Source organism: Pseudomonas tohonis, assembly GCF_012767755.2.
In the GTDB taxonomy this organism is placed as follows: Bacteria; Pseudomonadota; Gammaproteobacteria; order Pseudomonadales; family Pseudomonadaceae; genus Metapseudomonas; species Metapseudomonas tohonis.
Window position 1 is genome coordinate 2,585,557 of record NZ_AP023189.1, and the last position, 225,573, is coordinate 2,811,129.

At 67.2% G+C, this 225,573-nt stretch carries 201 protein-coding genes, 1 tRNA gene and 3 pseudogenes (2 of these 205 cut by a window edge); 97 read left to right on the forward strand and 108 right to left on the reverse strand.

Features of this window, described 5'->3' with window-relative positions; genetic code table 11:
• The 9 genes from HSX14_RS11890 to HSX14_RS11930 form a co-directional block, all read right to left on the reverse strand.
• Positions 1-231, reverse strand: the 5' portion of a protein-coding gene (locus tag HSX14_RS11890) for a RidA family protein (protein ID WP_197970220.1). Its footprint begins 162 nt before the window's first position; 231 of the gene's 393 nt are visible here — the first part of the coding sequence; the start codon lies at positions 229-231; its stop codon lies off the left edge, out of view.
• Between the two features lie 11 nt (positions 232-242).
• Positions 243-1,697, reverse strand: coding sequence for an N-acyl-D-amino-acid deacylase family protein (locus HSX14_RS11895; RefSeq protein WP_173178388.1), 1,455 nt, complete (start codon positions 1,695-1,697; stop codon positions 243-245).
• Positions 1,698-1,700: 3 nt separating this feature from the next.
• Complete coding sequence (locus HSX14_RS11900; RefSeq protein ID WP_173178389.1) at positions 1,701-2,558, reverse strand: MurR/RpiR family transcriptional regulator; 858 nt, start codon at positions 2,556-2,558, stop codon at positions 1,701-1,703.
• Complete coding sequence (locus HSX14_RS11905) at positions 2,558-3,910, reverse strand: GntT/GntP/DsdX family permease (protein ID WP_173178390.1); 1,353 nt, start codon at positions 3,908-3,910, stop codon at positions 2,558-2,560. Before HSX14_RS11905 ends, HSX14_RS11900 begins: the two co-directional genes overlap by 1 nt.
• 82 nt (positions 3,911-3,992) lie before the next feature.
• Positions 3,993-5,264 carry an amino acid deaminase gene (locus tag HSX14_RS11910; RefSeq protein ID WP_173178391.1) on the reverse strand — a complete coding sequence of 424 codons (1,272 nt, stop codon included), beginning with the start codon at positions 5,262-5,264 and terminating at the stop codon, positions 3,993-3,995.
• Positions 5,265-5,754: 490 nt separating this feature from the next.
• The gene (locus tag HSX14_RS11915) at positions 5,755-6,102 is read right to left on the reverse strand and encodes a hypothetical protein (protein ID WP_175384250.1); all 348 of its coding nucleotides are present in this window, start codon (positions 6,100-6,102) and stop codon (positions 5,755-5,757) included.
• A 115-nt stretch (positions 6,103-6,217) separates the two neighbouring features.
• Positions 6,218-6,589: a glutathione S-transferase N-terminal domain-containing protein gene (locus HSX14_RS11920; RefSeq protein ID WP_173178393.1), complete on the reverse strand. Its 372-nt coding sequence runs from the start codon at positions 6,587-6,589 to the stop codon at positions 6,218-6,220.
• Positions 6,590-6,655: 66 nt separating this feature from the next.
• Complete coding sequence (locus tag HSX14_RS11925) at positions 6,656-6,916, reverse strand: hypothetical protein (RefSeq protein ID WP_111264131.1); 261 nt, start codon at positions 6,914-6,916, stop codon at positions 6,656-6,658.
• Positions 6,917-6,931: 15 nt separating this feature from the next.
• On the reverse strand, positions 6,932-7,156 hold the full coding sequence (locus HSX14_RS11930) for a hypothetical protein (protein WP_173178394.1): 225 nt from the start codon (positions 7,154-7,156) through the stop codon (positions 6,932-6,934).
• A 334-nt stretch (positions 7,157-7,490) separates the two neighbouring features.
• On the opposite strand from HSX14_RS11930, the gene HSX14_RS11935 reads away from it, so the two are divergent.
• Positions 7,491-8,213: an amidotransferase gene (locus HSX14_RS11935; protein ID WP_173178395.1), complete on the forward strand. Its 723-nt coding sequence runs from the start codon at positions 7,491-7,493 to the stop codon at positions 8,211-8,213.
• Between the two features lie 64 nt (positions 8,214-8,277).
• On the opposite strand, the gene HSX14_RS11940 is transcribed toward HSX14_RS11935, so the two are convergent.
• On the reverse strand, positions 8,278-9,249 hold the full coding sequence (locus HSX14_RS11940) for a magnesium and cobalt transport protein CorA (RefSeq protein ID WP_173178396.1): 972 nt from the start codon (positions 9,247-9,249) through the stop codon (positions 8,278-8,280).
• A gap of 189 nt (positions 9,250-9,438) precedes the next feature.
• On the opposite strand from HSX14_RS11940, the gene HSX14_RS11945 reads away from it, so the two are divergent.
• Positions 9,439-10,308 (forward strand): alpha/beta fold hydrolase, encoded by an 870-nt coding sequence (locus tag HSX14_RS11945; RefSeq protein ID WP_173178397.1) that lies wholly within the window; start codon positions 9,439-9,441, stop codon positions 10,306-10,308.
• Positions 10,309-10,378: 70 nt separating this feature from the next.
• Here the strand turns inward: HSX14_RS11945 and HSX14_RS11950 are convergent, their stop codons facing one another.
• From HSX14_RS11950 to HSX14_RS11965, 5 genes and pseudogenes are all read right to left on the reverse strand, one after another.
• Positions 10,379-11,098 (reverse strand): 1-acylglycerol-3-phosphate O-acyltransferase, encoded by a 720-nt coding sequence (locus HSX14_RS11950; protein ID WP_173178398.1) that lies wholly within the window; start codon positions 11,096-11,098, stop codon positions 10,379-10,381.
• A gap of 69 nt (positions 11,099-11,167) precedes the next feature.
• On the reverse strand, positions 11,168-12,019 hold the full coding sequence (locus HSX14_RS11955; protein ID WP_173178399.1) for a substrate-binding periplasmic protein: 852 nt from the start codon (positions 12,017-12,019) through the stop codon (positions 11,168-11,170).
• Positions 12,020-12,067: 48 nt separating this feature from the next.
• Positions 12,068-12,895 carry a methyl-accepting chemotaxis protein gene (locus HSX14_RS31585; protein ID WP_373874767.1) on the reverse strand — a complete coding sequence of 276 codons (828 nt, stop codon included), beginning with the start codon at positions 12,893-12,895 and terminating at the stop codon, positions 12,068-12,070.
• A 78-nt stretch (positions 12,896-12,973) separates the two neighbouring features.
• A pseudogene (locus tag HSX14_RS31590) lies at positions 12,974-13,951 on the reverse strand (cache domain-containing protein); the annotation flags it as partial.
• Between the two features lie 222 nt (positions 13,952-14,173).
• Complete coding sequence (locus tag HSX14_RS11965; protein ID WP_173178401.1) at positions 14,174-14,863, reverse strand: crotonase/enoyl-CoA hydratase family protein; 690 nt, start codon at positions 14,861-14,863, stop codon at positions 14,174-14,176.
• Between the two features lie 200 nt (positions 14,864-15,063).
• On the opposite strand from HSX14_RS11965, the gene HSX14_RS11970 reads away from it, so the two are divergent.
• From HSX14_RS11970 to HSX14_RS11985, 4 genes are all read left to right on the forward strand, one after another.
• Positions 15,064-15,282, forward strand: a complete 219-nt coding sequence (locus HSX14_RS11970) for a hypothetical protein (RefSeq protein WP_173178402.1) — start codon at positions 15,064-15,066, stop codon at positions 15,280-15,282.
• A gap of 93 nt (positions 15,283-15,375) precedes the next feature.
• Positions 15,376-15,465: transfer RNA gene (locus HSX14_RS11975), tRNA-Ser, on the forward strand.
• A gap of 163 nt (positions 15,466-15,628) precedes the next feature.
• Positions 15,629-16,282 (forward strand): PIN domain-containing protein, encoded by a 654-nt coding sequence (locus HSX14_RS11980; RefSeq protein WP_228723577.1) that lies wholly within the window; start codon positions 15,629-15,631, stop codon positions 16,280-16,282.
• A 91-nt stretch (positions 16,283-16,373) separates the two neighbouring features.
• The gene (locus HSX14_RS11985) at positions 16,374-16,916 is read left to right on the forward strand and encodes a DUF4124 domain-containing protein (protein WP_173178403.1); all 543 of its coding nucleotides are present in this window, start codon (positions 16,374-16,376) and stop codon (positions 16,914-16,916) included.
• Positions 16,917-16,991: 75 nt separating this feature from the next.
• Here the strand turns inward: HSX14_RS11985 and HSX14_RS11990 are convergent, their stop codons facing one another.
• The 3 genes from HSX14_RS11990 to HSX14_RS12000 all read right to left on the reverse strand — a co-directional run bounded on the left by HSX14_RS11990 (position 16,992) and on the right by HSX14_RS12000 (position 19,751).
• Entirely contained in the window at positions 16,992-18,071 is a 1,080-nt protein-coding gene (locus tag HSX14_RS11990; RefSeq protein ID WP_173178404.1) for a hypothetical protein, read from the reverse strand.
• 170 nt (positions 18,072-18,241) lie between these two features.
• Positions 18,242-19,240 carry a PA5033 family protein gene (locus tag HSX14_RS11995; protein ID WP_173178405.1) on the reverse strand — a complete coding sequence of 333 codons (999 nt, stop codon included), beginning with the start codon at positions 19,238-19,240 and terminating at the stop codon, positions 18,242-18,244.
• A gap of 193 nt (positions 19,241-19,433) precedes the next feature.
• Complete coding sequence (locus HSX14_RS12000) at positions 19,434-19,751, reverse strand: hypothetical protein (protein ID WP_173178406.1); 318 nt, start codon at positions 19,749-19,751, stop codon at positions 19,434-19,436.
• A gap of 336 nt (positions 19,752-20,087) precedes the next feature.
• On the opposite strand from HSX14_RS12000, the gene HSX14_RS12005 reads away from it, so the two are divergent.
• Positions 20,088-20,555, forward strand: a complete 468-nt coding sequence (locus HSX14_RS12005; protein WP_173178407.1) for a gas vesicle protein — start codon at positions 20,088-20,090, stop codon at positions 20,553-20,555.
• 69 nt (positions 20,556-20,624) lie between these two features.
• On the opposite strand, the gene HSX14_RS12010 is transcribed toward HSX14_RS12005, so the two are convergent.
• Complete coding sequence (locus tag HSX14_RS12010) at positions 20,625-20,846, reverse strand: hypothetical protein (RefSeq protein ID WP_173178408.1); 222 nt, start codon at positions 20,844-20,846, stop codon at positions 20,625-20,627.
• 181 nt (positions 20,847-21,027) lie between these two features.
• On the opposite strand from HSX14_RS12010, the gene HSX14_RS12015 reads away from it, so the two are divergent.
• From HSX14_RS12015 to efp, 3 genes are all read left to right on the forward strand, one after another.
• Positions 21,028-21,246, forward strand: coding sequence for a hypothetical protein (locus HSX14_RS12015; RefSeq protein ID WP_111264147.1), 219 nt, complete (start codon positions 21,028-21,030; stop codon positions 21,244-21,246).
• A 161-nt stretch (positions 21,247-21,407) separates the two neighbouring features.
• Positions 21,408-22,535, forward strand: a complete 1,128-nt coding sequence (gene earP, locus HSX14_RS12020) for an elongation factor P maturation arginine rhamnosyltransferase EarP (protein ID WP_173178409.1) — start codon at positions 21,408-21,410, stop codon at positions 22,533-22,535.
• Positions 22,536-22,578: 43 nt separating this feature from the next.
• Positions 22,579-23,145, forward strand: coding sequence for an elongation factor P (gene efp, locus HSX14_RS12025; RefSeq protein WP_173178410.1), 567 nt, complete (start codon positions 22,579-22,581; stop codon positions 23,143-23,145).
• A gap of 69 nt (positions 23,146-23,214) precedes the next feature.
• Here the strand turns inward: efp and HSX14_RS12030 are convergent, their stop codons facing one another.
• Positions 23,215-24,240 (reverse strand): alpha/beta hydrolase, encoded by a 1,026-nt coding sequence (locus HSX14_RS12030; RefSeq protein WP_175384251.1) that lies wholly within the window; start codon positions 24,238-24,240, stop codon positions 23,215-23,217.
• A 150-nt stretch (positions 24,241-24,390) separates the two neighbouring features.
• Complete coding sequence (locus HSX14_RS12035; protein ID WP_111264151.1) at positions 24,391-24,843, reverse strand: MarR family winged helix-turn-helix transcriptional regulator; 453 nt, start codon at positions 24,841-24,843, stop codon at positions 24,391-24,393.
• A 153-nt stretch (positions 24,844-24,996) separates the two neighbouring features.
• Here HSX14_RS12035 and HSX14_RS12040 point away from each other — a divergent pair, with 153 nt between their 5' ends.
• Positions 24,997-25,503 carry an RDD family protein gene (locus HSX14_RS12040; RefSeq protein ID WP_173180309.1) on the forward strand — a complete coding sequence of 169 codons (507 nt, stop codon included), beginning with the start codon at positions 24,997-24,999 and terminating at the stop codon, positions 25,501-25,503.
• Positions 25,504-25,593: 90 nt separating this feature from the next.
• Here the strand turns inward: HSX14_RS12040 and HSX14_RS12045 are convergent, their stop codons facing one another.
• A complete protein-coding gene (locus HSX14_RS12045) occupies positions 25,594-26,547 on the reverse strand; it encodes a LysR family transcriptional regulator (RefSeq protein WP_111264152.1) in 954 nt (317 codons plus the stop codon).
• Positions 26,548-26,649: 102 nt separating this feature from the next.
• Here HSX14_RS12045 and HSX14_RS12050 point away from each other — a divergent pair, with 102 nt between their 5' ends.
• Positions 26,650-27,402, forward strand: coding sequence for a sulfite exporter TauE/SafE family protein (locus HSX14_RS12050; protein WP_173180310.1), 753 nt, complete (start codon positions 26,650-26,652; stop codon positions 27,400-27,402).
• Between the two features lie 78 nt (positions 27,403-27,480).
• Here the strand turns inward: HSX14_RS12050 and HSX14_RS12055 are convergent, their stop codons facing one another.
• A complete protein-coding gene (locus tag HSX14_RS12055; protein ID WP_173180311.1) occupies positions 27,481-28,332 on the reverse strand; it encodes a LysR substrate-binding domain-containing protein in 852 nt (283 codons plus the stop codon).
• 97 nt (positions 28,333-28,429) lie between these two features.
• Here HSX14_RS12055 and HSX14_RS12060 point away from each other — a divergent pair, with 97 nt between their 5' ends.
• The 6 genes from HSX14_RS12060 to HSX14_RS12085 all read left to right on the forward strand — a co-directional run bounded on the left by HSX14_RS12060 (position 28,430) and on the right by HSX14_RS12085 (position 33,694).
• Positions 28,430-28,660 (forward strand): DUF1127 domain-containing protein, encoded by a 231-nt coding sequence (locus tag HSX14_RS12060; protein ID WP_173180312.1) that lies wholly within the window; start codon positions 28,430-28,432, stop codon positions 28,658-28,660.
• Positions 28,661-28,700: 40 nt separating this feature from the next.
• Complete coding sequence (locus HSX14_RS12065) at positions 28,701-29,582, forward strand: PhzF family phenazine biosynthesis protein (RefSeq protein ID WP_173180313.1); 882 nt, start codon at positions 28,701-28,703, stop codon at positions 29,580-29,582.
• A 20-nt stretch (positions 29,583-29,602) separates the two neighbouring features.
• The gene (locus HSX14_RS12070; protein ID WP_173180314.1) at positions 29,603-30,103 is read left to right on the forward strand and encodes a DUF3291 domain-containing protein; all 501 of its coding nucleotides are present in this window, start codon (positions 29,603-29,605) and stop codon (positions 30,101-30,103) included.
• Positions 30,104-30,125: 22 nt separating this feature from the next.
• Positions 30,126-31,343: a winged helix-turn-helix domain-containing protein gene (locus HSX14_RS12075; RefSeq protein ID WP_173180315.1), complete on the forward strand. Its 1,218-nt coding sequence runs from the start codon at positions 30,126-30,128 to the stop codon at positions 31,341-31,343.
• A 290-nt stretch (positions 31,344-31,633) separates the two neighbouring features.
• Positions 31,634-33,223, forward strand: coding sequence for an ABC-F family ATPase (locus HSX14_RS12080; RefSeq protein ID WP_173180316.1), 1,590 nt, complete (start codon positions 31,634-31,636; stop codon positions 33,221-33,223).
• Between the two features lie 192 nt (positions 33,224-33,415).
• Positions 33,416-33,694 carry a hypothetical protein gene (locus HSX14_RS12085; RefSeq protein WP_173180317.1) on the forward strand — a complete coding sequence of 93 codons (279 nt, stop codon included), beginning with the start codon at positions 33,416-33,418 and terminating at the stop codon, positions 33,692-33,694.
• Between the two features lie 67 nt (positions 33,695-33,761).
• Here HSX14_RS12085 and HSX14_RS12090 read toward each other — a convergent pair whose 3' ends face one another.
• Positions 33,762-34,040, reverse strand: coding sequence for a peptidylprolyl isomerase (locus HSX14_RS12090; protein ID WP_044409048.1), 279 nt, complete (start codon positions 34,038-34,040; stop codon positions 33,762-33,764).
• A gap of 157 nt (positions 34,041-34,197) precedes the next feature.
• Here HSX14_RS12090 and HSX14_RS12095 point away from each other — a divergent pair, with 157 nt between their 5' ends.
• Positions 34,198-35,400 (forward strand): PilT/PilU family type 4a pilus ATPase, encoded by a 1,203-nt coding sequence (locus HSX14_RS12095; RefSeq protein WP_373874793.1) that lies wholly within the window; start codon positions 34,198-34,200, stop codon positions 35,398-35,400.
• A 72-nt stretch (positions 35,401-35,472) separates the two neighbouring features.
• Here HSX14_RS12095 and HSX14_RS12100 read toward each other — a convergent pair whose 3' ends face one another.
• From HSX14_RS12100 to HSX14_RS12115, 4 genes are all read right to left on the reverse strand, one after another.
• Positions 35,473-36,231: a substrate-binding periplasmic protein gene (locus tag HSX14_RS12100; protein ID WP_228723578.1), complete on the reverse strand. Its 759-nt coding sequence runs from the start codon at positions 36,229-36,231 to the stop codon at positions 35,473-35,475.
• A 75-nt stretch (positions 36,232-36,306) separates the two neighbouring features.
• A complete protein-coding gene (locus HSX14_RS12105) occupies positions 36,307-37,278 on the reverse strand; it encodes a DUF4431 domain-containing protein (protein WP_173180319.1) in 972 nt (323 codons plus the stop codon).
• A gap of 157 nt (positions 37,279-37,435) precedes the next feature.
• Positions 37,436-39,391: an acetoacetate--CoA ligase gene (locus tag HSX14_RS12110; protein WP_173180320.1), complete on the reverse strand. Its 1,956-nt coding sequence runs from the start codon at positions 39,389-39,391 to the stop codon at positions 37,436-37,438.
• 107 nt (positions 39,392-39,498) lie between these two features.
• On the reverse strand, positions 39,499-40,413 hold the full coding sequence (locus tag HSX14_RS12115; RefSeq protein WP_173180321.1) for a LysR family transcriptional regulator: 915 nt from the start codon (positions 40,411-40,413) through the stop codon (positions 39,499-39,501).
• Positions 40,414-40,535: 122 nt separating this feature from the next.
• Here HSX14_RS12115 and HSX14_RS12120 point away from each other — a divergent pair, with 122 nt between their 5' ends.
• From HSX14_RS12120 to HSX14_RS12135, 4 genes are all read left to right on the forward strand, one after another.
• Positions 40,536-41,231 carry a CoA transferase subunit A gene (locus HSX14_RS12120; protein WP_173180322.1) on the forward strand — a complete coding sequence of 232 codons (696 nt, stop codon included), beginning with the start codon at positions 40,536-40,538 and terminating at the stop codon, positions 41,229-41,231.
• Positions 41,232-41,261: 30 nt separating this feature from the next.
• Complete coding sequence (locus HSX14_RS12125) at positions 41,262-41,918, forward strand: CoA transferase subunit B (RefSeq protein ID WP_173180323.1); 657 nt, start codon at positions 41,262-41,264, stop codon at positions 41,916-41,918.
• A gap of 106 nt (positions 41,919-42,024) precedes the next feature.
• Positions 42,025-43,203, forward strand: a complete 1,179-nt coding sequence (locus tag HSX14_RS12130) for an acetyl-CoA C-acetyltransferase (RefSeq protein WP_175384252.1) — start codon at positions 42,025-42,027, stop codon at positions 43,201-43,203.
• A gap of 284 nt (positions 43,204-43,487) precedes the next feature.
• Positions 43,488-44,906 (forward strand): short-chain fatty acid transporter, encoded by a 1,419-nt coding sequence (locus tag HSX14_RS12135; protein WP_173180067.1) that lies wholly within the window; start codon positions 43,488-43,490, stop codon positions 44,904-44,906.
• A gap of 46 nt (positions 44,907-44,952) precedes the next feature.
• On the opposite strand, the gene HSX14_RS12140 is transcribed toward HSX14_RS12135, so the two are convergent.
• From HSX14_RS12140 to HSX14_RS12180, 9 genes are all read right to left on the reverse strand, one after another.
• A complete protein-coding gene (locus tag HSX14_RS12140) occupies positions 44,953-46,644 on the reverse strand; it encodes an ATP-binding cassette domain-containing protein (protein ID WP_173180065.1) in 1,692 nt (563 codons plus the stop codon).
• Between the two features lie 21 nt (positions 46,645-46,665).
• Positions 46,666-47,295 (reverse strand): lasso peptide biosynthesis B2 protein, encoded by a 630-nt coding sequence (locus HSX14_RS12145; protein ID WP_173180063.1) that lies wholly within the window; start codon positions 47,293-47,295, stop codon positions 46,666-46,668.
• A gap of 31 nt (positions 47,296-47,326) precedes the next feature.
• Positions 47,327-48,799, reverse strand: coding sequence for an asparagine synthase-related protein (locus tag HSX14_RS12150; protein WP_173180061.1), 1,473 nt, complete (start codon positions 48,797-48,799; stop codon positions 47,327-47,329).
• 738 nt (positions 48,800-49,537) lie between these two features.
• On the reverse strand, positions 49,538-50,446 hold the full coding sequence (locus tag HSX14_RS12155) for a hydroxymethylglutaryl-CoA lyase (RefSeq protein ID WP_173180059.1): 909 nt from the start codon (positions 50,444-50,446) through the stop codon (positions 49,538-49,540).
• Positions 50,447-50,570: 124 nt separating this feature from the next.
• A complete protein-coding gene (locus HSX14_RS12160) occupies positions 50,571-52,514 on the reverse strand; it encodes an acetyl-CoA carboxylase biotin carboxylase subunit (RefSeq protein ID WP_173180057.1) in 1,944 nt (647 codons plus the stop codon).
• Positions 52,515-52,584: 70 nt separating this feature from the next.
• Positions 52,585-53,382: a gamma-carboxygeranoyl-CoA hydratase gene (locus HSX14_RS12165; RefSeq protein ID WP_173180055.1), complete on the reverse strand. Its 798-nt coding sequence runs from the start codon at positions 53,380-53,382 to the stop codon at positions 52,585-52,587.
• Between the two features lie 91 nt (positions 53,383-53,473).
• Positions 53,474-55,081, reverse strand: coding sequence for a carboxyl transferase domain-containing protein (locus HSX14_RS12170; protein ID WP_173180053.1), 1,608 nt, complete (start codon positions 55,079-55,081; stop codon positions 53,474-53,476).
• Between the two features lie 93 nt (positions 55,082-55,174).
• A complete protein-coding gene (locus tag HSX14_RS12175; RefSeq protein WP_173180051.1) occupies positions 55,175-56,338 on the reverse strand; it encodes an isovaleryl-CoA dehydrogenase in 1,164 nt (387 codons plus the stop codon).
• Positions 56,339-56,381: 43 nt separating this feature from the next.
• Positions 56,382-56,777: a MerR family transcriptional regulator gene (locus tag HSX14_RS12180; protein ID WP_021218137.1), complete on the reverse strand. Its 396-nt coding sequence runs from the start codon at positions 56,775-56,777 to the stop codon at positions 56,382-56,384.
• A gap of 234 nt (positions 56,778-57,011) precedes the next feature.
• On the opposite strand from HSX14_RS12180, the gene HSX14_RS12185 reads away from it, so the two are divergent.
• From HSX14_RS12185 to HSX14_RS12205, 5 genes are all read left to right on the forward strand, one after another.
• Positions 57,012-58,901: a sigma-54-dependent Fis family transcriptional regulator gene (locus tag HSX14_RS12185; protein WP_173180049.1), complete on the forward strand. Its 1,890-nt coding sequence runs from the start codon at positions 57,012-57,014 to the stop codon at positions 58,899-58,901.
• Positions 58,902-59,028: 127 nt separating this feature from the next.
• On the forward strand, positions 59,029-60,756 hold the full coding sequence (locus HSX14_RS12190) for an ABC transporter ATP-binding protein (RefSeq protein ID WP_173180047.1): 1,728 nt from the start codon (positions 59,029-59,031) through the stop codon (positions 60,754-60,756).
• Positions 60,746-61,417 (forward strand): subtilisin-like serine protease QhpE, encoded by a 672-nt coding sequence (gene qhpE, locus HSX14_RS12195; RefSeq protein WP_173180045.1) that lies wholly within the window; start codon positions 60,746-60,748, stop codon positions 61,415-61,417. The genes HSX14_RS12190 and qhpE overlap by 11 nt, the downstream gene beginning before the upstream one ends.
• On the forward strand, positions 61,410-62,699 hold the full coding sequence (gene qhpG, locus HSX14_RS12200) for a flavin-dependent monooxygenase QhpG (protein ID WP_173180043.1): 1,290 nt from the start codon (positions 61,410-61,412) through the stop codon (positions 62,697-62,699). Before qhpE ends, qhpG begins: the two co-directional genes overlap by 8 nt.
• An 81-nt stretch (positions 62,700-62,780) precedes the next feature.
• A complete protein-coding gene (locus HSX14_RS12205; protein ID WP_173180041.1) occupies positions 62,781-63,596 on the forward strand; it encodes a protein phosphatase 2C domain-containing protein in 816 nt (271 codons plus the stop codon).
• Between the two features lie 74 nt (positions 63,597-63,670).
• Here the strand turns inward: HSX14_RS12205 and HSX14_RS12210 are convergent, their stop codons facing one another.
• Positions 63,671-64,516, reverse strand: a complete 846-nt coding sequence (locus HSX14_RS12210; RefSeq protein WP_173180039.1) for an AraC family transcriptional regulator — start codon at positions 64,514-64,516, stop codon at positions 63,671-63,673.
• Between the two features lie 279 nt (positions 64,517-64,795).
• Here HSX14_RS12210 and HSX14_RS12215 point away from each other — a divergent pair, with 279 nt between their 5' ends.
• Positions 64,796-65,344: a hypothetical protein gene (locus HSX14_RS12215; protein WP_228723579.1), complete on the forward strand. Its 549-nt coding sequence runs from the start codon at positions 64,796-64,798 to the stop codon at positions 65,342-65,344.
• Between the two features lie 12 nt (positions 65,345-65,356).
• Here HSX14_RS12215 and HSX14_RS12220 read toward each other — a convergent pair whose 3' ends face one another.
• The 6 genes from HSX14_RS12220 to HSX14_RS12245 all read right to left on the reverse strand — a co-directional run bounded on the left by HSX14_RS12220 (position 65,357) and on the right by HSX14_RS12245 (position 70,802).
• Positions 65,357-65,890: a hypothetical protein gene (locus tag HSX14_RS12220; protein ID WP_228723580.1), complete on the reverse strand. Its 534-nt coding sequence runs from the start codon at positions 65,888-65,890 to the stop codon at positions 65,357-65,359.
• 375 nt (positions 65,891-66,265) lie between these two features.
• Positions 66,266-67,474, reverse strand: coding sequence for a hypothetical protein (locus HSX14_RS12225; protein WP_173180037.1), 1,209 nt, complete (start codon positions 67,472-67,474; stop codon positions 66,266-66,268).
• A gap of 177 nt (positions 67,475-67,651) precedes the next feature.
• Positions 67,652-67,891, reverse strand: a complete 240-nt coding sequence (locus HSX14_RS12230; RefSeq protein ID WP_173180035.1) for a CopG family ribbon-helix-helix protein — start codon at positions 67,889-67,891, stop codon at positions 67,652-67,654.
• Between the two features lie 88 nt (positions 67,892-67,979).
• Positions 67,980-68,237: a hypothetical protein gene (locus HSX14_RS12235; RefSeq protein WP_173180033.1), complete on the reverse strand. Its 258-nt coding sequence runs from the start codon at positions 68,235-68,237 to the stop codon at positions 67,980-67,982.
• Between the two features lie 497 nt (positions 68,238-68,734).
• Complete coding sequence (locus tag HSX14_RS12240; RefSeq protein WP_173180031.1) at positions 68,735-69,100, reverse strand: hypothetical protein; 366 nt, start codon at positions 69,098-69,100, stop codon at positions 68,735-68,737.
• Between the two features lie 208 nt (positions 69,101-69,308).
• A complete protein-coding gene (locus tag HSX14_RS12245) occupies positions 69,309-70,802 on the reverse strand; it encodes an aldehyde dehydrogenase family protein (RefSeq protein WP_173180029.1) in 1,494 nt (497 codons plus the stop codon).
• A gap of 406 nt (positions 70,803-71,208) precedes the next feature.
• Between HSX14_RS12245 and peaA the strand changes: the two genes are divergently transcribed.
• From peaA to HSX14_RS12270, 5 genes are all read left to right on the forward strand, one after another.
• A complete protein-coding gene (gene peaA / locus HSX14_RS12250; RefSeq protein WP_173180027.1) occupies positions 71,209-72,774 on the forward strand; it encodes a quinohemoprotein amine dehydrogenase subunit alpha in 1,566 nt (521 codons plus the stop codon).
• Positions 72,775-72,823: 49 nt separating this feature from the next.
• Entirely contained in the window at positions 72,824-74,254 is a 1,431-nt protein-coding gene (gene peaB, locus HSX14_RS12255; protein ID WP_173180025.1) for a quinohemoprotein amine dehydrogenase maturation protein, read from the forward strand.
• Position 74,255: 1 nt separating this feature from the next.
• Positions 74,256-74,579, forward strand: coding sequence for a quinohemoprotein amine dehydrogenase subunit gamma (gene qhpC, locus HSX14_RS12260; protein ID WP_173180023.1), 324 nt, complete (start codon positions 74,256-74,258; stop codon positions 74,577-74,579).
• Between the two features lie 29 nt (positions 74,580-74,608).
• The gene (gene peaD, locus HSX14_RS12265) at positions 74,609-75,733 is read left to right on the forward strand and encodes a quinohemoprotein amine dehydrogenase subunit beta (RefSeq protein WP_173180021.1); all 1,125 of its coding nucleotides are present in this window, start codon (positions 74,609-74,611) and stop codon (positions 75,731-75,733) included.
• 322 nt (positions 75,734-76,055) lie between these two features.
• Positions 76,056-77,726, forward strand: a complete 1,671-nt coding sequence (locus tag HSX14_RS12270) for an AMP-binding protein (protein ID WP_173180019.1) — start codon at positions 76,056-76,058, stop codon at positions 77,724-77,726.
• Between the two features lie 615 nt (positions 77,727-78,341).
• Here HSX14_RS12270 and HSX14_RS12275 read toward each other — a convergent pair.
• On the reverse strand, positions 78,342-79,103 hold the full coding sequence (locus HSX14_RS12275) for a DUF695 domain-containing protein (RefSeq protein WP_173180394.1): 762 nt from the start codon (positions 79,101-79,103) through the stop codon (positions 78,342-78,344).
• 143 nt (positions 79,104-79,246) lie between these two features.
• On the opposite strand from HSX14_RS12275, the gene HSX14_RS12280 reads away from it, so the two are divergent.
• The gene (locus HSX14_RS12280) at positions 79,247-80,332 is read left to right on the forward strand and encodes a DUF1615 domain-containing protein (protein ID WP_173180395.1); all 1,086 of its coding nucleotides are present in this window, start codon (positions 79,247-79,249) and stop codon (positions 80,330-80,332) included.
• A gap of 124 nt (positions 80,333-80,456) precedes the next feature.
• Entirely contained in the window at positions 80,457-81,089 is a 633-nt protein-coding gene (locus tag HSX14_RS12285; RefSeq protein ID WP_173180396.1) for a ferritin-like domain-containing protein, read from the forward strand.
• A gap of 97 nt (positions 81,090-81,186) precedes the next feature.
• Here HSX14_RS12285 and HSX14_RS12290 read toward each other — a convergent pair whose 3' ends face one another.
• Positions 81,187-81,612: a VOC family protein gene (locus HSX14_RS12290; protein WP_173180397.1), complete on the reverse strand. Its 426-nt coding sequence runs from the start codon at positions 81,610-81,612 to the stop codon at positions 81,187-81,189.
• Positions 81,613-81,719: 107 nt separating this feature from the next.
• Here HSX14_RS12290 and HSX14_RS12295 point away from each other — a divergent pair, with 107 nt between their 5' ends.
• Together HSX14_RS12295 and HSX14_RS12300 are read left to right on the forward strand one after the other, a co-directional pair.
• Positions 81,720-82,580 carry a LysR family transcriptional regulator gene (locus HSX14_RS12295; RefSeq protein ID WP_173180398.1) on the forward strand — a complete coding sequence of 287 codons (861 nt, stop codon included), beginning with the start codon at positions 81,720-81,722 and terminating at the stop codon, positions 82,578-82,580.
• Between the two features lie 170 nt (positions 82,581-82,750).
• The gene (locus HSX14_RS12300) at positions 82,751-83,113 is read left to right on the forward strand and encodes a DUF3509 domain-containing protein (RefSeq protein WP_173180399.1); all 363 of its coding nucleotides are present in this window, start codon (positions 82,751-82,753) and stop codon (positions 83,111-83,113) included.
• Positions 83,114-83,238: 125 nt separating this feature from the next.
• On the opposite strand, the gene tam is transcribed toward HSX14_RS12300, so the two are convergent.
• The 6 genes from tam to HSX14_RS12330 all read right to left on the reverse strand — a co-directional run bounded on the left by tam (position 83,239) and on the right by HSX14_RS12330 (position 89,237).
• Positions 83,239-84,009: a trans-aconitate 2-methyltransferase gene (tam, locus tag HSX14_RS12305; protein WP_173180400.1), complete on the reverse strand. Its 771-nt coding sequence runs from the start codon at positions 84,007-84,009 to the stop codon at positions 83,239-83,241.
• Between the two features lie 397 nt (positions 84,010-84,406).
• On the reverse strand, positions 84,407-85,273 hold the full coding sequence (locus HSX14_RS12310; RefSeq protein WP_173180401.1) for a DMT family transporter: 867 nt from the start codon (positions 85,271-85,273) through the stop codon (positions 84,407-84,409).
• Positions 85,274-86,026: 753 nt separating this feature from the next.
• Positions 86,027-86,449, reverse strand: a complete 423-nt coding sequence (locus HSX14_RS12315) for a PaaI family thioesterase (protein WP_173179786.1) — start codon at positions 86,447-86,449, stop codon at positions 86,027-86,029.
• Positions 86,450-86,474: 25 nt separating this feature from the next.
• Entirely contained in the window at positions 86,475-87,338 is an 864-nt protein-coding gene (locus HSX14_RS12320) for a subclass B3 metallo-beta-lactamase PAM-2 (RefSeq protein ID WP_173179784.1), read from the reverse strand.
• Between the two features lie 101 nt (positions 87,339-87,439).
• On the reverse strand, positions 87,440-87,910 hold the full coding sequence (locus HSX14_RS12325; RefSeq protein ID WP_173179782.1) for a GNAT family N-acetyltransferase: 471 nt from the start codon (positions 87,908-87,910) through the stop codon (positions 87,440-87,442).
• A gap of 67 nt (positions 87,911-87,977) precedes the next feature.
• A complete protein-coding gene (locus tag HSX14_RS12330) occupies positions 87,978-89,237 on the reverse strand; it encodes an HD-GYP domain-containing protein (protein ID WP_173179780.1) in 1,260 nt (419 codons plus the stop codon).
• Between the two features lie 212 nt (positions 89,238-89,449).
• On the opposite strand from HSX14_RS12330, the gene HSX14_RS12335 reads away from it, so the two are divergent.
• The 5 genes from HSX14_RS12335 to HSX14_RS12355 all read left to right on the forward strand — a co-directional run bounded on the left by HSX14_RS12335 (position 89,450) and on the right by HSX14_RS12355 (position 99,417).
• Positions 89,450-90,577 carry a response regulator gene (locus tag HSX14_RS12335; protein ID WP_173179778.1) on the forward strand — a complete coding sequence of 376 codons (1,128 nt, stop codon included), beginning with the start codon at positions 89,450-89,452 and terminating at the stop codon, positions 90,575-90,577.
• A gap of 475 nt (positions 90,578-91,052) precedes the next feature.
• Entirely contained in the window at positions 91,053-92,780 is a 1,728-nt protein-coding gene (locus tag HSX14_RS12340) for a two-component system response regulator (RefSeq protein ID WP_173179776.1), read from the forward strand.
• On the forward strand, positions 92,777-97,684 hold the full coding sequence (locus HSX14_RS12345; RefSeq protein WP_173179774.1) for a PAS domain S-box protein: 4,908 nt from the start codon (positions 92,777-92,779) through the stop codon (positions 97,682-97,684). The genes HSX14_RS12340 and HSX14_RS12345 overlap by 4 nt, the downstream gene beginning before the upstream one ends.
• A gap of 76 nt (positions 97,685-97,760) precedes the next feature.
• Positions 97,761-98,336 (forward strand): COG3904 family protein, encoded by a 576-nt coding sequence (locus tag HSX14_RS12350; protein ID WP_173179772.1) that lies wholly within the window; start codon positions 97,761-97,763, stop codon positions 98,334-98,336.
• A gap of 103 nt (positions 98,337-98,439) precedes the next feature.
• Complete coding sequence (locus tag HSX14_RS12355) at positions 98,440-99,417, forward strand: sensor domain-containing diguanylate cyclase (protein WP_173179770.1); 978 nt, start codon at positions 98,440-98,442, stop codon at positions 99,415-99,417.
• A gap of 753 nt (positions 99,418-100,170) precedes the next feature.
• On the opposite strand, the gene nirD is transcribed toward HSX14_RS12355, so the two are convergent.
• The 3 genes from nirD to HSX14_RS12370 all read right to left on the reverse strand — a co-directional run bounded on the left by nirD (position 100,171) and on the right by HSX14_RS12370 (position 103,793).
• A complete protein-coding gene (nirD, locus tag HSX14_RS12360) occupies positions 100,171-100,545 on the reverse strand; it encodes a nitrite reductase small subunit NirD (RefSeq protein WP_173179768.1) in 375 nt (124 codons plus the stop codon).
• Entirely contained in the window at positions 100,545-103,103 is a 2,559-nt protein-coding gene (gene nirB / locus HSX14_RS12365) for a nitrite reductase large subunit NirB (protein ID WP_173179766.1), read from the reverse strand. Before nirB ends, nirD begins: the two co-directional genes overlap by 1 nt.
• Positions 103,104-103,505: 402 nt before the next feature.
• Positions 103,506-103,793, reverse strand: coding sequence for a hypothetical protein (locus HSX14_RS12370; protein ID WP_173179764.1), 288 nt, complete (start codon positions 103,791-103,793; stop codon positions 103,506-103,508).
• Between the two features lie 241 nt (positions 103,794-104,034).
• Here HSX14_RS12370 and HSX14_RS12375 point away from each other — a divergent pair, with 241 nt between their 5' ends.
• Positions 104,035-104,229, forward strand: a complete 195-nt coding sequence (locus HSX14_RS12375; protein WP_173179794.1) for a DUF6021 family protein — start codon at positions 104,035-104,037, stop codon at positions 104,227-104,229.
• 141 nt (positions 104,230-104,370) lie between these two features.
• Positions 104,371-104,832, forward strand: coding sequence for an HNH endonuclease (locus HSX14_RS12380; protein WP_173179762.1), 462 nt, complete (start codon positions 104,371-104,373; stop codon positions 104,830-104,832).
• Between the two features lie 132 nt (positions 104,833-104,964).
• Here HSX14_RS12380 and treS read toward each other — a convergent pair whose 3' ends face one another.
• From treS to HSX14_RS12395, 3 genes are all read right to left on the reverse strand, one after another.
• Complete coding sequence (gene treS / locus HSX14_RS12385; RefSeq protein ID WP_173179760.1) at positions 104,965-107,034, reverse strand: maltose alpha-D-glucosyltransferase; 2,070 nt, start codon at positions 107,032-107,034, stop codon at positions 104,965-104,967.
• A 91-nt stretch (positions 107,035-107,125) separates the two neighbouring features.
• Positions 107,126-107,794 carry an HAD family hydrolase gene (locus HSX14_RS12390; RefSeq protein WP_173179758.1) on the reverse strand — a complete coding sequence of 223 codons (669 nt, stop codon included), beginning with the start codon at positions 107,792-107,794 and terminating at the stop codon, positions 107,126-107,128.
• A 390-nt stretch (positions 107,795-108,184) separates the two neighbouring features.
• The gene (locus HSX14_RS12395) at positions 108,185-108,967 is read right to left on the reverse strand and encodes an AraC family transcriptional regulator (protein ID WP_173179756.1); all 783 of its coding nucleotides are present in this window, start codon (positions 108,965-108,967) and stop codon (positions 108,185-108,187) included.
• Between the two features lie 101 nt (positions 108,968-109,068).
• Here HSX14_RS12395 and HSX14_RS12400 point away from each other — a divergent pair, with 101 nt between their 5' ends.
• Together HSX14_RS12400 and HSX14_RS12405 are read left to right on the forward strand one after the other, a co-directional pair.
• The gene (locus HSX14_RS12400; RefSeq protein WP_173179754.1) at positions 109,069-110,256 is read left to right on the forward strand and encodes an MFS transporter; all 1,188 of its coding nucleotides are present in this window, start codon (positions 109,069-109,071) and stop codon (positions 110,254-110,256) included.
• 85 nt (positions 110,257-110,341) lie between these two features.
• The gene (locus HSX14_RS12405; protein WP_173179752.1) at positions 110,342-110,803 is read left to right on the forward strand and encodes a hypothetical protein; all 462 of its coding nucleotides are present in this window, start codon (positions 110,342-110,344) and stop codon (positions 110,801-110,803) included.
• Between the two features lie 11 nt (positions 110,804-110,814).
• On the opposite strand, the gene pobA is transcribed toward HSX14_RS12405, so the two are convergent.
• Positions 110,815-111,996, reverse strand: coding sequence for a 4-hydroxybenzoate 3-monooxygenase (gene pobA, locus HSX14_RS12410; RefSeq protein WP_173179750.1), 1,182 nt, complete (start codon positions 111,994-111,996; stop codon positions 110,815-110,817).
• Positions 111,997-112,130: 134 nt separating this feature from the next.
• On the opposite strand from pobA, the gene HSX14_RS12415 reads away from it, so the two are divergent.
• On the forward strand, positions 112,131-112,994 hold the full coding sequence (locus HSX14_RS12415; RefSeq protein WP_173179748.1) for a helix-turn-helix domain-containing protein: 864 nt from the start codon (positions 112,131-112,133) through the stop codon (positions 112,992-112,994).
• Between the two features lie 247 nt (positions 112,995-113,241).
• On the opposite strand, the gene HSX14_RS12420 is transcribed toward HSX14_RS12415, so the two are convergent.
• The 11 genes from HSX14_RS12420 to HSX14_RS12470 form a co-directional block, all read right to left on the reverse strand.
• The gene (locus tag HSX14_RS12420; protein WP_173179792.1) at positions 113,242-113,811 is read right to left on the reverse strand and encodes an ATP phosphoribosyltransferase regulatory subunit; all 570 of its coding nucleotides are present in this window, start codon (positions 113,809-113,811) and stop codon (positions 113,242-113,244) included.
• 678 nt (positions 113,812-114,489) lie between these two features.
• Positions 114,490-116,847 carry a TonB-dependent siderophore receptor gene (locus HSX14_RS12425; protein ID WP_173179790.1) on the reverse strand — a complete coding sequence of 786 codons (2,358 nt, stop codon included), beginning with the start codon at positions 116,845-116,847 and terminating at the stop codon, positions 114,490-114,492.
• 228 nt (positions 116,848-117,075) lie between these two features.
• Positions 117,076-118,056 carry a FecR domain-containing protein gene (locus tag HSX14_RS12430; protein WP_173179746.1) on the reverse strand — a complete coding sequence of 327 codons (981 nt, stop codon included), beginning with the start codon at positions 118,054-118,056 and terminating at the stop codon, positions 117,076-117,078.
• Positions 118,057-118,061: 5 nt separating this feature from the next.
• On the reverse strand, positions 118,062-118,583 hold the full coding sequence (locus HSX14_RS12435) for a sigma-70 family RNA polymerase sigma factor (RefSeq protein ID WP_173179744.1): 522 nt from the start codon (positions 118,581-118,583) through the stop codon (positions 118,062-118,064).
• 156 nt (positions 118,584-118,739) lie between these two features.
• Positions 118,740-119,066 (reverse strand): hypothetical protein, encoded by a 327-nt coding sequence (locus HSX14_RS12440; protein WP_173179742.1) that lies wholly within the window; start codon positions 119,064-119,066, stop codon positions 118,740-118,742.
• A 22-nt stretch (positions 119,067-119,088) separates the two neighbouring features.
• Positions 119,089-119,466, reverse strand: coding sequence for a hypothetical protein (locus HSX14_RS12445; RefSeq protein ID WP_173179740.1), 378 nt, complete (start codon positions 119,464-119,466; stop codon positions 119,089-119,091).
• A gap of 294 nt (positions 119,467-119,760) precedes the next feature.
• Positions 119,761-121,410, reverse strand: coding sequence for a hypothetical protein (locus HSX14_RS12450; protein WP_173179738.1), 1,650 nt, complete (start codon positions 121,408-121,410; stop codon positions 119,761-119,763).
• 97 nt (positions 121,411-121,507) lie between these two features.
• Positions 121,508-123,751, reverse strand: coding sequence for an ATP-binding protein (locus HSX14_RS12455; RefSeq protein WP_175384253.1), 2,244 nt, complete (start codon positions 123,749-123,751; stop codon positions 121,508-121,510).
• Positions 123,752-123,760: 9 nt separating this feature from the next.
• A complete protein-coding gene (locus HSX14_RS12460; protein WP_173179736.1) occupies positions 123,761-124,402 on the reverse strand; it encodes a response regulator in 642 nt (213 codons plus the stop codon).
• Between the two features lie 201 nt (positions 124,403-124,603).
• Positions 124,604-125,716, reverse strand: coding sequence for a tetratricopeptide repeat protein (locus HSX14_RS12465; protein WP_173179734.1), 1,113 nt, complete (start codon positions 125,714-125,716; stop codon positions 124,604-124,606).
• Positions 125,717-126,485: 769 nt separating this feature from the next.
• Positions 126,486-127,109, reverse strand: a complete 624-nt coding sequence (locus HSX14_RS12470) for a hypothetical protein (RefSeq protein WP_173174538.1) — start codon at positions 127,107-127,109, stop codon at positions 126,486-126,488.
• Positions 127,110-127,313: 204 nt separating this feature from the next.
• Here HSX14_RS12470 and zapE point away from each other — a divergent pair, with 204 nt between their 5' ends.
• The 6 genes from zapE to HSX14_RS12500 all read left to right on the forward strand — a co-directional run bounded on the left by zapE (position 127,314) and on the right by HSX14_RS12500 (position 138,583).
• A complete protein-coding gene (zapE, locus tag HSX14_RS12475) occupies positions 127,314-128,432 on the forward strand; it encodes a cell division protein ZapE (protein ID WP_173174536.1) in 1,119 nt (372 codons plus the stop codon).
• Positions 128,433-128,493: 61 nt separating this feature from the next.
• Complete coding sequence (locus HSX14_RS12480) at positions 128,494-132,858, forward strand: DEAD/DEAH box helicase (RefSeq protein WP_173174534.1); 4,365 nt, start codon at positions 128,494-128,496, stop codon at positions 132,856-132,858.
• 941 nt (positions 132,859-133,799) lie between these two features.
• Positions 133,800-135,338 (forward strand): DUF3369 domain-containing protein, encoded by a 1,539-nt coding sequence (locus HSX14_RS12485; protein ID WP_173174532.1) that lies wholly within the window; start codon positions 133,800-133,802, stop codon positions 135,336-135,338.
• Positions 135,335-136,945 carry an ATP-binding protein gene (locus HSX14_RS12490; protein ID WP_173174530.1) on the forward strand — a complete coding sequence of 537 codons (1,611 nt, stop codon included), beginning with the start codon at positions 135,335-135,337 and terminating at the stop codon, positions 136,943-136,945. The genes HSX14_RS12485 and HSX14_RS12490 overlap by 4 nt, the downstream gene beginning before the upstream one ends.
• A 28-nt stretch (positions 136,946-136,973) precedes the next feature.
• Entirely contained in the window at positions 136,974-137,726 is a 753-nt protein-coding gene (locus tag HSX14_RS12495) for a substrate-binding periplasmic protein (RefSeq protein ID WP_173174528.1), read from the forward strand.
• Between the two features lie 245 nt (positions 137,727-137,971).
• Positions 137,972-138,583: a LysE family translocator gene (locus HSX14_RS12500; RefSeq protein ID WP_173174526.1), complete on the forward strand. Its 612-nt coding sequence runs from the start codon at positions 137,972-137,974 to the stop codon at positions 138,581-138,583.
• A 2-nt stretch (positions 138,584-138,585) separates the two neighbouring features.
• Here HSX14_RS12500 and HSX14_RS12505 read toward each other — a convergent pair whose 3' ends face one another.
• A complete protein-coding gene (locus tag HSX14_RS12505) occupies positions 138,586-140,697 on the reverse strand; it encodes a hybrid sensor histidine kinase/response regulator (protein WP_373874661.1) in 2,112 nt (703 codons plus the stop codon).
• Between the two features lie 161 nt (positions 140,698-140,858).
• Here HSX14_RS12505 and HSX14_RS12510 point away from each other — a divergent pair, with 161 nt between their 5' ends.
• Entirely contained in the window at positions 140,859-141,608 is a 750-nt protein-coding gene (locus HSX14_RS12510) for an SIR2 family NAD-dependent protein deacylase (RefSeq protein ID WP_173174524.1), read from the forward strand.
• Positions 141,609-141,634: 26 nt separating this feature from the next.
• Here the strand turns inward: HSX14_RS12510 and HSX14_RS12515 are convergent, their stop codons facing one another.
• Complete coding sequence (locus HSX14_RS12515) at positions 141,635-142,150, reverse strand: thioredoxin family protein (protein WP_173174522.1); 516 nt, start codon at positions 142,148-142,150, stop codon at positions 141,635-141,637.
• Between the two features lie 255 nt (positions 142,151-142,405).
• On the opposite strand from HSX14_RS12515, the gene HSX14_RS12520 reads away from it, so the two are divergent.
• From HSX14_RS12520 to HSX14_RS12530, 3 genes are all read left to right on the forward strand, one after another.
• Positions 142,406-142,963: a helix-turn-helix domain-containing protein gene (locus tag HSX14_RS12520; RefSeq protein ID WP_173174520.1), complete on the forward strand. Its 558-nt coding sequence runs from the start codon at positions 142,406-142,408 to the stop codon at positions 142,961-142,963.
• Positions 142,964-143,074: 111 nt separating this feature from the next.
• Positions 143,075-143,659, forward strand: a complete 585-nt coding sequence (locus HSX14_RS12525) for an HD domain-containing protein (protein WP_173174518.1) — start codon at positions 143,075-143,077, stop codon at positions 143,657-143,659.
• Positions 143,660-143,870: 211 nt separating this feature from the next.
• On the forward strand, positions 143,871-144,254 hold the full coding sequence (locus HSX14_RS12530; protein WP_373874660.1) for a c-type cytochrome: 384 nt from the start codon (positions 143,871-143,873) through the stop codon (positions 144,252-144,254).
• Between the two features lie 23 nt (positions 144,255-144,277).
• Here the strand turns inward: HSX14_RS12530 and HSX14_RS12535 are convergent, their stop codons facing one another.
• The 5 genes from HSX14_RS12535 to HSX14_RS12555 are packed head-to-tail and all read right to left on the reverse strand — an operon-like array spanning position 144,278 to position 147,388.
• Positions 144,278-144,418, reverse strand: a complete 141-nt coding sequence (locus HSX14_RS12535) for a DUF2256 domain-containing protein (RefSeq protein WP_173174516.1) — start codon at positions 144,416-144,418, stop codon at positions 144,278-144,280.
• Complete coding sequence (locus HSX14_RS12540; protein ID WP_173174513.1) at positions 144,415-145,959, reverse strand: cryptochrome/photolyase family protein; 1,545 nt, start codon at positions 145,957-145,959, stop codon at positions 144,415-144,417. Before HSX14_RS12540 ends, HSX14_RS12535 begins: the two co-directional genes overlap by 4 nt.
• Positions 145,953-146,258 carry a DUF6482 family protein gene (locus HSX14_RS12545; protein WP_173174511.1) on the reverse strand — a complete coding sequence of 102 codons (306 nt, stop codon included), beginning with the start codon at positions 146,256-146,258 and terminating at the stop codon, positions 145,953-145,955. Before HSX14_RS12545 ends, HSX14_RS12540 begins: the two co-directional genes overlap by 7 nt.
• Positions 146,259-146,288: 30 nt before the next feature.
• Positions 146,289-146,825, reverse strand: coding sequence for a DUF3833 domain-containing protein (locus HSX14_RS12550; RefSeq protein ID WP_173174509.1), 537 nt, complete (start codon positions 146,823-146,825; stop codon positions 146,289-146,291).
• An 11-nt stretch (positions 146,826-146,836) separates the two neighbouring features.
• Entirely contained in the window at positions 146,837-147,388 is a 552-nt protein-coding gene (locus tag HSX14_RS12555; RefSeq protein ID WP_173174507.1) for a chalcone isomerase family protein, read from the reverse strand.
• A 229-nt stretch (positions 147,389-147,617) separates the two neighbouring features.
• Here HSX14_RS12555 and HSX14_RS12560 point away from each other — a divergent pair, with 229 nt between their 5' ends.
• Positions 147,618-148,574, forward strand: a complete 957-nt coding sequence (locus tag HSX14_RS12560; RefSeq protein ID WP_173174505.1) for a helix-turn-helix domain-containing protein — start codon at positions 147,618-147,620, stop codon at positions 148,572-148,574.
• On the opposite strand, the gene HSX14_RS12565 is transcribed toward HSX14_RS12560, so the two are convergent.
• Complete coding sequence (locus tag HSX14_RS12565; RefSeq protein WP_173174503.1) at positions 148,561-148,944, reverse strand: helix-turn-helix domain-containing protein; 384 nt, start codon at positions 148,942-148,944, stop codon at positions 148,561-148,563. The two genes, HSX14_RS12560 and HSX14_RS12565, sit on opposite strands and share 14 nt — an antisense overlap.
• Positions 148,945-149,263: 319 nt before the next feature.
• Here HSX14_RS12565 and HSX14_RS12570 point away from each other — a divergent pair, with 319 nt between their 5' ends.
• From HSX14_RS12570 to HSX14_RS12595, 6 genes are all read left to right on the forward strand, one after another.
• On the forward strand, positions 149,264-150,292 hold the full coding sequence (locus HSX14_RS12570) for an SMP-30/gluconolactonase/LRE family protein (protein WP_173174501.1): 1,029 nt from the start codon (positions 149,264-149,266) through the stop codon (positions 150,290-150,292).
• A 145-nt stretch (positions 150,293-150,437) separates the two neighbouring features.
• Positions 150,438-151,262: an alpha/beta fold hydrolase gene (locus HSX14_RS12575; protein WP_173174567.1), complete on the forward strand. Its 825-nt coding sequence runs from the start codon at positions 150,438-150,440 to the stop codon at positions 151,260-151,262.
• Positions 151,263-151,317: 55 nt separating this feature from the next.
• Positions 151,318-151,887: a cysteine hydrolase family protein gene (locus tag HSX14_RS12580; protein ID WP_173174498.1), complete on the forward strand. Its 570-nt coding sequence runs from the start codon at positions 151,318-151,320 to the stop codon at positions 151,885-151,887.
• Positions 151,884-152,624 carry a hypothetical protein gene (locus HSX14_RS12585; RefSeq protein ID WP_173174496.1) on the forward strand — a complete coding sequence of 247 codons (741 nt, stop codon included), beginning with the start codon at positions 151,884-151,886 and terminating at the stop codon, positions 152,622-152,624. Before HSX14_RS12580 ends, HSX14_RS12585 begins: the two co-directional genes overlap by 4 nt.
• Before the next feature lie 38 nt (positions 152,625-152,662).
• Positions 152,663-153,274: a cysteine hydrolase family protein gene (locus HSX14_RS12590; protein ID WP_173174494.1), complete on the forward strand. Its 612-nt coding sequence runs from the start codon at positions 152,663-152,665 to the stop codon at positions 153,272-153,274.
• A 12-nt stretch (positions 153,275-153,286) separates the two neighbouring features.
• On the forward strand, positions 153,287-154,729 hold the full coding sequence (locus HSX14_RS12595) for a catalase (RefSeq protein WP_173174492.1): 1,443 nt from the start codon (positions 153,287-153,289) through the stop codon (positions 154,727-154,729).
• A gap of 60 nt (positions 154,730-154,789) precedes the next feature.
• On the opposite strand, the gene HSX14_RS12600 is transcribed toward HSX14_RS12595, so the two are convergent.
• Positions 154,790-156,040 (reverse strand): hypothetical protein, encoded by a 1,251-nt coding sequence (locus HSX14_RS12600; RefSeq protein WP_173174490.1) that lies wholly within the window; start codon positions 156,038-156,040, stop codon positions 154,790-154,792.
• Between the two features lie 236 nt (positions 156,041-156,276).
• Between HSX14_RS12600 and HSX14_RS12605 the strand changes: the two genes are divergently transcribed.
• Positions 156,277-156,933, forward strand: a complete 657-nt coding sequence (locus HSX14_RS12605; RefSeq protein WP_173174488.1) for a hypothetical protein — start codon at positions 156,277-156,279, stop codon at positions 156,931-156,933.
• 262 nt (positions 156,934-157,195) lie between these two features.
• Here the strand turns inward: HSX14_RS12605 and HSX14_RS12610 are convergent, their stop codons facing one another.
• Together HSX14_RS12610 and HSX14_RS12615 are read right to left on the reverse strand one after the other, a co-directional pair.
• The gene (locus HSX14_RS12610) at positions 157,196-157,969 is read right to left on the reverse strand and encodes a hypothetical protein (RefSeq protein WP_173174486.1); all 774 of its coding nucleotides are present in this window, start codon (positions 157,967-157,969) and stop codon (positions 157,196-157,198) included.
• 18 nt (positions 157,970-157,987) lie between these two features.
• On the reverse strand, positions 157,988-159,130 hold the full coding sequence (locus HSX14_RS12615; RefSeq protein WP_173174484.1) for a hypothetical protein: 1,143 nt from the start codon (positions 159,128-159,130) through the stop codon (positions 157,988-157,990).
• Positions 159,131-159,299: 169 nt separating this feature from the next.
• Here HSX14_RS12615 and HSX14_RS12620 point away from each other — a divergent pair, with 169 nt between their 5' ends.
• From HSX14_RS12620 to HSX14_RS31600, 3 genes and pseudogenes are all read left to right on the forward strand, one after another.
• A complete protein-coding gene (locus tag HSX14_RS12620; RefSeq protein WP_173174482.1) occupies positions 159,300-159,470 on the forward strand; it encodes a hypothetical protein in 171 nt (56 codons plus the stop codon).
• A gap of 314 nt (positions 159,471-159,784) precedes the next feature.
• Positions 159,785-160,510, forward strand: a pseudogene (locus HSX14_RS31595) (PAS domain-containing protein); the annotation flags it as partial.
• 231 nt (positions 160,511-160,741) lie between these two features.
• Positions 160,742-161,086 (forward strand): annotated as a pseudogene (locus tag HSX14_RS31600) (methyl-accepting chemotaxis protein); the annotation flags it as partial.
• On the opposite strand, the gene HSX14_RS12630 reads toward HSX14_RS31600, so the two are convergent.
• Positions 161,079-162,983 (reverse strand): sigma-54-dependent Fis family transcriptional regulator, encoded by a 1,905-nt coding sequence (locus HSX14_RS12630; RefSeq protein WP_173174478.1) that lies wholly within the window; start codon positions 162,981-162,983, stop codon positions 161,079-161,081. The pseudogene HSX14_RS31600 and the gene HSX14_RS12630 sit on opposite strands and share 8 nt — an antisense overlap.
• 308 nt (positions 162,984-163,291) lie before the next feature.
• Here HSX14_RS12630 and HSX14_RS12635 point away from each other — a divergent pair, with 308 nt between their 5' ends.
• The 6 genes from HSX14_RS12635 (at position 163,292) to HSX14_RS12660 (ending at position 169,420) form a co-directional block, all read left to right on the forward strand.
• Positions 163,292-164,092 (forward strand): SDR family NAD(P)-dependent oxidoreductase, encoded by an 801-nt coding sequence (locus HSX14_RS12635; protein ID WP_173174476.1) that lies wholly within the window; start codon positions 163,292-163,294, stop codon positions 164,090-164,092.
• 8 nt (positions 164,093-164,100) lie between these two features.
• Positions 164,101-165,165 (forward strand): ATP-NAD kinase family protein, encoded by a 1,065-nt coding sequence (locus tag HSX14_RS12640; protein WP_173174474.1) that lies wholly within the window; start codon positions 164,101-164,103, stop codon positions 165,163-165,165.
• Positions 165,146-166,120: a thiamine pyrophosphate-dependent dehydrogenase E1 component subunit alpha gene (locus HSX14_RS12645; protein WP_074967763.1), complete on the forward strand. Its 975-nt coding sequence runs from the start codon at positions 165,146-165,148 to the stop codon at positions 166,118-166,120. The genes HSX14_RS12640 and HSX14_RS12645 overlap by 20 nt, the downstream gene beginning before the upstream one ends.
• 43 nt (positions 166,121-166,163) lie before the next feature.
• Positions 166,164-167,183: an alpha-ketoacid dehydrogenase subunit beta gene (locus HSX14_RS12650; protein WP_044400480.1), complete on the forward strand. Its 1,020-nt coding sequence runs from the start codon at positions 166,164-166,166 to the stop codon at positions 167,181-167,183.
• Complete coding sequence (locus HSX14_RS12655) at positions 167,180-168,292, forward strand: acetoin dehydrogenase dihydrolipoyllysine-residue acetyltransferase subunit (protein ID WP_173174472.1); 1,113 nt, start codon at positions 167,180-167,182, stop codon at positions 168,290-168,292. Before HSX14_RS12650 ends, HSX14_RS12655 begins: the two co-directional genes overlap by 4 nt.
• A gap of 63 nt (positions 168,293-168,355) precedes the next feature.
• Entirely contained in the window at positions 168,356-169,420 is a 1,065-nt protein-coding gene (locus HSX14_RS12660; RefSeq protein ID WP_228723618.1) for a 2,3-butanediol dehydrogenase, read from the forward strand.
• A 193-nt stretch (positions 169,421-169,613) separates the two neighbouring features.
• Here HSX14_RS12660 and HSX14_RS12665 read toward each other — a convergent pair whose 3' ends face one another.
• The 8 genes from HSX14_RS12665 to HSX14_RS12700 form a co-directional block, all read right to left on the reverse strand.
• A complete protein-coding gene (locus HSX14_RS12665) occupies positions 169,614-170,891 on the reverse strand; it encodes a tetratricopeptide repeat protein (protein WP_173174468.1) in 1,278 nt (425 codons plus the stop codon).
• Positions 170,891-172,462: an alkaline phosphatase D family protein gene (locus HSX14_RS12670; RefSeq protein WP_173174466.1), complete on the reverse strand. Its 1,572-nt coding sequence runs from the start codon at positions 172,460-172,462 to the stop codon at positions 170,891-170,893. Before HSX14_RS12670 ends, HSX14_RS12665 begins: the two co-directional genes overlap by 1 nt.
• Before the next feature lie 471 nt (positions 172,463-172,933).
• Positions 172,934-174,601, reverse strand: a complete 1,668-nt coding sequence (locus HSX14_RS12675; RefSeq protein WP_173174464.1) for a GMC family oxidoreductase — start codon at positions 174,599-174,601, stop codon at positions 172,934-172,936.
• A gap of 17 nt (positions 174,602-174,618) precedes the next feature.
• Positions 174,619-175,914, reverse strand: coding sequence for a carbohydrate porin (locus HSX14_RS12680; protein ID WP_173174462.1), 1,296 nt, complete (start codon positions 175,912-175,914; stop codon positions 174,619-174,621).
• Positions 175,915-176,017: 103 nt separating this feature from the next.
• Positions 176,018-176,755: an SDR family NAD(P)-dependent oxidoreductase gene (locus HSX14_RS12685; protein ID WP_173174460.1), complete on the reverse strand. Its 738-nt coding sequence runs from the start codon at positions 176,753-176,755 to the stop codon at positions 176,018-176,020.
• Between the two features lie 3 nt (positions 176,756-176,758).
• Entirely contained in the window at positions 176,759-177,817 is a 1,059-nt protein-coding gene (locus HSX14_RS12690) for a 2,3-butanediol dehydrogenase (protein WP_173174458.1), read from the reverse strand.
• On the reverse strand, positions 177,817-179,088 hold the full coding sequence (locus tag HSX14_RS12695) for an MFS transporter (protein WP_173174456.1): 1,272 nt from the start codon (positions 179,086-179,088) through the stop codon (positions 177,817-177,819). Before HSX14_RS12695 ends, HSX14_RS12690 begins: the two co-directional genes overlap by 1 nt.
• 44 nt (positions 179,089-179,132) lie before the next feature.
• Positions 179,133-179,666: a 2,4'-dihydroxyacetophenone dioxygenase family protein gene (locus tag HSX14_RS12700; RefSeq protein ID WP_173174454.1), complete on the reverse strand. Its 534-nt coding sequence runs from the start codon at positions 179,664-179,666 to the stop codon at positions 179,133-179,135.
• A gap of 264 nt (positions 179,667-179,930) precedes the next feature.
• On the opposite strand from HSX14_RS12700, the gene HSX14_RS12705 reads away from it, so the two are divergent.
• On the forward strand, positions 179,931-180,902 hold the full coding sequence (locus HSX14_RS12705; protein ID WP_173174452.1) for a helix-turn-helix domain-containing protein: 972 nt from the start codon (positions 179,931-179,933) through the stop codon (positions 180,900-180,902).
• Between the two features lie 63 nt (positions 180,903-180,965).
• On the opposite strand, the gene HSX14_RS12710 is transcribed toward HSX14_RS12705, so the two are convergent.
• Complete coding sequence (locus HSX14_RS12710; protein WP_173174450.1) at positions 180,966-181,952, reverse strand: PDDEXK family nuclease; 987 nt, start codon at positions 181,950-181,952, stop codon at positions 180,966-180,968.
• A gap of 213 nt (positions 181,953-182,165) precedes the next feature.
• Between HSX14_RS12710 and HSX14_RS12715 the strand changes: the two genes are divergently transcribed.
• Positions 182,166-182,633, forward strand: a complete 468-nt coding sequence (locus tag HSX14_RS12715) for a hypothetical protein (RefSeq protein ID WP_173174448.1) — start codon at positions 182,166-182,168, stop codon at positions 182,631-182,633.
• Positions 182,634-182,874: 241 nt separating this feature from the next.
• Positions 182,875-185,178 carry a hypothetical protein gene (locus tag HSX14_RS12720; RefSeq protein ID WP_173174446.1) on the forward strand — a complete coding sequence of 768 codons (2,304 nt, stop codon included), beginning with the start codon at positions 182,875-182,877 and terminating at the stop codon, positions 185,176-185,178.
• Between the two features lie 190 nt (positions 185,179-185,368).
• Here HSX14_RS12720 and HSX14_RS12725 read toward each other — a convergent pair whose 3' ends face one another.
• Positions 185,369-185,866, reverse strand: a complete 498-nt coding sequence (locus tag HSX14_RS12725) for a BRO-N domain-containing protein (RefSeq protein WP_173174444.1) — start codon at positions 185,864-185,866, stop codon at positions 185,369-185,371.
• Between the two features lie 470 nt (positions 185,867-186,336).
• On the opposite strand from HSX14_RS12725, the gene HSX14_RS12730 reads away from it, so the two are divergent.
• On the forward strand, positions 186,337-187,185 hold the full coding sequence (locus HSX14_RS12730) for a CAP domain-containing protein (protein WP_173174442.1): 849 nt from the start codon (positions 186,337-186,339) through the stop codon (positions 187,183-187,185).
• Between the two features lie 300 nt (positions 187,186-187,485).
• Here HSX14_RS12730 and HSX14_RS12735 read toward each other — a convergent pair whose 3' ends face one another.
• On the reverse strand, positions 187,486-188,094 hold the full coding sequence (locus HSX14_RS12735) for a TetR/AcrR family transcriptional regulator (protein WP_173174440.1): 609 nt from the start codon (positions 188,092-188,094) through the stop codon (positions 187,486-187,488).
• 84 nt (positions 188,095-188,178) lie between these two features.
• Between HSX14_RS12735 and HSX14_RS12740 the strand changes: the two genes are divergently transcribed.
• Positions 188,179-189,057: an oxygenase MpaB family protein gene (locus HSX14_RS12740; protein ID WP_173174438.1), complete on the forward strand. Its 879-nt coding sequence runs from the start codon at positions 188,179-188,181 to the stop codon at positions 189,055-189,057.
• Between the two features lie 95 nt (positions 189,058-189,152).
• Here the strand turns inward: HSX14_RS12740 and HSX14_RS12745 are convergent, their stop codons facing one another.
• Positions 189,153-191,156 (reverse strand): peptidase U32 family protein, encoded by a 2,004-nt coding sequence (locus HSX14_RS12745; protein WP_173174436.1) that lies wholly within the window; start codon positions 191,154-191,156, stop codon positions 189,153-189,155.
• A gap of 227 nt (positions 191,157-191,383) precedes the next feature.
• Here HSX14_RS12745 and HSX14_RS12750 point away from each other — a divergent pair, with 227 nt between their 5' ends.
• On the forward strand, positions 191,384-192,202 hold the full coding sequence (locus HSX14_RS12750; protein ID WP_173174434.1) for a DUF8758 domain-containing protein: 819 nt from the start codon (positions 191,384-191,386) through the stop codon (positions 192,200-192,202).
• Here HSX14_RS12750 and HSX14_RS12755 read toward each other — a convergent pair.
• On the reverse strand, positions 192,159-192,635 hold the full coding sequence (locus HSX14_RS12755; protein WP_173174432.1) for a DUF488 domain-containing protein: 477 nt from the start codon (positions 192,633-192,635) through the stop codon (positions 192,159-192,161). The genes HSX14_RS12750 and HSX14_RS12755 overlap by 44 nt on opposite strands.
• Positions 192,636-192,756: 121 nt before the next feature.
• On the reverse strand, positions 192,757-193,038 hold the full coding sequence (locus HSX14_RS12760) for a hypothetical protein (protein WP_111261574.1): 282 nt from the start codon (positions 193,036-193,038) through the stop codon (positions 192,757-192,759).
• Between the two features lie 216 nt (positions 193,039-193,254).
• Here HSX14_RS12760 and HSX14_RS12765 point away from each other — a divergent pair, with 216 nt between their 5' ends.
• Positions 193,255-193,707: a GNAT family N-acetyltransferase gene (locus HSX14_RS12765; RefSeq protein WP_173174430.1), complete on the forward strand. Its 453-nt coding sequence runs from the start codon at positions 193,255-193,257 to the stop codon at positions 193,705-193,707.
• A 12-nt stretch (positions 193,708-193,719) separates the two neighbouring features.
• On the opposite strand, the gene HSX14_RS12770 is transcribed toward HSX14_RS12765, so the two are convergent.
• From HSX14_RS12770 to HSX14_RS12800, 7 genes are all read right to left on the reverse strand, one after another.
• Positions 193,720-195,333, reverse strand: coding sequence for an FMN-binding glutamate synthase family protein (locus HSX14_RS12770; RefSeq protein ID WP_173174428.1), 1,614 nt, complete (start codon positions 195,331-195,333; stop codon positions 193,720-193,722).
• A gap of 113 nt (positions 195,334-195,446) precedes the next feature.
• Positions 195,447-196,214, reverse strand: a complete 768-nt coding sequence (locus tag HSX14_RS12775) for a substrate-binding periplasmic protein (RefSeq protein ID WP_173174426.1) — start codon at positions 196,212-196,214, stop codon at positions 195,447-195,449.
• Between the two features lie 97 nt (positions 196,215-196,311).
• Positions 196,312-196,749, reverse strand: a complete 438-nt coding sequence (locus HSX14_RS12780) for a periplasmic heavy metal sensor (protein WP_173174424.1) — start codon at positions 196,747-196,749, stop codon at positions 196,312-196,314.
• Positions 196,746-197,048, reverse strand: a complete 303-nt coding sequence (locus HSX14_RS12785) for a hypothetical protein (protein WP_173174422.1) — start codon at positions 197,046-197,048, stop codon at positions 196,746-196,748. The genes HSX14_RS12780 and HSX14_RS12785 overlap by 4 nt, the downstream gene beginning before the upstream one ends.
• A complete protein-coding gene (locus tag HSX14_RS12790; RefSeq protein ID WP_173174420.1) occupies positions 197,038-197,622 on the reverse strand; it encodes a sigma-70 family RNA polymerase sigma factor in 585 nt (194 codons plus the stop codon). Before HSX14_RS12790 ends, HSX14_RS12785 begins: the two co-directional genes overlap by 11 nt.
• Positions 197,623-197,700: 78 nt before the next feature.
• The gene (locus HSX14_RS12795; RefSeq protein WP_173174418.1) at positions 197,701-198,255 is read right to left on the reverse strand and encodes a hypothetical protein; all 555 of its coding nucleotides are present in this window, start codon (positions 198,253-198,255) and stop codon (positions 197,701-197,703) included.
• Between the two features lie 294 nt (positions 198,256-198,549).
• Entirely contained in the window at positions 198,550-199,503 is a 954-nt protein-coding gene (locus HSX14_RS12800) for a LysR family transcriptional regulator (RefSeq protein ID WP_173174416.1), read from the reverse strand.
• A gap of 170 nt (positions 199,504-199,673) precedes the next feature.
• On the opposite strand from HSX14_RS12800, the gene HSX14_RS12805 reads away from it, so the two are divergent.
• The 6 genes from HSX14_RS12805 (at position 199,674) to tpx (ending at position 205,572) form a co-directional block, all read left to right on the forward strand.
• Complete coding sequence (locus HSX14_RS12805; protein WP_173174414.1) at positions 199,674-201,179, forward strand: efflux transporter outer membrane subunit; 1,506 nt, start codon at positions 199,674-199,676, stop codon at positions 201,177-201,179.
• A 10-nt stretch (positions 201,180-201,189) separates the two neighbouring features.
• On the forward strand, positions 201,190-203,355 hold the full coding sequence (locus HSX14_RS12810) for an FUSC family protein (protein WP_173174412.1): 2,166 nt from the start codon (positions 201,190-201,192) through the stop codon (positions 203,353-203,355).
• Complete coding sequence (locus HSX14_RS12815; RefSeq protein ID WP_173174410.1) at positions 203,345-203,545, forward strand: DUF1656 domain-containing protein; 201 nt, start codon at positions 203,345-203,347, stop codon at positions 203,543-203,545. The genes HSX14_RS12810 and HSX14_RS12815 overlap by 11 nt, the downstream gene beginning before the upstream one ends.
• Positions 203,546-203,552: 7 nt before the next feature.
• The gene (locus tag HSX14_RS12820; protein ID WP_173174565.1) at positions 203,553-204,437 is read left to right on the forward strand and encodes an efflux RND transporter periplasmic adaptor subunit; all 885 of its coding nucleotides are present in this window, start codon (positions 203,553-203,555) and stop codon (positions 204,435-204,437) included.
• A gap of 202 nt (positions 204,438-204,639) precedes the next feature.
• Positions 204,640-204,894, forward strand: coding sequence for a DUF2790 domain-containing protein (locus tag HSX14_RS12825; protein ID WP_173174408.1), 255 nt, complete (start codon positions 204,640-204,642; stop codon positions 204,892-204,894).
• 180 nt (positions 204,895-205,074) lie between these two features.
• Positions 205,075-205,572 (forward strand): thiol peroxidase, encoded by a 498-nt coding sequence (tpx, locus tag HSX14_RS12830; RefSeq protein WP_043244675.1) that lies wholly within the window; start codon positions 205,075-205,077, stop codon positions 205,570-205,572.
• A 536-nt stretch (positions 205,573-206,108) separates the two neighbouring features.
• On the opposite strand, the gene HSX14_RS12835 is transcribed toward tpx, so the two are convergent.
• Positions 206,109-207,449: a TldD/PmbA family protein gene (locus tag HSX14_RS12835; RefSeq protein ID WP_173174406.1), complete on the reverse strand. Its 1,341-nt coding sequence runs from the start codon at positions 207,447-207,449 to the stop codon at positions 206,109-206,111.
• Positions 207,449-208,879 (reverse strand): TldD/PmbA family protein, encoded by a 1,431-nt coding sequence (locus HSX14_RS12840; RefSeq protein WP_173174405.1) that lies wholly within the window; start codon positions 208,877-208,879, stop codon positions 207,449-207,451. The genes HSX14_RS12835 and HSX14_RS12840 overlap by 1 nt, the downstream gene beginning before the upstream one ends.
• Positions 208,880-209,115: 236 nt before the next feature.
• Between HSX14_RS12840 and HSX14_RS12845 the strand changes: the two genes are divergently transcribed.
• From HSX14_RS12845 to HSX14_RS12860, 4 genes are all read left to right on the forward strand, one after another.
• Positions 209,116-210,405: an MdtA/MuxA family multidrug efflux RND transporter periplasmic adaptor subunit gene (locus tag HSX14_RS12845; protein WP_173174404.1), complete on the forward strand. Its 1,290-nt coding sequence runs from the start codon at positions 209,116-209,118 to the stop codon at positions 210,403-210,405.
• Entirely contained in the window at positions 210,402-213,494 is a 3,093-nt protein-coding gene (locus HSX14_RS12850) for an MdtB/MuxB family multidrug efflux RND transporter permease subunit (protein ID WP_173174402.1), read from the forward strand. The genes HSX14_RS12845 and HSX14_RS12850 overlap by 4 nt, the downstream gene beginning before the upstream one ends.
• Positions 213,495-213,615: 121 nt before the next feature.
• Entirely contained in the window at positions 213,616-216,723 is a 3,108-nt protein-coding gene (locus tag HSX14_RS12855; RefSeq protein ID WP_173174400.1) for an efflux RND transporter permease subunit, read from the forward strand.
• Positions 216,720-218,207: an efflux transporter outer membrane subunit gene (locus HSX14_RS12860; RefSeq protein ID WP_173174398.1), complete on the forward strand. Its 1,488-nt coding sequence runs from the start codon at positions 216,720-216,722 to the stop codon at positions 218,205-218,207. The genes HSX14_RS12855 and HSX14_RS12860 overlap by 4 nt, the downstream gene beginning before the upstream one ends.
• Before the next feature lie 386 nt (positions 218,208-218,593).
• Here HSX14_RS12860 and HSX14_RS12865 read toward each other — a convergent pair whose 3' ends face one another.
• Entirely contained in the window at positions 218,594-219,439 is an 846-nt protein-coding gene (locus HSX14_RS12865) for a LysR family transcriptional regulator (RefSeq protein ID WP_173174396.1), read from the reverse strand.
• 102 nt (positions 219,440-219,541) lie between these two features.
• On the opposite strand from HSX14_RS12865, the gene HSX14_RS12870 reads away from it, so the two are divergent.
• Together HSX14_RS12870 and HSX14_RS12875 are read left to right on the forward strand one after the other, a co-directional pair.
• Positions 219,542-220,003, forward strand: coding sequence for a nucleoside deaminase (locus tag HSX14_RS12870; protein ID WP_173174394.1), 462 nt, complete (start codon positions 219,542-219,544; stop codon positions 220,001-220,003).
• The gene (locus tag HSX14_RS12875; protein ID WP_173174392.1) at positions 219,990-221,186 is read left to right on the forward strand and encodes a CynX/NimT family MFS transporter; all 1,197 of its coding nucleotides are present in this window, start codon (positions 219,990-219,992) and stop codon (positions 221,184-221,186) included. The genes HSX14_RS12870 and HSX14_RS12875 overlap by 14 nt, the downstream gene beginning before the upstream one ends.
• A 6-nt stretch (positions 221,187-221,192) precedes the next feature.
• Here HSX14_RS12875 and HSX14_RS12880 read toward each other — a convergent pair whose 3' ends face one another.
• Positions 221,193-222,194, reverse strand: coding sequence for a TRAP transporter substrate-binding protein (locus HSX14_RS12880; protein ID WP_173174390.1), 1,002 nt, complete (start codon positions 222,192-222,194; stop codon positions 221,193-221,195).
• A gap of 391 nt (positions 222,195-222,585) precedes the next feature.
• On the opposite strand from HSX14_RS12880, the gene HSX14_RS12885 reads away from it, so the two are divergent.
• From HSX14_RS12885 to HSX14_RS12895, 3 genes are all read left to right on the forward strand, one after another.
• Complete coding sequence (locus HSX14_RS12885; protein WP_173174388.1) at positions 222,586-223,329, forward strand: SDR family oxidoreductase; 744 nt, start codon at positions 222,586-222,588, stop codon at positions 223,327-223,329.
• Positions 223,330-223,432: 103 nt separating this feature from the next.
• Positions 223,433-224,884, forward strand: a complete 1,452-nt coding sequence (locus HSX14_RS12890; protein ID WP_173174386.1) for a WG repeat-containing protein — start codon at positions 223,433-223,435, stop codon at positions 224,882-224,884.
• 84 nt (positions 224,885-224,968) lie between these two features.
• Positions 224,969-225,478 (forward strand): hypothetical protein, encoded by a 510-nt coding sequence (locus HSX14_RS12895; protein ID WP_173174384.1) that lies wholly within the window; start codon positions 224,969-224,971, stop codon positions 225,476-225,478.
• Here HSX14_RS12895 and HSX14_RS12900 read toward each other — a convergent pair.
• On the reverse strand, positions 225,467-225,573 hold the final stretch of the coding sequence (locus HSX14_RS12900) for a heavy metal sensor histidine kinase (protein WP_173174382.1). It continues 1,231 nt past the right edge of the window; 107 of the gene's 1,338 nt are visible here — the last part of the coding sequence; its start codon lies off the right edge, out of view; it ends in the stop codon at positions 225,467-225,469. The two genes, HSX14_RS12895 and HSX14_RS12900, sit on opposite strands and share 12 nt — an antisense overlap.

The following is a 225,573-nucleotide window of genomic DNA, read 5'->3' on the forward strand; positions in this document are numbered from 1 at the left end:
ACCGCAGCGCACCACGTGCTCGGGCCCGTAGCCGGCCTCCTCGAGTATCGCCACCAGGTTGCGCAGGCACTGGCGCGCCTGGGGGACGATGCCGCCGTCCACCATCACCCCGTCCAGAAGCGGCGTCTGGCCGGATACATGGAGCCAGCCGTCGGCCTGTACGGCGCGGGCGAATGGCATGGGCTGGGCGGCGCTGCCGGTGGCCCGGGCGTAGCGTTTCAATGAGGTCATGGGGAGCTCCTTCAGGTCCGTTCGGATGTGTTGCGGGCGAGGAAGCGGCCGGCCCTCTGCGGGCAGGCTTCACCGGGGCGATGGGCCAGGGTGCCGTTGACCCACACGGCGTGAATGCCGGTCGCGGGGCATTGCGGGTCTTCGAAGCTGGCGACGTCCGAAAGGCTCAGCGGATCGAAGAGCACCAGGTCGGCCCAGTGGCCGGTGCGGATCAGCCCGCGCCGGTCCAGCCCGAAGCGCCCGGCAGGCAGCGAGGTCATCTTGCGCACCGCTTCCTCGAGGCTGAACAGGCCGATGTCCTGGGCGTAGTGGCCGAGCACCCGGGGGAACGTCCCCCAGAGCCGTGGGTGGGGGTGCGGGTCTTCCGGCAGGCCGTCCGAGCCGATCATGGTCAGCGGGTGCGCGAGGATGCGCTGCACGTCCGCCTCGCTCATGCAGTGATACACCGCACCGGCGGGTTGCAGGCGTCGCGCCGCCTCCAGCAGGGGCAGGTCCCAGGTGGCGGCGATATCGGCGAGGGTGCGGCGCGCCATGTGGGGATGGGGCTCCGACCAGGTGATCAGGATGTCGTAGGCGTCGGTGACCTGGCCGAGGTCGAGGGTCGAGGCGCTGGCCGCATAGGGGTAGCAGTCCCAGCCCAGGGGCTGCCCTGCGCTGGCGGCGTCCAGGTGGGCGAGCACCTCGGCGCTGCGTCCCCAGTTGCCGGCGCCCGCGCACTTGAGGTGGGACACCACCACCGGGCTGTCGGCGTGGCGGCCGATGGCGAAGGCCTCGTCGAGTGCCTCGAGAATGCCGTCGAACTCATCGCGCAGGTGCGTGGCATACAGGCCGCCGTGATGGGCCAGTTCTTCGGCCAGCCCGCGCACTTCCTCGATGTCCGCGGCGCGGGCCGATGCGTAGGCCAGCCCGCTGCTCAGGCCGATGGCGCCTTCGGCCAGGCTTTCGGCCAGCTCGATGCGCATGGCGCGGATCTCGGCCTGTGTGGCGCTGCGCTCGAGGCGGTCCAGCTGGTTGTTGCGCAGGGCGGTGTGCCCCACCAGGGCGGCGACGTTGACGGCCGGGCAGGCCTGCTCGAGCGCCTGGCGATAGTCGGCGAAGCGCGGATAACGGAACGCCTCGGACGGCCCCAGCAGGTTCATCGGGTCCGGCAGGGCGCCGGCCAGCCTGACGGGGGCGGCGCTGATACCGCAGTTGCCGACGATCACCGTGGTTACGCCCTGGCTCAGCTTGGGCAGCATGGCCGGGTGGCGGATCACCGCCATGTCGTCGTGGGTGTGCGCGTCGATGAAACCCGGGGCCAGGACCAGCCCCTCGGCGTCGAACACCCGGTTGGCCGTGCTGCCGCGGGCGGCCTCGCCGATGTGGACGATGCGCCCCTGGTCGAGCCCGACATCGGCGACGAATTCCTCCGTGCCGCTGCCATCCATGATCCGCGCGCCGCGGATCAGCGTGTCGTAGTGCGTCATGCTTCAGTCCCCCAGTGGTAGTCGGTCGCCGTCCTGGCGGTATTCGTCCAGCGCCAGCTTCACCCGGCGCAGGAGTTCCTGGCTGGCATCGACATTGCGCAAGGCGAGCTCCGTGGCGAGGAGGTCGATGACCAGCAGCATCCCGTAGCGGGCAGCCGTCGGTTTGTGGATGAAGTCGGTTTCATCGAGGTGCAGCCCGAGCACCACGTCCGCCAGCGGGGCCAGCGGCCCGTCGGCCCGGGTAAGGGCGAGGATCCGGGCGCCATAGGCTCGCGCCAGGCGCAGGATGTCCGGCATGCCCGGGAGCGCGCCGGTGAGGGAGAGGACGATGAGCACGTCGCCCTCCCTGCAGGTCGAGGCGACCATGCGCATCAGCACCGGGTCGTGATAGCTGGAGACCGGATAGCCCAGCCGTACCAGGCGGTACTGCACCTCCATCGAGAACAGCGTGGAGCAGCCGCCCATGCCGAAGGCGTGGAGGCGTCGCGCGCCGGCCAGCAGGTCGACGGCGGCTTCCAGGCGTGCCTCGTCGAGCCCGTCGAGGTGGCGACGCAGGCTGGTTTCGATGTCCGCCAGGATCTGCCCGTGGAAGGGCGAGACCGGCGTCGGTGCTCCCCCCAGGAAGCGATGCCCGACCCGGGACGCGCGGGCCAGCTTCAGGCGCAGGTCGCGCAGGTCGTCGCAATCCATCAGCCTCGCGAAGCGCGACATCGCCGCCTTGCTCACGCCGGCCTTGCTGGCCAATTGGTCGATGCTGGCCGCTGCGGCGAAGGCGACGTCGTCCAGCACCGCTTCGGCGATGCGTGCCGCGTTGCCGCCCAGTGTTTCCCGGCGGCTGCGGATGAGGTACAGGATGTCCATCAGAGGATCAGCGCCAGGCCGCCGGTGAGCAGCAGGGCGACCAGCGAGATCAGCGTTTCCAGGACCGTCCAGGTCTGCAGGGTCTGGAGCACGGACAGGTTGAAGTACTCCTTGATCAGCCAGAAGCCGCCATCGTTGACGTGGGAGAGGATCAGCGAGCCCGCGCCCGTGCTCAGCACCAGCAGCTCCGGATGGGGATAGCCGCCGGCCAGGGCGATGGGCGCGACGATGCCGGCGGCGGTGGTCATGGCGACGGTGGCCGAGCCGGTGGCGATGCGCATGAGCGCGGCGACCAGCCACCCCAGCAGCAGGGGCGACAACTCGAAGCGCGACGACAGGGCGACGATCTCGGTGGTGATGCCGGTCTCCATGAGGATGCGATTGAGGCCGCCACCGGCCCCCACCAGCAGGGTGATGGCGGCGGTGGGGGCCAGGCATTCGGTGCTGAACTTCAGGATCGCGTCACGGTTGAAGCCTCGCGCCAGACCCAGGCTCCAGAAGCTGAAGAGGGTGGCGATCAGCAGGGCGACCACCGAGTTGCCGATGAACGAGAGAACCTGGTTGAGCCCGCTGCCCCGGGTGCTCAGCGCATCGGCCCAGCCTCCGAGCAGCATCAGCGCCACCGGCAGCAGGATGGTGCCGAGGGTGATGCCGAAGCTCGGCAGCGAAGCGGATGAGCCCTCGGAGCGGAGCAGTTGTTCGCCGATGGGGTTGTGGGCGGGCAGCTGGATGCGCGGTGCCACCAGCCGGGTGAAGAGCGGGCCGGCGATCGCGGCGGTGGGCACGCCCACCAGGATGGCGTAGAGCACGGTCCTGCCCACCTGCGCGGAGTATTCGCCCACCGCCAGCATGGCGGCGGGGTGGGGTGGAACCAGCCCGTGGACCACCGACAGCCCGGCCACCATGGGCAGGCCGGTCATCAGGATCGACACGCCGACCTGGCGGGCCACCGTGAAGGCGATGGGCACCAGCAGCACGAAGCCCACCTCGAAGAACAGCGGCAGGCCGCACAGGAAGGCGATGGCCGCCATGGCCCAATGCGCATTGCGTTCGCCGAAACGGGCGATCAGGGTCTGCGCGATGCGTTCCGCACCCCCGGACTCGGCCATCATCTTGCCGAGCATGGTGCCCAGGGCGACCACCAGCGCGATGTGGCCGAGCGTCCGGCCTACCCCGGCCTCGTAGGCGGTCATGATCTCCTGGGGCGGCATCCCGGCGGAGAGGGCGAGCCCCATGGAGACCAGGGTGATGACGATGAAGGGGTTGAGACGGTAACGCGCGATCAGCAGCACCAGGGCGATGATGGCGATCAGGGCATGGATCAGCAGGTGACTGCCGGCAGTGGCGGGCATCGTGTCCTCCTCGTCGAGGCAAAGGCCGACCGTCCCGCTCGCAGGGGGCGGGGTCGGCTCGTCATGGGAAAGGGGAGTTGGGCTAGAAGAAGGTTTCCACGGCGCCCCGGACGCGGTAGTCGTCATCCACCAGCAGCAACTGGCGCCATTTGTCGAAGGTCAGGCAGGGGTGGGAGATATCGAAGGCCAGCAGGTCGCCCACCTGCAGGTCGGCGTCGGGGGGTGTTTCCATGAAGGCGTGCTGGTCCATCATCCGCGTGAGCCTCCAGGCCGCGGGCGCGACCGTTGGCCGGGCCCCTTCGCCAGGGCGGTGGTGCAGCGCCGGCAGGGGCATGCCCGCATCGAACGCGGCGTCGCGCTTGCCCAGGCCCACGATCGCCAGGCCCCGTTCGGGCAGGGCCTGCACGTGGGCCCAGAGCTGCAGCGCCGGGAGCAGGCTGCTGCCCATTTCCCTGGCCACGGCGTTGCCGGCGTGGATGCGCCGGCCCGCCTCGCGGTAGATGCCTTCGTCATGCGTCAGGTAGCAGCCCGGGCGCAGCACCACCTGCAGCGGCCTGCCGATGTCCTGGCCGCCGAAGGTCTCCGCTACCACGTCGAACCAGGCGGAACCGGCACCGGAGAGAATCACCTCGGGTTCGCCGAAGCGGCCTTCGCTGGCCAGTCGGCGGGTGCGTTCCAGCACATGGCCGAGCAGCTGGCGGACCTGATGCTCCTCCTGCAGCACGCCTTCGTAGACCTCGCAGCCCACCAGGCTGATCGCCTGGGGCCAGCGCGCGATGGCGGCCAGCACTTCGGCTTCCTGGGCGGCATCCCGAACGCCGGTGCGCCCACCCTGCGCACCGAACTCCAGCAGCACCCGCAGGCGCTGGCCGGCGTCGCCGAAATAGCGCCCCAGTGCCTCGACGTTGGCAGCGGATTCCACCAGGCAACAGAAGCTGAAGCCCGGGTCGCGGAGCAGGCGCGAGATGATCGCCATGTTGGCCTTGCCCACCAGCTGGTTGGCCATCAGCACGCGGCGCACGCCGTGGTTGCGTGCGGCCCGTACCTGGGGAGCGGTGGCCAGGGTGATGCCCCAGGCGCCGTGTTCCAGCTGCCGGTGGAACAGCGCCGGGCTCATGGTGGTCTTGCCGTGCGGCGCCAGTTGCACGCCATAGGCCTGGATGAACCGGCTCATCCAGGCGAGGTTGTGTTCGATGCGGCTCTGGCGCAGCACGGCGACCGGCAGGCTGACTTCGTCGGCGAGGATGTCCCAGCCGTATTCCCCCACGCGCTCCACCAGGGCTCCATCCGGGGCGTGGCCGAGGCCCTTGCCGTTGGGGTCGAGCAGTCGTCGTTGAAACTTGTTTTCAGCCATCAGGTGTTCCTCCCGGGTCCGTTGAAAACAAGTATCACCCCCTTCACGGTCTTGGCCATGTGGCCGAGAACGGGCCTGCGCCGTGCCTCCATGGGCCCGTGTACGCCGGCCAGCCGGCGGCATGGCTGGCCTCGCCACGATTCCTCGCATGGCTTTCGGTCTTTCCGACCCGGTGGGGTCGGCTTTCGTGGGGGGATGGCAGCCGCGTACGGCACCTGCACGGGAAAAGGGTGCCTGGCCCGAGGACCGTTGCCGACTCCTGAGTTGCCTGGCGCCATGACGGTGGCCGGCGCGCAGGGGGTGTCGACCACCTGCCCGGCATTTTTGGCCTGAACACACGGGCACCGGGCGAGGTCAACCCTGGGTCATGCCGAATGAACCTGGAGGTTGCTATGAGACGGCTGAATCTTCCGTTGCTGCTGTTGGTCGGGGCCGTTTCCACGGCGGTGCTGGCCGATGACGAAGACCTGACCCTGGAGCAGGAACGCGATCAGATCGGCGCCAACATGGAGGCCGAGCGCAAGGGCGAGCAGCCGGCGCTGAACAATTCCGGCGTGCCGTCTTCGGCGGCGACGCCAGGGGCCGGTTCCGGGAGTTCGGTGGGGTCGCCGACCACCACCACGGGGAATCCCACCACCGCGCCCGGTGCGCCGACCACGGGGCCGGGTACGCCGACCACGGCCCCCGGGACGCCCACTACCGGGCAGGGCGTGCCGACCAACGCCCCCGGCAACCCCACGACGGGGCAAGGCGGTTCGACGGCATTGCCGGGTACCTCCACCGCCGTGCCGGGCAGCTCCACGGCGCGACCGGGTGCATCGACGTCGGGGCAGGGCACATCCACCGCCGCGCCCGGCGCGCCGACCACCGGCCAGGGCCGTTCGACCACGGGGTCGGGTGCAGCGGGTGGGGCGGCGGGTGGTGCCGGGGGAGCGGGCGGCGGTAACTGAGGGTCAGGCCTGGGCGAAGCGGCTTTCGAGGTAGCGGATGATGTCGTTGGACTCGTACAGCCAGCGGCTTTCACCGTTTTCGTCGATGCGCAGGCAGGGCACCTTGATCTTGCCGCCGCCGGCCAGCAGGGCCGCGCGATGGGCTTCGTCGTTCTTGGCGTCGCGCAACTGGATGGGCAGGTCGAGGCGGTGCAGGGTGCGGCGGGTCTTCACGCAGAAGGGGCAGGCGTGGAACTGATAGAGCGCGAGGCTGGCGGTTTCTTCCTCGACCCGGGCCTGCGCCTCGGCGCTGCGGCGCAGTTTGCGCGGGCGGGTGATGAAGTCGATGAAGAGGATCAACTGACCCAGGCCGATGCGTAATGCCTTGATGAACACTGTCGGGAACCTTGCTGCGGAAAACGGGCCGGCAGTCTACCCGATGCGCGGCGCGGCGACCGGCTTTCACGCCAACCGGTCGCGGCAGCAGGTGAGCGACTCCATGACGAAGGCGGTGGGCAGCTGGAACTGCCGGCGGATCGGCGGGCTGCCGAGTTCGCCCTTCAGGGCCACTTCATTGGCCAACTGGCGGTCGAGTTCGTGGCGGGCCTCGATGTTCTTGGCCACGCCGCCCACCGAGCCATGCCCATAGCCCATCAGCGAAAAGCCATTGGTCATCAGCGCCAGGCCGGCGAGCAGGAGCAATCGTTTGCGTTGTGCCTTCATGGCGCTGTCGCTCCTTCAGCCGCTCTGCCGTCCGCTGACCGCCTTCCGGCTCATCAGCATCGCCGGCACGCTCTGGCTGAGCTGCTGGTAGAAGCCCATGGAGCCGTCCACCGAGCTGACGCCGACGCGGGCCTTCTCGTAGCTGAAGCTCACCACCAGCAGTAGGGAGATGGCGATGGTGTAGAGCCCGAGCGAAGCCAGGGCGCCGTTGCGTGCGTATTTGAGGGTGAGGTTGCTCATGGTGCGTTCCCGCTGCTGCTGCTTGGTGGAGTGGGCACAGCTTCGCGAAAACGGATTCGATAGAAAAACGGATATCAGGCATTTCAACTATCGATGAAACCAATGGGTTTCGGCTCACACGTAAAATTTTATTGACGTGCCACGCAAGTGCTTGATGAGCAAGGAAATAGGCGGCAGGACCGCTGGATCAAAGGGCTGCGCAGGGATTCTCTATCCCACTGTTAGTCGGCCTCTATGGCGCTTCGCTGTAGGCGCTATTTCATTATGAGGGCGCCTGTGTTAAATAAATCGCACACTTTGCGCGTCTCCCTCTCATCGCTTCAGGAAGTCCTTCATGCCGTTACGTATCTGCATCCTGGAAACCGACATCCTCCGTCCCGAACTGATCGACCAGTACCAGGGCTACGGGAAGATGTTCGAGCAGCTGTTCGCCAAGCAGCCGATCGAGGCCCAGTTCAGCGTCTACAACGTGGTGGAGGGCAACTACCCGCCGGCCGGGGAGCGCTTCGACGCCTACCTGGTCACCGGCAGCAAGGCCGATTCGTTCGGCGACGATCCGTGGATCCAGACCCTGCGCACCTACCTGCTGGAGCGCTTCGAGAACGGTGACAAGCTGCTGGGCGTGTGCTTCGGCCACCAGCTCCTGGCGCTGCTGCTGGGCGGCCGCACCGAGCGTGCGACCCAGGGCTGGGGGGTCGGCACCCACGCCTACCGCATCGCCGAACAGCCGGCCTGGATGAGCCCGGCGCTGGACCAGCTGACCCTGCTGATCAGCCACCAGGACCAGGTCACCCAGCTGCCGGAGAACGCGACCCTGATCGCCTCCAGCGACTTCTGCCCGAACGCCGCCTACGCCATCGGCGACCAGGTGCTGTGCTTCCAGGGGCACCCGGAATTCATCCACGACTACTCGCGCGCGCTGCTGGACATCCGCCAGCAGTTCCTCGGCGAGGAGATCTACGGCAAGGGCGTCGCCAGCCTGGACAAGCAGCACCAGGGCGCCACGGTGGCGGAGTGGATGATGCGCTTCGTCGCCCAGGGGCGCGACGCGGCCTGATCGTTTCGCGGCATGAAAAAGCCCGCCTGATGGCGGGCTTTTTCATTGGGGCGCGGCGGGGTGGCTAGAGCCAGCCCGAGCGCTTGAAGCTGGCGAACAGCCCGGTACAGCCGACGGCGATGAAGCCGAGCACGCCGAAGTAGCCGTAGTGCCAGGTCAGTTCCGGCATGTTCTGGAAGTTCATCCCGTAGATGCCGGCCACGGCGGTGGGGAAGGCGAGGATGGCCGCCCAGGCGGCGAACTTGCGCTGCACCACGCTCTGGCGCGAGGACTCCAGCAGCAGGCCGATCTCGATGGCGTGGTCGGCCATCTCGCGCAGCGCGGTGAGGTCTTCCAGCAGGCGGTTGACGTGGATGGCGATGTCGCGGAAGTAGGGCCGCATGTTCTTGTCGATGAAGGGGAAGTCCAGGCGTTGCAGCTCCTGGCAGATCTCCGCCAGCGGGCCGATGTAGCGGCGCAGGCGCAGCAGGTCGCGGCGCACGCCCTGGATGTGTTCGACGTCGGCCTGGCTCAGGGGCCGGTCGAGCACCAGTTGCTCCAGGGCCTCCAGCTCGCCGTGGTAGCTGTCCATCAGGGGGCGGTAGTTCTCGATGACGAAGGCCAGCAGCGCGTAGAGCACGAAGTCCTCGCCGTGTTCCAGCAGCAGCGGGCGCGCTTCGCAGCGCTGGCGGACCTGGGAGTAGGGCGCCGATTCGCCGTAGCGGGCGCTGATCACGTAGCCGGTGCCGGCGAACAGCTGGGTTTCGACGAAGGTCAGGCCGGCGTCGGTGCGCACCGGCGAGTAGAGCACCAGAAACAGCGCGTCGCCGAAGGTCTCGAGTTTCGGCCGGGTGTGGCGCACCAGGGCGTCTTCGAGGGCCAGTTCGTGCAGGTCGAACTGGCGCTGCAGGTTGGTCAGCTCTTCGGCGCCCGGGTCATGCAGGCCGATCCAGACGAAGTGGCCCGGCTTCTTCGCCCACTCCTTGCCCTGGTCGAGGCTGATGTCGGTGATCTTCTTGCCCTTGGCGTAGACGGCGGCGGCTACCACATGGCCCATGCGTTGTTTTTCCTTGTTCGGCGGGTGAGCGGCGGTGAGCTTAACCCGCCCCTGCCTGAGAGTGTCGACGGCTGCGGGGAGTTCTTCCACAAAGGCGGGCACTTCTGCCGAATTACCGGCTGGGTAATGGTGCGGACCGGGCGCTTGTTCTAGATTCGGCGACTCCCGCTCAGAACAAGGGAAACAGGCGTGAACGAGGCCTTCCCATTCGCCGCTGGCACCTTCGACTGCCCGGTGACCCTTTACCCGGGGCAGCCGGGCGCACCTGCGCTGGTGGTGCTGCCCGCCATGGGCGTGGCGGCGCGCAAGTACGAGGCCCTGGCCCAGGTGCTGGTGGCTGCCGGCTGCAATGTGCTGGTGGCCGACTGGCCTGGGCAGGCCACCAGCCTGCCGCGCCCGGATCGTCGCCATGATTATGGCTACCGTGAACTGGTGGAGGACTTCGTGCCCACGCTGCTGGCCCTGGCCGGGCGGCACTTCCTCGGGAGCCGCCAGGTGCTGCTGGGGCACAGTCTGGGCGGGCATGTCGCCGCGCTCTATGCCGCTGCCAACCCGGATGCCGAGGTGACGGTGGTCGGCGTCGCCTGCGGCAACATCCATTACCGCCACTGGCGCGGTCGCAAGCGCCTGATGACGCCGACGGTGGCGCTGGCCTTCAACCTGATGACGGCGGTGCTCGGCTACCTGCCGGGGCCGCGCATCGGCTTCGGCGGCCATGAGGCTCGCCGCCTGATAAGAGAGTGGGGGCGGGTCGCCTTCACCGGCGATTTCCGCCACGTCGGGTTGCCGCTCGCAGCGCCGGGGGACGTCGGCGTCACCTCGCTCTTCGTCACCATCGAGGGCGACAACTTCTCACCGGAGGCGTCGACCCTCGGCCTGGCCGCGCTGATCCAGGCGCCGCCCCGCGTGCAGCGCCTGCCATCGCCGCGCCCGCCCCACGAGAACCCCCACAGCGCCTGGTTGCGCGCGCCGGGCTCGGTGGCGGAGTTCGTGCTGGGCTGGCTGGTGGAGCGGGGCGTCTTGATTGCCCGGCATCAGGCTTCGAACCGCGTTGGCTGAAGCCAAACCTACGGAGTCGCAACGAAAAAAAGCCCGGCATCGAGCCGGGCTTTTTCATGGGGCGGTGCGATCAGGCCTGGGCCAGTTCACGGTCCATGGCGTTGATGCAGTCGAGCATCTTCTGCCGGCATTCCTCGATCAGCATGGGCAGGTCGTCCAGGCTCAGGCCGACGGTGGGGATGGCGGGCAGGGCGCGGATGATCACCTTGCCGCTGTTCCAGCTGTTCAGGCGCATCTGCTTGACGTAGTTGCTGACGCACACCGGGATGATCGGTACGCCGGCGGCAATGGCCATCTGGAAGGCGCCGCGCTTGAACTGCAGCAGCTCTTCGCCGAGGTTGCGGGTGCCTTCGGGGAAGACCCAGATGGAGGTGTCCTTGTTGCGCAGCGTTTCGGTGGTGGTGAGCATCGCGTCGCGGGCCTTGCGCGCATTGCCACGGTCGATCAGCACGTTGCCGGCGAGCCAGTAGAGCTGGCCGAAGAAGGGCACCCACTTGAGGCTCTTCTTGCCGATGCTGACGGTGCGCGGCGGCACCACGCGGCCGAGCACGTAGAGGTCGTAGTTGGACTGGTGGTTGGCGATGATGACGCAGGCCTTGTCGTGCTCCAGCAGGGCCACGTCGGTCTTCACCTTCAGGCGCAGGATGCGCAGCGCCGGCAGGGAGTAGAGGCGGGCGCAGAGGCGGCTGTTGTCCGGGTTGAACGGGCGGCAGATGCCGAGCAGCAAACCGGCGATGCCGGCGACGATGAAGTGCAGGCCCATGAGAATCATGCGCGGAAGGAAAAGCATCGGGGTCGCCCAGTCAGACAAAAGGCGCGCAGTGTACGGGTGTGCACTTTATTGGGCAATTGCTGCCGGTCAGGGGGTTGTAACCTTTTCTGTGCCGCTGGCGGTGGCCGGCAGGAATTCGGGCGCGGCATACCGCTCGGCGAGGCGATCGAGCGTGCCGTTGGCCTGCACCTTGGCCAGCGCCGTATCGAAGCGCTGCATGAAGTCGGCGCGGTAGGGGTAGGCCGCCGCGTTGAGGCGGGTGAAGCCCAGGTGGCCGCGCTCGGTGGCCAGGACCGGGCCTTCCACCAGGCTCTCGGCGTCCTCGGGGCTGATGCTGCCGTCCTCGCGCATCTGCTGCAGTTCCCAGAGGATCGACAGGCGATCATTGATATAGACGTCGATGCGCTGGTGCAGCAGCTTGAGCAGGTTGGTGCGGTTGTCGCGGGCGTAGGACTGGTCGATCTCGCCGGCCTCCACCATCTCGCGGTAGCGCTGGGAATTGACCGTGACGAAGCCGCTGTTGAGGCCCACGCGCAGCCCGGCGTAGGCGCTGGGGAAGTCGTCGAAATGCCGGGTGCCGGCCAGCCCCGGGCGGATGAACACCGCCAGGCTCTCTTCCATGATCGGCTGCGAGTATTCCATCCAGGGGCGTTCGTCCGGGCGGTAATAGGGTGGGTAGAGGGCGAAGGCGCTGCCCTTGGCCACTTCCGCCAGCCCGCGCGGCCAGGGCACCGGGCGGATGGTCACCTTGTAGCCGGGCATGAGGGCGAAGACGCTGCGCAGGATGTCGGTGTAGAGCCCCTTGGCCTCGCCTTTTTCTTCGTAGCTGTAGGGCGGGTAGCCCGAGTCGCAGAGGATGGTGACCTCAATGGGCGTTTGCGCCTGGGCACGGCACAGGGCCGTGGCGCAGAGCAGGGCCACCAGCAGAAATGCGCGCATGGCATGCCTCCCGTGAAGCGGCCGCACCTCATGTGCGGCCTGCTCGGGTCAGATCTTGAAGCGGCTGAGCAACCTGTCCTGCTGGCCGACCTGTTCCACCATCACCGCGCATTGGCGCACCTGCTGCTCGGCACCGCCGGCGACCTCGTGGCTGATGTCGCGGATATTGGTGGTGTTGCGGTTGATCTCTTCGGTGGTGGCGCTCTGTTGCTCGGCGGCGGTGGCGATCTGCAGGTTCATGTCGTTGATGCGGTTGATGGCATCGCGGATGCGCCCGAGCATGTCGTTGGCGGCTCCGGCATCGTCGGCGGTCTTGCTGGCGGTGTCGCGGCTCTGCTGCATGCGCTGCTCGGCCTGGCGTACGCCGGTCTGCAGCTGGTCGATCATCTGGCGGATTTCCTGGGTCGACTGCTGGGTGCGCGAGGCGAGGGAGCGTACCTCGTCGGCCACCACCGCGAAGCCACGGCCGGACTCGCCAGCCCGCGCGGCCTCGATGGCGGCGTTGAGGGCGAGCAGGTTGGTCTGGTCGGCGATGCTGGTGATCACCGAGAGGATGGATTCGATGCTCTGGCTGAGCTTGGCCAACTCGTTGATGGCCTGGCCGGTGTCGTCCATCTCGTTGGCGAGCTGCTTGATCGCCTCGGTGGAGCGGGAGACCACGGTGACGCCGTTCTCGGTCTCCTCGTTGGCGGCCAGCGCGGCCTGGGCGGCAGCCTGGGCGTTGCGTGCCACCTCCTCGGCGGTGGAGGCCATCTCCTGCATGGCGGTGGCCAGCTGGTCCAGCTCCATCAGTTGCACCTGCAGGCGGTTGGCTGCCTGGCCGGCTTCGTTGGAGGTGAGGTCGGTGCTGCCGCGCACCTGCCTGGAGCTGCCCATCACGTCGCCGATCAGGGTCTGCAGGTTCTGCAGGAAGCTGTTGAATTCGCGTGCCACCAGGGAGATTTCATCGTTGCCGGCGGCGGGCAGGCGCTTAGTCAGGTCGCCCTGGCCGCTGTTGATCTCGTGCAGCGAATCGCCCAGTGCGTCCAGCGGGCGCAGCAGGCTCTTCATCAGTACGCCGAGCAGCACCAGGCTGATGACCACGCCCAGCACGGTGCCGATCACGGCACGCCAGCTGAGGGCGTTGGCCTCGGCCATCACCTTGCCCTGGTCGAGCACGACGCCGATGTACCAGTCCATGCCCTTGAGGTTGGGCAGCGGGGTGAAGGACACCAGCAGCTGCTGGTCGCCGGTATCGACTTCCTGCAGTTCCTTGTTCAGGGCCGGGCTCTTGCCGCCGAACAGCTCGCTGTAGGGCTTGCCGTTCAGCTTGGTGTCGGGGTGGGAAATGATGTTGCCGTTGCGGCTGAGCAGGAAGGCGTAGCCGGCGCCGTTGAAGTCCAGGGTGTTGACCGCGTCGGCCACCGTCTTCAGGCGGATGTCGCCGCCCATCACGCCGAGGAACTTGCCGGCGTCGGTGATGCGGGCGACGGCGGAGATGAGGATCTCGCCGGTGGTGGAGTCGACGTAGGGCTCGGTGAGCACGGCCTGGCTGCCGGCCTTGCCGGTGGCGTACCAGGGGCGCTGGCGGCCGTCCCAGTCGGGCTTGGGCTGCCAGGAAGGGTCGTTCTTGATCGGCTTGCCATCGGCCTCGAGGGCGCCGAAGACGAGGATGAATTCATTCTTCAGCATCGAGGAGTCGACCACGCGCTGGGTTTCCTCGGGGCTGTACTTGCTGTCGATGGTCTGGGCCATCAGGTCCATCAGGCGCAGCTTGGCGTTGAGCCAGTTCTCGATCTGGCGGGCGAGGGCGTTGCTGGATTCGGAGATGCTCGATTCGGCCTGGGCGCGAAGGGTGCTGCGAACCTGGCTGACCTGGGCCAGGGACAGGAGCGCGGTGGTGAGGAAGAGTACGGCTGCGGCGGCAAGGCTGACCTTGTGGGCAATCTTCATACGGAGCTCCTGGCGAGTGAAATGCCTGATGCCTTCCGTCCGTGCCTGGCGTCATGGCTTAAAAGTAATACAGCTTTTCGAGCTTGTCCGAAGCAAAGTGCCATCACTTGTCGGAAATTCATGCAACTCGTCTGGGAAGGAAGTCTAGGCGGCTGCCGCGACGCGGGAGGCGGAAATGAAAAAGCCCGGCGCGGAGCCGGGCTTTCGACAGCGACGATGCGATCAGAGCGGGTGCTGCTTGTCCTGCTCGATGGCGGCATCCAGGGTCTCGAGCAGCGCCTTGCGCACCTTGAGCTTGGTGTTCCTGTGGGCGGTGGAGTTGATCTTCTTCATCTGCTGGGCGACGGCCTGGGCAGTGGCCAGCAGTTCTTCGGCAGGCACGACCTTGTCGAGGAAGCCGGCTTCCAGGGCGCCTTTGGGGTCGAACATCTCGCCATTGATCACCGAGCGGTGGAAGGCCGCCTTGGTCAGGCGGTCACGGGCCAGCTCGATGCCGACGTGGTGCATGGTCATGCCGATCAGCACTTCGTTCAGGCCGATGCTGAACGGGCCGTCGACGCCGATGCGGTAGTCCGCCGACAGCAGCAGGAATGCACCCTTGGCCACGGCATGGCCGGAGCAGGCGACGATGATCGGGAAGGGGTGGGCGAGCATGCGGCGCGCCAGGGTGGAGCCGGCGGCGACCAGGTTGACGGCGTTCTGCGGGCCGGAGGTCATCACCTTGAGGTCGTAGCCACCGGAGAGGATGCCCGGCTGGCCGGTGAGGATGACGATGGCGCGGTCCTGCTCGGCGCGGTCGAGCGCGGCGTTGAAGGCGGCGATCACGTCCGGGGAAATCGCGTTCACCTTGCCGTTGGCAAGGGTGAGGGTGGCGATGCCGTCTTCGAATTGGTAGGAGATCAGCTCACTCATGGCAGGGGTCCTTGTTGTGGAATGGGGCAGACGTTACTCACGCGCACGGGGCAGGTAAAGCGCTTTGGCTGACTGGCAAGTCAGGCGCGCCGGGCCCTTGCTCCTTATAAGGCGCGCTCTATGGCGACGATGCGGACTGCCAATTGGGCGCTGCGCACGCCAGTCGATAACCTCGCCGCCATCGTCTGAAGGAGCACCCCATGGACCGACCCGCCCATATCGCCAGCATCATCCTCGCCGTCGTCCTGCTGCTCGGCTCGCTGTTCCTGGCCAACAGCGCGGCCCTGCAGAACCCCGCCGGCGTGCTGCTGCTGTTCATCGCCGGGGTGTTCGTTTCCTTCGGCTTCATCTTCTTCGGCAGCCTCAAATTCGACGACTACCGCCAGGGCCAGGACAGCGACTCGCCCCGCTCTTCATAAGCGCATGAAAATTCTCAAAAAAATGTTTGCATTCCGGAAAACACTCCACTAAATTAGCGCACCTCGACGGGGCTGACGCCTCGTAGAGATCCCGGTGAGGTGTCCGAGCGGTTGAAGGAGCACGCCTGGAAAGTGTGTATACGGGAAACCGTATCGTGGGTTCGAATCCCACCCTCACCGCCACTTTCCGTATACAGAGACCCCTGATTCGTAAGAGTCGGGGGTTTTTTGTTTGCCTGTGGAAAGGCTTGCTGCGGAACGTTGGCAGCCCTGTCGACTCTTCCTCTTTCTCTGTGTTCCGTCCTGGAACAGAATGCGCTTCTGTCGTCAGTCAGGAATGCCAGGGATGCGCACGAACTACGTTCTCATCGACTACGAAAACGTCCAGGTCAAATCACTGGGGCTGCTGCAGGAAGAGCATTTCCGTGCCCGGGTCTTTCTCGGGCCGAACAACACCCGTCTGCCCGTCGACCTCGTGCTCGCCATGCAGCGGTTCGGTTGCCGGGCGGAATACGTCCAGCTCGAAACTCCTGGCCTCAATGCGCTGGATTTCCACCTTGCCTTCTATATGGGGCAGTTGTCCGTCGAGGACCCGGGTGCCTTCTATCACATCATTTCCCGTGACAAGGGCTTCGACCCGCTGATCCGGCATCTGAAGGGGAGGGGCATCCTCGCCGCCCGCTCGGAGTCCATCGAAGAGATGCCCTGCTTCAACCCGCCGGCGGCGCCGGCACCCGTGCAGGCGAAGCCCCAGCCCGTCAAGGCGATGATCGTTGGAGGAGCGCCAGTCGACGACTCCACCCTGAAACTCGTGGTCGCCGATCTGGTCGCCCGCAAAGCGTCCCGGCCTAGGACGATCAGGACGCTGCTCAATACCATCCATTCCAAAGTGGGCAAGACGACCGATCCCGCCGAGGTGGAGGGGATCTACATGGCGCTGCGCCAGCGGGGGTATGTGAAAGAAGCAGGAGACAAGGTCTCCTACGCGTTGCCGGCCTGAGCGGCACGCGCATCGACTCATCAGGCGCCATCTGCGCTTCTCTCATCTCTACATCGGGAGCTTCATCTTGGTTTCAGGGAAATGGCTGGCGGTGCTCGCCGCGGTGATGGTGTTGTCGGGGCTGCCGGTGGTGGCGGGTGCGCAGATCTACAAATGGGTGGATGCCGACGGCAAGGTGCAGTTCGGCAACGTGCCGCCGCCGAGCGGGGCGGAGCAGATCAAGGGGGCGGGTGCATCCCCGGCCGAGAAGGCGCCCGAGGCGGCTGCGAAGCCGACCACCGATGCCGCGCCTGCAGAGCCTTCGGCCTTCAAGAGCGCCGATATCGTCGGGCGCTGGTACATGAAGAACGATGAAGAAACGCTGGACTGGACCTTCAAGGCCGATGGCAGCTTCGCCGGCACCCTGGTTGACCGTATGGGAACCGGGCGCTCGACCGGGACCTGGGAGCTGAAGGGGGACACGTTGCGGGTGGTGACCCGCAACACCTTCAAGGACGGCTTCTCGGGCGGTGGGGAGCGTGAGGCTACCGAGCGTTCCGAATACACAGTGCTCGGCATCGAGGCGGGCAGCCTGAAGCTGCTGCCGGACCAGTCGCTGTTCAAGCGGCCGCCGTACACCTTCATCCAGCGCTGATCTTCGCGTGCATGAAAAAGCCCCCTGGAGTCGAGGACTCCAGGGGGCTTTTGCGTTTCAGGGCCGGCCGTTGGTTCAGCGCTTGAGCACGTAGGTCTCGCCCCAGATGCTTTCATCCTTGATCGGCTTGGCGTTGAGCTTGACCGGGCGGTACTGCAGGTTGGCCAGGGCCTTGCTCATCTTCATGTAGCCGTACTTGGACGGGTCGCTGGCGCCGCGGAATTCCTGCAGGCCGGTGGGGATGCGCACCATATAGAGGGCGGAGAGTTCGCAATCGAGCTTGTCGTTGGCCACGCGCCGGCAGTCCTTTTCCTCGAAGCCGACGTTGGGGGCCTCGGGGTAGAAGCCGTCGACCACAATGGCTTCGCCGGGAGCGACGTCGAAGGAAGCGAAGGCCTTCTTCAGTTCGCTGTGGGCCTCGACGCTGGCCACCTTGCGCTCGTTGATGTCGGCGACCCAACCACCCGCCGAGGTCTGGCGCGTGACGTCGTAGGAGCTGGTTCCCCAGCTCACGCATTCGCCGCTGACCACACGCACGGCGGCGCAGTAGTTCTGGTTCACCGTATCGGTCTGGTATTGCGGGTCCTGCCAGCGCTGGCCCCGGTCGAATTCGCTGAATTCCTTCTCCACCAGGGTGACCTTGCCCAGGGGCGAGGGCGCGATGTCGCGGTTGGCCTGGGGATTGGGCGTGGTGGTGCGCGGCGAGTTGTAGAGGCTGCCGACCAGGTCGTAATGGCCGGGCTCGACGATGTAGATCTGGTACAGCGTGCGGCCGAACACCGTCTGGTAGTGGGAGCCGTGGACGCCGATCTTCTCGGCCTTCATGTTGTTGCCCACATAGAGGATGCGCTGGGGGTTGGCGCTGTTTCGCCAGACCGCGGTGCCGGTGCGCAGCTTCTCGAAACGCACCGAATCATCGTTGTTCTCGAAGTTGTACTGCTGGCTGTCGAGGTTGACGGTGGTGGTGACGACTATCGCCATGCCACTGGCCATCGCCGCCTCGAACAGGTCGTCGGTGGCGGCGTGCAGCTGGCGTGCCTGGGCTTCGACGTCCTGTTCGTATTGGCGCTGCTGGTCGATCAGCGAGGGCGGTGGGACGCAGCCACCGAGCAGTGCCAGGCCGAGCAGGCTGAGGCAGGGGAGTCCTTTGTTCATGAGGCGTTCCTTCTGGATGCGGGCCTGGAGTCCCGATAGGAGAGGGGGATTCGAGGCGGCCAAGCATAGCGGCGGTGCCAGCCACGTTACGCCAACCGGCTCACGCTTGGTGGCCGACTAGTACATCCGTACTAGGGGATGGCCCCCGGCCGAAGCCGGGAGCGCGAGGCTTACAACGGCTTGATGGTGCCGAGCCGGTCATTGATGACGAAGGAGCGGTTGGCGCTGTCGACCACAGTGATCTCGGCGCCGGCCACGCCATCGCGGTCGGCGACGGCATAGATGGCGTAGGTCCCGGAGACGGTGTAGTCCTTGGCCTGGCCGGTGCGCTGGTGCACCACGCGGACCTTGCCCGGCAGTGCCAGGATGACTTCCTGTCCCGGCTGGCCATCGGTGTCGGCGAGGGTGCCGTGGACGTTCCAGTTGGAGCCGGTGCCGCCGGGGTAGCTGCTGAGTACGGCCGTCTGCACGCCACCGGTGATCACCAGCAGGCTGCTGCTGGAGCGCGCCACCAGTTCGTTGCCCGGCGCGCCGTCGAGGTCGGCGGCGGTGATGACGCTGGTGACGCCGTCGGTGGGGAATTCGCGGCCGGCCTGCAGGCTGTAGTCGTACAGGCGCAGGCTGGTGCCGGCGGTGTAGGCGAGGGTGGCGTAGGGCAGGGTGCCGAGGTTGTAGGCGCCCTGGTATTGCCAGGTGCCGGTGATGCCGTCGGTGACGTTGCGCTTGGTGCGGTTGAGGTTGGAGATCAGCACCAGGGCGTTGCCGGTGCGGACGATCACCTCGTCGCCCTGGCCGCCGTCCAGCTGGGCGGTGCCGACCACGTCAAAGAGGGCGTTGCCAATGGTGTATTTGCGCACGTCGTTGAGCGCGTGGTTGACGATGGCCACGTCGGGGCCGGCCTTCACCACCAGCTCGGCACCGGGCTGGCTGTCGGTGTTGGCCGCGGTGGCGAGGGTCCAGGTGACGTTGCCGAAGTTGTAGCTGCGCTCCAGGGCGCCGGCGGCGTTGCGCACCTCCAGCACGCCGGTGCCGCGATAGACGCTTTCCAGCGTGCCGTCGCCGTTGAGGTCCCATTTGCCGAGCAGTTCGGCGGCGAGGGCATTGAGGGTGAATCCCTGGGCGCCGAGCAATCCGGCGCCGGCCAGTATCAGCTTCGCTAGCTTTTTCATCTCTCAGTCCTTTTCCTTGATGAGTCGGTCAGGAGTCTGACCGGCGCCCAGCAGAGCACAGGGCGGGAAGGCTGGAAATGATGGCAACGAGGCGCTAGGGGTTCCCCCTAGGCGGGCGGGTGCTGGAGCAGCTGCGGCAGATTGGCGCGGGGGCATCGCCAGGCGGGTGCGCTGGCGATGGGGGGCAGGGTTCTTACCAGTACAAGGTCACGCGGGTGTCGCCCTGGGCGTCGCCGGTCACCTGGGTCACGGGCTTGTCGGCGAGGGTCTCGCTGTGGCCGTTGGCGTGCTCGGTGCGCACCTGGTATTCACCGCCCTGGGAGCAGGATTGACGGGTCACGCTGTAGGAGCGCGAGCGGGCGTCATAGCCGCTGTCGACTGCGCAGGCGCTGGATATCGTCAAGCTGACGCCCAGGTTGCCCGTGGCTTGGCCGGCATTGCTGGTGGTGGAGAAGAAAGCACTGGTGATCAGTAACGCTGCGAAGATGGAGCGCTTGAAGGCCGTACTCATTCCGACTGCTCGACGGTGAAGCCGACGGTGATCGGCCTTCCTGGTCGAGTCACTACGAATCAGCTTGGATTGCTTTCCCTGGATGGATTGAACGCTGCGTTGCAGGGGGCGCTACGCCAGCAGGTTCGCCGTGAACTTGGCGCCAATTGTAAGGTGATGGCCAGGTGATAGCTAGCTCATCTCTTAGCCATTTGTCGGCAATCTCTTACACGATCTAGGGGTTGCCCCTAGAACACCCTACGCCCCCTCGGCGGCACCGCAACTCTTGCGTCGCGACGTCTGTCCAACGAGGGCACGTGCTATAAACCTAGGGTTTGAAGCCACTGGAGATGGACAATGAGCGACAACAACAACCTCGCCAAGCAGGAGCCTGCGGGCCTCGCCGAATACGACCTGAGCAAGGCCAAGGACTTCGAGTGGACGGGCCGCAGCATGGACTGGTTCCTGCAGATGCTGGTGCGCCAGGCCAACGACCTCGGCGTGGAGGTCGGCATCACCCTGACCATCGGGGCGGGGATGATCAGCGGCACGCTCATCTCCGTCGAGAGCTACTTTGCCCAGTTCGCCGACGAGTACGCCAACTCCTGGCCGCAGGAGGGTCGCGAGGACATCCGCTCCACCTTCGCCAACCTGGGCGTGATGACCAAGACCACCGGCGACGACCCGAAACTGCTGCCGCCGCAATACATCCACCTGAAGAACGTCAACGTCCATGCCGCCGGCGGCCTGACCTGCACCGGCCTGACACTGTGGCGCGGCACGCTCGCCTCGGTGACCGGGTTCAACCTCGGCACCCTGAGCTGACCTTCACGTCCGACGTCGCACAACCTTCGACCCACAGGAGCCCCGGCATTCGTCCGGGGCTTCCTGCTTTCAGTATTTGCGCCGCACCGCGACATCGGTGATGCCCTTCTCGGCGGTCATGCGCAGGTAGTCGCTGTTGTCCCTGGGCTCCCCGGTGAAGGGGATGCCGTGTTTCTCCATCAGCAGGCCATAGATGTCGGAGCTGGACGGCTGGTAATCCACCTCGACCATGAAGGCGCGCGGGGTGCCGTTTTCCTTGTAGATGATCTCGTAGCGGTTGTTGCCCTTCATGTCTTCCTCCTTGCCGGGTGTCCTTGCCAATAGACGGGCAGGGCGGGAATTGGTTTTGCCGATTTTCCCGGGCGGTCAAAGGGCGTGATCGTGAACGTCCATAAGCACTATCGAGACGACTGATTTCAAAGCGGCGCGGTGCACCAATAAAGTTGGCTCCAACAGATTGAAGGAGGCAGTCATGCCGCATATCGACATCATGTCCGTCGTTGGAAGTGCAGTTCCCGAGGCGCTGCGTGCGCAAGGGCATCTGGCCTGCTGGTTCGTGATGATCGACGGCCAGTGCAAATCCGGTCCCTACACCACCCTGGACATGGCCTGCGCAAGCAAGGCGATCTGGGAGTTGGAAATGGCCAAGATGGCCAAGCGACACAAGGGTTTCCTGGCCATGGCCGCCTGAGTTTTCCAGCGCCTGCTCCGGCGCATTTTGGCAGCGTGGGGCTGCCCGTTTATTCCTGGTGCCCATCCCGCACCCCCTTTGGCCCGCCACCTGGCGGGCCTTGTTTTTTCCGCCCGGGCCGGCTGCGGGTAAACTGCCGGCTTTTATCGCGGAAGCCCCTCGTGAACTGGGACATTTTCTGTAGCGTCGTGGACAACTACGGCGACATCGGCGTGACCTGGCGCCTGGCGCGCCAGCTGGTGGCCGAGCACGGCCTGCGGGTGCGTCTCTGGGTGGACGAGCCGGCCGCCTTCGCGCGGCTGTGCCCCGGCGCCGATGCCAGGGCCGATCGCCAGGTGCACCAGGGCGTGGAGGTACGCCACTGGCCGGCCGAGTGGCAGCCGACGGAACCTGCGGATGTGGTGATCGAGGCCTTCGCCTGCCAACTGCCCGCTGCCTACAGGGAGGCCATGGCTGCACGGGCCCGCTCGCCGCTCTGGTTGAACCTGGAGTACCTCAGCGCCGAGGCGTGGGTGGAAGGCTTCCACGGCCTGCCGTCCCTGCAGGCCGATGGGCTGCAGAAGTTCTTCTTCTTCCCGGGGTTCACCGAGCGCACCGGCGGCCTGCTGCGCGAGCGCGGCTTGCTCGACCGGCGCGATGCCTTGCGCGGCAAGCCCGGGACCCGGGCCGATTTCCTCCGTACGCTCGGCGTGCAGCACCGGCCGGGTGAGCGGCTGATCTCCCTGTTCGCCTACGAGAATGCGGCGCTATCCGGCTGGCTCGATGCCTTGGCGGCGGACCCGCGCGCCACCCAGGTGCTGGTGCCCGAAGGGCGCGTGCTGGGCGATGTGGCGAACTGGCTCGGTGCCGGCGGCCTGGCCGTGGGCGACAGCCACCAGCGCGGCAACCTGGTGCTGCAGGTGCTGCCTTTCCTGTCCCAGGACGATTACGACCGCCTGCTCTGGTGCTGCGACTTCAACGCGGTACGCGGGGAGGATTCCTTCGTGCGTGCGCAATGGGCCGGCCAGCCGATGCTCTGGCACATCTACCAGCAGGAGGACGATGTTCACCTGGAGAAGCTCGACGCCTTCCTCGCGCGCTATGTCGCCGATCTGGACGAGGCGCCGGCGCGGGCGTTGCTCGCGGCCTGGCGGGCGTGGAACCAGGGTGGCGACATGGGCGCCGCCTGGTTGGCGATGCAGCCGTTCGAGGCCTGCTTGCAGGCCCATGCCGCGAAATGGTGCGGGTTGCAGGCGGGTCGCCAGGATCTGGCGGCAGGGCTGGTGCATTTTTATACAAATTGGATATGATACGCGGCCTGTTTTTTGTCACTCATCCAAATCGGATATTCGTATGAAAACCGCTCAAGAGTTCCGCGCTGGCCAGGTTGCCAACATCAATGGCTCCCCCTGGGTCATCCTGAAAGCCGAGTTCAACAAGTCCGGCCGCAACAGCGCAGTCGTCAAGATGAAGCTGAAGAACCTGCTCAACGGTTCCGCCACCGAGACCGTGTTCAAGGCCGACGACAAGCTGGAACCGGTAATCCTGGATCGCAAGGAAGTTACCTACTCCTACTTCGCTGATCCGCTGTATGTGTTCATGGACAACGAATTCAACCAGTACGAGATCGAGAAAGACGATCTGGAAGCCGTACTGACCTTCATCGAAGACGGCATGACCGACATCTGTGAAGCCGTGTTCTTCAACGAGAAAGTCATTTCCGTTGAACTGCCGACCACCATCGTCCGCCAGATCGCCTACACCGAACCTTCCGTTCGTGGCGACACCTCCGGCAAAGTGATGAAGACCGCTCGCCTGAACAACGGTGCCGAGCTGCAGGTTTCCGCCTTCTGCGAAATCGGCGACTCCATCGAGATCGATACCCGCACCGGCGAGTACAAGTCCCGCGTCAAGGCCTAAGCCTTTAGCGAGATGTGAAAAGCCCGGCCTAGGCCGGGCTTTTTGTTGCCTGCGATTTTTCGCCTGGGTTCACTCCAGGTGTTTCTTCAGCTCGGCGCCGGCCTGGAGCATGGCCGAGCGCACCGCCGGGACCTGGTTGACCACGTTGAGCAGGCCGTAGTCGTGGATCATGCCGTTGTAGCGCACGGCGGTGACCTCGACGCCGGCGGCGTCCAGTTTGCGGGCGTAGGCTTCGCCTTCGTCACGCAGCACGTCGAACTCGGCGGTCTGGATCAGGGTCGGCGGCAGGCCTTTCAGTTGCTCGGTGGTGGCGCGCAGGGGCGATGCGTGGATCTCGGCGCGCTGCTTCGGGTCGGTGGTGTAGCTGTCCCAGAACCACTGCATCATCGGCTTGGTGAGGAAGTGCCCCTGGGCGAACTGGTTGTACGAGGCCGTCTCGAAGTTGGCGTCGGTCACCGGCCACAGCAACACCTGGGCGCGCAGTTTCGGGGTGCCCTGTTCCTTGGCCATCAGCGCCACCACCGCCGCCATGTTGCCGCCGACGCTGTTGCCGGCCACCGCCAGGCGCGAGCTGTCGACGCCGATGTCCTTGCCGTGCTCGGCCACCCATTTGGTGGCGGCGTAGGCCTGGTTGATGGCGGTGGGGTACTTGGCCTCCGGCGAGGGGGTGTAGTTCACGTAGACGGCGACCGCGCCGGAGTTCACCACCAGGTCATGGATCAGGCGTTCGTGGGTGGGGTAGTCGCCCAGCACCCAGCCGCCGCCGTGGAAGAACATGAACACCGGCAGGTCGCCCTTGGCGCCTTCGGGGCGGACGAGGGTCAGCTCCAGGGGCTGGCCGTTGATCTCGATGCTCTTCTTCTCGACGCGGGTGCCGGAGAGGTCGACCTTGACGCCCGCCTGGGCGCCCACCAGCACGGCGCGGGCATCCTTCGGCGCCAGGGTTTCCAGGGGCTTGCCGTTGCCGGCTTCGAGGGCTTCGAGGAAGGCCTGGGTGGTGTGTTCCACGCCGGGGCTGCCGGCGGCGAAGGCGCTGCCGATGGACAGGGCGAGCAGGCTGCCGGTGAGGAGGGTGCCGATGCGCTGGGTGGTCATGGTGGTTCTCCGCTGGATTCGTTTGGTTTCGTAAAATATTGCGCGCTAACTAAGTGCGTGATGTGGAAATTAGCGATCATTTAGTTTGCGCGCAAGATATTTATCGAGAACAAAACCGAATAACGCGCCAGCGAAACAGGAATAAGGCCGTCAGACGGCCTTTTGCAGGCTCCTGCGCAGGTTCACCAGTTCGTCCTTCAGTTGGCCGAGGCTGGCAATGTCCATCTCGCTGGCGGCGAGGATGCAGGCGGGCACGCGCTGGGCCTGCTTGTGCATGGCACGGCCCTTGTCGGTGAGGTGCAGTTCGACCACGCGCTCGTCGGCGCTGCTGCGGGTGCGGGTGATCAGGCCTTCGGCTTCCAGGCGCTTGAGCAGGGGGGTGAGGGAGCCCGGGTCGGTGAGCAGGCGCGCGCTGATATCGCCCACGGTGATGCCGTCGCCTTCCCAGAGCACCATCATCGCCAGGTACTGCGGGTAGGTGAGGCCCAGTTCCTGCAGCAACGGCTTGTACACCTTGGTCATCAGCAGGGAGGTGGAATACAGGGCAAAGCACAGCTGGTTGTCGAGCAGCAGGTCGTCGCAGCGTTCGAGCGGGGTGTTCATGGCGGCCTCCTTGGGGGCTGGAATGGTCATAATTTAGCGCACAAGCCTTTCGTGAGCAAAATTTGACCGGTTCTCATTTCGGTGAGCCGCCACTTGCGCCATGACGGGTAGAGGCCAGAATTGCGTGCTGAATCCACGCAAGGAAAGCTGCAAATGACCGACACCCAGAACCCCTATCAATCGCCCCAGGCGGAACTGACCCACGAAGCCACCGGCCTGCCGCTGGCTGCACGGGGCTCGCGCCTCGGCGCCGCGCTCATCGACGGGATGATCCTGTTGTGCGTCACCCTGCCCATCAGCTACCTGCTCGGCCTCTACGATGGAATCATGGAGGGTACGCAGCCCGGGTTCGGTCAGCAGGCGCTGGGCTCGCTGGTGGGGATCGTCGTGTTCCTGGCGATCAACGGGCACTTCCTGAAGAACTACGGCCAGACCGTGGGCAAGCGCATCCTCAAGCTCGCCATCGTCGACCTGCAAGGCAACAAGCCCGAGTGGATCACCATGTACCTCAAGCGCTACCTGCTCTGGGGCCTGGTCGCCTACATCCCGATCATCGGTGGCCTGGTGCTGCTGGCGAACTACCTGTTCATCTTCCGTGAGGACCGCCGCTGCCTGCACGACCTGACCGCCGGCACCCGCGTGGTGCAACTGCCCAACTGACCAATCGGCCTCGGTAGCCCGGGACTCGGGGCTGCGATGATGGGTTTCGCTGCGCTCTACGCCCTCCTGCGGGTAGGGCGGGTGAGCTCCTCAGGCCTGGCCCAGGCCGCTCAGGGCCAGGTCCCAGGGTGGCACCGGGCCGAAGCGGTTCTTGAGGAACTCCAGCAGCAGCCGGCTGCGCGAACTGGCCTCGCCTTCCAGGCGCAGCGCGTAGATGCCGCTGGGCTCCGGGGCGGGCAGGCCGTTCTCGCAGAGCAGCGGCACCAATTCGCCACGCAGCAGGTAGTCGCTGATCAGCCAGGTCGGCAGGTGGGCGACGCCCAGCCCGGCGACGGCGCTGAACAACAGGGTCTCGGCGTTATTGGCCGTCATGCGCATGCGCCGGGGGCGGATCACCTGGCTGCGGCCCTCCACCTCGAAACGCCAGGCGTAGGGCGGGGCGAGGGCGTCCCAGTCGAGGCCGTCGTGGTCGGTCAGCTCGCGCGGGTCCTGGGGCACGCCGCGCCGGCGCAGGTAGTCGGGGCTGGCACAGAGCACGCGCACCAGCGGCGACAGCGGTGTCGCCACCAGGCGGGTGTCCGCCAGCGGGCCGATGCGCAGCACCAGGTCCACCTCGCCCAGGTGGGTGCCGTGCATGTCGATGAAGCTGTCGATCAGCCGCAACTGCACGTCCAGCCCCGGGTAGGTGACGAGGAATTCGGCGATGGCCGGTGCCAGGTGGCGACGGCCGAAGGGGGCGGGCGCATCGATGCGGATCAGCCCCTCCGGCGCACTGCTCAGGGACACGGCCTCGGCCCGTGCCAGGCGCAGCTCGGCGAGTATCCGCCTGGCCCGTTCGGCGAAGGCGAGCCCCGCCGGTGTCGCGCGTACCGCATGGGTGCTGCGGGTGAAGAGGGTGCTGCCGAGGCTGCGTTCCAGGGTGTCGATGCGCCGGGCCACGGCCGAGGGCGTGAGCGGGTGGCGTCGGGCGGCGGCGGAGAAGCTGCCGGCCTCGAGCACGTCGAGGAAGAGGGCCAGCTGTTCGGTCAGTGCATCGGGATTCATTGGGGGTTGCCTATGCCAATTACGCAAAGCCATTGTGCGTTGCTGTGCGTTTCCGTGCTAGCCAAGGCTGCGTAGCATGCGCGGCATCTGATCGGAGGCGTTATGGATCTGTTTGCTATCGCGTTGAATGTGGTGCTCGGTGCGGCCCTTGGCACCCTGGGTGGGCTGTTCGGGATCGGCGGAGGGCTGATCGCCATTCCCGCCCTGGGCGTGCTCTTCGGCCTCGACCAGCAACTGGCCCAGGGCACTGCCCTGGTGATGGTGGTGCCCAACGTGCTGCTGGCGCTCTGGCGCTACCACCAGCGCAACCGCATCGATCCGCGCTTCGCGTTGTTGCTGGCGGTGACCAGCTTCGGCTTCGCCTGGCTGGCGTCGCTGTTCGCGGTGCGCCTGGAGGCGGAAAGCATGCGCCTGGCCTTCGTCGGCTTCCTGCTGGCCCTGGCGGCCTACAACTTCGCCCGCATGTTCATGGCCACGGCCCCGGCCAGCGCGGAATTGCGCCATCCCTGGCCCTGGCTGGGCGTGCTCGGCGGGTTCGCCGGAGCCATGGGCGGGCTGTTCGGGGTGGGGGGCGCGGTGGTCGCCACGCCGGTGCTGACCAGCGTCTTCGGCACCACCCAGGTGGTTGCCCAGGGGCTGTCGCTGTCCCTCGCCGCGCCCAGCACCGCGGTGACCCTGGCCACCTACGGCCTCAACCATCACGTCAACTGGGCGATGGGCATTCCCCTGGCTGTCGGCGGGTTGCTCAGCATCAGCTGGGGCGTACGCCTGGCCCATGCGCTGCCGGAGCGCGTGCTGCGCACGGCGTTCTGCGTCTTCCTGCTGGTCTGTGCGGTGATGCTGGCGTTCGAGTGATCGAGCCTGCGCGGGGGCGGGCCGCCTGGATCCTGCGGGAACACAGCCGGGCTTCGCCAGAGCGAAGCCCGGCACGACTTACAACCGGAAGCCTTCGACGATGTGCTCGGCCAGGGTCTCGGTCACCGGTGAGCTGCTGCGCGGATTGCGTACCAGCACGATGCTGCAGGCGGGCAGGGCGGGCAGGCCCTCGGCTTCGCCCAGGATGCGCATGTCGGGCGTGATCAGGCTCTGCAACTGGGCGGTCACCGCGAGGCCGGCGCTGACCACCGCCATGATCGCCGACAGGCTGGGGCTGGTGTAGGCGACGCGGTAGGGGCGCTCGATGGCGTCCAGTGCGTTGCAGGCCCAGGCGCGGCAGAAGCAGTCGGTGTTGAACATCGCCAGCGGTAGCTGGGATTGCTCGTGGGGGCTGAAGCCGATGGCCTCCGCCCAGACGAAACGCTCCTGGCGCAGCAACTGGCCGATCTCGGTGCCCGGCTCGCGGGTGATGATCGACAGGTCCAGGTCCTGGCGTTGCAGCAGCTGCGAGGACGACTCGCAATGCACTTCGACCTGCACCAGCGGGTAGGACTGGGCGAAGCGCGAGAGGATGCCCGGCAGGAAGCGCATCACGTAGTCATCCGGCGTGCCGATGCGCACCGAGCCGACCATGTGCGGCTCGCGCAGGGTGGTCATCACCTCGCCGTGCAGCTTGAGGATGCGCCGCGCGTAGCTCAGCAGGATCTGCCCCTCGGCGGTCAGCCGCACCTGGCGGCCGTCGCGCTCGAACACCGTGCGCTCCAGCACGTCCTCTTCCAGCCGCTTCATCTGCATGCTCACGGCCGACTGGGTGCGGTTGACCACTTCGGCTGCGCGGGTGAAGCCGCCGTTATCGGCGATGGCGACGAAGGTGCGCAGCAGTTCCGTGTCGATGGCGGGGTAGCTCATTCATCAATTCCCGAGATGCAGTGCATAAGAAACATTCGTTGGATTGATCATATGCGTCGCAGGAAACTGTCGCCAACCCCACAAGGAGGGCGATGCGATGAAAGGTCAATTCGGTTTCGTAGGCACGCTGCACCCCACCCACCGGCCCGCCGTTCGTGGCTCCCATCTTTCCATCGGCGCGCGCATGCTGCGCTGGTACCAGCTGTACCGCCAGCGCCGTGAGCTCGCCGGCCTGAGTGATGCCATGCTCAAGGACCTGGGCCTGTCCCGGGGCGACGTGATGCAGGAAAGCGAGCGGCCGTTCTGGGACGACCCGCTGGCCAAGTGAACCCCCACATTTGAGTGAGCCCACACAACAAGGAAACGCGATGCAAGTCGAAGTCAGGATCGTGAATGCGTTCGTCGATGGCGGACAAGGTGGCAACCCGGCTGGCGTGGTGCTCGACGCCGATGCGCTGACTGCCGTGCAGAAGCAGGCGATCGCCGCGCAGCTCGGGTTGTCGGAGACGGCCTTCGTCTCCGCCTCCGCCCAGGCCGCCTTCAAGCTGGAGTTCTTCACCCCCAACCGGCAGATCCCCCACTGCGGCCACGCCACCGTGGCCACCTTCTCGCTGCTGCGCCAGCTGGGCAAGGTCGGCGAGGGCTGGAGCAACAAGGAAACCATCGACGGCAATCGCGACATCTACATCGAAGGTGACCGCGTGTTCATGGAACAACGCGCGCCGCAGTACCAGGACCTCGAGCCCGGCTCGCGCCTGCTGGCGGAGAGCCTCGCCGCGCTGGGCCTTGCGCCCGGGCAACTGGCCGAGGGGTTGCTGAGCTCGCGGGTCAGCACCGGTGTCGCCTTCGTCGTCGTGCCGCTGCGCAGCGAAGCCGATGTCGCCGCCATCCACACCGACCTGGAGGCCCTCGAACGCATCAGCGAGGAGCTGGACGTCATCGGCTTCTACGCCTTCTCCCGCGACAGCCGCCAGCCTGGCCGCGTAGCCGGTGCGCGGGTGTTCGCGCCGCGCTTCGGCATCCCCGAGGAGCCCGCCACCGGCATGGCCGCCGGCCCCCTGGCGTGCTACCTGCACGACCGCGCGGGTGTGCCCGGTGCACAGTTGCTGATCGAGCAGGGCTACCTGATGCGGCCGGCCTCGCCGAGCCTGATCACCGTCGACCTGGACCTGGACGGCGAAGGGCGCATCCAGCGCCTGATGGCCGGCGGCAACGCCCAGGTGGTGCGCACGCTGAGCCTCGCTATCTGACCCCAAGGAAGGAGTTTCCGATGGCCCCTGCCTTCGAACTGGCGCAACTGAACATCGCGCGGATGCTCGCCCCCCTGGAGTCGCCCGGCATGGCCGATTTCGTGGCCAACCTGGCGCGCATCAACGGCCTGGCCGAAGCCTCGCCGGGGTACGTCTGGCGGCTGGAGGACGACGGCGGCGACGCCACCGCCATCCGCCCCTTCGGTGACGACGTGCTGGTCAACCTCTCGGTCTGGCGCGACATGGAGTCCCTGCGCGACTTCACCTACCGCGGCGCCCACCCCGAGATGCTCAAGCGTCGCAACGAGTGGTTCTCGCGCATCGGCGACGCGCACCTGGTGTGCTGGTGGGTGCCCGCCGGGCATCGGCCCGACGCGCAGGAAGCCGCCGAGCGCCTGGCCCTCCTGCGCGAGCAGGGGCCGGGGTCCGGGGCCTTCACCTTCCGCCATCCCTTCCCGCCGCCGGCCCCGCTCGCGGGCGATGGGAAAGCCGCTGTCGCGGGTGCTAATGTCCTCGGCTGATTCCCGCGCAAGGACCGATCCGATGCCCCTCGAACTCAGCGCTGCCGAAGCCCGCCGCCTGGCCCTGGCGGCCCAGGGCTTCATGCGGCCGCCCCGTGGCGCCATCCGTGCCAGCCACATCCGGGCGCTGGCCGGGCGCCTCGGCGTCGTGCAGATCGACTCGGTCAACGCGCTGGTGCGCTCGCACTACCTGCCGTTCTTTTCCCGCCTCGGCGATTACCCGCGCGAGCTATTGGACGAGCTCGCCTGGGGCAAGCCGCGGCGCCGTGCGCTGTTCGAATACTGGGGGCACGAGGCTTCGCTGCTGCCCCTGGAACTCTACCCGGCGATGCGCTGGCGCATGCAGCGGGCGGCGCAGGGGCGTGGCATCTACCAGCAGCTGGCGCGCTTCGGCCGCGAGCAGCGGGACGTGATCCAGCGCGTGCTCGCCGCCGTGCACGAGCAGGGCGCCCTGGGTGCCGGGGCCCTGAGCACCCGCCAGGAACGCGCCGGCCCCTGGTGGGACTGGAGCGCCGAGAAGCATGCGCTGGAGTGGCTGTTCGCCGCCGGCGAGGTGACGGTCGCCGGGCGGCGCGGCTTCGAGCGGCTCTACGACCTGCCCGAGCGGGTGATTCCGGCGCACCTGCGCACGGGCGCGGAGCTGGCCGAAGCCGATGCCATCCGCCAGTTGTTGCTGCACTCGGCCCAGGCCCTGGGCGTTAGCACCGAGAAGGACCTGCGCGACTACTTCCGGCTCGACGTGGCCGATGCCCGCCAGGGCCTGGCCGAACTGGTGGAGAACGGCGACCTGCAGAGGGTCGCCGTGCGCGGCTGGAAGCAGGAGGGCTACTGCCTTGGCGAGCCGGCGGTGCCGCGCAAGGTCAGGGCCAGCGCGCTGCTGTCGCCCTTCGATTCGCTGATCTGGGAGCGTGCCCGCACCGAGCGCCTGTTCGACTTCCACTACCGCCTGGAGATCTACACCCCGGCGGACAAGCGCCGGTACGGCTACTACGTGCTGCCGTTCCTCCACGACGAACGCATCCCCGCCCGCGTCGACCTGCGCGCCGAACGTGCCCACGACCGCCTGGCCGTGCACGCCCTGCACGAGGAAACACCCGGGCTCGGCGAGGTGGGCCTGCACGCCCTGGCCGAAAACCTGCGCCGCCTCGCCACCTGGCTGGGGCTGGAGGAGGTCGCCATCACCTGCCAGCGCCCCGGAACCCAGCGCCTGCGCGCGGTCCTGGCGGGGTTGGCTGGCTGAGACGCGCCCGTCGGGTCGCCAGCCAGCCCTGCCGTCCGGCCGGCCGCCGGCTTTCGGCGAACGCTGCCGTATAACTGTCGCCACAGCTATGCGACAATCCGCGCGTTTTTTCACATGAACCCCGCTTTCATCGCCAGGCAGCACGGGCCCCATGCCCGGGCGCTGCTCCTGCGCTATGCCCAACGGGTCGGCCACGACGCCGGCCGGTGGGCCTTGCGAACGCTCCAGACGGGTATCCGACCGGTACCCGGCGACATTCGAAAGCTGCACACATCTGACAGGTAGACCCCTTGATCTCCACCGCCAACATCACCATGCAGTTCGGCCCCAAGCCGCTGTTCGAGAACGTTTCCGTCAAGTTCGGCAACGGCAACCGCTACGGCCTGATCGGCGCCAACGGCTGCGGCAAGTCGACCTTCATGAAGATCCTCGGCGGTGATCTGGAGCCTTCCGGCGGCCAGGTGATGCTGGAGCCGAACGTACGCCTGGGCAAGCTGCGCCAGGACCAGTTCGCCTACGAAGACTTCACCGTGATCGACACCGTGATCATGGGGCACGAAGAACTGTGGCGGGTGAAGGCCGAGCGTGACCGCATCTACTCCCTGCCGGAGATGAGCGAGGAAGACGGCATGGCCGTGGCCGAGCTTGAGACCGAGTTCGCCGAGATGGACGGCTACACCGCCGAATCCCGCGCCGGCGAGCTGCTGCTCGGCCTGGGCATCCCGCTGGCCCAGCACTTCGGCCCGATGAGCGAAGTGGCGCCCGGCTGGAAACTGCGCGTGCTGCTGGCCCAGGCACTGTTCTCGGACCCGGAAGTGCTGCTGCTGGACGAGCCGACCAACCACCTGGACATCAACACCATCCGCTGGCTGGAAAACATCCTCACGGCGCGTAACAGCACCATGATCATCATTTCCCACGACCGTCACTTCCTCAACAGCGTGTGCACCCACATGGCTGACCTGGATTACGGCGAGCTGCGCCTGTTCCCGGGCAACTACGACGAGTACATGACCGCGGCGACCCAGTCGCGCGAGCAACTCCTGGCCGACAACGCCAAGAAGAAGGCGCAGATCGCCGAACTGCAGACCTTCGTCAGCCGCTTCTCCGCCAACGCCTCGAAAGCCAAGCAGGCCACTTCCCGCGCCAAGCAGATCGACAAGATCCAGCTGGCCGAGGTCAAGCCGTCCAGCCGCGTCAGCCCCTTCATCCGCTTCGAGCAGCACAAGAAGCTGCACCGCCAGGCGGTCACCGTGGAGAAGCTGGCCAAGGGCTTCGAAGGCAAGCAGCTGTTCAAGGGCCTGGACCTGCAGATCGAGGCGGGCGAGCGCGTCGCCATCATCGGCCCCAACGGCATCGGCAAGACCACCCTGCTGCGCACCCTGGTGGGCGAGATGACCCCGGACGCCGGCAGCGTGAAATGGACCGAGAGCGCCGAGCTGGGCTACTACGCCCAGGACCACGCCCATGACTTCGAAGACGATGTCACCCTGTTCGACTGGATGGGCCAGTGGACCCAGGGCGGCGAGCAGCTGGTGCGCGGCACCCTCGGCCGCATGCTGTTCTCCAACGACGAGATCCTCAAGTCGGTCAAGGTGATCTCCGGTGGCGAGCAGGGCCGCATGCTGTTCGGCAAGCTGATCCTGAAGAAGCCCAACGTGCTGGTGATGGACGAACCCACCAACCACCTGGACATGGAATCCATCGAGGCGCTCAACCTGGCGCTGGAGAACTACCCGGGCACGCTGATCTTCGTCAGCCACGACCGCGAGTTCGTCGGCTCCCTGGCCACCCGCATCATCGAGCTCTCGGAGACCGGCGTGACCGACTTCAGCGGCACCTACGACGACTACCTGCGCAGCCAGGGCGTGATCGTCTGACGCGCCCTCCAGCGTCCCGAGAAAGCCCCGCCGATGCGGGGCTTTTTTCTGCCCTGCGGGCCGCCCGGCCGGGCCGCCGAACTTGATCGGGCCGGCGGGATGCCGGAAAGTACGACCCCGGCCGACCCTGCCCCGCGACGGATCGGCACCCTCGAACCAACCGGCGCGCGCCGGAAACCCCGTGAGGAAAGCATGCACAAAGCGCTCGCGATACTTCTCCTGGCCTCCCCCCTGGCCTCCCCCCTGGCCTTCGCCGACTCCGCCCAGCCCCGCCACGACTGCAACAAGCCCGAGGTGCCCAAGCAGTTCCGCGACGAAGCGCACCGCGACCAGTTCAGCCGCGACGTGGACAGCTACAGCAAGTGCATCAGCGCCTTCGTCACCGAGCAGAACGAAGCCGTGCGCAAGCACCGCGAGGCCGCGCTGAAGGCCACCGAGGAATGGAACGCCTTCGCCAACTCGATGAAGTGAGGCGGTGGATGCGAAAAGCCCGGCCAGGTGCCGGGCTTTTTCGTTTCAGGCGGGGCGGGCAGGGGCGTCAGTCCCTGAAGAACACCTGCACCAGGTGGTAGCCGAACTGGCTCTTCACCGGGCCGTGGATGGTGCGCACCGGCTTCTTGAAGATCACCTGGTCGATCACCCGCACCATCTGCCCGGGGCGCACCTCGCCCAGGTCGCCGCCGCGCTTGCCGGAAGGGCAGATGGAATGCTTCTTCGCCAGCACGGCGAAGTCCTCGCCCTTGGCCAGGCGCTGCTTGATCTGTTCGGCTTCCGCCTCGGTCTTGACCAGGATGTGGCGGGCAAGGGCCTTGGCCATGGTATTTCCTCGTGGTTTGTGGAGCCGTTCATTGTGCCAGCGCGCGGCGCGCCCATACAGTTCATCGGCTGCGCCTCACCGCGCAGGAAGCCGGGCGAAATTCGCCTACCGTTATTCGAAATGCCCTTTGGACGTTCGCCCCATGGATCTCCCCTCGATGCTCAAGGTTCTGGCCTCCCAGGATGGCTCGGACCTCTACCTGTCCACCGGTGCGCCGCCCTGCGCCAAGTTCAACGGCGTGCTCAAGCCGCTGGGCACCGACCCGCTCAAGCCGGGCGACGTGGCGCGTATCGCCGAATCCATCATGGACCCGGAGCAGCGCGGCGAATTCGACCGCGAGCTGGAGATGAACCTGGCCATCTCCCTGCCCAACATCGGCCGCTTCCGCATCAACATCTTCAAGCAGCGCAACGAGGTCTCCATCGTCGCGCGCAACATCAAGCTGGATATCCCGAAGTTCGAGGACCTCAAGCTCCCCGAGGTGCTGCTCAAGGTGGTGATGGAAAAACGCGGCCTGGTGCTCTTCGTCGGCGGCACCGGCTCGGGCAAGTCCACCTCCCTGGCCGCGCTGATCGACTACCGCAACCGCAACAGCGGCGGGCACATCATCACCATCGAGGACCCGGTGGAGTACGTGCACCGGCACAAGAAATCCATCATCAACCAGCGCGAGGTGGGGGTGGACACCCGCAGCTTCCACGCCGCCCTGAAGAACACCCTGCGCCAGGCGCCGGACGTGATCCTGATCGGCGAGATCCGCGACCGCGAGACCATGGAACACGCCCTGGCCTTCGCCGACACCGGCCACCTGGCCATCTCCACCCTGCACGCCAACAACGCCAACCAAGCGCTGGACCGCATCATCAACTTCTTCCCCGAGGAGCGCCGGCCGCAGCTGCTCAACGACCTGGGCAACAACCTCAAGGCCTTCGTCTCCCAGCGCCTGGTGCGCACCTCCGACGGCAAGCGCCGCGCGGCGGTGGAAGTGCTGCTGGGCACCGCCACCATCAGCGACCTGATCAAGCGTGGCGACTTCAGCTCGATCAAGGAAATCATGGAGAAGTCCAAGGCCCTGGGCATGCAGACCTTCGACCAGGCGCTGTTCGACCTGGTGGTGGAGGGCTCGATCCAGGAAGAGGAAGCGATCAAGAACGCCGACTCGGCCAACAACCTGCGCCTCAAGCTCAAGCTGCACCGTGACGGCCCCGGCACCCGGCCCACCGCCGCACCCACCCCGCCCCCCGCGCCGACGCCCCAGGCCACCCCGACCCAGGACGCCGCCAGCTGGGGCCTGGAGCTCAAGCTCGAAGAACTGCCCGAGGACGAGCCGCCGCCGGAAGACCCGGGCAAGCACTACTGAACCCTTCCGCCAACCCTGAGGGCGGGTGAAACCCGCGAGGCTTGAATGGGCTCATGTCGGGTTGCGCCCGACCTACGGAGCCTGTTGTTCCAGTAGCGGCTGGGCGTCCTTCAGATACCGCGCCTGGATGCGCTTCAGGCTGCCGTCCGCGCGCAGGGCGTCGATGGCCGTACGCAGGTCGTCCACCAGCTGCGGGTCGCAGGCCAGGGAGCAGGCGAGGTAGAGGTCGGTGGCCGCCAGGGGCGGGCTCATGCGCAGGCGCTGGTGCGAGACCCTGGGCCAGATGTAGAGCCCCTCGGGGACGCCGGTGAACCAGGCGTCGATGCGCCCCATCTCCAGCAGCTGCGCGGGTTTGTCGCCCAGCACCAGGGAGCGTATCTGCCCGCCGTCGAAGCCTTCGCGGCGGAGGATCTCGTTCTGCGCGGTGCCCAGGCCGACGCCGATCTGGCGGTAGCGGGCGCGGGCCTCGGCGAAGTCCTTCACCGGCTCGTCGAGGGTGAAGAAGGCCCGTTGCAATTCCATGATCGGTGCGATCCAGGTGTAGGAGGCCTCGCGATCCGGTGTGCGTGACAGTGGGATGACGAGGATGTCGCGGCCCTCCATCGTGCGTTTCTGCGCCCGCGCCCAGGGTGCGACGAGGATCCGCACCTGATAGCCGGCACGCTTGAGCGCCAGCAGGGTGGCGTCGCCGACCATGCCGTGGCTGGCGCCGGCTTCCAGCATCGTCAATGGGGGCGCATCGGGCAGGTACAGGTCGACCTGCTGGAGCCGGGCGCAAGCCTGGGAGGCGCAGCAGAGCAGGGCGGCGAGGCACAGGGTTCTGGCGAGCACGGCAGGGTCCGTTTCAGGGCGACGCCAGGAGTATAGGAGAGGCCGTCGCCGGCCCGGGACGGCTCGCCGGAGGGGTCACTCCACCTTCTCGTAGCCGGCCAGGGCCTGGGTGGCGGCCGCATCGTCCCTGTAGCGCTGGCGCAGCGCATCGAGCTGGGCGTCGATGCCGGTGCACAGCTCCTCCACCGCCTGGGCGAGCTCCTTGGCGCGTTCCGCGTCGTAGGGGTCCTCGCCGAGGAAGTGTTCGCAATTGGCGTAGCGCTCGGCGAAGGAGGCCACGTCCCCGGGTAGGTCGGCTGCGGCCGCGGCGGGTTCGCCTCGCTCCTCGGGCTGGCCGTCGTCCTCGCTGCGCGACGGGCCGGCATCCAGCCGGTTTTCATCCACCCAGCCGGTGAAATCCTCGCCCCTGGAATTGATGTACATGACCTGCATCCAGCCGTTCTCGGCGGCGTAGATGGTCACCCCGTCACCGGGGATGATGAACAGCCCGGGGATGGCGCAGGCCTTGTCCGGCGCGCTGTGGAAGTGCAGCCGGCCCTCGCCCTGCACCGTGCCCCACCAGGGCGGATGGAAGCCGGGGGCGTCGGCGGCCTTGGCGGCCAGGGCCTCGCAGTCGGCGCTGGCGGTCGGCTGGTCTTCCACCCTCTGCACGTCCTGCATCAGCAGCGGGGCGTAGTGGAAGGCGGTCTCGGCTGAGAACAGGTGGCCGGCGAGGGTCACCTGCTGGCCCAGGTGCGGTTCGAGCTTCCTGTAGCCGGCCTCGTCCAGCACCAGTTGCACCAGGCGCACGTCCTGCTCGGCGCCCATGTCGGTCTCGTAGTCATTGCCTTTCACACAGGCGGGCTCGGCCAGTACCAGGTAGAAGCCGGTGCGCGCCTCGTCGCCGTTCTCGATGCTTTCGAAGTTGGGCGGGCCAGGGTGGGTCTGGCGCTCCAGCTTGCCTTCCAGGCGTGCGGTGGCGGGTTCGAACTCCTGGCACGGGGTGGCCAGGGCGAGGGTGGGCAGGCACAGGCCCAGGCAGAGGAGGGCGCGGGGGATGAGATCCATCTCGGGTTCCAGGTACGGATGAGGCCGCCATGGTAGCGCCGCTGCCCCGGCCATTCCCTTGGCCGTTGGTGCAAGCGTGATGGGGTTCGCAGGGCGGGTGAAGCCCGCGGGTGCCATGCAGCCGTCGGGTTGCACCCGACTTACGGCCTCGTCGCCTTCACCGCGCCAGCTCCGGCAGGACCCTGAACAGCTCCAGTGCCTGGGGGTTGGCCAGGGCGTCGGTGTTCTTCACCGGGCGGCCGTGGACGACATTGCGCACCGCCAGCTCGACGATCTTGCCGCTGAGGGTGCGGGGGATATCGGCGACGGCGATGATCTTCGCCGGCACGTGGCGCGGCGTGGTGTTGTCGCGGATCACCTGGCGGATGCGCGCCTGCAAGGCGTCGTCCAGCGCCACGCCCTCGCGCAGGCGCACGAACAGCACCACGCGTACGTCGCCCTGCCAGTCCTGGCCGATGGCGATGGACTCCAGCACCTGTTCGACCTTCTCAACCTGGCGGTAGATCTCGGCCGTGCCGATGCGCACGCCGCCGGGGTTGAGCACGGCATCCGAGCGGCCGTGGATCACCAGGCCACCATGGGCGGTCTCCTCGGCGTAGTCGCCGTGGGCCCAGACGCCGGGGAAGGTCTCGAAGTAGGCCGCGCGGAATTTCTCGCCGTCCGGGTCGTTCCAGAAGCCCACCGGCATGGAAGGGAAGTGCCGGGTGCAGACCAGCTCGCCCTTCTCGCCGTGCACCGGCTGGCCGTGCTCGTCCCACACCTGCACGTCCATGCCCAGGCCCTTGCATTGCAGCTCGCCGCGCCGCACCGGCAGCACCGGGTTGCCGAGGGCGAAGCAGGAGACGATGTCGGTGCCGCCGGAGATGGACGACAGGCACAGCTCGGCCTTGATCTCGCGGTAGACGTAGTCGAAGCCCTCGTGGGCCAGGGGCGAGCCGGTGGAGAGCAGCGTCTTGAGGCGCTCCAGCCGATGGCTCTGGCGCGGCCGTGCGCCGGCCTTCTGCAGCGCCGCGAGGTACTTGGCGCTGGTGCCGAAGATGCTGATGCCCTCGGCGTCGATCAGGTCCATCAGCCGCTCGGGGCCGGGGTGGAACGGCGAGCCGTCGTAGAGCACCAGGGTGGCGCCCAGGGCCAGGCCGGACGCCAGCCAGTTCCACATCATCCAGCCGCAGGTGGTGAAGTAGAACAGCGTGTCGTCGGCCTTCAGGTCGCCATGCAGGGCGTGTTCCTTGAGGTGCTGCAGCAGGGTGCCGCCGACGCCGTGGACGATGCACTTGGGCACCCCGGTGGTGCCGCTGGAATAGAGGATGTACAGCGGCTGCTCGAAGGGCACCGGAACGAACGCGGGTTCGCCGCCGGGGCGGTAGAAGTCGTCCCACAGGCTGACGCGGGCGGCGGTGGCGAAGTCTTCGGCGCGGGCCTCGGGGCGGGCATAGGGCACCACCACCAGTTGGGCGAGGGTGGGCAGGCGCTGGAGGATTTCATTGAGCTTGGCGGTCAGGTCCAGGGCCTTGCCGGCGTAGTGGTAGCCGGCGGCGGCGATCAGCACCTTGGGTTCGATCTGGCCGAAGCGGTCGATCACCCCCTGGGTGCCGAAGTCCGGCGAGCAGGACGACCAGGTGGCGCCGAGGCTGGCGGTGGCGAGCATGCCCACCACCGTCTGCCAGGTGTTGGGCATGAAGGCCGCCACGCGGTCGCCGATGCCCACCCCGGCGGCGGCCAGGCGCTGCTGCAGGCCGGCGACGTGGGCGGCCAGCTCGGCGTGGCTGAGCGGCTCGCGGCGACCGTCCTCGGCCACGGCCACCAGCGCCGGGTGGTCATCGCGGCGGCGCAGCAGGTGCTCGGCGAAGTTCAGGGTGGCCCCGGGGAACCAATGGGCGCTGGGCATTGCCGGGCCTTCCTCCAGCACCGTGCGGGGCGGTGTGTGGAAATTCACGTCGAAGGCGTCCACCAGGGCCTGCCAGAAGGCTTCCCGCTGCTCGACGCTCCAGGCGTGCAGGGCGGCGTAGTCGGGCAGGTCGAGGCCGTGGCGGCGGGCGATCTCGCGGCGGAAGGCGTCCATCCGCGTGGCGGCGATGCGTTCCGCGCTGGGGGTCCACAGGGGCTGGCTCATCGGGCGACTCCTCTTCTTCTACGGCTGGGCCCACTGCGCTGGCGGGCGATGTCCATAGCATGGCACGGGCCGTGGGCGGCCGCGCCGGTACAAGGTTAGGGGTGGTCTCACTCGCCGGGTTCCGCAGGCCCCTGGCGATTCCAGTCGCGCAGGTGCAGCAGCGCGTCGGCCAGGGCCTGAGCGGCGGTGGAAAGCGTGTGCCCGGCGAGCCACAGCAGGCCCACGCGACGCTCGATCTGCGGGTCGCGCAGGGCGATGCAGCGGGCGCCCAGTTCCTCCATCTGCTGGATGCACAGGCTGGGCACCGCGCTCACGCCCAGGCCCTGGGCGACCATGCGCCCGACCGTCACCAACTGGTGGCTCTCCAGGGCCACCGGCAGCCGGCCGTGCCGCGCCGCCACCCGCTCCTCCAGCAGCAGGCGCACGGCGGAGGGACGTTGCAGGGTGATGAAGGGCTCGCCCAGCAGCTCCGCCCAGCTCACTTCCCGGCGCTCGGCCAGCGGGCAATCGCCGGGCACCACGGCGACGAAACGGTCGCTGTAGAAGGGCGTGAAGGCCAGGCCGTCGAGGGACTCCGGCTCGAAGGCGATGCCTAGCTCGACACGGTGGTTGCGCACCATCTCCAGCACCTGTTCGTTGATCACGTCGTGCACCGCGACGTTGACCTTCGGGTGGCGGTCGCGGAAGGCCTTGAGGCCCACCGGCAGCAGGTTGCCGGCGAAGGAGGGCATGGCGGCGATGGCCACCTTGCCCAGTTGCAGGGTGAAGTGCTGGCGCAGCAGCTCCTCGGCGTTGTCCCAGTCCGCCAGCAGGCGCCGGGCGATGGGCAGCAGGGTCTCGCCCTCCGGCGTAAGCGCCACGCTGCGGGTGGTGCGCACCAGCAACTGGCCGCCGAGCGATTCCTCCAGGTTCTTGATCGCCAGGGACAGCGCCGGCTGGGACAGGTGCAGGCGCTCGCAGGCCTGGGCGAAGCTCAGGCTCTGGGCGACGGCGAGGAAGGCACGCAGTTGCTTGACGGTCATTGATTTGTTTTGCCGATCAATAGCGAGGAAAAACAAAATTAACAAATGAGTCGAACGAGGAGAAGCTTGGGCCCACTCGCCGGCCATGCGCCGGGCCAAAGACAATCACAAGAGGCAGCACCATGAGTGGACTCGACAAGCGCGTAGGCAGCTACGAGGAAGCCCTCGAAGGGCTCACCGACGGCATGACCGTCCTCGCCGGGGGCTTCGGCCTGTGCGGCATCCCCGAGAACCTGATCGCCGAGATCCGCTGCCGTGGCGTGCGCGACCTCACCGTGGTCTCCAACAACTGCGGCGTCGATGGCTTCGGCCTCGGCGTGCTGCTGGAAGACCGGCAGATCCGCAAGATGATCGCCTCCTACGTCGGCGAGAACGCCCTGTTCGAGCAGCAGCTGCTCAGCGGCGAACTGGAAGTCGAGCTCACCCCCCAGGGCTCCCTCGCCGAGAAGCTGCGCGCCGGCGGCGCCGGCATCCCCGCCTTCTACACCGCCACCGGCTACGGCACCCCGGTCGCCGAAGGCAAGGAGGCCCGCGAATTCAACGGCCGCCCCTACATCCTCGAGCCGGCCATCACCGGCGACTTCGCCATCGTCAAGGGCTGGAAGGCCGACCGCTACGGCAACGTGATCTACCGCCACACCGCACAGAACTTCAACCCGGTGGTGGCCACCGCCGGCCGCATCACCGTGGTCGAGGTGGAGGAGATCGTCGAGCCCGGCGAGCTGGACCCGAGCCAGATCCACACCCCGGGCATCTACGTCGATCGCATCATTCAGGGCACCTTCGAGAAGCGCATCGAAAAGCGCACCACTCGCTGACCACGACAAGAAGAATCCGAGGAAAACGACATGGCACTGACCCGCGAACAGATGGCCCAGCGCGTGGCCCGCGAACTGAAGGACGGCTACTACGTGAACCTGGGGATCGGCATCCCCACCCTGGTGGCCAACTACGTGCCCGAGGGCATGGAAGTGATGCTGCAATCCGAGAACGGCCTGCTGGGCATGGGCGCCTTCCCCACCGAGGAGGAAGTCGACGCCGACATGATCAACGCCGGCAAGCAGACGGTCACCGCCAGCAAGGGCGCGGCGATCTTCGACTCCGCCGAATCCTTCGCCATGATCCGTGGCGGCCACGTCGACCTCACGGTGCTGGGCGCCTTCGAGGTGGACGTGCAGGGCAACATCGCCTCCTGGATGATCCCCGGCAAGCTGGTCAAGGGCATGGGCGGCGCGATGGACCTGGTGGCCGGCGCCGACAACATCATCGTCACCATGACCCACGCCTCCAAGGACGGCGAGTCCAAGCTGCTCAAGCATTGCAGCCTGCCGCTCACCGGCTGCCGCTGCATCCGCAAGGTGCTCACCGACCTGGCCTACCTGGAGATCGAGGACGGCGCCTTCATCCTCCGCGAGCGCGCCCCGGGCGTCAGCATCGAGGAGATCGTCGCCAAGACCGCCGGCAAGCTGATCGTCCCGGATGACGTGATCGAAATGAGCTTCTGATTGCTCTGCCGCCCCGCGGACGAAACGCCACGCACGCTTCGTCCACGGGGCGGTCTTTTGTTCATCGGCCATGCCCGTGCGGCGTGGCCCCGCAGGAGAACCGAACATGCAAGACGTCGTCATAGTCGCCGCCACCCGCACCGCCGTCGGCAGCTTCCAGGGCTCGCTGGCCAACATCCCCGCCCCTGAGCTGGGCGCCGCGGTGATCCGCCAGCTGCTGGCCCAGACCGGCCTCGACGGCGCCCAGGTGGACGAGGTCATCCTCGGTCAGGTGCTCACCGCAGGTTCCGGCCAGAACCCCGCGCGCCAGGCCGCCATCCTCGCCGGCCTGCCCCACGCCGTGCCGGCCATGACCCTGAACAAGGTCTGCGGCTCCGGCCTCAAGGCCCTGCACCTGGCGACCCAGGCGATTCGCTGCGGCGACGCCGAGGTGATCATCGCCGGCGGCCAGGAAAGCATGAGCCTCGCCCCCTACGTCATGCCCGGCGCCCGCCCCGGCCTGCGCATGGGCCACGCCAAGCTGGTCGACACCATGATCCAGGACGGCCTGTGGGACGCCTTCAACGACTACCACATGGGCATCACCGCCGAGAACCTGGTGGAGAAGTACGGCATCAGCCGTGAAGCCCAGGACGCCTTCGCCGCCGCTTCCCAGCAGAAGGCCTGCGCGGCCATCGAGGGCGGGCGCTTCAAGGATGAGATCACCCCCATCCTGATCCCGCAGAAGAAGGGCGAGCCCGTCGCCTTCGCCACCGACGAGCAGCCCCGCGCCGGCACCACCGCCGAATCCCTGGCCAAGCTCAAGCCGGCGTTCAAGAAGGACGGCAGCGTCACCGCCGGCAACGCCTCCAGCCTCAACGACGGCGCCGCCGCCGTGCTGCTGATGAGCGCCGAAAAAGCCAAGGCCCTGGGCTTGCCGGTGCTGGCGCGCATCGCGGCCTACGCCAACGCCGGCGTCGACCCGGCGATCATGGGCATCGGCCCGGTCTCGGCCACCAGGCGCTGCCTGGAAAAGGCCGGCTGGAACCTCGGCGAGCTGGACCTGATCGAAGCCAACGAAGCCTTCGCCGCCCAGGCCCTGTCCGTGGGCCAGGAGCTGGGCTGGGATGCCGATAAGGTCAACGTCAACGGCGGCGCCATCGCCATCGGCCACCCCATCGGCGCCTCCGGCTGCCGCGTACTGGTGACCCTGCTGCACGAGATGATCAAGCGCGATGCGAAGAAGGGCCTGGCGACCCTGTGCATCGGCGGCGGCCAGGGCGTGGCCCTGGCGATCGAGCGTTAAGCCTCCAGTCGGGCCGAGGAACCCGGCCCGACGCATCACCCGGCCCAGCCTCCCGTGCTGGGCTCCGCTGCGCCCGGTGACGACCTACGGATAAAGGTTGCGCCGGGAATTGCATCACGCACCGCACCGCTCACCGAGCGGCGCAAGACGCATTCCACGCCCTGGGGCGTGGCGTCGTCGTTTCAGGCAAACAGGGGGCAAAGACCCTCGTGCTGGTTCCAACCCTTATCCGGTGCCCGGCCCCGGCCGTGCCATGCCGACAAGAATAAAAGTGAGGTAGACCGATGGTCACGCAACTCGAAGAAAGCCGTTCCGCCCGTTTCGCCATGCGCTGCTCAGCCTGGGCCGAGCGCTGGTTCCCTGACTCCTGGGTATTCGCCGCGCTGGCGGTCCTGATCGTCACCGTCGCCGTGCTGGCCATGGGCGCACCCGCCAGCGCCACGGCCAAGGCCTTCGGTGACGGGTTCTGGAGCCTGATCCCCTTCACCATGCAGATGGCCTTCGTGGTCATCGGCGGCTATGTGGTCGCCAGCTCCGGCCCGGCATCGCGGCTCATCGACCTGCTGGCGCGGGTGCCGAAGAACGGCCGCTCGGCGGTGGCCTGGGTGGCGCTGATCTCCATGCTCGCCTCGCTGCTCAACTGGGGCCTGTCCCTGGTGTTCGGCGGCCTGCTGGTGCGCGCCCTGGCCCGCCGTGAAGACATCAAGATGGACTACCGCGCCGCCGGTGCCGCCGCCTACCTCGGCCTGGGCGCCGTGTGGGCACTGGGGCTGTCGTCCTCCGCCGCGCAGTTGCAGGCCAACCCGGCCAGCCTGCCGCCGTCCATCCTCGCCATCACCGGCGTGATCCCCTTCACCGAGACCATCTTCCTCTGGCAATCGGGCGTGATGCTGCTGGCGCTGATCCTGGTGTCCCTTGCCATCGCCTACATGACCGCGCCCAGCGCGGCCAGCGCCCGTGACGCCAAGGCCTGTGGCGTGGACCCGAGCTTCACCGCGCCGCCTCAGCCCAAGCCGACCCGCCCGGGCGAGTGGCTGGAGCACAGCCCGTTGCTGATCATCATGCTGGTGGTGCTGGCCGGTGGCTGGCTGGCCCAGGAGTTCGCCAGCAAGCCGGCGATCACCGCCATCTCCGGGCTCAACACCTACAACCTGCTGTTCATCATGGCCGGCGCACTGCTGCACTGGCGCCCGCGCAGCTTCCTCGACGCCGTGGCCCGCGCCGTGCCGACCACCACCGGGGTGCTGATCCAGTTCCCGCTGTACGGCTCCATCGCCGCGCTGATGACCACCGTCAACGGCAGCGACGGCCAGACCCTGGCGCACCACATCTCCACCTTCTTCGTGCAGATCGCCTCCCACGACACTTACGCGCTGCTGATGGGCGTGTACTCCGCCGTGCTGGGCTTCTTCATTCCCTCCGGTGGCGGCAAGTGGATCATCGAGGCGCCCTACGTGATGCAGGTGGCCAACGAGCTGCGCTACCACCTGGGCTGGTCGGTGCAGATCTACAACGCCGCCGAGGCGCTGCCGAACCTGATCAACCCCTTCTACATGCTGCCCCTGCTGGGCGTGCTGGGCCTGAAGGCGCGCGACCTGATCGGCTTCTCCTTCGTCCAGCTGCTGGTGCACACCCCACTGGTGCTGGTGCTGCTGTGGGCCCTGGGCACCACCCTGGAATACGTGCCGCCGGTGATGCCGTGATGGGGAAAGGCGAGGTTAGGTAAACAGCGATGGATGTTGGGCGCAGTCAACGCTGCGCCCAATCCGATTCTGCTTCATTGAAGCTCTCGGCGTGTGTCATAAGTTCTATACGCACTATCTCATCCGCCATTTCTATGATGGAGCCTTGATGGCTGGCAAAGATCAAAGTACCACCCTGTGACCTAAGGAAACGAAGCGCTTTTTTTGCAGTGTTTTCATCTAGAGCGGAAGTTGGTTCATCGAGAATAATTATACGTTTCTGACGTAATACTGCTCTGGCAATGCCAATTCGCTGTTGCTCCCCCCCTGAAAGTGAACGGTTTTCTCCACCGACAGCTATGTCTAGGCTATTTGTGCTGACATCGTCGCTCAGGTGAAGGTCTAGTGCGTCAATTACTTCAATCAGCTCGCTGTCATCCACCACCCTGTCCGTGCCGTAAAGCAGGTTTTCACGAACCGTTCCCGAAAAGATGAATGGGGTTTGTTGGACAACGCTTATTTGGTCAATTACCGCATCGGACGAAAGGGTCTTCAGGTCCGCCCCGAAGAGGGCTATGGAACCTGTATAGGTGCGATTTAACCCGATCATACTATTGATTAATGTTGTCTTTCCGCTGCCGGAAGGGCCGCAGATTGCGTAGGTCTTTCCGAGCTGGATGTTGGTGGACAGTGGTTTGATATGCTCGGTTTGATATTTGTCTATCTTGAACAATATAGAGGATTTTTTGCACTGAGTTGTACCGCTTGGAGAGGGGGCGGTGAGCTTGAAATATTTGAGGCCGGCCTCCAGTGCAAGATGATCTCTCTTCAGGCCGACTAAGGAGCTGGCGATTACTGCGAATGGGGCTGTTAGCTGGACGACATAGGAGACCACCATCACAAAGTCGCCGACCGAGAATTGGTTATTAAGTGTAAGGTTGGCCGATGTAAGGGTGAATGCGAGGAGGGTCATACCGATCGCAATGACTTGCAAGCTTAGTAGGAGAGCCATTCGTGAGTTTGCTTTGAAGATAGCCTTTGTATAATTATGAATGACGCTTTTGATTTTTCTTGATTCTCTAGGTTGCGAGGCGTTTATAAGTATTTCGTTGGTTGCATCAATTTTTTCAGACAGGAACTCAGTAAGTTCATTTACTGCATTGAAACAGTCCAGGTGCACGTCTTCTGTTCTTTGTGATACCCATATTGCGATAAGAAATAGCAGGGTGATGGAAACTAAAAATGCGAAGGAGAAGGCTAGGCTCGTTGATTTCCACAAGATGATGAATACAAGAATTAATTCGAAGGCTAATGGTGCTAGAGTCCAGAATAGTGTTTGATTGATTTGTCCAAAACTTGTCATTGATCTGTCAAAATCTGAAAGAATCTCTCCCTTTGTTAGGATTTTATGATTTTCTGGGGTGAGCTTTAAGAAGCATTCGAATAGTGATCTATAAAAAGACGCATCGCAGCGTACCATGACATAAGAGGTTGCTATGCTTTTGAGCCATTCCATTGCATTGCTGACTGTCCAGGCTAGTGCATAGGCAGAGACAACTATATATAAAAGGCTTCTCTCGGTAGAAGAGTTGCTCAGTAAATTTGCTGACTCCCTCAAAAGTAGCGGTACGATAGAGCTGAACGCGGAAATGAATAAAATAATAGCAAGTACTAATGAGAAGTCTCTGAAGAATGCCGGGTATTTTTGTTTAGTTATGTCGAGCGCGTTACGGTAGGAATGAGATAGTTTGGTGCTCATGGTCGGAATAATGATCTCTTGCTAGATAGAGAGGATTTCATGAAGTGATTCAGGGATTTCTTGTTTGTCGCCTATAACCAAACCGCTATCACTTTCCGTCCAGGCATGGGCAAAAAAATCATAAGTTTTTACTCCGATTTTGAGTGTGACAACCTCTCCCTTAATTGCGCAGAGAAGGAAGGTGCATATTGAATGCTGCAAGCATGATGTACTGAAAGGCAAGATTTTAGATGCCTGTTTTATGCTGGAAGATATTTGCTGAAGCTCTTTTAATTCAAGCTTGCATGTGCTGAGGCGATTTCTTTTTATCTTCCTTATAAGGTTCAGGGTTTTGTGTAGGCCAAATGTCTTTGTTGTGATGAAGGAGAGGGTTAGTGCGAGGGAGGCTTTTATGATTGAGAAAGCTGAAACTTTGGTTAAATTTGCTTTGAAGGATTGAGACCACTCGTGATTATTTAATCCAAGCTTTCTAGGAGAGCCTATATTAATGTGGGCAGTTCCTCTCTCAAGGGTTAGTATTTTACATTGTACGAGCTCTTGAAGTTCGGGTGGGTATGTGTCAAGCCTCGATTGCACAGCATGGATAACTGCTTGGGTGTCCGAGTGGCTAAGCAGCCAGTACTTGTCTCCTGGTTCGTCGAGAATTACCATTTCGTCGTTGATTACGACATGGTGCACATATTTAGAAAATTGCATTGCTTGTTAGTCGCTTCAATTTATTAAAGGAATACGATATTAATAGCTCAAGGTTTAGTATTTTCATCATTTCATAGTTGAGCCCTTCCGCTCCTTGCGCAGAAATGTTATAGGCGCTCTTGAATTTAGATAAATCAATTAATTTCTCTTTCGTGCAATAGCCATTTTCTATAATGGCTAAGAGCCTTTCTCGCTGAAGGCTAAGGGCTTTTTGAAAGGAACCGGTTACAGAGCCCTTGTTATCTCTAGTGAAAAGGCCATTCCCAAACGCTTTTGCTGCGGACTTCCTGAAGGCAATCCTGCTAAGACTTGAATTGAATGCTTCAGATATCTCAAATGCTAAGGCGCATTCAATCATTGGCGAGTGGAGAAATGGGTAGAGTATTTTTTCTTCTGGCCTAGATGGTGTTATGCAGATTTCCTCGAGCGCTTCTTGGATTATCTCCGCTCTTAGACGGTTTGTGGTTTTCGTTAAATCAGGGAGCTGGCGTTGCTTGCGATATTTCTTGATAAGAATGTTATTTTTGTGCGGCTCAGGACCTAAAAGAATTCGTTTTATTACTCTTGAGTAGCTGGTTGCGTTAAGGTCGCAGTATTCATTAAGTTTTTTGAAGAAATTATTGCCAATACAGTTACGCAATAACCTGGGGTCTGGATGCTCCAGGAAAGCATGATCGCCTCCATGCCCATCTAGAACTATAGGCGCACGACCTCCGAAGTGCTCAGTGGCGTGCCTATCTAAGATTTCTAGAATGCCGGAAAAAGCTAGAGCCGGAGACGGATAAGCTGGCAGGTTCATCGTTGAGGGGATTGTAAATAATCTGCTCTCATCAATTGGAACCAGAAGGTGCTCAATTTGTAGAATTCTCGCAATCCTACTCGACTCTGAAACGTCGGAGTTATAGCCTTCAGCTTCAGAGTACCACGTCGTTGCTACTATATTTCTGGGGTCGGCTATAGCTTTGCAGGCCGCTAAAATCGCCGTTGATTCTATACCCCCAGAAAATCTAACCGAAATATTTTGACCGCGAGTTTGCTTGCTTATTACTTCGGTAAGGGTTTCGGCTGGATCGCATCGAACTGCCTTTGGGATGTCTATAGATATTCTTATTGAAAGGTCGGCTCTGATTTTTCCAGACGTACCCGGTGTAATGGTATAAATATTTTCCCAGATTGAATCTCCAAGCTGTTTGGTATTGTTTAAGTATCGGAGGATGGCTGGTCTGGAAAGCCTTGATTTTTCAGTGAGTATGTTAATTATTTGATTTGAAATTACTATGCGGTTTTTTGTGATTTCTATGTGAAGTATGATGTGATTATCGATAGGGTTGGTTATCGTTATATGTTCATTGCAAATGGCGATTTTTACGGTTTTTGCTAACTTGTTTTTAGTTATCTTCCAACTTTTGAAAGAGTTTTCGCTTTCCCTTGTTATTAGTTTGATCGCCTCAAATATCATTGATCGGTATCCATTCCGTTTTTTAAAGGAAGACCCTCATGAAGAGGGTCTTCTTGGCTGCGTTAGTTCCATTTTCCTCGATAGATCCAGAATTTCCCCTCCATAATTGCACCGCCTCCGCGCCCCTTGGTAGAGGTGCTTGCTTTGATTGTTACGAAGGAATTGGTTTTCAAAGGCCTGATTTTTTTGAACATTAGAATTCACTCCTTTAACTGCATCACTGTGATGCCACTTGATGCTCTTTTAAAAGGATATGAATTTCAGCGGGTGGCGGCTTATGAAGACTGGCGAAAGGTAGTGGTGTTGCTTGCGAATTTTCTTAGGGTTGTGATTGGAGATGGAAAAATACTTGGCGTGTAGACTTTTTATAACAGTAGTTTTTTGAATGGTCTTACGGGTGGGGTCCTGAATTCGTACGCAGCGGTCTGATCGTTATATTGGGAGTTTTCAGGAGGGAAGCGATAGGCGTTAAAAGGACCGCTGTTTTCGATCACGTCAGGCCCGGTTTCTTATTGCCAAAAAGCGGCGAATAAAATTTCGCGAAGGAGCGGGGATAACAGATGGATTTATTTGGCCTTGGTTAGCCGATAGGGAGCGGAATCTATGCGAACGCTTGAACTGCAAATTCAGGAGCGGGTAGGTGGCGGACTGGCTCCGCCTTCCTGGTTGCAGAGATCGTTGCCTGTGGGGTGGATGAGACCCCAGCGTTAATTTTTGAAAATGGCAAGTAGACCGGAACTATCTGCTCCGCTTGGCCAGCAGCGCGCGGGCGACGCGGGAGCCGTTTTCCTTGCCGAGCACGGCGCAGATGCGTTGGCCGGCGTCCACCAGGCGGTCCATGTCGATGCCGGTTTCGATGCCCATGCCGTTCATGAGGTAGAGCAGGTCTTCCGTGGCGACGTTGCCGGTGGCGCCCTTTGCGTAGGGGCAGCCGCCGAGGCCGGCGACGGAGCTGTCGAACACGGCGATGCCTTCCAGCAGGCCGGCGTGGACGTTGGCCACGGCTTGGCCGTAGGTGTCGTGGAAGTGCCCGGCGAGACGCTCGCGCGGCACCCTGGCGCCCACCACTTCGAACAGCTGGCGAGTGGCGCCGGCGGTACCGGTGCCGATGGTGTCGCCGAGGGAGACTTCATAGCAGCCCATGGCGTCCAGCTGGGCGGCGATGGCGGCCACCTGTCCGGCGGGCACCTCGCCCTCGTAGGGGCAGCCCAGCACGCAGGAGATGTAGCCGCGCACGCGGATGCCGTTGGCCCGCGCCGCGTCCATCAGCGGCACGAAGCGCTCCAGGCTCTCGGCGATGGAGCAATTGATGTTCTTCTGCGAGAAGGCTTCGGAGGCGGCGGCGAACACCGCCACTTCCTTCACCCCGGCTTCCAGGGCGGCCTCGAAGCCCTTCATGTTCGGTGCCAGGGCGGCGTAGGTGACGCCCGGGCGGTAGGTGATGCCGGCGAACACCTCGGCGCTGCCGGCCATCTGCGGCACCCACTTGGGCGAGACGAAGCTGCCCACCTCGATGTAGCCGAGGCCGGCGGCGGAGAGGTCGTCCACCAGGCGCACCTTGTCGGCCACGCTGATGGGTTGCTTCTCGTTCTGCAGGCCATCGCGGGGGCCGACTTCGACCAGGCGGACCTTCTTGGGAATCGTCATCGCGTCATCTCTCTCATTCATCGGCGGTGCCGAGCCGGGTTCATCGCAATTCTTCTCCGTAGGCTGGGCCGGGCCAGGTTGGTGGATGTAAAGAGCGACATCCACCCTACGGGGCGTCGCCCTCTCAGGCCTCTTCCAGCTCCACCAACGCGGTGCCTTCGGCGACCAGTTCGCCTTCGCTGCAGTACAGCGCCTTGACGGTGCCGGCGTGCGGCGCGCGGATGCTGTGCTCCATCTTCATCGCTTCCAGCACCACCAGGGCGGTGCCCGCTTCGACGGCCTGACCGGCTTCCACCAGGATGCGCACGATACTGCCGTTCATGGGCGCCGTCAGCCCTCCGTGGTGGGCGTGCCCGGCCTGGGCCTCGGCCACCGGGTCGACCTGTTCCACGCGTTGCAGCTCGCCGTCCCACTCCAGGTAGAGGGTGTTGCCCCGGCGGATCGCCAGGCGCTGGCGGGTGATGCCGTCCTGTTCCTGCCACAGGCGTTCGCCTTCGAGGCGGATCGGGCTCGGCGCGGTGCCGCGCAGGCGCACCACCTGGCGTTCCTCGCCACAGGCCAGGTGCAGGTCCACCTCGCTGGGCAGCCCGGGGCGCCAGCCATCGTTGCGGCTCCAGGGTGAATGCGGGTCGTCCTCGCGCAGGCGGGCGGCGCTGCCCTGGCGGAAGGCTTCGGCGGCGACCTGCCAGAAGGCTTCGGGCCGCGCGGCAGGGGCGGGCAGCAGTTGCTCCTGGTGGCGGGCGATGAAGCCGGTGTCCAGTTCGGCGGCGGCGAAGGCGGGGTGGGCCAGCACGCGGCGGAGGAAGGCCAGGTTGGTGGCGAAGCCGCCCACGGCGGTTTCGTCGAGCATGGCCAGCAGGCGCTGGCGGGCTTCCTCGCGGGTCTCGCCCCAGGCGATCAGCTTGGCCAGCATCGGGTCATAGAAGGGCGACACCTCATCGCCCTCGGCGACGCCGCTGTCCACCCGGCGGCCGGGGCCGGCGGCGGGTTCGCGGTACAGCGCGAGGCGGCCGCTGGCGGGGAGGAAGTCCTGCTGCGGGTCTTCCGCGTAGAGGCGCACTTCGATGGCGTGGCCGTTCAGCGGCACCTGCTCCTGGGTGATGGGCAGCGCCTCGCCCCGGGCGACGCGGATCTGCCAGGCCACCAGGTCCAGGCCGGTGATGGCCTCGGTGACCGGATGCTCCACCTGCAGGCGGGTGTTCATCTCCATGAAGAAGAAGTCGCCACGCTCGTCGAGGAGGAATTCCACGGTGCCGGCACCGACGTAGCCGATGGCCTGGGCGGCGCGCACGGCGGCTTCGCCCATGGCGCGGCGCAGCTCCGGCGACAGGCCGGGGGCGGGGGCTTCCTCGACCACCTTCTGGTGGCGGCGCTGGATCGAGCAATCACGCTCGTTGAGGTACAGGCAGTGGCCGTGGCGGTCGGCGAACACCTGGATCTCCACATGGCGCGGCTTGAGGACGTACTTCTCCACCAGCATCCGCGCGTCGCCGAAGGCCGACTGGGCTTCACGCTGGGCCGAGGCCAGGGCTTCGCCCAGCTCGGCTTCGCGCTCGACCACCTTCATGCCCTTGCCGCCACCTCCGGCGGCGGCCTTGAGCAGCACCGGGTAGCCGATGCGCTCGGCGGCGGTGCGGAAGGTTTCCAGGTCCTGGGCCTCGCCGTGGTAGCCGGGCACCAGGGGCACGCCGGCGTCTTCCATCAGCGCCTTGGCGGCGGACTTGCTGCCCATGGCGTCGATGGCGCTGGCCGGCGGGCCGAGGAACACCAGGCCGGCAGCCTCGATGGCACGGGCGAAGGCGGCGTTCTCGGAGAGGAAGCCGTAGCCGGGGTGGATGGCCTGGGCACCGCTGGCCTGGGCGGCGGCGATGATGCGCTCGGCCAGCAGGTAGCTTTCCGAGGGCTTGGCGCCCCCCAGGTTCACCGCCATGTCCGCCTCGCGCACGTGGCGGGCGTGGCGATCGATTTCACTGTGCACGGCCACGGTGGTCAGGCCCAGGGCCTTGGCGGTGCGCATCACCCGGCAGGCGATTTCGCCACGGTTGGCGATCAGCAAGGTTGTAATCATTGTTCTGCTCCTTTGGCGAGCTGGGGGCTAGTGCTGGCTGCGATTGCTTCCAGCTTCTGGCTTCCGGCTTCTAGCTGTTCGTTTGCCACCCCGGCTTGCGCTTCTCCAGGAAGGCCGTGAGCCCTTCCTGCCCCTCGGGGCTGACGCGAATGCGGGCGATGGCGTTCTCGGTGTAGCGGCGCAGGTTGGGGCTGAGGGCACCGCTGCCGACTTCGCGCATCAGCTCCTTGCTCACACGCATGGCCTGGGGGCTGTTCAGCAGCAGGTTGGCGGTCCAGTCCTGCACCGCCTGTTCCAGTTCCTCCGCCGGGTAGCACTCGGCGAGCAGGCCCAGTTCGCGGGCGCGCTCGCCGCTGAAGCGTTCGGCGGTGAGGGCGTAGCGGCGCGCGGCGCGCTCGCCGATGGCCTGGACCACGAAGGGGCTGATCACCGCCGGGGCCAGGCCGATGCGCACCTCGGACAGGGAGAACTGCGCGTCGCTGGCGCCGATGGCCATGTCGCAGCAGCTGATCAGGCCCAGTGCGCCGCCGAAGGCCGCGCCCTGCACCACGGCGAGGGTCGGCACCTTGAGCTGGTAGAGGTTGTACATCAGCTCGGCCAGCTCGCGGGAGTCGTCCAGGTTGGCGTTGTAGTCGAGGCGCGCGGACTCCTGCATCCAGGCGAGATCCGCGCCGGCGGAGAAGTGCCGGCCCCGGCCGCGCAGCATCAGGAAGCGCACGTTGGCGGCGCTCTTGACGGTTTCGATGGCGAGGATCAGCTCACGGATCATGCCGGCGTTGAACGCGTTGTTCTTCTCCGGGCGGTTGAGCCAGAGGGTGGCGACGCCGTTGTCGGCGAACTCCAGTTGCAGGGTGTCGAAGTCGGTCATGGGGTTCCCCAGCTGCACGTTTCAAGCGGCAAGCTGCAAGTGCGAGCCGCGCCCCCTGGGGCTTGCGGCTTGCAGCTTGCGGCTGGTTTTTTCACATCCTGAACACGCCGAAGGTGGTCGGCTCGATCGGCGCGTTGAGCGCGCTGGAGATCGCCATGGCGAGCACCTCGCGGGTCTGCGCCGGGTCGATCACGCCGTCGTCCCAGAGCCGCGCGCTGGAGTAGTAGGGGTGCCCCTGGCGCTCGTACTGGTCGAGGATCGGCTGCTTGAGGCGGGCCTCTTCCTCGGCGCTGAACACCTGCCCGGCGCGTTCGCTCTGCTCGCGCTTGACCTGGGCCAGCACCCCGGCGGCCTGCTCGGCGCCCATCACGCCGATGCGCGCGTTGGGCCACATCCACAGGAAGCGCGGGTCGTAGGCGCGGCCGCACATGCCGTAGTTACCGGCGCCGAAGCTGCCGCCGATGATCACGGTGAACTTCGGCACCCTGGCGCAGGCCACGGCGGTGACCAGCTTGGCGCCGTGCTTGGCGATGCCGCCGGCCTCGTACTTCTGGCCGACCATGAAGCCTGTGATGTTCTGCAAGAACAGCAGCGGGATGCCGCGCTGGCAGGCCAGTTCGATGAAGTGCGCGCCTTTCTGCGCGGCCTCGGCGAAGAGGATGCCGTTGTTGGCGAGGATGGCGATCGGGTAGCCGTTGAGGTGGGCGAAGCCGCACACCAGGGTGGTGCCGAACAGGGCCTTGAATTCATCGAACTCGGAGCCGTCCACCAGGCGTGCGATCACCTCGCGCACATCGAAGGGCTGCTTGGCGTCCGCCGGGATCACCCCGTACAGCTCCTCCGCCGCGTAGCGCGGTGGCACCGGCTGGCGGTGGTTGAGCTGGCCGAGCTTGCGCCAGTTGAGGTTGGCGATGCTGCGGCGCGCGAGCGCCAGGGCGTGGGCGTCGTCCTCGGCGTAGTGGTCGGCCACGCCCGAGGTCTTGCAGTGCACGTCGGCGCCGCCCAGGTCCTCGGCGCTCACCACCTCGCCGGTGGCGGCCTTCACCAGCGGCGGGCCGGCGAGGAAGATGGTGGCCTGGTTGCGCACCATGATGGTCTCGTCGCTCATCGCCGGCACGTAGGCGCCACCGGCGGTGCAGGAGCCCATGACCACGGCGATCTGCGGGATGCCCAGGGCGCTCATGTTGGCCTGGTTGAAGAAGATGCGGCCGAAGTGCTCGCGGTCGGGGAAGACCTCGTCCTGGCGCGGCAGGTTGGCGCCGCCGGAGTCCACCAGGTAGATGCACGGCAGGCGGTTTTCCCGGGCGATGGCCTGGGCGCGCAGGTGTTTCTTCACCGTCAGCGGGTAGTAGGAGCCGCCTTTCACCGTGGCGTCGTTGGCCACGATCATGCATTCGACGCCTTCCACGCGGCCGATGCCGGCCACCACGCCGGCGGCGGGCACGTCCTCGCCATACACCTCGTGGGCGGCCAGCTGGCCGATCTCGAGGAAGGGCGAGCCGGGGTCGAGCAGGCGGTTGATGCGCTCGCGCGGCAGCAGCTTGCCTCGCGAAGTGTGGCGTTCCTGGGCCTTGGCGCCGCCGCCTTCATGGACGCGCGCCAGCAGCTCGCGCAGCGCGCCGACCTGCTCGCCCATCGCCGCGGCGTTGGCGGCGAAGTCGGGGGAGCGCGGATTCAGTTGGGTAGTGAGAATGGTCATTCGAGGCTCCGCGAGCTTGAAGCCGGAAGCTGGAGGCTGGAAGTGAGCAGTGCGTGCGTCCAGCTTCCAGCTTTGGGCTTCCGGCTAATGTGCTTACTTGGTTTCGTTGAACAGCTCGCGCCCGATCAGCATGCGGCGGATCTCGCTGGTGCCGGCGCCGATCTCGTAGAGCTTGGCGTCGCGCAGCAGGCGGCCGGCGGGGAATTCGTTGATGTAGCCGTTGCCGCCAAGGATCTGGATCGCGTCCAGGGCCATCTGCGTCGCGCGCTCGGCGGTGTAGAGGATCACCCCGGCGGCGTCCTTGCGGGTGGTCTCGCTGCGGTCGCAGGCCTGGGCCACGGCATAGAGGTAGGCGCGGCTGGCGTTGAGCTGGGTGTACATGTCGGCGACCTTGCCCTGGATCAGCTGGAACTCGCCGATGCTCTGGCCGAACTGCTTGCGGTCGTGGATGTAGGGCACCACCACGTCCATGCACGCCTGCATGATCCCAGTGGGGCCGCCTGAGAGCACCACGCGCTCGTAGTCGAGCCCGCTCATCAGCACCTTCACGCCGCCATTGAGCACGCCGAGGATGTTTTCCTCCGGCACCTCGACGTCATCGAAGAACAGCTCGCAGGTGTTGGAGCCGCGCATGCCGAGCTTGTCGAACTTGTTGCTGCGGGAGAACCCCTTCCAGTCGCGCTCGACGATGAAGGCGGTGATGCCGTGGGGGCCCTTGTCCAGGTCGGTCTTGGCGTAGATCACGTAAGTGTTGGCGTCGGGGCCGTTGGTGATCCAGGTCTTGCTGCCGTTGAGCACGAAGCGGTCGCCCTTGCGGTCGGCGCGCAGCTTCATGGAGACCACATCGGAGCCGGCGTTGGGCTCGCTCATGGCCAGGGCGCCGACGTGCTCGCCGCTGATCAGCTTGGGCAGGTACTTGTGCTTCTGCTCGGCGGTGCCGTTGCGGTTGATCTGGTTGACGCACAGGTTGGAGTGGGCGCCGTAGGAGAGGGCGACCGAGGCGGAACCGCGGCTGATCTCCTCCATGGCCACCACGTGGGCCAGGTAGCCCAGGCCCGCGCCGCCGAACTCCTCGGGCACGGTGATGCCGAGCAGGCCCATCTCGCCGAACTTCTTCCACATGTCCATGGGGAAGGCGTTCTCGCTGTCCACCTGGGCCGCGCGGGGCGCCAGTTCGGCGGCGACGAAGTGCTGCACCTGCTCGCGCAGCATGTCGATGGTGTCGCCGAGGGCGAAGTTCAGGCTCGGGTAAGTCATGGTTCCACCTGTGCTTGTGATTGTCGGGAAACGGGTTGTCGGGTCAGGCGCTGGCGCCCTGTTTCTTGGTTTCGGCGAGGGCGGCCAGGCAGCGTTCCTCGGCGGTGTCCAGCTCCAGCTGCATCTGCTGGATGTCGAGCAGCTGCTGTTCCAGCTGCGCGCGGCGGGCGGCGATCTTCTCCATGAAGGTCTCCAGCTGCTTGCGGTTGCCGCTGCTCGGGTCGTAGAGGTCGATCAGCTCCTTGCACTCGGCGAGGGAGAAGCCGATGCGCTTGCCGCGCAGGATCAGCTTCAGCGCCACCAGGTCCTTGGGGCTGTAGATGCGCTCCTGGCCCCGGCGTTCGGGGAAGAGCATCTCCTGCTCCTCGTAGAAGCGGATGGCGCGGGTGGTCACATCCAGTTCGCGGGCGAGGTCGGAAATGCTGTAGGTCTTGGACATGGAAACGGGCTCGGCTGTGTTTACCTTTACGTTAACGTAAACCTGTGCGAACCTGCCTGTCAACGCTCGTCACGGTCGTTCCGCTGGCCCCTTCTGGCGCGAAGATTGCTCGCCATGCCCACGGACGACACGACTCTTTACGGCGCCGGAAGGCGGGTGTAGACATTCTGGGCGACCCTGCCGCCGGGCTCCCATACAGGTGCCGGGCGAGGAGGGCGCTGGAGTACGGATGACATGCCAATAACAAGAAACGACGATGTCCTGCGGCAATCCCGGCTCGCCCGCCTGCGCCTGCAGAGCGAGGGCGAGCTGCCCGGCGGCGTGCTGCGCGAGGAGATCGACGCCTCCTGGCGGCGCAGCCTCGGCCACGGGCTCGACTGCCTCGAAGGCGACGGCGCGGGCATCGAGCAGATGCGTGACCTCGACCTCCTGCTGGCGGGCAACCGCCTGCTGATCGACGCCGCCACCCCCGAACTCGAATACCTGGTGCGCCAGCAGGGGCAGGGCGGCCTGGTGATACTCGGTGACGCCCAGGCCAACGTCCTGGCCATCGAAGGGCAGACCGATGCCCTTCAGCTCGCCGGCCTGCGCGACCTGCGCCCGGGCAGTTGCTGGAGCGAATCGCTGCGCGGCACCAACGCCCTGGGCACCGCCGTGGTCGAGGGCCGGCCGACCCTGATCAACAGCGGCGAGCACTACCTGGACCGCCTCAGCCGCTTCGCCTGCACCTCGGTGCCGCTGAAAGACCCCCATGGTCGCGTGGTCGGCGTCATCGACCTGACCCGCGAAGGCCACCTCGCCGAGCCCCGCGACAGCTTCGCCACGCTGCTGCTGGCGGCCGGCAATATCGAGAGCCGCCTGTTCGGCCTGACCTATCCGCAGCAGCTGGTGCTGGCCTTCCATTCACGCCCGCAGTACCTCGGCTCCGCCTGGCACGGCCTGCTGGCCCTGAGCCTGGACGGCGAGTTGCTGGCCGCCAACGACCAGGCCTGCAACCTGCTGCGGGTGGAGCGCCAGGCGCTGCTGGGGCACCGCTGCGAGGAGCTGCTCGGCGCCCGCGCCTCGGGCTTCCTCGCACGCCTGCTGCAAGGCGGGGTGAGCAGCGTGCAGACCCCGCGCGGCGAGTTCTTCTTCCGTGCCCTGCACCTGCCCCGGCACATCGGTGTCGCCCCGGTGGCACCGGCCAGGCAGACCGCCGCGCCCGCGCCGGAGCTGGAAGCCCTGGCCGGCGGCAATGCGCGCCTGGCCCGCGCCTTGCGCATGGCCCGCCAGGGGCTGGCCGGCGAGCTGCCGGTGCTGCTGCTGGGCGAAACCGGCACCGGCAAGGAAGTGGTCGCCCGCGCCTTGCACCAGGCCAGTGCGCGCGCGGGCAAGCCTTTCGTCGCGGTGAACTGCGCGGCGATCCCCGAAGGGCTGATCGAATCCGAACTCTTCGGCTACCGCGAGGGCGCCTTCACCGGCTCGCGCAAGGGCGGCATGGTCGGCCGGGTGATGCAGGCCCAGGGCGGCACGCTGTTCCTCGACGAGATCGGCGACATGCCCCTGGCCCTGCAGGCGCGCCTGCTGCGTGTCTTGCAGGAACGCCGCGTCGCACCGCTCGGCGCGGGCGAGGAGCAGGAGCTGGACATCGCCGTGATCTGCGCCACCCACCGCGACCTGCAGCGCCTGGTGCAGGGCGGGCAGTTCCGCGAAGACCTCTACTACCGCGTCAATGGCGTGAGCCTGCGCCTGCCGTCGCTGCGTGAGCGCGATGACCTGGCCACCCTCATCGCCGAGGTGCTGGCGCGCCTCGGCGAACCCGGCATGAGCCTGGACAAGGACCTGGCCGAACTGCTCGGCGGCTACGACTGGCCGGGCAACATCCGCCAACTGGAAATGGTGCTGCGCTCGGCCCTGGCCATGCGCGAGCCCGGCGAACGGACGCTGGGCCTGGACCACCTCACCGACAGCCTGCTGGACGAGCTGACCAGCAGCCGTCGCCAGCCCGGCAGCATCCGCGAGAACGAGCTGGAGCTGATCCGCAGCGCCCTGGAGCGCCACCAGGGCAATGTTTCCGCCGCCGCCGACGCCCTGGGCATCAGCCGCGCGACGCTGTATCGCAAGCTGAAGCAGCTCAGGGGATGAGTTCCATGCAGGAGCATATTGTTCTTGTAGGGGCGAATTCATTCGCCAAGGGCAACGTAGTTGCCCCGTTGGCAGCCCTCCGGCCTGCTGGGCGAATGAATTCGCCCCTACAGTGTTTCTGTGCCTCATGACCCGCCTCCTGCTCAAACTCGTCGACGCCAGCGACCCCGACCTGCTGCGCCGTGCCCTGGCCTGGCTCTACGGCTTCGTCCGCCCCCACGGGCGGGCCATCGCCGCGCTGCTTGGGCTGTCCCTCTGCGCCAGCCTCCTGGTGCTGGCGCAGCCCTGGCTGACCAAGACGCTGATCGACGACGGCCTGCTGGCCCGGGACTTCGGCACCCTGGTGCAGGTGGCCCTGGCGATGATCCTGGTCGGGCTGCTCGGCACGGCGCTGTCGGGCATCAACCGCTACCTGCACACACGGCTCTCGGGGCGCATTCTCTTCGCCCTGCGTGACGACCTCTACCGTCACCTGCAGCGCCTGTCGCCGGCCTTCTTCGGGCGCAAGCGCCTGGGCGACATCCTTTCCCGGCTGGATGGCGACGTGGCGGAAATCCAGCGCTTCGCCGTGGACTCGCTGTTCTCCGCCGTCTCCAGCGTCATCGGCCTGGTCGGCGCGGTGGCGCTGATGCTGATGCTGTCCTGGCAGCTGTCGCTGCTGCTGGCGCTGCTGATCCCCATCGAGGTGCTCTGGCTGCGCTGGATGCGGCGCAAGGTGGAGCGCGAGGTGCGCAGCCTGCGCGAGCGTTCGGCGGATGTGTCGTCCTTCCTGGTGGAAACCCTGCCGGCGATGAAATTCATCCAGGCCGCCGGTGCCCAGCAGCGCGAAGCGCGGCGCCTGGAAGGCTTGGGGCAGGGCTACATGCGCCAACTGCTGCGGGTGCAGGTCACCGAGTTCTTCACCCACGCGGTGCCCGGCACGCTCACCTCGCTGTCGCGCGCCTGCGCCTTCCTCATCGGCGGCTACTGGGTGATCCAGGGCACCTGGCAGCTGGGCGCGCTGATCGCCTTCTCCACCTACCTGGGCATGGCCGTGGGGCCGGTGCAGAGCCTGCTGGGGCTCTATGTCGCGCTGCAGCGGATGACCGTCAGCCTCGGCCGGGTGATGGAGCTGCAGCAGGAGCCGGTCACGGTGCGCCAGAGCGATGCGCCGCAACCGATGCCGGAAGGCCGTGGCGCGCTGCGCCTGGAGGGCGTGCACTTCGCCCACGAACAGCGTGCCGGCGTGCTGCTCGATGGCGTGGACGCGAGCATTCCCGCCGGCCTCAAGGTCGCCATCAGCGGGGCGTCGGGCGTCGGCAAGTCCACCCTGATCGACCTGCTGCAACGCTTCTACGACCCGGACCGGGGCCGCATCCTGCTGGACGGCGCCGACCTGCGCGAACTGGACCTGCTGGCCCTGCGCCGGTGCATCGCCGTGGTCAGCCAGGACATCGTGCTGTTCCGCGGCACCCTGGCGGAGAACCTCGCCTACGCCGCCCCCGATGCCAGCCGCGAGGCCATCGAACAGGTGGCGCGGCTGGCCCGCCTCGATGGCCTGATCGCGTCCCTGCCCCTGGGGCTGGACAACCCCCTGGGCGAGCGTGGCCAGCAGCTTTCCGGTGGGCAGAAGCAGCGCATCGCCATCGCCCGCGCGCTGTTGCAGGACCCGCTGATCCTGGTGCTGGACGAGGCCACCTCGGCGGTGGACGAAGCCACCGAGCGCGACGTGATCGCCGCCATCGACCAGCTCTTCGCCGGGCGTACGCGCATCCTCATCAGCCACCGCGCCTCGACCCTGGCCGAAGCCGATCTCGCGTTCCGCATGGAGCAGGGCCGCCTGCAGCGCCTGGAGCCGGTGAGCCATGGGCACTGAGCTGGCCATCGGCATCATCGACAGCGGCTTCGCCCCCGAGCAGGCCGCGCGGGTGACGCTGGCCCGACGCTTCTGGCTGGAGGGCGGCGAGCTGCAGGAAGGCGAGGCGCAGCCCGATGCCCTCGGCCACGGCCCCCTGGTGCTGGATGCCATCTGCCCGCCCAGCGCGCCGGCGCGCATCTGCATGGCGCAGGTCTTCGGCGAGCGTTGGCAGACCAGCCCGTTGCAGGTCGCCGCCGCCCTGTACTGGCTGGCGGAGCAGGGCGTGGCGTTGATCAACATGAGCCTCGGCCTGCGCAATGACCGCCCCGTGCTGCGCGAAGCCTGCGCGCTGGTGCAGAGCGCCGGTGTGCTGCTCTGCGCTTCCAGCCCCGCCCAGGGCGCGGCGGTGTACCCGGCCGGCTACCCGGGGGTGATCCGCATCACCGGTGATGCCCGTTGCGCGCCGGGGCAGTGGTCCTGGCTGGGCAGCCCCCAGGCCGATTTCGGCGCCCATGTCAGTGCCGCCAATGGCGTGGCCGGAGCCAGCATGGCCTGCGCTGCACTCTGCGGAATCATCGCGGCCTACCTGCGCGAGCACCCCGGTGCCGGCCGCGAGGCGGTGCTGCGCTGGCTGCACGAAGGCGCGGCCTTCACCGGGCCGGAGCGCCGCCATGGCTGAGGTCGTCGTGCTCGGCGCTGGCCCGGCGGGCGCTGCGGTCGCCCTGGGGCTGAAACGGCTGGGCTACCCGGTGCGCGTGGTCAGCGAGTGGCGGCGTTTCGCGGCCCTGGAGGGCGTCTCGCAACGGGTGCTCGAAGGCCTGCGTCATGCCGGTCTCACCCGTGCACGGGCCTGTGCCGATGCGCCGTCCGCTCGGCGGGTTGCCTGGGGCGCCGACAGCCAATCGATCAACCGCGAATGCCTGCTGGATCGCCCGCGCTTCGATGCGGCGCTGCGCGAGGACCTGGCCGCTGTCGGCATCGCGGTGCAGGAAGCGCGGGTGCTGCGGGTCGAGGCGCTGGAGCGGGGGCACCTCGTGCATCTCGACGGCGGCGAGCCGCTGCGTGCGGATTTCCTGGTGGAAGCCCGAGGTCGCCAGGCACCGCTGGCGGGGGGGCGCCTGCGTGGGCCGGAAACCCTCAGCCTGCTCAATACCTGGCGCGAAGCACCGGGCCAGCCGGGCTCGGCGCTGGAAAGCCTGGCCGACGGCTGGGCCTGGATGGCACGGCGGGAGGACGGGCGCTGCTACTGGCAGATCACCCTCGACGCCCGCGACCTGCCGCCCAAGGAGCAACTGCCGGCCTGGTGCGCGCAGCGCCGCAGTGAGTCCGCCCTGGTGCGCGAACTGTTCGGCGAGGTCGCGTTGCAGCCGGCCGACCTGCATGCCCGCAGCAGCACCGCGATTCTCTTCAACGAGGCCAGCGGCGTGGACTGGCTGCGCGTGGGCGATGCCGCCATGGCAGTGGACCCGCTTTCGGGCAATGGCATCTTCCAGTCCCTGTCCTCCGCGCTGCAGGCGCCGGCGGTGATCAACACCCTGCTGCAACGGCCCGAGCGCGCCGGCTTGGCGCAGCGCTTCCACCAGCGGCGGGTGGAGCAATCGTTCCTGCGCTTCGCCCGCACCGGTCGTGATTTCTACGCCCTGGAGCGGCGCTGGGCGGAGCAGCCGTTCTGGCGTGAACGCAGTGCCTGGCCGGATGCCGAGCCGCTGCACGTGCCAGCCCATGTGGGCCAGCTGCGGGTCGAGCGTGGGCCCGTCATCCAGGGCGATTTGATCGAGGAGCGCGAAGTGGTCGTCACCGCCGACCAGCCCCTGGGCATCTGGCACCTGGATGGCATCGCACTCGCGCCCATCGTCCGGGCGCTGCATGGCGGCCGGGTCTCCGAGGCCCTGGCGGAGCAGGCACCCGAGGCGCGGCGCAAGCTCCAGGGCTGGCTCCTGGCCCAGGGTTATCGGCCCTGATTCGTCCGTTTCCTGCCCTGTTCGGAATGAGCGGAGGCTAGAATGCGACGCTGATTCAGCCTGGCCATTGAAGGGACCTCCATGCATTTCGACCTGATCCAGACCCTCAGCCTCGCGGGCAAGAACTCGGTTCCGAACGACGACCGCATCGGCAGCGCCGAGCAGCATGCCTGGGTCATCGACGGCGCCACCGACCTCGGCGAACCGGGGCTCATGGGCGAGCGCGGTGGCGCGGCCTGGCTGGCCGGCTCGGCGCATCGCGCATTCGCCGGTGCCTCGGGCCCGCTGGCGGAACTGTGCAACGGGGTGTTCGACCGCGTCGCCGCGGACTATGCGCGTGACCGCCAGCGCGAGCCGGTCGCCCACTGGGAGTTGCCCCGCGCCTCGCTCGCTGCCGTGGCCATCGAGGGCGAAAGCCTCGCCTGCGGCCATCTCGGCGACTGCGTCGTCATCCACCGCAGCGCCAGCGGCGTCGCCTTCCTCACCCCCGAGCCGAACCGCGACACCGAACAGGCCGAAGCCGCGGCCCTGGGCCCGGGCACCGGTGCCGACAACGTGCGCAGCGCCCATGTGCTGGCCGACCGCCGCGCCGCCCGCGAACGCCCGAAGGCGGTGCTGAGCGTCGACGCCGAGCAGGCGAAGGCGGGCATGCACTACGCCCGCGCGCCGCTGGCCAGGGGGGACGACCTGCTGCTGATGACCGATGGCTTCGCCGCGCTGTTCGACACCTACCGCCACTACGACGCCGCCACCCTGGTGGCCCGCGTGCTCGAGAGCGGCCTGCTGCCGCTGGCCGCCGAGCTGCGCCGCATCGAGCTCGAAGATGCCGCCTGCCTGCGCTACCCGCGCTTCAAGGCCAGCGACGATGCCTCGGTGATCTGGTTGCGGGTGGGGTAGGGCCGAAGGGCCCGCGTAGGGGGCGGGTGAAGCCCGCGATGTTCCCGTGCTCAGGGCGTCGGGGTGCAGCCGACCTACGGGGCTTGGCTGCGCCGCACCACCGGCACCCACACCTCCACGAACCCCGTCCCCTCCATCGGCTCGAAATCGGCGCTGTATCGCTCGAACTCCGGGGCGTCGGCGAAGGCGTACCCGGACTCCGGCAGCCACTTGTTGAAGATCGTGAGGAAGGTCTGGTGGATCGTCGAGATGTGGCCCAGGTGGCGGAACACGGCGTAGTCCTGCCGAGGCACCTTGAAGTGGCGCAGGGCGGGCGGTAGCCCTTCGACACGGGGCACTTCGACGCCGGCGATGTATTCGAAGCTGCCGTCCTCGCCGGGGTTGCAGCACAGGCCGTAGGTGACGTAGCTGGTTTGCCCGGGGATGTTGCCCAGGTAGGGAATGAAGGCCTGCCAGAGGCCGACGATGCCTTCGTTCTTATCGAAGGTAAAACGCTCGCCCAGGCCGGCGATCACGAACTCGGGGCGGGTTTCGAAACGGGGTTCGGACAGTTCCACGAAGCTCATTTCTTTCATGCGCAAAGGCTCCACCAGTGACAGGTTCCCGCACCCCTGTTCGCGAACCTGCCGGGGCGTTACGCCGAACAGGTCGCTGAAGGCACGTGTGAAGGCTTCATGGGAGCCGTAGCCGGCATCCAGCGCGATATCGAGGATGTCGCGCTTTCTCTCGCCCAATGCCAGCGCCGCCTGGCTCAACCGGCGCGCGCGGATGTAGCGCATCACCGACCAGCCCGTCGCTATCGAGAAGAACCGCGACAGGGCGAAAGGCGACAGGCCGAACTGGCGCGCGACATGCCCGAGATCCAGCTCGGAGCCCAACTCCGTTTCGAGGAACCACAGGACTTTCTCGATGCTTGGCATGGGTGCTCCTTGAAGACGGGGCGACGTTAGCAGGGGAGCAAAGGGGGGATTTGATCGTTCTTGCGGGCCTTGCCGGGACGTTGCAGAACCCGCTGGGGACAAGGCGGCTTCGGGCATTCCCTGCGCTGGGTTGTTGGCCCGGGAGGGGCATTGTGACGGGCGCACCTGGGGATGGAAACGGCCGGAGCGGGTTCCGCCGTGTTGATCTCATCGGTTGCTTTGAGCCGCTCGTAGTCTCAGGATCTGTGCCCTTCAGGAATAAGGGCAAGGAGGCGGTGCATGTACAAGTTGGGCCATCTGGTGAACGGTGAGTGGGTGCAGTATCACCACCCAGCGCTTTTTTCGCTTCCCGATGAGGAGTCACACCAGCGGATATCGGCCGGTGTTCCCGGCTCTGATCCGGAGGTGTTCCTGCGGCTCGCCCGTTGTCTGGAGGAGCCGCTGTTGCTGCTTCATATCCTGCACACGACTCGCGGGGAGGCTGAGCCGGCGCGCTTTCAGAGCCCGGAGCTGTCTTTCCAGGAGATCGAGGCGTTCATCAGCGCATTCAGGCCGTTCCTGGCGAATGACAGTCGCTTCGATCTGTGGGTCCATTCACCGTCGCAGCAGGCCACGCTGGCCTGGGATCGCCATGACATGCTCTATGCCTACGGGCCTCTCGATGACTACGAGGGGGCGCTCAGGGAGCTTGGTTTCAGTGAGGGTGAGCCACAGGTCCCCGTGCCTCACGCGCACAACTACCACGCTGAGCTCGATGCTATGTCCCGTGAGGTGATCGAGTGGTGCGACTGGTGGGCGTCACCGCTGCGGCCCGAGGATGAGCAGTAGCGGCGCTGGCAATCAGTCGTCCAGCTCGCAGGTCGCGGTGCCTTTGACCCCTGTCGCGTGCACGCTCACATGCCGTACGGCAAAGCCGGGCCGTTCGATCTTCATTTCCTTCGACCAGACATCACCGCTGGCGACCTGATAGCTGATGGAACCGTCTGTGTGCCACGTCAGGCGCAGCGTATAGGCGCCCTCGTGGTCGGCGGTGCTGAGGACCTTGCTATGGATGACAGGCTGTGCGGCGTTGAAGGTGCGCACGAAGAAATGGCGTTGCCCTTCATCCGCAGGCCAGCTGTCGAGAAACAGGGTGTTGTCTTCCACTTCATCTTCCGCAGCCGCGAGGATCACGCCGGGGCTCCACTTCTCGCCGGAGCGGTGTTCGTCGATTTTCACGTCGCACGACAAGCGGCCCTCTTTCCCCACGTCCTGTTGGAAGTAGGTGCCGTAGTTTCCATACGGGACATCGAACTCCATCGCGTGCTCCGACGCACCGCAGGCCAGCGACAGGCACAGGCCTGCCAGTCCGGTCAGGTGGGCAGCTTTCATCATGTCTTCACTCCTTGAAATAGCGAACTCGGGGCGCGCAAGGCTACGTGTGTCGTCTGCCTCGCACAATGGCGCCGACCTCAAGGCGCGGATAGGCCTGCACGAGGGTCATATCGAGTCGACTTCGCTTGCGCCCTTCGACGGCGCCACCTGCCTGCTCACCCTGCATCTCCTGCCGGAGGAAGGGCGGGGAGCTGCTGCTGCACCAGGCCGGTTTCGAGGGCGTCGAGCTGTTCTACGCCGGCTTCACCTTCAGGGGCTGGGTGGGGTATCGGCCGGGTTGGAAGGCCGATCCGGCGAGCACCGGAGTGGTGTCGCTGGCAGCCGAAAAAAGCCCGCTCTAAGGAGCGGGCTCGTTGCATGGCCGAAGGCGCCGACTCAGCCGATCAGGGTGTAGCCGAAGGGGTTGTGGCGCAGGTCGCCGAGCTTGTAGCCGAAGTCGGGGCGCTTCTTGTAGGGCGTGAGCGGCTCGCTGGCTTCCTCCAGGCCGAAGGTCGCCAGGAAGGCCTTCTCGAAGCGCGCGACCGAGTCGATCTGCTCCTGCTCCGATGGCTCCGCGTCCTCGCCGAAGGCGATCACGAAGTCCGGCAGCCCCAGGTTCTGCATGCCGCAGGTGTAGAGCTTGTCGTCGTCGCTGATGGGCTTGCGCACGAACATCTTGTACAGGGCCAGCAGCATGGACTTCTGGTCGCGCTGCTCCACCGCGTCGGTCATCTGGGTGATCAGCTCGCGCCAGCGCACGAGGCCATGGGCGAGGCCCGCCGTCTCGATCTTGGCGGCGGTGATCATGCCCTTGTCGATCAGGTTGCCCAGGCAGCGGGCCGTCACCATCGAGACCGAGATGCGCGTCCGCTCGGAGAAGATGTTGCGCACGATGAAGTAGGCGGAGGCGGTGTGGTTCTCGATGTTCTCCCAGTCCTGGTCGGTCATCGAGGGCTCGGTGCGGTCCATGCAGGCCGAGTAGGAGCGGGGCATGCGGTCGTCGTTCACCAGTTCGCTGAACTCCGGGTCCAGGCGATAGGTGTCGACGAAGGCTGCGGCGGCCATTTCCTCGAACTCCGACTTCAGCGCATCGAAGGACTCCATGTTGCCCAGCACGTTGAGAATCATCGCCGGCGGCAGGCTGGCCTTGATGTTGGTCAGCTGCTCGTCCTTGGCGGCGATGTAGGCCTCCAGCGCCTCGAAGTGCTTCACGGCGCTTTCCTGGATCGCCGCGCTCTGCTCGGCGATGGGGAAGGTATCGAGCGTGTCCTCGCCCTCTGCATCCACCTCGACGGGCTGGTAGCGCACCTCGTACTCGCGGGTCTCGTGGTCCACCAGCTTGAAGATGTAGTGGCGGTGGTCGCTGTGCCCGTTCCTGGCGGCCGGGCTGTCGAAATTCTCCACCGCGACGCGGATGCGGTGCTGGTCGAACACGACGAACGCCTCCGTCTCCTCGCCATCGTCAAGTTCGAGGGTCACCCACTCGTCGTTGTCATTGCCTTCGATGTAGGCGTGGAAGTGCTCTTCCACGTACTCCGAGTTCAGCAGGGCCTGGATGCGGTCGTAATCGATTGCGGCGAGAGCGGGGCTCGGGGCGTTGGCCATGGTGCGTCCTGTCGGGCTGGTTCAGCGGCTGCCGATGGCAGCGGATGGGTGGGGGATGGGGTTGTACTTGAGGCCGCGATTATCGGGGGAGCTGGGGAGGGAATTCTGTGAGAGAGGCCTGAATCCGTGGAGGAGGGGTGGCCGGTGGTCGGCGCGTCGGCAAAGTTACCCAGCCACTCAATATGCATTGCCGGACCATTTCTCCAGTACGGCCTGCACCTCCTCATCGTTGGCGAAGTCGCCGGCATCAGCCTCCTTCAAGGCGCGCTCTGTTTCCGCCAGTTGCCAGACTTCACGGTGCAGGTATTGCCACAGCGCTTCCTCCGCCAGGGAGTCTTCACTGCGGCCAGTGGCCTTGGCCAGGCTGGCCAGGTACTGGGCGACCTTCTCGGAAATAGTGAGCGAAACGAGTGACATGGCGACCTCCATGTACGGTCGGGCTGTATCGCCTGGAGCAACACGGTTGCTCCAGGCGAATCCTCAGGTAGATGGGACGGGGCCCCGGCTATTTACCCGGCAACTGCGCCAACTCCGCCAGTTTGCAGAAGTCTTCATAGTTGTTGCGCGACAGATGAACCATCGCGTCCATCAAGGCGCCTTCCCGGTACCGGCTGAGGTAGGAGTAGTCGGCACCGTCGCGCAAGGCTGCGAAATCCAGGAGCAATTCCGCCATCACCTGGGTGGTGTGCAGTCGCGTGTCGAGGTGGTCGACCAACTGCTGGATGCGTTGCTCCTTGTAATCGATCAGAGGGGCGCTGTTCATGCAGAGGCCTCCTTTGTGGATACGTGGAGGGGGTGAGCAAGAGGGACATAAGCTTCGTGCATGGTGGTTCTCCGTTATGGGGTCAGGAGCTGGCACCAATTCGCTGTCAATCGAAGGGTGGCAGACCGCGCGGGGTTGACAGACCGGCTAACGGGAACCGGCAGACCGCGAAGGTCTCCCCGCGCGATCTGCCATAGAGCAGAGCAGCTATGAAAGCTGCATGCGTACCGATGCCTGCAAAAAACATTCGCTGTTTCTCGCATGCACCTCGTGGCGCATTCGCGCCCGTTAGTTTCGGGCTGTCAAACCCGGCCACGGGATTGACCGTGGCCGGGGCAGGATAGGGAGGAGGGGGCGGGAGGGCAAGGGGTAACTCTGATATCAGCTTAAGAGCGCTGCAAAGATTTGGAACTTGATACTCGAAGCACGAAAGTGCGTATGTTCTCTGGGATTAACTGGGATGCAGAGTGTTTCTGTTGTTTCGGGATCTTGAGTTTTTATCGGGGTACTTTGTATGAGCCGTAAGGGCCGTTTACGGTATGAAAATTACCTGAGGGGCTCTTTGATAAGAATAAGACGTATGTTTCGCCTGCTTCGCAGCAGTCTCCGTTCTCCTCATAGAGCCCACTGTTGAATGCGACATGAATGGTCCCCGTGATCTCTCCCTTCAGTATCGTTTTTGGCGTCACTTCCGCTACGTCATAGAGCTGGATGTCAGTACCTTCTTTTATCCTGGATACCTTCCCGATGATGACAAGCTCTGCTGCTGCGACTCTTTGTTCCAGCGGCAGTTCGGTGATTTGCGAGGCCGAGGGGGAGTTGGCAGTTAAAGCCAGAATGATAGCGAGTGTTATGCGTTTCATTTTCCGGTTTTGAGTTGTTCATGTGTGTACTTTCAATCGAATGCTGCTTCTGGTTTGTTCCATGCGCAGGTACGACTGAGCAAAATTACTATGCGCCAATACCAGGACGACCGGGCGGCGTATCAATTTAGTCGCAAGAAACGGTAAGTCGCTGATCCACTGTCGAACTTGAGGCAGGCGCTCACCGCAAGCTCCTGCCTCTTCCCCCTCACACCCTGATCAACACCGATTTCACCTCCGTGTAGTGCTCGATCGCAGCCGCGCCCATCTCGCGGCCGACCCCCGACATCTTGTAGCCCCCGAACGGCAGCGCCGGGTCGAGGGCGCTGTGGCAGTTGACCCAGACGGAGCCGGACTTGATGCGCGGGATCATGCGGTGCACGGCGGAAAGGTCGTTGGACCAGATGCTCGCGCCCAGGCCGTAGGGGTTGTCGTTGGCCAGGCGCACGGCTTCGTCGAGGTCGTCGAAGGGCATGGCGACGAGTACGGGGCCGAAGATTTCTTCCTGCACCAGCCGGTGCTTCTGGTCGACGTCGACGAGGACGGTGGGTTTGACGAAGTAGCCCGGGCCGAAGCCTTCGCCGCCGCAGGCGACGGTGGCGCCCAGTTCGCGGCCGAGGTCGATGTAGCCGGTGACGCGGTCCTGTTGCTTGGCGGAGATCAGCGGGCCCATCTGCACGTTGGGGTCCAGGCCGTTGCCGAGCTTCATGGCGTTGGCGATGCCGGCGATGTCGGCGACCACGTTGTCGAAGTGCTTGCGGTGCACGTAGAGGCGCGAGCCGGCGCAGCACACCTGCCCCTGGTTGAAGAAGATGGCCGTGGCGGCGCCGGCGGCGGCCTCCTGCAGGTTGGCGTCGGGCAGGACGAGGGTGGGGGATTTGCCGCCCAGCTCCAGGGTCACGCGGGTCATGTTGTCCATGGCCGCCTTGCCGATCTGCTTGCCCACCTCGGTTGAGCCGGTGAAGGTCAGCTTGTCCACGCCCGGGTGGCGGGTGAGGGCGACGCCGGCGTTGAGGCCGGTGCCGGTCACCACGTTGAACACCCCCGCCGGGTAGCCCGCCTCCAGCACCAGCTCGGCCAGCTTGAGGGCGGTTAGCGGGGTTTCGTCGGCGGGCTTGAGCACCAGGGTGCAGCCGGTGGCCAGTGCCGGGCCGAGCTTCCAGCAGGCCAGCAGCAGGGGGAAGTTCCAGGCGACGATGGCGCCCACCACGCCCACCGCCTCGCGCCGGATGAAGCCGTGGAAGCGGTCGTCGGGCATCAGCGGCAGCGACGGGTCGACCGTGGTGCCTTCGATCTTTGTGGCCCAGCCGGCCATGTAGCGCAGGAAGTCGATGCCCAGTTGCACGTCCATCACCTGGGCGACGGCGGCGCTCTTGCCGTTGTTCAGGCATTCCAGCTCGGCCAGTTGCTGGGCGTCGCGCTCCATCAGGTCGGCCAGGCGCCACAGCAGGTTCTGCCGCTCGCGCGGGCGCATGCGGCTCCAGGGCGAGTCGTCGAAGGCCTGGCGCGCGGCACGTACGGCGCGGTCGACATCCTCGGCGGCGGCGGAGGGCACGCTACCCAGCACATCGCCCGTGGCGGGGTTGCGGAAGTCCAGGGTGGCGCCGCTGGCGGCGTCCTGCCAGCCATCGCCGATCAGCATCTTCAGCGGGCGGTCGAGGAAGTCTCGGGTCTGGGGCAGTACGGGCAGTTCGGAATGCATGGGCAGGGCCTCTGTCGATGGGCATTGCAACGGCTCGCGCAACGCCCGTGCCAAGGCCCCTGAATGCAGTCAAGTAATTGAATGGAAAGGGATTTATCGATAACGGCCCGCACCGCCGCCGTCCTCCACTGTTGCAGTTTGAGACGGGGTGAGACAGCCGCTGGACAGTGCCGCCGCCCGGCCCCCTCGGCCCGGTGGGTGCCGCTGTCTCAGCCTGTGACGAGCTGTCGCGAAATTAGACGCCCGGCCCCGTTACCGAAGGCCCCGGCGCACCCCCGGAGATGGCTTAAGTCGTTGTTCTTAAAGGCCCTGCCAGGCGATGGCACACATTGTGTATTTGCCGTTGCAGACGCACCGCTGGCGAGACGGGTGCGAACCATAAGAACAAAACCGTGGAGGTCCGACCTTGAAGACGATTCGACTCCGGTGGCGTGCGGGCAGCCTGTTTTTGGCTGCGGCAGCCTTGCTGTGCACCCAGGCCCAGGCGGCGGAGGAGGGCCCGGCGCTGCTCAAGAGCAAGTGCATGGGTTGCCACATTCCCGAGGGCGGCGACCGCTACAGCCGCATCAGTCACCAGCGCAAGACGCCCGAAGGCTGGCTGATGAGCATCGCGCGCATGCAGGTGATGCACGGCCTCTCCATCAGCGATGACGACCGCCGCACCCTGGTCAAGTACCTGGCCGACCAGCAAGGCCTGGCTCCCAGCGAGACCGAGGGCGTGCGCTACGCCATGGAGCGTCGCCTCAACACGGTGGAGCAGTTCGACGAGCAGCTGACCCAGATGTGCGGTCGCTGCCACTCCGGCGCACGGGTAGCCTTGCAGCGCCGCCCGGCCAGGGAGTGGGAGCACCTGGTCAACTTCCACCTCGGCCAGTGGCCGTCGCTGGAGTACCAGGCCCAGTCCCGCGACCGCGACTGGCTGGATATCGCCCTCAAGCAGATGGTGCCGGAGCTGGCCAAGCGCTTCCCGCTGGAGGACCAGGCCTGGGCCGATTGGCAGAAGGCGCGACCCGGGGCGGATGCGCTGCCGGGGCAATGGAGCTTCAGCGGCCACATGCTCGCCAAGGGCGATGTGCGCGGCGTGATGACGGTGACGGCCGATGCCGGCGACAGCTTCACGCTGCAGGTGAACGGCACCTACGCCGATGGCACGCCCTTCACGGGCAGCGGCTCGGCCATCCTCTACAACGGCTATGAATGGCGCGGCAACGTGAAGGTCGGCGACACCACCATGCGCCAGGTCTTCGCGGCGCTGGATGGCGAGATGAAGGGGCGCATGTTCGAGGCCGAGCACGACGAGCGCGGCCTCGACTTCAGCGCCGCCAAGGTAGGTGGCGCCAAGCTGCTGGCCGTGCAGCCGGCCTCTATCAGGGCCGGTAGCGAAGCGGAGCTGACCCTGGTGGGCAGCGGCCTGAAAGGCACTCCGCAGCTGGGGGCCGGCCTGCAGGTGGTCAAGGTGCTGGAGGCGACGTCGGAGCAGGTGCGCGTGCGGGTCAGGGCCGCCGCCGATGCTGCGCCGGGTGTGCGTGACGTGGCGCTGGGCGAGCTCAGGGGCGTGTCCCTGGCGGTCTACAGCAAGGTTACCGAGGTGAAGGTGGTGCCCGCGTTCTCCATCGCCCGGGTGGGCGAGAACGGTGGCTCCACGCCCAAGGTGCAGGGCCGTTTCGAGGCCGAGGCCTGGGGCCGGGATGCAGCCGGCCAGCCGTACCGCATCGGCTACCTGCCGGCCAACTGGTCGGTCGCGCCCTTCGACGCACGCGCCGAGGAGGACCAGGACGTGAAATTCGCCGGGCAGATGCAGAAGGACGGCGTGTTCATCCCCGGTGCCGCCGGCCCCAACCCCGAGCGCCGGATGATGACCAACAACGCCGGCAACCTGAAGGTGATCGCCGAGCTGGAGGAGGGCGGCCAGAAGGGCGAAGGCCACCTGATCGTCACCGTGCAGCGCTGGAACAACCCGCCGCTGCCATGAACCGGCCGCGAACCGCATCGACGATTGGGCAAATTCCCCGGAGGTCGCCATGGGCGCAATCTTGAATCTGGTCGAGCGCAACCTGCATGAAGTGCAGGTGGACGCGGACCGCATGCTGTTCCACATCCCCAGCAGTTCGTTGTTCGCCACGGACGCCGTCACCGGCGGCATCATCGACACGCTGCGTCAGCAGGGCTGCTCGCCCGAAGACCTGGTGCAGCGCCTGGCCGGGCGCTTCCCCGGCCAGGAGGTGAGCGAGACCCTGCGCGAGCTGATCGCGCTGGAACTGGTGAGCGACGGCTCGCCACTGACGCCGGAGATCGGCATCAGGCGGGTCGAGCGCACGGCGCTGAACACCGTGGTGCTGAACGTCAACACCGGCTGCAACCTCAGCTGCACCTATTGCTACAAGGAGGACCTCGACAAGCCCTCGGCCGGCCGCAAGATGGCCGTCGAGACCGCCGAAGCCTCGGTGGAGATGCTGCTGCGCGAGTCCCCCGACGAGCCCCGCTACAGCGTGGTGTTCTTCGGCGGCGAACCGCTCTCCAACCGCGCGCTGATCGAGCACATGGTGGGCTACTGCGAGCGGCGTTTCGCACAGGCCGGCAAGCCGGTGGAATTCATCATGACCACCAACGCCACGCTGCTCACCGAGGAAATCGTCGACTGGCTCGACGCCCATCGCTTCGGCCTCTCCATCAGCATCGACGGGCCGAAGACGGTGCACGACCGCAACCGCATCACCGTGGGCGGGCAGGGCACCTACGACGTGGTGCGGCGCAAGGCCGACATGCTGCTGTCGCGCTACCGCAGCCGCCCGGTGGGCGCGCGGGTGACCCTGACCCGTGGCATCACCGATGTCGAAACCATCTGGAACCACCTGTTCAACGAGATGGGTTTCGCCGAGGTGGGTTTCGCCCCGGTCACCTCGGGCGATCTCAGCGACTACAACCTCACGGGCGAGGAACTGGTGCAGGTCTTCGCCAACATGAAGGCCCTCGGCCGACGCTACCTGGAGGCGGCGCTGGAGCACCGCAACATCGGCTTCTCCAACCTGCACCAGCTGATCACCGATATCCACGAGGGGCAGAAGAAGGCGCTGCCCTGCGGCGCCGGCCTGAAGATGCTGGCCGTGGACCACGCTGGCGGGCTCAACCTCTGCCACCGCTTCACCGGCTCCAGCCTGCCCACTTTCGGCGACGTGCACAGCGGAGTGAAACAGGCCGAGCTCAACGACTTCCTCTCCCAGCGCCTGGACCGCCAGGGCACCGGCTGCGACACCTGCCGCATCCGCAACCTCTGCTCCGGCGGCTGCTACCACGAGAGCTACGCCCGCTACGGCGACCCCACCCACCCGACCTACCACTACTGCGACCTGATGCGTGACTGGGTGGACTTCGGCATCGAGGTCTACAGCCGGATCATGGCCGCCAACCCGGCCTTCATCAGCCGCTACATCACCCCGCGGAAGGCGCACTGACATGAAGCATCTCAAGCCGCTGAACAACAAAGCCCAGTTGCTGGACCAGGCCGTGGCCGAGGACCGCATCGAAGACGTGGTGGCCATGAGCGCCGTGGCCGGCTGCACCTCCACCACCGACCCGGGCTGGGAAGTGGACGCCTTCGGGGGCGTCTCCTCGCTCTGCCAGCCCATGGAGGCGGACCTCTACGGCTGCTCCGACCCCTGCTGGTGGCCGGCCCAGGTGCCGGACATGATGAGCACCTACCAGGACTGGAACGCCAACGCTGCGGATTCCTCGCAGGACTGGCGCAACCTCGGCACCGTCTTCCCCAAAGACAAGTGACCGGCGAGAAGAACAGAAGAGGAATCCGCATGAAACTCAACGTCATCGCCCACCTGGCGACCGCCGTCGCCAGCCTCGCCCTGGGCACCGGCGCCTGGGCCGCCGACAGCGCCGGCCCGGCCCTCAAGCCCGGCAGTGAATACCTGATCGCCACCAACTACCCGAACAACCTCCATGTGGTCGACCTGGCCAGCGACAGCCTCTACAAGACCTGCCGCCTGCCCGACGCCTTCGGCCCCGGCACCGCGATGATGGCGCCGGACAACAAGACCGCCTACCTGCTCAACAACCACTTCGGCGACCTCTACGGCGTCGACCTGGACGACTGCAAGACGGTGTTCCACGCCAGGCTCTCGCGCAACCCGGGGGAGAAGGTGCGCTCGATGTTCTCCTTCGCCTTGAGCCCGGACGGCAAGGAGCTGTACACCACGGTCAACCCGACCCAGGTGATGAGCGACCACTACGTGGTCAAGCCGCCGCGCCTGGAGGTGTTCCGCACCGCCGACAGCCTCGACGCCAAGCCCGTGCGCAGCTTCCCCATGCCGCGCCAGGTGTACCTGATGCGCGCCGCCGACGACGGCAGCCTGTTCGTGGCGGGGCCGGACATCTACAAGATGGACGTGCACACCGGCCGGTACGAGGTGGCGGTGCCCGGACGCAACTGGCAGCGCCCCGACTACAGCGCGCCGGACGTGCTGTACTTCTGGCCGCACCAGAGCGCGCTGCACGACTTCTCCATGCTCTACACCACGGCGAAGTTCAAGGACGCGAAGCAGGACCTGGCCACCGCCGACTTCATCTACGGCTTCGTCAGCATCGACCTGAAGACCGGCAAGAGCACGGTGCAGGACTTCGCCCCGCTCACCGAGCTGTACTTCACCGGCATGCGCTCGCCCAAGGACCCGAACCTGATGTTCGGCGTGCTCAACCGCCTGGCCAAGTACGACATCAGGCAGCAGAAGCTGATCAAGGCCGCCAACCTCGAACACACCTACTACTGCGCGGCCTTCAACAAGGCCGGCAGCAAGCTGTACCTCGCCGGTACCTTCAACGACATCGCGGTGTTCGACCCGGACAGCCTGGAGAAGGTGAAGAACATCAAGCTGCCCGGCGGGGACATGGCCATTACCACGACGCAGGTGTTCGTCCGCTAGGCTCTGTACGAAAAGTGCCTACGCTCGGTGATGCTTCGTTAAAAGCGGGTTCGGAATGCTCATTTACAGCTCGTAAACTCCGCTTCCTCACCCGTTTTTGCCTCGCCTGACCGTCGCTCGACGACTTTTGGTACAGACCCTAGGGTGAGAGGGCAGGGCGTTGCGGCCGACATGGCGCAACGCCTCTACGACCAACGGAGACCCCTCCAGGCCTGGCTTAACGTTTACGTAAAGGTTAAATAGGACCGGCTCACCCGCGTTGCCTGCCTGGCAGCGGCAGTCGGTTCAGCGTCGATCCCAACAAGCACAAGAAGGGACCACCATGAATCACCCCAGCTACACAAGTGGGCGTCAGGACAAGCCATTGCTGGCCATGACCCTGGGCGCCGCCTTCGACGCCACCGTGGCGCGTTTCCCCGAGCGCGAAGCGCTGGTGGTGCGCCACCAGGGCCTGCGCCTGACCTGGGCGCAACTGGCGGCGGAAGTGGAGCGCCATGCCCGCGCGCTCATGGCCATCGGCCTGGAGGCGGGCGACCGCCTCGGCATCTGGGCGCCCAACTGCGCCGAATGGACCATCACCCAGTTCGCCAGCGCCAAGGTCGGCGCCATCCTGGTCAACATCAACCCGGCCTACCGCAGCAGCGAGCTGGAATACGCCCTCAAGCAATCCGGCTGCCGCTGGGTGATCTGCGCCGACGCCTTCAAGACCTCCGACTACCACGCCATGCTGCTGGAACTGGCCCCGGCCCTGGCCGACGGCGAGCCGGGCACGCTCGCCAGCGAGAAGCTGCCGGAGCTGCGCGGCGTGGTCAGCCTGGCCGCCGAGCCACCGGCCGGCTTCCTCCCCTGGGCCGCCCTGCAGGCGCGGGCCGGGGAGGTGAGCGCCGCAGCGCTGGCCGAGCGCGAGGGCCAGTTGCAGTTCGACGACCCGATCAACATCCAGTACACCTCCGGCACCACCGGCTTCCCCAAGGGCGCCACCCTCAGCCACTACAACATCCTCAACAACGGCTACATGGTCGGCGAGAGCCTGGGCCTCACCGAGCACGACCGCCTGGTGATCCCGGTGCCGCTCTACCACTGCTTCGGCATGGTCATGGGCAACCTCGGCTGCCTGACCCACGGCAGCACGATGATCTACCCGGGCGATGCCTTCGACCCCCTGGCCACCCTGGCCGCCGTGGCGGAGGAAAAGGCCACCGCGCTGTACGGCGTGCCCACCATGTTCATCGCCGAGTTGGACCACCCCCGGCGCCGCGACTTCGACCTCTCCAGCCTGCGCACCGGGATCATGGCCGGCGCCACCTGCCCCATCGAAGTGATGCGCCGGGTGATCGACGAGATGCACATGGCCGAGGTGCAGATCGCCTACGGCATGACCGAGACCAGCCCGGTGTCCCTGCAGACCGGCCCCGATGACGGCCTGGAACTGCGCGTCACCACCGTCGGCCGTACCCAGCCGCACCTGGAAAGCAAGATCGTCGACGCCGACGGCCGCATCGTCCCGCGTGGGCAGATCGGCGAGCTGTGCACCCGTGGCTACAGCGTCATGCTCGGCTACTGGAACAACCCGCTGGCGACGACGGACGCCATCGACCCCGGCCGCTGGATGCACACCGGCGACCTGGCGGCCATGGACGAGGAGGGCTATGTGCGCATCGTCGGGCGCAGCAAGGACATGATCATCCGCGGTGGCGAGAACATCTATCCGCGCGAGCTGGAGGAATTCTTCTTCACCCACCCGGCGGTGGCCGACGTGCAGGTGATCGGCATCCCCTGCAACCGCTACGGCGAGGAGCTGGTGGCCTGGGTCCAGCTGCACCCCGGCCACACGGCCACGGCGGAAGAACTGCGCGACTGGGCCCGCTCACGCATCGCCCACTTCAAGGTGCCGCGGCACTTCCGCTTCGTCAGCGAATTCCCCATGACCGTGACCGGCAAGATCCAGAAATTCCGCATGCGCGAAATCAGCATCGAGGAGATCGGCCCGTAGGGGCGAATTCATTGGCGCTGTCTGCGTTAGGTGTTGCTAGGGGATTTGGGACCCGGTTGATTGCCGAGTCTTGCTGATGGTTTCTGTTTCGCCTTGCCGGGCGAGTTTCTTTTGGCAGTCGTCGGGGTGCCGAACCACCCAAAAGAAACCAAAAGGGCTTGCCCCTGCATACGGGTCTGGCTTCGCCAGACTCCCCTCGCTCCATCATCGTTTCAGGGGCACGCCGCGAAGGGCCATCCCTGGCCCATCGCGGCTCTCGCGACATCCATGTCGCTCAACCCCTGAAACGACGATTGCGCTCGGCCTCCTGAAGGGGCGTTTGGCGGCTGCTCCAACATCGATGCTCAATACTTCACATTGATGTGCGCATCACCACCGGGTGGATGCCGTGGCTGGCGGCTTTCGTAGGATGGTGTAGAGCGAAGCGAAACCCATGCGGTGGGCGCACCAGGCATCCGGAAAGGCCCTGAAGGCACCTTTGCGAATTGCAGGTCCTGGGCCACGACATGGCCTTTCGCGAATGAATTCGCTCCCACAGATAGGGATGGGGCTCACCTGCCCTACGCAGGTGGCCTGCTCATTGGAACCGGGGAGCCCACGGCTCGCGCAACAACCTCAATGCAGCGTCGTCGGCTCGTCCGTCACCAGCACCGTCTCCCAGCCGTCGTAATCGCCGTCGAAGGCCAGCGCCAGGGCCAGCATCGCCAGGGTCAGCTCGTCGATGTGCCCGGGCTGGGGGATGTCCTCGCGCCACAGCTGCACCTGGTAGGCGTCCTCATCCTCGGTCCAGCCACAGTTGCGCACGGCGAATTCGAGGGTGGCCGCCTCGGCGATCAGCGCCTGGCCACGGGCCTCGTCGGGCAGGTAGAACCAGTGGTCGATCTCGCGCGGGGTCTCCAGCGTGTCGCCATTGCTTTCCAGCACCGCGCACAGGCGGCGGTTGCTGATGCGTTGCTGGTCCTCGGCGGGCGGGAAGAGGAAGTCGAAGTAGGTCGACCATTCCCGGTCTTCCCGGGTGCCGGCTTCGTACTCGTACTCGGGGAAACCCTCCAGCACGGCGGCCACCCGGCCCTCCCAGAGCGACGGGTCGCCCACGAAGTAGAAGAAATCGCGCAGGCCGTTGCCGGTGTAGCGGCCCAGGTAGGCGCAGCCTTCGTTGACCAGGCGCGCCGTCAGCTGGTCCTCGATCTCGATCAGCCGGTCGAATTCATCCTGGCTGGAGAGGCCGTCGTCACGCGGCGTGCGCATGTGCAGGCGCACGTAGGCCATGAACGGCAGGTGCTCCAGGGGCGCCTCGCGCACCGCGCCGAGGTCGACGTAGAGGGAGGCGGGGCGGTCGTCGACCTGTGCGAAATAGAAATCCCAGTCGTCAGTCATGCAGCAGCTCCTTGCGTGGATGGAGCGACTCTACAGAGGCGCGCACGTTCGCGCACGGATTGCCGGCATGTCGGTTGAACAGCTTCACGGCACGCCTGTCGAAGCTGGGCCATGCCGTTTCGTTTGCCGCCGTCGGAGCCACCATGAATCTCGCCCCCGCCAGTCTCGTCCTCGTCGCCGCCGCGCTGCTGGCCGGCTGCGGCAGCCAGCGCAGCCAGGAGGGCCCGCAGCTCACCCCGGCCGAGGTGCGCGCCCAGGTGGCGCGGCTGATTCCCAGCAGCGTGGTGGACCGCCAGGGCTGGGCCACGGACATCCAGGTGGCCTTCACCGCCCAGGAGCTGGCCACGGTGAAGAGCAACTTCTGCGCGGTGCTGGCGGTGACCGAGCAGGAGTCGACCTACCAGGCCGACCCGGCGGTGCCGGGCCTGGCGAAGATCGCCCGCCAGGAGATCGACCGCCGTGCCGCGCGCCTGCACCTGCCGGGCTTTTTGGTGGATTCGGCGCTGGACATCCGCTCGCCCACCGGCAAGACCTACGCCGAGCGCCTCGCAGCCGTGCGCACCGAGCGCCAGCTGAGCGTGATCTTCGATGACTTCATCGGCATGGTGCCCCTCGGCCGCCAGCTGTTCGGCACCTTCAACCCGGTGCACACCGGCGGCCCCATGCAGGTCAGCATCGCCTTCGCCCAGGAGCACGCCGAGCACTACCCGTACCCGACCACCGGCAGCGTGCGCGACGAGGTGTTCACCCGCCGTGGCGGCCTGTACTTCGGCATCGCCCACCTGCTCGGCTACGAGGCGGACTACCCCGAGCCGCTGTACCGCTTCGCCGACTTCAACGCCGGCTGGTACGCCAGCCGCAACGCCGCCTTCCAGCAGGCGGTGAGCCTGGCCAGCGGCATGCCCCTGGCGCTGGATGGCGACCTGATCATCCACGGCAGCCGCGATGCCGGTTCCACCGAGAAGGCGGTGCGCACCCTGGGGCGGCGCCTGGACATGGGCGATGGCGCCATCCGCCGCGCCCTGGAGCAGGGCGACGGGCCGGATTTCGCCGAAACGGAGCTGTACGAGAAGGTCTTCGCCCTGGCCGAGAAGGGAGCCGGGCGCAAGCTGCCCCGCGCGGTGCTGCCGGGCATCACCCTGCAGAGTCCGAAGATCACCCGCAAGCTGACCACGGCCTGGTTCGCCAAGCGTGTCGACGAGCGCTACCAGCGCTGCATGGCACGTTGAACGGCAATGCCGGCCCGTCGTCAGCTCGGCTGAAAACTTCTTGAACCTCCCACCGGACGGATTTTCCCATGACCAAGGCGGGTGCTCAGGCACGCACCCGCCGGGTCACGAGAGGAGAATAACAATGCCCAGTGTCACCTCAGCACGCCCCGACCGCAGCGAGCTCGTCAGCGTCGGCGTCGGCGTCATCGGCCAGGCCCCGTCCACGGCCGATGATCCCGGCGAAGACTGGCGCAGCCGTGGCGAACACGCCTTCGCCGCCATGGCGCGCAGCGATTCGAGCCTGTTCATCGCCAAGCTGGAAGAGGCCGTGCTTGCGGAAAGCATCTGCGTACAGCTCTACGATTCGCTGCTGGACCGTGCCATGCACCACCACGGCAACCGCGCCGAGCTGGTGGCGACCTTCCGGCAGATCCGCGATGAAGAGCTGGCCCACGTCTGGACCCTGATCGAGGCCCTGGAAACCGTTGGCGTGCGGGCCCGCACCGCGCTGGCCGAGCACCCTCGCACCTGGGGCATCGCCGCCCAGCGCGTGGCCCAGGTGCTGGCGCAACCGGACAGCACCGTGCCGCAATGCCTGCACGCCATGCTCATCTACGAGCTGGGCGAGCAGGCCGCCTGGGAAACCCTGGTGACCCTGGTCGGCGCCATGGGTGACGACTCCTGGCTGCGTCGTTTCCAGGCCGTGCTGCAGGACGAGCAGCGCCACGCCAACACCATCAAGGCGCTGCTGTCCCGCGAGCTGCCCGAGGCTTAGCAACCCCAGCAGGGCCCGGCGCCGACCGCAGCGGGCCAGTCACCCCGTCATCCCCGCGAACGCGGGGACCCACTGAACAGCAGCCCGGTGCTTCGCATCACTTGGCGAACAACTGCCCCATGTCCTTGAACGCCTTGAACTCCAGGGCGTTGCCGCACGGGTCTAACAGGAACAGGGTCGCCTGTTCGCCCACCTGGCCCTTGAAGCGCACATAGGGCTCGATCACGAACCGCGTGCCCAGCCCGCGCAGGCGCTCGGCGAGGGCTTCCCATTCCGCCCAGGGCAACACCACGCCGAAATGCGGCACCGGCACGTCGTGGCCGTCCACCGCGTTGGTGTGGGCGGCCTCCTGGCTGGAGGTCTTCGGGTGCTCGTGGATCACCAGTTGGTGGCCGAAGAAATCGAAGTCCACCCAGTGTTCGCTGGAGCGACCCTCGGCGAGGCCGAACACCTCGCCGTAGAAGTGCCGCGCGGCGGCCAGGTCATGGACGGGGATGGCCAGGTGGAAGGGGGAAAGACTCATGGGGTGCTGCCTCGTGGGGGTGTGCGCTCCATTCTAGAGATGGGATTGTCGATGGAAAGTCGGGATAATTTGTGCCGAGCACGAATAATTTCGATCAGAGGCCGACCATGCTGCGCGAACTCCGCACCTTCATCGCCGTCGCCCGCCACGGCACCTTCGCCGCCGCCGGGATGCACATCGGCCTGACCCAGTCGGCGGTCAGCGCGCAGATCCGCAACCTGGAGCAAGCCCTCGGCGTGCGCCTGTTCGATCGCACCGGGCGCCAGGCCATCCTCAATGCCGCCGGGCACCGCGCGCTGCCCATGGCGCGGGAGATGCTGGAGATCTTCACGCGCATGGCCACCCCGGAGGCGGCCGAGCAGTTCAGCGGCGAGCTGCGCATCGGCGCCATCGCCACGGTGCAGACCGGCCTGCTGGCCGCCGCACTGCTGCGCCTGCGCGAGGCCGCGCCCAAGGTCGAGCCCAAGCTGATCCCCGGTGTCTCGTTGAACCTGCTGAGCCAGGTGGACGCGGGTGAACTGGACCTGGCGATCCTCATCGAGCCGCCGTTCGACCTGCCCAAGGAGCTGCATGCCGAGATCCTGCGCGAAGAGGATTTCGTGCTCATCGTGCCCTGCGAGCTGGAGGGCGATGACCCGCTGCGCATCCTCGCCAGCCAGCCGCTGGTGCGCTACGACCGCACCTCCTTCGGCGGGCGCCAGGTCACCCGCTTCCTCCGTCGTCAGCGGCTGGAGATCCAGGTGGCACTGGAACTCGATGAGCTCGATGCCATCGTGCGCATGGTCGAAGCGGGGCTCGGGGTCTCGCTGATCCCCGAGGCGGGCCTGTGGCTGGAGCGCGAGGCCGCCATCCGCGTCATCCGCCTGGGCGAGCTGACCTTCCAGCGGCGCATCATCCTGCTGACCCGTCATGGCCAGCGCAGCCAGCCCATCCTGCAGCTCTTCGCCCGCTGCCTGCAGGGCGCCTGAGCCCTTGCAGAATACGGCCTCAACAATTGGCCCGCCTTGCATCCTGCAAATGACAGCTTGATATCAGCTTTACGCAACTGTTTGATTAACAAGGATTTAACGGTCGGCCCGAGGCTGGCACGGCAGATGCACTTCCTGTTACGGCAATGAACCGGACAGGAGTGATTGCAATGCAGATCGCCATCAAAGAATTCTTCGACGCCTTCCCTGGCTACACCGTCTCCATCACGCCCCGTCCCGACGGCAAGCTGCTGCTGACCCTCGATAAGGACGACCACCCGACCCTGCGCAAGGCCATCGACAGTGACGCGGTGTTCTGCCAGAAGCGGGTGCGCGGCCTGATCCGCGAGCTGATCCGCGACATCAAGCTCGCCGCGGGCGAAGTGAGCTGGAAGGGCGAGGGCAACCAGTGGGTCCGTGGCGAGCTGCCGACCTTCACCGGCGGCCCGATCCAGATCACCGCCGCCAAGACGCTGTTCGCCCGACGCGCCCTGCACCCTGGCTCGGTCGGCCGCCAGGCCGTGGCGGGTTGAGTCGTCTCGCTGCACGCCTCGCCCCGGGGTGATGGGGCTCATCGCGCCCCCACCCCACGCCTTGCCCCCTCAGCCCCAATGCACCGCCGGACCCCGCGCAACGGCCTGATCGGCCTGGGCGCGTCTCAGCGGGTGGCGACGAAGAACAGGCGGGGGAAGGGCAGCAGCACGCAGCCATCGGCGTAGCTGGGATAGGCCCCCGCCACTGCGGCCTCGTAACGGGCCAGGTACTGCTCCTGCTCGGCGGCCGAAAGCGGCGCGAGGAAGGGACGCAGGCCGCTGCCCTTGAACCACTCGACGATGGCCTTCGGGCCGCCCGCCAGCGCGTGGTGGTAGACGGTCCGCCAGACGTTGACCCGTACGCCGGCTTCGCGCAGGACGCCGAAATACCACGACGCCGGATGGCGGCTGTCCCGGGCCCGGTGGGCGTCCGCCAGGCGCTCGGCCCAGGGGCCTTGGGATGCGATCTCGCGCATCAGCCGGTGGGCCGGTTCGTCCAGGTTGTCGGGCATCTGCACCGCCAGGCTGCCGCCGGGGGCAAGCCGGGCCAGCAGCGCCGGCAGCAGGCTGGCGTGGTCCGGCACCCATTGCAGGGAGGCGTTGGCGAGGATCAGGTCGACCGGCTCGGCGCTGCTCCAGCGGGTGATGTCGCCCACCTGGAAGTTGACGTCCGGCAGGCGCTGGCGGGCGGCCTCGATCATGTCCTCCGAGCTGTCCAGGCCGGTGACCCGGGCATCGGGAAAACGCTCGAGGAGCAGTTGGGTGGAGTTGCCCGGGCCGCAGCCCAGGTCGATCGCCCGCGCCACGGGGTGCTCGGGCACCTGCGCCAGCAGGTCATGGATGGGGCGATTGCGCTCGTCTTCGAACTTCCGGTATTGCGCGGCGGACCAGCTCATCGAAAGGCTCCGGGCTGCGGTGAGAGGGGCTCGATGATCCTCCAGCGCGGCCGATCCTTCCAGCCTGGATGGCGGCGAAGGGCTCCGCAGGGGAGCAGGCGTGCTCGATGCGAGGTAGGCGAGGGGCGGGGCGGAAGCAATGCCTGCGGAACGCAGAAAAGTAAAAAGCCCGCCGAAGCGGGCTTTTTCCAGACCGTCCGACATCCTGTCGGCTGCCATCCTGGCGTTGGTCGATCTTCCCTGACCGGGCGCGTCCTGCGCTTCAGTCGTGTGTGTAGGATAGGTCTGTCAGATAAAGTCGGGCAGAGGAGATTTCATCTGCCTCTTGTAAGCCTTTTGCTATAGCGAAACGGTAAAGATCTGACAGACCACCCAGGTCCGGAGGCCTGCCGCTGCTTCAGCGCACCTTGCTGCCCAGGACCAGCCCCACGCCTCCCAGCACCGCAATGGACGAGATCGCCAGGGTGAGGGTCAGTGCTTCCCCGAGCAGCAGGATGCCCGCCGTCGCCGCGATGATCGGCACGCTGAGCTGGACCGTGGCGGCCTGGATCGCCGCCAGCCGGGCCACCGCCGCGTACCAGATGGCGTAGCCCAGGCCGGAGGCCACGGCGCCGGAGAGCAGGGCGAAGCCCGCGCCGGCGGGGTCGTAGTGCAGGTCGTGGAGAAAGGGCAGGGCGCAGGCCAGGGCGATCGGGATGCCCCGCACGAAGTTGCCGGTGGTGGCAGCCAGCGGATCGCCGGAGCCCTTGCCCAGCAGCGAATAGACCGCCCAGGCGAGCCCCGCCACCAGCATCAGCAGCGCACTGCCCAGGGGCGGCGCACTGGCGCCCGGCAACAGCAGCACCAGCAACCCGGCCATGGCCAGCAACAGGCCCGCCGCGCCCAGCAGCCCGAGCCGCTCACCGCGCAGGAAGCCGTAGGACAGCATGCTCAACTGCACCGCGCCGAACAGCAGCAGGGCGCCGGTGCCGGTCTCCAGGTGGACATAGGCCAGGGAAAACCCCGCCGCGTACACCACCAGCGCCAGCGCGCCTGGCCAACTGCCGGCCATGGGCTTGCCGGCGCTGCGCCACCTGAGCAGGAACCACAGCATCAGCGCGCCGCTGGCGATGCGCAGCACGGTGAAGCTGGCGGCATCGATGGCCGTGTGCTTCAGGGCCAGGCGGCAAAGCACCGAGTTGCCGGCGAAGGCGAGCATCGCCAGGCCGGTGAGCAGCAACGTGGAGCCCCGGGTGGTGGTCGGGTGGGCGGCAGGCACGGTCATGGCGGGTCCCGTAGCGTCGGGTGGTCGTTGTCGTGGCGCCATACAAGCGCGGCCGCGCGACGGCGGTCAATGCGACCAAGGTGCCGGTTATTCGCGAATGAATTCGCTCCCACGACCCGTCATATGCCTATTCGCAGGATGGGAAGAGCGAAGCGAACCCCAGGCTGGGCCGGCAACCACCGTTGATGGGGTGCGCATCGCTGCAACCTGCGAGCATGGGCTGGGCGAATGGATTGGCTCTGTCTGCGTTAAGTGTTGCTAGAGGATTTGGAGCCCGGTTGATTGCCGAGTCTTGCTGATGGTTTCTGTTTCGCCTTGCCGGGCGAGTCCCTTTTCCAATCGTTGAAAAGGAACCAAAAAACTTGCCCCTGCATACGGGTCTGGCTCCGCCAGACTTCCCTCGCTCCATCATCGTTTCAGGGGCACGCCTCGAAGGGCCATCCCTGGCCCATCGAGACTCTCGCGACATCCATGTCGCTCAACCCCTGAAACGACGATTGCGCTCGGCCTCCTGAAGGGGCGTTTGGCCGCTGCTCCAACGTCGAGGCTCACGACTTCACATTGATGTGCGCATCACCACCGGCTGGACGCCGTGGCTGGCGGCTTTTGTAGGATTGTGTAGAGCGAAGCGAAACCCATGCGGTGGATGTGTCAGGAATCCAGAATCGCCCTGAAAGCGCCGTTCTTGAGCCTTTTCGTTGAGCCCACAACAGCTAACACAGACAGAGCCAATGAATTCGCTCCTGCACGGTGTCACGGCACCTGCCGCAGGTGCTCCGGCGGGATGGCGTAGGTGCCGACCACGTGGGCGACGGGGTCGTCCAGGCCTTCGGAATAGAGGGAGACCTCGCCCATGGCCAGGGTCTTGCCCAGCTTCATCAGCTGGCATTCGCCGATCACCCGGCGGCCGCCTTCCGGCCGGCGCAGGAAGTTGATGGTCAGGCTGGTGGTGACCGCCAGCGGCACGATGCCGATCTGCCCCAGCACGGCGACGTAGAGGGCCACGTCGGCCACGGCCATGAGCGTGGGGCCGGATACGGTGCCGCCGGGGCGCAGGTCGCTGTCGTCCACCTGCAGCGACACCGTGGCGGTCATCGGCCCGACGGCCTCGATCACCACGCGGGTCTGCGGGAAGGCGTCCCTGATGAAACTCGCGATCGCGTCTTTGCTGGCCATGTCCGGGTCCTCTGGTCGTTGGATGTCAGCGCTTGTTCGCCTGCTCGGCGAGCATCTTGTCGAGATTCGCCTCGGCCTTGTCCGCGTAGGCCTTGCAGCTGACCGGCTGCGGGTGCGGCCTGGCGGCGTTGGCGTAGTCCCAGCCGCTGCCTTCGGCGTGGGGCGTGAGCAGCAGGTCGCAGGGCAGGGCGCGGACGGCGGCGAAGCTTGCGCGGAAGGCTTCCACGAGGTGCGGGTAGCGGGCGTTGTGGCGCAGCTGGTAGCCCGGCGCGCTGAGGCTGTCGCTGTAGGCGATGCGCAGGGGCTTGCCGTCCCGGGTGTCGGCCCAGGTCCAGCTCATGCTGCCGGGCGTGTGCCCCGGGGTGAAGTGCACGGTGAAGGTGGTGTCGCCCAGGGTCACGGCCTCGCCGTCCTGCACCAGGCGGTCGGTCTGGATCGGTTCGAAGAGCATGCCGCTGCCGAAGTGGATGTCGTTGGCGCCGCCGCGCTGCAGCAGCACGGCGGATTCGGCGTTGCTCACCAGCATGGCGCCGGTGGCGCGCTTGATTGCCGCCAGCGGGCCGACGTGGTCGATGTGGGCGTGGCTGTGGAGGATCAGGCGCACATCCTGCGGGGCCACGCCGAGCTTCTTCATGTTGGCCAGCAGGTGGTCGGCCACCTGGGGCATGCCGCCGTCAATGAGCACCGCGCCGGCGTCGGTCTTCACCAGCAGGGCGCTGATGCTGGCGGTGCCGATCTGCCACACGTGGTCGCTGATGCGCAGGGGCTCCACCGGCACCAGCCAGGCGTCGAGGCCCTTGTAGGCCTCCAGCTGGGGCAGCTGGGCGGGGGCGGCGACCGCCAGGTTGGCGGCGAACAGGGGCAGCGCGAGGCTGGCGAGCAAACGCATCGGAACACTCCATCGATAACGGGGGCGGCATTCTGCCCGGCCGGTACGCCGGGCGCCATGGAGCCGCTCTGACCCGTTTCCGCGCCCGGGGTTCAGCGCGGTCATGCCGCGCCGTCCAGGGCGCGCCACATCAGGGTGTGCTCGGCGCCCCAGGCCTGGAAAAGTTCCAGCGGCGCCCAGCCACGGCGGGCGTAGTAGTCGGCGCGGTCCTGGGTGTGCAGGTAGAGCCGCGTGTGGCCCTGGTGGCGGGCCTGCTCGCAGATGCCCTGGATCAGGCGCTCGGCGATGCCCTGGCCGCGCGCCTCGGGCGTGGTGAACACGCAGGCCAGCCAGGGGCCCAGGTCATCGCGGCCGGGCAGGTCGTCCTCGGCCAGGGCCGCGCCGCCGAGCAGGCGTTCGCCGTCCAGCGCCACCAGGCACTGCCACTCGCCACTGCGCTGGCCTTCGGCGAACTCGCGCTGCCAGTCCTCCAGGGGCTGGTCGGCGAACTCGTAGGCGAACTGCCGGTAGAGCCAGAGGGCGTAGGTGTCGCTGTGCTGCAGGTGGTTGCGCAGCCAGTCCAGGCGGTACATGGGGTCGTCCTTGCAGGGGGGGGAGCGCACATGGAACAGCAGCGCCGCGCCCCGCACAAGCGCCGTTTCAGCGCTGCCCCTCTGCCGCGCGGCTGCGGCGCACGTCGGCGATCCCGGACCAGAGCTCGTCGAGGTTCTTGAACGGCCAGTCGGCGGAGGATTCCCGCGCGACGATCTTGTCGCGCCCGGCGAGCTTCGCCAGGTCGATCACCTCCACCGGGATGGCCGCCTTCAGGCGCACGGAATAGAACACCTTGACCCGCGGCATGGTCAGCGACTTCGGATGCTGCTCCAGCACGACGCCGAGGCGCCCGCTGTCCAGGCGCACCAGGGACCCGGTGGGGTAGATGCCGATGGATTTGACGAAGGCCTGGAACACCGCCTCGTCGAAGTGCGACTGGCTCCACTCGGCCATGCGGCGGACGGATTCGGCGGGGTCCCAGCCGCGCTTGTAGGGGCGATCGGAGGTGATGGCGTCGTACACGTCGCACACGGCGCCCATCTTCGCCAGCAGGCTGATCTGGTCGCTCTGCAGGCGATGCGGGTAGCCGGTGCCGTCGACCTTCTCGTGGTGGTGCAGGCAGACGTCCAGCACCAGGGCGCTGACCTGGCCGCTGTGCAGGAGTATCTGCGCACCCGCCTCGGGGTGGCTGCGCACCTGCTCGAACTCGCTGTCGGTGAGCTTGCCCGGCTTGTTCAGCACCTCCATGGGCACGGCCATCTTGCCGATGTCGTGCAGCAGCCCGGCCATGCCCGCCTCGCGCACCTGGGCCTCGGCCAGGCCGAGCTGGCGGGCGAGGGCGATCATCAGCGCGCAGACCGCCACCGAATGCATGTAGGTGTATTCGTCGGCCGACTTCAGGCGGGCCAGGCTGATCAGCGCGTTGGGACAGCGCAGCACCGAATCGGAGATTTCCTCCACCAGCCCCTGAGCGTTCTCGACATCGATGGCCTTGCCCATCCGCGCATCGCCGAACATCGACACCACCGCTTCCTTCGAGCGCGCGCAAAGCTCGGCGGCACGCGCCACCTCGTCCTCCAGGCTGGTGGGACGCAGGGGCGGCTTGTGCTCGGCGGCGGCCAGGCGCTCGTCGATCTCGGCCTCCACCTCCTCGACGGTGCGGCTGGGCAGGTGCTCGGCCACGTCGGCGCCCTTGCTGGTGTCGATCCACACCTCGGCGATCTCGCTGCTGCGGATGCGCTGCAGGTCCTTTTCGGTCTTGATCACGAACTTGGCGCGGAAGAAGGGGTGGTCCATCCATGAACCGCAGAATTCCTGGACATACATGCCGAGCTGCAGGTCGGCGGTCGCAATTCGCTTCAGCACAATCGACATCCTTTGGAGTGGCTGGGCCCGGCAACAGCCCTGGCACGGGCGGTTACGCACTCACTATAGGCAAGGCTGGACAGGCCGTAGGCCGATCGCACGGATGGCGCTGCAGAGCGTCCCGGGCGATGGCGGCGGGGCTGTTCTATTCTTTGCCGGGGCCGGGAACCGCGCCCTGGAAACGCCCAGGCATGCGAAGACGAGGGGAGCCGATGAGGGTTCAGATAGTCGATGACGATCCTTGGATCGCCAATCTGCTGCAGCAACTGGTGCTGAGCGTCCGTCCCGGTGCAGAAATCGACAGTTTCGCGGCGGTGCAGGCCGCCGTCGATGCATGGCGGTCGAACCGCTACCAGCTGGTCGTCGTCGACTGGAACCTGCCGGATGGCACCGGCCTGGATGTGATGCAGAAGATCCGCCGCATCGACAGGACCGTGCCACTGCTGGTGGTCACCGGCCGCGCCGACCGGGAGAGCGTGATGGCCGCCCGGCCCATGGGCATCAGCGCCTACATCACCAAGCCCTTCGACGTGCCCAAGGTCATCGCCTGCCTGGAGAGCCTGCTGCCCGGCGATGCCCAGGCGGTGGAGCCCGAAGCGCAACAGGGCAGCTTCGAGGAGCACCTGCGCGGCCTGACCGCCGAGCAGCTGGACGTGCCGCTGCTGGCCGACGTGAAGGACAAGCTGCAACAGGCCAGCCGGGGCGTGCCGATGGACTTCCAGGAACTGGCCGCCGACTGGAACCGCGACCCGGCGCTGTGCGCCTACCTGATCGCCGCAGCCAACAGCGCCACCTATGGCAGCGGCCAGGCGCCCTGCATCAGCCTGCCCGACGCGCTCAAGCGCATGGGCGCCCGCACGTGCATGAACCACGCCATCGCCCTGGCCCTGCGCCAGGCCGGCAGCACCACCGACCCGTTCCTGAAGCTGTTCCTGCAGAACTACCTGGACGAGATCGAACAGCTTTCCGAAACCGTGGTACGCACCGCCCGCCAGTGCGGCCTCGACCACGGTCCGCTGCAGGCGGCGGCGCTGCTCTACCGGCTGGGCGAGATGTGCGTGATCTTCCAGGCCCAGCAGTGGATGCGGCAAAGCCGCCAGAGCCTCGACGACAACACCCTGACCAAGGCCATCGCCGACTTCGCCGAGCCCTTGGCCATCCGCCTCAAGGCGCACTGGGGCCTGCCCATGGCCCTGCGCGACCTGATCGGCGCCTGCTATGCGCTGCCGCAGTTCCAGGTGCGCCAGGAGCAGGTGGTCATGCGCCTGGCTGCGGCCCAGTGCGTCGGGGAATCGGCGGCGGAGATCGAACGCCTCAAGCGCCTGGCCGGCGTGGGCTAGGGCAGCCACAGGGTCCGGAGCGAGCGGCGCCTGCATGCTCCGACGTCTGATTGTGCCCCCCTTCACTGGACCCCCGCGTTCGCGAGGGTGACGGGTTTGCACAGCGCTCATCCCCCCCCTCATCCCCGCGAACGCGGGGAGCCACTCGAAGAACAGCCCTAATCCACCGGCTGCGGGCTAAACGGAAACCCGTGCATCCGCGAAGGATTCGTTTTCGTGCTTCCCGTTGCGCCCCTTTCACTGGGCCCCCGCGTTCGCGAGGGTGACGGGGTTTTCACGGCGTTCATCCCCCATTCGTCATCCCCGCGAACGCGGGACCCACTAAAACTGCAGGTCGCCAAGGGGCGTGGTGCGCTGCTCCTGGCGCCCGCCGACCAGCAGAGACCCTTGTCAGTCCAGTGGAACCTAGCCGTGGGATAACTTCGTCTAGGCTGTCAGTTAGTCAGGACCATAGTGTCAATAGGGTAGCTAGGGAATGCATGACCTCTACAGCCACGATCCAGTGATCCTCATCGTCGATGACCAGGTCAGCCACATCCGCGTGCTGAGCGAGGCCGTGCGCGACCTGGCGGCCGTGCACATCGCCAATGGCGGCCCGGGGACCCTGGAGATCGCCCGCTCGTGCCGGCCCGACGTGGTGCTCCTGGACATCGAGATGCCGCAGATGAACGGTTTCGACGTCTGCCGGCAGATCAAGGCCGACCCCAAGCTGTGTGACGCCTCGATCATCTTCGTCACCTCCCACAGCGGCCCGGAGAACGAGCTGCAGGCCCTGGAGTCAGGTGCGCTGGGCTTCATCCAGAAGCCGCTCAACCTGCCCGTGGTGCGCGCCTACGTGAAGGCCCACCTGAGCCTGCGCGAGCAGGCCAAGCGCGTGGCCTATGTCGACGCGCTGACCGGCCTGCCCAATCGCGCGCTGTTGCAGGACCGCGCCGTCCAGGCCCTGCAGAAGGCGCGCCGGGGGCAGGGCAGGGTGGCGATGCTGATGCTCGATCTGGACAACTTCAAGCTGATCAACGACTCCATCGGCCACACCACCGGGGACCAGGTACTGCGCGAGGTGGCGCTGCGGCTCTCGGCCTCGGTGCGCACCGTCGACACCGTCAGCCGCCAGGGCGGCGACGAATTCGTGGTGCTGCTGCCGGATGTGCAGGGCTTCGATGCGGTGGGGGACTTCGCCGAGCGCCTGCTGTCGATCATCGCCCTGCCGCTGACCATCAACGGCGCCCGCTACGACCTCTCGGCCAGCATCGGCATCAGCGTCTACCCGGACGATTGCGACAACCTGGAATCCCTCTACCGCTACGCCGACTCGGCCATGTACCAGGCCAAGGTGGAGGGGCGGAACCGCTTCCGCTTCTTCTCCGAGAAGATCGAGGCCAGCACCCGCGCCCGCCACATGCTCGAACGCCACATGCGCCGGGCCCTGGAGCAGCGGGTGTTCGAGGTGTTCTACCAGGCCAAGATCGACGCCGCCGACGGCCGCCCCTCGGGCATCGAGGCGCTGATCCGCTGGCGCACCGCCGACGGCTCGCTGGTCTCGCCCGCCGATTTCATCCCCCTGGCCGAGGAGACCGGGCTGATCATCCCCATCGGCAAGTACGTGTTGCTGCAGGCCTGCAACGACGCCAGGCGCCTGCTCGACATGGGCTACCCGCTGTGCCTGAGCGTGAACATCTCCGCCGTGCAGTTCCGCGAGGAAAGCTTCCTCGGCATGGTCAAGGACATCATCCAGGAGTCGGGCCTGCCGCCCGACCACCTGGAGCTGGAGATCACCGAAGGCGTGCTGGCCCATGACATCGACCAGACGCGCAAGACCCTGCTGGCGCTGAAGGAAGTGGGCGTGCGCATCGCCATCGACGACTTCGGCACCGGCTATTCGAGCCTGGCCTACCTCAAGCGCCTGCCCATCGACGTGCTGAAGATCGACCAGAGCTTCGTCCGCGAGATGCTCACCGACCGCAGCGACGCGGCGATCATCGAAGCGGTCATCCGCCTGGCCCAGGCCCTGGGGCTGGACCTGGTGGCCGAAGGCGTCGAGCACCGCGAGCAGGCGCGGCTGCTGCTCGGGCTGGGCTGCCGGATCATGCAGGGCTACCTGTTCTGCCGGCCGGTGCCCTTTCCAGAGGCCAGCCGCTTCCTCGCCGAGAACACCACCCACCCGCAACGCTGGCTCGACGCCGACGACGGAGCCGGCCAATGAGCCGGCGCCTGTCCGGACCGGTCTACAGCATGCTGGCCGTGGTCCTGGCCGGGGTGCTGGTCACCGCGCTGGTGGCCGACCAGCTGCAGCAGCACAACCAGCAGCGCATCCACGAGGCGCTGGGGCGGACCACCGCCACCATGGCCGATGCCGTGGTGCGTCGCCTGGGCCTCTACCAGTACGGCCTGCGCGGCGCCCGTGGCGCCATGGTGACGGTTGGCGAGGCCGGCATCAGCCGCGAGCTGTTCAATCGCTACGCGCGCTCCCGCGACATCGCCGTCGAATTTCCCGGGGCGCGGGGGTTCGGCCTGATCCGCAAGGTCGCCCAGGCCGATGAAGCCGACTTCCTCCGCCGCGCCCGCGCCGATGGCAAGCCGGATTTCACCATCCGCCAGATCAGCCAGCACGAGGGCGATCGCTTCGTCATCCAGTACCTGGAGCCGGTGACCAACAACTCGGCGGCCATCGGCCTGGACATCGCCTCGGAAAGGAATCGGCGCGAGGCCGCGCTGGCCGCCATGCGCAGCGGCGAGGTGCGCCTCACCGCGCCCATCACCCTGGTGCAGGCGGTCGGCAAGCCGCTGCAGTCCTTCCTCATGCTGATGCCCATCTACCAGGGCGTGACCGTCCCCGGGAGCGTCGAGGAGCGCGAACGGCTGCTCGTCGGCTGGAGCTACGCGCCGCTGCTCACCGAGGAGGTGCTCGACGGCCTGCAGGTGGATGCCCACTCCCTGCAACTGCGCCTGCGCGACATCACCACGCCGGGTTCCGCAGATGTGTTCTACGAAAGCGCCGCCGCCCCCGACGGCAGCGCCGAGGTGATGAGCCAGCGCGCCGAGCGCAGCCTCTACGGGCGCCACTGGGAGGTGGAACTGGCTGCCTACCCGGCCTTCACCGCCCAGCTCAACCTGCTCTCGCCCCGCCTGGCCTGGGGCGGCGGCCTGGCGCTGACCTGCCTGCTGGCCGCGCTGGTGGGGGCCAACGGCGTCAGCGGTTGGCGCAAGCAGCAGGTGTTCGAGCAGCGCTCGCGCCTGGCAGCCATCGTCGAAAGCTCGCCCGACGGCATCATCGGGCAGACCCTGGATGGCGTGGTGACCAGCTGGAACGCCGGGGCCGAGGCGATCTTCGGCTACGACGCGGAGGAGGCCATCGGCCACACGCTCAAGGAACTGATCGTCCCCGTGGCGCGGGCCGATGAAGAGACCGACATCCTGCGGCGGGTCGGCCGGGGCGAGCGCCTCGCCCTGTTCGATGCCCAGCGCCATCGCAAGGACGGCAGCCTGGTCGATGTCTCGCTGTCCATCGCCCCCATCCTCGACCGCCAGCAGCATGTGGTGGGGATCTCCAAGACGGTGCGCGACATCTCCGCGCAGAAACGCGCCGAGGCCCGCATCCTCGAACTCAACGCCGGGCTGGAGGAGCAGGTGGCGGCGCGCACCGAGGAGCTGACGGCGACCAACGTGCTGCTCGACAGCGTGCTCAGCTCCGCCTCGGAGGTGTCCATCATCGCCACCGATGCCGACGGCCTGATCCGCGTCTTCAACCGCGGTGCCGAGCGCCTGCTGGGTTATACGGCGAAGGAGCTGGTGGGGCGGCAGACCCCGGCGCTGCTGCACGTCACCGAAGAGGTGGTCGAGCGCGGCCATGAACTCAGCGAGCGCTACCGCCAGCCGATCCAGGGCTTCCGCGTCTTCGTCCATGTGCCCGAGCACGAGGGCGCCGAGGCGCGCGAATGGACCTACGTGCGCAAGGACGGCACGCGCTTCCCGGTGACCCTGGTGGTCACCGCCATCCGCGACGCCAGCGGCAAGCCCAACGGCTACCTCGGCATCGCCCTGGACATCACCGAGCGCAAGGCCGCCGAGCACAAGTTGCAGGAGAGCCTCGCCACCACCCGCGCGGTGCTGGACACGGCGGTCAACCCGGTCATCACCTTCGGCCCCGACGGCCGCATCCAGTCGTTCAACCCGGCCGGTGGCGTGGTCTTCGGCTGCGACCCGCAGACCATGCCCGGGCGTCGCCTGGAAGAACTGGTGGACCCGGCCTCGCGCGCGGCCTTCACCGAGCTGCTGGCCCGCTACACCGGCGCGGCGACCGGCGCCGGGCCCAGCGGCCAGGAACTCTGGGGGCTGCGTGGCGATGGCAGCAGCTTCCCCATGCAGCTCACCCTGGCCGCCATGGGGACCAACGGCGAGCAGCGCCTGGTCTGCGTGGTCACCGACCTGACCCAGCTGCACCTGCAGCGCAAGAGCCTGCTGGCCGCCCGCGACCAGTTGCTGCTGGCCGCCGAGGTGGCCGAGCTGGGCATCTGGTCCTGGACCCTGGCGGACGACACGCTGCAATGGAACGCCCGCATGTACGAGATCTACGGCCAGCCGCCCGAGCAGGGCGAGCGGGGCCTGCTGCTGGAGCACTGGCAGGCCCGCGTGCACCCGGAGGATATCGACCGGGTGGCCAAGCAGCTGCTCGCCGCCATCGACGGCAGCGCGCGCTACGAACCGATCTTCCGCATCGTCCGCCCCGACGGCCAGGTGCGCTTCATCCAGGCCGCGGCGCAGATCGAGCGCGACGCCCAGGGCCAGCCGACCAAGGTCACCGGCATCAACCGCGACATCACCGCCCAGCGCGAGCTGGAGTCGCGCCTGCTCGAGGCGCGCGACAAGGCCGATGCCGCGAGCGCCGCGAAGAGTTTCTTCCTGGCCAACATGAGCCACGAGATCCGCACGCCGATGAACGCCGTGCTGGGCATGCTGCAACTGGTCCAGGGCACCGAGCTCAACGAGCGCCAGCTGGACTACGTGCTCAAGGCGCAGACCGCCGCCCGCTCCCTGCTGGGGCTGCTCAACGACATCCTCGACTACTCCAAGATCGAGGCCGGCAAGTTGCAGCTCGACCCCCACGACTTCGAACTGGAAGCGCTGATGCGCGACCTCGCCGTGGTGCTCGCCGGCAACCAGGGCGACAAGGACGTGGAGGTGATGTTCGACCTCGACGCGCGCCTGCCGCAGCGGCTGGTCGGCGACAGCTTCCGGTTGCAGCAGGTGCTGATCAACCTCGCCGGCAACGCCCTCAAGTTCACCAGCGTCGGCCAGGTGGTGGTGGGCTTCCGCCTGCTCCGCCTGTTCGAGGGCTCGGTGCTGCTGCGGGTCTCGGTCAGCGACACCGGCATCGGCATCAGCGCGGAGCAGCTGGAACGCATCTTCGATGGCTTCACCCAGGCCGAGGCCTCCACCTCGCGGCGCTTCGGCGGCACCGGGCTGGGGCTGGTGATCTGCAAGCGCCTGGTCGAGCTGATGGGGGCCCGGCTCGAGGTCGAGAGCCAGCCGGGCCAGGGCAGCCGCTTCTGGTTCGACGTGACCCTGGAGCTGGCCGAGCCCGGTGCCCTGCGCGCGGCCTGCCCGGGTGTGGATGCACCGCTGCGCCTGCTGGTGGTGGACGACAACCCGGTGGCTGGCGAGGTGCTGCTGCGCACCCTGTTGTCCCTGGGCTGGCAGGCCGAATACGTCGCCACCGGCGAAGCGGCGGTGAACCAGGTGCGGGAGGCGGCGCAACGCCAGGAGCCCTTCGACCTGGTGCTGATGGACTGGCGCATGCCCGGCCTCGACGGCCTGGCCGCCAGCGAGGCGATCCAGGCCATGGCGGGCGAGTTGCAGGTGCCGCGCATCCTCATGATCACCGCACACGGCAGCGAGGTGTTGGCTGATCGCAGCCAGCAGGGCGGGGCGCCGTTCGCCGGCTTCCTCACCAAGCCGGTCACCCCCCTGCAGCTGGCCAGTGCCGTGCAGCGTGCCCTGGGGCAGCTGGAGGCTCCGGTCGCCCCCCACGAAGGGGCCCGGCGGCGCCTCGCCGGGCTGCGCCTGCTGGTGGTGGAGGACAACGCGCTCAACCGCCAGGTGGCGTCCGAGCTGCTGGTGCGCGAGGGCGCCGAGGTGCGGCTGGCCGAGGGCGGCCTGGAGGGCGTGCAGGCGGTGCTCGGCAGCCTGAAGGCGTTCGACGCCGTGCTGATGGACGTCCAGATGCCCGACATCGATGGCCTCGAAGCCACCCGGCGCATCCGTGCCGACGGCCGCTACCCGATGCTGCCGATCATCGCCATGACCGCCAATGCAGCCGCACAGGACCGGCAGAGCTGCCTGGATGCCGGCATGGACGACCATGTCGGCAAGCCCATCGACATCCACCAGTTGGTGGCCACGCTGCTGCGCTGGACCCAGCCCGGCGCCGCCATCCACGCGGCGCCGCCGCGGGCGGAAGCGGGGCAGGCCTCCGTGGTGGAGTCCCGTGCGGCCATCCTGGCGCGCTTCGGTGGCCACCAGGGCCTGCTGATGACGGTGCTCGCCAGCTTCGATACCGAGATGCAGAAGCAGATGCAGCGCCTGCGCGAGTTCGTCGCCAGCGGCGACCTGCGCGCCGTGGTCGGCGTGCTCCATGGCCTCAAGGGCAGCTCCGGGACCATGGGGGCCAGCGCCCTGTGCCTGCGTTCCGGCGAGCTGGAGCAGCAGGGCCTGCACCTGGCACCCGAGGAGGCCGCCGCCTTCCTCCATGAGCCGCCCTGGCTCGACGAGCTGCAAGCGTTGCTGCAGCGCAGCAGCGCGGAGCTGGACCAGCTCTTCCCCGGCGCGGCCGCCCCGCAGGTCGCGCCGCCGCCGCCCGTGCGCGACCCGCGTTTCGAGCAGGTCGGGGCGCAGGCCATGGCGGATTGGCAGGCGGCGCTGGGCAAGGTGATGGAGCTGCTGGAGACCGGCAGCCTGGCGGCCCTGGACCACACCGAGCCGCTGCTGCACAAGGCACCGCCGTCCATGCGCGAGGCCTGCCTGGCCTTCGTCCGCCTGGTGGACGAGCTGGAATTCGAGGCTGCCCGCGAATGCGGCCTGCGCCTGCACCGGGGCGAGGGCCACGGATAGGCGGTCGGCCCTGTGCGGCGTCCGTGCCAGCAGGTATCGTGCGCACTTTCCCAGTTGTTCCCCAGGGTTTCGCCGCATGACCTGCACCTTTCTCCGCGCCGCCATCCTCGGCCTCGGCGCCCTCTGTTCGGCCACCGCCTTCGCGCGGGTCGAGGTGGAGGCCGTCCAGCACAAGTCCGGCCCGATGCTGGTGGCCAAGGTTTCCGAAGACATCGCCCCCGGTGACTACGACACGCTGATCAAGGGCGTGCTCGGCAATCCAGGCACCTACGTGCGCAAGATCGTCCTGCTGGACAGCATCGGCGGCAGCGTGCCGGAGGCCATCCGCATGGGCCGCCTGCTGCGCGAGACCGGCTTCGACGCACTGGTGCCGTCCACCGGCCTGTGCCAGGGCACCTGCGTCTACCTGCTGGCCGCCGGGCGCGGCAAGATCGTCAGCGGCTCGGTGGGCCTGCACCGCCCCTACTACGCCCACGGCGATTCCTCCCGCGACGAGGCGCTGTACAAGGGCGTGCGCTACAACTCCGCCGCCTATTTCAAGGAAATGAACATCCCGCCCAGCCTGCTGGAGGACATGCAGCGCACCGACCCCCGGCAGATGCGCGTGCTCTCGGCGGCGGAGCTGGCGCGCTACCGCCTCTCCGGGAAGTAGCCCCGCGCCAGCCGACCAAACGCCCTGTCGGCGGGGGTTCCAGGCCCGCGGGCTTGCTGTATAAAAGCCATGGGCCATCACGCCGTCGCCGGAACATGCCGCCATGAAAGACGAAGTCGAAACCACCAATGCGGTCTACAAGACGCTGCTGGAGTCCACCAGGGCGATCCCCTGGAAGATCGACTGGAAGACCATGACCTTCGCCTACATCGGCCCCCAGATCGAGGCACTGCTGGGCTGGAGCCCGTCCAGCTGGATCAGCGTCGACGACTGGGCCGAACGCATGCACCCCGAGGACCGCGACGCCGTGGTCGCCTTCTGCGTCTCGCAGTCCCAGGCCGGCACCGACCACGAGGCCGACTACCGCGCCCTCACCGCCGCCGGCGACTACGTGTGGATCCGCGATGTGGTGCACGTGATGCGCGACGAGGCGGGCGAGGTGCAAGCGCTGATCGGCTTCATGTTCGACATCAGCGAGCGCAAGCACGCCGAGCAGAAGCTGGTGGAGCTGCAGAAGCAGCTGGAAGAGTTCTCCTACAAGGACGGCCTGACCGGCGTGGCCAACCGGCGCATGGTGGACTCGACCCTGGACGTGGAGTGGGCCAACGCTCAGCGCACCCGGCAGCCGCTGTCGCTGATCCTCCTCGATATCGACTACTTCAAGCAGTACAACGACCACTACGGCCACATCCAGGGCGACGACTGCCTGAAGAGCGTCGGCCAGGCGCTGAGCGAGGCCGCCAACCGCCCACGTGACCTCGTGGGGCGCTTCGGCGGCGAGGAGTTCGTCCTCATCCTCCCGGAAACCGACGCCGACGCCGCCCGCCAGGTGGCCGAGCGCTGCCGCCGCCTGCTGCGCGAGCGCTGCATCCCCCACGAGAAATCCGGGGTCGCCTCGCTGCTCACCGTCAGCCTCGGCGTCGGCACCATCATCCCCACCCAGCACGACCAGGCGCTTGCCTTCGTCGAATCCGTCGACCGCCTGCTGTACCGGGCCAAGCAGGGCGGCCGCAACCGCTTCGAAGCCGGCCAGTGGGCCGAGCCCGAGGCCCGGCAGGAACAGGGCGGAACAGCCTCCTAGGCTGGCGCCGAGCGCAGCGAGGCCCAACGCAGCGGCTTCGCCCTTTCGCGAATGAATTGGCTCTGTCTGCGTTAAGAGTTGCTAGAAAATTTCAAGTCCAGCTGATTGCCGAGCTTTGCTGATACTTCCGGTTTCGCCCCCCGGGCGAGTCCCTTTTCCAATCGTTGAAAAGGAACCAAAAAACTTGCCCCTGCATACGGGTCTGGCTTCGCCAGACTCCCCTCGCTCCATCGTCGTTCCAGGGGCCCGCGCTGACGGGCCATCCCTGGCCCGGCAGCGCTCTCGCGACATCCATGTCGCTCAACCCCTTCCACGACGATTGCGCTCGGCCTCCTGAAAGGGGCTTTTTGCCGCTGCTCCAACATCGATGCTCAATACCTCACATTGATGTGCGCATCACCACCGGGTGAACGCCGCGGCTGGCGGCTTCCGTAGGATGGCGTAGAGCGAAGCGAAACCCATGCGGTGGGCGTTTCAGGAATCCCGAAAGTCCCTGAAAGCACCGTTCTTGAGCCTTCTCGTTGAACCCACAACAGCTAACGCAGACCGAGCCAATGAATTCGCTCCCACGGCGGAAGCGGGTGCACCTAATGCACGGCCTCGACCGCTGCGTAGGGTGGAGGTCGCTCTTCACCTCCACCAGCGGCGCCCACCCGGTTTCCAGCCGTAGGTTGGCGCCGAGCGCAGCGAGGCCCAACGCAGCGGCCTCCACCCTTTCGCGAATGAATTCGCCCCTACGACCCTGGCGGGGCCTTACGCGTCTACCGCCACTTGCACCGCCTCGCCGTTGAGCCGTGCCGGCCACACCCGCAGGCGCTGTTCGGGGTATTCCACGCAGCTGCCGTCCTCCAGGCGGAAGTGCTGCTTGTACAGCGGCGAGGCGATCACCAGTTCGCCCTTGATGTGGCCGAGCAGGCCGCGGCCGATGACGTTGGCGCCGGATTTCGGGTCGCGGTTCTCGATGGCGTAGAGGCGCTCGCCGTCCTCCGCCCCGGGCAGGAGGAAGAGGGCGACCTGGGCGCCATCGAGCCAGGCGACGACGCCGGAGTTGGCGACCAGGTCGCGGGCTGCGCAGAGCGTGCGCCAGGTGGGCTGGGACGTGGTTCGCAGGGCGTGGGGCTGGCTCATCAATTCACCTCCTCGGTGACGGGTATCAGGTGGAGTTCGCTGGCGGTCGCCGGCCGGCGCTGGCCGCGTTCGCGGACGAAGTGGATGTCGGGGTCGCCGCGCTGGTCGTTGACGAAGGTGCGGAAGCGCTTGAGCTTCTCCGGGTCCTTCAGGGCATTGGCCCATTCGCATTCGTAGCGGTCGATTACCTGCTGCATCTGCGCCTCCAGCTCGGCGCCCAGGCCCAGGCTGTCGTCGAGGATCACCGCCTTGAGGTAGTCCAGCCCGCCCTCCAGGCCCTCGCGCCACACCGAGGTGCGCTGCAGCTTGTCGGCGGTGCGCACGTAGAACATCAGGAAGCGGTCGATGGCGCGCACCAGGGCCTCGTCGTCGAGGTCGGTGGCCAGCAGCTCGGCATGGCGCGGGCGCATGCCGCCGTTGCCGCAGACGTAGAGGTTCCAGCCCTTGTCGGTGGCGATCACGCCGACGTCCTTGCTCTGCGCCTCGGCGCATTCACGGGTGCAGCCGGAGACGGCGAACTTGATCTTGTGCGGCGAGCGCAGGCCCTTGTAGCGGTTCTCCAGGTGCAGGGCCATGGCCACGCTGTCCTGCACGCCGTAGCGGCACCAGGTGCTGCCGACGCAGGATTTGACCGTGCGCAGGGACTTGCCGTAGGCATGCCCGGTCTCGAAGCCCGCCTCGATCAGCTCGCCCCAGATATCCGGCAGCTCGTGCAGCTGGGCGCCGAACAGGTCGATGCGCTGGCCGCCGGTGATCTTGGTATACAGATCGTATTTTTTTGCCACCTGGCCGAGGACGATGAGCTTGTCCGGGGTGATCTCGCCGCCGGCGATGCGCGGCACGATGGAGTAGGTGCCGTTCTTCTGCATGTTGGCCATGAAGGTGTCGTTGGTGTCCTGCAGCGGCACCAGCAGCGGGTCGGTGATCGACTGGTTCCAGCAGGACGCCAGGATCGAGCCCACCGCCGGCTTGCAGATGTCGCAGCCGGTGTGGCCACGGCCATGGCGGGCCAGCAGTTCCTCGAAGCTGCGGATGCCTTCCACCCGCACCATCGCGTAGAGCGCCTGGCGGGTGTGGGCGAAGTGCTCGCACAGGCTCGTGTCGACGGCCACGCCACGGGCGCCCAGCTCGTGCTCGAAGACCTGCTTGAGCAGCGCGGCGCAGCCCCCGCAGCCGGTGGCGGCCTTGGTCCGCGCCTTCAGCTCGCCCAGGTCGGTGCAGCCTTCGTCCACCGCGCCGCACACCGCGCCCTTGCTGACGTTGTGGCAGGAGCACAGGGTCGCGCTGGCCGGCAGGGCGTCGGCGCCCAGGGCCGGTGCGCCCTCGGAGCGGGGCAGGATCAGGCTCGACGGGTCCCGGGGCGGCTCGATGCCGTTCTGCGCGTACTGCAGCAGGGTGTCGTAGTAGCTGTTGTCGCCCACCAGCACCGCCCCCAGCACCCGCTTGCCGTCGGCGGACACCACCAGGCGCCGGTAGCTGGCGCTGGCCTCGTCGATGAAACGGTAGCTGCGCGCACCGGGCGTGGCGGCGTGGGCATCGCCGATGGAGCCGACGTCCACGCCCAGCAGCTTGAGCTTGGTGGACAGGTCGGCGCCGGTGAAGGGCTCGTGGGGCTGGCCGGCCAGCAGCGCGGCGAGGTTGCGCGCCATGGCGTAGCCAGGGGCGACCAGGCCGAAGACGCTGCCGTTCCAGGAGGCGCACTCGCCGATGGCGAAGATCGCCGGGTCGCTGGTGCGGCAGTCGTTGTCGATCGCCACGCCGCCGCGCGGGGCGATCTCCAGGCCGGCGGCGCGGCCGAGGGCGTCCTGCGGGCGGATGCCGGCGGAGAAGACAATCAGGTCGGTCTCGAGGAATTCGCCGTCGTTGAACCGCATGCGGTAGGCGTATTCCTCGCCGACGACGATCTCCTGGGTGGCACGGGCCAGGTGCACGCCCACCCCAAGGGCCTCGATGCGGGCGCGCAGGGCGTCGCCGCCATCGGCATCCAGCTGCACCGGCATCAGCCGTGGGGCGAACTCCACCACATGGGCTTCCAGGCCCAGGGACTTCAGCGCGTTGGCCGCTTCCAGGCCGAGCAGGCCGCCGCCCACCACCACGCCACGCCGGGCGCAGGCGGCGGCCTCGCGGATGCCGTCGAGGTCGTCGAGGGTGCGGTAGACCAGGCGCGAGCGGCCCTCGGCACCGGGGATCGGCGGCACGAAGGGGTAGGAGCCGGTGGCCAGCACCAGGCGATCGTAGGGTTGGCGGCCCTCGGCGGTGACCACTTCGCGGCGTTCGCGGTCGATCTCCAGCACCGGCACGCCCAGGTGCAGGTGCACGCCGTGGCGGGCATGGAGGCCGGGCTCGCCCAGGGCCAGGGCCCCGGCGTCCTTGCCGGTGAAGTATTCGGAGAGGTGCACGCGGTCGTAGGCGCGCTGGCGCTCCTCGCCGTAGACATGCACCTGGTAGCGCGCCAGGGCACCGCGTTCGATCAACTGCTCCACGCAGTGGTGACCGACCATGCCGTTGCCGATGACGACCAGGATCTCGCTTTTGATCGGGGTGACGATGGCGTTCATGAGCCTTCCTCTGTCGAAGCCGCTGCCAGGGCCTGCGGAAAAAAATGCAAAAAAAAGCGCCTGGAACCGTCGAGCGGCTCCAGGCGCCTTTGCCTGGGATTCGTGGGTGTCGGGGAGGGCCGTGCGGGCTCCGTTGCCCTGGCCATCCGTCCCGCTGTGCTGGGTCATCGGCGACCGCGCGGGAGACCCCGAGGGAGAAATCCAGCGGGGTCGACCAGGGAAAAGCAGGTTGCATGCCAGTTGCGTGAAAGGGGTGCGGCGGGGCGGGCGCGGCCCTTGCGGGGCAAGGTGCGCGGGGCTTGCCGTGGCGGTGGAGTCAGGCCGCGAACGTGGCGGCCGGCTGAACCATGATGGGGCGCCGGGGCACGCCGGTCCCCGTTTTGGAGCGGCGCGCCGGGGCGGTCAGTTGAGCAGGTCGGGGTCGAGCATGTCGCATTCGAAGCTCAGCCAGCCGCCTTCGGCATTGGCGTCGCCACCGGTGATCGGGCCGTAGTAGGTGAGGCCGATGTCCAAGGTGATGCAGACGTGGGTCGGCTCGTCCGGGGCCGCCAGCTGGCCCTTGAAGTGCACCTTCATCACGCCCGGGGAGACGGTCTCCAGGCCGATGTCCACGCGGGCATTGTCCACCGCCTCGGCTTCGCGCCCGAAGTGTTCGGCGCTGACGGTCAGGGTGGCGGTGTCTTGGTACATGCAGGGTCTCCAGCGATAGGCGCGCGCCCGGGGGCGAAAGGCCGCCAGGGTAATCCAGCGTCGCGGGCGCGGCCATCGCCGGATGAAAAAAACGCGACTCCGCGCGTCAGATAGGCCGAACCCCCGCCGCCGTCGCCTCTCGAACCCTCTACAGCCACAGAGGAGAGGCGTCATGACCCAACAGGGCAAAACCGACCCCACGAACCGGCTCCGGCGTGACTCGCCCGAGGAGCGCCGCGGCCTGCCGGGCTACCCGAAAGAGCGCGATGGCGAGCGCGCGCGGCGCCAGGTGGGCGACGAGCTGGGCTTCGACCCCGACTCCCCCGACCTCGCCGACCCGCAGGTCGACCCGCCCGGGCCGCCGCAGGTCCCCACCGGCGGCGACCACCCGGACAGCCCACGCGCCCCCGGCAAGCAGTACCCGCCCTACGATTGACGCTCCGGGCCGGTGAGCGTGGTCGACGACCCTTTCGCTCGCGGCCCGCCCAACTGCGTCTTCGCACCGCCCTTGCGCTGTTCCGATTGGCTTCTAGTCTGTTGCTTTCCGGAGTTTCACCAGCACAAGGAGCGATATGTCATGCCGGATTACTACGATGAAGACGGAAACAAACACACCCTGCTGGACTGGCCCGGTACCTCGTACAAGGCCCAGGTGATCAATAACGCCTATAGAACGGGCAATTTCTTCGTGGAGTCGGTGCGGGGCCAGCAGCTCGTTTTCTTTCGCTGCGCCTGGTGCGGCTACCCCGTCTCGTCCTCGGGGGTCGAGGGCGATCACGTGGTCAATCAGCAAATGGGGCGGGCGCCGAAACGCAAGAGCCTGGGCAAGCACGACATCGACTACAGGGAAGTCCGCGGACTGTTCGAGGATGCCGAGGGCTGGCAAAACGATGACGGCAGCGCCTGGAATCTGGTGCTGTCCTGCTCCGAGTGCAATGGCGGCTCCCGCAACCGCAAGCGTAGGGCGACCCGCAGCACCTATCGCGGCGATCGTGATAACCAGGGGCCCCAGGGCGGCAGCGGTATCGGCGTCGCCTAGAGATGCAACGCGCATTGGTCACCGAACGTAGCCCCCTAGCCCGGGCTTCAGCCCGGGAGCGGCGGCGGGTGAGCGCTTCGCGAGCAGAGCTCGCTCCTGCGTCAGAGCCCGCGGCGGGCGCCGTGCCCTGCCTTACATGCCCAGCGGCGCATTGGTCGCCACGCGCAAGGCCAGGCCTTCATAGCCGTCCAGCTCCAGGCGCAGTTCGCCCTGTTCGGTGAGGTCGCCCTCCAGGCGCTCGTTGATCATGTCCACCACCGGGCCCGGCGGGACGTTGGGCAGCACGATGACCTCGCTGAGCGGCTCGGCGCCGAAGTTCAGCGCGGTGACCTGGATGCCGCGCCCGGCGGGTAGCTCGTGGACCATCACCAGGAGCGCGGGGTGCTGCGTCTCGGGAATCAGGATCTGCCGGCTGGAGGCCACGCCGTAGGCGCGCCTCACGGCGAGCATGCGCCGCGCCTGGGCGGCGAAGGAGTCCGGGTCCTGGAGCTGTTCCACCAGGCTGCCGTAGAGGCTGCGCGCCCGGGGCATGCCTTCGCTGGAAAGCGTCGCCTCGGGCGCCAGGTCCGCCAGGTCGTAGGCGCCGCGGTGGATCCAGCGCGTGTCGCCGTCGGCCAGCAGCGGCTCCACCTGTTCGGGCGCCAGCGGCAGGGCGCCCACCAGGTCCCAACCGGAGAGGGCGACGATGCCCGGCTGCATGGCGTTGAACATCAGCAGCAACAGGTGCACCTGGCGGATGCGTGCGATGTCGGCCTCGGTGATGGCGTCGAGATCACGGATGCCGAGGGCGGCGGTGATGATGCTCACGGTGGTGCAGGACACGCCGTTGGTGACGAACTTGAGGTTGTAGGGCGCGTCCTTGCCGGCCAGGCGCTCGTACATCTCGGCGCGGATGTGCTCGCGGAGGATGTTGCCCGGCAGGCTCTGGCCCTTGAACACATAGGTGTCGTTGGCGTGCAGGGTCCAGAAGTGCACCAGCTCCAGGGTCAGCTCGTCGTGGTTCTGCAGGGCGTGGATCAGCGAGGCCGGGTCGATGCCGAACGCATGCATCTGGTTGAGCATCAGGCGCAGGAACTCGGTGTCGCCGGTGAGCAGGGCGTGCTGGTAGGCCGGGCGGGTGATGAAGTCGTAGGAGAGGTCGGCGCCGCCCTGGGACATGGCGGCGATGTCGTCCAGGGTCAGGTTCAGTTCCTGGAAGCTGAAGCCGCCGGCCTTGCGGATCATGCCGCCGAGCAACTGGTTGCCGGTGACCGACAGCGGGTGGCTCTCCGACCAGGCGTTGCCCTGGGCACGCCGCTCGACGCCGAGGAAGCCGTTGGCATCCAGGCGCAGCACGCGGGCGCCGAGCACGTCGATGGAGTGCAGGGCGTCGCCGATGATCAGCTGTTGCGCGGCGAAGGTCGGGTCCAGCCAGTTCAGTGACGGCTGGCCTTCCTTGAAGTAGTGCAGGTAGACCCAGCGCCGCAGCTTGCCGTCCACGCCATGCACCGGCGCCGTGGCGCTCCAGTCGGTCTCCTTGACCCCGGGCTCGAAGAAGATCACCCGTTGCAGCTGGCCCACCAGGTAGTGGCGGTCGCGCAGGGCGTCCACCGTCTCCGGCGGCAGGTTCACCGCGTCGCGGCCCTCGGGCACCTCCGGCAGCAGCGGCCAGTCGGCTTCCTGGATCTCCACCATGTGGTAGATGCCGGGGTAGTCCCCATAGGCCATCTCCGCCAGGCGGAAGTCGGCGCCCTTGCCGGTGTGGGCGGGGATGCTGTCGTCGATGGTCACCGCGTTGTGCGCGGCGGCCACGCGGCTGAGATGGACCTGCTGCTCGTCGGTGCCGAAGCGCGGGTCGATGTCCAGGCCGATGCGGTCGAAGTTGCCGTCCACGGTCGGCGTGTAGTCACGCCCGCGCAACCCGCCGGAGCGCTTCAGCGGCCCGGTGTGGATGCCCTGGATGCCGAGGTCGGAGAAGGCCGCCCAGAGGCGCTCGTCGCCCAGCGCCTCGAGCACCGAGCCGCCCTCGGCGGTGATGATCGAGGCGGGGTAGACGGTGACCCACACCGAGGCCACGGCGGTGACGCTGCGCGGCCGGGTCTGCGCATAGGGGTGTTGCCACAGGCGCGGCTGGCCGGCATACAGGCGCGCCCGCTGGCGTGCGGCTTCGAGCATGGAGTGTTCGACCAGCCAGGTGACCTGGTCGCTGTCGGTGATGGGCATCGTTCGCTCCCTGGGTGGTGGGCCACCGGGAACGGGCCGGCAGCGCTTCCCTTGTTGAGAGCGATGGAGCGGGGGCTTTGTTCAGGTGATCTCAGACCACGCCCTGGCGGCGCAGCAGCTCCAGCACCTGCACCAGGCTCGGCAGCACGTCCAGGCACAGGGCGCGGGTCGCCTCGGGCGGCTGGCGCAGGTCCGGCACCATCAGCGTGGGCACGCCGGCGGCGTGGGCGGCGGCGACGCCGGGGATGGAGTCCTCGATGGCCAGGCAGGCGCCGGGGTGGCGGTCGATATGGCGGGCGGCGAGCAGGTACAGGGCCGGGTCGGGCTTGCCCAGGGGCACGTCGTCACGGGTCGCGACGGCGTCGAAGTAATGGGCGATGCCCCCCAGCTCCAGGTGCTCCTCGGCGGTCTCGCGGCCCGAGGAGGTGGCGATCGCCATGGGCCGGCCGCTGGCGCGCATGGCCTCCAGCAGCGGCACCACGCCTTCCTTGAGCGGCAGGCCGTGCTCCATGATCCGCGCCTTGTGGGCGAAGTAGGCGGCGCCGAAATCCTTGAGCGGGAAGTCCTCGCCGTAGTGGTCGAACAGGCGCTGGCGGTAGGCCGGCCAGTCGATGCCCACCAGCGCCTCGCACAGCTCGGCGGCGCCCGCCAGGCCGAGGGTCTCGATGGCCGCCACGGTGCTCGCCAGGTTGATGCTCTCGGTGTCGACCAGGGTGCCGTCCAGGTCGAGCAGGAAACCTTCGATGCGTGCCGCGTCCATTGCCTTTCCCCCGATGACTGCTGCAGGACGGGCGACAGAATCGCATTCGCGGGCGGGCTGCGCCAAGGGGGAAGGGTAGGGGCGACGCTGTCGGGGGCGCGCGTAGGCGCTGATTTCGACCCCGGGCCGATGCCGGGCGCGGGGCTGCTTTTCGCGAATGAATTCGCTCCCACGACCGATTGCTGGTGCCGGGCTTGGGGGCCACGCCTGGCCGCGCTTGGTGGACCGGTGGAGCGTGGCCCCCCCTACGGGGCGGTGCGGCTTCTGGGCGGGGGGTAGGGTGGATGACGCTCTTTTCATCCACCAGGCGGGGTCGATTGAAACCCCGGGCTGAAGCCCGGGCTACGGGCCATCCACCGGCACGGATCGGCCATAGGTCGACGGTGGTTTCTAGCCCTCCAGGGCCGCGAAGTAGCGGGCCGGCGGCATGCCCAGGGCCTTCTTGAACATGGTGATGAACGCGCTCACCGACTCGTAGCCAAGATCGCCCGAGACCTGCTGCACCGTTGCGCCGCCGGCCAGCAGGCGCAGGGCCACCAGCAGGTGCAGCTGCTGGCGCCAGCGGCCGAAGCTGAGGCCGGTTTCCTTCTGCACCAGGCGCGCCAGACTGCGCTCGCTCATGGCCACGCGCGCGGCCCATTGCGCCAGGGTGCTGCGATCGGCCGGGTCGTCGGCCAGGGCGGTGGCGATGAGGCGGATGCGCGGGTCGTCCGAGACCGGCAGCAGGTGCCGCTCGCGGGGCATGCGCGCCAGTTCGGCGAGGAGGAAACGCACCAGGTGGTCCGTGGCGCTGCCGGGCTCGTAGTCCCAGGGCAGCTCGGCGAGATGGCGGATGCCCTCGCGCAGCAGCGGCGTGATGCTCAGGGTGCAGCACTCGTCCGGCAGGTCCGCGCAGCCGGGTTCGACGAAGAGGAACCAGATGTGCGCGTTGGCGGTGGCGCGGTTGCTGTGGGGCGTGCCGCCGGGCAGCCAGATGGCGCATTGCGGCGGCACCATCAGCAGGGCGCCCGGCACCTCGCAGGTGACGCCGCCGCGCAGCGCGATGATCAGCTGGCCCTTGCGGTGGCTGTGCATGGGCACTTCGCTGCGGCTGTCGGAGGTATCGACTTTCATCGCCACGGCGGGGCGGTGGGAGAGGTCCGGGTCGATGCTGAGGGCGCGTTCCAGGGACATGGCGAATATGGCCGGATTTGAAAATCGATCGGCAATATATCCAGATTCAGCCGGTGCGTGTAGGCGTAACGTAGCGGCCCACCCCTCTTCGGCCCGTTTCCATGTCCACCCGCACCCTGACCGCCTCGGTCGCCCGACCCGCCTTGCTGATCGTCGGCATCCTGCTCATCGCCGCCAACCTGCGCGCGCCCGTCACCGGCGTGGCGCCGCTGCTGGACCTGATCCAGCCGGCGTTCGGCCTGTCCAATGCCGAGGCCGGCATCCTCACCACCCTGCCGCTGCTGGCCTTCGCGCTGATCTCGCCGTTCTCCGCGTTGCTGGCCCGCGAGTACGGGCTGGAGCCCACGCTGTTCGGCGCGCTGATCCTGATCGCCGGCGGCATCGTCATGCGCTCGCTGGGGCCGGCCTGGTGCCTGTACCTGGGCACCTGGGTGATCGGCTCGGGCATCGCCGTCGGCAACGTGCTGCTGCCGAGCCTGCTCAAGCGCGATTTCCCCCGCAGCATCGCCAGCCTCACCGGCGCCTATGCGGTGACCATGGGCGTCGCCGCCGCCCTGGCGTCGATGGTGGCGGTGCCCCTGGCCCAGGCGGCCGAGAGCGGCTGGCGCCTGGCGCTGGGCTCGGTGATCGTCCTGCCGCTGCTGGCGATGGTGGCCTGGAGCCCGCAGCTGGGCCAGCACAGCGCGCCGGCCCAGGGCACGCCGGGGCCGCTGCACGGCGGGCGCGTCTGGCATTCGGCGCTGGCCTGGCAGATCACCCTGTTCATGGGCATCAACTCCTTCCTCTACTACGTGCTGGTGGGCTGGCTGCCGTCGATCATGGCCAGTGCCGGCTACTCACCGGCCGAGGCGGGCACCGCCCATGGCCTGCTGCAACTGGCGTCGGCGCTGCCGGGGCTGGTGCTGGCGCCGCTGCTCAACCGCCTGCGTGACCAGCGGCTGGTCGCCCTGGCCATGGCGCTGCTGGCCGGTGTCGGGCTGCTCGGCCTGCTGCTGGCGCCGGGCTGGTCGATCCTCTGGGCCATGCTCTTCGGCGCCGGGGCGGGCGCCGTGATCATTCTCGGCCTGACCTTCATCAGCCTGCGCGCCGGCAACCCGCAGCAAGCCGCTGCGCTCTCCGGCATGGCCCAGTGCGTGGGCTACCTGCTGGCCGCCTTCGGCCCGCCGCTGATGGGCCGCCTGCACGACGCCGCCGGCGGCTGGGGCCTGGCGCTGACGCTGTGCCTGGGGCTGTCCCTGGCCATGGCGGTGGCCGGCTGGCTGGCGGGCAGGGCGCGGCAGATCGGCTAGGGCATCGCGGGTCCTCGCCGCTGGACGGCCGTGCGTTGCCGGGGCCTGCGCGCTAGGATGATCGCCCCGAGAAACGGACCTTCCCATGACCCTGAAACAGCTCCTCGCCGCCTGCCTGGCCGTGCTCCTCACCGGCCACGCGGCGGCGGCCCAGACGGTGGACCCCAACAGCGTGCGCCTCAACGATCGCGTGCACGAGCAGCTGTCGCCGCAGGTGCTGGCGCGCATCCGTGCGGTGACCCAGGTGTTCGAGCCCATCGACGGCATCAGCTACGAGCGGGCGGTCGACCTCTACAAGCGCGACGCCGAGGCCAACCTGGTGATCTTCGAGGAGATGGCGCGGGTCTACCGCGAGTTCTGCGCCAGCCGCTGCAGCCGACCCGAGGAGCGCATGGACGTCTACCGCCTGGTGTTGCTGCGCTCGATGTACAGCTTCGCGGAGACCCTGCGCCAGGCGCAGCTCGACGTGCTGTCGAAGGCGGAGGCGCAGGCCATAGTCGACGCCTACCGGCTGAAGGCCATCCCCATCACCGTGGAAAAGCGCTAGCCGGCCACCCCTCACTCCACCGGTTCATAGGGCAGCCCCACGTAGTTCTCGGCGATGCTGGTGCGGCCGGCCTCGGAGCCGACGAAGTAGTCCAGTTCGGCCCGCTGCATGCGCCGGCTGAAGGCGTCGGTGTCGGGGAAGCGGTGCAGCATCGAGGTCATCCACCAGGAGAAGCGCTCGGCCTTCCAGACGCGCTTCAGGCAGATTTCCGAATAGCGCGCGGCGAGGGCGTGGCGGCCTTCGCGGTACACGGCCAGGAGGATGCGATAGAGGGTGCTGACGTCGCTGGCGGCGAGGTTCAGGCCCTTGGCGCCGGTGGGCGGGACGATGTGCGCGGCGTCGCCCACCAGGAACAGCCGGCCGTGCTGCATGGGCTCCACCACGAAGCTGCGCAGGGGCGCGATGCTCTTTTCCAGGGAGGGACCGGTCACCAGGCTCGCGGCGGTGTCGGCCGGCAGGCGGCGCTTGAGTTCTTCCCAGAAGCGCGCGTCGGACCAGTCCTCCACCCGCTCTTCAATGCCCACCTGCACGTAGTACCGGGTGCGGGTCGGCGAGCGCATGCTGCACAGGGCGAAGCCGCGCTCGTGGGCGGCGTAGACCAGCTCCTCGGCCACCGGCGGGGTGTCGGCCAGCACGCCGAGCCAGCCGAAGGGGTAGACCCGTTCGAATTCCCTGAGCACGCCTGTGGGGATGGACCTGCGCGCCACGCCGTGGAAGCCGTCGCAGCCGGCGATGTAGTCGCAATCCAGGCGCAGTGTCTCGCCGTTGTGGGTGAAGGTGACGTGGGGACGGTCGCTCTGCAGGTCGTGCAGGGCCACCTCGGCTGCGTTGTAGAACGTGCGCGCCCCGCTGGCCCGGCGGGCGTCCATCAGGTCGCGGGTGACTTCGGTCTGGCCGTAGATCATCACCGTGCGGCCGGTGAGCCCCTTGAGATCGATGCGTTCGCGGCGGCCATCGAAGGCCAGTTCGAAGCCGTCGTGGACCAGCCCTTCGCGGTCCATGCGCGCACCGACCCCGGCTTCGCGCAGCAGCTCGACCATGCCCTGTTCGAGCACGCCGGCGCGGATGCGGCCCAGCACATGATCGGCGGATTGGCGTTCGAGGATGACGGTGTCGATACCGGCCTTGTGCAGCAGCTGGCCGAGCAGGAGGCCGGAGGGGCCGGCGCCGATGATGGCGACTCGAGTCTTCATTGTTGTTGTCCTCATGGGGCCTCGGTCGGCACGTCGCCTGGCCCGTTGTTGTTGTGGTCCTCTGTATTTTTGGTGGATGGTCGGCGCCTTTGAAGGCACTATCCGGTTGGTTTCATGGACTTTCCGAGGCTTTCATGTCGCAGGTTTCCCCGGTTCCGGTGTTCCGCCTCTACGGCGAGACCCGCGCCTGGCCGACGCCGGACCTGATCCATTGCGAGTCGATCCCCGAACGCAGCGCCCTGCACGATTGGGAGATCCGTCCCCATCGCCACGGCGAGCTGGTGCAGGTGCTCTACGTGCAGGGCGGTACGGCGGAGCTGGAGGTGGAGGGCGTGGTCAACCGCGTCGAGGTGGCCGCGCTGCAGGTGGTGCCGGCGCTCTGCGTGCACGGCTTCCGTTTCTCGGAGGACATCCGTGGCTACGTGCTGAGCCTGGCTCTGCCGCTGGTGGACCAGCTCGGCGCGGCCCTGGACGAACCGCCGCTGGCCCGCGCCGCCTGTTATCCGGTGGCAGGGCACAAGCGCTACCTGGACGCGCTGTTCGAATCCCTGGCCCAGGAGTACGGCGACCAGGCGCCGGGCCGCGAGCTGATGCTGCAGTCGCTGATCAGCGCGCTGCTGGTGTGGGTGGGGCGCCGCTCGCTGGATCTGTCCCGCGCAGAGGCGCCGGCGCAGGACCGGGGACGCGAGCACCTGCAGCGCTTCACCCGCCTGCTCGAAGCCCATTACCGCGAACACCGCCCCATCGACTGGTACGCCGCGGCCCTCGGCATCAGCGCCGCCCACCTCAACGCCCTGTGCCGGCGCCTGGCCGGCCAGTCCGCCCTGCAGATGATCAGCGCGCGCCTGCTGCTGGAGGCCAAGCGCTGCCTGGTCTACACGGCGATGACCATCAACCAGGTCTCCGACAGCCTGGGCTTCTCCGAACCGGCCTACTTCTCGCGCTTCTTCAAGCGCGGCACGGGGCTGTCGCCCAAGGCGTTCCGTATGCGTCGGTAGGGGCGGCACCGTAGGTGGGTGCCGAGCGTAGCGAGGCCCAACGCAGCGCTGTTCGTCCTCGCGCGGGCATTGCTTGTGGGAGCGGCTTCAGCCGCGAAAGACCCGCAGCCGGCACAGGGTTGCGAGTGGCTGGACATTCCATCGCGAATGAATTCGCTCCTACAGGCGTGGGTTGGCGCCGAGCGCAGCGAGGCCCAACGCAGCGATGTTCAGCCGTGTCGCGTTGGGCTTCGTGCCTCAGCCCAACCTACGGGGAGAGCGGTGTTTCCCCGGCTCGCTGCAAGGCCAGCGCCATGGCCAGGCGTTCGAGCCCGATGCCGAAACCGGCGCCTTCGGCATAGGCGCCGCCGCCCACCACCTGGCGCTGGTTCTCGAGCACGGGGCAGCGCACTTCGAAGCCCTGGCCACCCAGGTAGTAGGTCAGCCCGCGGCTGGCACGAAGGTCCAGCTCGTATTCCAGCCCGAGTGAGTCGAGGAAGCCGATGCACAGCGCCTGGCTGCGGGCCAGGCCGCGTTCGGGGTCGCCTAGCACCTCGACGCCCAGCTGGGTGAATTCGCGGTAGCGCAAGGCCTGGGGACGCTCGTAGCGGTAGCAGCGCGCTGCATAGAAGAAGGTGGCTTCCCGGCGCCCGGCCAGCAGGAGGGCGCTGCGCTCCTGGAACAGCGCGGTGGCTTCGGGGATCAGGCAGCAGGGGCGCCCGGCCTTGTCGTCGAAGGCCCACATCTGCCCCATGATCTCGCTGCCGCCGGCCTTCTCGATGAAGGTGTCCTGGCCCCACAGCGCGGGGACTATCGCTTCCTCAGCCCCGGCGGCGATGAAGCCAGCTCCGGAAGCGGCCCTCGATCTCGCGCATGGCTTTGGCTTCTTCGCCGGTGATGATCCGGGTTCCTCGTAGCATGGTCATTTCTGGTTCCTCTCTGGTTTTCTACAGGCATGAAAAAAGGCGCCCTTGGGCGCCTTTGCGTGTCCATCGCAGCCGATTCAGTCAGCTTGCAACGGGCATGAGCAATCACGGCGCCCGGAGGGGGAGCCGTGATGATGGATGCGGTTGTTCGGGAAGCTGTTCATGGCGCGAATCCTGGCATGGGCCATCGTTCGTCGGCAAGGGGCAACCCGGAATCGATTGTCGGGTTGCCCCCGACCCATAGGCTCCGCGCTTCAAGGTGGCAGCCATTCGTAGGGGCGACTTCAGTCGCCAAGCAGGCCGCAGGGCTGCCCTGGCTCCGCGCGCTCCAGCAGCACCGATTGTTTGGGTGGGCACGACGCCGTAGGTTGGCGCCGAGCGCAGCGAGGCCCAACACAGTCATGTCCGGTCTCGCGGCGGGCTCTCCTTGTAGAAGCGGCTTCAGCCGCGAAAAGCCGGCAGCCGGCACAGGGTTGCGAGTGGCTGGACATTCCATCGCGAATGAATTCGCTCCCACGAAGCGGGCGGCGGTGCGGGCTGCAAGAACCTTTGATTGATGAAAAGAGCGTCGTCCACCCTGCGCATTACGCTCACCAGTGGAAGGACACCGAGCCCAGCAGCGTGCGCTCCTCGCCCCAGTAGCAGCGCCCGGCGTTGTTGCAGCCGGCGACGTATTCCTTGTCCAGCAGGTTCTTGGCGTTCACCTCGGCGGACCAGTTGTCGTCGATGGTGTAGCCGATGGCAGCGTCCAGCAGGGTGACGTCACCGGTGTCCAGCCGGCCGTACAGCGAGGCCGGGGTGTAGGCGAAGGTGCTGTCGAAGTGGCGCACGCCACCGCCGATGCGCAGGCCCTTGAGGGTGCCGTCGAGGAAGCGGTAGCTGGCCCAGGCCGAGGCCTGGTTGCGCGGCACGCCGGTCATCTGGTGGTCTTCGAGCAGCGAGCCCTGGGCGTCCCTGGTGATGCGCGAGTCAGTGTAGGTGTAGGCGGCGGTGAGGTTGAGGTTCTCGGTCAGGTCGCTGTTGAGTTCCAGCTCGACGCCCTTGGCGCGGCTCTCGCCGACCTGGCGGTAGTCGTTGGCGGCGCTGTCGAAGATCACGTCGTCGGTCTTGCGCAGGTCGTAGACGGAGGCGGTGAAGGTGGTGTTCCAGCCCCTGGGCTCGTACTTGATGCCGGCCTCGTACTGCTCGGCGGTGGTCGGGTCCAGGGGGCCGGAGCGGCTGGAGGTCTGTTGGGTCGGGGCGAAGGCCGTGGAGTAGCTGACATAGGGCGAGAGGCCGTTTTCGAACTGGTACATCAGGCCGGCCTGCCAGGTGAAGTCGGTGTCCCAGTAGTCGAGGTCGGCGGCGGCGTTGGTGGTGCCGGGCTTGTTGCGGTACTGGCTGTTGACCCGGTCGAGGCGCCCGCCGAGCAGCAGGACCCAGTTGTCGTAGCGGGTCTGCAATTGGCTGTAGGCAGCGTACATCGACTGGTCGAGCTGGGCGTTCTGGATGTGCACGGGGGTGGTCGGGCGGGTGGTCCAGACCGGGTCGAAGACGTTGATCAGGCCACCGGCACCGGCATCCCAGTTCTGGTTGAACGAGGTGCGGTCGAGGCTGGCGCCGAGCAGCACGGTGTGGTCGAAGTCGCCACTGGCGAAGTGGCCTTCGAACTGGTTGTCCAGGGAGTAGGCGATGGATTTGTTGGTGCGGTCGTAGGCGGTGTAGGCGAGTGTGGTGCCGAAGCCGCCGGCGTTGAGGCTGCCGGGCCACATCTCGTGGCGGTCGATGCGCGACTGCATGTAGCGCGAGTTCTGGCGGAACTGCCAGGTGTCGTTGAGCGTGTGGGAGAACTCGTAGCCGAGGGTCCAGGTCTCGCGCTCGAACTTGTCCCAGTCGGGGTGGCCGAGCAGGGTGTCCTTGTCGATCTTGCCGTTGGGGTTGTGCAACAGGGTGCCGGCGGCGGGGTAGCCCAGCTCCATCAGGGTGCGGTCGCGCTGGTAGGTCGAGAGCAGCGTGAGCGAGGTGGCGTCGGCGAGGTTCAGGGTCACGGACGGGGCGATGTAGAGGCGGTCGTCCGGCTGGCTGTCGACCTGGGTGTCGGCGTTTCGGCCCAGCAGTACCAGGCGGCCGAGGATGTTGTCGCCCTCGGCCAGCGGGCCGGAGACATCGATGCCCAGCTGGCGCCGGTTGTTGCTGCCGTAGGTCAGCTCGACTTCGCCGCGCGGGTTGGCGGTGGGGCGCTTGCTGACCATGTTGACGACGCCGCCCGGGGCATTCTCGCCGTAGAGGATGGAGGTCGGGCCACGGAATACCTCGACCCGCTCCAGGCCGTAGGGCTCGCTGGTGGAGTCGTAGCGGTTGCCCTGCATGCGCAGGCCGTCGCGGAGCAGGCCGTAGCCCCAGTCGGTGGCGTTGAAGCCACGGACGAAGAACAGGTCGCCGGCCTGGCCGTCCCCGGCGGCGAAGGGCGGGGCGTAGATGCCGGGCACGTAGCCGAGCACGTCGGTGAGGGTCTGGGATTTCTGGTCTTCCATGCGCTGGCGGGTGACCACCGATACCGAGCGCGGCGTGTCGGCCAGGGCGGTGGCGGTCTTGCCGGCGGTGGTGCTGACTTCGGCGCGGTAGCCCGTGTCGCCCTGGCCGAGGCCGTTGGCGAAGCCGCTGCCGACGATGGCGGTCGGCGCCAGTTGCATCGCGCCGTCCTGGGGAGCCGGCTGCAGGACGAAGCCGCCGTTGCCCTGGTCGACGGCCTGCAGGCCGCTGTCCTGCAGCAGTGTGGCGAGGCCCTGGGTGACGCTGAAGCGGCCGTGCAGGCCAGCGCTGGTCTTGCCGGCGGCGAGGCTGTTGTGGCCGGCGAGGTAGATGCCGGCCTGGCTGCTGAATTCATTGAGCGAGGCGACCAGGGGGCCCGGTGCGATGTCGTACTGGCGCTCGGCGACGCCCTGCTGCGCGGTCTCGGCCCGGGCCATCGAGGTGGGCAGCGGCGCGACGCCGAACAGGGCCACCGGGATGGCGAGCGCGAGTGGGCGCAGGGCGAAGCGGAGGGTCGGGTTGGCGAGCAAGTGCATGGTGTCCCCTGGAAATGTTCGGTGGCGGATGGCGGTGTTGTCTGGTTGAACCGAACGAGAAATGAAAAGGGGAACCGCTCGCTGGAAAATATCTTCCTGGGCGTCGGCGCGGCGGGTCCGGCGGGGGGCTCAGGCAGGCTCGACGCTGAGCCACCAGTCGGTGAGGCGCTGCACGCGGATGGGTAGCGCGGCGCCGAGCAATTGCAGCGCCTGGTCGGTATCGCCCAGGGGGAAGGCGCCCATCACCGGCAGGCCGGCGACCGCCGGGTTGCAGCCGAGGTGGCCGTGGCGGTAGCGGGCGAGGGCTTCGACCAGCTCGCCGAGGGGCATGTCGTCGGCCACCAGCACCTGGCGCGTCCAGGACTCGCCGGCCCGTTGCACCGGGGCGGGCGTGCCCATGGACAGGCGGTCGAAGTCGATGCGCTGGCCAGCCTCGATGACGCTGAGCTGGCCGCTGTCGGCGCTGCGCACTTCCACCGCGCCCTGGTAGACGCTGAGGCGGGTGAAGCCTGGGTCCTGGCGCACGCCGAAGCGCGTGCCGAGGGCGCGCAGGCGGCCGTGGCGGTTCTGCAGCAGGAAGGGGCGCGTGGCGTCCCTGGCGGTGTCGATCAGCACCTCGCCGAAGCGCAGCCTCAGCAGGCGCTGCTCGCCGCTGAACTCGGCGTCCAGCGCGCTTTCGGCACGCAGCCACAGGTGGCTGCCGTCGGCCAGCACGGTCTCCCGGGTCTCGGCGGTGCCGGTGGCGAAGTCGGCCGTCCAGCCGGCCACCAGGCGCGGCAGCGGCGTGGTGCGCCAGGTGCCCCAGCCGAGCAGCGAGCCGGCGCCCAGCACCAGCAGGCTCTTCAGGCCCTGGCGGCGGCTGATGCGGCGCGGGTCGCCCTGCAGCGTGCGGCTCGCCAGCGTGCGCTCGCCGTCGGCTTGCAGCGGGGCGAAGCGCTGGCCGACGCGCTCGACGTACTGCCAGGCGTCGCGGTGTTCAGGGTGCTGGTCGAGCCAGGCCTGCCATTGCGCCTGCAGCTGGGCACTGGGGGCGTCGTCGTGCAGCAGCACGTACCAGTGGGCGGCCTGTTGCAGGCTGGTGTGGCTGAGGCTGCGTTCCGGGCTGGCCATGGTGCTCATTCCACCAGCAGGCCGTCGAGTTCGGCCTCCAGCACGGCGCAGTGGAGTAAGGCCTGGGCCAGGTACTTCTTCACCATGCGTTCGGAGACGCCGATCTCCACGGCGATCTCGCGGTAAGGCATGCCGTCGAGCTGGGCCATGAGAAAGGCACGGCGCACCTTGTGCGGCAGGCGCAGGAGCATGGCGTCGACTTCATGCAGGGTTTCGATGATCAGCGCCCGCTGTTCGGGGGACGCCTGCACCGGCTCGGGACGGGCAGCCAGGGCGGCGAGCCAGTCCTGCTCCAGCTGTCGCCGGCGCCAGTGGTCGATGCACAGGCCACGGGCGATGGTCGCCAGGTAGGAGCGCTCGCCCGTCGTGCCGTCGAACACACGGGGCCGCAGCAGCACGCGCAGGAAGGTGTCCTGCATCAGGTCGGCGGCATCGAAGCCGCTGCCCAGGCGACGGCGCAGGAAACCCAGCAACCAGGCGGAGTGACTCTGGTAGAGGGTATGGATCGGGGCATTGGTCGGCGGCATCGGAGCGGGGGTCCAGCGCGGGTGCGCTCTGTCGCGAATGAGAATTAGTGGCAACTATACGGATCGGCCTTGCGCCCCGCAATGCGTCTTCGTGGTTGCCATCGCTTCCCATGCACCCCGCCGGTTGGCACGTCGCCGCCAGTGCGGCCGGGCGGGTTACTGGCGCGAGAAGCCGCGTCGTTCCAGTCCGTGGGGGGTGGTGCCCAGCTGCAGGGGCGAGCCGATGAAGCCGTGGAGTTCACCCAGGCTGCGCTGCTTGCTCATGGCATCGACGCAGGCCACCAGCAGCATCTCCTCGGCCACCTCGCGGATCAGGCCACGGATGCGGCGCTGGCTGAACGCCGCCTCGCCGTCGAACTCCCGGCTCAGCTCCTGGACGCCGCCCTTGCTCAGGGTCAGCAGCCACTTGCCATCGCTGCGCGGGGTGATGGCGACGCTGTGGTCGGGGAACGCTTCGTAGATTTCCTTGATGGCGGTGAACATGGGCTGGGCCTCCTTCTTGTAGTCAGCCCGCAATCCATTGCAGCCGGCGTGCCAGAAAGGCATCCGGCGCGAGCCCAGCAGAATCAAGCGATTGGCTATAAGCGCAGCGTGGACGCTCGTGCAAAACGCATGAAGAGGCCGCAGTGGCCTGGGCAATTTGCAAGGCTCTGTCTGCGTTAAGTGTTGCTAGAAGATTTTGGCCAAGCCGGTTGCCGAGTTTTGCTGATGGTTTCTGTTTCGCCTTGCCGGGCGAGTCCCTTTTTTCAGTCGCCCAAAAAGGAACCAAAAACGCTTGCCCCTCCATACGGGTCTGGCTGAAGCCAGACTTCCCTCGCTCCATCATCGTTTCAGGGGCCCGGCGTAACGGGCCATCCATGGCCCGGCGTAACGGGCCATCCATGGCCCGGTGCGCCTTTCGCGACATCCCTGTCGCTCAACCCCTGAAACGACGATTGCGCTCGGCCTCCTGAAAGGGGCGTTTGGCCGCTGCTCCAACCTCTTCGGCAGAATCTTCCTCCAGGTACGCATCACGCTTGGGGCGCAACGGCTTGCGTAGGGTGGTGTAGAGCGAAGCGAAACCCACGCGGTGGGCGTGACAGGGGGGCATGGATGCCCGGAAAACACCGTGCTTGAGGCTCCGCATCACGTTCACAACAGCTAACGCAGGCAGGAGCCATCTACAACGCCGCCGCGCTCACTCCGTCGGGCGCGGCGGCGTTTCCACCAACTGCGGCTGCAGCAATTCGGCGATGCGCTCGCGCACGCTCTGCTCGGGTTCGCGGTCGAGGGTGCGTCGCAGCAGTTGCAGGGTGTCGGCCGGCCACTGGTTGCGGCCCCAGGCGGCGAGGGTCTTGAGCGCCATGTGGCGGTTGCGCACCACCGGGCTGGCGAGGCCGGTGGTGACCAGGTCCCAGCCCTGCACGGGGAAGCGGCCGAGGTCCTGGAGGATGAAGTCCAGCGCGCTGTGCTGGCGGTATTCCGGGCCCAGGCCGAGGGCGCTGCCGGGGCCGCTGGCGATGTGCGCCAGGTCCAGCTGCTGGCGGGCCAGTTCGAGGACCCGGCTGGCCCGTTGCGGGTCGTTGGTCTGCATCAGCTGGTACCAGGCCGAGGAGCGCTGGCTGCGCTGGCGTTCGAACCAGGCGTCCCAGGGGTCGATGTCCAGGTGCCGGGCGGCGGTGGCGGCGAGCCAGAAGTGGCGCTCGTCGTCCTCGCCCAGGCCCTGGTTCACCAGGTGCGGCCACTGCGGGTTCCCGCGCAGGGCGTCGGCGCGGCGGGCGATGTCCTCGCGGCAGGCCTCGGTCCAGCCGTGGCGCGCGAGCTGCTCCCAGTCCTGGTGCGGGTCGCGGGCGAAGTCGCGGATGCCCTCGACCACCAGGAAGTGCCCCAGGTGCCGTGGCGGCCGGCGTGCCAGGTGGTCGAGCAGGTGCAGCACCACCTCGGCACCGTCGGCGTAGTCGTTGATGTCCTGGGCGGGGCCGCCATTGATAAGTGCCTCGATCATTTCCACGGCGCCGTCGAGCAGGGCGTCGTCCACGTCCTGGCCGCTCAGCGCCGCCAGCAGGTTGCCGCCCACCGCGCAGGGGTAGGCCAGGTATTCCACCATCACCGAGTTCTGGTAGCCCTCGCGCAGCAGCCAGTCCTGCACCGCGGGCGATGGGTTCTGGGCGAGGCGCTCCACCAGGTGGATGCGACCCCAGCCCTTGACCTTGCGGGCCAGCGCCCACCAGGCGCGTTCGCGCTCCGGTGGCGCCAGGGTGTTGCCCAGGGCGATGGTGGCGAAGAGGGTGAATTCCTCGTGCTGGCCGAAGGTCAGGAACAGCTCGCGCTGGCTGCCGCTGTCGAGCACGCCGAGCAGGGCCAGGGCGAACTTCACCGCGCCGCGGTCGGGGCTGCTGCGCGCCAGCCACAGGGCCAGGGCATGGAGCCGTGCACGTGGCAGGCCGGGGCGCTGCTGCAGGCGTTCCACCAACTGGTCGATGAAGCCGAGCACGCTGCCGTCGGCCACCAGCTGGTAGAGGCGGGCCATGTGGCGGGTCGGGTCGTCGAGGGTGGCGAGCAGGGCGGCCATCACCTCGTCGGCGGTGTCGACATCTTCGGCGGAGGCGTGGTGGCCGAGCACGCCATCGAGGGCGCCCGGGGCCCAGCGCAGTTCATTGCCGGTGGCGGGCGGAGCTTCGTCGGGCAGGGTGATCTCGCTGTCGGGCAGGCCGTCGGGGGCCTCGGCGAAGGCGGCGAGGAAGCCATGCAGGCTGGGGCGCTCGATGGCCCAGGGGATGGGGTACCCCTGGGTCTGGCCCTTGTCGTCCCTGACGATGCGGAAGAAGGTGGCGATCCAGTTTTTCATCGGTGCGGCGACAACGGCGGGAAAGCGCTCCTGTTTACCGCAACGGCCGGCAAGCGGCAATCGTGGCGCGTCAGGAGCACGACGCAGTCGACGGGGTTCAGGTCGGACGGCGGCTGCGGGCCTCGTGGAGGATGCGTTGCAGCTCGGCCACCAGCACCGCCTGGCAGCGCTCCAGCCGGGGTGCGTCGATGCCGGCCTGGCGCAGGGCGTCGCAGGCGCGCATCAGGCCCGGGGCGTCGATGGTGCAGGCGAGGCCCGAGAGGCGGTGGGCGCACTGGGCGATGAGGTCCGGCCGGTTGCTGGCCAGCGGCGTGGCGAGGCGCTGCAGCTCGTCTTCCAGGTTGCGTTCCAGTTCCGCCAGCAGGCGTCCGACCAGGCTTGGGTCGAGGCGCTCCAGGTGGCCGAGGTCGAAGGCCATGGCCGGCACCGGCGGCGCGACGGGGCTGCGCCTGGCGAGGGCGGCGGCCAGGCGCTCCAGGGTCACGGGCTTGACCAGCAGCTCGTCCATGCCCGCCTCGCGGCAGCGCTCCGCTTCGTCGGCCAGGGCGCTGGCGCTGTAGCCGATGATGCGCCGGCGCGCCCGCCCGCTCTCGCCCTCCAGGCGTCGGACTGCGCGGGCCAGCGCGTAGCCGTCCATGCCCGGCATGTTGCAGTCGGTGATCAGCAGGTCGAATTCGTCCTCGGCCCAGGCGGCGAGCGCGCAGGCGCCATCGGTGAGCACGCGGGCGCGGTGGCCGAGGCTGGCCAGCTGCTGCTCCAGCACCAGCGCGTTGATGGACAGGTCGTCGACCACCAGCACTCGCAGGGGCTGGGTGTCGGTGCGGGCCGAGGCGGGCGCGTTGCGGTACGCGGCGGAGGGCGCCGGGCGCCAGTCGAGGGTCATCTCCAGGGTGACGCTGCAGCCCCGGCCGGGCTCGCTTTCCAGGCTGATGCGCCCGCCCATCAGGTGCACCAGCTCGCGGCAGATGTGCAGGCCGAGCCCGGAGCCGCCGTGCAGTTGCGCGACCTCGGCGTCGGCCTGGTGGTAGGGCTCGAAGACCCGTGCCTGCACGCCGCGGGGGATGCCGATGCCGTCGTCGTTCACGCTCAGGGTGAGCAGGCTGCTGGTCGGCCCCGTGTCGCGCAGGCGGCCGGCCAGGCTGACGGTGCCGTGGCCGCTGAACTTGACGGCGTTGGCCAGCAGGTTGTGCAGCACCTGGCGCAGGCGCAGGGGGTCGACGCGGTACAGCCGGTGCGCCGGCAAGGCGCAGTCCAGTTGCAGCGCCAGGCCCTTTTCGCGGGCACGGGCGGCGAACAGCTCCAGGCTCTCGCGCAGCAGCGCGGCCAGGTCCACGGGGCGGGGCGCCAGCTGCATGCGGCCGCTTTCGATGCGGTCGAGGTCGAGGATGTCGCCCACCAGGTCGATCATGGCGTCGGCGGACTGCCGGGCGATGCGCAGGTTTTCCGAACCCGGCCGGGCGCGGCTCTCCAGCTCCAGCAGGCCGACCAGGGCGTTGAGCGGCGTGCGCAGCTCGTGGCTCATGGTGGCGAGGAAACGGCTCTTGGCCGCGCTGGCGTCCAGGGCCTGGCGCTGGGCGTCGCGCAGGCGGGTTTCCAGTTCCTTGCGGTCGCTGATGTCGATCCAGCCGCCGAGTACGCCCAGCAGCTTGCCGCGGGCGCTGTAGAAGGGCACCTGCCACTGGTAGAGGTGGCGCGGGCGGCCGTTTTCCTCGGTGCAGCTGTCGAAGAAGCGCGACTGGCGGCTTTCCAGCACCTCCTGCAGGCGGCTCTCGAGGGCGTCGGCCAGCGCCAGGCACATGCCCTGCTGGCGTGGCGTGGTGCCGCGCATCTCGTCGAGGGAGCTGGCGAAGAATTGCTCGTAGGCCCGGTTGCAACTGCTCAGGCGGCCCTGGAGGTCACGCACGTAGAGGGGCGTCGGCTGGCCGTTGAGCAGCGAGAACTGGAAGGCCAGCTGGTCGCTCAGCTGGCCTTGCGCGGCGCGGCGCTGGTGGATCTGGCGTTGCAGGCGCCAGTTCCACAAAAGCGAGAGGATCACCACCACCGCCACCAGCACCAGCAGGTGCCAGAAGGTCTGCGGCAGGTCGCGCCAGTCGATGTCCGAACGCTCCAGCGTCTCCAGCAGGCTCAGGCCGTCGTCGAGCAGGGTGAGGCCGTAGTCGGGCCCCGGGGAGGCGGTGTCGGCCAGGCCCAGGCAGTTGCCGATGCGCCCCCCTGGGCCGCTCTCGCAGGGGAGGAGGTCGGCGAGGCGCAGCGGGCAGTGCAAGGCCGCTTCGGCGCGGGCGTGGACACCGCCGCCGGCGAGCAGGGCCAGCAGCAGGAGGAGGCGCAGGGAGAAGGTCATGGGCAGTCCTCAGGCCAGGCCGTTTTCCTGGATGTAGAGGTACAGCGCGGCGTTGGTGTCGAGGCCGAGCTTGCGCATGGCGCTGGTCTTCTGCGCGCTGATGGTCTGCTTGCTGCGGCAGAGGCGCTGGGCGATCTCGTTGATGCCCAGGCCGCTGCCGTACAGGCGCAGCACCTCCACCTCGCGCGGGGAGAGTTCGTCGATCTGCGCCAGGGGCTTGCCGTGGGCGGCTTCGCCGAGCTGCATCAGGCGCTGCAGGGAGCCGGAAACGAACGGGCGCCTGGTGCTGGCGCCAAGGGCGCGAGGCAGGTCGGCCAGCAACCCGCGCTTGCTCACCAGGCCCTGGATGCCGAGCTTGAGCAGCGAGGCGGCGAGGGCCGGGTTGTCGAGCATGGTGACGACGATGATCGCCAGTTGCGGGTAGCGACGACGCAGTTGCTCGATCAGCCGCAGGCCGTCCGCCTGGCGGCTGTCCGGCATCATCAGGTCGGTGACCAGCAGCTCGCAGGGGCGGGCGGCGAGCTGTTCGAGCAGGCCGTCGGCGCTGTGGGCCTCGCCGACGATCTGCAGCGAGCTCTCACGGCTCAGCACGGCGCGCAGGCCGATCAGGGTGATGGGGTGGTCGTCGACTATCAGGGTTCGTCTGTGCATCTGCTACCAGGGCTCGCGGAATCGGTACGGCGCACATGGTAGGGATGGCGGGAACGCGGGTATCGCGACCCGCGTGCAGTTCGGTAGGAATCGGATCAATCCGACATTTGTCGTCGGGCGCTTCCCACTGAGTTCCTGAAGTCTTACGGAAAAGCCAGGGGTGTCGGGAAAGGGATGACACCCATGGCTGTAGGCAAGCCGCTACTGGACCTGCTGGCGGGGCGGCTGGATGGCGCTGTCCAGTGCCGCGATCATCGAACCCACCAGGCCCGGTTGCTGCTGCTCGGCGTTCTGCAGGATGGGCGCGAGGCTGGCGATGCGCTCGGCGGCGGGGCCGCTGCCACGGTTGGCGGCGACGGCGAACCAGGTGTACGACTCCAGCTCCGGCTGGGTGGAGGGGTACTCGCCGCTGAGCAGTTTCTCGGCGTAGAGCACCATGGCGTCGAGGTCGCCGGAGAGGGCGGCGAGCTTGGTGGCTTCGGCGGCGGCCTCGTTCTCGGCGGGCTCGGCGTTCAGGGCGATGGCAGTGGCGTCGCGCTCGGCCGGTGCGGCGATGCTCGGCGCCAGGCACGGCAGCGGTTCGTGGGCCTGGGCCACCGAGGTTTCGATCGGCTGGCCCTGCTGCTGGCGCAGGGCGAGCTGGTAGAGCGGGGCGGAGACGCTGTCGCCGGCGTCGCTGGCTACCTTGAGCAGGGCCAGGCCGCGCTGCGGGTCGTTCAGGTAGGGCTCGCAGGTGTTGAGGTAGAGCAGGCTGATTTCACGCAGGGCACGGTCGCTGGTGCGTGCGGCCTTCTCCATCAGGCGGGTGCCGTACTCCACGTCCTGCTGCACCCCGGTGCCGCGCAGGTAGTTCCAGGCCAGCACGCGGCTGGCCTCGGCGCTGCCCAGGGCGTCGGCCTGGCTCAGGTGGTCCAGCGCAGCGGCCTGGTCGGCGGGTACGCCTTCACCGGTCAGGTAGTGGCGGGCCAGCTCGTAGTGGGCTCGGGCGTTGCCGGCATCGGCGGCCTCGTGGAGGCGGGCCAGCAGGGTTTCGGTGTCGCCGATCTCTTCGGCGACCATGGCCTGGGCGAGGATTTCCCGGGCCGGCTCCGGGCGCGGCTCGACGTTGCGCGTGCTGCCTTTCACGTCGTCCGGGTCTTCGGCGACCCACACCATCGGCGCTTCATAGCTGGGCACGCCGTAGACCGGGTTCTCCGGCGGCAGCGGGCGGTTGCGCGTGGCGACGACGGGCTTGGCCTTGAGTGGCTGGAAGCCGGAGCTGCAGCCGGCACAGAGCGCGGCGGCGAGCAGGAGGAGGGCGAAACGCATCTTCATGGGAACGTAGGGAGCCTTGAAACCATTGCGGGAGACGGGTCGGAGGCTGCATAGCATTCCAGAGTGCGGCGCCCGATCCAAGCCGCAGGCGGGAATTGACGGTGCCGTACGTCAGGCTGGCGAAGCGGGCGCCCCCTCCGTAGGAGCGGCTTCAGCCGGGAAAGGCCCGCAGCGGGCAGCGGCGGTGTGGCCGGATGCTCCACCCCGAATGAATTGGCTGTGTGCGTTATGTGTTGCTAGAAGGTTTGGCGAAGCTGATTACCGAGCTTTGCTGATGTTTCTGGTTTCGCCCCCCCGGGCGAGTCCCTTTTCCAATCGCTGGAACGCCAGCCCGGTGAAAAGGAACCAAAAAACTTGCCCCTGCATACGGGTCTGGCTTCGCCAGACTTCCCTCACTCCATCATCGTTTCAGGGGCCCGGCGTAACGGGCCATCCATGGCCCGGTACGCCTCTCGCGACATCCATGTCGCTCAACCCCTGAAACGATGATTACGCTCGGCCTCCTGAAGGGGCGTCTGGCGGCTGCTTCAACATTGATGCTCAGCTTTCTGCATTGATGTGCGCATTACCACTTGGCGCGCGTCGTGGGTGGCGGCTTTCGTAGGATGGCGTAGAGCGAAGCGAAACCCATGCGGTGGGCGTGCCAGGAATCCAGAAAGGCCCTGAAAGCACCGTTCTTGAGCCTTTCGTTGAATCCGCAACAGCTAACGCAGACAGCGCCGATGAATCCGCCCCTACGGGGCCGCCGCGATGACGGGGGAACGCGGCGTCAGGCGCCGAGCATCCCCGCGCGGGTCGAGGGGTTGAGCATCGCCCGCAGGCGCGGGTCTTCGGTGTCGATGGAGACCAGGTCGAGGCCACGCTTGCGCAGTTCCTCTTCCTGCTGGATGGCGGCCAGCTCGGTCATGCGCTGGGCGATCTGCTTCTCGATCTGCTCCTGCTTCTCGGGCGGCATGGCGTCGATGTCTTCCTCGGTCAGGCCCATCTCCTTGAGGATCTTGTCGCGCATCTTCTCGCCGGCGGACTTGTCCATGTAGTCGTGGAATTCCTGGGCGGCGGCGCTGCGGGCGGGCTTGTCGACGCTGGCGGCGGCTGCGCCGGCATCGGCGTAGACGTCATCGGTGGTCTCGTTGCCGGCCGCTGCGGCGGTGCCGCATTGCAGGTTCACGCGCAGGCGGGCGAAGGCTTCGTCGTAGGCGGCGTCGCGTTGCGCGACGGCCTGGTCGACCCTGGGCGCGGCCTTGGCCTGGTTCGGCTGTGGGGTGGCGGTCGGCTGCGTGGTCTGCGAAGGGACCGGTCGGCCGTCGCCGTAACGCACGAGCTTGAGCGTGTGCGTCATGTCCTGCAGCTTGGAGCGGTCGAGGCCACCGAGGCCGGTGCTGAAGAGGCTCATGCTGAATCCATCCCTAGGAAGTCCTTGTGCCCGCTGGCTGAGCAAGGCCTGTGCCAGCGACCGGAACGCCCGTGCCAGGGCCTTGCGCTGCCGGGCGGGCGGGTGCCGGGCGGCAAGCGGTTGCCGCTCGTGCCCGTCGTCTTGCCGCCGGCTTGCCGCAACCTTGTAGACTGCCGGCCGGTTCGCAAACGGAGCGGGAGGGGTATGGACGGTTTATCGCCACTGGCGGCCTACCGGCACGCGGTGGATGACCTGGGGTTCGCGCCGGATGCCGCGCAGCTGCACGCCGCCACCTTGCTGGAGCAGTGCCAGCAGGCCCTGCACGAGGGGGCCGGCGCCATCAGCGGCGTCTACCTCTGGGGCCCGGTCGGGCGCGGCAAGACCTGGCTGCTGGACCGCTTCTACCAGGGACTGCGGGTGCCCGCACGGCGTCTGCACTTCCATCACTTCATGCGCTGGGTGCACCGCCGCCTGTTCGCCCTGACCGGCACCGCCGACCCGCTGCGCGCCCTGGCCCGCGAGTTGGCGCTGGAGGTGCGGGTGCTGTGCTTCGACGAGCTGTTCGTCAGCGACATCGGCGACGCGATCCTCCTCGGCGGCCTGCTGCAGGTGATGTTCGAGGAGGGCGTGGTGCTGGTCGCCACCTCCAACCAGCCGCCGACGCAGCTGTATGCGGACGGTTTCAACCGCCAGCGCTTCATCCCCGCGATCGAGGCGATCGCACGGCACATGCAGGTGGTGGCGGTCGATGGCGGGCAGGACCACCGCCTGCACCCCGGCGCCGCGCAGCCGCGCTACTGGGTGATCGAGCCGGGCCGCCCGAGCGTGCTGGCGGCGGTGTTCGCCGAGCTGGACGACGGCGCCGCGAGCCACGATCGCCCGTTGCATTTGGGTCATCGCGACATCGCCGTGCACCGCCAGGGCCCGGTGGCGCTCTGGTGCGACTATGCCGCGCTCTGCGAGGCGCCGCTGGCCGCCCTGGACTTCATCGCTCTGTGCGACCGCTTCGGCGCCATCCTCCTCGGCGCCGTGCCGCGCCTGGGGGCCGCGCGCCGCGAAGGGCGCATCGCCCGGGGCACCGAGGACGGCGCCGAGCGCGTGGCCGCCGGTGATCGCCAGCTGCCGCAGCTCTCGCCGCTGGACGATGGCGTGCGTCGCTTCATCGCCCTGGTGGATGAGTGCTACGACCGCCGCGTGCCCCTCTACATCGAGGCCGAGGTGCCGCTGGAGCAGCTCTACACCGAGGGTTGGCTGGAATTCCCCTTCCGCCGCACCCTGAGCCGCCTGCGCGAGATGCAACTGGCGCGTTTCGGCCGCGCCTGAGCCCGGCGCGCACGATGGGCGGTCCTTGAGGGGGCGCCGGCGCGGCCGCATATTGGCCGGCATGAAGCCGACTTCCCCCACTGCCGACATCGCCCTGGCCGATTTCCAGCCGGCCGTGCGCGCCTGGTTCACCGGGCGCTTCGCCGCACCCACCCCGGCCCAGGCCGAGGCCTGGCCGGCCATCCGCGCCGGTCGCTCGACCCTGGTGGCCGCGCCCACCGGCTCCGGCAAGACGCTCACCGCCTTCCTCGCCGCCATCGACGAGCTGGTGGAGCAGGGCCTCGCCGAGGGCGGGCTGCCGGATGCCTGCTTCGTGGTCTACGTGTCGCCGCTCAAGGCGCTGTCCAACGACATCCGCATCAACCTCGACGAGCCCCTGGCCGGCATCCGCGCCGAGCTGCAGCGCCAGGGCCTGGGCGAGGTGGCCATCCGCACCGCGGTGCGCACCGGCGATACGCCCCAGGCCGAGCGCGACGCCATGCGCAAGCGCGCGCCGCACATCCTGGTGACCACGCCGGAATCCCTCTACGTGCTGCTCGGCTCCGAGTCCGGCCGCGCCATGCTCGGCAGCTGCCGCAGCCTGATCGTCGACGAGATCCATGCCATCGCCGGCAGCAAGCGCGGCAGCCACCTGGCGCTGAGCATGGAGCGCCTGGAAAGCCTGTGCGGGCGGCCGTTGCAGCGCATCGGCCTGTCTGCCACGCAGAAGCCCATCGAGGCGGTGGCGCGCTTCCTCGGCGGCACGCCTCGAGCGGGCGAGCCCCGCGACTGCCTGATCGTCGACGTCGGCTACAGCCGCGAGCGCGACCTGGCCATCGAGGTGCCGCCGCTGCCGCTGGAGGCGGTGATGAGCAACGATGCCTGGGAGACCGTCTACGACCGCCTTGCCCGACTGGTGGCCGAGCACCGCACCACGCTGGTCTTCGTCAACACCCGGCGCCTGGCCGAGCGTGCCGCGCGGCACCTTTCCGAGCGCCTGGGCGAGGCCGCCGTCGCCGCCCACCACGGCAGCCTGGCCCGCGAGCTGCGCCTGGATGCCGAGCAGCGCCTGAAGCGTGGCGAGCTGCGGGTGCTGGTGGCCACCGCCTCCCTGGAGCTGGGCATCGACATCGGCGATGTCGAGCTGGTCTGCCAGCTGGGTTCGCCGCGCAGCATCGCTGCCTTCCTGCAACGCGTGGGGCGCTCCGGGCACAGCGTCGGCGGCACGCCTAAGGGGCGGCTGTTCCCCCAGTCGCGGGACGACCTGGTCGAATGCGCGGCGCTGCTCGACTGCGTGCGCCGGGGCGAGCTGGACAGCCTGGTGATCCCGCGCCAGCCGCTGGACGTGCTGGCCCAGCAGATCGTCGCCGAGGTGGCCAACCAGGAGTGGGGCGAGGACGAGCTGTTCGCCCTGATGACCCGTGCCGCGCCCTATGCCGAACTGCCCCGGGCGAGCTACGACGCCGTGCTGCGCATGCTCGGCGAGGGCTACAACGGCCGCAACGGCGTGCGCGGCGCCTACCTGCACCGCGATGCGGTCAACCGCCGCCTGCGCGGCCGGCGTTCGGCGCGGCTGGTGGCGCTGACCTCCGGCGGCACCATTCCCGATGCCGGTGACTACAACGTGCTGCTCGAACCCCAGGGCATGCAGGTGGGCACGGTGCACGAGGACTTCGCCGTGGAGAGCATCGCCGGCGACGTGTTCCAGCTGGGCAACCAGTCGTACCGCATCGTACGCGTGGAGCCGGGGCGGGTGCGGGTGGAAGACGCCCGTGGCCAGCCGCCGAGCATTCCCTTCTGGCTCGGCGAGGCGCCGGGCCGCAGCGACGAGCTGTCCGCCGGGGTCTCGCGCCTGCGCGGGGAGATCGAGCGCCTGCTGGCCGCCGCCGACGGCGATCTGCAGCCGGCCATCGACTGGCTGACGGGCGAGTTGGGCCTGGGCGAGGCCGCCGCCCGCCAGATGGTCGAGTACCTGGCCCGCGCCCGGGCCGCCCTGGGGCACCTGCCGACCCGCGACTGCCTGGTGATGGAGCGTTTCTTCGACGAGTCCGGCGGCATGCAACTGATCATCCACTCGCCCCTGGGCAGCCGGGTCAACCGCGCCTGGGGCCTGGCGCTGCGCAAACGCTTCTGCCGCAACTTCAATTTCGAACTGCAGGCCGCCGCCACCGAGGACGCCCTGGTGCTGTCGCTGTCCACCAGCCACAGCTTCCCGCTGGACGAAGTGTGGCGCTACCTGCATTCCAGCAGCGCCGAGCAGGTGCTGATCCAGGCGCTGCTGGACGCGCCGCTGTTCGGCGTGCGCTGGCGCTGGAACGCCACCAGCGCCCTGGCCCTGCCGCGTGCCTCGGGCGGGCGCAAGGTGGCGCCGCAGCTGCAGCGCATGCGCAGCGAGGACCTGCTGGCCAGCGTCTTCCCCGACCAGGTGGCCTGCCAGGAGAACCTGGTGGGCGAGCGCGAGGTGCCGGACCACCCGCTGGTGGCACAGACCCTCGACGACTGCCTGCACGAGGCCATGGACGCCGAGGCCTGGCTCGACCTGCTGCGGCGCATGGAGAGCGGTGCCGTGGAACGGGTGGCCCGCGACCTGCCGGCGCCCTCGGCGCTGGCGGCGGAGATCCTCGGTGCGCGGCCCTATGCCTTCCTCGACGACGCACCGCTGGAGGAACGCCGCACCCAGGCCGTGCAGAACCGCCGCTGGACCGACCCCGAGTCCAGCGACGACCTCGGTGCCCTGGACGCCGAGGCCATCGCCGCCGTCGCCGAGGAGGCCTGGCCCCAGGTGCGCGATGCCGACGAGATGCACGAGGCGCTGCTGGCGCTGGGCTGCGTCACCCCGGCGGAGGTGGAGGCCAACAGCGGTTGGGCGGGCTGGTTGACGCAACTGGGCCGGGCGCGTCGTGCCGCCTGCCTGCACCTGGAGGACCGTCCCGCATTCTGGCTGGCCGCCGAGCGCCTGCCGCCGTTGCTGGCCCTGCACCCGCTGGGCTCGCTTGAGCCGGCGATCACCGCGCCGGCCGGGTTCGACACCTGCTGGGAAGCGGAGGCCGCCTTGCTGGAACTGGTGCGCTCGCGCCTGGGCGGCTTCGGCCCGCTGACCCTGGCGCGCATCGCCGCCGACCTGCGCCAGGCGCCGGGCGACATCGCCTTCGCCCTGGCCGCGCTGGAGCGTGAAGGGCACGTGCTGCGGGGCCGCTTCAGCCCCGGTGCGCGGGAGGAGGAGTGGTGCGAACGGCACCTGCTGGCGCGCATCCATCGCTACACCGTCAAGCGCCTGCGGCGGGAGATCGAGCCGGTGGAGCGGGCGGACTTCATGCGCTTCCTCTGCGACTGGCAGCACCTCTCCAGTGCCACCCGCATGCGCGGTGCCGAGGCACTGGCCGGCGTGCTCGGCCTTCTGGAAGGCTTCCAGGCCGCTGCCGGTGCCTGGGAAGGCGAGTTGCTGCCGGCCCGCGTCGCCGACTACGGCATCAACTGGCTGGACGACCTGTGCCGTTCCGGGCGCATCGCCTGGAGTCGTCTCGCCGCCCCGGCACGGGCCGCCGGCGGCCCGTTGCGCAGCACGCCGATCCTGCTGCTGCCGCGCAAGAGCCAGGGGCTCTGGCGTGCCTGCGTGGGCACGGCGGTGGTCGCCGAGCCCTCGCCCCGAGCCGAGCGGGTGCGCGAGGTATTGGCAGGGCAGGGCGCCCTGTTCTTCGACGAGTTGCTGGAGGAGACCCGCCTGCTGCGCAGCGAACTGGAGGATTGCCTCGGCGAACTGGTGGCCCTGGGCCTGGCCAGTGCCGACAGCTTCGCCGGCCTGCGCTCGTTGCTGATGCCCGCCGCCCGGCGCAGCCGCACCGACCGCCGCGCGCGCCTGGCGCTGGCCAGCATGCAGGACGCCGGGCGCTGGTCGCTGCTGCGTGGGCGCGGTGAGGAGGGCCGTCCCGGCCAGGTGCCGGCCGACGCCCTGGAACATGTCGCCCGGACCCTGCTGCGCCGCTATGGCGTGGTCTGCTGGCGCCTGCTGGAACGCGAGGCGGACTGGCTGCCGAGCTGGCGCGAGCTGCTGCGCGTCTATCACCGCCTGGAAGCGCGCGGGGAGATTCGTGGCGGGCGCTTCGTCGCTGGCGTGGCGGGCGAGCAGTTCGCCCTGCCCGAAGCCGTCGGCCTGCTGCGCGAGGTGCGCAAACGGCCGCTGTCGGGGGAGCTGGTCAGCCTCTCCGCCTGCGACCCGCTGAACCTGCAGGGCACCTTGCTGCCCGGCGCCAAGGTGCCCGCCGTTGCCGGCAACCGCCTGCTGCTGCGCGATGGCGTGCCGGTGGCGACCCTGGTGGCCGGCAAGTTCGCCCTGCTGCAGGAGGCCGACGGCTTCACCGCCAGCCAGTGGCAGGCCGCGCTGATCCGCCAGCCGACCGCCAGCGCCCTGCAGGGCCATGGCGCCCGGCGGATGACGATGCGGCCCTGATCGTTGTTCTTTCCCTGTGGGAGCGGCTTCAGCCGCGAAAAGACCCGAAGCCGGCACCAGGCTGCGAGCGGGTCGCTGCTCCATCGCGAATGAGTTCGCTCCCACGGGGAGTCTCAGGGGAGCCGCGTAGGCTGGCGCCGGCAGGCAGCCCTTGTGGGTGCGGCTTCAGCCGCGAAAAGACTGAGGCCGGCACCAGGCTGCGAGTGGGTCGGGCGCTCCATCGCGAATGAATTCGCTCCCACGGAGGGGCTCTGCGGAGCTGCGTAGGTTGGCGCCGGCAGGCGGCCCTTGTGGGAGCGGCTTCAGCCGCGAAAAGACCGAGGCTGGCACAAGGCTGCGAGCGGGTTGGGCGCTCCATCGCGAATGAATTCGCTCCCACGGGGAGTCTCAGCGGGCCTGCGTAGGCTGGCGCCGGCAGGCCGCCCCTGTGGGAGCGGCTTCAGCCGCGAAAAGACCGAGGCCGGCACCAGGCTGCGAGCGGGTCGGGCGCTCCATCGCGAATGATTTCGCTCCCACGGGGAGTCTCAGGGGAGCTGCGTAGGTTGACGCCGGCAGGCGGCCCCTGTGGGAGCGGCTTCAGCCGCGAAAAGACTGAGGCCGGCACCAGGCTGCGAGCGGGTCGGTGCTCCATCGCGAATGAATTCGCTCCCACGGGGGAGTCTCAGGGGAGCCGCGTAGGTTGGCGCCGGTAGGCGGCCCTTGTGGGAGCGGCTTCAGCCGCGAAAAGACTTAGGCCGGCACCAGGCTGCGAGCGGGTCGGGTGCTCCATCGCGAATGATTTCGCTCCCACGGGCTCTCGCTATCGGACAGGCGCCAATGTTTCGTCTTGGCTTATTCGGAATTTTCATCGAGGTTTTTCAGAAGTTACCGCTTGATCCGGGCCTGATCTTTTCCGGCGGCAGCTATGCTCCTTCTGGGCTCGTTCGAGGAGTAAGAGAGCAATGGATTTCTTCGCCACCCCCGCTTCGCCCCCGTCACCGTCTCCTGCCAGCCGGCCCGTGCCGCCCTGGTGCGTGCTGGTGGTCGACGACGACCCGGAGGTCCACGCCGTGACGCGCCTGGCGTTGCGCGGCTTCGAGTTCCAGCAGCGACCGCTGGAGCTGCTTTCGGCCTACTCGGCGGCGCAGGCGCAGGAACTCTTCCGCCAGCGCGACGACATCGCCCTGGCCCTGGTGGACGTGGTGATGGAGTCCGAGCACGCCGGGCTGGACCTGGTGCGCTACCTGCGCGAGGACTGCGGCAACCGCATGACGCGCCTGGTGCTGCGCACCGGCCAGGCCGGGCAGGCGCCGGAAGACCAGGTGATCCGCGAGTACGAGGTGGACGACTACAAGGAGAAGACCGAGCTCACCACCCAGAAGCTGCGCACCCTGCTGTATTCCATGCTCCGCGCCTACCGTGACCTTGGGGTGATCGACGCCCAGCGCAAGGGCCTGAGCAATGTGCTGGAGGCCTGCGCCCAGGTGCAGAGCGCCGCCACGCTGAAGCTGTTCTCCTCCACGGTGCTGGAGCAACTGACCTCGCTGCTGTGCCTGGGGGATTCCGCGCTCTACTGCCTGATCCGCACCGACGACCACGAGCCGCAGACCCGCACCCTGGCGGCCACCGGCGAGTTCGTCCACTACGAGGCGAACGCGGCGCTCGACAACCTGCCGGCCGAGGTGGCCCGTCGCTTCGACCAGGTGCTGGCGCAGGGTGCCTCGCAGCATTTCGACGACGCCTACGTGCTGTTCCGGCGCAACGATCGCGGCGTCGCCAGCCTGCTCTACGTCACCCACATCGAGCCGCTCAGCACGCTGGACCGGCAGCTGCTGGAAATCTACGTGCGCAGCGTGGCGATCACCTTCGAGAACATCCACCTGATGGAGGACCTGCAGGCCACCTCCAAGGAGCTGGTCTACACCCTGGCCAACGCCGTGGAGGCCCGCAGCAAGGAGACCGGCGCCCATGTGCAGCGGGTGGCGCTGTTCAGCGAACTGCTGGCGCGCCTGCACGGCCTGCCCGAGCGCGAGGTGCAGCTCATCCAGCACGCATCGCCCCTGCATGACATCGGCAAGGTGGCGATCCCCGACGCCATCCTGCACAAGCCCGGCAAGCTGGACGATGAGGAGTGGGCGCTGATGAAGAAGCACGTCGACTACGGCGTGGCCATCCTCCAGCGCTCGCGCCGCGAGCTGATGCGCGTCGGCGCGCAGATCGCCGGCAGCCACCACGAGCGCTGGGACGGCCGCGGCTACCCGGGCGGGCTGGCGGGCGATGCGATCCCCCTGTGCGGGCGCATCGTCGCCCTGGCGGATGTGTTCGATGCCCTGGGGTCCAGGCGCAGCTACAAGGAACCCTGGACGCCAGAGCAGGTGCTGGAGCTGGTCCGTTCCGAGCGGGGCGCCCATTTCGACCCGCACCTGGTCGACCTGCTGGTGGCCCATCACGACGAATTCCTGGCCATCCGCGAGCGCTACCCGGACGAGCCGCACCCATGAATGCGGCGCCGGCGCGCATCGGTCGCAGCCTGTCCTCCAGCCTGGTCCGCATCAACCTCCTGTGCGCCTGCCTGCTCGGGCTGGCGATCAGCGTGGTGCAGGTCGGCCTCGACTACTACCGCGCCCGCGAACAGCCGGAGGAGGACATGCAGGCGCTGTTCAGCCTGGTGCGCGAGCCGGTCACGGCCGTGGTGTTCAGCCTCGACCCGCGCACCGCCGGCGACCTGCTCAGCGGCATGCTCAAGCAGCCGGCGCTGGCCTCGGCGCGCATCCTCCTGCCCGAGGGGCGGGTCTTCGCCGAGCACAGCCGCGAGCTGCGCGAGCAGGGCGGGCGACGCCTCAATGACCTGCTGTTCGGCGCCACCCGCCACTACGCCTGGCCGTTGCAGGCGGACCTGCCCGGCGCCGGCCAGCGCGAGGAGCTGGGCACGTTGCAGGTGGAGGTGGACACCTACCGCTACGGGCACGACTTCCTCGACCGCGCCTGGGTGACCCTGCTGAGCAGCCTGTTCTATGCGCTGGCGATCTCCGCCATCCTGCTGCTGGTGTTCTACCTGCGGGTGACCCGGCCGCTGCGCAGCCTGATCCTGTCCATCGCCCGGGTGGATATAGACGCCCCGGAAGACACCCGCCTGCGGGAGCCCGCCGGCCACGCCGACAGCGAGATCGGCGTGCTGGTGCGCTCGACCAACCAGCACCTGCAGGCCCTCGGCGACAACCTGCGCCAGGTGCGCGAGGCCGAGGGGCGCTTGCAGTTCCATTCCGAGCAGCTCGAATCCACGGTCGCCGAGCGCACCCGCGAGCTGTCGCGCAGCGTGCAGCAGCTGCAGGCGGCGCAGCGGCAGCTGATCGAGTCGGAGAAGCTGGCGGCCCTGGGCGGGCTGGTGGCCGGGGTGGCCCACGAGGTGAACACGCCCCTGGGCATCGCGGTGACCGCCTCCTCGGTGCTGTCCGAGGCGCTGGCGGACCTGCGCACGCAGTTCCAGGCGCAGACCCTGACCAGCGAGAGTTTCCAGGCGCTGCTGGAGCTGGCCCAGGACAGCAACGCCATGCTGGCCAGCAACATCGCGCGGGCAGCCAAGCTGATCAGCGACTTCAAGCAGACGGCCGTGGACCAGGTGTCCGAGGCGCGGTGCGAGTTCGAGGTGCAGCAGGCGCTGGATGCACTGATCGCCAGCCTGCACCCGGAGACGCGCAAGGTGCCGGTGACCGTGGAGCTGGACTGCGAGAGCGGCCTGCACATGCGCAGCCTGCCGGGGGTGCTGACCCAGGTGGTGGCCAACCTGATCATCAACAGCGTGCGCCATGCCTTCGCCGACACCCCCGAGGCACGCATCACGCTGCGCATACGCAGCCAGGGGGAGGGCGTGGAGCTGGACTATCGTGACAATGGCTGCGGTGTGCCGGCGGCGTTGCACGAGCGGATCTTCGAGCCCTTCTTCACCACACGCCGCGGCATGGGGGGCACGGGGCTGGGGCTGAACATCGTCTACAACCTGGTCACCCGCAAGCTCCAGGGGCGCCTGGAATTCCACTCCGAAGAAGGTGCCGGGGTGCATTTCCTGCTCTGGTTGCCACGCCGGCTGGAGTCCGCCGAGCCGGCCTGAAACGTATCTGTCATCCGGAGGGAACCCGATGAAATCGACGGCTGTCGTGGTGCTGCTGGCCTGGCTGCTGCCGGGGCTCGCCTGCGCCGAACGCGTGACCCTCGCCGCCGAGGACGACTGGGCACCCTATTCGGTCATCGGCCAGGACGGCTCCTCGCCGGAGGGCTTTGCCGTCGACCTGGTGCGCGCCGCCTTCGCCACCCAGGGCGTGGAGGTGGATTTTCTCACCGTGCCCTTTTCCCGCTGCCTGTTCTACGCCCAGGGCACGCGGGCGGTGGGCTGCTTCGACGTGACCATCACCGAGGCCAATCGCGAGCAGTACATCTGGCACCCGACGCCCCTGTTCGAGGAGGGCCTGGCGATCTTCGGCCGTGCCGATGATCCGCACACCGGCATGGGCGCCAAGGACCTGGCCGGCAAGCTGGTGGGCATCACCAACGGCTACACCTACCCGACCTCCTTCATGGAGGACCCGGCCATCCGCCGCCACAGCGCCAACTCCGACAGCCAGCTGCTGCAGATGCTGGTGGCCGGGCGCCTGGACTACATCCTGCTCAACACCATGCCCGGCTACATGCGCATCGAGCAGGACCCCCACCTGCGCGGCAAGGTGAAACTCACCGGGGTGCTGCAGACCGATGGCTTCTGGGTGGCGTTCTCCAAGGCCCATCCCGACGGCGCGCGCATGGCCCGGCTTTTCGAGAAGGGCCTGCAGGCGCTGCACAAGAACGGACGCTACGCGAGCATGACGGCGGAGTTCCGCAAGCGTTACGGGCAGTAGGACCCGTTCAGTGGGCCCCCGCGTTCGCGGGGGTGACGGGGTAGCCCACTACCGCGTCGCGGCCGGTTCCTCGTGGGAGCGGCTTCAGCCGCGAAAGACCCGCCGCCGGCACGAGGTGGCGAGCGGCCCGACATTGCATCGCCGATGAAATCGCTCCCACGGCGTGTGGGCGTCGGGTGGGGGATTTCGTGGTGGCTGCGGGCTCGCTAGACTGGCGGCTCCTTCCCGCTTCGATGGCCGACTCCATGGCACTGCACACCTGGCTGATCTACCTGCTGGCCGTTCTCGGGCTTTCGCTCACGCCCGGGCCGAATGCCTTGCTGGCGCTGTCCCACGGGGCGTTGCACGGGCACCGTCGGACGCTGTTCACCATCGCCGGGGGCGCGTTGGGGTTCGTGCTGATCATGGCGCTGTCGATGTTCGGCATCGGCGCGCTGCTCAAGGCGTCGGCCGAGGCGCTGACGGTGCTGAAGATCGCCGGCGGCCTGTACCTGATCTGGCTCGGCATCCAGCTCTGGCGTTCGCCGCCGGTGCAGGTCTCGACCGCCGGTGAAGCCGGGCGCCGCAGCGGCGCCAGCCTGTTCCGCCAGGGGATGCTGTCGGCGGTCTCGAACCCCAAGGTGATCCTGTTCTTCGGCGCCTTCCTTTCGCAGTTCCTCGACCCGGGCAAGCCCCTGTGGCTGCAGTTTCTGGTGATGACCCTGACCTTCGTGGGGATCGAGGCGCTGGTGGAGTACCTGCTGGCACGCCTGGCCCACCGCGTGCGGCCCTGGCTCGCGCGCAGCGGCAAGGGCTTCAACCGCTGCTGCGGCGCGCTGTTCGGCGCTGCAGGCCTGGCCCTGCCGCTGACCCGCTGAGTTCAGCCGGTCCGGGCGGACGGGTCGGCCGGCTGGCCGTGGCGGCGGGGCAGTACCGGCTTCTGCAGCAGCCCCCTGACCCGTGAGGCGAGGGACTCGATGGCGAAGGGCTTGGACAGCACTTCCATGCCCGGCTCCAGCTGCTCGTTGTCGAACAGGCTGTTCTGCGCGTAGCCGGTGATGAACAGCACGCGCAGGTCCGGGCGCAGGCGCCGGGCGATCCGCGCCATCTCCTTGCCATTCATGCCGCCGGGCAGGCCGACATCGGCCAGCAACAGGTCGATGCGCTGCTCGCCTTCGAGCAGCGTCAGTCCGGACGCGCCGTCCAACGCCTCCAGCACCTTGTAGCCCAGGTCGCGCAGCACTTCGCCGATGAGCATGCGCAGCGGCGCTTCGTCGTCCACCACCAGCACGGTGGCCTGGCGTTCGGCGCGGGGCGCGGCTTCCGGCTGGGCAGGGCGTTCGAGGCGCTCCTCGCCGTGGTGGCGCGGCAGGTGGATGGACAGGCTGGTGCCCTGGCCGAGCCGCGAGGCGATCTGCACGCTGCCGCCGGACTGCTTGGCGAAGCCGTAGACCATCGACAGGCCGAGGCCGGTGCCCTGGCCGGAGGGCTTGGTGGTGAAGAAGGGGTCGAAGACCCGGGCGATCACGTCGTCCGCCATACCGGTGCCGGTGTCGGTGACGTACAGGGTCATGTACTCGCCCGGTGGCAGGCCGTGTTCGTCGGCACGGGCGCCGTCCAGGCGCTGGTTGCAGGTGCCGATGCACAGCTTGCCGCCGCCGGGCATGGCGTCGCGGGCGTTGATGCAGACATTGAGCAGGGCGCTTTCCAGCTGGTTGGGGTCGACCAGTACCGTCCACAGTTCGGGGCCGCTGAGCACCTCCACTTCGATCATCGGGCCCATGGTGCGGCTGATCAGTTCCTGCATGCCGGCCACCAGGCGGTTGACGCTGGTGGGCTTGGGGTCGAGGGCCTGGCGGCGGGAGAAGGCCAGCAGGCGGTGGGTGAGGGTGGCGGCGCGTTCGGCAGCGGTGCGCGCGGTGGAGATGTAGCGGTCCAGGTCGGCGGTGCGGCCCTGGTTGATGCGCAGCTTGAGCAGCTCCAGGCTGCCGCTGATGCCCGCCAGCAGGTTGTTGAAGTCATGGGCGAGGCCGCCGGTGAGCTGGCCCACGGCTTCCATCTTCTGGCTCTGGCGCAGCAGTTCCTCGGTCTGGTGCAGGGTCTCGGCGCGCTCGCGTTCCTGGGTGATGTCGCGGCCGATGGCGCAGATATGGCCCTCGCCGGGGCTGGAGGACCAGTTGATCCAGCGGTAGCTGCCGTCCTTGTGGCGCATGCGGCACTCGAAGTCGCGCAGGGATTCGCCCTGCATCAGGCTGTGGGAGGCGCCCCAGGCACGGTTGAGGTCCTCGCTGTGCACCAGGTCGAGGGAGCTGGTGCCCACCAGCTCCTTCTCGGTCCAGCCGAGCACCGGTTCCAGGGCCGGGTTGGCGGCGGTGATGACCATGTCCAGGCGGGTGATCAGCATCACGTCCGGTGACAGGTTCCACAGGCGGTTGCGGTCGCGGGTGCGCTCGGCCACCTGGCGCTCCAGGGAGTTGGTGAGCTGGCGCAGCTGCTGCTGGGCGAGGCGCTCGGCGGTGGTCTCGATCACCGTGTCGAGCACGCCGACCACCTGGCCGGCCTCGTCGCGCACCGGGCTGTAGCAGAAGGTGAAGTGGCAGCGCTCGCTGCGCCCGTTGCGGTCGATCTCCAGGGGGAAGTCCTGGATGAAGGTGGCTTCCCCGGCGAAGGCGCGGTCGGCGATGGGGCCGATGCTGGGCCAGGCCTCCCGCCAGACGTCGTCGAAGGGGCGACCCAGGGCTTCGGGCTTGGCACCGAGGATGGGCCTGAAGGCGTCGTTGTACAGGGTGATGCGTGCGGGGCCCCAGAAGAGACAGCTGGGAAAGTGCGAGGCGAGCATCATTTCGACCGCCACCCGCAGGCTGGTCGACCAGCCGCTGATGGGGCCCAGGGGCGTCCGTGCCCAATCGTGACCGCGTACCCGCCGGCTCATGAAGCCGGGGGCTGCGGGGAAGGAGTAAGCGTCCATGTCAGTATCCATCGGAGCGAGCATGCAATATCGGTCAAGACGGGCCGATTGGCCACTGCGCCGGGCGATAAAAACGCCCACTGGCGCACAGCCGGGATGTTCGTTCGTCGCCTCGCCGTGGTGATTGCCCGGGCGTGCCGATGCTGGCAGGGTGGCCGTCCCGTTGTCCCGCCCCGGAGCCCTCCATGACCTTCGACCCGACCCTGCTGGCCAAGGCCAGGCACCTCGTCGTCTTCACCGGCGCCGGCATCTCCGCCGAGAGCGGCATTCCCACCTTCCGTGACCGCCTGACCGGCTTGTGGGAGCGTTTCGAGCCCGGCGAGCTGGCCAGCGCCGAAGGCTTTCGCCGTGACCCGGCGCTGGTCTGGGGCTGGTACGAGTGGCGGCGCACCGCCGTGCATCGCGCCCAGCCCAACGCCGGGCACCGGGCCATCGCCGAACTCGCCGAGCGGGTGCCACGGCTCACGCTGATCACCCAGAACGTCGACGACCTGCACGAGCGCGCCGGCAGCCAGGCGGTGCTGCACCTGCACGGCCGCCTCGATGCGCTGCGTTGCTTCGCCTGCGCGCGGCCGGCGCTGGAGATTCCCACGCCGGACGAGCCCGACGCTGGGCGCCGGGTGGAGCCGCCGCGCTGCACCCGCTGCAACGGCAAGCTGCGCCCGGGCGTGGTGTGGTTCGGCGAACCGTTGCCGGCCGATGTGCTGCGTGCGGCGTTCGCGGCGGCCCAGGACTGCGACCTGCTGCTGTCCATCGGCACCTCCGGCGTGGTGGAACCTGCCGCGCGGATTCCCCGGCTGGCGCTCGCGGCGGGGGCCACGGTGCTGCACCTCAATACCCAGCCGGTGGCGGTGCAGGGTGAGCGCGAGTTCGCCCTGGCGGGCAAGGCCGGCGAGCGCCTGCCGGAACTGCTGCGCCAGGCCTTCGGCGCCTGAGCCGGCCGGCGCTCAGGTCGGGAGGGTCACAGGGGGCGGTTCTCGGCGGCTTCGAGCAGCGCCAGCAGGTCGTCGACCGTGGCTTCCAGGTACTGGCCGGCCTTGTAGTCGCGCAGCACCGCCTCACCTGCGCCGATCACCGCCTGCGGGCGTTCGACGAACAGCCCCACCGGCTCGAACGCGGCGTCGAGCACCACCACCAGCGGGATCGAGACCTTGTCGAGGCCGAGGCGGGCCTTGAGGTCGTCTTCGGCTCGGCCCTTGGTGATCACCGCCAGGTCGACCAGCGGCTGGGTGCGGCAGATGAAATCGAGCACGGCGAGGTTGATCTGGCAGTCCGGGCACCACATCTCGCCGGCCACCAGCAGGTGGTAGCGCCGTTCGAGGCGCTGCAGCCGCGCGAGCGCCGCGGGGCCGATGCTGCCCGGCGTCGCCAGCTTCTGCACCACGACGTTGGCGGCGTCCCGCTCGGCGGGCAGGCCGCTGCGGAGGAAGTCGGCGAAGCCCTGGCCGATCTCGAACAACTGCTGGTATGACGCCATGGAAGGCCTCCTGGGTTGAGTGAGGGGAGGCGGGCATCCCAGCAGAAAAGTGGCGTGCGCATCAAGTGCCGCTGCGGCGTCCGCCGGTGGGCGGGGCGCCGCTCATCCAGCCTGGGCGTCGCGTTATCGGGCCTCGCTGCGCTCGGCACAACCGACGGCGTGCCCATCGTCGGGAACCGCAGGATTGTCTGGCCGCGTGGCGCATGAGCCTGCACTATCTGCGCTCTTTCCACCGACTTCCCATGGGCCCGCGCCATGCACGACAGCCTCCCGAAACCGGTCTCGCTCGGCCTCGCGTTGCGCCGTTGGCGCCTGCTGCACCGGGTGAAGCAGGCCCACGCCGCGCAGCTGTTCGGCGTCGCCCAGTCGACCATCTCGCGCTGGGAAAGCGGGGCGCAGGCGATGGAACCGGCCGAGCGCGCGCGGGTGGAGCGGGTGCTTGGCGCCCGGCTGGAGGCGGCGGCCGACCAGGCCCTGGCGCGGCTGGTGGGCGACAGCCCGCGCGCGGTGCACCTGGTCTGCGACCTGAGCCATCGCCTGCTGGCCTGTTCCGCCCTGCGCGCCGCCGAATTCAGCGTGCCCCTCTCCGAGCTGATGGGCCGCTCGCTGTGGCGCTATGCGACGCCGGAGATCGTGCGCCAGGAAGCCGCGCTGGACGCCCTGGGCTGGCGCGACGTGCTGATGCCGCCGGCGCTGGAGTTCGGCAGCGGCAGCAACGAATCCGCCATCGTGCCGATCCGCCAGGGCCTGTGCCGCTGGACGCGCATGACGCTTTCCGACGGCACCGCCGCGCGCCTGGTGGAAACCCTCTGAGTGCCGCCCGGCCACGCATATTCCATGCGTGGACGCGACGCCAGCCGCGCGCCTAGGCTATGCGCCTGCACGGGAGCCCTCCGGCTCCGACGACCATTTCGCGGGTGAAGCATGAACATCGACACCATCAGGGCGCGGCTCGACTTCCTGCGTGAGGCGGAGCGCCTCAAGGATGTGCTGCGCAGCGCCCACACCTCTTCCGGGCGGGTGGAAAGCACCGCCGAGCACAGCTGGCGCCTGTGCCTGATGGCCATCACCTTCGCCGACGAGCTGGCCGGGCTCGACCTGCTGCGGGTGCTGAAGATGTGCGTGGTGCACGACCTGGGCGAGGCCATCCATGGCGACATCCCCGCCGTCGAGCAGGGCGGCCATCCCGACAAGGGGGCCCAGGAGCGCGAGGACCTGCTGACCCTCACCCGCACCCTGGACGATGGGCTGCGCGGGGAGATCCTCGCGCTGTGGGACGACTACGAGAACGCCGCCTCCCCCGAGGCGCTGGCGGTCAAGGCGCTGGACAAGCTGGAGACCCTGCTGCAGCACACCCAGGGCGCCAACCCGGAGGACTTCGACTACGCCTTCAACCTCGGCTACGGGCGCCGCTACACCAGCGGCGAACCGCTGTTCGCGGCCATCCGTGCACAGCTGGACGAGGACACGAGGCGGCGGATGGAGGCGCGGGCGAGCGCGGCTCGCTGAGCGGCGTTCGAACCCCGTCACGTCGACGCGCTCGCCAGCAGAAAATCCTGACGGCGAGGCCGTCGCCTGTGGGACCATGGCGCGGTGCCTGCCCCCTCTCGTGAATCCTGTGCCCATGAATGGCCGGGTCCATCGCCAGCGGGGGCAGCCGGCGTTGCAGGAGCAACGCCCGGGCGCTTCCTCGATCATTGTCTGGTTCGTACAAGGCCGTATGAAAATCAAACTGTCGCTCCTCGCTCTACTGGGTGCCCTGTCACTCGCCCAGCCACCGCTTTGCCTCGCCGGTATCGCCAACGGCAAGCAGCTCTACCAGCAGAGATGCGCCGTGTGCCACGGAGCGGACATCAAGGGCAGCGGCCCGCTGGCCCACAAGAGCGACCCACCGACCCCCGACCTGACGACGGCTGCCTTCCGGCAGCGGCTCGCGGACTACCCGGGGGTCATCGTCTCGTCGGTCATCCTGCGCCCCAATGGCAACCTGATTCCCCGGACGCTGCAGGAGAACGGCGTGAAGATCCCGCCGCACGCCTGGAGCGTCCAGGACTTCCGCGATCTCAACCAGTACATGAGCGGTGTGATCCTCCAGCGGCGCTGAGCGCAGGAGGCGGGCGGGCTGCGTCAGCGGGCCGCGTGACGCTGGTTGCGGCAGCGCTCGGAGCAGTAGCGCACCTCGTCCCAGCAGCGTGCCCAGCGGCGGCGCCAGGCGAAGGGGCGCCCGCACACCGCGCAAATCTTGTGCGGCAGGTGGGTCTTCTTCACAGGGCCTCGCCGGCGTCCAGCTGGGCCAGCAGCCGTTCGCCGCGCTGCCAGAGGGCCTCGACCCGCGCATCCGCCATGCGCTGCAGGTTGCGGTAGACCATGGCCAGGCGCGGATTGCCGCCCAGGCGATCGCGATGGCGCATCAGGAAATGCCAGTACAGCGCGTTGAAGGGGCAGGCGTCGTCCTCGGTCGCCCGCTCCACGTTGTAGCGGCAGTTGGTGCAGTGGTCGGACATCCGCTGGATATAGCGACCGCTGGCGCAATAGGGCTTGGAGCCGAGGTAGCCGCCGTCGGCGTGCATCACCATGCCCAGGGTGTTGGGCAGCTCGACCCACTCGAAGGCGTCCAGGTAGACCGCCAGGTACCACTCGCAGATGGCCGCCGGCGCGATGCCGGCGAGCAGGGCGAAATTGCCGGTCACCATCAGCCGCTGGATGTGGTGCGCATAGCCCAGCTCCAGGGTCTGGCCGATCGCCTGGGCCATGCAGCGCATGTCGGTGCGGCCGGTCCAGTAGAACGCCGGCAGCGACCGCCGGTTGCCGAAGGCGTTGAGCGCGGCGTATTCCGGCATGCGCAGCCAGTAGATGCCGCGCACGTATTCCCGCCAGCCGATCAGCTGGCGGATGAAGCCTTCGGCGGCGTTCAGCGGCACCCGGTCCCGGCGGTGGGCGTTCTCCACGTCGGCACAGAGCTGGCGCAGGTCCAGCAGGCCGATGTTCAGGGCGGCGCTGATGCGCGCGTGGAACAGGTAGGGCTCGCCCTCGGCCATGGCGTCCTGGTAGTCGCCGAAGGAGGGCAGGGCGAACTCCAGGAAGTGTTGCCAGAGCGCCTGGGCCTCGTCGTGGGTCACCGGGTAGTCGAACCCTTCCAGGCGGCCGTAGTGCCCGGCGAACCGCTCGCCCACCAGGGCCACCACCTCGCGGGTGATCGCGTCCTGGCCGAACCGGGCGGGGAAGGGGCCGCGCGCGCCCTTGGGCAGCGCCTTGCGGTTGTCGGCGTCGAAATTCCAGCTGCCCCCCAGCGGCTGGCCGTCCGGCTCCAGGAGCAGCCCGGTGCGCTTGCGCATTTCGCGGTAGAACAGCTCCATGCGCAGTTGCCGGCGGTTGCCCGCCCATTTGGCGAACGCCTCGCGGGAGCAGAGGAAGCGGCGGTCGGCGTGCCAGGTCAGCGGCAAGCCGGTCGAGCGCAGCGACTCCTCCACGCGCCACTCGCCGCACTCGGTCAGGTGCAGCGCCGGCTCGCCCAGGGCGGCGTGCCAGCGCCGCAGCTCGCCGGCCAGGCTGCCGCTGTTGTCGACAGCGTCGAGGCGCACATAGATCACCCGCCAGCCGCGCGCCTCCAGTGCCGCCGCGAAGTGGCGCATGGCGCTGAACACCAGAACGATCTTGTGGGGGTGATGCGGGACGTAGCTCGCCTCCTCCCGGACCTCCGCCATCAGCAGCGCATCGTGGGCCGGGTCGAGTTCATCGAACAGCGAGAGGTCGAAGCTGAGCTGGTCGCCCAGCACCAGGCCGAGCCGGCGAACGTGGTCGTTCACCATTGCGAGTCCAGCGACAGGGGCAGGCGCAGCGGTTCCAGTGGGCCCTCGCGGACGCCGCACATCTCGTCGTGGACGCAATGTTGCACCAGCTCGCAGGGCAGCCGTGGCAAGCCTTGCAGCAGGTCGCGGAGCTGGGTCGTCGAGCGCAGGCGCAAGACCTTGCCCTGCTCGTCCAGCACCCCTTCGAGGCCCGAGGCGAGCCGCGCCTGCAGGATGTAGAAGCCGCCTTCCAGGGACACCACCTCGAGCCCTTCGATACGGCCCGCCAGCGCGGCCTCGCCGAGTTGTTGGAGATTCATCGCCCAGTCCTCCGGCTCACGCCTGGTCAGTCAGTTGTGCAACGCGGCATCGCGGCGGAAGAACAGCGTCACCTGGCCGAGCTCCACCCCGAGTTTGCTCATGCTCGAGCGGTTGATGAGGGTGTCCTCGTCCATCAGGTACATCCAGTCGTCGAAGTCCACTTCCCAGGTCGAGCCGTCCACCTCCAGGTTCAGCGTGTAGCGCCAGCGCAGGGCGTTGCCCGCCACCTCGCCATCGGCTTCGCCGATCACGTCCCCCGCGCGGCCGCGCCAGCGCCCTTCGCCCGCCGGGGTCAGGGTCCACACCCGCTGCTGGCGGGTGCCGTCGCTGTAGAGGAAGCGTTCGTCGAGGATCAGCCGCTCACCCTCGCGGCGGCTGGTGATGTCCACCTTGAAGCGCTTGACCACCTCGCCCGAGCGGTTCTGGAAGATGCCCCAGGCCTGCACCGGCCGGGAGAAGAACCCCGGCAGATCCAGCTGCGGCCGCTCCCGCGCGTAGTGATCGACATCCACACCGCCACAGCCGGCGAGCAGCAGGCAGCACAACAACCCTATTACGGCGCGCATCATCGATCTCCTCACGGGCTTTTCTCATTGAGCCCCAGCAGCTCGCGGCGCAACTGGGGGTTACGGGTGCGGTCATCCAGCCAGATGGCGAAGAACGCCTGGGCGAAGTCGGGGTCGGCGATGGCATGGCGGAACGCGCCGTCGACGTAGAAGCGGCTGCCCTTGCCGGGCTGGTAGAGGCCGATGATGCGCTGGCCCGGCTGGATGTCGACGAAGGCCTGGCGCATCTCGCCGTCCCAGGCCGCCAGGCGCTTCTCGTCGACCGAGGCGCCCCCCAGCCGGCGCATCTCGTCCAGGCTGGCCTGCACCAGCGTGTCCCGCGACAGATCGCGGCTGTAGATCAGTTCCAGGGCGAAGGGCTGCTGCCAGTCCACCGGCGCCACCGGGCTCCAGAGCCGGGCCTGGTACACCCGCAGGCCGAACCAGGTGAAGTCGCCCTGGCCGACCAGCTTCGCGCCGGGCAGTTCGCTGCGCCAGTCCGCCCAGCTCGGCGAGCCGGCCAGCAGCAGGCAGAGCAGGGCGACGGTGCGTAACGCCGAGGCGGCAGGCGATGCCAGGCGCATGGTGGACTCTCCACGTGGATTCATTGGCCGATAATACCTGTACAAATAATAGTTATGTATAGGTATTTGTATAGCTTTGCGGGCGCACGTCCAGGCCACCCACCCAGCACCGGCGGCTCCGCCCGGGAAACGGCCCCCTCGCGGGGTTGCCGGGCGCGACAGCCGGAGCGGCTGGACTATCGTTCGTTGATCCCGACAAACACCGCGTGCGTCTCGACTGGGGGAAGGCATGAGCAGGCTCGTCTGTGCTGATTTCGATGAATTCGAGGAAGCCCTCTATGGCGTCGAGGGGCGCTACCTGTTGCGTACACGGCAGCAGCGCGACTGGCGCTTGCGCGTCGTCGAGCTCAACGGCGTGGCGCTGATGTTCGGCCGCGAGGGGGCGGGCACCGTCTACAGCGGGGTCGGCCTGAGCGGCTTCTTCAATATCTTCCTGCCACTGAGCCGGCACGAGTCCACCGTGCTGGGAGGGCAGCGCCTGGACCGCCGGCTGATCGGCTGGATGGTGCCCGAGGCGATGTTCCATATCGACGCCAGCCAGCCGGCGAGCTGGATGACCGTGGCGATGTCCTGCGAGCTGGTGCTGCGCTGGGCGCAGCAGCACGAGGACGAATTCGACGTGTCGATCCTCTCGCGCAACCTGGTCTGCGTGGCCCAGCAGGACCTGGCGCCGCTGGTGTGGCTGGCCTTGCGCCTGTTGCGCATCGATCACTGCGCACCGCAGGAGCTGCACGCCCCGGCGGCCGAGTGCGCGGCGCGCGGCGATCTGCTGGACCGGGTGTTCCGCAGCCTCCTGCCGGCGACACCGGCCCAGGCCGATAGCGCGGGGCGGCAGAACCACCAGCTGATCCTGCGTCGCGTCCTGGAGTTGCTCGAGGGCATGCCGGATACACCGCTGCACATGACGGACCTGTGCCAGGCCTGCAACAGCTCCGAGCGCACGCTGCGCAACCTCTTCACCCGCTACCTGGGCATGAGCCCGCACCGCTACCTGATGCAGCACCGCCTGCACGCCATCCGGCGCGCCATCCTGCGGGCCTCGGCGGACGAGACCATCACCGAGATCTGCGCGCGTTTCGGCGTGTGGGACTTCGGCCGCTTCGCCGGGCTCTACCGGCGCTACTTCGGCGAACTGCCGTCGCAATCGCTGCGCAGCCGTCGCTCCCTGCCGCCTAGGCGGGGCTGATGCGGCGCTGCAGGGTGGCGCTGGGGTACTCGCCGAACAGGGCGTGATAGTCCGCCGCCATGCGCCCGCCATCGGTGTAGCCGAATCGACGGGCCAGCTCCGCGACGCCGGTCTGGTAAGGGTCGGCAACCGCCAGGGCGGCCCGCAGCAGGTGCAGGCGGCGCAGGCGCAGGTACCGTGCGGGCGCCACGCCCAGGATGGCGACGAAGGCGCTGCGCAGGGTGCGCTCGCTGACGCCGAGCCCGCGGCACAGCTCGGCCAGGCGCGGTGGACGCCCGCACCCCTGCGGCAACATGTCCAGCACCTGCTTCAGCAGGCGTTCCTGAGCGGCCCGGAGGCGGCGTTCGCGTGGCGTGTTGCGCGTTTGCATGGCGGTGTCCTGGCCAGGAATGGCGCCTCCAGGGTGCGCCGGGGCGGGTGCCGCGGCTACGTAAAACAGGCATGTGCCGGCCGTCGTGCAGATTTGCCGATTTTACGTAGCCGCCAGCGGCCACCCGCGGCGAGCATCCCGGTATCGCTCGCCACCCGCTGCCCCTGCATTCGGCGTCCTGACGAGCCCCCGAAAGCACCTGCCCCGTGCCGGCGCGAATGGAGGCGATATGAGACTGTCGAGGTGCCGCACGGGCATTGTTAGCCTGCTCCTGGCTGTGGCCGCCGTTCATCCGCGCGCTGAAGCTCAGGGCCCGACGTTGCTTGAAGTCGAACCCTTCATCGAGTTGCCCGCCGGTGTGCGCTACCCGGAGGGCCTGGCCGTCGCCCCTGACAGCGGCGAGATATTCGTCGGTACCTTCGATGCCCGCCAGCCCGCCGAACGGCGTAACAACCAGTTGCTGCGCTACAGCGCCGGGGGGCGGCTACTCGCACAGCGTGCCTTTGCCACAACGCCCCTGACCGGCCTGGGCTACGCCGATGGCAAGGTCTACATCCTCAATTTCGGCGCCGGCAAGCTGCAGCGCATCGCGGCCGACTTCACGGCCGACTCTCCCCTCGAGGACCTTCTCGACTTCCCCCGGCTCGATCCCGCCGCGCCGGCTGCACGCAGCGTGGCCAACCCGGACGGCAGCCAGGACCTGATCCGCTTCGGTGCTGCCGGCGTGCCGGCGCCCAATGGCCTGGTGTTCGCCGGCAATGGTGATCTCTACGTTTCCGACTCTTTCCAGGGCGCGCTGTATCGCATCGCCAACGCCACGCGCTGCAAACCCTGCACCCTGGAAGTGAAGTCGCGTGACCCGCTGCTGGCCACCGCGGGCTTTTTGCCGTTCGGTGCCAACGGCCTGGCCTTCAACGCTGACGAGAGCCGGCTCTACATCAACAACGCCGGCGACGGTCGCCTGCTACGCCTGGACCTGGCGAGTGGCGAGCTGCAGATCGTGGCCGAGAGCCTGCCGGGAGCCGATGGCCTGCTGTTCCATGACGGCTTGCTGTGGCTGCTGGCCAATCAGGTCGACCAGCTGCTCGGCCTCGACGAACTCGGCCTGATCCGTGCGCGCGCGGGCGGCTTCGAGGGGATCGCCGGCAACGGTGCGCCTCGTGGCCTGCTGTTTCCCGCCAGCAGCGTGGTTCAGGGCGAGTGGATGCTGGTCAGCAACCTGGCTCTGCCACTGACGCCCACCGAAGGGGACGAGTGGGAGGAGCGGGTCAGTACCTGGAACCTGATGCGCGTGCGCCTGCCGCCATCATCGAACGAAGCGGAGTCTGCCAATGCCGCGCAACCCTGATGCACCGATGAACCACGGCCGTCGCCACTTGCTGCTCGGCTCCGCAGCACTGGCCACGGTGTTGCTGTTACCCCTGGGCGGATGCATGCGCGGCAGTGGCCTCGCGGCAGGCCGCCCGCAACCTGAGAATGGAGAGCGCAAGACCATGGGCACTATCACCACCCGCGATGGCACCGAGATCTACTACAAGGACTGGGGCACGGGCCCGGTCGTCGTGCTCAGCCACGGCTGGCCGCTCAACGCCGACAGCTGGGAGGCGCAGATGCTGTTCCTGGCCAGCAACGGCTACCGGGTGATCGCTCATGACCGCCGCGGCCATGGCCGCTCCAGCCAGCCCTGGAGCGGCAACGAGATGGACACCTACGCCGACGACCTGGCCCAGCTGCTCGACCAGCTGGACGTGCGCGGCGCCGCATTGTTCGGCTTCTCCACCGGTGGCGGCGAGGTGGCGCGCTACATCGGCCGCCATGGCACGGCGCGGGTGGCCAAGGCCGGGCTGATCGCGGCGGTGCCGCCCTTGATGGTGCGGACCGAGGCCAATCCCGGCGGCCTGCCGGTCGAGGTGTTCGATGGCATTCGCGCGGCCTCCATCGCCGACCGTTCGCAGCTATACAAGGACGTCGCCAGCGGTCCCTTCTTCGGCTACAACCGGCCGGGCGCCAAGCCCTCCCAGGGCGTGATCGACGCCTTCTGGATGCAGGGCATGATGGCCGGGCACAAGAATGCCCTCGACTGCATCAAGGCCTTCTCCGAAACCGATTTCACCGAAGACCTGAAGAAGTTCTCCATCCCCACGCTGATCCTGCACGGCGACGACGACCAGATCGTCCCGGTGGACGCCGCCGCGCGCGCGTCGGCCAGGCTGGTGCCGCACGCCAAGCTGGTGATCTACCCCGGCGCGCCCCACGGCATCACCGACACCCACAAGGAAAAACTCGGCGCGGACATGCTGGCCTTCCTGCGTGACTGAGCCCCCCCCTGCGCCCGCCGAATTCCCGGCGGGCCACGGCAAAAGGAGAGACGAGATGAGCGGCAAGAAAGCATTGATCGTGGTGGACATCCAGAACGACTACTTCCCTGGCGGCCTGTGGACCCTGGACAAGGTCGAGGAGGCTGCGGCCAAGGCGGCCCAGGTGATCGCGGCATTCCGCGACAGCGGCGACCTGGTGGTGCACATCCGCCACGAGTTCACCAGCCAGGACGCCCCCTTCTTCCGGCCGCACAGCGAAGGCGCGCAGCTGCACCCGAGCGTGATCAACCGGCCGGGCGAGCCGGTGGTGCTCAAGCACTACATCAACTCCTTCCGCGAGACCGAGCTGAAGCCCATCCTCGACAAGGCCGGCGTGAGCGACGTGGTGGTGGTGGGCAACATGAGCCACATGTGCGTGGACGGCATCACCCGTGCCTCGATCGATTTCGGCTACCGGACCACCGTGCTGCACGATGCCTGCGCCACCCTCGACCTGGAGTTCGACGGCGTGAAGGTGCCGGCGGCGCATGTGCATGCGGCCTTCATGGCGGCGCTGAAGTTCGGCTATGCACCGGTGATCTCCACCGCCGAGTACCTCGGCCAGCACACGAGGAATGCCGCATGAGGCGCACCCTGGCGTTCGCCTTGGTCGGCGCGTTCGTCGCGCCGGCACTTGCCCACGAGCCCGGCGGCCTCCACAGCGGGAAGAGCGAGAAGGTCGAGGCCGCCTTCGACCTGGTGCACACGCGGGTGTCGCGCGACGGCGAGATGCTGGTGTTCGAACAACGGGTCGACGGCAAGGCCGGCAGTCGCACGCCTTCGCCCAAGGGCGGCTTCGCCGGCGCCGAGGTGTACAGCTACGTCTGGCCGACCAGCCTGGACAGCGGTTCGGTCGGCTTCGAGCAGGGCTCGGGCATCCTCGCTCTGGCGCTGACCTCGCACCCGGACTTCGACGACACGCCGCAACTGGACGAGAACGGCGACGGCAGGAAGGACAACGACGGTGGCCTCTGGCACTCGCACTGGGTGGTGCTGACAAAGGAGGCGACCTGCGGCCCGTCCGGACTCAAGGTGCGCGACATCCCCGAAGGCGCCAAGCCCAGGCTGCCACCGACCTGGCCCGGTGCGCCGATCTATATCGACTCGCCCGGCTACGACCTCAACGTCAAGACGGACGCCGCGCAGATTCGCGTGCCGTTGAAGGCGGTGGGCTTCCCCGAGAGCTTCAACTACGACGGGGTGACCGCCGCGCTGCAGGTCAACGCCGACCTGCACGACCCGCTGCTGTGCGTGTCCAGCGTGTGGGATGTGGCCTCGGGCGACCTGAGCCTGCCAGCGACCTGGAAGGCCGTCGACAAATGATCGGCGCTCCGGCGCCACCTTTCTCCCTGGAGGGCAGCATGAGTGACTCGAGACAGGACACCGGCCTTTTGCTGGTCGACCCCTACAACGACTTCCTCAGCGAGGGCGGCAAGCTCACCGGTCTGGCCAAGCCGGTGGCCGATCGCCTCGGCACGCTGGCCAACCTGCGCGCGGTCGTGGGGGCCGCGCGCCAGGCCGGCATCCGCGTGTTCTACGTTCCGCATCACCGCGCCCGGCCCGACGATTTCCAGGGCTGGCTGCATCCCAGCCCCTATCAGCTGGGTGCGGCGAGGGCCCAGGTGTTCGCCGTCGGCAGCTGGGGAGGGGAGTGGCACCCCGACTTCCAACCCCAGGCCGGCGACGTGGTAGTGCAGGAGCACTGGGGCGGCAGCGGCTTCGCCAATACCGACCTGGACCTGCAACTCAAGCAGCACGGGGTGCGCCGGGTCATCGTCGTCGGCCTGCTGGCCAACACCTGCATCGAGGCCACCTCGCGCTTCGCCGCCGAGCTGGGCTACCACGTGACCCTGGTGCGTGACGCCACGGCGGCCTTCTCCGAAGAGGCGCTGCATGCCGCGCACGAGATCAACGGGCCGACCTTCGCCCACGCCATCGTCACCACGGCCGAGCTGCTCGGCGAACTGGTCTGAGGAGCTACCGTGATGCCCAAGAACAAACTGACCAACGCAGTCGGCGCCCCCGTCGTCGACAACAACAACACCCAGACCGCCGGCCCGCGTGGTCCGGCGCTGCTGCAGGACGTGTGGTTCCTGGAGAAGCTCGCCCACTTCGACCGTGAGGTGATTCCCGAACGGCGCATGCATGCCAAGGGCTCCGGCGCCTACGGCACCTTCACCGTCACCCATGACATCAGCCACTACACCCGTGCCGCGCTGTTCTCCCGGGTGGGCAAGCAGACCGACGTCTTCGTGCGTTTTTCCACCGTCGCCGGTGAGCGTGGCGCGGCGGACGCCGAGCGCGATATCCGTGGCTTCGCCGTGAAGTTCTACACCGAGCAGGGCAATTGGGACCTGGTGGGCAACAACACGCCGGTGTTCTTCCTGCGCGACCCGCTGAAATTCCCCGATCTCAATCACGCGGTGAAGCGCGACCCGCGCACCGGCATGCGCAGTGCACAGAACAACTGGGACTTCTGGACCAGCCTGCCGGAGGCGCTGCACCAGATCACCATCGTGATGAGCGACCGGGGCATTCCCGATGGCTACCGTCATATGCATGGCTTCGGCAGCCACACCTTCAGCTTCGTCAATGCTGCCCACCAGCGGCACTGGGTCAAGTTCACCTGGAAGACTCAGCAGGGCATCCGCAACCTGTCCGACGCCGAGGCTGGGCAGGTGGTGGCCGGCGACCGCGAGAGCAGTCAGCGCGACCTGTACGACAACATCGAGCAGGGCAACTTTCCGCGCTGGACCTTCTACGTGCAGGTGATGCCGGAGAGGGACGCCGGCCGCTACGCGATCAACCCCTTCGACCTGACCAAGGTATGGCCGCACAAGGATTACCCGCTGATCGAAGTCGGCGTGCTGGAGCTCAATCGCAACCCGGAGAACGTCTTCGCCGAGGTCGAGCAGGCCGCTTTCAACCCGGCCCATGTGGTGCCCGGTATCGGCTTCTCGCCGGACAAGATGCTGCAGGGCCGGCTGTTCTCGTACGGCGATGCGCAGCGCTATCGGCTTGGCGTCAACCACACGCACATTCCGGTCAATGCGCCGCGTTGCCCGTACCACAGCTACCATCGCGACGGCCAGATGCGCGTCGACGGCAACCAGGGTTCACGCCTGGCCTATGAGCCGAACAGCCAGGGCGAGTGGGCCGAGCAGCCGGAGTACGCCGAACCGCCCCTGAGCCTGGAGGGCGCCGCCGATCATTGGAACCACCGCGTCGACGAGGACTACTACTCCCAGCCCGGAGCGCTGTTCCGTCTGATGTCGCCGTCGCAGCAGCAGGTGCTGTTCGACAACACCGCCCGGGCCATCGACGGCGCCTCGCAACAGGTGGTCGAGCGACACATCGGCAACTGCAGCAAGGCCGACCCAGCCTACGGAGCAGGGGTGCGCGAGGCCATCGAGCGACTGGCGAGATAGCCTGCGGGGGCGCCGCCCGAACCAAGCGAGCGCCCATTCACCCGCTCAGATTCCGGGGCGCTACTCGTGCTTCGCCGGAAAGCGCTCGTGCAACTGCCGTGAGAGATCGCCCAGGGCACGGAATTCCGCGAAGTCCGGCGCGTGGTCCATGCGCTTGGGCCACAGCTGGGCGGCGGTCTTGTGCCAGTAGAGGATGGCGTCGTGCCCCGCGACGGAGTCCGGCATCTGCCGGCGGGTGTACTCCCAGGGCTCGCCGCCCGCCCAGCGCCACTCGCGCGAGACGTCGTCCGGCTCGCCGCTGGTGGCGACCTTGACCAGCTCGCCGGCCTGGTAGGTGTAGAAGTAGCGCAGGTACATCTCGTCATCCGTGCCCGTGAGCCAGATCGTGCAGACCTCGCCGTTCGGCTTGCTGGTGACGTAGACCTCGGCTTCGTGGCGATACGGCCAGCCCGTGGAGACGGGCAGCGTGGCGAGGTAGCGGCTGTTCTCGTAGCCCTGGCCGTCGGGGAGCGGGCAGTGGTCGCGGAGCGAGTCGAGGCGTGTCGCCGGGTTCCAGCGCCAGCTTCCGTCGGGGGCGGGAATCGCCGAGAACCTATCGAGCAGCTCGTCGCTGACCATCTGCTGGTCATCGCCGAAATGGCCGCGCACGCGCTCCAGCACTGTCTTCCGGTTCGCCCAGCTGATTTCATCGCCGACCTTCAGCCCGCAATCGGCCACCTCGGGCGCCGCCCTGGCGCCGCGCGAATAGGTGAGCAACAGGCCGTTGGAGAGGATCTCGCCGCGTTCGGTGTCGTCGGCGAAGCAGCTCAGGCGGATGTCCATGCGCTGCTCCTCGCACCCCTTGGCGCAGGTCATGTATTCCAGCGACAGGTCGTCGATGCGGAAGGTGCCGCCCTGGTCCTCGATGACCGGGGCGAAGTCCAGCTCCAGGGTGCGCGGGCCGGCCGCCATGACCTGCGAGGCCGGCAGCTTCAGCCACACCGTGCGGTTCAGCGTGCGCGTGCAGCGCTTGAAGGAGGGCAGGGTGCCGAAGCGCGAGGGCGAGGCGCAGTTGGCTCGCGAGGTGGTCGTCTCCGTGGTGTTCGGCGAGCCGTCCACCAGGGGGCGATAGGTGGCGTTGACCTTCACCCGCCAGGTGCCGACCGGGGGCGCGTCGGGGGCCAGCACCTGCAGGCTGACGCGGTGGTTCTCGGCGGCCAGGCGCTGGGCCGCGCAGGGCAGGGGGGCGCCCAGGCAGGCCGCCAGCAGCAGGGCGAGGCAGGGCCGGTTGGCATTCATCAGCCAGCGGGTGCCGAACGGGTGTTTTCTCAACGGAGTCTTCCTGGGCGATCGCAAGGGCGCGAGTGCCTGCATTCTGATGGGCGCGGATGCGAACCGCGCGTGCATGGCCGACATTTTCGTCGTCATCGCCCGGGCCCTCCGCATCGGCGCGTCCTAGTACAGCTGTGCTAGTTGACCCTCGCTCGCGCCCGTCGCTAGATTCCGGCCCTTCTTCGCAGCAGGGCCCCTCGCCCCGCAGCGCCAACAGCGGCAAGGACAGGCCCGTCATGCACAAGATCACTCCCTTTCTTCTCACCAGCGCCCTGGCGCTCATCTGCCTGCCCAGCCACGCACAGGACGAGGTCTACAGCTGCGACGCCGGCTACTTCCCCTCCGAGGGCAAGTTCAGCCAGCTCTACACCGTCGTGGGCAAGCACCAGACGCACTTCTTCAAGGACGACGAGCGCTGCCCCGAGTCGGAAGGGTGCATGCGCAAGGCCTACGTCATCGAGGGCGACGAGGTGCTGGTCAACAAGATCGAAGGCGACTGGGCCTGCGCCTGGTACCAGGGCAAGAAGCGCGAAACCGTCGGCTGGATCGTGCTGGAGAACCTCGCGCCGGCGGCCGACCCCTTGCCCGCATCCACCGACTGGCTGGGCTCCTGGAAGGCCCGGGCGGGCTCCATCACCATCGAGCAGCCAGGGCAGGAACCGGGCCTGCATGTGACGGGCGACGCGACCTGGGGCAGCGGCGCCAGCACTCACATCGGGCAGATCGACGCCACCCTCAAGCCACAAGGCCGCTACGCGATGACCCGGGACGGCGACGGCAAATACGACTGCGCGGTCGAATACACCCGGATCGGCCGCTTCCTGATCGTCGATGACAACAACAACTGCGGCGGCATGAATGTGAGTTTCGATGGGGTTTACGTCAGGGAGTGATCAGGCGGGTGCTTGGAGCACCGCCGTCGCTCGCTCTCCTGCCAGGATGAACGCGTGCCGTAGGGTGTGCCGTGCGCACCGCCGCGCGGTGCTTCCGGCGAGCCCTGTGGCGGCCTGAATGTGAGCTTCGATGGGGTTTACGTCAGGGAGTGATCAGGCGGGTGCTTGGAGCACCGCCGTCGCCCGCTCTGCCTGCCAGGACGAACGCGTGCCGTAGGGTGTGCCGTGCGCACCGCCGCGCGGTGCTTCCGGCGAGCACTGCTCAGCGAAGGCGATGATTGATCGTCTCCGGTTTGAGCAGTTCTTCTGCCCCCTGTGGCCCATAGAACCTCACGTCTTGAATTCCAAACCTGCTGGCTTTGACCACCGTAACGCCTGCGTGCATGCCAACGAAGAAATAGTCGCCTTGCTTGACCAGGCTATTGGGTGCAAAGCGGGACCATGGCGCTTTGTAGGCAATGATTTCCATCGACGCCTGCTCAGGGGATGGGTTTATGGCAATCAGGCTGTCGTAGGTCAGAATGTAGGCAACGCCCTGTTCAAAGAGGATCTTCTCCGGGGCGGAGGGGAGCAGGGTGACCTTGGTCAACTTCGGTTCGCTTGCGATATCCGTCAGCTCATACATGGCGCCAACGTTAATCCCCATGTGGCTGAGCCCGGTAAACACGAAGATCGAGTCTCCGACTTTCTGGATGCTGACGACATTTTCCTTCAGCAAGGTTCTGGTCGTTCCATCCTGCGAGGTGACGGTCAGCTCACCACCCCATTCACCCTGATCCGTACCCCTGATCTTCACGCCACCGACCTGCAACTCGGTCAGGGGCCGCTCCAGGCTCTGTTCATCGTGACTGATGAGGAGTCCGCCACCTTCGGCAGTAACTTGATAAGCGCCAAGGTCCAGTGTTTTCCCGGTGATGCCGCTTTTCGGTATGGCCTGGGCTACCAGGCCGTTCTTTTGAAGTTCGCTTTCTAGGGTGCCTGCGACCGTCGTCATGGAGATCAGGGCTGAGAGTGCAGCGATTGCAATGCGTTGCATGGGAGATATCCGTTCTCTTCAGACCAAGGAGTGCGTGCAGTAGCGCTCGATCACCTCGCACAGCTGATCGACCTCGCCCAATGGCACGAATCGGCTGATCGACCAGCCGTTCTCGCCGCGCTTCTGGCTGAAAACGCGATAGCCCACCACGGCGCCGCCAAATCGATAGCGGGAGACGAGCAGCGTGTCTTCGCCATAGGTGAAGTCGGGCCTGTGGGAGATGTGGAGGTGCTGGAAGGGGTTGTTCGGGTCGAAGTGAATCGATTCGAACAGGCCCTTCGCATCCACCCGTTCGAATGCTTCCTTGAGATCATCCTCGAAGCACGCGTGGCCCTTGCCAGCCCGCTCGCGGATAGCCGTGACGGGTACGGTCTTCACGGGCCAGCCGCTGAGTTCCGGCGCCAGGTGATCCCAGCCCTTGGCCAGTGCGATATCGCGGGGCGTCTCGCCGTGGGCATTGGCCCGGAACACATTCGCCATGCCCTGGAGCCCTTCGAGGATCTCGATGCGTCGGGTCGCACCCCAGCTGCCGGGCTTCTCGGCGAACGGTGCCTTGATCAGCGCGGTGATCAAGGTCTCTCCGTCCCGGGTGAACCCTTCCACCACGTCGTACGGGATGTTGTCCCAGCCGATGGAAAAAACATTGCCTGCCTGGATCAGCGTGGCCAGGGCATCGGTGCTTTGCGTGCTGAGCAGCTCGTTGGTCACCCGCTTGAACGCTTTCAAGGGTAGATACACCGCCTCGATGCTGTCCGCTTCCGAGGTGAAGAGAAAGGTGCCGGGAAGCTTCTTCCTGCAGTGCTTGTGCAGCGCGTCGAGGAAGCTCTGATCGATGTAGGTGCCGCCCTCGTGGGTGAACTTCAGCGCGTAGGTTTCCTGCTGCTGGGTGAAGCTCAGGGTGAGCTTGCCAGTGCGGCCGGCCCTGATCTGCACGCTCTCCGGCGCCAGGTCGCCATTGCTGATGGCCGCCAGGCGAGCGAGTAGCACTTCGTAGTCTTGCGGCTCATCGATCACGTCGGGGTCCAGCGAGGCAACGTTCGCCGGAATCAGCTCGCGGAATATCTCCACGATAGTGGCCTTGTCCTTCGCACTGTTGGGCACCCGGCCGGAGAAGGCCTTGGTCTTACGCAGGATGTCGGTAATCAGGGCGAGGGTGTTCATGAGATGTCCTTATCTCGGCAGCCGAGCGGGCCAGGTGAAAGAGAACGCGTGGGATGAGTGCGCAGGAAGGGCAGGCGAGGCGTGCACGGCGACATCCATTTCCGGCGGCTGGCGGATAGTGCCACTGCGGATGCGGGTTGGAAATCGAGGCGGTACGGAACTGTGAAAGGTGAGCCGGCGCGCACGGGCCCACTTGCTCTGGGGGCTTGCCCTGCTGGCTGCCAGTATTTGCGCCTTCTCGCTGAGCGGGTACGCCTCGCCCATGCTCATGGTGGTGGCGGTGCCGTTCGTCTGGTTCTGCCTGGCCTTGCTGCTGGCGCCTGGGCTGTCATTCGCCTGACCCGAACCTACGGGAGGCTTCAAGTGGGGGGCTTGGCGGCCCTCGACCCTCTACCTTGTGCATTCATCAAGCGCAGCGGCATTTGGGTTGCTAAGGATTTCCCTACAGAAAATCGGGATATGCCGATAACCATTGAGTTCGGATCACAGGAAGATGAAGCGGACCTGAAGACAACCCCAAACCGATAGGTTCGGTGTTGCATCAGCCTCTCATTCCGTTTGGCTTGGCTACTCTGAGGAAGGCCGCTCCGGCTACGGGGCGACCGCTGTGGGCAGTAAGGGCAAAACGTTCGACCCAACATCAAGGAGCTCATCATGTTGTTCAACAGAAAGAGCGGAGTCAGCCCTGCCACCAGGACACCCCAGGACGAGGTAAATCTCCGGCGCCTGCGTGCCGTCGAGGACAACGTCGCGTCCATCTGCTTCACCCCCCAGGGCGAGGTCATCACCGCCAATCCCCTGTTCCTCCAGGTGGTCGGCTACTCCGAGCAGGAGATCGTCGGCAAGCATCACCGCATCTTCTGCGAGGACAGCTTCCGCAATTCCAGCGCCTATGAGCGCTTCTGGGCGTCCCTGGCCAACGGCATCTCCCAGCGCGGGGTGTTCAAGCGCATCGCCAAGAACGGCTCGGTGATCTGGCTGGAGGCGACCTACTTCCCGGTCAAGGATGAGTCCGGTCGCGTGGTGGAGGTGCTGAAGATCGCCAGCGACGTCACCCAGAAACACTCCGACCTGCTGGTACTGGCGGCGCTGAGCGACGCGCTGCGCCGCTCGATGGCGATGATCGAGTTCACCCCCGAGGGCGTGATCGTCGACGCCAACGACAACTTCCTGCACCTGATGGGCTACAGCCTCGGCGGCCTCAAGGGCCGTCACCACCGCATGCTGTGCCTCGATGAGTTCTACAAGGAGAACCCCGATTTCTGGGCCAACCTCAAGGCCGGCAATTTCTATCGCGGCCATTTCGAGCGCAAGACTTCCTCCGGCAACACCGTGCACATCGAGGCCAGCTACAACCCGGTGAAGGACGAGTCCGGCACCGTGTTCAAGGTGGTCAAGTTCGCCATCGACGTCACCGAACAGGTACGCCGCAACGAAGAGGTCCGGCGTGCCGCCGAACTGTCCTTCTCCACCGCCGAGGAGACCGCTCAGATCTCCAACCGGGGCATGGGTTCGCTCGACCAGTCGGTGGCGATCTCCGCCACCACCCTGACCATGGTGAACACCGCCGTGGACCTCATCTCCAAGCTGAGCCTGCAGGCCAAGGACATCGAGAACATCGTCACCACCATCCAGGGCGTCGCCGAGCAGACCAACCTGCTGGCCCTCAATGCCGCCATCGAAGCGGCGCGGGCGGGGGATATGGGGCGTGGTTTCGCCGTGGTGGCCGACGAAGTGCGGCAACTGGCAGGGCGCACCAGCGGCGCCACCATCGAGATCAAGAGCGTGGTCACCGAGAACGTGAAGATGACCCAGCAGATCGACGACTACATGAAGAAGATCGAGGCCAGCGCCCAGGAGAACAACGCGCAGATCTCCACCGTCGCCACCATCATGGGCGAGATCAGCCGGGGTGCCGAACACGTCGCCAAGGTGGTCTCGGCGCTCTTCAAGTAACCCCGGCCCCCGGCGCACCCTCCAGCGGGCTCGCCGCCTCGCTCTTCATGCGCGGCATCTCGATGCCGTGCTGCTTCACCCGCCGGTACAGGGTCGCCCGGGAGATGCCCAGGGCCCGGGCGGCGGGCAGCGGTTGCCAGCGGTGGCGCACCAGGGCGTCCAGCAGGGCCTGGCGTTCCGGGCTGGCGGGTGTCTCGTCCCGGAGTTCCGGCGCTGCGCCGCGCAGCTCTTCCGGCAGGTCCTGCAGGCGCAGGGTGTCGCCGGGGCAGATGGCGCAGGCATAGCGCAGCACATGCCGCAGCTGGCGCACATTGCCCGGCCAGCGATAGCCCAGCAGGCATTCCAGCGCCGCCTCGCACAGCCCCAGGCGCAGCCCGCAGCGGGCCGCTTCCTCGTCCAGCAGGCGGTTGATCAGCGCCAGCTTGTCCGTGCGTTCGCGCAGGGGCGGCAGCTCGAAGCGCGCTCCGTTGAGGCGGAAGAACAGGTCCTCGCGGAACTCGCCCGCCGCCACCAGCGCTGCCAGGTCCCGATGGCTGGCGCAGATCACCTGGATGTCCACCGCCTGCCGGCGTGCCGCCCCCAGCGGCGCCACCTCGCCCTCGGCCAGCACCCGCAGCAGGCGGGTCTGCAGGGCCAGGGGCATGTCACCGATCTCGTCGAGGAACAGCGTGCCGCCATCCGCCTGCTGCAACAGCCCGCGCATGCCCTTGCGCTCCGCCCCGGTGAAGGCGCCGGCCACATAGCCGAACAGCTCGCTCTCGATCAGGTTCTCCGGGATGGCCGCGCAGTTCAGCGCCACGAAGGGCTTGCCCCGGCGTGCGCTGGCGTCATGCAGCTGGCGGGCGAACACCTCCTTGCCGGCGCCGGTCTCGCCGTGGATCAGCACCGGCAGGTGGCGGTCCTTCACCCGCACCGCCAGGCGCAGGCTCTCCGCGATGCGTGGGTCCAGCTGCGTGGCATCGCGGCTCGGCAGCGCCACGCTCACCGCCCGGCGCGGCACGCTGAGGCGGATGTGCAGGCCCTGCTCGGGAACATGGCGCGGGTGCTCGTCGGCGGCGGCCCGCAGCAGGTCCAGGTCGAACACCTCGCCGATGTGCTGCGGCAGGCGCCCGTGGCGTTCCAGCAGGTAGCGCCGCGCCGCCGGGTTCAGCGCCTGCAGGCGGCCGTCGGCGTCCCAGGCGAACAGGTAGTCCGGCTGACTGTCCACGTAGCCGGGGGCTGAATGGGCGCGCAGCACCCAGTGGCCACGGGTGCTGTGCATGAAGAAGGCGTTCTCGATATCGCGGGCGCTCTGCACCGCCATCTGGCGGATCAGGTGCTGGCTGCGGCGGTCGTCCGGCGATTCCACGGCGGACACGTCCAGCACCCCCAGCAACTGGCCCTGGGGGTCGAACACCGGCGCTGCCGAGCAGGTCAGGCCGATGAAGGCGGCGCGGAAGTGGTCGCGCTTGTGCACCGTCACCGGCACCCGGTTGGTCAGCACCGCCGCCACCCCGCAGGTGCCTTCCTCGCCCTCCGACCAGCAGGTGCCCAGGTACAGCCCCGCGCGGCGGCACTCGCCTCGGATGCTGGCTTCCACGCGGTAGTCGATGGTGCGGCCCTGGGCATCGGTGAGCAGCACGCAGTAGTCGGCATCGCGCACCCGCCCGTGCAGGCGCGAGACCTCCTCGCCGGCGATGCGCAGGAAGCTTTCCGCGCGTTCGCGGCATTCCTTCAGCAGCGTTTCGCTGAGGATGCGCGGGCCCTGCAGCGAGCCCGGGTCCAGGCGGTGCTGGTCCATGGAGCGGCGCCAGGAGTCCAGGATCAGGTCCGGCACCGGTGGTTCGGGCAGGCGTTCGGCGTGGCGCAGCACACGGCTGACGCAGTCCACGTGGGCTTTCGAGTTGGCAGGCAGCATGGGGCCTCCACGGCTCGTGTCGTTGTTCTTGTGCCGGTCATTTAAGCGCCGGCCCGGAGGGCGGACAAGCACGGCGGCGCGCCGCCCGGCGGATGAGACGCCGCGTCTCAGCGTCTCGCCCGCACCCCGTGCAGGCTGACATGGCGCGTCTCAGATCGCGCTTCCCACGGCGCGTCGACAGACCCCTCGCGGCCTCTCTGGCCCGCACCTTTGCGCCCCGCCTGCGCCGTCCTGGCACCGCCCTTGCTCCTGTCCTGGCGACACCGGGACGCCGTCCCGCACCCACAACAACAATTCAGAGGTGCGTCATGACCCTTGTTGCCCCTGCGCCATTTTCCCTTTCCGGCCGGATCGCCCTGGTCACCGGCGGCGGCCGTGGCATCGGCCTCGGCATTGCCTGCAGCCTGGCCCAGGCCGGTGCCGACCTGGTGATCGCCGACCTCGACCTCGCCCTGGCCGAGGAGGGCGCCGCCCAGGTCCGCGCCCTCGGCGCCCGCGCCACGGCCCACGCCGTGGACGTCGCCGAGCCGCAGAGCGTCCAGGCCCTGGTGGACGCCATCGCCCGCCAGCACGGCCGGCTCGACGTGGCGGTGAACAACGCCGGCGTCATCAGCATCCACAAGGTCCGCGAACTCAGCGTCGAGGACTGGGACCGGGTCATGACCATCAACGCCCGCGGCGTGTTCCTCTGCTGCCAGGCCGAACTGGCGCTCATGCAGGCCCAGCGCTGGGGGCGGATCATCAACGTCGCCTCCATCGCCGGGCGGGTCGGCTTCCCGGACCTGGCCCACTACAGCGCCTCCAAGTTCGCCGTCATCGGCTTCAGCAACGCCCTGGCCAAGGAGGTCGCGCGCGAGGGCATCACCGTCAACGCCCTGTGCCCCGGCATCGTCGGCACCGGCATGTGGCGCGGCGAGGCCGGGCTCTCCGGGCGCTGGGCGCAGCCGGGGGAGAGCGAGGCGCAATCCTGGGCGCGCCACCAGGCCAGCCTGCTGCCCCAGGGCGAGGCGCAGACCGTGGAAGACATGGGCCAGCTCGCCGTCTACCTCGCCTGCGCGCCCCACGTCACCGGCCAGGCGATCGCCGTCGACGGCGGCTTCTCCCTGTGAGTGCCGCCATGCCCCTGCGCGTCGGCATCATCGCCAACCCCGCCTCCGGCCGTGACGTGCGCCGCCTCACCGCCAACGCCGGGCTGTATTCCAGCACCGACAAGGCCGCCGTGGTGCAGCGCCTGCTCGGCGCGTTCGGTGCCACCGGGGTGGACGAGGTGCTGATGCCGCCGGACATGACCGGCATCGCCGCCGCCGTGCTCAAGGCCAGCGCCAGCCGCCACGCCCACGACAGCCGCTGGCCGCGCCTGGAGTTCCTCGACCTGCCGCTGCGCCAGAGCGTGGAAGACACCCGCCACGCCGCGCGCCTGATGGTCCGGCGTGGCGTCGCCCTGGTGGCGGTGCTCGGCGGCGACGGCACCCACAAGGCCGTGGCGGGGGAGGTGGGCGACATCCCGCTGTTGTGCCTCTCCACCGGCACCAACAACGCCTTCCCCGAGCTGCGCGAAGCCACCGGCGCGGGCCTGGCCGGCGGGCTCTACGCCAGCGGCCGCATTCCGGCGGAGGTGGCGCTGCGCCGCAACAAGCGCCTGCGGGTGCGCATCGCCGCGCGCGGCATCGACGAAACCGCCCTGGTGGAAGTGGCCGTCTCGCCGCTCACCTTCACCGGGGCCCGCGCCATCAGCCGCGCGGAGGACCTGGCCGAGGTCTACGCCGCCTTCGCCGAGCCCCACGCCATCGGCCTCTCGTCCCTCTGCGGGCTGTGGAACCCGGTGTCGCGGCGCTACCCCCGTGGCAGCTGGGTGCGCCTCGACCCCGGCGCCGAACACACCCTGCTGGCGCCGCTCGCCCCCGGCCTGCTGCAGGCCTGCGGCATCGTCGCCAGCGGCAGCCTGGAACCCGGCATCCCCCGGCTGCCGCGCCTGGCCGCCGGCACCCTGGCCCTGGACGGCGAACGCGAGATCGAGTTCGCCGCCGCCGACCGCCCCAGCATCACCCTCGAACTCGACGGCCCGCTGAGCATTGACGTCGAGGCCGCCCTGGCCTTCGCCGCCTGCCATCGCCTGCTGGCCGTCCCTGGCAAGCCCGTGAACCACCCTGGAGAACAAGAAGATGTCCACGCTTTCGACTGAGCAATTGCTCCATGCCTACCGCGTGATGCGCACCATCCGCGCCTTCGAGGAACGCCTGCACGTGGAGTTCGCCACCGGCGAGATCCCAGGCTTCGTCCACCTGTACGCCGGCGAGGAAGCCTCCGCCGCCGGGGTGATGGCGCACCTCGACGACGAGGACTGCATCGCCTCCACCCACCGTGGCCACGGCCACTGCATCGCCAAGGGCGTGGACGTGTACGGGATGATGGCCGAGATCTACGGCAAGAAGACCGGCGTCTGCCACGGCAAGGGCGGCTCCATGCACATCGCCGACCTGTCCAAGGGCATGCTCGGCGCCAACGGCATCGTCGGTGCCGGCGCGCCGCTGGCCGCCGGCGCCGCCCTGGCCGCCAAGCTCAAGGGCAACCGCGCCGTGGCCGTGGCCTTCTTCGGCGACGGGGGCTCCAACGAGGGCGCCGTGTTCGAGGCCATGAACCTCGCCTCCGTGTGGAACCTGCCGTGCATCTTCGTCGCCGAGAACAACGGCTACGCCGAGGCCACCGCCTCCAACTGGTCCGTCGCCTGCGACCATATCGCCGACCGCGCCGCCGGCTTCGGCATGCCCGGCGTCACCGTCGACGGCTTCGATTTCTTTGCCGTGCACGAAGCCGCCGGCGCCGCCATCGAGCGGGCCCGGGCCGGGGAGGGGCCCTCGCTGATCGAAGTGAAGCTGACCCGCTACTACGGCCACTTCGAAGGCGACGCCCAGACCTACCGCGCGCCCGACGAGGTCAGGCACTACCGCGAAACCCGCGACTGCCTCATGCAGTTCCGCGAGCGCACCACCCGTGCCGGCCTGCTCCAGGCCAGCGCGCTGGACGCCGTCGATGCCGAGGTCGAGGCCTGCATCGAAGAGGCCGTGGTGCGCGCCAAGGCCGACCCCAAGCCATCCCCCGCCGACCTGCTCAGCGACGTCTACGTCGCCTACCCGTAACCGGCCGGCGAGCCGCCAGAAGAACAATCAAAGGAGAGCCATCATGGCCAGAAAGATCAGTTACCAGCAGGCCATCAACGAGGCGCTGGCCCAGGAAATGCGCCGCGATCCCAGCGTCTTCATCATGGGGGAGGACAATGCCGGCGGCGCCGGCGCACCCGGCGAGGACGACGCCTGGGGCGGCGTACTCGGGGTCACCAAGGGCCTCTACCACCAGTTCCCCGGCCGCGTGCTGGACACCCCGCTGTCGGAGATCGGCTATGTCGGCGCCGCCGTGGGCGCCGCCACCCGGGGCCTGCGCCCGGTGTGCGAGCTGATGTTCGTCGACTTCGCCGGCTGCTGCCTGGACCAGATCCTCAACCAGGCCGCCAAGTTCCGCTACATGTTCGGCGGCAAGGCCGTCACCCCGCTGGTGATCCGCACCATGGTCGGCGCCGGCCTGCGCGCCGCCGCCCAGCACTCGCAGATGCTCACCGCGCTGTGGACCCACATCCCCGGGCTCAAGGTGGTCTGCCCCTCGTCCCCGTACGACGCCAAGGGCCTGCTGATCCAGGCCATCCGCGACAACGACCCGGTGATCTTCTGCGAGCACAAGCTGCTCTACTCCATGCAGGGCGAGGTGCCGGAAGAGCTCTACACCGTGCCCTTCGGCGAGGCCAACTTCCTCCGCGACGGCGACGACGTCACCCTGGTGACCTACGGCCGCATGGTCCACCTGGCCATGGACGCCGCCGCCAGCCTCGCCCGCCAGGGCATCTCCTGCGAGGTGCTGGACCTGCGCACCACCAGCCCGATGGACGCCGACAGCATCCTCGAAAGCGTGGAGAAGACCGGCCACCTGGTGGTCATCGACGAAGCCAACCCGCGCTGCTCCCTGGCCACCGACATCGCCGCGCTGGTGGCCGAGCAGGCCTTCCACGCCCTCAAGGGGCCGATCCGCCAGGTCACCGCCCCGCACACCCCGGTGCCGTTCTCCGACGCCCTGGAAGACCTCTACATCCCCAGCGCCGCGAAGATCGAAGCCGCCGTGCTGGCGCTGCTGCAAGGGAGAAACGCCGCATGAGCCGCATCCATACCCTGACCATGCCCAAGTGGGGCCTCTCCATGACCGAAGGCCGCGTGGCCGACTGGCTCAAGCAGGACGGCGACACCATCGAAAAGGGCGACGAAGTGCTCGACGTGGAGACCGACAAGATCAGCAGCAGCGTCGAGGCGCCGTTCTCCGGCGTGCTGCGGCGCCAGGTGGCGCGCCCCGAGGAGGTGCTGCCGGTGGGCGCGCTGCTCGGCATCGTGGTGGAAGGGGAGGCCAGCGAAGCGGAGATCGACGCCGTGGTCGAGCGCTTCCTCGCCGAGTTCGTGCCCGGTGGCGAAGGCGAGGCCGACAGCGGCCCCAGCCCGCAGAAGGTCGAGCTGGACGGCCGCACCCTGCGCTACTTCGAGCGCGGCGAGGGCGGCGTGCCGCTGGTGCTGATCCACGGCTTCGGCGGCGACCTCAACAACTGGCTGTTCAACCACGAAGCCCTGGCCACCGAGCGCCGCGTCATCGCCCTCGACCTGCCCGGCCACGGCGAATCCGCCAAGCAGCTGGCCCGCGGTGACCTGGACGAGTTGAGCTGCGCCGTACTCGCGCTGCTCGACCACCTCGACATCGAGCACGCCCACCTGGCCGGCCACTCCATGGGCGGCGCCGTCGCCCTCAACACCGCGCGGCTGGCCCCGCAGCGGGTGCGCAGCCTCAGCCTGCTGGCCAGTGCCGGGCTCGGCGCCGAGATCAACGGCACCTACCTGCAGGGCTTCGTCGAGGCCGGCAACCGCAACGCCCTCAAGCCGCAGCTGGTGCAGCTGTTCTCCGACCCCGCACTGGTCACCCGGCAGATGCTCGAAGACATGCTCCGTTTCAAGCGCCTGGAAGGGGTGGACGCCGCCCTGCGCCAGCTCGCCGACACCCTCAACGAGGCGGGCCGCCAGCGGCTCGACCTGCGCAGCGTCGTGGAGAGCGGCCAGCACCCCGTGCTGGTGGTCTGGGGCGAGGCCGACGCCATCATCCCCGCCCACCACGCCGAGGGCCTGCCGGCCGAGGTGCACATCCTCCCGGGGCAGGCCCACATGCTGCAGATGGAGGCCGCCGATGCGGTCAACGCCCTGCTGCAGGCCTTCTTCCAACGCCACTGACGATTACCGGGCCCGGCAGCCGCCGGGCCCCAGGAGAACCCCATGAGCATCCTCCCCAACAGCATGCGTGCCGCGGTGTGGCACGGCCGCAACGACATCCGCGTGGAAGACGTGCCCCTGCCCGGCGACCCGGCCCCCGGCTGGGTGCAGATCCGCGTGCACTGGTGCGGCATCTGCGGCTCCGACCTGCACGAGTACGTCGCCGGCCCCGTGTTCATCCCCGTGGAAGCGCCGCACCCGCTCACCGGCATCAAGGGCCAGTGCATCCTCGGCCACGAGTTCTGCGGCGAGATCGTCAAGCTCGGCGACGGCGTGCAGGGCTTCGCTCTGGGCGAAGTGGTCGCCGCCGACGCCTGCCAGCACTGCGGCACCTGCTACTACTGCCGCCACGGCCTCTACAACATCTGCGAGAACCTCGCCTTCACCGGGCTGATGAACAACGGCGCCTTCGCCGAATGGGTCAACGTCCCCGCCAACCTGCTGTACAAGCTCCCAGCCGGCTTCCCCGCCGAGGCCGGCGCCCTCATCGAACCGCTGGCCGTGGGCATGCACGCGGTGAAGAAGACCGGCAGCCTGCTCGGGCGCAACGTGGTGGTCGTGGGGGCGGGCACCATCGGCCTGTGCACCATCATGTGCGCCAAGGCCGCCGGCGCCGCCCAGGTCATCGCCCTGGAGATGTCCAGCGCGCGCAAGGCCAAGGCCCGCGAAGTGGGCGCCAGCCACGTGCTGGACCCGAACGAATGCGACGTGCTCGCGGAAATCCGTGCGCTCACCCAGGGCCTGGGCGCCGACGTCAGCTTCGAATGCATCGGCAACAAGCACACCGCCAAGCTCGCCATCGACGCCATCCGCAAGGCCGGCACCTGCGTGCTGGTGGGCATCTTCGAAGAGCCCAGCTCGTTCAACTTCTTCGAACTGGTGGCCACCGAGAAACAGGTCCTCGGCGCCCTGGCCTACAACGGCGAATTCGCCGACGTCATCGCCTTCATCGCCGACGGCCGCCTCGACATCACGCCCCTCGTCACCGGCCGCATCGAACTGGAGCAGATCGTCGAAAAGGGCTTCGAAGAGCTGGTGCACAACAAGGAACACAACGTGAAGATCATCGTCTCCCCGCGCGCGGCATAAGTCCCGACTGTGGCCGCGAACTGCGGCCTGACCCCGGCGCCAGGCCGGGGTTTTTTTGTGGGGGATGGGAGTGGTGGGGTGAGTCTATTGGAGGTCAGGTTTCGGCCATAAGCAGTCATCAAGTGTCTAGGGGAGCCGGAGCGATTCAGTGCGATTAGAACATCAATCTAAAGAACTCATATGGAGTTTTTAATTACTTAATACTTTGTCCGTTTAATGAGTCAATACTGGCTAGGAGAAGTTCTGCTTTTCGAGTGTATAGATCAAGGCCTGATGCCGCGAAAATGGATCTCGCAGATTGGGCGTGATTTCTTGCGAGGTGTATATCCCCCTTTTTTTTATTGATTTCGGCCATTAATAGTTCAGCACTGCCCAGGCCAATGATGTAATTGGAGGACTTGAAGATCGCATCGCTTTTGCCCACGTACCTTTCTGCGTCAGATAACCTGTCTTGCTTGGTATAAATGTCTGCCAGGTTAAGGTAGCCAATACCTAAGGCGGTAGAGTCTGGAGATCCGCGCAATATTTTTTCCTTTAATGATATCGACTCAAACATCTGAGATTCTGCCGTTGCGTACTCCTCTAGCAGTCGGTGACAGTTGGCGGAATTTCCAAGCAGAACTGCGACAAAGCTTTTTCTCTGGATGCTTCCTTTTAGCTCCAGCGCAGGAGAGTAATAACTATCCAGCGCTATTCTCGCTAATCTAATTTTTTCTTCTTTTATTGTTTCTGCCTCAGCCATCTCATAATAAACATTTCCCAGGTTTCCTAGGACCGAGGCAAGAAAATCGTCATCTCGAATGCCAAGATTGTTGAATTTGACAAGAGCGCTTTTCAAATGCGATTCGGCAAGCTTGAAGTTTTTTTTATCTTTATATAGAAGGCCAAGGGTATTGTCGGCTGTTGGATTTGTTTCATCTAATTTAAGAGCAATATGGCTGGCGCTTATGGCTTTATCTGGCTCGCCAATTTCATCATAAATGTCAGATAAATTCGAGTATCCTGCGGCTGTTGGATTTAGCTTAAGTGACTCTTCCAGCCTGCCAACAGACACCTTGAAGTTGCTGTCGTCAGCTTCTGAGGTTCCGCGACGAAAGGCTTCGTACGCTGCATTTATAGCCCGGCCTTCAACTTTAAGTTTGTCAAGCTCCATGTATCTCTGGAAACCAAGAGCTGTCAATAACATAGCAACGGCCATGATGGCGAGAAAGCCGAGAAAGTAATACCTTCGAGTAGTGTAAATGAGGTATTCTTTTGCGGTCAGTCCATCCTTTGGCTTTAATCCTTCTTGAATTAATGCGACAATTTTATCTTTCTCTGGGAGGAGGCTAATACGCTTCTCAATACTTGAGAGGTATAGTTTTTGATATGAAATGAACGCCCAGACGAGAGCAACAACGATATAGGCTCCGAAAGCTAATGGATTCGATGCTGCCGAGCCCAAACCTTGTATTAATATTTGAAAGTCCATCAATTATCTCCCTGATTACTTTGCGGTCTCTCTGGACGGACGGGGTCAATTAATTTTTTAATTGGGTGTGGATATCCTTCGACATGCCAACTCACCCAAAGCCTGGCGCGCAAGTCTTCTTTGTCGTCGGGCTCTATGGAAAGCCAGTTCCTGCTTGCAATGAGACATTTTCCGCTATGTGCAATAGGTAGCATCTCGGCCACTAAGCCAGCGTCAATCTTCTCACTGTTACTCGTAATAGCTTCAAGGCAGCTGATGGCAAATGGATCTAGTGGAGGATGTACAATTCCAGTCGAAATCAGTTGGTAAATAACTTCGGCCCCACGATTGCCATGTTTCGGGTTTGTTGATCGGATAATGCTTGCAGCTGCCACGTGGACGTCACCTGAAACGATAGTGGCCTTACAACTGCTTTCAGTTGAGAAATCTAGAAGTCCATTAATAATTTGCTTGCGCTCATCCTTGTGGGGGGCGTGCCTCCAGTGATCACGAAAATCATCTTCCGGGCCAATCTCTCCTGGAATCCACCCGACTAAATTCTCAAGCAGTGCTAAGCTAACAAAGGACACTGGGACGCTAGAGACAAATAGAAGATGTGCGTGCCGCTTTGTTGTTAAGCTTCTAATCCAGTCGAACATCTGCTTTATGCTCTCCTGGGACATTACCTGCGTCGGCTTTATTTTATTGCCGGCCTTAATGTCAGGGGCACGCTCTGATCGGAGATCCGGAACTACAATAGCTAGATTTCCTAGGTCACTGAACGCGAATGAGTAACCTGCTTCAGTAATGGCCCCAGGCCTTTTTTCTTTTGGGCCTATCTGCTGTTGATATATTCTGAAGTATCGCTCCGCAATGCTAAATAAACTTTGGTGAACTGGGCTTTCATGTAGTTTCTGAGGGTATGAGCCCCAGCCATCCATTATGTCGTGGTCATCCCACATCATTAAGGTTGGCACTAATCTAAGTACCTGAAGAATTTCAGGTCGAGACCAATATCTAGGGTATACGCGCGCGAAGAAATTATCTGCTTGTGCTTCCATATCGGCAGTCCATTTCTCATCATCTCGGCTCCATGAGAACTTTTCGTACCAGTCATTCAGCGGCGTGCCTTTGGTCTTAAGCATCTCGTCGCTATAAATTTGGTCGCCACCTAAAATTAATAGATGATATTTTGATCGATTGTGTGACTCCGCGAGATTGCTCCATCTCTCTGCGTATTGTGCTCCAAGGCTTACGTATTTTGCATCCGAAACCCCAGAGCACGATGCATACGCAATTCGAGGGGCTTGACCTGATGGTGGAACGTAGAAACATCCCGAAATCCCATCAAATATATATTCGACACAGAGCTCTACTTCTTCCTGAAGCACCTCAATATCCAATCGCCATACGTCCATCGTAGGGGAGCTGAGCGGCACTTGCGCAATCAGGGATGAGGAGGCCTTGCACTTTCCACAAGCATATTTTGGCTCTTCATTGCCAAGCGCTCTTAGCAACAGTGCGGAAACCAAATATTTGCGATCATTTATCCCTCGAAAACTCAGGATAGGGCCGAAGGGGAGTTCATACATGAGCAGTCCTCCTTGACATGACTGGATAGCCAAGCGCCACTATTCGCGGGCTCCCTCTCAAAGATAGACAGTTTTCTGCGATGCGCTGGTACTTCGGCTAACAGCGCTATGAATCGCCCTTGGTGTTGTAGGCACATCCGAGCGGGGCTATTGGCCGATAGCCGCCATTCCCATCAGTAACGCCGCACTCCCATGCGGCGTTTCTATTTTCAACGGTCTAGAAACCGTTCCCAGCTCGGCCCGTCCCCAAGCAGCGGATCACCGCGCGCGGACATACGACGTGGCAGGCCTTGCCGTCCGATCCGGGTTTCGCTTTGCCTGCGTGGGGGCACACGAAGGGCGCCGGCTAACGACGTAGCGGTGTAGGGGCGACTTCAGTCGCCCAAGGGATGCGCAGCATCCCCCTGTGATACCGAGTGGCAGACCTGCGGCCTGCATGGCGACTGAAGTCGCCCCTACATGGCACGTGCCTTACGGGGTCAGCGCGGGCTGGATGGCGGCATTGGGCTCCGAGCGCGGCATGTTGCGCTGCGCACCCAGGATCATCTCCGCCGCCTTCTCCGCGATCATCATCGCCGGGGCGTTGGTGTTGCCGGTGATCAGGGTCGGCATGATCGAGGCGTCGACCACGCGCAGGGCGTCGATGCCGTGCACGCGCAGCTGGTCGTCGACCACGGCGAGCGGGTCGTGGCCCATCTTGCAGGTGCCGACGGGGTGGAACACCGTGCCGAGGTTGTGGCGGACCCATTGCTCGATCTGCGCCTGGCTGTCGATGTCGCGGCCCGGGACCAGTTCGCCCTTGAGGTGGCGGCGGAAGGCGGCGGTATCGGCCAGGCGGCGCAGCAGGCGTACGCCGTCCACCAGTTTGCGCAGGTCGTCCGGGTGGCTGAGGAAGTTGGCGGCCAGGTGCGGTCTGTCGCGCGGGTCCGCCGAGTTCAAGCGCACTTCGCCCCGGCTTTGCGGGTGCATCACCGCCACGTGCAGGCTGATGCCGTGGCCGAAGGGGATCAGCCGCTGCGGCTGGTTCTTCAACGCCGGGGCGACGATCAGGCCCAGCTCCGGCGTCGGGGCGCTGGGGTCGAGGCGCAGGAAGCCGCCCGCTTCCACGGTGTTGGAGGTGAGCGGGCCACGCCGGCCGGCCAGGTATTGCCAGGGCGAGCGCAGCAGCGGCCAGAGCCCGCGCGGGGAGAGGCCGTAGCCCAGCTGGGCGTCGCTGCGGTACATCAGCACCACGTCCTGGTGGTCCTGCAGGTTCTGGCCCACGCCGGGCAGTTCGTGGCGCAGGGCGATGCCGTGGCGTGCCAGCTCCGCCGCCGGGCCGATGCCGGAGAGCATCAAGAGTTGCGGCGAGTTGATGCTGCCGGCGCTGAGGATCACCTCGCGGTCGGCGAACAGCTGCAGCCGCTCCTGGCCCTGTTCCACTTCCACGCCCACCGCGCGGTTGCCTTGCAGCAGTACGCGGTGGGTGAGGGCGCTGCTGAGTACCTCAAGGTTGGGGCGCATCAGCGCCGGGTGGAGGAAGGCCCGTGCGGCGCTGCAGCGTTCGCCGTTGATCTGGGTGACGTGGAAGGGGCCGATGCCTTCCTGATCACTGCCGTTGAAGTCGGCGTTGTAGCGCCAGCCGAGTTGCTCGCCCGCCTGGTAGAACACTGCGTTCACGGCGCTGGGGCTGCGCAGTTCGGCGACGTTGAGTTCCCCGCCCTGGCCGTGCCAGGGCGAGGGGCCGGGTTCGAAGTGCTCCGAGCGGCGGAAGTAGGGCAGCACCTCGTTATAGCTCCAGCCCCGGTTGCCTTGGGCGGCCCACTGGTCGTAGTCGTGGCGGTGGCCACGGATGTAGATCATCCCGTTGATGGCGCTGGAGCCGCCCCAGACGCGGCCGCGCGGGCAGGGCACCTCCACTTCGCCGTTGCCTGTCGCGTGGCTGAAGCGGTGCATCCAGTTCCATTTCGGGTTGGCGATCAGGCGGATGATGCCCGCCGGGGTACGGATGTAGCCGCCCGGGAACAGGCTGCGGTCGCTGGGGCCGGCTTCGATCAGGCAGACCGAAACGCTCGGGTCGGCGGAGAGCCGGTTGGCCAGCACGCAGCCGGCCGAGCCGGCGCCGACGATGATGTAGTCGAAGCGACGGGGTGAGGTCATGGCGGATTCCTTGTGGTTCACAGGCCCAGCAGCGAGCCGACGTCGAGGGTCAGTTGCAGGGCGACGACGAAGCCGTCGCCACTGATCTCGGTGGCGCCGGGGTTGTAGTAGTTGTCCGGGTTGAAGACGTACTGGACGCTCGGTTCCAGGGCGAGGTGGCGGGTGAGGGCGAAGTGGCCGTTGCCTTCCAGCGCGTAGACATCCTTCGAGCCCCGGCTCGGGTCGCCACCGGCGGCGATGCGGCTCTGGCGCTGGAACTCCAGCTGGTGCGGGTTGAGGCGCAGGTAGCTGGCCTTGAGGTTGAGCCTATCCTGCGGGCGTTCGAAGGGGGCGAGCCAACTGATGCCGGCCTCGGCGAAGTGGCGGAAGGGCTGCTTGTCATCGGCAGCCGCCGACAGCGAGCCGAACAACTGCGCGGCCTGGGGCGCACCGCCCTGGCCACCGTCGGCGCGCCATACCGTCTGCTGGAACTTGAAGAAGGCGCCGCTGCTGCCGTGCTCACTGGCGCCGGTGAGCGGGTCGGTCTGCCTGGAGGTGTTGTGGTAGCCGTTGAGCTCGTAGTGGGAGCTGTAGGGGTTGCGTTCGACGCCTTCGCGGCGGCCGATGCCGTAGAGCAGGCTGGTGCCGCTGGCGTCGGTGGTACTGAAGTCCAGCCCGTGGCGTTTCTTCAGGTAGTCCACCGGGTTGGATTCGAAGGCCCCGGCGTGCAGGTAGACGTCCGGGCTCAGGCGGTACTTCATGTAGCCGCCCCAGGCGCCGTAGGGCGGCGGCAGGACGCCGGTGGAGGCGTCGATCACCGGGTCGTTGCAGGTGACCTGGCTCTCGCAGTTGTAGATGAGGAAATAGCGGCGCGCGTTGGTGCGGCCCAGGTGGGTTTCCAGGTTGCCGTCGCGCCACTGTTGCTCCCAGGTGAGCAGGCTCAGCTGGCTGGCGCCGATGTCGTTATGGATCGGTGCGCCGCCGAAGTAGCTGCCGACGGCGCCCTGCCAGTTGCGCGACGTGGGCTGGCCGGTGTTGCGGTCGAGGATGAACTGGGTCTGCTCGATGTGCAGGGCGGCGCCATCCAGCCCGGTCATCTTGCCCAGGTCCAGGTCGGCGCCGAGGAACAGGTCGCCGCTGTTGCCGAAGCTGTGCGGGCGCGGGCCGGTGTCGAGGTTCTTCAGCGCCAGGCTGAGGAATACCGCGTGGGTCTTGATGCCGTGTTCGGCGAGCTGGCTGCCCAGCTCCGCCAGCGGGCCGGGGGCGTCTTCGGCGAGGCAGGGCAGGGTGGGCAGGCTCAGCAGCAGGGTGGCGAGTGCGGTGGTGCGGGTCATGGTGAGCGGTCCTTTCTTGTTGTTGTTTGCCGTTCGTTGGGCAGCAGGGTCCCGTCCGGGGCGCGGGTCCCGGATGGGGTGTGTGGATCTGTCGGTCAGGGGCTCAGGTGCAGAGGTAGCCGCCATCCACGGCGAGCACGGCGCCGGTGATGAAGCTGGCCGCCGGGCTGCAGAGGAAGGCCACGGCAGCGGCCACCTCGGCGGGCTCGCCCCAGCGCTCCAATGGCGTGCGCTGCATGATCCGCCGGGTGGCGGCGGCATCGGCCTTGAGCCCGGCGCCCAGGGGCGTGTCGATCCAGCCCGGGGCGATGGCGTTGACGCGGATGCCGAGGGCCGCGTACTCGATGGCCAGCGACTTGCTCAGTTGCACGATGGCGCCCTTGCTGGCGCTGTAGGCCGGGCGGTCGGCCGAGCCGAAGGTGCTGAACATCGAGGCGATGTTGATGATGCTGCCGCATTGCCGGGCCAGCAGTTCGCGGGCGCACTGGCTGGCGCCCATGGCGGCTACGAGGTTGACCTGCAGGACGCGCTCGAAGCTCGCCGGCTGGTATTCCTCGCGGTCGCGGCTGATGCCCGCGCAATTGACCAGCACATCCAGCCGGCCCAGGCCCTGGAAGGCCGCCGCCAGCGCGGCGGCGTCGCTCACGTCCAGTTCCAGCGGGCGGATCAGCGGGTGGCGCGGTGTCAGCGTGCCGCCCGCGTCGAGGCCGGCGGCCAGCACCGAGGCGCCCAGCTCGGCGAACTGCAGGGCGATGGCCGCACCGATGCCGGAAGTGCCACCGGTGACCAGCACCTGCCGATCCCGGAACAGCGTGGGGTTGAAGGTGGTTGCGTGCTGCATGGTTCAGGCCTCCGCCAGTTCGGGGTTGGGATTGACCAGCACCTTGATCTGCGCCTTGTCGGCCAGCAGGGCTTCGAAGCCATCGCTGACGGCGCGTTCCAGCGGCACGCAGCGGGTCACCGCGCGGCCGAGATCGAGGTGGCCGCTGTCCAGCAGGGCGATCAGCTCGGGGTAGACGTCGCGGTAGCCGACGCTGCTGGTGATGCGCAGCTCGTTATTGACCAGGTGGAAGGCGTCGAAGCGCGCCTCGCCCATCAGGCCCACCAGCACCGCTTCGCCGCCCTTGCGCAGGCTCTGCAGGGCCGCATCCAAGGTCGCCTGGCTGCCGGCGGCCTCGAAGGCGCAATCCACGCCACCGCCGTCTTGCAGCTGCTGCACCACGTCCACCGCGCGGGCATCGAGCACCTGCTCGGCGCCGAACTCCAGGGCCCGCACCAGGCGCTCCGGGGCAACATCCACCGCGATGATGCGCGAGACGCCACGTAGCCGGGCCAGGGTGATCAGCAGCAAGCCGATGGGGCCGAGACCGAACACCGCGCAGCTGTCACCGGGCTGCAGGCTGCTCTGGCGCAAGGCATGCAGGGCCACGGCGGCCGGCTCCAGCACGGCGGCCTGACGCAAGCTCACCCCGGTGGGCAGGCGGTGCAGCATGTAGGCCGGCACCCGGGCGCGCTCGGCGAAACCACCGTCACCCATCAGGCCGATAAAGCCCATGGAGCTGCACAGGTTGTACTGGCCCGCGCGGCAGTGGCGGCAATCACCACAGCGGTAGATGGGCTCCACCGCCACCCGGTCGCCGGGCTCGAAGCCCTCCACGCCGACACCGAGCGCACGCACCACGCCACTGAATTCGTGGCCCAGGGTCAGCGGTGCGCGGCAGCCGGAAATCGGGTGCGGCTGCTGCTGGGGGATGGAGTGCGGGCCGTCCTGGTATTCGTGCAGGTCGCTGCCGCAGATGCCGCAATAGGCCACCTGGATTTCCACCTCGCCGGGGCCGGGCGGGGTGGCGTCGAGTTCGCTCAGGCGCAGGTCCCGGGCGCCATGCCAGCGCAATGCGTTCATCAGGGTTGTCCTTGCAGGTTGGCGGTGTCCGTGAGGGGGCGGCCGGCCTTGCGGGCCAGCACCGTGGGCGCGGTTTCCTTGAGGAAGAGCGAGAGCAGGGCGGCCAGCAGGGCGCCGCCGCAGCTCATCCACATCACGATGGAGAGGCCGTAGCGGTCGGCGGCGAAGCCGGCGATGGTCGGCGCGATGAAGCCGCCGACCAGCTCGCCGATGCCCATGATCATCCCCAGCGCGGTGGCGATGACGCTGCGCGGCACCGTCTCCGCCGGGATGGTGGCCATGAACAGGGTGAAGCAGCCCAGGCCCGTGTAGGTCAGCAGCATCGCCGCGCCGAGCGTGAAGGGCGTGGGCGCATAGAGCAGGGCCAGCGGGCAGCAGGCGGCCACCAGGGAGAACAGCACCAGGGTCGGGCGCCGGCCGATGCGGTCGGAAATCGCCGCCACGGCGAAGCCCCAGAACACCCAGGCCACGCCCAGGCAGCTCATGATCCCGCCCATGCTCGCCGGGCTGTAGCCGCGCTGGCTGACCAGGAAGGTGGGGGTGAAGGAGATCAGCACGATGAACCAGGTGAGGAACACGCAGCTGATCAGGGTGCACAGCAGGATGTTGCGGCTCTTCAGCAGGGCCAGGCGGCCGCCGAGCCCGACGCCGTTATCGGCTGCGCTGGCGCTGGGCCTGCGCGACCTGTCGTCGGGGCGCACGTAGCGCCAGATCAGCCAGGCGATCAGCAGCCCGGGCAGCAGCGAGATGACGAAGGCATGCCGCCAGCCGAAGGCCTCGGCCAGGCCGATCAGCACCGGTGGGCCGATCACCGCGCCCAGCAGGCCGGCGGCCGAGCCCTGCAGCAGGCCCATGTTGAGGCCGCGCCGGTGCGGCGAGGAGGCCTCCACCATCAGGGATTGCGAGAGCGGCAGGATCGGCCCTTCGGCCAGCCCCATCACGCCCCTGAACAGCAGCAGGCTGAGGAAGCCCCCCACCAGCCCGGACAGCGCCGAGCACAGCGAGAAGAGGATCACCGCCGCGATCAGCAGCGGCTTGCGGATGCCGTTGCGGTCGGACCACAGGCCCACCAGGGCCCCGGACACCGCCCAGGCCAGGGCCAGCACCGACGACAGCATGCCGAGGTGGCGGTTGCCGAGCTGCAGTTCCTCGGCCATGAAGGGAAACAGGAAGGACAAAGCCAGGCGGTCGAAGAACACGAAGCCGAAGGTGAGGAAGAGCACCCCGAGCAGGACGTTTTCATACCGGGCGTTGGAGGTTGCAGGCGCCATGTCGTTCTCCTCCGGGGCGCCGTGCGGGCGCCCCGGGCAAGGGGTCAGCGGAACAGGGAATCGATGTAGGCGGCGCCGAGGCCGATCTTCTCGTAGTGCTCGCGGCACATGGCGATGTAGGAGTGCACATCGAAGTAGCCGTCCGGCTCGCCGTGTTCGTCGAGCCAGATCAGCGGGCCCTTGACGATGAAGAAGGCGCGCATGGGCTCCTCGTGCTCATAGGTCACCAGGGTGTGGCCTTCGCCGGGCGTCTCGTAGACGAAATCGCCGGCGGTGGCGGTCCAGTCGTGCTCCAGGTAACCCCACTTGCCGGAGAGGGTGTAGGCGAAGACTTCGTGGGGGTGGTAGTGGCGGTTCACCAGGCCGGCGCTGCTGGCCATGAGGATGTCGCACCAGCGGTTCTCGCTTGGCGAGATCCACAGCGGGCGCGAAGACACGGTCTCGGTGAAGGGCACGTAGAGGCTCAGGTCGTCGGTCGCCGCGTTGGGCAGGTACACCTCGGGCTTGGCGTCGGGCTTGAAGCAGTTGGGGATGGCTTGCAGGTCTTTCCAGAATTCGTTGCGGGCAGGCTCGGCCATGTTCCAGTCTCGTTGTTGTTATGGACTGGGGCCGACTCTAGAGGGCGCCGCGACAGCGGGTTTGATCGCCTCGGCCCTGTTGTTTGCGCTTTTCGGACAGGGGGCGGGCAGCGGGGCGGAGGGCGATTGACGACGGGCAGCGTTCAGATGTTAATGACCGGGCGTCGCCCATCCCCATAGCGGATGCGCGCGACGCCCGGTCCCCGGGAACTGCCGATGTTTGGCCCGGGGGTTCGAAATGCGGCGAACACGAGAACAATAAGAATGACTACATCCGCCTTGCTCGAGACCCGGCGAGCCAGTACCTGCGACATCCCGGTCGAACAACGCCTGCGGTTCTGGGAGCAGTACAACGCCTCCATCCTCGTCGGCCTCAAATGCTCCTCCTACGCCGACGGCGGCCTGGCCGCCTCGCAGACCAACCTCGAACTGGGCGCCATGAGCCTCGCCCTGGTGCGCGGCAACGAGCACGTGGTGGAGCGCGACTGCTCGATGATCCGCTCCGTGCCCAAGGAATCGGTGTTCGTCTCCCTGGTGCAGGAAAGCCGCTCGTTCTTCTACCAGGGCGAAGGCTGCACCCTGCTGGAGCCGGGGGAGATGATCATCTACCGCACCGACAAGCCCTACCTGTTCGGCTTCTCCGGCGCCATGCGCCAGTTCATCTTCGACATCCCCCAGGCGCTGTTCGGCGAACGCTGCCTGGGCCGCCTCGACGGCCCGCTCAAGGTCGGCGCGGAAACCCGCCTGCAACGCCTGCTCACCCGCACCCTCTGCGAGCGCACCCAGGGCTTCTTCGACCGCCCCGCCAACCGCGAAGCCGAGCACTTCGAAGGCGACGTGCTGGAGCTGCTCTCCAGCATCATCGCCGGGCAAACCGGCGAGCACCGCGTCAGCGCCCTCAGCGCCTCCTACCTGCTCGCCGCCAAACGCCTCATTGCCGAACAACTCGGCGACCCGGCCCTCAGCTGCGAACGCGTCGCCCAGGGCATCGGCATCTCCGTGCGCCACCTCACCCGCCTGTTCGCCCAGGAAGGCGGCTCACCCAGCCGCTACATCGCCGACCGCCGCCTCGAACTCGCCCACCGCCTGCTCAGCAGCCCGCAGGCTAGCGGCCTGGATATCAGCGAGGTGGCCTACCGGCACGGCTATTCGAGCCAGGCGCATTTCGCGCGGAGCTTCAAGGCGAGGTATGGGAGGACGCCGAGTGAGGTGAGGGGGGAGGTGGGGGAACGCTAGCTTAACTGCTTCCGATTGAAGTCAAAGGCCGGAGTTTATTCAGCTCCGTAGTGCGCCGATTCGTCAGAACGGTATGTCGTCGTCGAAGGGATCTACAACCTTCTTGGGAGGCAGAGCACTCTTTGGTAACTGCAGGTTTGTGACAATGAACAGGTTTAGGATGTCCTCCCTGTCTATAAACATGATTTGAGAGCGCTTTGTGGCATCCAATTTGTTGCCTAGCCAATTCCTTGCCTGCTTTGTTATTTCACCGCCGGCGACGATGAATGCGTGGTCAACAAGCACTCGTCGATTCAGTTCAGGATCGAAAATCTCGTGCCCGAGCATCATGTTTACCTGATTGTGAATCTCAGCGATATTTGCAGAGCCAGCCTTGCCGACACCTGCCGAATCCAGCTTGCCCTTCTTTGCTTGTATACCGAAATAGAGGATATGGAGGGTCGGCAGGGTGTACTTCATCCAAACGTCCTTGCCGTATTCTAAGGCTTTGTCTTTGTGGCCCGCTGCCGTGATGCGATGAAAACCAAGCTGACGGAATAGCGGCAGCAGCACTTCCTCGATCAACTCATCTTCGGAGCACGTTTCGAGGTATGCAGTGAGCTGCTCTCGGCGCTTCACCTCTGCTGGAGTTAACGGACGATGAGGGTTCGCCATCTGCACAATGGTGTTCGTGGCAGTGTGGCGAAGCTGGCCGATACCTTGCTCGTCATAGAACGCCTCCCAACCTTCACGAGTCAGTACCGTATTTATTGCGGTAAGTGCTTTGCTCCTGTCCAGGTCACCGTCTTGCGCGTCGGCCTTGTCGAGAGTAGCGCGGATTATCCGGATGAAAGCATCAGGGGGAACCGAAGGACTGGGGTGTGGTAGTGACAGCACTTCCTCCAGTCTGCTTGCAACCCACGCCCATCGGGTTGAGCCGTCATGGGCGTAGTCCAAGTCACAGTCTTGAAAGAACTCGGTGATGTAGCTGCTTGAGCGATACCGAAAGTGCTCGGTGTCGCCACAAATAATGTGGGCGAGCTCTCTGAGATTCCTGCTCTTCCATTTCATTTGCGCTCCGAGACTAGACCAGTGGGGGTTGAAGAACAATAGCTGATAAATCGACGTTGTGCTTCATGAGGGCTTTGATGGCCTAAGCAATAGCCAGTGCTTTTAATGCGAGGTTACGATAAATTATCTTTTGTTTGTTGTGCCGTCGGCTGACGACTCAGCTAATGTCCTGCCCGTTTATGATTCGCCAAACCTTTTCCATAAGGATGACACATGGTTGCTAAGAACATTGAGCGCTTCAATGAGATTACAGGGCAGGTGTTTGCCTGTCTGTACGAGTCGTTCCCCTTGCCAATAACACTCCGACCAAAACTGTTTGGTATTGAGGAGCACGAAGGTGGTGAGTACAGTCCGGAATTGGGAGAGACGCTGGGCGTAGAGCCGCAATCAGCGGAAGAAATACTATTTAAGCACAGCGTCACATGGCTGATCCAGGCGGGTTACATTACAGCGAAGAAACCCGACTACGATAGACACTTCTTCGCTGAGGCACGACTGACCGCGAAGGGGTTGGAGGTGCTTAATGCAATACCAAAGACCCTTACTAAGCGTGAGCCCTTGGGCGAGCAATTGGCCGCAGCGTCAAAAGGTGGTGCTAAAGAGTTGATGCGTACCATTACAACGGAGGTGCTGGGCATGGGAGTGCGTTTGGGGCTTAAAACTATCGGAATGGATGGTTAGCTTTCCAGAGGAGCCGATTTGCCACTAAGTCACCTCGCCTATCAGGCGATCAGACCAAGCCTCTTAGCCCTTTTGCTGATGGAGGGATTTCGTAAGCGGCTCCTACCGTCCAAATCCGAGGCGGAAAGCTGGGCGCAAATTGTATCAATGGTAGTTTGTCTCATCGGGGAATTTCATAGCGATTGTTGGTGAGTTTAGTCTGCCATCAAACCAATATAGGTGGTTTAACAAGGAGGTTCATATGACAAATACAATGCGAGTCAACGTCTGTTACCGGCCACTTCGTATCGGTTGGGCAGTGCGCGAAGGTGACATGGAAGCAATACGGCAAGCTGTGAAATATTCTCACTCTTTATGGGGTGGGAGATTCAATCCAATTTTAATTGTTGATCGCGAAGAGGAGGCGCGCCAGCAAGTTGAATTGTTTCGTGTTGATCTGATTTTGCCTTTGGGTGATAGTCAGGAAGTTAAGGATTTTCCAGGTAAATTTCCCCACTTAGTTAACCCATTTTTTGGTGAGTCTGTCTTTGTTAAGCAGGAAAAATGGAGGAGTTTTTCAAATATTCTAGATATCTCAAATGCTATTTCATATTGGTATGGAAAATCAGAGTGGAAGAATTTTCAGGATGCAAGATTGTGGGCTTGCAATTGGCAGCTAGATGATCCGCTAGCAGATGTTTTTCTTATGCAGCTTGGTGCCTATCCGAGTCCTGAAGAAATAGGTGTTAATTACGCGGAAATGGTTTTCGATGAGTTAGAGCCAGTTTCAAATGAATTGAAGTCAACTGACCCGATTCCCTCGGCTGTCTTGGAGCACCCTAGCTTAGCGTCTATCGGTGTGTTCGGCATAGATCGTCACTATTCAATAGTTGCAGGCTGGGATTGCCCTGGCTTTTTTGTCGGTGATGCTAATGATTCGGATGATTTGGTTTGCTTTTGGAACCTTCGAGCATGCGATATTCCATTGTGGTTCGTCGATCTGGCTGCGCAGGATCGCTACTCTGAGCTAATTCCAGAGTGGACAAAGATACTCCAGCGCTCAGTAGAGCATCGGAGCCATGAATGGGACCGGCGTTTAGGTATTTGGTCAAGAAAGGAAGTCGACGAAGAGGAGCGAATTTTTAAGGGATTACCATGCGATCGATGCCTGGTTAGGGATAGTTTCTGGACTGGTGGGACAGTAATTCCACCCACAATGTATCTAGCCGAGATATCAACTCTAGGTGTAATGGGTGAATCACAGGGTATCCCTCGTGTTAGCTTCGCCTTGGCTAACAAGCCGTTTGATGATGATGTTCAGTTTCATACTCAGCATTTAGTTGCGTCACTTTCTTTTGTCGGAGGGCTCTATGGCGATGATCAATATACTTTTGATGTGCCTTATGTTCCGGAACTCAATGGGTTTTACTCGCGCGCTATGCTTTTCGACTATCGTCAGTTACGTGTGGAGTCTGAGCGATTAGGGGTGGTGGTTGGTGCTGCTGATCATGATAAGTTCTTAATCGCGACGCCAACTAGCAGTACGATGCGGGAAATATTCTCCCTGGCAGGTTTTAATAGCGGTCTTAGCAGTAGTGGTCGTATTGTTCGGCAAATAATTACGCAGCTAAGTGGTTTGCAGGGTGCTCGAGTTTTCAAGGTTCCTGGTGTTAGAAAGTTGCTTAAGACATACGGGCCGCGTGACACGTTCAGCGCTCAGACAGCAAATCAAATTATTGCAGACAAAATTCCGGGGCAAAGTGCGACTATCGCTGAGCATCTCAATCTGTATCTCCGGCCCCGTCCGCCCGGAGTTAAGCTAACCCCGGGCGAGGTTTTCAATTATATGGTTGAGAAAGGGCTATTCCGTATGGGAGTAAACCTAGAATGCCATAAATGCGGAATGGCGAGTTGGACTGCGCTGGACGAGTTAAGGCAAAGAGCGTCGTGTGAGTTGTGTGGAAGTGGCTACGATGCAACGCGACAACTACTCGATAGTAAATGGGCTTTCCGGCGGTCAGGTTTGATGGGGTCGGAAAGAAATGCTCAAGGTGCAGTGCCAGTGGCGCTTACCTTGCAGCAGTTAGATACAACATTTCAGGGTAGTTTTCGCCGGAGCACCTATTCCACTTCATTAGATTTAAGAGCTGCAGAAAATTCAGGGCTACCAAATTGCGAGGTTGACTTCGTGTGGCTGATGAGTGAGCACAATAGCAAGCGCTCATCAGTGATTCTTGCAGAGTGCAAGGATCAGGGGCCGATTAATCCTGAGGAATTTCAGAGGGATGTGAATAACATGCGTCGAGTCGCAGATGCTTTTCCTGAGCATCGATTCGACGCATATGTGCTTTTCGTTAAGTTGGCACCATTCACAGCAGAAGAAGTTGAGATGGCTCGCACCTTGAACACGCCGTATCGGCATCGTGTGATACTGTTGACCGCTAGGGAATTGGAACCTTATGGTCTACTTGATCGCGTCAAAGAACAATACGGGATCGATGGGTATATTCACTCTCCGAAAGACCTGGCTGATGTAACGGCTAAGATATATTTCACCGCCCAGTAACCGAAGTCTAACTATGGATGCGGTGATCCACCTGTCGCGCAGCAGCTACGAGGATAAGCTGCGTTCTGTGGAGATGGTCGGGCTACTGTTGGGACGCCGGGTGCCTTGATAGATAGTGGGGCAGGGTGGTGGCGATATCTTCGAAACTAAAAACGCCGCACTCCCATGCGGCGTTTCCATTTCCACCTCTCTAGAAAAACCGCTTCCAACTCGGCCCATCCCCCAGCCGCGGGTCATCGTGCGCGGCCATGAAGCGCGGCAGGTCCTGGCGGGCGATCCAGGTTTCGCTTTGCCAGTGCAGCGCGGCGATGCGCTGGTTGGCCCAGGTCATCAGAATGCGTCGCGGACTGGCTTGCGGGTCGCGATGGTAGTCGTGGAGGGTGGGGATCACTTCGTCGCTGAGCCACTGGCTGAGGGCGCAATGCTCGGGGTGGCCGAAGCGGTAGAGGGCGCGGTAGAGGCCGGCTTCGCTGATCAGTTCCACTTCTTCGCAAAGGCCTGTGCTGTAGCGCAGGTAGGCGAAGCGGAACTGGTGCGGGTATAGGCGCTTGGTTAGCCGATACGGCCGGGCGGCGGCGATCATCAAGGCGAAGTCGAGGGCGACGAACCAGGGTCGGTTGTCGATCATAACGGCGCGCAGTTGATGGCAGTGGCGTTGGAAGGTGATGGGGGTATATGCGTCATGCATGGCGTTGCTCCAATGTTGAATTGAAGACTTGCCACCCACGCTGTCATTCAAGGGCGGCAAGCCGCGCGGGGTTGACAGACCGGCAACATTGGAACCGGCAGGCCACGAGGACCTCCCCGCGCGACCTGCCATAGAGCAGAGCAGTTATGAAAACCTGCATGCGTGCTGATGCCTGCAAAAAACATTCGCCGTTTTTCGCATGCACCTCGCGGCGCATTCGCGCCAATGTTCTTACGGGCTGTCAAACCCGGCCACGGGATTGACCGTGACCGGCGCAGGATAGGGACGGGCGAGCCCGAGGGCAAGGGGGCGGGGTGGTTGCATGCGTTGGCTGCGCCACCCCCTTCGGGCGCCGCTGAACTCGGCGCCGCCGTTGCGGTTCCAACCTTCACGGGCTTGCGAACCCCGGGTGCCGTGGCACCCGGGCTGGCGCCGTGGTTGCCCGACTTCCTTTATATGAGGTTCGAACCATGCGCCCACTTGCTGCCTTGCCCATCCGCGCCTTCACCTTCCTGCTCGGCCTGCTGCTCGCCACCGCTGCTTCCGCTGGCGAGGAGGCCATGTTGGTGGATGCCATCAACGCCTACCGCGCCCAGCCGCAGAACTGCGGCAACCAGCCCACCGTTGCGCTTACGCCGCTGACCAACGACCCGCGCCTGGTGCTGCCGACCGAGAACGGCGAGGCCTGGCGCGCGGCGCTGGGGCAATCCGGTTACCGCATTGGCGATGTGCGCACCATCCGCCTTTCCGGCCCGGCCAATGCCCAGGCGGCGTTCGCGGCGATGCAGGGTTATTGCGATGTGCTGTTGAACCCGCAGTTCGTCGATGTAGGCGTGAGCCAGGCGGGGCCGGTGTGGCGGGTGACCTTCGCCCGGCCGTTGCATAGCGCGGCTGTGACCGGCGGGCCGTCGCCGGTGTCGGCGCTGCTGGAGCAGGTGAACGCGGCGCGCGCGCAGCCTCGCCTCTGCGGGGGCGAGCCTTTCGCCTCGGCACCGCCGCTGACATGGAACCAGGCGCTGGCTGCGGCGGCGACCTCGCACAGCCAGTCGATGGCGCTCAACGGTTTCTTCGCCCATCAGGGCACCGACGGCAGTGCGCCGGCGGATCGGGCGCGCAGTGCGGGCTATACGGGCACGCGGGTGGCGGAAAGCATCGCCGCCGGGATGGGCTCGGCGGCTAGCGCGGTGCAGGGCTGGCTGGCCAGCCCCGAGGAGTGTTCGCGCCTGATGAGTCCGCTGTTCACCGACCTGGGCGGCGCCCAGTCGGCGGCGGCGAAGGCGGGTGGGGTTTATTGGACGCTGTTGTTGGGCGCTCCGTAAAAACCTAGCTGCGTGGCCATCGCGGCGTTGAAAGCGGCTTTCGATGGCCTGCCGGGACGTAGCCCGGACTTCAGTCCGGGGGCTTTGTGCGCATCGATTCCCGGGCTGAAGCCCGGGCTACGGGATGGTGCGGCTGGGAGGGGGCCGCCGGGAGCACCGTGCGGAGGTGCGCACGGCACACCCTACGGGGCGAGTTCATCCTGCCGAGTTCTTAGTTTGGATTGTCACGGACGGAGCCGATGGCTCATGACCACGCCCTGAGGACGTGGTTTTCCGCGTTCGAACGAAGGCCTGTCGCCCTTACTTCGCCTTGGCCAGGCTTGCCATATAGGCCGCGAACATGTCGCTCAAGGCGCCGATCAGTTCGCTGCGCGTGAGCGGCGGATGGGGGTGGCTCATGAAGCGGATGATGGTCATCAGCGCGCTGTTGATGACGACGTAGAGCGTGGGCAGCGGGTTGTCGATGGGGATTTCCCGCAGGTGGCGCAGCAGGTAGAGGCGGCAGAAGTCGAACAGGTGCTGTTCCATCTCGTCGACCACCTTCAAGGTGCGCAAGTCCTGCCAGTGGCGCGCCAGTTCGAGGTGCAGGCTGGCGTTGCGGTCGATGAATGCGAATACCGCCTGCAGCAGGCGCTCCACGGCGGCGTGTACGTCGTCCGCCAGCAAGGTGGTGGCGTTGTCGCGGATCACGCCGGCCAGCTCCTGGCTCATGCGGTCGAGCAGGGCCTCGACCAGGGCTTCCTTGCTGGCGAAGTACTGGTAGAGCGAACCGACACTGACCCCGGCCTCGGCGGCGATGAGGTTGGTGCTCAGGCGGGCCAGGCCGTCGCGGGCGATGACCAGGGCGCAGGCTTCCACCAGGTCGGCGACCATCTGTTGCGAGCGTTGTTGGCGAGGCTGCTTGCGCATGGCGGGCTCCGGACGCGAATTGAATGCGAGCGGATAGTCGCATTAGCGTGAGGGCGTTTCCAAGCACCTGCCGGAGCCGCTTCCATGCACGCATTTGAACCCGCTCAACCCGCCCAGCCGAGTCCGCTGGGGCCGGACTCACTCACCTGGCGCTACTTCGGCGACCTGCGCGGCCTGCTGCTGATCGGGCGCACGGGCATCCTGCAGAACATGCACCCGGGCCTGGCGGCCGGCGTGCTGCAGCACTCCGACCTGTTCGCCAACCCCTGGAACCGTTTGCTGCGCTCCATCCCGCCCATCCTGGGCGTGGTCTACGACGGCGCCCAGGCGGCCGGCACCGCCTTGCAGGTGCGTGCCTTCCATCGCGATATCAAGGGGCAGGACGGGCAGGGGCGCCCCTACCACGCCCTCAGCCCCGAGCTGTTCTATTGGGCCCACGCCACCTTCTTCGAGGCGCAGATCGCTGTGCAGCAATGGCTCGGTACGCCCCTGGACGAAGGGCAATGCGAGCGCCTCTACCAGGAATCCGTCCACTGGTATGCACTCTATGGATTGCCGATGGGGCAGGTGCCGGCGAGCTACGCCGCATTCCGGGTGTACTGGCAGCAGATGCTGGAGCAGCGCCTCCAGGCGACGGAGATCACCATCTGGTACTTCGGCCCGACCGCACGCCTGCCGGCGCCCTATCCCTGGATGCGCGGCCCGTTGTGGTGGTGCCTGCAACCCCTGCTGGTGGGCGGCGTGCGCTGGGTGGCGCGGGGCACCTTGCCGCCCGTGCTGCGGGAGCGGCTGGGGCTGCGGTGGACGGCGTGGGACCAGCGCCGGTTGCGCTTGCTCGCCGGTTTCCTGCGGTTGGTCTGGCGTGTGTTGCCTGGGGAGTGGGGCTATTTCCCCCGGGCGCGGAGGGCGATACGGCGTGCGCGGATGGCCGCCAGCGGAGCGCACCAGGCCCGCCAGGCTTGAGGGGCCTGGCGTAGCCCGGGCTTCAGTTCGGGGGCTCTATGTGCGTCCCGCCCCGGGCGGAAGCCCGGGCTACGGGGGCGTGGTTGGGCGGGGGCTTAGTGCGGTGCGCGGTTGCGGATGGTTTTCATCAGGTCGTCGGGGCTGATGTGGCCGACCACCTGGGCCGCGGCGCTGCCAGGTTGCGGCAGGTCGAGGATGTGGCCCTTCATCTTGCCGATGACGTGCATTTCGCAGGGCTTGCAGTCGAACTTCAGGGTCAGCACTTCATCGCCGTGCACCAGCTGCATCGGTGCGACCTTGGTGCGCACGCCGGTCACGCCCTTGGCCTGCTTGGGGCAGAGGTTGAAGGAGAAGCGCAGGCAGTGCTTGGTGATCATCACCGGCACTTCGCCGGCTTCCTCGTGGGCCTCGTAGGCCGCGTCGATCAGTTGCACGCCGTAGCGGTGGTAGAAGTCCCGCGCCTTCTGGTTGTAGACGTTGTAGAGGAACGACAGGTGCGCCTCCGGGTACACCGGCGGCGGCACGGCGACGGGCTTGCGGCCACCGCGCGGGTGGGCGGCGACGCGGGCTGCGGTCAGCGCCTCGATGGCTTCGCGGCGCAGGGCCTTGAGCTGGGAGTTGGGGATGAAGAAGGCCTGGGGCGCGTCCAGCTCCACGGCGTCGGCGTGGTACATCGTGGTGCCCAGCTGGCCGAGCAGGTCGTGCAGCTGTTCGAGGGCCTGTTCGGGCTTGTTGGCGGCGCCGAAGGGGCCGTCCAGGGCGACGCTGGCGCTGACGCCTTCCTCGCTGGTGGCGGTCAGTTCCAGGCGCTCTTCACGCAGCTTGGCGACCCAGGAGAGGCCGACGCGGCGCTCGGAAGAGGTCTTCTGCAGGGCCTGTTGCCAGTTGTGGTCGAGGTTGCGCGAGAGCGGGTGGTTGGGGCGCAGGCGGAACAGCCCCTCGGGCATTTCGTTGGGCTCGACGCGGTAGCGGTAGCGCTTCTGGCCGTCTTCCTCGAACTCGCCTTTCGGCTCGGCGATGTTGGCGCGGAAGCCCACCACCTCGCGCTTGACCAGCACGTTGAGGCCGTCGCCGTTGGACAGGGGCTCCTGGGTCACCACCAGCAGGTCGCGCTTGTTGACCTTCTCCACGTTCCCCACTAGCAGGCCGGTGAAGGTGGGCGAGTCGAAGGCGCCGATGTCGATCTTGCGGTCGGTGACGAAGTAGTCGGTGCTGCCACGGTGGAAGGTCTTGTCCGGGTCGGGCACGAAGAAGTGGTCGGTACGACCGCTGGAGGCGCGGGCGAGGTCCGGGCGGTTCTCGAGGATGCCGTCCAGGCGCTGGCGGTAGTAGGCGGTGATGTTCTTCACGTAGCCCATGTCCTTGTAGCGCCCTTCGATCTTGAAGGAGCGCACGCCGGCATCCACCAGGGCGCTGAGGTTGGCGCTCTGGTTGTTGTCCTTCATCGACAGCAGGTGTTTTTCGAAGGCGACGACGCGGCCCTGGTCGTCCTTCAGGGTGTAGGGCAGGCGGCAGGCCTGGGAGCAGTCGCCCCGGTTGGCGCTGCGGCCGGTCTGGGCGTGGGAGATGTTGCACTGGCCGGAGAAGGCCACGCACAGCGCACCGTGGATGAAGAATTCGATGGCGGCGTCGGTCTCGTCGGCGATGGCGCGGATCTGCTTGAGGTCCAGCTCGCGGGCCAGCACCAGCTGGGAGAAGCCGGCCTGGTCGAGGAACTTGGCCCGCTCCAGGGTGCGGATGTCGGTCTGGGTGCTGGCGTGCAGCTCGATCGGCGGGATGTCCAGTTCCATCACGCCCATGTCCTGGACGATCAGCGCGTCGACGCCGGCGTCGTACAGCTGGTGGATCAGCGTGCGCGCCGGCTCCAGCTCGTCATCGTGGAGGATGGTGTTGATGGTGACGAACACGCGGGCGTGGAAGCGGCGGGCGAACTCCACCAGTTGGGCGATATCGGCCACCTCGTTGCAGGCGTTGTGCCGCGCGCCGAAGCTCGGCCCGCCGATATAGACGGCATCGGCCCCATGCAGGATGGCCTCGCGGGCGATGTGCACATCGCGGGCAGGGCTGAGCAGTTCGAGGTGGTGTTTGGGTAGGGACATGGCAAAAAGGCTTCCGGCACGGTGCAGGGCGCGAATTGTACCGGTCCGATGCCCGCTAGGCACCCGGTTCGGCGACGAATAGCGGGTTGGCTGCAAACGCCTGCGCGCTCGCGCTGCTAATCCTGTCCCGGTAATGGGAAAGCTGAGCCTGGAGCGGCGGCGGTGTCGCCTGGTTCCCGCGTGGGGCGCTGTCTAGAGTAGTTGGCTGGACAAAAGGAGTTGCCCCCATGAGACGAAAGGCCCGCATTCTCATTCTCTGCAAGACCTACCCCAGCCCCAGTGCCACTTATGCCGAGACCTCCTGCGTGGCTGGCATGGATGAGCACGGCGCGTTGATCCGTTTGTTCCCCGTGCCGTTCCGCCTCATTGGCCAGGAGCAGCAGTTCGCCAAGTGGCAATGGATCGAAGCCAGTATCGAAAAGAGCACTCAAGACCACCGCCCCGAGAGCCACAAGATCGGCGTGGACACCATTCGGCCACAGGAAACGCTGCCCGCCGGTGATTGGTTGCTACGCAGGCGCCAACTGGAAAAGTTGCATGTGTATGAGAGCTTCGAGGCGCTGGAGCAGGCGCGGTTGGATCTGGGTGTCACGCTGGGGCTGTTGAGGCCCGCTCGGATAACCGGCCTGCAGATTCGCAAGGCAGGCACCGAACAGTGGACGGCCGAGGAGTTGGAGAAGTTGGAGCAGATGCAGCGCCAGGCCAGCCTGTTCGATGAGGACGAGGTTGCCAGCATCAAGCGCCTGGAAAAGGTGCCGTTCGACTTCTACTACGACTACGAATGCATGGTCGATGGGCAGGTGATCAGCCATACCCACAAGATTTCGGATTGGGAGGCCTGCGAGTTGTACCGGAAGGTGCGCCGCAGTCATGGTTCCGATTGGGAGGTGCCCTTCAGGGAAAAGCTCGAAAGGGATCTGCCACGCCAGGACCTGATGTTCCTGATGGGCAACATGCACCGTTTCCCGGGCCAGTGGCTGATCGTCAGCCTGATCTACCCGCCTAGGCTACAGCCGGGAATAGGTCTGCAACTGCCGTTGCTTTGAGGGGGAGGTGAACGGCCTGCAGGGCGCTGTCCAGGCTGTGGGCTCGCTGGGCGATCAGGTTGCGGTGGCAGAACCGGGCGTCCGCTTCGTAGCAGACCATGCAGATCCGCTCACTGGCTGCGTCGGCCAGCAAGCCATGGAGCCGTTCATCCTGGGTCTTGATGTAGGCGTTGAAGCCGCGTTCGTAGGCGGCCCAGTCACCGTCTTCCTTGTAGCGCTTGCGTACCGGTTTGGGGCAGCCGAGGGCGGGCTCGTGCTCGTAGGCGATACCTGCTTTTGCCAGGCATTCGGCGAAGGCTTTCTTGGAGAAGCCAGGCTTGCGCGAGAGGGGGTATTCACGAACGTCGAGGACCTTGTCGATCCCGGCTTCTTGCAGGCGTGCGATGAAGGCGTCGATGGAGAGGCCTTCATAACCCGCTGTGTAGATATTCATGATGTCCTCCGCTTCCGTGCCGACCTGGCCGCAAAATCGCGGCGGACTATATCACCGCAGCCTTGAGGCAGGGCTGGCCTACGATGGGCGGCCCCTCACACGCGTCGTTGTCCTACCGCCCTCAGCAACTGGAAATATCGCGAATCCAGTCGTCGATCCGCGGGCGGGGTTGCAGCAGGTCGGCGTCGGCGGCGTCCAGCCTTGGCAGGCCGTGGTGGCCGGCGCGGCGCACGTGCAGGCGGATGCGTGCCTGTTGTTCATCGAGGATGTCGCGCCCCTGGCGCAGGCGGGCCAGGAGGCGGTCGTCCACCTGGTAGCTGCCACATTCCCGGCAGCGCAGGGCGAGGCCGGGGCCGCCCGAATCCAGGGGTTTGGCTTCGTGTTCGCAGATCAAGCACTTCACGTGGGGCAACTCCTTTGTCCGGTCGACGGCGGGCTTGAATCGGATCCTGGCCGTGGCGACTGCGGCTCGACGCCGCTGTGCGACGGACAGCATGATCGTTGGTAACCATAGACCGGAGTGATGTGGAGCGAGTTGCAGAATTATTTGAGCCTTGTGTCGGATGGCCCGGCACGCTTTCGCAAGCGGGTTTGCCGGGCAGGAATTAAGGAGTCGAACATGCAATACCTGATCAGAACGGCCACGGCCGACGACGCAGCGGCCATCAGCCAGGTGGTGATCACGGCGCTGGCCGAGAGCAACGCCCGTGACTACCCGCCGGCGGTGATCGCCTCGGCGCAGGCGAACTTCGGCCCGGAGCAGGTGCAGGCCCTGATGGCGGTGCGCGAGGTGCTGGTGGCCGAGGAGCAGGGCTGCGTGATCGGCACCGCCAGCCTGGATGGGGACGTGGTGCGTACGGTCTTCGTCGTGCCGGGCGCGCAGGGGCGGGGCGTCGGCCGGCGGCTGATGGAGCGGGTCGAGGCGCTGGCCCGCGAGCGCGGCGTCAGGTTGTTGCGGGTGCCTTCGTCGATCACCGCCGAAGGCTTCTATGCGGGGTTGGGGTTCCGCTTCGTGCAGGAAATCATCCGGGGCGAGGAGCGCACCATCGTGATGGAGCGCTCGCTCGCCTGACCGGCCTGCGGCCTACCAGCCGCAGGCGGCCTCGAAGCTGTCGGCCCGGGCCATTTCCCACATGCGGCCGTAGAAGTCGGCCTCGATCGTCTCCTTGAGCAGGTCGCCCGGCTTGAGGAACACGTGGAGCTGGGAGAACAGGCGGATCTCGCTGTCGGAGACGCGGCGCACCAGGTGGCGCGGCTCCAGCTGCGCCGGGTGGTCGAGGCCGGCGGCGGCGAGCATCTCTGCCAGGGCCTTGAGGGTGTTGCGGTGGAAGCTGTGTACGCGCTGGGCCTTGTCCGGCACCACCAGGGCGCGCTGGCGCAGGGCGTCCTGGGTGGCGACGCCGGTGGGGCACTTGTTGGTGTGGCAGCTCTGCGACTGGATGCAGCCGATGGCGAACATGAAGCCGCGCGCGGAGTTGGCCCAGTCGGCGCCGATGGAGAGCACGCTGGCGATGTCGAAGGCGCTGACGATCTTGCCGCTGGCGCCGAGCTTGATCTTGTCGCGCAGGTTCAGCCCCACCAGCACGTTGTGCACGAACAGCAGGCCCTCGCGCAGGGGCACGCCGATATGGTCGGTGAACTCCAGGGGGGCTGCGCCGGTGCCGCCTTCCTTGCCGTCGACGACGATGAAGTCGGGGTAGATGCCGGTGGCCAGCATGGCCTTGGCGATGCCCATGAATTCCCACGGGTGGCCCAGGCAGAACTTGAAGCCCACCGGCTTGCCGCCGGACAGCTCACGCAGCTGGGCGATGAACTGCATCATCTCGATGGGCGTGGAGAAGGCGCTGTGGCGCGAGGGGGAGATGCAGTCCTCGCCCATCATCACGCCACGGGTCTCGGAGATTTCCTTCGTCACCTTGTGCTTGGGCAGGATGCCGCCGTGGCCCGGCTTGGCGCCCTGGCTGAGCTTGATCTCGATCATCCGCACCTGCGGGTTCTGCGCCTGGTCGGCGAAGCGCTCCGGGTCGAACAGGCCGGCGGCGGTGCGGCAGCCGAAGTAGCCGCTGCCCAGCTCCCACACCAGGTCGCCGCCGTGCTCGCGGTGGTAGGGGCTGATGCTGCCCTCGCCGGTGTCGTGGTAGAAGCCGCCGAGCTTGGCGCCCTGGTTGAGGGCGCGGATGGCGTTGGCGCTGAGGGAGCCGAAGCTCATGGCCGAGATGTTGAAGATCGACGCCGAGTAGGGCTGCCTGCACTGCGGCCCGCCGATTTCCACGCGGAAGGCCGACGGGTCGCTCAGCGGTGCCGGGCGCATGGAGTGGCCGATGAATTCGAAGCCCGCCTGGTAGACGTCCATCAGCGTGCCGAAGGGCTTGTCGGCCCCCTCGTTCTTGGCCCGCGCGTAGACCAGCGAGCGCTGGGCGCGGGAGAAGGGCAGCTTGTCGCCGTCGGCTTCCAGCAGGTATTGGCGGATTTCCGGGCGGATGCCTTCCACCAGGTAGCGGATGTTGCCCAGGATCGGGTAGTTGCGCCGCACCGCGTGGGGCGTCTGCAGCAGGTCGAGGAGGCCGACCAGCGACAGCACGCCGGTGACCAGGGTGAAGGGCCAGAGCCACTCGTGCTCGATGAAGGGCAGGGTGGCGAGGGTGAAGAGCACGCAGAAGGCGAAGAACGCGTAGCGGCTGAGAAGCGACAGGCTCATGCGGATTCCTTGTGAGAGGGCACGGGTTCAGCGTAGCGGAGCGGCAAGGTTACGCGTTGCACCGGTGCGATGGACACCGCTGCCGTGTGCGACCGCTGGAACAGGTACGTAGGCTAGCGCGGCGCGGCGAGGAAGCGCCGCCACAGTTCGGCTTCCCGCCCATTGGCGCGCAGCGTGGCCAGGCCCTTGTCGAAGGCTTCGAGGTAGCGGCGGTTATCGGCCGGCTGGCTGGCGAAGAGCAGGTGGTAGTCCCAGCGCTGCAAGGGGGCGGTGGTGGCCAGGCGCGCGGCTTCGTCCGCGTCCAGGCGCTGGCTGATCAGCCATTGCCCGGTGCCCTTGACCATGTCCACCGCGTCGATGCGCCCGGCGGCCAGCTTGCGCAGGTTGCCGGTCTCGTCGCCGCCGGCTTCGTATTTCAGCAGGCCGCGCCGCTCGGCTTCCTCCAGCAGCGGGGTCTTCGCCGAGCCCAGGGGCAGGCCGATGGTCAGCCCGCGCAGTTGCTCGACGCCGACGGCGGAGCCGTCCCAGTGCACCGGCTTGGCGCGGTTGTAGAAGAGCACCACCTCGTCGCTGTAGACCCGCTCGGAAAACAGGCAGCAGGCTTCGCGCTCGGGGCTGCGGCCCCACACCGCCGAGGCCTGCCAGCGGCCCTGGCGCACCTCTTCGAAGGCGCGCTTCCAGGGGAAGAAGCCGTATTCCACGGTGATGCCCTGGGTGGCGAAGGCTTCGCTGATGAGGGTGGGGATCACGCCGTTGCCGGGTTGCGAGGCGCTGATCAGGGGTGGCCATTCGCCGATGGCGATGCGGATGTGCCCCTCGGCGAAGAGCGGGCGGGCGAGGGCGAGGAGGCAGATGAGCAGCAGGACCCGGAATCGGGACATCGAATTCTCCCGGCGATGCATGCGCGGCGGCATGCCGCCCGTTCAGCCAAGCACAGGGCATGCCGGCCCGCCAGCCAGCGGCGATGCCCGGTGCCCGTCACGGGGCGCCGAAGGCCTGCGGGCGGTCGAAGAAGCGGCGGCGCTGCTCCACGGGCAGCTTGCCGGCGATCTCCAGCAGCATCGCCTGGGCCGCGCGCTGCAGCGTTGCCGTGGCCTCGCGCTGCTGGGCGAAGCGCCGTTCGACGGCGGCGGCGTCCAGGGGCTCGCGGGCCAGTTCATCGAGCAGTTGCTGGCGGTTGTCGCGGTTGGCCTGGGCCAGGTCGCGCAACTGCGGGGCGTGCTGGCGGATCACCGCGCGCACCTCGCCGCGTTGCTCGGCGGGCAGCTCCCGCACCCGTGCGATCAGTTGGCGCATGGGCTGGCCCTGGAAGCCGGAGTCGCCCGGTGCCGGGCGGGCGATCAGCCAGCCGCCGAGAAAGGCATTGCCGGCCAGGGAGAGCAGCAGGGCGCCGCCGAGCAGCCAGGTCCTGTTCATGGTTCCTCCGTCCACAGCAGTTGGTCCATGGCCTGGGCGGCCACTTCCAGGTCGGCGTCGCCGGCCGGCGCGCCGGCATGCCCGGCGAGCAGCCCGAGCACGCCGCACAGGGCGAGGCTGGCGAGCTTCAGCTGCCAGCCGTAGCGCCATTGTTCCAGGGCCCGTTGCAGGCGCTGGCGCCAGCCCGGGCGCTGCGGTTGCGCGGTGGCGCGGGCGACGATGCGCGCGGCGAGGTCGGCCGGGGGCGTCGGTCTCGGCTGTGCGGCCAGGCGCCGGCGCAGGTCCTGTTCATCGTTCATCGTCGTGCTCCTCGGTGGGGCGGTTGGCCGGGCTTGCGGGCAACCAGCGGCGCAATTGCGCGCGGGCCCGGCCCAGCAGGCCTTCCAGGGCCTTGAGGTGGAGTCCCATGAGTGCGGCGGCCTGGGGGTTGCTGTGCTCCTCGAAGTAGCAGAGCACCACGGCCATGCGCTGTTTGTCCGGCAGCCGCTGCACCACCCGCTGGACCTCGGCGGCCTCGCGGGCGCGCTGCACCTGCGCGGCGGTGTCGGCGTCGGGGTCGAGCAGCTCTTCCAGCAGGGCGTCGATGTCCTGCTCGGGGCGGCGCTTGCGGCGGCGCAGCTGGTCCAGGCACTGGTTGACCAGGATGCGCTGCAGCCAGGTGGTGAACAGCGCCCGGCCCGGTTGCCAGTCGGCGGCGTGGGTCCAGATGCGGGTGAAGGCTTCCTGGGCGGCGTCCTCGGCGTCGGCCTGCTCGGGCAGCACGCGCCGGGCGATGGCATAGGCGCGCGGCAGGTGGCGTTGCACCAGGATGGCGAAGGCGCGTTCGTCACCTTCGGCCACGGCGGCCATCAGGCGTTCGTCGTCGAGCTGCATCCGTCGTGGCTACCCGGGCATCGAGGGCGTTCGGGAATCGGGCAGCAGCGGGATGGGGCGCTTCATCGGGCCTCCGGTTCAGGGCGAGGGGGTGAGGGTGACGCTGCCGCTGCGGGTCTCGCCCTGGCTGCCGGTCACGCTGCGCGAAAGGGTGTTGCTGTCGCGGTCGAAACTGTAGCTGGCCGAACGCTGTGCCGTCTCGCCCGCCGCGTTGGTGACCTGGGTCTGGCGGGTGAGGCCGTCATCGCCGCGCTGGGACTGCTGGCTGAAGGTTCCGCTGCGGCCGTCGGTGGTGGTCCAGGTGCCGCTGCTCTGGCCGTCGGCGTGGGTGCCTTCGAGGGTGACGCCACGGCCATCGGCTCCGCTGCCGCTGCGGCTGAACTGGCCGCTGTCGCGGTCGTAGCGGGTGGTGCTGGTGCGGCTCGTGCTGCGGCCGTCGTCGCCGGTGACGCTGCGCTGGCGGGTCAGCCCGTCGGCCAGGTTGCCGCTGCGCTGGGTCTGCCAGGTGCCGGCCTGCCCGCGTCCGGTGACGAAGCTGCCTGCGTGTTGGCGTTCCCTGGCCTCGGCCAGGCCGGTGCACAGCAGGAGCAGGCAGAGCAGGTGGGGCAGGGCGTTGCGCAGGGTGGCGTTCATGGGAGCCTCGTTACCGGGAAAAGGGCGGGTTCGAGGGTTGTACGACGGCGTTGGGGGCGCCCCTGCGTTTATTTTTTGAAGGCACCGGGATGGCGCGGATGTCGGGTACAGCTCTGTGCGATCGGTTGTTCCGCTTGGTGGATGGGTGAAGCGTCATCCACCCTACGCAGCGGCGACCGTGGTGCTGGAGTGGGGCACCGAGGTGGGCCGGATGTAGGGTGGATGACGCTCTTTTCATCCACCGGCGGAGCCCGGCGTGACCACGGATGCTGGGCGGGTGACGCGGTGTTCAGCCTACGGCTGCGGTGGCAGGGCGTTGCTGCAGGCGGTGATCACGGCGTCGTCGGCCTTGAGGCGGTCGGGCAGGAAGTCGCGGAGGAATTCCACCCAGGTGCGGATCTTCGCGTCGAGGAACTGCCGCGACGGGTAGAGCGCATAGATGCCCAGGGGGAACAGGCTGTGGCGCGGCAGCACCCGCACCAGGCTGCCGTCGGCCAGGCCCTTCACGGCGGAGTACACCGGCAGCACGCCGATGCCCATGCCGGCCATCAGCGCCTCGGTCATGGCGTCGGCGGTGTTGACCTGGAAGGGGGTGTGGTTGATGGAGATCATCTGCTGCCCGTCCGGGCCCTCGAACAGCCACTTGTCCAGCGCCATCACCGAGTTCACCAGGCGCAGGCAGCGGTGCTGGGTGAGGTCGGATGGCTGGCGCGGGGCGCCGTGCCTGGCGATGTAGGCGGGGGAGGCGCAGAGCACGCTGTAGGTGGTGCCCAGCTGCTTGGAGATGAACCCCGAGTCGGGCAGCTCCTGGGCGATCACCACCGAGATGTCGTAGCCCTCGTCGAGGATGTCGGTGGTGCGGTTGGCCAGGGTCAGGTCGAAGCTCACGTCCGGGTAGGTCTCGCTGTACTGGGCGATGGCCTTGATCAGGTAGTGCTGGCCGATGCCGGTCATGGCGTGGACCTTGAGGTTGCCGGCGGGGCGTGCGTGGGCCTCGCTGGCCTCGGCCTCGGCCTCCTCGATGTAACCGAGGATCTGCTCGCAGCGCAGCAGGTAGCGCTGGCCGGCTTCGGTGAGGGCGATGCGGCGGGTGGTGCGGTGCAGCAGGCGGGTGCGCAGGTGGGTTTCCAGGGTGGCCACGGCGCGCGACACGTAGGAGGTGGTCAGGTCGAGGCGGGCCGCCGCCGCGGTGAAGCTGCCGGTTTCGGCCACGCAGACGAAGGCGCGCATGTTGAAGAGGATGTCCATGAGGGGCTCCGACCTGGAAGGGGTGCGAATTCTGGCATGAAGTGCCGGGGGGATTATGGCCGATCAGTACACAATGAATCGCCTATCCGAGCGCTTATCCTGGCCCCGGGCCGCACATAGAATCGCCGCCGTTTCGGGCCTTTCGGCCCTTGCCTCAGGATGTGCCGCACGTGCCCCGCAATCGTCGGCCCGGGTTGACCCGAGCCAGTCTGTTCGCCGTCTTCCCGCTTCTGTGTTCCTGCATCGATTCCTCCGGCCTTGCGCCAACCTCCCGGCCCCTCGACGCCCATGAACTGACGCCGGGCGCCGCCATCGCCGCCGCCCGGGCCGAGGCCGGCTGGCCTGCCGGGCAATGGTGGCGTGCCTTTGGCGATTCGCAGCTGGACCGCTGGATGGACCGCGCCCTGGCCGGCAGCCCGAGCCTGGCCATGGCCGCCGCGCGGGTGCGCCAGGCGCAGGCGCGGGCAGGCGTGGTGGAAGCCGACGAGGCGCCGCAGCTGGGGCTGGACGCCAGCCTGCAGCGCAAGCGCTGGCCCGACGATGCCTTCTATGGCCCCGGTGACCTGGCCCGCAGCAGCAGCTGGAACAACACCAGCCAACTGGGCTTTTCCTACCCGCTGGACATCTGGGGACGCGAGCGCAGCCGGGGCGAGTCGGCCCTCGACCAGGCCCGGGCGATGGCGAGCGAGGCACGCCTGGCGGCCCTGGAGCTGCAGGGCAACCTGGTGCGCAGCTACATAGGCCTGGCCCTGCACCACGCCGAGCTGGACATCGCCGAAGCCGAGCTGGCCCGCCAGGAACAGCTGCTGGCACTGGTTCGCCAGCGCCGCCGCGACGGCATCGGCACCGGCCTGGAGGAGACCCGCGCCGGGATGGGCCTGCCCGAGGCCCACCGGCAGATCGACCTGCTGCACGAGGCCATCGAACTGGACCGCAACCAGGTCGCCGCCCTGGCCGGCGTCGGGCCGGGGGAGGGCGAGGCGCTGCAACGCCCGGCCTTGTCGCCGCTGCTGGACCTGGGCCTGCCGCCGCGCCTGCCCCTGGAGCTGCTCGGCCACCGGCCGGACCTGGTGGCCGCGCGCTGGCGGGTGGCGGCCGAGGCGCGGGGCATCGAGGCGGCGAAGGCGGATTTCTACCCCAACGTCGACCTGCTCGGCGGCCTCGGCAGCTCGGCGGTGCAGGGCGGCGTGCTGGATTTCTTGCGCTACGACAAGCTGACCTGGGGCCTGGGCCCGGCGCTGTCCCTGCCCATCTACGACGGCGGCCTGCGCCGTGGGCGGCTGGCGGAGGCGGGGGCCGGCTACGACCTGGCGGTGCAGGGCTACAACCAGGCGCTGGTGCAGGCGATCAAGGGCGTGGCCGATGCCCTGGTGCGGCTGAAATCCCTGCGCGAGCAGCAGCGCCTCGCCGCCGAGTCGGTGGACCAGGCCCAGCACGCCCTCGACCTCGCGCAACTGGCCCGCCAGCGCGGCCTCACCGACCAGCGTGCGGTGCTGGAGGCGCAACCGGCGCTGCTCCAGGCCCAGCGCCAGCAGCAACGGGTGCGCGCCGCACGCCTGGTGGCCCAGGCCGACCTGCTGCTGCAACTGGGCGGCGGTGTGCTGCCCGGGGCCTCGGGGCCGCAGCCCCGAGAGCTGGAGCCCGGCGAGCCCACATTGCGATTGACCCACCCCTGAGACGACGACCATGACCACGACCCTGCGCCGCGAGCTGGCCCATTGGGCGCGCACCGAAGGCCTCACCTGGGTGTTCATCCTCAAGGCCCTGCTCACCGCCTTCATCGCCCTGTGGCTGGCCTATCGCCTGGAGCTGCCGCAGCCCGGCACCGTGCTGGTGACGGTGTTCATCGTCATGCAGCCGCAGAGCGGCCAGGTATTGGCCAAGAGCTTCTACCGCATCATCGGCACGCTGCTGGGGCTGACGGTGATGGTGGCGCTGATCGCCCTGTTCAACCAGGAGCGGGTGCTGTTCATGCTCGCCGTGGCCATCTGGATCGGCCTGTGCACCGCCGGTGCCGCGCGCTACCGGGATTTTCGCGGCTACGCCTGCGTGCTGGCCGGCTACACCGCGGTGATCATCGGCCTGCCGGCGACCCTGCACCCGGAGGGCGCCTTCATGTCGGCGCTGTGGCGGGTGCTGGAGATCACCCTGGGCATCCTCTGCACCGGGTTGGTCAGCGCGCTGGTGCTGCCGCAGACCAGCAGCGCCGACCTGCGCGCCACCTTGCAGGCGCGCTTCCGCGACTTCGCCGCCTTCGCCTGCGAGGGGCTGGCCGGGCGCCTGGACAGCGAGCGCTTCGAGGCGCTCAACGCACGCTTCGCCGCCGCCGCCGTGGGCCTGGAGAACCTGCGCAACGCCACCGCCTTCGAAGACCCGCACATGCGCCTGCGTGCCGGGCGGCTGGGGCGGCTGAACAACGAGTTCATGGTGCTTTCCACGCGCTTCCACGCCTTGCACCAGTTGCTCAACCGCCTGGCCGAGCCGGCCGGCGGGCAACGGGTGCGCGAGGCCCTGGCCCCGCCCCTGGCGGAGGTGGCGGCATTGCTCGCCGCCCAGCGCGAGCGCCTGGGCAGCGACGCCGAGGCGGCGGAGTTCGCCGGGCGCCTGGCGGCCTGCCGGCAGGAGCTGATGCAGCTGATCCGTGCCGGGCGGGGCCGCCTGGCCGTGCAGCAGGTGGACGAGGCCGGCGCGCTGGATTTCGATACCGCCGCCGAGCTGCTGTTCCGCTTCGTCGACGACCTCCACGGCTACGCCCTGACCCTGGCCTCGCTGCTGGACCACCGCCACGCCCGCGAGGACTGGCGGGAGAGCTTCCGCCCCCGCGCCAACCCCCTGGCCGCCGCCGTGGCCGGCATGCGCAGCAGCCTGCTGATCCTCGCCCTCGGCACCTTCTGGATGGCCACCGCCTGGCCCGCCGGGGAGACCTTCACCATGACCGTGGGGATGATCTCGGCGCTGGCCTCGTCCTCCTCCAACCCCAAGCGCCTGGCCCTGCAACTGACGATCGGCGCCACCGGCGGCGCCCTGGCCGGCATCTTCACCACCTTCTGGGTGCTGCCCTGGCTGGATGGCTTCGCCATGCTCTGCTGCGCCCTGGCGCCCACCTTCGCCCTGGGCGCGCTGCTGCTCTCGCGCAGCCAGTGGTCGGGCTACGGGGTCGGCCTGCTGGTGTGGTTCTGCCTGCTGTCGCTGCCGGCCAACCTGACCCACTACGACCCCTACCGGCTGTTCAACGAGTACCTGGCGGTGCTGCTGTCCATGACCCTGGCCACCCTGGCGGCGGCGCTGATCCTGCCGCCCAACCGGCCCTGGCTGTGGCGGCGCCTGGAGCACGACCTGCGCCTGTGCGCGGTGCACACCGTGAGCGGGCGCATCCGTGGGCTGGTGAGCGGCTTCGAGAGCGGCACGCGGGACCTGCTGGCCCAGGCCTACGCCTTCTCCGCCGGGCGCCCGGACGTGCAGCGCCGCCTGCTGCGCTGGATGTACGCGGTGCAGGAAGTGGGGCACGCGGTGATCGAGCTGCGCCTGGAGCAGGCGCGGTTGCCGGCGCTGTCGTGCTACGCCGAGTCCATGCCCTGGCGCCAGGCGGTGCGGGTGATGGGCCGGGCGCTGATCCGCCTGTTGATCCAGCCGGGCGAAGCCAACCGCCAGCGCGCCTTGCAGGCGGTGGAGCAGGCCATCGAGGCGGTGCGCGCCACCCCCGAACCCTGCGCGCCACAGTTCGAGACCTCGCCGCTGCGTCGCCTGCAGAGCTACCTGCACTTCATCCGCACCTCGCTGCTCGACCCGCTGGCGCCCTGGGCCGAGGCGGACGAGGCGGCACCTGCCCCGGTACTCGCCCATGCCCCGTGAGATCGCCCTGCACGGCGTCTACCTGCCGAGCCTGACGCTGCTGTTCCTCGTGGCCCTGGCCGGCGGCTGGCTGCTCGACCGCCTCGCCGCGCGCCTCGGCCTGTACCGGCACGCGTGGCACCCGGTGCTGCTGCGGGTCAGCCTGTTCACCTGCCTGTACGGCGCCCTGGCGCTGGCCACCTACCGTTGAGAGACCCCTGTCCGTGAAACGAATCATCAGTGTCGGCGCGACCCTGCTCATCCTCGCCCTGGCGGTGACCCTGGTGCACCAGCTGTGGCAGCACTACATGGAGTCGGCCTGGACCCGCGACGGCCGCGTGCGCGCCGACGTGATCAACATCGCCCCCGACGTCGCCGGGCTGGTGGTGGAGGTGCCGGTGCGCGATAACCAGGCGGTGAAGGCCGGCGACGTGCTGCTGCGCATCGACCCCTCGCACTACGCGCTAGCGGTGAGCGAGGCGGAAGCGGAGGTGGACGCCGCCCGCGCCGAGCTGGACATGCGCCGCCTCAACGCCCGCCGCCGCGCCGACATGGACGACCTGGTGGTGTCGCGGGAGAGCCGCGAGGACGCCAGCCACATCGCCAACGGCGCCGAGGCGCGCTACCGCCGCGCCCTGGCCCGCCGTGATGCCGCGCGGCTGGACCTGGAACGCACCGAGGTGCGCGCGCCGGTGGACGGCTATGTCACCAACCTCAACGTCTACCGGGGCGACTACGCGCGCACCGGCCAGGCCAGCATGGCGCTGGTGGACGGGCAGTCGTTCTACGTCAACGGCTACTTCGAGGAGACCCGCCTGCCGCGCATCCACGTGGGCGCGAAGGTGGAGATGCGCCTGATGAGCGGCGAGCGCCTGCTGGGGCATGTCGACAGCATTGCGCGGGGCATCTACGACCGCGACAACCCGGAAAGCCGCGAGCTGGTGGCGGACGTGAATCCCACCTTCAACTGGGTGCGCCTGGCCCAGCGCGTGCCGGTGCGCATCCACCTGGACGAGGTGCCCGAGGGCCTGGCGCTGTCTGCCGGGATGACCTGCACCGTGGTGGTGGACGAAGGGCAGGGCGGGGACGCTGCACGGGGCTGAGGGATTGTTGATCCAGCGGCCACAGTCCTTGTGCTGGATCGGTCTGTAAGCGCCGCGGGGTGCTCCTTAAAATCGTCCTGCCTCCCACGACGAGGCACATGCTGATCCACCTCACCGTGTTTGCGGTGTTGCGCTGTACCTTCGGCCCGTTCGTGGAGAGCGGGCCGAAGCCCCTTCCCAAGGCAATTCGGATAACAGATCAATGAAAGCGTTCATGTTGCTGGCCCTGGCCGGCCTGTCTCCTCTCGTCTTCGCTGCCACCCCCGAACAACCCGCCACCACCCAGGCCGAGCAGTACCACTACGGCATGGAGCTGGACATCGCCCGGGTCATCTCCCGCAGCGAGATCCCCGATGTCTGCGGCGTGGTGCCGGCCTACCTGACCTACGAGGACCACCAGGGCAAGGTCCACCGCCTCGAATACATGGTGTTCGGCAATGGTTGCTCCAACGGTTGAGCCCAGCCGCTCGACGTGACAGATGCCCGGCCCGATAAGCCGGGCATTGTCGTTTCTGGGGGGAGCCATCGGGTGCCTGTGACGTTTGGATTAAATATCTGACTTGCCGGTCGGAATTCATTATCCTGCGGCACTCTTGCTTGCAGTACAGAACAACCCATCAATAAAAGGATCAACTCCATGGCTCAAGTAACCCTCAAGGGCAACCCCGTCAGCGTCGATGGCCAACTGCCGGCCAAGGGCGCCCAGGCACCGGCTTTCAGCCTGGTCGGCGGCAACCTGGCGGACGTGACCCTGGCCAGCCTGAGCGGCAAGCGCAAGGTGCTGAACATCTTCCCGAGCGTCGACACCCCTACCTGCGCCACCTCCGTGCGCAAGTTCAACGCCGAAGCCAGCAAGCTGGCCAACACCGTGGTGCTGTGCATCTCCGCCGACCTGCCGTTCGCCCAGGCGCGCTTCTGCGGCGCTGAAGGCCTGGAGAACGTGATCAACCTGTCCACCATGCGTGGCGCGCAGTTCCTCAAGGACTACGGCGTCGCCATCGCCAACGGCCCCCTGGCCGGCATCGCCGCCCGCGCCGTCGTGGTGCTGGACGAGAACGACAAGGTGCTGCACAGCGAGCTGGTCGGTGAAATCGCCGACGAGCCGGACTACGCAGCCGCCATCGCCGCGCTCTGATCGGGCGAGGGTGACGAAAAGGGAGGCCATTGGCCTCCCTTTTTCTTTGGTCGGGATTCCGTGGCCAGGCACGGCGTTGATTCGTGTGCAGGGTGGAGGTCGCTTTTTACCTCCACCAGCGGTGTGCGGCGGGGCCCCGAGGGTGACCGTAGGTGGGCGCCGAGCGCAGCGAGGCCCAACACAGCGACGTTCGGCTCCCCTCGCGGGCTCCCTTGTGGGAGCGGCTTCAGCCGCGAAGGACCCGCAGCCGGCACGGGGTTGTGAGTGGCCGGATGCTCCATCGCGAATGAATTCGCTCCTACGGGGCGTGCCAGGGCCGATCGACGGAGTTGGGATGTGCCATGTGCCGCAAGGCCGGATGCGGGGTTGAGCCGTGTGTAGGGTGGAGGTCGCTTTTTACCTCCACCAGCGGTGCCTGGATCGGCCGCGAATGGTGGACGGGTGAGGCGTCGTCCACCCTACGCACCGGTCGGATTCGTAGGGCGGGTGGAACCCGCGTGGGGCGTGTCCGCTCCCGGGCTACGGATGGTGTGGCGCTATAGCGTGAGCTGCAAACGCTTGACCAGGGCGCCGGGCAGGAGGGAGGAGAGGGTCTGGCGTTCGCCGTAGGTGCTGGCGGAGAGGCGCAGCTGGCGTTCGGCGGTGAGGGCTTCGAGCTGCTCGCCGAAGAGGTCGAAGAGGCTGTCGTCGAAGCGCATGGTGCTGACCGGCGCCTGGATACGGCCGTCCTCCACCCAGAATGTGGCGAAGCGGGTCATGCCGGTGATGCGAGCGGCGGGCAGGTCGGACCAGTTCAGGTACCAGAGGTTGCCGATGTAGAGCCCGGCGCCGAGGGCGGCGAGGGCGTCCGCCTCGGGCAGGGTGCCGGCGTCCATCACCAGGGCCTGGGGGTTTTCGTCGCCGCTGGCGCCGTTGCCGGGCAGGCCGTATTCACGGGCGCTGCGCGAGCCCACCAGGCGGCCGGTGAGGCGGCCCTGCTGGATGAGGGCGACATCGCTGCGCGGCGAGCCTTCGGCGGTGAAGGCCGGAGACAGGGCGCCGGCCACCTGCTCGTGCAGGCCCAGCAGCGGGCTGAAGCGGGCGCCGTCGCCGTCCAGGCGTTGCAGCGGGCTTTCCTTGGTCGCCAGGGCGCGGGCGGAGAAGCCGCCCCAGCAGAGCATGCCGGTGATCTCCTCCAGCGCCGCCGGGGCGATGTAGGCGCGGTAGCCGCCCGGTGCCAGCACGCGCAGCGGTTTGCCCAGGTGCTCCAGCTGGGCGCGGGCGGCGGCGAAGCGGCGGAGGAATTCGTCGTCGTTCCAGCCCTGGCCGGCGTAGTCGGCCTTCACCGCCTGGCCGTTGGCGTGGAACAGGCTGAAGTCGAAGTTGAAGCAGTGGGCGCTGTGCCAGCCGAAGGCGCCCCAGCTGTTGGCGAAGCCCCGGTAGAGCGGGCCGGCGGCGTAGATGCCGACCAGGTCCAGGCCTTCGGCGGCGGCGCTGATGCAGGGCAGCACGGCGGCCGGGTCGGGCAGCGGCTGGGTGTCGACGTGGCGCCGCTGCCAGGGCGTGCGGTCGGGCATCAGGTAGGGATCGGGCGGCAACTGGCCGATCACCGCGCGCAGGCGTTCCAGGCCGTCGGCCAGGCGCTGGCGGTCTTCGTCCGGTTGGCCGGAGAGGGTGACGGCCATCTGCGCCTGGCGCTCGGCGGCGATCAGCTGCAGGGTGGCGCCGGCCTGGGACACGTGGCCGGCCTGGCGCACGCGGGCGTGGTTGAAGCGGATGAAGTCGGAGGCCTCGGCGCTGTACCACAGGGTGAAGTCCTCGCCGGGGCGCATGGCCTGGCGCAGGGCGTCGGCGAGGGCGGCGAAGCCGGCTTCGCGGGTGTCGATCTGGATGCTCATCAGGCGGCTCCTCCGAATACGTCGACCTGGCTGAATACGCAGGCGGGGGAGGCATGGCCCACCCGCACCACCTGGTTGGGCTCGCCCTTGCCGCAGAAGGGCGTGCCGAGCACTTCGAAGGTGCTGGCATCGCCCACCGCCGCGAGGCTGCGCCAGAAGCTGGCGGAGATGCCCCGGTAGTTGGGGTTCTTCACCACGCCCTTGAGCTCGCCGTTTTCGATGAGCTGGCCCCATTCGCAGCCGAACTGGAACTTGTTGCGGGCGTCGTCGATGGACCAGGAGCGGTTGGTGGTCATCAGGATGCCGCGCTCGATGCCGCCGACCAGTTGCTCCAGGCGCTGGTCGCCGGGCTCGATGTTGAGGTTGGCCATGCGGTCGATGGGGGCGCGGTTCCAGCTGCAGGCGCGGCTGTTGGCGACGCCCGGCAGGCCGCTGCGTTGCTGCGAGAGGGCGCCGCCGAGGGGGCGCAGGAGCAGGCCCTTCTCGATCAGCAGGGTCTTCCGGGCGGCGCTGCCGTCGTCGTCGTGGCCGTAGCTGGCCAGCTCCTCGGGGATGCCCGGGTCGAAGCTGACGTTGAGCAGCGCCGAGCCGTACTGGTAGTGGCCGAAGTCTTCCTGGCGGATGAAGCTGGTGCCGGCGTAGTTGCGCTCGTCGCCGAGGATGCGGTCCAGCTCCAGCGGGTGGCCGATGGATTCGTGGATCTGCAGCATCATCTGCTCGGGCATCAGCAGCAGGTCGCGCGGACCTTCCGGGGTGTTGGGCGCCAGCAGCAGCTGCAGCGCCTCGTCGGCCACGCGCGGGGCCGCGCCGCGCAGCCCCAGGCGCCGGATGACCTCGGCACCGCCCTGCTGGCCGCCGTGGTAGCCGCCGAAGCTGCGGGTCTGGCTGTCGTGGCCGTCGAAGGCGGTGACGCTGGCGCCGGGGTAGACGAATTGCAGTTCCTGCCAGTGCTCGGCGCCGGCGCTGTTGAGGTAGAGCTGCTCGTGGCGGTCGACGCTGAGCAGCAGGGTCCAGTTGACCAGGCGCGGGTCGGCGGGCACCGCGGCGGATTCCTCGCGCAGCAGTTCGATGCGCTCGGCGATGCCGGGCAGCGGCTGGTCTAGGCCGGGGGAGCGGTAGTCGGCGCGGCCCTGGGGCGGCGCGACGCGGGCGTCCACCAGGTTGTACGGGGTGATCAGCCGGGCGCGCGCTTCGGCCAGGTCGAGGGCGTGCTGCAGGCCGGCGGTGCTGAGGTCGCTGGTGGCGGCATAGGCTTCGACGCCATTGACGCGCACGCTGAGCATTGCGCCCAGGTCGCTGGAGAAGAACGGCGGCTCGGCGACGTTGCGCCGTACCCGGCAGTGCTCGCCGCTCTGGCGGACGATGCGCAGGGCATGGAAGTCGGCGCGGCTGCGCAGGGTGGAGAACTGCTGCTTGAGTCGTTCGAACACGGGGCACTCCCAGGAAGCGGAAAGGCGAGCGCGCATGGTCGCGCGGGTCGCCTGGATGGACAAGTGCGCGCACGGAAAGGAGATGTGACATTTGCGCAGCGCGCCGCCAAGGGCCGCCACCGCTCAAGGCCGCGCCCTCGCTGGGGTAAGGAATGGGTAAATAGGCGGTAAAGAGGCTTTGCCTCGGGGCGCCGAGTGCTTATCGTGCACGCTCTCGCACAGACCGACCTTTAATCATGTCCCCGATACAAGACTCCCGCTCCCCTCGTTCCCGCAACTGGCTGATCATCGCCCTCTGCCTGGCCGCCCTGGTGGCGCTGGTGTGGTGGTTCTGGCCGGCCTCGTCCAAGCATCAGGACGCGGAGGCGAGCCGCACCCGCCCCGGCCCCGCCGGCATGGCGCGCCCGGGCTTCGGTGCATTCGGCGGGCCGGTGCCGGTACGCGTGGCGGCCGCGAGCCAGGGCGATTTCCCGGTGTTCTACAAGGCGCTGGGTACCGTGACCTCGCTGAACACGGTGAACGTGCGCAGCCGGGTCAACGGCGAGGTGATGAAGCTGGCCTTCGAGGAAGGCCAGCAGGTGAAGGCCGGCGACCTGCTGGCGGTGATCGACCCGCGCCCCTATGAGGTGGCGTTGCAGCAGGCGGAGGGCACGCTGCTGCAGAACCAGGCGCAGCTGAAGAATGCCGAGATCGACCTGGCCCGCTACCGCGGCCTCTACGCCGAGGACAGCATCGCCAAGCAGACCCTGGACACCCAGGAGGCCCTGGTGGGCCAGTACAAGGGCACGGTGAAGGCCAACCAGGCGGCGGTGGCCGATGCCAAGCTCAACCTCAGCTTCACCCAGGTGCGCGCCCCGGTGACCGGCCGCGTCGGCCTGCGCCAGGTGGACCTGGGCAACCAGGTCAGCTCCGGCGACACCACGCCGCTGGTGGTGATCACCCAGACCAAGCCCATCAGCGTCACCTTCACCCTGCCGGAGAACCAGCTGCCCTCGGTGGTCACGCGCTTCCGCGCCGGTGATTCCATGGCGGTGGAGGCCTGGGACCGTGGCGACACCCTGAAGCAGGCCGAGGGCGTGCTGCAGAGCCTGGACAACCAGATCGACACCGCCACCGGCACCCTGAAGTTCAAGGCACGTTTTGCCAACGAGGGCGAGACGCTGTTCCCCAACCAGTTCGTCAACGTGCGCCTGCTGGCCGACACCCTCAGGCAGGCGGTGATGATCCCGTCCGCCGCCGTGCAGTTCGGCAACCAGGGCACCTTCGCCTACGTGATGGACGGCGACAAGAAGGTCCGCGTGCAGGCCCTGGAAACCGGCCCGAGCGATGGCGAGCGCACCGTGATCAAGGCCGGGCTCAAGGCCGGCGAGCGCGTGGTGCTGGAAGGCACCGACCGCCTGCGCGACGGCAGTGAGGTGGAGGTGGTGCATGACAGCGACCAGGTGCCGGCGCAACCCAGCGAGCAGCTGCAAGGCGCGGACAAGGGCGCCCTGCAGGGCGACAAGGCTGAAAAAGGCGGCGTATGAACATCTCCCGCCTGTTCATCCTGCGGCCGGTCGCCACCACGCTGAGCATGCTGGCGATCCTGCTGGCCGGCCTGATCGCCTACCGCCTGCTGCCGGTCTCGGCGCTGCCGGAGGTGGACTACCCGACCATCCGCGTGATGACGCTCTACCCGGGGGCCAGCCCGGACGTGATGACCAGTGCCGTGACCGCACCGCTGGAACGCCAGTTCGGGCAGATGCCGGGGCTGACGCAGATGTCGTCCACCAGCTCCGGCGGCGCCTCGGTGATCACCCTGCGCTTCAGCCTGGAGGTGCAGCTGGACGTGGCCGAGCAGGAGGTCCAGGCGGCGATCAACGCGGCCACCAACCTGCTGCCCAACGACCTGCCGGCGCCGCCGGTCTACAACAAGGTCAACCCCGCCGACACCCCGGTGCTGACCCTGGCGGTGAGCTCCAGGACCCTGCCGCTGCCGCAGCTGCACACCCTGGTCGACACGCGCATGGCGCAGAAGCTGTCGCAGATCAGCGGCGTCGGCATGGTCAGCATCGCCGGCGGCCAGCGCCAGGCGGTGCGCATCAAGGTCAACCCCGAGGCGCTCGCCGCCAATGGCCTGAACCTCTCGGACGTGCGCTCGCTGGTCAGCGCCTCCAACGTCAACCAGCCCAAGGGCAACTTCGACGGCCCGACGCGCACCTCGATGCTGGACGCCAATGACCAGCTGAAGTCACCGGAGGAGTACGCCAACCTCATCCTCGCCTACAAGAACGGTGCGGCGCTGCGCCTGAAGGACGTGGCGACCATAGTCGAAGGCGCGGAGAACGAACGCCTGGCCGCCTGGGCCAACCAGAACGAGGCGGTGCTGCTGAACATCCAGCGCCAGCCCGGCGCCAACGTCATCGAGGTGGTCGACCGCATCCAGGAACTGCTGCCGAAGATGACCGCCAACCTGCCGGCGGGCCTGGACGTGGTGGTGCTCACCGACCGCACCCAGACCATCCGCGCCTCGGTCACCGACGTGCAGCACGAGCTGTTGATCGCCATCGCCCTGGTGGTGATGGTGACCTTCCTGTTCCTGCGCCGGGTCAGTGCCACGCTGATCCCGTCCATCGCCGTGCCGCTGTCCCTGGTGGGCACCTTCGGGGTGATGTACCTGGCCGGCTTCTCGGTGAACAACCTGACGCTGATGGCCCTGACCATCGCCACTGGCTTCGTGGTGGATGACGCCATCGTCATGCTGGAGAACATCGCCCGCCACCTGGAGGAGGGCGCCACGCCGCTGGAGTCCGCGCTCAAGGGCGCCCGGCAGATCGGCTTCACGCTGATCTCCCTGACCTTCTCGCTGATCGCGGTGCTGATCCCGCTGCTGTTCATGGCCGACGTGGTGGGCCGGCTGTTCCGCGAGTTCGCCATCACCCTGGCGGTGGCCATCCTGATCTCCCTGGTGGTGTCGCTGACCCTGACGCCGATGATGTGCGCGCGGCTGCTCAAGCCCGAGCCGGAGGAGAAGGAGCAGGGCCGTTTCTACCGCGCCAGCGGCGCCTTCATCGACGGCATGATCGAGCGCTATTCCCACGGCCTGCGCTGGGTGCTGCGCCACCAGGCGCTGACCCTGCTGGTGGCCGTCGCCACCCTGGCGCTGACCGTGGTGCTGTACCTGGCGGTGCCCAAGGGCTTCTTCCCGGTGCAGGACACGGGCGTGATCCAGGGCATCACCGAGGCGCCGCAATCGGTGTCGTTCCGCGCCATGAGCGAGCGTCAGCAGCGCCTCGCCGAACTGGTGCTGAAGGACCCGGCGGTGGCCAGCCTGACTTCGTACATCGGCGTCGACGGCGACAACGTCACCCTCAACAGCGGGCGCATGCTGATCAACCTCAAGCCCCACGGCGAGCGTGACCTGACCGCCAGCGAGGTGATCCAGCGCCTGCAGCCGCAGCTGGACAAGCTCAGCGACATCCGCCTGTACCTGCAGCCGGTGCAGGACCTGACCATCGAGGACCGGGTCAGCCGAACCCAGTTCCAGTTCAGCATGGAGTCCCCGGACGCCGAGCTGCTGCGCGAGTGGACCGGCAAGCTGGTGGACGCCCTGAGCCAGCAGCCGGAGCTTTCGGATGTGGCCAGCGACCTGCAGGACAAGGGCCTGCAGGTGTACCTGGACATCGACCGCGACATGGCCGGGCGCCTGGGCGTGGAAGTCTCGGCCATCACCGATGCGCTCTACGACGCCTTCGGCCAGCGGCAGATCTCCACCATCTTCACCCAGGCCAGCCAGTACCGCGTGGTGCTGGAGTCCGCCACGGGTGACCGCATCGGCCCGCAGGCGCTGCAGCAGCTGCGCGTCGCCGGCACTGACGGCGTGCAGGTGCCGCTGTCGACCCTGGCGCGCATCGAGGAGCGGCAGACGGAGCTGGCGATCAACCACATCGGCCAGTTCCCGGCGGTGAACCTGTCGTTCAACCTGGCTCCCGGCGTCGCCCTGGGCGAGGCGGTGCAGGTGATCGAGCGGGTGCAGCAGGCGATCGGCATGCCCGAAGGCATCCAGACCCGCTTCCAGGGCGCGGCGGCGGCCTTCGAGGCCTCGCTGTCGAGCACGCTGCTGCTGATCCTGGCGGCGGTGGTGACCATGTACATCGTCCTCGGCGTGCTCTACGAGAGCTACATCCACCCGATCACCATCCTTTCCACGCTGCCCTCGGCGGGCGTCGGCGCCTTGCTGGCGCTGCTGCTGTCGGGCAACGACCTGGGCCTGATCGCCATCATCGGCATCATCCTGCTGATCGGCATCGTCAAGAAGAACGCGATCATGATGATCGACTTCGCCCTCGACGCCGAACGCAACCAGGGCATGGCCCCCGAGGACGCCATCTACCAGGCCGCGCTGCTGCGCTTCCGGCCGATCCTGATGACCACCCTGGCCGCGCTGTTCGGCGCCGTGCCGCTGATGCTCGCCACCGGCTCCGGCGCCGAACTGCGCCAGCCCCTGGGCCTGGTGATGGTCGGCGGCCTGCTGGTGAGCCAGGTGCTGACGTTGTTTACGACGCCCGTGATCTATCTCGCTTTCGATCGGTTGTCGCGGCGCTGGAACCGCCAGGCCACCGGGGAGGTGGTGTGATGGGCGTCAGCGGCAAGCTGCAAGCCACAAGCTGCAAGTGGTTGTGTGCGGCTGATGAGGCCGGTGTTGGCCTGCTCTTTTCTTGCGGCTTGAAGCTTGCCGCTTGGAGCTGCGTTCAGCCATGAACTTGTCTGCTCCCTTCATCCACCGCCCCGTCGCCACCATGCTGCTGAGCCTGGCGATCATGCTGCTGGGCGGCATGAGCTTCGGTTTGTTGCCGGTGTCGCCGCTGCCGCAGATGGATTTCCCGGTGATCACGGTGCAGGCGAGCCTGCCCGGGGCGAGCCCGGAGATCATGGCGTCGAGCGTGACCACGCCACTGGAGCGTTCGCTGGGGACCATGTCCGGCGTCACGCAGATGACCAGCCGCACCAGCCAGGGCTCGACGCGGATCATCATCCAGTTCGACCTGGACCGTGACATCAACGGCGCCGCGCGTGACGTGCAGGCGGCCATCAATGCCTCGCGCAACCTGCTGCCCAGCGGCATGCGCAGCATGCCCACCTACAAGAAGGTCAACCCGTCCCAGGCGCCGATCATGGTGCTGTCGCTGACCTCCGACGTGCTGGAGAAGGGCCAGCTGTACGACCTGGCCTCGACCATCCTGGCGCAGAGCCTGTCGCAGGTTAAGGGCGTGGGCGAGGTGCAGATCGGCGGCAGTTCGCTGCCGGCGGTGCGGGTGGAGCTGGAGCCGCAGCTGCTCAACCAGTACGGCCTGTCGCTCGACGAGGTGCGCAGCCGCATCGCTGCCGCCAACCAGCGCCGGCCCAAGGGGGCGGTGGAGGACGACGGGCGCCACTGGCAGGTGGGTGCCAGCGACCAGTTGGAGAAGGCCGCCGACTACGCGCCGCTGATCCTCCGCTACCAGGAGGGCTCGGCCCTGCGCCTGGGCGATGTGGCCAAGGTGCGCGACGCGGTGGAGGACCGCTACAACAGCGGTTTCTTCAACGACGAGAACGCGGTGCTGCTGGTGATCAACCGCCAGGCCGGCGCCAACATCATCGAAACCATCGAAAGCATCAAGGCGCAGTTGCCGAGCCTGCAGGCGGTGCTGCCGGCCAGCGTCAAGCTGAACCAGGCGATGGACCGCTCGCCGGTGATCCGCGCCACCCTGCACGAGGCCGAGCGCACCCTGCTGATCGCCGTGGCCCTGGTGATACTGGTGGTCTACCTGTTCCTCGGCAGCCTGCGCGCCTCGCTGATCCCGGCGCTGGCGGTGCCGGTGTCGCTGGTGGGCACCTTCGCGGTGATGTACCTGTGCGGCTTCTCCCTCAACGTGCTGTCGCTGATGGCGCTGATCCTCGCCGCCGGGCTGGTGGTGGACGACGCCATCGTGGTGCTGGAGAACATCTCGCGGCACATCAACGACGGCATGCCGCCGTTCAAGGCGGCGTTGCAGGGCACCCGCGAGGTGGGCTTCACCCTGCTGTCGATGAACCTGTCGCTGGTGGTGGTGTTCGTCTCCATCCTGTTCATGGGCGGCATCATCGACCGCATGTTCCGCGAGTTCTCCCTGACCCTGGCGGCGGCCATCCTGGTGTCGCTGCTGGTGTCGCTGACGCTGACCCCGATGCTCTGCGCGCGCTGGCTCAAGCCCCACGTGCCGGACAAGGACAGCCCCATGCAGCGCTGGAGCGAGGCCATCCACGAGCGCATGACGCGGCTCTATGACGTGAGCCTCGGCTGGGCCCTGCGCCACCCGCGCCTGACCCTGCTCAGCCTGTTCATCACCATCGGCCTCAACGTCGCGCTCTACGTGATCGTGCCCAAGACCTTCCTGCCGCAGCAGGACACCGGGCAGTTGATCGGCTTCATCCGTGGCGACGACGGCCTGTCGTTCACCGTGATGCAGCCGAAGATGGAGATCTTCCGCCGCGCCGTGCTCAAGGACCCGGCGGTGGAGAGCGTCGCCGGCTTCATCGGCGGCAGCGGCGGCATCAACAACGCCTTCATGATTGTGCGCCTGAAGCCGATCAAGGAGCGCGGGCTGTCGGCGCAGAAGGTCATCGAGCGGTTGCGCAAGGAGATGCCGCTGGTGCCCGGTGGCCGGCTGATGCTGATGGCCGACCAGGACATCATGACCGGCGGCTCCCGCGAGCAGCGCAGCTCCGAGTACGAGTACGTGCTGCAGGCCGAGGACCTGGGTGACCTGCGCACCTGGCTGCCGCAGGTGACCGCCGCGCTGAAGGCCCTGCCGGAGCTCACCGCCATCGACGCGAAGGAAGGCGAGGGCGCGCAGCAGGTGACGCTGAAGGTCGACCGCGAGACGGCCAAGCGCCTGGGCATCGACATGAACATGGTCACGGCGGTGCTCAACAACGCCTACAGCCAGCGGCAGATCTCCACCATCTACGACAGCCTCAACCAGTACCAGGTGGTGATGGAGGTCAACCCGAAATACGCCCGCGACCCGGCGACCCTCGAACAGGTGCAGGTGATCACCGCCGACGGCCAGCGCGTGCCTCTGTCGAGCTTCGCCCACTACGAGCGCAGCCTGGAGGAGGACCGGGTCAACCACGAGGGCCAGTTCGCCTCGGAAAGCATCTCCTTCGACCTGGCACCGGGCGTGAGCCTGGACCAGGCCACCGTGGCCATCGAGAAGGCGGTCGCGGCCATCGGCATGCCCAGCTCGGTGGTCGCGCGCCTGGGCGGCACCGCCGACGCCTTCGCCAGCAGCCAGGAGAACCAACCGTGGATGATCCTCGCCGCCCTGGTGCTGGTGTATCTGGTGCTGGGCATCCTCTACGAGAGCTATATCCACCCGCTGACCATTCTCTCGACGCTGCCGTCGGCGGGGGTGGGCGCGTTGCTGACCATCCAGCTGATCGGCGGCGAGTTCAGCCTGATCTCGCTGCTGGGGCTGTTCCTGCTCATCGGCATCGTCAAGAAGAACGCCATCCTGATGATCGACCTGGCGCTGCAGCTGGAACGCAACGACGGCCTGTCGCCGGCCGAGTCGATCCACCGCGCCTGCCTGCTGCGCCTGCGACCGATCCTGATGACCACCCTGGCCGCCATCCTCGGCGCGGTGCCGCTGCTGATCGGTGGCGCGGAAGGCGCGGAGATGCGCCAGCCGCTGGGCGTGACCATCATCGGCGGCCTGGTGCTGAGCCAGATCCTCACCCTCTACACCACCCCCGTGGTCTACCTGTACCTCGACCGCCTGCGCCATCGCTTCAACCGCTGGCGCGGCGTGCGTACCGACGCTTCGCTGGAGACACCGCTATGAGTCCGCAAACCCGCCGTCTTTTCCCGGTGCTGGCCCTGGCCATCGCCCTGGCCGGTTGTGCCGTGGGGCCGGATTACCAGCAGCCCGACCATGCCGTGCCCGCCCGCTTCAAGCACGCCGAAGGCTGGAAGGCCGCCGCGCCGGCCGATGCCCTGGCCCGTGGCGCCTGGTGGGAGCTGTACGGCGACGCCACCCTCAACGACCTGCAGCAGCGCCTGGAAACCTCCAACCAGACCCTGGCGCAGTCCGTCGCCCAGTTCCGCCAGGCCCAGGCGCTGGCCCGTGGCGCGCGCGCCTCGTTCTTCCCCTCTGTGAGCGCCAACGCCAGCAAGACCCGCTCCGGCCAGGGCGGGAGCAGCAGCACCGTGCGCCTGTCCGATGGCTCCACCGTCACCAGCGGTGGCAGCGGCGGCATCTCCAACAGCTACAGCGCCACCCTCGGCGTGAGCTGGGAGCTGGACCTCTGGGGCAAGCTGCGTCGCCAGCTGGAAGCCGACAGTGCGAGCATGCAGGCCAGCGCCGCCGACCTCGCCGCCGTGCGCCTGAGCCAGCAATCCGAGCTGGCGCAGAACTACCTGCAACTGCGGGTGATGGATGCGCAGAAGCGCCTGCTCGATGCCACCGTGCAGGCCTACGAGCGTTCGCTGAAGCTCACCGAGAACCAGTTCCGCGCCGGCATCGTCACCCGCGCCGACGTGGCCCAGGCGCGCACCCAGCTCAAGAGCACCCAGGCCCAGGCCATCGACCTCAGGTACCAGCGCGCGCAACTGGAGAACGCCATCGCCGTGCTGATCGGCGTGCCGCCCTCCGAGTTCGACCTGGCCGAGGTGGACAGCGTCCCGAGCCTGCCCCAGGTGCCGGCGCTGGTGCCGTCGCAGCTGCTGGAGCGCCGCCCGGACGTGGCCTCCGCCGAGCGCAAGGTGATCGCCGCCAACGCGCAGATCGGCGTGTCCAAGGCCGCCTACTACCCCAGCCTCAACCTCAGCGCCACCGGGGGCTATCGCAGCGGTGGCCTGAGCGACTGGATCAGCACGCCGAACCGCTTCTGGTCCATCGGCCCCGAGTTCGCCCTCAACCTGTTCGACGGCGGCCTGATTCGCTCCCAGGTCGACCAGGCCGAGGCCAGCTACGACCAGACGGTGGCCAGCTACCGCCAGACCGTGCTCGACAGCTTCCGCGAAGTGGAGGACTACCTGGTCCAGCTCAGCGTGCTGGAGGAGGAGAGCGGCGTGCAGCAGGAGGCCCTGGAGTCCGCCCGCGAGGCCCTGCGCCTGGTGACCAACCAGTACAAGGCCGGGTTGCAGGACTACAGCAGCGTGGTCTCCAGCCAGGCCACGGCGCTGTCCAACGAACGCACCGTGCTCACCCTCACCGGCACGCGCCTGACCGCCAGCGTCCAGCTCATCGCCGCCATGGGCGGTGGTTGGGAGCAGGCGAAGCTGGAGCAGGTGGATTCCGACGACGACGGCCAGCCGACGCCCTGAGCGGGGCGGCTGGCCCGTCACCCATTCCCCCGCGAACCTGTGGGAGCGGCTTCAGCCGCGAAGGACCCGCCGCCAGCTCCCGGCTGCGAGTGGCCGGATATTCCATCGCGAATGAATTCGCTCCCACGGGCGGGTATCGGCGTGGGGGCGACATCGCAGCTCTTTGTAGGGGCGACTTCAGTCGCCAAGGAGTGCGCAGCGCTCCCCAAGCTTCCGTGCATGGGATCGGCTTCGCTCGGTGGATGAAAAGAGCGCCATCCACCCTACGCCACGGGAAGGTGGGTTGGTCGCGGATGCCCGGTGTTGTGTTGTGGGAGCGAATTCATTCGCGAAGGACCCGTGCCGGGCATCGCGGTTGAAACCGCTCCTACATTTCCCCGCACCGTTCAGATCGAGCCGAGAAGCTGTATCAGGCGCTCTTCCAGCTCCCGGCCGGCGCTGCCCTGGCCTTGGCGGCTGTAGAGGGCCAGGCGTACGCCCTGGATGTCGGGCAGGCCGCTGTCGGCGTCGAGTACGCGGTGCTGGTCGGTGGCGACGCGCAGGGGCAGGAGGCTGATGCCGAGGCCGGCGGCGACGGCGGAGCAGACGCTGGCGAGGCTGGCGCTGGAGTAGGCGATGCGCCAGCGGCGGCCCTGCACGTCGAGGCCGTGGAGCATCTCGTTGCGGTACAGGCCGCCGGCAGGGAAGGCCACCAGGGGCAGGGGCTCGCGGCCCAGCGCCGGGTTGTGGTGGCTGTCGAACCAGGCCATGGGCTCCGGCCAGGAGGCAAGGCAGTCGTCGCTCTCGCCCATCTGCTTGACCAGCAGCAGGTCGAATTCGCCGCCCTGCCAGGCACGGCGCAGATCCGGGCCCAGGCCGCTGGTGACTTCCAGGCGCGTGCCGGGGTGGTTGGCGGCGAAGGCGGCGAGCAACGGCATCAGGCGTTCGGCGGCGAAGTCCTCGGGCACGCCCAGGCGCAGCACACCGGCGCTTCCCAGGTCGCCCAGGGCGTCGCGCGCCTCTTCCTGCAGGGCGAGGATGCGTCGTGCGTAGCCCAGCAGGCGCTCGCCCTCTACCGTGGCCACCACGCGACGCTGGCTGCGATCGAGCAGGCGGCAACCGGCGTCTTCCTCCAGGCGTCGAACCTGCTGGCTGACGGTGGACTGGGTGAGGTGCAGGCGTTCGGCGGCGCGGGTGAAGTTGCCGCAGTCGGCCACCGCCACGAAGCTGCGCAGGAGTTGCGGGTCGAACATGAGGCATGCCTCCTGCCACTGGTTTGCATGGTGATATTTAATTTTAGAATACCTGGCCGGCTGGACATAATCCGCAGGTTTTCCTGACTTTCGGAGATTCCCATGGCGGATGACCAGGCGTTCCTGCAACGGGCCGTCGACCTGGCACGTGGCAACGTCGAGCGCGGCGGGCGGCCCTTCGGTGCGCTGCTGGTGAAGGACGGCGAGGTGCTGGCCGAGGCGGTGAACGAGATCCACCAGAGCGGCGACCCCACCGCCCACGCCGAGCTGCTGGCCATGCGCGCCGCCAGCCGCGCCCTGGGCCCGCGCCTGGATGGCTGCGTGATCTACGCCAGCGGCCAGCCCTGCCCGATGTGCCTGGCCGCCATGCACCTCAGTGGCGTGAGCCGTGCGGTGTTCGCCATCGCCAATGAGGAGGGCGAGCCCTTCGGCCTGTCCACGGCGGGGATCTACCAGCAGATGGCGCTGCCCCTGGCGCAGCAGCGCCTGCCGGTGCTGCACCTCCCCCAGGCGGGCGCCACCGCGCTCTACCGGCGCTGGAAGGAGCTGCATGCACAAGGTTGAAACCCACACCCCGGTCGTCGCCTGGCTGTTGCTGGTGGCCCTGGGGCTGAACCTGCGGCCGATCCTGGGCTCGGTCAGCCCGTTGCTGGGCGAGATACGCGCGGCCACCGGGCTGAGCTTCCAAGGCACGGCGCTGCTGACCACGCTGCCGGTGATCTGCATGGGCCTGGTGGCGCTGGCGGCGGTACGCCTGGAGGCGCGCCTGGGCGAACGGCGCGGCGTGGCCATCGGGCTGGCGCTGATCTTCGGTGCCTGCCTGGCCCGCTGGCTGTGCGACCGGGGGGATGTGCTGCTGGGCACGGCGCTGCTGGGTGGCATCGGCGTGGCGCTGATCCAGGCGCTGGTGCCGGCGGTGATCAAGCGCCAGTTCGCCGGCCGCGTGGCGCTGGCCATGGGGCTGTATTCGGCCTCGCTGATGAGCGGTGGCGGGCTGTCGGCCCTGCTCAGCCCGGTGCTGGCCAGCCATTTCGGCCACTGGCAGGCGGGGCTGGGTTTCTGGCTGGTGCCGGCGGCGCTGGCGTTGCTGCTGTGGCTGCGCCTGCCGCTGGCGCGGGCCGATTCGCCGCGCGCAAGCGCTGGGCCAGGGCTTCTGGGGGATCGCCGGGCCTGGCTGCTGGCGCTGTACTTCGGGCTGATCAACTGCGGCTACATGAGCATGGTGGCCTGGCTGCCGGCCTTCTATCAGCAGTTGGGCTGGAGCCCGACCCGCAGCGGTTCCCTGCTGGCGTTCATGACGCTGTTCCAGGTGCTGGCGGCGCTGACGATACCGGCCCTGGCCCAGCGCGGCGTCGACCGCCGGCCGCTGCTGACGCTGTGCCTGGCCGCCCAGGCGGTGGGGTTCGCCGGCCTGGTGTGGGCGCCGCAGCAGGCCACCCTGCTGTGGGTGGCGCTGATCGGCTTCGGCCTGGGCGCCTGTTTCGCGCTGAGCCTGATCCTCACCCTCGACCACCGTCGCGACCCGCGCGAGGCGGGGCAGCTGGCGGCCTTCGTGCAGGGCGTCGGCTTCCTGATCAATGCGGTCTCGCCCTGGTTGACGGGCTGGTTGCGGGAGGTCACCGGGAGCTTCACCAGTGCCTGGGTGGTGCTGGTGGTGATGGTGCTGGCGATGCTGGCGCTGACCCGGGTGTTCAGCCCGGCCAGCTATGGGATGGCGCCGGGCGGCGAGGTGCCGGCCCGGGCCTGAGGCGGGTTACTGCGACTGCTTGCGGTTGACGATCTGCGCGGCCTTGACGATGTCGGCGCCGATTTCGGGGGTGAACTGCTCCCACACCGGCTGCATGGCGGTGCGCCAGGCCTGGCGTTCCTCGGGGCTGAGGGGCACCAGCTGGGTCTTGCCGCTGCTCTGGATGCGCTGGCGGTCGGCCTGGTTCTGCTGCTCGGCGGCATGGTTCACCGCGAAGGTGACCTCGTCGATGATCGCTTCCAGCTCGGTGCGGGTCTTGTGCGGGATGGCGTACCAGGTGCGCGAGTTGGTCACCAGCATGTAGTCCAGCACACCGTGGTTGGTCTCGGTGATGAAGGGCTGCACGGTGTTGAGCTTCTGGCTGTAGAGGTTGGACCAGGTGTTCTCGGTGCCCTGGACCTTGCCGCTCTGCAGCGCCGCGAAGGCTTCGGCGAAGGGCATTGGCACGGCCTTGGCGCCGAGCTGGGCGAACTGCGCCTCGAGCACCCCGGAGGCCTGGATGCGGAAGGACAGGCCACGGGCGTCGGCCGGCGCGTGCAGGGCGCGGTTGGCCGACATCTGCTTCATGCCGTTGTGCCAATAGGCCAGGCCGACGATGCCCTTGTCTTCCATGGAGCGCAGGAGCTGGCGGCCCTTGGCGCGCTTCTGGAAGCGGTTGACGGCTTCGAGGTCGTCGAACAGGAAGGGCAGGTCGAAGATCTGCAGCTGCTTGGTGTACTGGTCGAACTTGGCCAGCGACGGGGCCAGCAGGTCCACCTTGCCGTCCTGCAGGGCCTGCAGTTCGTCGGCGTCGCCGAACAGGGTGGAGTTGGGGTAGACCTCCACCTTCACCTGGCCGCCGAGGCGCTCCTGGACCAGTTTCTGGAACATGAGCGCACCCTGGCCCTTGGGCGTGTCGTCGGCGACCACGTGGGAGAAGCGCAGGGTGATGGGGGCTTCGTCCGCCACGGCGTGGCCGATGGGCAGGCTGAGGACGCAGGCCAGGACGGCGATGTACTTCTTGATCATTGATGTCCCTTTCTTGTTATCGGGCAGATAAATGCGCCCTCGCGGGTGGGCGAGGGCGGCAGGCACAGCGGCTTCCATCGGGGGAGTCCGGCTGAGTCCTTGTCGTTATGGTAGTTCCCGCTCCGGTAGTTTGCCGGTACGGTATCGGGCAGGGGCTGGCGGGTGGCCATCGACTGCGACGGACCGGCGATTATCTCCCAGAGCCGGCGCTCCAATGAGCGGAGCACTGCTCAGTTCTGGCAAATCGCCGTGTGCCGGGGTGACGTGTCGTCGGCGGGTCGCGTCGCCCCTGCCCCTGGCGGATGACCGGCAGGACGGTCGCGACCCGGCCAGCTATACCCAGTGGAGGCCCGGCCTGCCTGAAGTCGCCGTGGCCTTCCCGGAGGGCTCCATGTCGCACCCTGCCAGAACCGCGCTCGTCACGGGCGCATCGAGAGGAATAGGCGCCGCCATCGCCCTGCGCCTCGCCCTCGATGGCTTCCAGGTCGTGGTCAACTACGCCGCCCGCCCCGAGGCCGCCGAGCAGGTGGTCAGGTCGATCACCCAGGCCGGCGGCAAGGCCTACGCCATCCTCGCCGACGTCAGCGACCCGGCGGCGGTGGCCGCGCTGTTCGACCATGCCGAGATGGAGTACGGCGGCCTCGACGTGCTGGTGAACAATGCCGGCGTCATCCAGCCCGGGCAGATCGATCTCGCCGACACCAGCGAGGCGCTGTTCGATCGCATCTTCGCGGTCAACGCTCGGGGCACCTTCAACACCATGAAGCTCGCGGCCAGGCGCCTGCGCGATGGCGGGCGGATCATCAATTTCTCCACCAGCGTGGTGGGCCTGGCGCTGCCGGGGTACGCCGCCTATGCCGGCTCCAAGGCGGCGGTGGAGGCGATGAGCCGGGTGTTCGCCAAGGAGTTGCGCGGGCGCGGGGTGACGGTCAACTGCGTGGCGCCGGGGCCGACCGCCACCGAGCTGTTCCTCGATGGCAAGGACCCCGGCACGGTGGAGCGCCTGGCCAACCAGGCGCCCTTGCAGCGCCTCGGGCGCCCCGAGGACATAGCCGGTGTGGTGGCCTTTCTCGCCAGTGACGAGGGCGGCTGGATCAACGGCCAGACGCTGCGGGTCAACGGCGGCATCGTCTGAAGCGCTTCAACGCCATCGGAGCCGGGAAAAACACCTGCAAGCCCTGTACAGTCGCGGCGCGGAATCCCGCTCGGCGGTCGATCGATACAGGTGGAGTGTTGGCATGGTGAAGGGAGGCAAGGCGCTGGGCCTGGCGATGACGCTGCTGATGGGCGGCGCGGGCGTGGCCGAGGCGGCATCGCAGCTGCTGTGCGGGATGCGCTGGTCGAGCGCGAACGAGGCGGTCGACCAGCGCCTGGGTGGCGATTGCATGCTGGTGACGGCGGAGGGGGCGTTGCGCGTGCCGCAACTGTTCCAGCAGGTGGGCGGGGGGTTGCAGGCCGGCCGCTTCGCCTTCAAGCGTGACGACCTCTGGGGCTATGCCGAGGGTGACGGGCGGGTGCTGGTCGCGCCTTCGCTCAGCATCGCCCGGCCCTTCGTCGAGGGGCGGGCGATGGTCTGCCGCGAAGAGGCCGAACGACGCTTCTGCGGCTACCTGGGCCTGGATGGCGAGCCGGCCTTCCCGCTCGCCGAGGGCCTGTATTTCCTCCGTGACTACCGGGGCGGCCAGACCCTGGCGGCCCCCGATGGCGGTCGGGGCAACTTCTATATGGACGGCAGCGGCAACCGCCAGGAACCGGGCGCGAGCGCGGCCGGGCGCTGCAACGCCTGGGTGCTGGAAACCCGCTCCGCCCGCGCCCTGGGCCGCTTGCCGGCGGATGGGCGGCTGCCGCTGCCGGGGGCCGATGCCCAGCACCCGCTGGGGGACTGCGCCCAGGCGCTGGAGGCGGTGCCGCCCCTGGAGCTGGACCTGCCGGCGCTGTTCAGCGAGTGGCTGAACCTGCAGGTGACCCAGGTGCATGCCCTAAACGAAGGCGTGCGGGTGATGGCCACGGACGGGCCCTGGGGCTGGGGCCTTTTGGATGCACAGGGCAAACCGCTGTTCGGCCCGGCGCCCCGGCTATACAGCGAACCGCTGGAGCTGAGCGTGCGCGAAGGCCTGCTGCCGGTGCGCCTGCCCACGGGCGAGAACCTGGGGCAGGTGCAATCGCCGAGCACGGTGCGCTTCATGGCGCCGGACGGCCGCTACCCGGTGCCGGGCGATTTCGAGGACGCCCACGGCTTCCACGAGGGCCTGGCGGCGGCGCGCTCGCCGCAGAATCACCTGTGGGGCTTCATCGATCACCAGGGCGCCTGGGTGATCGCCCCGAGCTACGCCGCCGTGATCGAGGACTTCGACCAGGGGCGGGCGGTGGTGAGCCTGGGGCTCGCCAACGAGCGCGGGGTCGAGGCGCTGATCGACCGCGACGGGCAGGTGCTGGCCCGTTACGACGAACTGCTGGCGCGCCACTTCGCCGACCCGCAGCTGGAGCAGTTGCCGGAGCCCCTGCCTTTCCTGCCCTGCGCGCTGAGCGGCGCGAACTACCTCTCGCCGGAGGAGCGGCGGGTGGCGCTGGCCGGGCAGGGCGGTGACTGGGCGGGTTTGTGCAGTGACGATCAATTGCGCGCGAAAGCGCAGCAGATGGCGTTGCGCCTGCACGGCAGCCTGACGCCGGAGCGTTCCATCCTCCAGTGAGCCGCTGCCGTCGAGGCCTGGCCGCAGCGCTTGCGTGACTGCAAGGCTGATGCCGCGTGCCAGCGGGCGCTGCTGGAGGAAGGGTTGAGCGACCCGCATTGGGCGCCGCCAGGGATAGGCGAAGTCAGCTCGGCATTGCCCGAACTCCCGGGCACGGTACCGCCGGCAACCCAGGCGCTCCTGCGCCAGCAGGTGTCGCAATCGGGCAGCTACACGCCCGAAGACGAGGACATGGGCGATGGCTGGGGCGACGCGAGCCTGGGCTTCGGCCTGGTCGACCTGGGCCAGGGCAGGCCGGGCATCCTGGTGTCGCAGAACGTGCAGCGCAGCAACGCCCAGTGGCTGTTCGAGATGGACGCCGCCGGGGCGCCGCGCCTGCTGCTGGAAGGGGCGGGCCTGCTCGGGAGGGTGGCCGGGGCGCTGAGCGAAGGCCATGCGCCGGTGCGCCTCCATGCGGACCAGGGGCAGGGCGTTTCCGATTGGCGCTTCGATGGCAGGGCCTATGTGCTGGAGGCGTCGTGCTGGCAGGCCTGGGGCACGGATGTGCTGTTCGCCTACGACTGCAAGCCTGCCGGCCCCGACTCAGGGCGCTAGGGGGAACTCCAGCACGAAGCGCGTCCAGCCACCGGCCGATTCGCAGCGGATGCTGCCGCCGTGGGCGTGGACGATGGAGCGGGTGATGGCCAGGC

Excerpts from the sequence above, each read along its gene's own strand:
- HSX14_RS11895 (WP_173178388.1), bottom strand. The coding sequence starts at position 1,697 with ATGACGCACTACGACACGCTGATCCGCGGCGCGCGGATCATGGATGGC.
- HSX14_RS11900 (WP_173178389.1), bottom strand. The coding sequence starts at position 2,558 with ATGGACATCCTGTACCTCATCCGCAGCCGCCGGGAAACACTGGGCGGC.
- HSX14_RS11905 (WP_173178390.1), bottom strand. The coding sequence starts at position 3,910 with ATGCCCGCCACTGCCGGCAGTCACCTGCTGATCCATGCCCTGATCGCC.
- HSX14_RS11910 (WP_173178391.1), bottom strand. The coding sequence starts at position 5,264 with ATGGCTGAAAACAAGTTTCAACGACGACTGCTCGACCCCAACGGCAAG.
- HSX14_RS11925 (WP_111264131.1), bottom strand. The coding sequence starts at position 6,916 with ATGAAGGCACAACGCAAACGATTGCTCCTGCTCGCCGGCCTGGCGCTG.
- HSX14_RS11930 (WP_173178394.1), bottom strand. The coding sequence starts at position 7,156 with ATGAGCAACCTCACCCTCAAATACGCACGCAACGGCGCCCTGGCTTCG.
- HSX14_RS11935 (WP_173178395.1), top strand. The coding sequence starts at position 7,491 with ATGCCGTTACGTATCTGCATCCTGGAAACCGACATCCTCCGTCCCGAA.
- HSX14_RS11940 (WP_173178396.1), bottom strand. The coding sequence starts at position 9,249 with ATGGGCCATGTGGTAGCCGCCGCCGTCTACGCCAAGGGCAAGAAGATC.
- HSX14_RS11950 (WP_173178398.1), bottom strand. The coding sequence starts at position 11,098 with ATGCTTTTCCTTCCGCGCATGATTCTCATGGGCCTGCACTTCATCGTC.
- HSX14_RS11955 (WP_173178399.1), bottom strand. The coding sequence starts at position 12,019 with ATGCGCGCATTTCTGCTGGTGGCCCTGCTCTGCGCCACGGCCCTGTGC.
- HSX14_RS31585 (WP_373874767.1), bottom strand. The coding sequence starts at position 12,895 with ATGGGCAGCTCCAGGCAGGTGCGCGGCAGCACCGACCTCACCTCCAAC.
- HSX14_RS11965 (WP_173178401.1), bottom strand. The coding sequence starts at position 14,863 with ATGAGTGAGCTGATCTCCTACCAATTCGAAGACGGCATCGCCACCCTC.
- HSX14_RS11970 (WP_173178402.1), top strand. The coding sequence starts at position 15,064 with ATGGACCGACCCGCCCATATCGCCAGCATCATCCTCGCCGTCGTCCTG.
- HSX14_RS11980 (WP_228723577.1), top strand. The coding sequence starts at position 15,629 with ATGCGCACGAACTACGTTCTCATCGACTACGAAAACGTCCAGGTCAAA.
- HSX14_RS11990 (WP_173178404.1), bottom strand. The coding sequence starts at position 18,071 with ATGAACAAAGGACTCCCCTGCCTCAGCCTGCTCGGCCTGGCACTGCTC.
- HSX14_RS11995 (WP_173178405.1), bottom strand. The coding sequence starts at position 19,240 with ATGAAAAAGCTAGCGAAGCTGATACTGGCCGGCGCCGGATTGCTCGGC.
- HSX14_RS12000 (WP_173178406.1), bottom strand. The coding sequence starts at position 19,751 with ATGAGTACGGCCTTCAAGCGCTCCATCTTCGCAGCGTTACTGATCACC.
- HSX14_RS12005 (WP_173178407.1), top strand. The coding sequence starts at position 20,088 with ATGAGCGACAACAACAACCTCGCCAAGCAGGAGCCTGCGGGCCTCGCC.
- HSX14_RS12010 (WP_173178408.1), bottom strand. The coding sequence starts at position 20,846 with ATGAAGGGCAACAACCGCTACGAGATCATCTACAAGGAAAACGGCACC.
- HSX14_RS12015 (WP_111264147.1), top strand. The coding sequence starts at position 21,028 with ATGCCGCATATCGACATCATGTCCGTCGTTGGAAGTGCAGTTCCCGAG.
- efp (WP_173178410.1), top strand. The coding sequence starts at position 22,579 with ATGAAAACCGCTCAAGAGTTCCGCGCTGGCCAGGTTGCCAACATCAAT.
- HSX14_RS12030 (WP_175384251.1), bottom strand. The coding sequence starts at position 24,240 with ATGACCACCCAGCGCATCGGCACCCTCCTCACCGGCAGCCTGCTCGCC.
- HSX14_RS12035 (WP_111264151.1), bottom strand. The coding sequence starts at position 24,843 with ATGAACACCCCGCTCGAACGCTGCGACGACCTGCTGCTCGACAACCAG.
- HSX14_RS12040 (WP_173180309.1), top strand. The coding sequence starts at position 24,997 with ATGACCGACACCCAGAACCCCTATCAATCGCCCCAGGCGGAACTGACC.
- HSX14_RS12045 (WP_111264152.1), bottom strand. The coding sequence starts at position 26,547 with ATGAATCCCGATGCACTGACCGAACAGCTGGCCCTCTTCCTCGACGTG.
- HSX14_RS12050 (WP_173180310.1), top strand. The coding sequence starts at position 26,650 with ATGGATCTGTTTGCTATCGCGTTGAATGTGGTGCTCGGTGCGGCCCTT.
- HSX14_RS12055 (WP_173180311.1), bottom strand. The coding sequence starts at position 28,332 with ATGAGCTACCCCGCCATCGACACGGAACTGCTGCGCACCTTCGTCGCC.
- HSX14_RS12060 (WP_173180312.1), top strand. The coding sequence starts at position 28,430 with ATGAAAGGTCAATTCGGTTTCGTAGGCACGCTGCACCCCACCCACCGG.
- HSX14_RS12065 (WP_173180313.1), top strand. The coding sequence starts at position 28,701 with ATGCAAGTCGAAGTCAGGATCGTGAATGCGTTCGTCGATGGCGGACAA.
- HSX14_RS12070 (WP_173180314.1), top strand. The coding sequence starts at position 29,603 with ATGGCCCCTGCCTTCGAACTGGCGCAACTGAACATCGCGCGGATGCTC.
- HSX14_RS12075 (WP_173180315.1), top strand. The coding sequence starts at position 30,126 with ATGCCCCTCGAACTCAGCGCTGCCGAAGCCCGCCGCCTGGCCCTGGCG.
- HSX14_RS12085 (WP_173180317.1), top strand. The coding sequence starts at position 33,416 with ATGCACAAAGCGCTCGCGATACTTCTCCTGGCCTCCCCCCTGGCCTCC.
- HSX14_RS12090 (WP_044409048.1), bottom strand. The coding sequence starts at position 34,040 with ATGGCCAAGGCCCTTGCCCGCCACATCCTGGTCAAGACCGAGGCGGAA.
- HSX14_RS12095 (WP_373874793.1), top strand. The coding sequence starts at position 34,198 with ATGCTCAAGGTTCTGGCCTCCCAGGATGGCTCGGACCTCTACCTGTCC.
- HSX14_RS12105 (WP_173180319.1), bottom strand. The coding sequence starts at position 37,278 with ATGGATCTCATCCCCCGCGCCCTCCTCTGCCTGGGCCTGTGCCTGCCC.
- HSX14_RS12110 (WP_173180320.1), bottom strand. The coding sequence starts at position 39,391 with ATGAGCCAGCCCCTGTGGACCCCCAGCGCGGAACGCATCGCCGCCACG.
- HSX14_RS12115 (WP_173180321.1), bottom strand. The coding sequence starts at position 40,413 with ATGACCGTCAAGCAACTGCGTGCCTTCCTCGCCGTCGCCCAGAGCCTG.
- HSX14_RS12120 (WP_173180322.1), top strand. The coding sequence starts at position 40,536 with ATGAGTGGACTCGACAAGCGCGTAGGCAGCTACGAGGAAGCCCTCGAA.
- HSX14_RS12125 (WP_173180323.1), top strand. The coding sequence starts at position 41,262 with ATGGCACTGACCCGCGAACAGATGGCCCAGCGCGTGGCCCGCGAACTG.
- HSX14_RS12130 (WP_175384252.1), top strand. The coding sequence starts at position 42,025 with ATGCAAGACGTCGTCATAGTCGCCGCCACCCGCACCGCCGTCGGCAGC.
- HSX14_RS12135 (WP_173180067.1), top strand. The coding sequence starts at position 43,488 with ATGGTCACGCAACTCGAAGAAAGCCGTTCCGCCCGTTTCGCCATGCGC.
- HSX14_RS12140 (WP_173180065.1), bottom strand. The coding sequence starts at position 46,644 with ATGAGCACCAAACTATCTCATTCCTACCGTAACGCGCTCGACATAACT.
- HSX14_RS12145 (WP_173180063.1), bottom strand. The coding sequence starts at position 47,295 with ATGGTAATTCTCGACGAACCAGGAGACAAGTACTGGCTGCTTAGCCAC.
- HSX14_RS12150 (WP_173180061.1), bottom strand. The coding sequence starts at position 48,799 with ATGATATTTGAGGCGATCAAACTAATAACAAGGGAAAGCGAAAACTCT.
- HSX14_RS12155 (WP_173180059.1), bottom strand. The coding sequence starts at position 50,446 with ATGACGATTCCCAAGAAGGTCCGCCTGGTCGAAGTCGGCCCCCGCGAT.
- HSX14_RS12160 (WP_173180057.1), bottom strand. The coding sequence starts at position 52,514 with ATGATTACAACCTTGCTGATCGCCAACCGTGGCGAAATCGCCTGCCGG.
- HSX14_RS12165 (WP_173180055.1), bottom strand. The coding sequence starts at position 53,382 with ATGACCGACTTCGACACCCTGCAACTGGAGTTCGCCGACAACGGCGTC.
- HSX14_RS12170 (WP_173180053.1), bottom strand. The coding sequence starts at position 55,081 with ATGACCATTCTCACTACCCAACTGAATCCGCGCTCCCCCGACTTCGCC.
- HSX14_RS12175 (WP_173180051.1), bottom strand. The coding sequence starts at position 56,338 with ATGACTTACCCGAGCCTGAACTTCGCCCTCGGCGACACCATCGACATG.
- HSX14_RS12180 (WP_021218137.1), bottom strand. The coding sequence starts at position 56,777 with ATGTCCAAGACCTACAGCATTTCCGACCTCGCCCGCGAACTGGATGTG.
- HSX14_RS12185 (WP_173180049.1), top strand. The coding sequence starts at position 57,012 with ATGCCAATAACAAGAAACGACGATGTCCTGCGGCAATCCCGGCTCGCC.
- HSX14_RS12190 (WP_173180047.1), top strand. The coding sequence starts at position 59,029 with ATGACCCGCCTCCTGCTCAAACTCGTCGACGCCAGCGACCCCGACCTG.
- qhpE (WP_173180045.1), top strand. The coding sequence starts at position 60,746 with ATGGGCACTGAGCTGGCCATCGGCATCATCGACAGCGGCTTCGCCCCC.
- qhpG (WP_173180043.1), top strand. The coding sequence starts at position 61,410 with ATGGCTGAGGTCGTCGTGCTCGGCGCTGGCCCGGCGGGCGCTGCGGTC.
- HSX14_RS12205 (WP_173180041.1), top strand. The coding sequence starts at position 62,781 with ATGCATTTCGACCTGATCCAGACCCTCAGCCTCGCGGGCAAGAACTCG.
- HSX14_RS12210 (WP_173180039.1), bottom strand. The coding sequence starts at position 64,516 with ATGCCAAGCATCGAGAAAGTCCTGTGGTTCCTCGAAACGGAGTTGGGC.
- HSX14_RS12215 (WP_228723579.1), top strand. The coding sequence starts at position 64,796 with ATGTACAAGTTGGGCCATCTGGTGAACGGTGAGTGGGTGCAGTATCAC.
- HSX14_RS12220 (WP_228723580.1), bottom strand. The coding sequence starts at position 65,890 with ATGATGAAAGCTGCCCACCTGACCGGACTGGCAGGCCTGTGCCTGTCG.
- HSX14_RS12225 (WP_173180037.1), bottom strand. The coding sequence starts at position 67,474 with ATGGCCAACGCCCCGAGCCCCGCTCTCGCCGCAATCGATTACGACCGC.
- HSX14_RS12230 (WP_173180035.1), bottom strand. The coding sequence starts at position 67,891 with ATGTCACTCGTTTCGCTCACTATTTCCGAGAAGGTCGCCCAGTACCTG.
- HSX14_RS12235 (WP_173180033.1), bottom strand. The coding sequence starts at position 68,237 with ATGAACAGCGCCCCTCTGATCGATTACAAGGAGCAACGCATCCAGCAG.
- HSX14_RS12240 (WP_173180031.1), bottom strand. The coding sequence starts at position 69,100 with ATGAAACGCATAACACTCGCTATCATTCTGGCTTTAACTGCCAACTCC.
- HSX14_RS12245 (WP_173180029.1), bottom strand. The coding sequence starts at position 70,802 with ATGCATTCCGAACTGCCCGTACTGCCCCAGACCCGAGACTTCCTCGAC.
- peaB (WP_173180025.1), top strand. The coding sequence starts at position 72,824 with ATGGGCGCAATCTTGAATCTGGTCGAGCGCAACCTGCATGAAGTGCAG.
- qhpC (WP_173180023.1), top strand. The coding sequence starts at position 74,256 with ATGAAGCATCTCAAGCCGCTGAACAACAAAGCCCAGTTGCTGGACCAG.
- peaD (WP_173180021.1), top strand. The coding sequence starts at position 74,609 with ATGAAACTCAACGTCATCGCCCACCTGGCGACCGCCGTCGCCAGCCTC.
- HSX14_RS12270 (WP_173180019.1), top strand. The coding sequence starts at position 76,056 with ATGAATCACCCCAGCTACACAAGTGGGCGTCAGGACAAGCCATTGCTG.
- HSX14_RS12275 (WP_173180394.1), bottom strand. The coding sequence starts at position 79,103 with ATGACTGACGACTGGGATTTCTATTTCGCACAGGTCGACGACCGCCCC.
- HSX14_RS12280 (WP_173180395.1), top strand. The coding sequence starts at position 79,247 with ATGAATCTCGCCCCCGCCAGTCTCGTCCTCGTCGCCGCCGCGCTGCTG.
- HSX14_RS12285 (WP_173180396.1), top strand. The coding sequence starts at position 80,457 with ATGCCCAGTGTCACCTCAGCACGCCCCGACCGCAGCGAGCTCGTCAGC.
- HSX14_RS12290 (WP_173180397.1), bottom strand. The coding sequence starts at position 81,612 with ATGAGTCTTTCCCCCTTCCACCTGGCCATCCCCGTCCATGACCTGGCC.
- HSX14_RS12295 (WP_173180398.1), top strand. The coding sequence starts at position 81,720 with ATGCTGCGCGAACTCCGCACCTTCATCGCCGTCGCCCGCCACGGCACC.
- HSX14_RS12300 (WP_173180399.1), top strand. The coding sequence starts at position 82,751 with ATGCAGATCGCCATCAAAGAATTCTTCGACGCCTTCCCTGGCTACACC.
- tam (WP_173180400.1), bottom strand. The coding sequence starts at position 84,009 with ATGAGCTGGTCCGCCGCGCAATACCGGAAGTTCGAAGACGAGCGCAAT.
- HSX14_RS12310 (WP_173180401.1), bottom strand. The coding sequence starts at position 85,273 with ATGACCGTGCCTGCCGCCCACCCGACCACCACCCGGGGCTCCACGTTG.
- HSX14_RS12315 (WP_173179786.1), bottom strand. The coding sequence starts at position 86,449 with ATGGCCAGCAAAGACGCGATCGCGAGTTTCATCAGGGACGCCTTCCCG.
- HSX14_RS12320 (WP_173179784.1), bottom strand. The coding sequence starts at position 87,338 with ATGCGTTTGCTCGCCAGCCTCGCGCTGCCCCTGTTCGCCGCCAACCTG.
- HSX14_RS12325 (WP_173179782.1), bottom strand. The coding sequence starts at position 87,910 with ATGTACCGCCTGGACTGGCTGCGCAACCACCTGCAGCACAGCGACACC.
- HSX14_RS12335 (WP_173179778.1), top strand. The coding sequence starts at position 89,450 with ATGAGGGTTCAGATAGTCGATGACGATCCTTGGATCGCCAATCTGCTG.
- HSX14_RS12340 (WP_173179776.1), top strand. The coding sequence starts at position 91,053 with ATGCATGACCTCTACAGCCACGATCCAGTGATCCTCATCGTCGATGAC.
- HSX14_RS12345 (WP_173179774.1), top strand. The coding sequence starts at position 92,777 with ATGAGCCGGCGCCTGTCCGGACCGGTCTACAGCATGCTGGCCGTGGTC.
- HSX14_RS12350 (WP_173179772.1), top strand. The coding sequence starts at position 97,761 with ATGACCTGCACCTTTCTCCGCGCCGCCATCCTCGGCCTCGGCGCCCTC.
- HSX14_RS12355 (WP_173179770.1), top strand. The coding sequence starts at position 98,440 with ATGAAAGACGAAGTCGAAACCACCAATGCGGTCTACAAGACGCTGCTG.
- nirD (WP_173179768.1), bottom strand. The coding sequence starts at position 100,545 with ATGAGCCAGCCCCACGCCCTGCGAACCACGTCCCAGCCCACCTGGCGC.
- nirB (WP_173179766.1), bottom strand. The coding sequence starts at position 103,103 with ATGAACGCCATCGTCACCCCGATCAAAAGCGAGATCCTGGTCGTCATC.
- HSX14_RS12370 (WP_173179764.1), bottom strand. The coding sequence starts at position 103,793 with ATGTACCAAGACACCGCCACCCTGACCGTCAGCGCCGAACACTTCGGG.
- HSX14_RS12380 (WP_173179762.1), top strand. The coding sequence starts at position 104,371 with ATGCCGGATTACTACGATGAAGACGGAAACAAACACACCCTGCTGGAC.
- treS (WP_173179760.1), bottom strand. The coding sequence starts at position 107,034 with ATGCCCATCACCGACAGCGACCAGGTCACCTGGCTGGTCGAACACTCC.
- HSX14_RS12390 (WP_173179758.1), bottom strand. The coding sequence starts at position 107,794 with ATGGACGCGGCACGCATCGAAGGTTTCCTGCTCGACCTGGACGGCACC.
- HSX14_RS12395 (WP_173179756.1), bottom strand. The coding sequence starts at position 108,967 with ATGTCCCTGGAACGCGCCCTCAGCATCGACCCGGACCTCTCCCACCGC.
- HSX14_RS12400 (WP_173179754.1), top strand. The coding sequence starts at position 109,069 with ATGTCCACCCGCACCCTGACCGCCTCGGTCGCCCGACCCGCCTTGCTG.
- HSX14_RS12405 (WP_173179752.1), top strand. The coding sequence starts at position 110,342 with ATGACCCTGAAACAGCTCCTCGCCGCCTGCCTGGCCGTGCTCCTCACC.
- pobA (WP_173179750.1), bottom strand. The coding sequence starts at position 111,996 with ATGAAGACTCGAGTCGCCATCATCGGCGCCGGCCCCTCCGGCCTCCTG.
- HSX14_RS12415 (WP_173179748.1), top strand. The coding sequence starts at position 112,131 with ATGTCGCAGGTTTCCCCGGTTCCGGTGTTCCGCCTCTACGGCGAGACC.
- HSX14_RS12425 (WP_173179790.1), bottom strand. The coding sequence starts at position 116,847 with ATGGCCCGGGCCGAGACCGCGCAGCAGGGCGTCGCCGAGCGCCAGTAC.
- HSX14_RS12430 (WP_173179746.1), bottom strand. The coding sequence starts at position 118,056 with ATGGCCAGCCCGGAACGCAGCCTCAGCCACACCAGCCTGCAACAGGCC.
- HSX14_RS12435 (WP_173179744.1), bottom strand. The coding sequence starts at position 118,583 with ATGCCGCCGACCAATGCCCCGATCCATACCCTCTACCAGAGTCACTCC.
- HSX14_RS12440 (WP_173179742.1), bottom strand. The coding sequence starts at position 119,066 with ATGTTCACCGCCATCAAGGAAATCTACGAAGCGTTCCCCGACCACAGC.
- HSX14_RS12445 (WP_173179740.1), bottom strand. The coding sequence starts at position 119,466 with ATGGATGGCCCGTTACGCCGGGCCATGGATGGCCCGTTACGCCGGGCC.
- HSX14_RS12450 (WP_173179738.1), bottom strand. The coding sequence starts at position 121,410 with ATGAAAAACTGGATCGCCACCTTCTTCCGCATCGTCAGGGACGACAAG.
- HSX14_RS12455 (WP_175384253.1), bottom strand. The coding sequence starts at position 123,751 with ATGACCTTCTCCCTGCGCCTCCTCCTGCTGCTGGCCCTGCTCGCCGGC.
- HSX14_RS12460 (WP_173179736.1), bottom strand. The coding sequence starts at position 124,402 with ATGCACAGACGAACCCTGATAGTCGACGACCACCCCATCACCCTGATC.
- HSX14_RS12465 (WP_173179734.1), bottom strand. The coding sequence starts at position 125,716 with ATGAAGATGCGTTTCGCCCTCCTCCTGCTCGCCGCCGCGCTCTGTGCC.
- HSX14_RS12470 (WP_173174538.1), bottom strand. The coding sequence starts at position 127,109 with ATGAGCCTCTTCAGCACCGGCCTCGGTGGCCTCGACCGCTCCAAGCTG.
- zapE (WP_173174536.1), top strand. The coding sequence starts at position 127,314 with ATGGACGGTTTATCGCCACTGGCGGCCTACCGGCACGCGGTGGATGAC.
- HSX14_RS12480 (WP_173174534.1), top strand. The coding sequence starts at position 128,494 with ATGAAGCCGACTTCCCCCACTGCCGACATCGCCCTGGCCGATTTCCAG.
- HSX14_RS12485 (WP_173174532.1), top strand. The coding sequence starts at position 133,800 with ATGGATTTCTTCGCCACCCCCGCTTCGCCCCCGTCACCGTCTCCTGCC.
- HSX14_RS12490 (WP_173174530.1), top strand. The coding sequence starts at position 135,335 with ATGAATGCGGCGCCGGCGCGCATCGGTCGCAGCCTGTCCTCCAGCCTG.
- HSX14_RS12495 (WP_173174528.1), top strand. The coding sequence starts at position 136,974 with ATGAAATCGACGGCTGTCGTGGTGCTGCTGGCCTGGCTGCTGCCGGGG.
- HSX14_RS12500 (WP_173174526.1), top strand. The coding sequence starts at position 137,972 with ATGGCACTGCACACCTGGCTGATCTACCTGCTGGCCGTTCTCGGGCTT.
- HSX14_RS12505 (WP_373874661.1), bottom strand. The coding sequence starts at position 140,697 with ATGCTCGCTCCGATGGATACTGACATGGACGCTTACTCCTTCCCCGCA.
- HSX14_RS12510 (WP_173174524.1), top strand. The coding sequence starts at position 140,859 with ATGACCTTCGACCCGACCCTGCTGGCCAAGGCCAGGCACCTCGTCGTC.
- HSX14_RS12515 (WP_173174522.1), bottom strand. The coding sequence starts at position 142,150 with ATGGCGTCATACCAGCAGTTGTTCGAGATCGGCCAGGGCTTCGCCGAC.
- HSX14_RS12520 (WP_173174520.1), top strand. The coding sequence starts at position 142,406 with ATGCACGACAGCCTCCCGAAACCGGTCTCGCTCGGCCTCGCGTTGCGC.
- HSX14_RS12525 (WP_173174518.1), top strand. The coding sequence starts at position 143,075 with ATGAACATCGACACCATCAGGGCGCGGCTCGACTTCCTGCGTGAGGCG.
- HSX14_RS12530 (WP_373874660.1), top strand. The coding sequence starts at position 143,871 with ATGAAAATCAAACTGTCGCTCCTCGCTCTACTGGGTGCCCTGTCACTC.
- HSX14_RS12540 (WP_173174513.1), bottom strand. The coding sequence starts at position 145,959 with ATGGTGAACGACCACGTTCGCCGGCTCGGCCTGGTGCTGGGCGACCAG.
- HSX14_RS12545 (WP_173174511.1), bottom strand. The coding sequence starts at position 146,258 with ATGAATCTCCAACAACTCGGCGAGGCCGCGCTGGCGGGCCGTATCGAA.
- HSX14_RS12550 (WP_173174509.1), bottom strand. The coding sequence starts at position 146,825 with ATGCGCGCCGTAATAGGGTTGTTGTGCTGCCTGCTGCTCGCCGGCTGT.
- HSX14_RS12555 (WP_173174507.1), bottom strand. The coding sequence starts at position 147,388 with ATGCGCCTGGCATCGCCTGCCGCCTCGGCGTTACGCACCGTCGCCCTG.
- HSX14_RS12560 (WP_173174505.1), top strand. The coding sequence starts at position 147,618 with ATGAGCAGGCTCGTCTGTGCTGATTTCGATGAATTCGAGGAAGCCCTC.
- HSX14_RS12565 (WP_173174503.1), bottom strand. The coding sequence starts at position 148,944 with ATGCAAACGCGCAACACGCCACGCGAACGCCGCCTCCGGGCCGCTCAG.
- HSX14_RS12575 (WP_173174567.1), top strand. The coding sequence starts at position 150,438 with ATGGGCACTATCACCACCCGCGATGGCACCGAGATCTACTACAAGGAC.
- HSX14_RS12580 (WP_173174498.1), top strand. The coding sequence starts at position 151,318 with ATGAGCGGCAAGAAAGCATTGATCGTGGTGGACATCCAGAACGACTAC.
- HSX14_RS12585 (WP_173174496.1), top strand. The coding sequence starts at position 151,884 with ATGAGGCGCACCCTGGCGTTCGCCTTGGTCGGCGCGTTCGTCGCGCCG.
- HSX14_RS12590 (WP_173174494.1), top strand. The coding sequence starts at position 152,663 with ATGAGTGACTCGAGACAGGACACCGGCCTTTTGCTGGTCGACCCCTAC.
- HSX14_RS12595 (WP_173174492.1), top strand. The coding sequence starts at position 153,287 with ATGCCCAAGAACAAACTGACCAACGCAGTCGGCGCCCCCGTCGTCGAC.
- HSX14_RS12605 (WP_173174488.1), top strand. The coding sequence starts at position 156,277 with ATGCACAAGATCACTCCCTTTCTTCTCACCAGCGCCCTGGCGCTCATC.
- HSX14_RS12610 (WP_173174486.1), bottom strand. The coding sequence starts at position 157,969 with ATGCAACGCATTGCAATCGCTGCACTCTCAGCCCTGATCTCCATGACG.
- HSX14_RS12615 (WP_173174484.1), bottom strand. The coding sequence starts at position 159,130 with ATGAACACCCTCGCCCTGATTACCGACATCCTGCGTAAGACCAAGGCC.
- HSX14_RS12630 (WP_173174478.1), bottom strand. The coding sequence starts at position 162,983 with ATGCTGCCTGCCAACTCGAAAGCCCACGTGGACTGCGTCAGCCGTGTG.
- HSX14_RS12635 (WP_173174476.1), top strand. The coding sequence starts at position 163,292 with ATGACCCTTGTTGCCCCTGCGCCATTTTCCCTTTCCGGCCGGATCGCC.
- HSX14_RS12640 (WP_173174474.1), top strand. The coding sequence starts at position 164,101 with ATGCCCCTGCGCGTCGGCATCATCGCCAACCCCGCCTCCGGCCGTGAC.
- HSX14_RS12645 (WP_074967763.1), top strand. The coding sequence starts at position 165,146 with ATGTCCACGCTTTCGACTGAGCAATTGCTCCATGCCTACCGCGTGATG.
- HSX14_RS12650 (WP_044400480.1), top strand. The coding sequence starts at position 166,164 with ATGGCCAGAAAGATCAGTTACCAGCAGGCCATCAACGAGGCGCTGGCC.
- HSX14_RS12655 (WP_173174472.1), top strand. The coding sequence starts at position 167,180 with ATGAGCCGCATCCATACCCTGACCATGCCCAAGTGGGGCCTCTCCATG.
- HSX14_RS12660 (WP_228723618.1), top strand. The coding sequence starts at position 168,356 with ATGCGTGCCGCGGTGTGGCACGGCCGCAACGACATCCGCGTGGAAGAC.
- HSX14_RS12665 (WP_173174468.1), bottom strand. The coding sequence starts at position 170,891 with ATGGACTTTCAAATATTAATACAAGGTTTGGGCTCGGCAGCATCGAAT.
- HSX14_RS12670 (WP_173174466.1), bottom strand. The coding sequence starts at position 172,462 with ATGTATGAACTCCCCTTCGGCCCTATCCTGAGTTTTCGAGGGATAAAT.
- HSX14_RS12675 (WP_173174464.1), bottom strand. The coding sequence starts at position 174,601 with ATGACCTCACCCCGTCGCTTCGACTACATCATCGTCGGCGCCGGCTCG.
- HSX14_RS12680 (WP_173174462.1), bottom strand. The coding sequence starts at position 175,914 with ATGACCCGCACCACCGCACTCGCCACCCTGCTGCTGAGCCTGCCCACC.
- HSX14_RS12685 (WP_173174460.1), bottom strand. The coding sequence starts at position 176,755 with ATGCAGCACGCAACCACCTTCAACCCCACGCTGTTCCGGGATCGGCAG.
- HSX14_RS12690 (WP_173174458.1), bottom strand. The coding sequence starts at position 177,817 with ATGAACGCATTGCGCTGGCATGGCGCCCGGGACCTGCGCCTGAGCGAA.
- HSX14_RS12695 (WP_173174456.1), bottom strand. The coding sequence starts at position 179,088 with ATGGCGCCTGCAACCTCCAACGCCCGGTATGAAAACGTCCTGCTCGGG.
- HSX14_RS12700 (WP_173174454.1), bottom strand. The coding sequence starts at position 179,666 with ATGGCCGAGCCTGCCCGCAACGAATTCTGGAAAGACCTGCAAGCCATC.
- HSX14_RS12705 (WP_173174452.1), top strand. The coding sequence starts at position 179,931 with ATGACTACATCCGCCTTGCTCGAGACCCGGCGAGCCAGTACCTGCGAC.
- HSX14_RS12710 (WP_173174450.1), bottom strand. The coding sequence starts at position 181,952 with ATGAAATGGAAGAGCAGGAATCTCAGAGAGCTCGCCCACATTATTTGT.
- HSX14_RS12715 (WP_173174448.1), top strand. The coding sequence starts at position 182,166 with ATGGTTGCTAAGAACATTGAGCGCTTCAATGAGATTACAGGGCAGGTG.
- HSX14_RS12720 (WP_173174446.1), top strand. The coding sequence starts at position 182,875 with ATGACAAATACAATGCGAGTCAACGTCTGTTACCGGCCACTTCGTATC.
- HSX14_RS12725 (WP_173174444.1), bottom strand. The coding sequence starts at position 185,866 with ATGCATGACGCATATACCCCCATCACCTTCCAACGCCACTGCCATCAA.
- HSX14_RS12730 (WP_173174442.1), top strand. The coding sequence starts at position 186,337 with ATGCGCCCACTTGCTGCCTTGCCCATCCGCGCCTTCACCTTCCTGCTC.
- HSX14_RS12735 (WP_173174440.1), bottom strand. The coding sequence starts at position 188,094 with ATGCGCAAGCAGCCTCGCCAACAACGCTCGCAACAGATGGTCGCCGAC.
- HSX14_RS12740 (WP_173174438.1), top strand. The coding sequence starts at position 188,179 with ATGCACGCATTTGAACCCGCTCAACCCGCCCAGCCGAGTCCGCTGGGG.
- HSX14_RS12745 (WP_173174436.1), bottom strand. The coding sequence starts at position 191,156 with ATGTCCCTACCCAAACACCACCTCGAACTGCTCAGCCCTGCCCGCGAT.
- HSX14_RS12750 (WP_173174434.1), top strand. The coding sequence starts at position 191,384 with ATGAGACGAAAGGCCCGCATTCTCATTCTCTGCAAGACCTACCCCAGC.
- HSX14_RS12755 (WP_173174432.1), bottom strand. The coding sequence starts at position 192,635 with ATGAATATCTACACAGCGGGTTATGAAGGCCTCTCCATCGACGCCTTC.
- HSX14_RS12765 (WP_173174430.1), top strand. The coding sequence starts at position 193,255 with ATGCAATACCTGATCAGAACGGCCACGGCCGACGACGCAGCGGCCATC.
- HSX14_RS12770 (WP_173174428.1), bottom strand. The coding sequence starts at position 195,333 with ATGAGCCTGTCGCTTCTCAGCCGCTACGCGTTCTTCGCCTTCTGCGTG.
- HSX14_RS12775 (WP_173174426.1), bottom strand. The coding sequence starts at position 196,214 with ATGTCCCGATTCCGGGTCCTGCTGCTCATCTGCCTCCTCGCCCTCGCC.
- HSX14_RS12780 (WP_173174424.1), bottom strand. The coding sequence starts at position 196,749 with ATGAACAGGACCTGGCTGCTCGGCGGCGCCCTGCTGCTCTCCCTGGCC.
- HSX14_RS12785 (WP_173174422.1), bottom strand. The coding sequence starts at position 197,048 with ATGAACGATGAACAGGACCTGCGCCGGCGCCTGGCCGCACAGCCGAGA.
- HSX14_RS12790 (WP_173174420.1), bottom strand. The coding sequence starts at position 197,622 with ATGCAGCTCGACGACGAACGCCTGATGGCCGCCGTGGCCGAAGGTGAC.
- HSX14_RS12795 (WP_173174418.1), bottom strand. The coding sequence starts at position 198,255 with ATGAACGCCACCCTGCGCAACGCCCTGCCCCACCTGCTCTGCCTGCTC.
- HSX14_RS12800 (WP_173174416.1), bottom strand. The coding sequence starts at position 199,503 with ATGGACATCCTCTTCAACATGCGCGCCTTCGTCTGCGTGGCCGAAACC.
- HSX14_RS12810 (WP_173174412.1), top strand. The coding sequence starts at position 201,190 with ATGACCACGACCCTGCGCCGCGAGCTGGCCCATTGGGCGCGCACCGAA.
- HSX14_RS12815 (WP_173174410.1), top strand. The coding sequence starts at position 203,345 with ATGCCCCGTGAGATCGCCCTGCACGGCGTCTACCTGCCGAGCCTGACG.
- HSX14_RS12825 (WP_173174408.1), top strand. The coding sequence starts at position 204,640 with ATGAAAGCGTTCATGTTGCTGGCCCTGGCCGGCCTGTCTCCTCTCGTC.
- tpx (WP_043244675.1), top strand. The coding sequence starts at position 205,075 with ATGGCTCAAGTAACCCTCAAGGGCAACCCCGTCAGCGTCGATGGCCAA.
- HSX14_RS12835 (WP_173174406.1), bottom strand. The coding sequence starts at position 207,449 with ATGAGCATCCAGATCGACACCCGCGAAGCCGGCTTCGCCGCCCTCGCC.
- HSX14_RS12845 (WP_173174404.1), top strand. The coding sequence starts at position 209,116 with ATGTCCCCGATACAAGACTCCCGCTCCCCTCGTTCCCGCAACTGGCTG.
- HSX14_RS12850 (WP_173174402.1), top strand. The coding sequence starts at position 210,402 with ATGAACATCTCCCGCCTGTTCATCCTGCGGCCGGTCGCCACCACGCTG.
- HSX14_RS12855 (WP_173174400.1), top strand. The coding sequence starts at position 213,616 with ATGAACTTGTCTGCTCCCTTCATCCACCGCCCCGTCGCCACCATGCTG.
- HSX14_RS12860 (WP_173174398.1), top strand. The coding sequence starts at position 216,720 with ATGAGTCCGCAAACCCGCCGTCTTTTCCCGGTGCTGGCCCTGGCCATC.
- HSX14_RS12865 (WP_173174396.1), bottom strand. The coding sequence starts at position 219,439 with ATGTTCGACCCGCAACTCCTGCGCAGCTTCGTGGCGGTGGCCGACTGC.
- HSX14_RS12870 (WP_173174394.1), top strand. The coding sequence starts at position 219,542 with ATGGCGGATGACCAGGCGTTCCTGCAACGGGCCGTCGACCTGGCACGT.
- HSX14_RS12875 (WP_173174392.1), top strand. The coding sequence starts at position 219,990 with ATGCACAAGGTTGAAACCCACACCCCGGTCGTCGCCTGGCTGTTGCTG.
- HSX14_RS12880 (WP_173174390.1), bottom strand. The coding sequence starts at position 222,194 with ATGATCAAGAAGTACATCGCCGTCCTGGCCTGCGTCCTCAGCCTGCCC.
- HSX14_RS12885 (WP_173174388.1), top strand. The coding sequence starts at position 222,586 with ATGTCGCACCCTGCCAGAACCGCGCTCGTCACGGGCGCATCGAGAGGA.
- HSX14_RS12890 (WP_173174386.1), top strand. The coding sequence starts at position 223,433 with ATGGTGAAGGGAGGCAAGGCGCTGGGCCTGGCGATGACGCTGCTGATG.